General features: G+C 71.9%; 169 protein-coding genes and 2 pseudogenes (2 of these 171 only partly in view). 85 read left to right on the plus strand and 86 right to left on the minus strand.

Features of this window, described 5'->3' with window-relative positions; translation table 11 throughout:
- Positions 1-668 carry the final stretch of a GGDEF domain-containing protein gene (locus O0S08_RS07150; protein WP_269038268.1) on the plus strand. Its footprint begins 823 nt before the window's first position, so 668 of the gene's 1,491 nt are visible here — the last part of the coding sequence; its start codon lies beyond the left edge, outside the window; the stop codon is at positions 666-668.
- Between the two features lie 525 nt (positions 669-1,193).
- Here the strand turns inward: O0S08_RS07150 and O0S08_RS07155 are convergent.
- From O0S08_RS07155 to O0S08_RS07170, 4 genes are all read right to left on the minus strand, one after another.
- Entirely contained in the window at positions 1,194-1,388 is a 195-nt protein-coding gene (locus O0S08_RS07155) for an SEC-C metal-binding domain-containing protein (protein WP_269038270.1), read from the minus strand.
- Positions 1,389-1,526: 138 nt separating this feature from the next.
- Positions 1,527-2,726 carry a ComEC/Rec2 family competence protein gene (locus O0S08_RS07160; protein WP_269038271.1) on the minus strand — a complete coding sequence of 400 codons (1,200 nt, stop codon included), beginning with the start codon at positions 2,724-2,726 and terminating at the stop codon, positions 1,527-1,529.
- Between the two features lie 271 nt (positions 2,727-2,997).
- Entirely contained in the window at positions 2,998-3,396 is a 399-nt protein-coding gene (locus tag O0S08_RS07165) for a hypothetical protein (protein WP_269038272.1), read from the minus strand.
- 256 nt (positions 3,397-3,652) lie between these two features.
- Positions 3,653-4,126: a peroxiredoxin gene (locus O0S08_RS07170; protein WP_269038273.1), complete on the minus strand. Its 474-nt coding sequence runs from the start codon at positions 4,124-4,126 to the stop codon at positions 3,653-3,655.
- An 80-nt stretch (positions 4,127-4,206) separates the two neighbouring features.
- Between O0S08_RS07170 and O0S08_RS07175 the strand changes: the two genes are divergently transcribed.
- From O0S08_RS07175 to O0S08_RS07190, 4 genes are all read left to right on the plus strand, one after another.
- Positions 4,207-4,434 (plus strand): hypothetical protein, encoded by a 228-nt coding sequence (locus O0S08_RS07175; RefSeq protein ID WP_269038274.1) that lies wholly within the window; start codon positions 4,207-4,209, stop codon positions 4,432-4,434.
- Positions 4,427-5,914 (plus strand): sodium:solute symporter family protein, encoded by a 1,488-nt coding sequence (locus O0S08_RS07180; RefSeq protein ID WP_269038275.1) that lies wholly within the window; start codon positions 4,427-4,429, stop codon positions 5,912-5,914. The genes O0S08_RS07175 and O0S08_RS07180 overlap by 8 nt, the downstream gene beginning before the upstream one ends.
- Entirely contained in the window at positions 5,911-7,353 is a 1,443-nt protein-coding gene (locus O0S08_RS07185) for a formylglycine-generating enzyme family protein (protein WP_269038276.1), read from the plus strand. The genes O0S08_RS07180 and O0S08_RS07185 overlap by 4 nt, the downstream gene beginning before the upstream one ends.
- An 89-nt stretch (positions 7,354-7,442) precedes the next feature.
- The gene (locus tag O0S08_RS07190) at positions 7,443-8,216 is read left to right on the plus strand and encodes a hypothetical protein (RefSeq protein ID WP_269038277.1); all 774 of its coding nucleotides are present in this window, start codon (positions 7,443-7,445) and stop codon (positions 8,214-8,216) included.
- An 80-nt stretch (positions 8,217-8,296) separates the two neighbouring features.
- Here O0S08_RS07190 and O0S08_RS07195 read toward each other — a convergent pair whose 3' ends face one another.
- Complete coding sequence (locus tag O0S08_RS07195; RefSeq protein WP_269038278.1) at positions 8,297-9,061, minus strand: PP2C family protein-serine/threonine phosphatase; 765 nt, start codon at positions 9,059-9,061, stop codon at positions 8,297-8,299.
- 79 nt (positions 9,062-9,140) lie between these two features.
- Between O0S08_RS07195 and O0S08_RS07200 the strand changes: the two genes are divergently transcribed.
- Positions 9,141-11,036 (plus strand): hypothetical protein, encoded by a 1,896-nt coding sequence (locus O0S08_RS07200; protein WP_269038279.1) that lies wholly within the window; start codon positions 9,141-9,143, stop codon positions 11,034-11,036.
- 18 nt (positions 11,037-11,054) lie between these two features.
- On the opposite strand, the gene O0S08_RS07205 is transcribed toward O0S08_RS07200, so the two are convergent.
- Positions 11,055-12,266 carry an FG-GAP repeat domain-containing protein gene (locus tag O0S08_RS07205; protein WP_269038280.1) on the minus strand — a complete coding sequence of 404 codons (1,212 nt, stop codon included), beginning with the start codon at positions 12,264-12,266 and terminating at the stop codon, positions 11,055-11,057.
- Positions 12,267-12,619: 353 nt separating this feature from the next.
- Between O0S08_RS07205 and O0S08_RS07210 the strand changes: the two genes are divergently transcribed.
- From O0S08_RS07210 to O0S08_RS07225, 4 genes are all read left to right on the plus strand, one after another.
- Entirely contained in the window at positions 12,620-13,111 is a 492-nt protein-coding gene (locus O0S08_RS07210) for a hypothetical protein (protein ID WP_269038281.1), read from the plus strand.
- Between the two features lie 76 nt (positions 13,112-13,187).
- On the plus strand, positions 13,188-14,306 hold the full coding sequence (locus tag O0S08_RS07215; protein WP_269038282.1) for a hypothetical protein: 1,119 nt from the start codon (positions 13,188-13,190) through the stop codon (positions 14,304-14,306).
- Positions 14,307-14,309: 3 nt separating this feature from the next.
- Positions 14,310-14,690 (plus strand): fluoride efflux transporter FluC, encoded by a 381-nt coding sequence (locus O0S08_RS07220; RefSeq protein WP_269038283.1) that lies wholly within the window; start codon positions 14,310-14,312, stop codon positions 14,688-14,690.
- Positions 14,691-14,981: 291 nt separating this feature from the next.
- Positions 14,982-15,371, plus strand: coding sequence for a VOC family protein (locus tag O0S08_RS07225; RefSeq protein WP_269038284.1), 390 nt, complete (start codon positions 14,982-14,984; stop codon positions 15,369-15,371).
- A gap of 3 nt (positions 15,372-15,374) precedes the next feature.
- On the opposite strand, the gene O0S08_RS07230 is transcribed toward O0S08_RS07225, so the two are convergent.
- On the minus strand, positions 15,375-17,264 hold the full coding sequence (locus O0S08_RS07230) for an amidohydrolase (protein WP_269038285.1): 1,890 nt from the start codon (positions 17,262-17,264) through the stop codon (positions 15,375-15,377).
- A gap of 512 nt (positions 17,265-17,776) precedes the next feature.
- Between O0S08_RS07230 and O0S08_RS07235 the strand changes: the two genes are divergently transcribed.
- A complete protein-coding gene (locus O0S08_RS07235; RefSeq protein ID WP_269038286.1) occupies positions 17,777-18,199 on the plus strand; it encodes a hypothetical protein in 423 nt (140 codons plus the stop codon).
- Positions 18,200-18,214: 15 nt separating this feature from the next.
- The gene (locus O0S08_RS07240) at positions 18,215-19,144 is read left to right on the plus strand and encodes an ADYC domain-containing protein (RefSeq protein ID WP_269038287.1); all 930 of its coding nucleotides are present in this window, start codon (positions 18,215-18,217) and stop codon (positions 19,142-19,144) included.
- Positions 19,145-19,159: 15 nt separating this feature from the next.
- Here O0S08_RS07240 and O0S08_RS07245 read toward each other — a convergent pair whose 3' ends face one another.
- Complete coding sequence (locus O0S08_RS07245) at positions 19,160-19,978, minus strand: DUF2259 domain-containing protein (RefSeq protein WP_269038288.1); 819 nt, start codon at positions 19,976-19,978, stop codon at positions 19,160-19,162.
- A gap of 235 nt (positions 19,979-20,213) precedes the next feature.
- Here O0S08_RS07245 and O0S08_RS07250 point away from each other — a divergent pair, with 235 nt between their 5' ends.
- Complete coding sequence (locus tag O0S08_RS07250) at positions 20,214-20,858, plus strand: hypothetical protein (protein ID WP_269038289.1); 645 nt, start codon at positions 20,214-20,216, stop codon at positions 20,856-20,858.
- Here the strand turns inward: O0S08_RS07250 and rodA are convergent.
- From rodA to O0S08_RS07275, 5 genes are all read right to left on the minus strand, one after another.
- Entirely contained in the window at positions 20,830-21,948 is a 1,119-nt protein-coding gene (gene rodA, locus O0S08_RS07255; RefSeq protein WP_269038290.1) for a rod shape-determining protein RodA, read from the minus strand. The two genes, O0S08_RS07250 and rodA, sit on opposite strands and share 29 nt — an antisense overlap.
- A 313-nt stretch (positions 21,949-22,261) precedes the next feature.
- Complete coding sequence (mrdA, locus tag O0S08_RS07260; protein ID WP_269038291.1) at positions 22,262-24,511, minus strand: penicillin-binding protein 2; 2,250 nt, start codon at positions 24,509-24,511, stop codon at positions 22,262-22,264.
- 18 nt (positions 24,512-24,529) lie between these two features.
- Positions 24,530-25,129, minus strand: a complete 600-nt coding sequence (locus tag O0S08_RS07265) for a hypothetical protein (RefSeq protein WP_269038292.1) — start codon at positions 25,127-25,129, stop codon at positions 24,530-24,532.
- Between the two features lie 345 nt (positions 25,130-25,474).
- Entirely contained in the window at positions 25,475-26,353 is an 879-nt protein-coding gene (mreC, locus tag O0S08_RS07270; RefSeq protein ID WP_269038293.1) for a rod shape-determining protein MreC, read from the minus strand.
- 13 nt (positions 26,354-26,366) lie between these two features.
- Positions 26,367-27,398, minus strand: coding sequence for a rod shape-determining protein (locus O0S08_RS07275; RefSeq protein WP_267710220.1), 1,032 nt, complete (start codon positions 27,396-27,398; stop codon positions 26,367-26,369).
- Positions 27,399-27,631: 233 nt separating this feature from the next.
- Here O0S08_RS07275 and O0S08_RS07280 point away from each other — a divergent pair, with 233 nt between their 5' ends.
- From O0S08_RS07280 to O0S08_RS07290, 3 genes are read left to right on the plus strand one after another with little or no spacing between them, the layout of a single operon-like run.
- Positions 27,632-29,440 carry a peptidylprolyl isomerase gene (locus O0S08_RS07280; protein ID WP_269038294.1) on the plus strand — a complete coding sequence of 603 codons (1,809 nt, stop codon included), beginning with the start codon at positions 27,632-27,634 and terminating at the stop codon, positions 29,438-29,440.
- 28 nt (positions 29,441-29,468) lie between these two features.
- Positions 29,469-32,180, plus strand: a complete 2,712-nt coding sequence (locus O0S08_RS07285) for a hypothetical protein (RefSeq protein ID WP_269038295.1) — start codon at positions 29,469-29,471, stop codon at positions 32,178-32,180.
- Positions 32,177-32,713 carry a GNAT family N-acetyltransferase gene (locus tag O0S08_RS07290; protein WP_269038296.1) on the plus strand — a complete coding sequence of 179 codons (537 nt, stop codon included), beginning with the start codon at positions 32,177-32,179 and terminating at the stop codon, positions 32,711-32,713. The genes O0S08_RS07285 and O0S08_RS07290 overlap by 4 nt, the downstream gene beginning before the upstream one ends.
- 37 nt (positions 32,714-32,750) lie before the next feature.
- Here O0S08_RS07290 and O0S08_RS07295 read toward each other — a convergent pair whose 3' ends face one another.
- Positions 32,751-33,104 carry a hypothetical protein gene (locus O0S08_RS07295; RefSeq protein WP_269038297.1) on the minus strand — a complete coding sequence of 118 codons (354 nt, stop codon included), beginning with the start codon at positions 33,102-33,104 and terminating at the stop codon, positions 32,751-32,753.
- Between the two features lie 305 nt (positions 33,105-33,409).
- On the opposite strand from O0S08_RS07295, the gene O0S08_RS07300 reads away from it, so the two are divergent.
- On the plus strand, positions 33,410-34,873 hold the full coding sequence (locus O0S08_RS07300) for an alpha/beta fold hydrolase (RefSeq protein WP_269038298.1): 1,464 nt from the start codon (positions 33,410-33,412) through the stop codon (positions 34,871-34,873).
- Positions 34,874-34,924: 51 nt separating this feature from the next.
- On the opposite strand, the gene O0S08_RS07305 is transcribed toward O0S08_RS07300, so the two are convergent.
- Positions 34,925-35,992: a hypothetical protein gene (locus O0S08_RS07305; RefSeq protein ID WP_269038299.1), complete on the minus strand. Its 1,068-nt coding sequence runs from the start codon at positions 35,990-35,992 to the stop codon at positions 34,925-34,927.
- 101 nt (positions 35,993-36,093) lie between these two features.
- On the opposite strand from O0S08_RS07305, the gene O0S08_RS07310 reads away from it, so the two are divergent.
- A complete protein-coding gene (locus tag O0S08_RS07310) occupies positions 36,094-36,768 on the plus strand; it encodes a hypothetical protein (protein ID WP_269038300.1) in 675 nt (224 codons plus the stop codon).
- Between the two features lie 116 nt (positions 36,769-36,884).
- Positions 36,885-37,646, plus strand: a complete 762-nt coding sequence (locus O0S08_RS07315; protein ID WP_269038301.1) for a PP2C family protein-serine/threonine phosphatase — start codon at positions 36,885-36,887, stop codon at positions 37,644-37,646.
- 78 nt (positions 37,647-37,724) lie between these two features.
- Here O0S08_RS07315 and O0S08_RS07320 read toward each other — a convergent pair whose 3' ends face one another.
- Positions 37,725-39,083, minus strand: coding sequence for an FHA and sigma-54 interaction domain-containing protein (locus O0S08_RS07320; protein ID WP_269038302.1), 1,359 nt, complete (start codon positions 39,081-39,083; stop codon positions 37,725-37,727).
- 89 nt (positions 39,084-39,172) lie between these two features.
- Here O0S08_RS07320 and O0S08_RS07325 point away from each other — a divergent pair, with 89 nt between their 5' ends.
- Positions 39,173-40,141, plus strand: a complete 969-nt coding sequence (locus O0S08_RS07325) for a serine/threonine-protein kinase (RefSeq protein WP_269038303.1) — start codon at positions 39,173-39,175, stop codon at positions 40,139-40,141.
- A gap of 157 nt (positions 40,142-40,298) precedes the next feature.
- The gene (locus O0S08_RS07330) at positions 40,299-41,447 is read left to right on the plus strand and encodes an NAD(P)/FAD-dependent oxidoreductase (RefSeq protein WP_269038304.1); all 1,149 of its coding nucleotides are present in this window, start codon (positions 40,299-40,301) and stop codon (positions 41,445-41,447) included.
- A 507-nt stretch (positions 41,448-41,954) separates the two neighbouring features.
- Here O0S08_RS07330 and O0S08_RS07335 read toward each other — a convergent pair.
- The gene (locus tag O0S08_RS07335; protein ID WP_267710210.1) at positions 41,955-42,098 is read right to left on the minus strand and encodes a hypothetical protein; all 144 of its coding nucleotides are present in this window, start codon (positions 42,096-42,098) and stop codon (positions 41,955-41,957) included.
- 783 nt (positions 42,099-42,881) lie between these two features.
- Between O0S08_RS07335 and O0S08_RS07340 the strand changes: the two genes are divergently transcribed.
- Genes O0S08_RS07340 through O0S08_RS07360 form a run of 5 tightly spaced genes read left to right on the plus strand, consistent with a single transcriptional unit; the run spans position 42,882 to position 47,972 of the window.
- Entirely contained in the window at positions 42,882-43,859 is a 978-nt protein-coding gene (locus tag O0S08_RS07340) for a hypothetical protein (protein WP_269038305.1), read from the plus strand.
- Positions 43,860-43,919: 60 nt separating this feature from the next.
- Positions 43,920-45,788, plus strand: coding sequence for an ABC transporter ATP-binding protein (locus O0S08_RS07345; protein WP_269038306.1), 1,869 nt, complete (start codon positions 43,920-43,922; stop codon positions 45,786-45,788).
- A 38-nt stretch (positions 45,789-45,826) separates the two neighbouring features.
- On the plus strand, positions 45,827-47,413 hold the full coding sequence (locus tag O0S08_RS07350) for a glycine--tRNA ligase (RefSeq protein WP_269038307.1): 1,587 nt from the start codon (positions 45,827-45,829) through the stop codon (positions 47,411-47,413).
- Positions 47,410-47,691 (plus strand): oxidative damage protection protein, encoded by a 282-nt coding sequence (locus O0S08_RS07355; protein ID WP_269038308.1) that lies wholly within the window; start codon positions 47,410-47,412, stop codon positions 47,689-47,691. Before O0S08_RS07350 ends, O0S08_RS07355 begins: the two co-directional genes overlap by 4 nt.
- 8 nt (positions 47,692-47,699) lie before the next feature.
- Positions 47,700-47,972, plus strand: a complete 273-nt coding sequence (locus O0S08_RS07360) for a hypothetical protein (protein WP_269038309.1) — start codon at positions 47,700-47,702, stop codon at positions 47,970-47,972.
- A 291-nt stretch (positions 47,973-48,263) separates the two neighbouring features.
- Here O0S08_RS07360 and O0S08_RS07365 read toward each other — a convergent pair whose 3' ends face one another.
- Positions 48,264-49,034 (minus strand): hypothetical protein, encoded by a 771-nt coding sequence (locus O0S08_RS07365; protein ID WP_269038310.1) that lies wholly within the window; start codon positions 49,032-49,034, stop codon positions 48,264-48,266.
- Between the two features lie 467 nt (positions 49,035-49,501).
- On the opposite strand from O0S08_RS07365, the gene O0S08_RS07370 reads away from it, so the two are divergent.
- From O0S08_RS07370 to O0S08_RS07385, 4 genes are all read left to right on the plus strand, one after another.
- Entirely contained in the window at positions 49,502-50,101 is a 600-nt protein-coding gene (locus O0S08_RS07370; protein ID WP_269038311.1) for a DUF4331 family protein, read from the plus strand.
- Between the two features lie 9 nt (positions 50,102-50,110).
- Positions 50,111-50,890 (plus strand): hypothetical protein, encoded by a 780-nt coding sequence (locus O0S08_RS07375; protein ID WP_269038312.1) that lies wholly within the window; start codon positions 50,111-50,113, stop codon positions 50,888-50,890.
- Between the two features lie 87 nt (positions 50,891-50,977).
- Positions 50,978-52,288, plus strand: a complete 1,311-nt coding sequence (locus O0S08_RS07380; protein ID WP_269038313.1) for a tetratricopeptide repeat protein — start codon at positions 50,978-50,980, stop codon at positions 52,286-52,288.
- Positions 52,289-52,768: 480 nt separating this feature from the next.
- Complete coding sequence (locus tag O0S08_RS07385) at positions 52,769-53,734, plus strand: hypothetical protein (protein WP_269038314.1); 966 nt, start codon at positions 52,769-52,771, stop codon at positions 53,732-53,734.
- Between the two features lie 38 nt (positions 53,735-53,772).
- Here O0S08_RS07385 and O0S08_RS07390 read toward each other — a convergent pair whose 3' ends face one another.
- From O0S08_RS07390 to O0S08_RS07400, 3 genes are all read right to left on the minus strand, one after another.
- The gene (locus tag O0S08_RS07390; protein ID WP_269038315.1) at positions 53,773-54,390 is read right to left on the minus strand and encodes an FMN-binding negative transcriptional regulator; all 618 of its coding nucleotides are present in this window, start codon (positions 54,388-54,390) and stop codon (positions 53,773-53,775) included.
- Positions 54,391-54,397: 7 nt separating this feature from the next.
- Positions 54,398-55,444, minus strand: a complete 1,047-nt coding sequence (locus O0S08_RS07395) for a peptidoglycan DD-metalloendopeptidase family protein (RefSeq protein WP_269038316.1) — start codon at positions 55,442-55,444, stop codon at positions 54,398-54,400.
- Between the two features lie 154 nt (positions 55,445-55,598).
- On the minus strand, positions 55,599-57,044 hold the full coding sequence (locus tag O0S08_RS07400; RefSeq protein ID WP_269038317.1) for a hypothetical protein: 1,446 nt from the start codon (positions 57,042-57,044) through the stop codon (positions 55,599-55,601).
- Positions 57,045-57,491: 447 nt separating this feature from the next.
- Between O0S08_RS07400 and O0S08_RS07405 the strand changes: the two genes are divergently transcribed.
- Both O0S08_RS07405 and O0S08_RS07410 read left to right on the plus strand, forming a co-directional pair.
- On the plus strand, positions 57,492-57,893 hold the full coding sequence (locus O0S08_RS07405) for a BlaI/MecI/CopY family transcriptional regulator (RefSeq protein WP_269038318.1): 402 nt from the start codon (positions 57,492-57,494) through the stop codon (positions 57,891-57,893).
- The gene (locus tag O0S08_RS07410) at positions 57,886-60,459 is read left to right on the plus strand and encodes a M56 family metallopeptidase (RefSeq protein WP_269038319.1); all 2,574 of its coding nucleotides are present in this window, start codon (positions 57,886-57,888) and stop codon (positions 60,457-60,459) included. The genes O0S08_RS07405 and O0S08_RS07410 overlap by 8 nt, the downstream gene beginning before the upstream one ends.
- Positions 60,460-61,128: 669 nt before the next feature.
- Here O0S08_RS07410 and O0S08_RS07415 read toward each other — a convergent pair.
- The 5 genes from O0S08_RS07415 to O0S08_RS07435 form a co-directional block, all read right to left on the minus strand.
- On the minus strand, positions 61,129-62,925 hold the full coding sequence (locus O0S08_RS07415) for a Hint domain-containing protein (RefSeq protein WP_269038320.1): 1,797 nt from the start codon (positions 62,923-62,925) through the stop codon (positions 61,129-61,131).
- 717 nt (positions 62,926-63,642) lie between these two features.
- Positions 63,643-64,107: a hypothetical protein gene (locus tag O0S08_RS07420; protein ID WP_269038321.1), complete on the minus strand. Its 465-nt coding sequence runs from the start codon at positions 64,105-64,107 to the stop codon at positions 63,643-63,645.
- A 480-nt stretch (positions 64,108-64,587) separates the two neighbouring features.
- Positions 64,588-65,151 carry an SRPBCC family protein gene (locus O0S08_RS07425; protein ID WP_269038322.1) on the minus strand — a complete coding sequence of 188 codons (564 nt, stop codon included), beginning with the start codon at positions 65,149-65,151 and terminating at the stop codon, positions 64,588-64,590.
- Between the two features lie 223 nt (positions 65,152-65,374).
- Positions 65,375-68,344: a serine/threonine-protein kinase gene (locus tag O0S08_RS07430; protein WP_269038323.1), complete on the minus strand. Its 2,970-nt coding sequence runs from the start codon at positions 68,342-68,344 to the stop codon at positions 65,375-65,377.
- 166 nt (positions 68,345-68,510) lie between these two features.
- Complete coding sequence (locus O0S08_RS07435) at positions 68,511-69,755, minus strand: porin (RefSeq protein ID WP_269038324.1); 1,245 nt, start codon at positions 69,753-69,755, stop codon at positions 68,511-68,513.
- A gap of 103 nt (positions 69,756-69,858) precedes the next feature.
- Between O0S08_RS07435 and O0S08_RS07440 the strand changes: the two genes are divergently transcribed.
- Together O0S08_RS07440 and O0S08_RS07445 are read left to right on the plus strand one after the other, a co-directional pair.
- Positions 69,859-70,863, plus strand: a complete 1,005-nt coding sequence (locus O0S08_RS07440; RefSeq protein WP_269038325.1) for an ABC transporter substrate-binding protein — start codon at positions 69,859-69,861, stop codon at positions 70,861-70,863.
- A gap of 58 nt (positions 70,864-70,921) precedes the next feature.
- Entirely contained in the window at positions 70,922-71,434 is a 513-nt protein-coding gene (locus tag O0S08_RS07445; protein ID WP_269038326.1) for a hypothetical protein, read from the plus strand.
- A gap of 41 nt (positions 71,435-71,475) precedes the next feature.
- Here the strand turns inward: O0S08_RS07445 and O0S08_RS07450 are convergent, their stop codons facing one another.
- Complete coding sequence (locus tag O0S08_RS07450) at positions 71,476-72,861, minus strand: sensor histidine kinase (protein WP_269038327.1); 1,386 nt, start codon at positions 72,859-72,861, stop codon at positions 71,476-71,478.
- A 328-nt stretch (positions 72,862-73,189) separates the two neighbouring features.
- Between O0S08_RS07450 and O0S08_RS07455 the strand changes: the two genes are divergently transcribed.
- The 7 genes from O0S08_RS07455 (at position 73,190) to O0S08_RS07485 (ending at position 80,283) form a co-directional block, all read left to right on the plus strand.
- Complete coding sequence (locus O0S08_RS07455) at positions 73,190-73,912, plus strand: hypothetical protein (RefSeq protein ID WP_269038328.1); 723 nt, start codon at positions 73,190-73,192, stop codon at positions 73,910-73,912.
- A gap of 85 nt (positions 73,913-73,997) precedes the next feature.
- Complete coding sequence (locus O0S08_RS07460; RefSeq protein WP_269038329.1) at positions 73,998-74,225, plus strand: hypothetical protein; 228 nt, start codon at positions 73,998-74,000, stop codon at positions 74,223-74,225.
- A gap of 330 nt (positions 74,226-74,555) precedes the next feature.
- Complete coding sequence (locus O0S08_RS07465; RefSeq protein WP_269038330.1) at positions 74,556-75,059, plus strand: cupin domain-containing protein; 504 nt, start codon at positions 74,556-74,558, stop codon at positions 75,057-75,059.
- 386 nt (positions 75,060-75,445) lie between these two features.
- The gene (locus O0S08_RS07470; RefSeq protein WP_269038331.1) at positions 75,446-76,009 is read left to right on the plus strand and encodes a superoxide dismutase family protein; all 564 of its coding nucleotides are present in this window, start codon (positions 75,446-75,448) and stop codon (positions 76,007-76,009) included.
- Positions 76,010-76,124: 115 nt separating this feature from the next.
- A complete protein-coding gene (locus O0S08_RS07475) occupies positions 76,125-77,813 on the plus strand; it encodes a metallophosphoesterase (protein ID WP_269038332.1) in 1,689 nt (562 codons plus the stop codon).
- 106 nt (positions 77,814-77,919) lie between these two features.
- Positions 77,920-79,971: an MYXO-CTERM sorting domain-containing protein gene (locus O0S08_RS07480; protein WP_269038333.1), complete on the plus strand. Its 2,052-nt coding sequence runs from the start codon at positions 77,920-77,922 to the stop codon at positions 79,969-79,971.
- 6 nt (positions 79,972-79,977) lie between these two features.
- Positions 79,978-80,283 (plus strand): hypothetical protein, encoded by a 306-nt coding sequence (locus O0S08_RS07485; protein ID WP_269038334.1) that lies wholly within the window; start codon positions 79,978-79,980, stop codon positions 80,281-80,283.
- 60 nt (positions 80,284-80,343) lie between these two features.
- On the opposite strand, the gene O0S08_RS07490 is transcribed toward O0S08_RS07485, so the two are convergent.
- Positions 80,344-80,793 carry a hypothetical protein gene (locus tag O0S08_RS07490; RefSeq protein ID WP_269038335.1) on the minus strand — a complete coding sequence of 150 codons (450 nt, stop codon included), beginning with the start codon at positions 80,791-80,793 and terminating at the stop codon, positions 80,344-80,346.
- 1 nt (position 80,794) lies between these two features.
- Entirely contained in the window at positions 80,795-81,793 is a 999-nt protein-coding gene (locus tag O0S08_RS07495; protein ID WP_269038336.1) for a hypothetical protein, read from the minus strand.
- Between the two features lie 135 nt (positions 81,794-81,928).
- Here O0S08_RS07495 and O0S08_RS07500 point away from each other — a divergent pair, with 135 nt between their 5' ends.
- Genes O0S08_RS07500 through O0S08_RS07510 form a run of 3 tightly spaced genes read left to right on the plus strand, consistent with a single transcriptional unit; the run spans position 81,929 to position 84,218 of the window.
- Positions 81,929-82,483, plus strand: a complete 555-nt coding sequence (locus O0S08_RS07500) for an RNA polymerase sigma factor (RefSeq protein WP_269038337.1) — start codon at positions 81,929-81,931, stop codon at positions 82,481-82,483.
- Positions 82,473-82,895 carry an anti-sigma factor family protein gene (locus tag O0S08_RS07505; protein ID WP_269038338.1) on the plus strand — a complete coding sequence of 141 codons (423 nt, stop codon included), beginning with the start codon at positions 82,473-82,475 and terminating at the stop codon, positions 82,893-82,895. Before O0S08_RS07500 ends, O0S08_RS07505 begins: the two co-directional genes overlap by 11 nt.
- A 60-nt stretch (positions 82,896-82,955) precedes the next feature.
- Positions 82,956-84,218 (plus strand): S41 family peptidase, encoded by a 1,263-nt coding sequence (locus O0S08_RS07510; RefSeq protein WP_269038339.1) that lies wholly within the window; start codon positions 82,956-82,958, stop codon positions 84,216-84,218.
- Between the two features lie 132 nt (positions 84,219-84,350).
- Here O0S08_RS07510 and O0S08_RS07515 read toward each other — a convergent pair whose 3' ends face one another.
- From O0S08_RS07515 to O0S08_RS07535, 5 genes are all read right to left on the minus strand, one after another.
- Positions 84,351-88,838 carry a protein kinase domain-containing protein gene (locus O0S08_RS07515; RefSeq protein ID WP_269038340.1) on the minus strand — a complete coding sequence of 1,496 codons (4,488 nt, stop codon included), beginning with the start codon at positions 88,836-88,838 and terminating at the stop codon, positions 84,351-84,353.
- A 256-nt stretch (positions 88,839-89,094) separates the two neighbouring features.
- Positions 89,095-89,937: a mechanosensitive ion channel family protein gene (locus tag O0S08_RS07520; RefSeq protein WP_269038341.1), complete on the minus strand. Its 843-nt coding sequence runs from the start codon at positions 89,935-89,937 to the stop codon at positions 89,095-89,097.
- Complete coding sequence (locus tag O0S08_RS07525) at positions 89,937-90,200, minus strand: hypothetical protein (RefSeq protein ID WP_269038342.1); 264 nt, start codon at positions 90,198-90,200, stop codon at positions 89,937-89,939. The genes O0S08_RS07520 and O0S08_RS07525 overlap by 1 nt, the downstream gene beginning before the upstream one ends.
- Positions 90,178-90,783 (minus strand): RNA polymerase sigma factor, encoded by a 606-nt coding sequence (locus tag O0S08_RS07530; RefSeq protein ID WP_269038343.1) that lies wholly within the window; start codon positions 90,781-90,783, stop codon positions 90,178-90,180. Before O0S08_RS07530 ends, O0S08_RS07525 begins: the two co-directional genes overlap by 23 nt.
- Positions 90,784-91,410: 627 nt before the next feature.
- The gene (locus O0S08_RS07535; protein ID WP_269038344.1) at positions 91,411-91,821 is read right to left on the minus strand and encodes a hypothetical protein; all 411 of its coding nucleotides are present in this window, start codon (positions 91,819-91,821) and stop codon (positions 91,411-91,413) included.
- Between the two features lie 830 nt (positions 91,822-92,651).
- Between O0S08_RS07535 and O0S08_RS07540 the strand changes: the two genes are divergently transcribed.
- The gene (locus O0S08_RS07540; RefSeq protein WP_269038345.1) at positions 92,652-93,290 is read left to right on the plus strand and encodes a hypothetical protein; all 639 of its coding nucleotides are present in this window, start codon (positions 92,652-92,654) and stop codon (positions 93,288-93,290) included.
- Positions 93,291-94,138: 848 nt separating this feature from the next.
- Positions 94,139-94,810, plus strand: coding sequence for a hypothetical protein (locus O0S08_RS07545; RefSeq protein WP_269038346.1), 672 nt, complete (start codon positions 94,139-94,141; stop codon positions 94,808-94,810).
- 233 nt (positions 94,811-95,043) lie between these two features.
- On the opposite strand, the gene O0S08_RS07550 is transcribed toward O0S08_RS07545, so the two are convergent.
- Together O0S08_RS07550 and O0S08_RS07555 are read right to left on the minus strand one after the other, a co-directional pair.
- The gene (locus O0S08_RS07550) at positions 95,044-96,420 is read right to left on the minus strand and encodes an OmpA family protein (RefSeq protein ID WP_269038347.1); all 1,377 of its coding nucleotides are present in this window, start codon (positions 96,418-96,420) and stop codon (positions 95,044-95,046) included.
- Between the two features lie 118 nt (positions 96,421-96,538).
- Complete coding sequence (locus O0S08_RS07555; protein WP_269038348.1) at positions 96,539-97,276, minus strand: hypothetical protein; 738 nt, start codon at positions 97,274-97,276, stop codon at positions 96,539-96,541.
- 19 nt (positions 97,277-97,295) lie between these two features.
- On the opposite strand from O0S08_RS07555, the gene O0S08_RS07560 reads away from it, so the two are divergent.
- From O0S08_RS07560 to O0S08_RS07575, 4 genes are all read left to right on the plus strand, one after another.
- Positions 97,296-97,469 carry a hypothetical protein gene (locus O0S08_RS07560; protein WP_269038349.1) on the plus strand — a complete coding sequence of 58 codons (174 nt, stop codon included), beginning with the start codon at positions 97,296-97,298 and terminating at the stop codon, positions 97,467-97,469.
- A gap of 933 nt (positions 97,470-98,402) precedes the next feature.
- Positions 98,403-101,756 carry a serine/threonine-protein kinase gene (locus O0S08_RS07565; protein ID WP_269038350.1) on the plus strand — a complete coding sequence of 1,118 codons (3,354 nt, stop codon included), beginning with the start codon at positions 98,403-98,405 and terminating at the stop codon, positions 101,754-101,756.
- A gap of 135 nt (positions 101,757-101,891) precedes the next feature.
- Complete coding sequence (locus O0S08_RS07570) at positions 101,892-102,887, plus strand: ADYC domain-containing protein (RefSeq protein ID WP_269038351.1); 996 nt, start codon at positions 101,892-101,894, stop codon at positions 102,885-102,887.
- 971 nt (positions 102,888-103,858) lie between these two features.
- On the plus strand, positions 103,859-104,380 hold the full coding sequence (locus O0S08_RS07575) for a hypothetical protein (protein ID WP_269038352.1): 522 nt from the start codon (positions 103,859-103,861) through the stop codon (positions 104,378-104,380).
- Between the two features lie 94 nt (positions 104,381-104,474).
- Here O0S08_RS07575 and O0S08_RS07580 read toward each other — a convergent pair whose 3' ends face one another.
- Positions 104,475-105,224, minus strand: a complete 750-nt coding sequence (locus tag O0S08_RS07580; RefSeq protein WP_269038353.1) for a glutathione S-transferase family protein — start codon at positions 105,222-105,224, stop codon at positions 104,475-104,477.
- 170 nt (positions 105,225-105,394) lie between these two features.
- Between O0S08_RS07580 and O0S08_RS07585 the strand changes: the two genes are divergently transcribed.
- Positions 105,395-105,811, plus strand: coding sequence for a hypothetical protein (locus tag O0S08_RS07585; RefSeq protein WP_269038354.1), 417 nt, complete (start codon positions 105,395-105,397; stop codon positions 105,809-105,811).
- A 145-nt stretch (positions 105,812-105,956) separates the two neighbouring features.
- Here the strand turns inward: O0S08_RS07585 and O0S08_RS07590 are convergent, their stop codons facing one another.
- The gene (locus tag O0S08_RS07590; protein WP_269038355.1) at positions 105,957-108,272 is read right to left on the minus strand and encodes an nSTAND1 domain-containing NTPase; all 2,316 of its coding nucleotides are present in this window, start codon (positions 108,270-108,272) and stop codon (positions 105,957-105,959) included.
- Positions 108,273-108,286: 14 nt separating this feature from the next.
- Complete coding sequence (locus O0S08_RS07595) at positions 108,287-109,180, minus strand: SIR2 family protein (protein ID WP_269038356.1); 894 nt, start codon at positions 109,178-109,180, stop codon at positions 108,287-108,289.
- Positions 109,181-109,401: 221 nt separating this feature from the next.
- Here O0S08_RS07595 and O0S08_RS07600 point away from each other — a divergent pair, with 221 nt between their 5' ends.
- Positions 109,402-112,608 (plus strand): hybrid sensor histidine kinase/response regulator, encoded by a 3,207-nt coding sequence (locus O0S08_RS07600; RefSeq protein WP_269038357.1) that lies wholly within the window; start codon positions 109,402-109,404, stop codon positions 112,606-112,608.
- Between the two features lie 8 nt (positions 112,609-112,616).
- On the opposite strand, the gene O0S08_RS07605 is transcribed toward O0S08_RS07600, so the two are convergent.
- Together O0S08_RS07605 and O0S08_RS07610 are read right to left on the minus strand one after the other, a co-directional pair.
- A complete protein-coding gene (locus tag O0S08_RS07605; RefSeq protein WP_269038358.1) occupies positions 112,617-113,441 on the minus strand; it encodes a hypothetical protein in 825 nt (274 codons plus the stop codon).
- Between the two features lie 54 nt (positions 113,442-113,495).
- The gene (locus O0S08_RS07610) at positions 113,496-114,320 is read right to left on the minus strand and encodes a hypothetical protein (RefSeq protein ID WP_269038359.1); all 825 of its coding nucleotides are present in this window, start codon (positions 114,318-114,320) and stop codon (positions 113,496-113,498) included.
- Positions 114,321-114,414: 94 nt separating this feature from the next.
- Between O0S08_RS07610 and O0S08_RS07615 the strand changes: the two genes are divergently transcribed.
- The 3 genes from O0S08_RS07615 to O0S08_RS07625 are packed head-to-tail and all read left to right on the plus strand — an operon-like array spanning position 114,415 to position 116,796.
- Positions 114,415-115,503 carry a hypothetical protein gene (locus O0S08_RS07615; protein ID WP_269038360.1) on the plus strand — a complete coding sequence of 363 codons (1,089 nt, stop codon included), beginning with the start codon at positions 114,415-114,417 and terminating at the stop codon, positions 115,501-115,503.
- A gap of 44 nt (positions 115,504-115,547) precedes the next feature.
- A complete protein-coding gene (locus O0S08_RS07620; protein ID WP_269038361.1) occupies positions 115,548-116,102 on the plus strand; it encodes an RNA polymerase sigma factor in 555 nt (184 codons plus the stop codon).
- A complete protein-coding gene (locus O0S08_RS07625) occupies positions 116,080-116,796 on the plus strand; it encodes a tetratricopeptide repeat protein (RefSeq protein WP_269038362.1) in 717 nt (238 codons plus the stop codon). The genes O0S08_RS07620 and O0S08_RS07625 overlap by 23 nt, the downstream gene beginning before the upstream one ends.
- Positions 116,797-116,828: 32 nt before the next feature.
- On the opposite strand, the gene O0S08_RS07630 is transcribed toward O0S08_RS07625, so the two are convergent.
- Together O0S08_RS07630 and O0S08_RS07635 are read right to left on the minus strand one after the other, a co-directional pair.
- Complete coding sequence (locus tag O0S08_RS07630) at positions 116,829-117,170, minus strand: hypothetical protein (protein WP_269038363.1); 342 nt, start codon at positions 117,168-117,170, stop codon at positions 116,829-116,831.
- A gap of 104 nt (positions 117,171-117,274) precedes the next feature.
- Positions 117,275-118,591 (minus strand): VWA domain-containing protein, encoded by a 1,317-nt coding sequence (locus O0S08_RS07635; protein WP_269038364.1) that lies wholly within the window; start codon positions 118,589-118,591, stop codon positions 117,275-117,277.
- Between the two features lie 799 nt (positions 118,592-119,390).
- Between O0S08_RS07635 and ligA the strand changes: the two genes are divergently transcribed.
- The gene (gene ligA, locus O0S08_RS07640; RefSeq protein WP_269038365.1) at positions 119,391-121,442 is read left to right on the plus strand and encodes an NAD-dependent DNA ligase LigA; all 2,052 of its coding nucleotides are present in this window, start codon (positions 119,391-119,393) and stop codon (positions 121,440-121,442) included.
- A 310-nt stretch (positions 121,443-121,752) separates the two neighbouring features.
- The gene (locus O0S08_RS07645; RefSeq protein ID WP_269038366.1) at positions 121,753-122,466 is read left to right on the plus strand and encodes a molybdopterin-dependent oxidoreductase; all 714 of its coding nucleotides are present in this window, start codon (positions 121,753-121,755) and stop codon (positions 122,464-122,466) included.
- Here O0S08_RS07645 and O0S08_RS07650 read toward each other — a convergent pair.
- The 4 genes and pseudogenes from O0S08_RS07650 to O0S08_RS07665 form a co-directional block, all read right to left on the minus strand.
- Entirely contained in the window at positions 122,453-123,403 is a 951-nt protein-coding gene (locus O0S08_RS07650; protein WP_269038367.1) for a tyrosine-type recombinase/integrase, read from the minus strand. The genes O0S08_RS07645 and O0S08_RS07650 overlap by 14 nt on opposite strands.
- Positions 123,404-123,588: 185 nt before the next feature.
- Entirely contained in the window at positions 123,589-124,212 is a 624-nt protein-coding gene (locus O0S08_RS07655; RefSeq protein ID WP_269038368.1) for a hypothetical protein, read from the minus strand.
- Positions 124,213-124,276: 64 nt separating this feature from the next.
- Positions 124,277-124,915 (minus strand): hypothetical protein, encoded by a 639-nt coding sequence (locus O0S08_RS07660; protein ID WP_269038369.1) that lies wholly within the window; start codon positions 124,913-124,915, stop codon positions 124,277-124,279.
- 469 nt (positions 124,916-125,384) lie between these two features.
- A pseudogene (locus tag O0S08_RS07665) lies at positions 125,385-126,059 on the minus strand (IS3 family transposase); the annotation flags it as partial.
- Positions 126,060-126,088: 29 nt separating this feature from the next.
- Here O0S08_RS07665 and O0S08_RS07670 point away from each other — a divergent pair.
- The 4 genes and pseudogenes from O0S08_RS07670 to O0S08_RS07685 all read left to right on the plus strand — a co-directional run.
- Positions 126,089-126,277: pseudogene (locus tag O0S08_RS07670) on the plus strand (transposase); the annotation flags it as partial.
- A gap of 513 nt (positions 126,278-126,790) precedes the next feature.
- Entirely contained in the window at positions 126,791-127,723 is a 933-nt protein-coding gene (locus tag O0S08_RS07675; RefSeq protein WP_269038370.1) for a DMT family transporter, read from the plus strand.
- A 619-nt stretch (positions 127,724-128,342) separates the two neighbouring features.
- Positions 128,343-129,179, plus strand: a complete 837-nt coding sequence (locus O0S08_RS07680; protein ID WP_269038371.1) for a hypothetical protein — start codon at positions 128,343-128,345, stop codon at positions 129,177-129,179.
- A 93-nt stretch (positions 129,180-129,272) separates the two neighbouring features.
- On the plus strand, positions 129,273-129,464 hold the full coding sequence (locus O0S08_RS07685) for a hypothetical protein (RefSeq protein WP_269038372.1): 192 nt from the start codon (positions 129,273-129,275) through the stop codon (positions 129,462-129,464).
- A 219-nt stretch (positions 129,465-129,683) separates the two neighbouring features.
- On the opposite strand, the gene O0S08_RS07690 is transcribed toward O0S08_RS07685, so the two are convergent.
- Positions 129,684-130,277, minus strand: a complete 594-nt coding sequence (locus O0S08_RS07690; protein WP_269038373.1) for a hypothetical protein — start codon at positions 130,275-130,277, stop codon at positions 129,684-129,686.
- A gap of 696 nt (positions 130,278-130,973) precedes the next feature.
- Here O0S08_RS07690 and O0S08_RS07695 point away from each other — a divergent pair.
- Positions 130,974-131,579 carry a hypothetical protein gene (locus O0S08_RS07695; RefSeq protein ID WP_269038374.1) on the plus strand — a complete coding sequence of 202 codons (606 nt, stop codon included), beginning with the start codon at positions 130,974-130,976 and terminating at the stop codon, positions 131,577-131,579.
- A gap of 319 nt (positions 131,580-131,898) precedes the next feature.
- The gene (locus O0S08_RS07700) at positions 131,899-132,420 is read left to right on the plus strand and encodes a pentapeptide repeat-containing protein (RefSeq protein WP_269038375.1); all 522 of its coding nucleotides are present in this window, start codon (positions 131,899-131,901) and stop codon (positions 132,418-132,420) included.
- Between the two features lie 731 nt (positions 132,421-133,151).
- Here O0S08_RS07700 and O0S08_RS07705 read toward each other — a convergent pair.
- From O0S08_RS07705 to O0S08_RS07740, 8 genes are all read right to left on the minus strand, one after another.
- On the minus strand, positions 133,152-134,069 hold the full coding sequence (locus O0S08_RS07705; RefSeq protein WP_269038376.1) for an MBL fold metallo-hydrolase: 918 nt from the start codon (positions 134,067-134,069) through the stop codon (positions 133,152-133,154).
- Between the two features lie 1,999 nt (positions 134,070-136,068).
- Positions 136,069-136,617 carry a hypothetical protein gene (locus O0S08_RS07710; protein ID WP_269038377.1) on the minus strand — a complete coding sequence of 183 codons (549 nt, stop codon included), beginning with the start codon at positions 136,615-136,617 and terminating at the stop codon, positions 136,069-136,071.
- A 1,522-nt stretch (positions 136,618-138,139) separates the two neighbouring features.
- Complete coding sequence (locus O0S08_RS07715) at positions 138,140-138,919, minus strand: hypothetical protein (RefSeq protein ID WP_269038378.1); 780 nt, start codon at positions 138,917-138,919, stop codon at positions 138,140-138,142.
- Positions 138,920-138,927: 8 nt separating this feature from the next.
- Positions 138,928-140,946, minus strand: a complete 2,019-nt coding sequence (locus tag O0S08_RS07720; protein WP_269038379.1) for a coiled-coil domain-containing protein — start codon at positions 140,944-140,946, stop codon at positions 138,928-138,930.
- Positions 140,939-141,364 (minus strand): hypothetical protein, encoded by a 426-nt coding sequence (locus O0S08_RS07725; protein ID WP_269038380.1) that lies wholly within the window; start codon positions 141,362-141,364, stop codon positions 140,939-140,941. Before O0S08_RS07725 ends, O0S08_RS07720 begins: the two co-directional genes overlap by 8 nt.
- Before the next feature lie 68 nt (positions 141,365-141,432).
- Positions 141,433-142,092: a hypothetical protein gene (locus tag O0S08_RS07730; RefSeq protein WP_269038381.1), complete on the minus strand. Its 660-nt coding sequence runs from the start codon at positions 142,090-142,092 to the stop codon at positions 141,433-141,435.
- 11 nt (positions 142,093-142,103) lie between these two features.
- Entirely contained in the window at positions 142,104-143,423 is a 1,320-nt protein-coding gene (locus O0S08_RS07735) for a hypothetical protein (protein WP_269038382.1), read from the minus strand.
- A gap of 15 nt (positions 143,424-143,438) precedes the next feature.
- The gene (locus tag O0S08_RS07740) at positions 143,439-143,894 is read right to left on the minus strand and encodes a hypothetical protein (protein ID WP_269038383.1); all 456 of its coding nucleotides are present in this window, start codon (positions 143,892-143,894) and stop codon (positions 143,439-143,441) included.
- A 344-nt stretch (positions 143,895-144,238) separates the two neighbouring features.
- Here O0S08_RS07740 and O0S08_RS07745 point away from each other — a divergent pair, with 344 nt between their 5' ends.
- Both O0S08_RS07745 and O0S08_RS07750 read left to right on the plus strand, forming a co-directional pair.
- A complete protein-coding gene (locus tag O0S08_RS07745) occupies positions 144,239-144,520 on the plus strand; it encodes a hypothetical protein (RefSeq protein ID WP_269038384.1) in 282 nt (93 codons plus the stop codon).
- Between the two features lie 523 nt (positions 144,521-145,043).
- The gene (locus O0S08_RS07750; RefSeq protein ID WP_269038385.1) at positions 145,044-145,715 is read left to right on the plus strand and encodes a hypothetical protein; all 672 of its coding nucleotides are present in this window, start codon (positions 145,044-145,046) and stop codon (positions 145,713-145,715) included.
- Between the two features lie 346 nt (positions 145,716-146,061).
- Here O0S08_RS07750 and O0S08_RS07755 read toward each other — a convergent pair whose 3' ends face one another.
- Positions 146,062-147,558 (minus strand): NHL repeat-containing protein, encoded by a 1,497-nt coding sequence (locus tag O0S08_RS07755; RefSeq protein ID WP_269038386.1) that lies wholly within the window; start codon positions 147,556-147,558, stop codon positions 146,062-146,064.
- 354 nt (positions 147,559-147,912) lie between these two features.
- Between O0S08_RS07755 and O0S08_RS07760 the strand changes: the two genes are divergently transcribed.
- Both O0S08_RS07760 and O0S08_RS07765 read left to right on the plus strand, forming a co-directional pair.
- Positions 147,913-149,748: a TolB family protein gene (locus O0S08_RS07760; protein WP_269038387.1), complete on the plus strand. Its 1,836-nt coding sequence runs from the start codon at positions 147,913-147,915 to the stop codon at positions 149,746-149,748.
- 55 nt (positions 149,749-149,803) lie between these two features.
- Positions 149,804-150,544, plus strand: coding sequence for a 2OG-Fe dioxygenase family protein (locus O0S08_RS07765; protein WP_269038388.1), 741 nt, complete (start codon positions 149,804-149,806; stop codon positions 150,542-150,544).
- 273 nt (positions 150,545-150,817) lie between these two features.
- Here O0S08_RS07765 and O0S08_RS07770 read toward each other — a convergent pair whose 3' ends face one another.
- Positions 150,818-151,771: an MYXO-CTERM sorting domain-containing protein gene (locus tag O0S08_RS07770; protein ID WP_269038389.1), complete on the minus strand. Its 954-nt coding sequence runs from the start codon at positions 151,769-151,771 to the stop codon at positions 150,818-150,820.
- A 789-nt stretch (positions 151,772-152,560) separates the two neighbouring features.
- On the opposite strand from O0S08_RS07770, the gene O0S08_RS07775 reads away from it, so the two are divergent.
- Positions 152,561-154,516 (plus strand): SMI1/KNR4 family protein, encoded by a 1,956-nt coding sequence (locus O0S08_RS07775; protein WP_269038390.1) that lies wholly within the window; start codon positions 152,561-152,563, stop codon positions 154,514-154,516.
- A 227-nt stretch (positions 154,517-154,743) separates the two neighbouring features.
- Here O0S08_RS07775 and O0S08_RS07780 read toward each other — a convergent pair whose 3' ends face one another.
- Both O0S08_RS07780 and O0S08_RS07785 read right to left on the minus strand, forming a co-directional pair.
- Positions 154,744-157,563, minus strand: coding sequence for a M16 family metallopeptidase (locus O0S08_RS07780; protein WP_269038391.1), 2,820 nt, complete (start codon positions 157,561-157,563; stop codon positions 154,744-154,746).
- Positions 157,560-157,781 carry a hypothetical protein gene (locus O0S08_RS07785; protein WP_269038392.1) on the minus strand — a complete coding sequence of 74 codons (222 nt, stop codon included), beginning with the start codon at positions 157,779-157,781 and terminating at the stop codon, positions 157,560-157,562. The genes O0S08_RS07780 and O0S08_RS07785 overlap by 4 nt, the downstream gene beginning before the upstream one ends.
- A 140-nt stretch (positions 157,782-157,921) precedes the next feature.
- Here O0S08_RS07785 and O0S08_RS07790 point away from each other — a divergent pair, with 140 nt between their 5' ends.
- The gene (locus tag O0S08_RS07790; protein ID WP_269038393.1) at positions 157,922-158,719 is read left to right on the plus strand and encodes an SMI1/KNR4 family protein; all 798 of its coding nucleotides are present in this window, start codon (positions 157,922-157,924) and stop codon (positions 158,717-158,719) included.
- 246 nt (positions 158,720-158,965) lie between these two features.
- On the plus strand, positions 158,966-159,418 hold the full coding sequence (locus O0S08_RS07795) for a hypothetical protein (RefSeq protein ID WP_269038394.1): 453 nt from the start codon (positions 158,966-158,968) through the stop codon (positions 159,416-159,418).
- 575 nt (positions 159,419-159,993) lie between these two features.
- Here the strand turns inward: O0S08_RS07795 and O0S08_RS07800 are convergent.
- Positions 159,994-162,333, minus strand: a complete 2,340-nt coding sequence (locus O0S08_RS07800; RefSeq protein ID WP_269038395.1) for a serine/threonine-protein kinase — start codon at positions 162,331-162,333, stop codon at positions 159,994-159,996.
- Between the two features lie 193 nt (positions 162,334-162,526).
- Here O0S08_RS07800 and O0S08_RS07805 point away from each other — a divergent pair, with 193 nt between their 5' ends.
- Positions 162,527-163,222, plus strand: coding sequence for a DUF1264 domain-containing protein (locus O0S08_RS07805; protein ID WP_269038396.1), 696 nt, complete (start codon positions 162,527-162,529; stop codon positions 163,220-163,222).
- A gap of 470 nt (positions 163,223-163,692) precedes the next feature.
- Here the strand turns inward: O0S08_RS07805 and O0S08_RS07810 are convergent, their stop codons facing one another.
- Together O0S08_RS07810 and O0S08_RS07815 are read right to left on the minus strand one after the other, a co-directional pair.
- Positions 163,693-163,989 (minus strand): hypothetical protein, encoded by a 297-nt coding sequence (locus tag O0S08_RS07810; protein WP_269038397.1) that lies wholly within the window; start codon positions 163,987-163,989, stop codon positions 163,693-163,695.
- Between the two features lie 3 nt (positions 163,990-163,992).
- The gene (locus O0S08_RS07815) at positions 163,993-165,018 is read right to left on the minus strand and encodes a Rieske 2Fe-2S domain-containing protein (protein WP_269038398.1); all 1,026 of its coding nucleotides are present in this window, start codon (positions 165,016-165,018) and stop codon (positions 163,993-163,995) included.
- A 133-nt stretch (positions 165,019-165,151) separates the two neighbouring features.
- On the opposite strand from O0S08_RS07815, the gene O0S08_RS07820 reads away from it, so the two are divergent.
- The gene (locus tag O0S08_RS07820) at positions 165,152-166,138 is read left to right on the plus strand and encodes an AraC family transcriptional regulator (protein ID WP_269038399.1); all 987 of its coding nucleotides are present in this window, start codon (positions 165,152-165,154) and stop codon (positions 166,136-166,138) included.
- A gap of 408 nt (positions 166,139-166,546) precedes the next feature.
- Positions 166,547-167,716, plus strand: a complete 1,170-nt coding sequence (locus O0S08_RS07825; protein ID WP_269038400.1) for a hypothetical protein — start codon at positions 166,547-166,549, stop codon at positions 167,714-167,716.
- A gap of 24 nt (positions 167,717-167,740) precedes the next feature.
- On the opposite strand, the gene O0S08_RS07830 is transcribed toward O0S08_RS07825, so the two are convergent.
- From O0S08_RS07830 to O0S08_RS07885, 12 genes are all read right to left on the minus strand, one after another.
- The gene (locus O0S08_RS07830) at positions 167,741-168,943 is read right to left on the minus strand and encodes a pectin acetylesterase-family hydrolase (RefSeq protein WP_269038401.1); all 1,203 of its coding nucleotides are present in this window, start codon (positions 168,941-168,943) and stop codon (positions 167,741-167,743) included.
- A 710-nt stretch (positions 168,944-169,653) separates the two neighbouring features.
- A complete protein-coding gene (locus O0S08_RS07835) occupies positions 169,654-170,889 on the minus strand; it encodes a sigma-70 family RNA polymerase sigma factor (RefSeq protein ID WP_269038402.1) in 1,236 nt (411 codons plus the stop codon).
- Positions 170,890-171,113: 224 nt separating this feature from the next.
- Complete coding sequence (locus tag O0S08_RS07840; protein WP_269038403.1) at positions 171,114-171,713, minus strand: DUF4142 domain-containing protein; 600 nt, start codon at positions 171,711-171,713, stop codon at positions 171,114-171,116.
- 469 nt (positions 171,714-172,182) lie between these two features.
- Entirely contained in the window at positions 172,183-173,439 is a 1,257-nt protein-coding gene (locus O0S08_RS07845; RefSeq protein ID WP_269038404.1) for a hypothetical protein, read from the minus strand.
- A gap of 105 nt (positions 173,440-173,544) precedes the next feature.
- Positions 173,545-174,822 (minus strand): hypothetical protein, encoded by a 1,278-nt coding sequence (locus O0S08_RS07850; protein ID WP_269038405.1) that lies wholly within the window; start codon positions 174,820-174,822, stop codon positions 173,545-173,547.
- Positions 174,823-175,428: 606 nt separating this feature from the next.
- A complete protein-coding gene (locus tag O0S08_RS07855; RefSeq protein WP_269038406.1) occupies positions 175,429-179,994 on the minus strand; it encodes a hypothetical protein in 4,566 nt (1,521 codons plus the stop codon).
- Positions 179,991-185,828: a hypothetical protein gene (locus O0S08_RS07860; protein ID WP_269038407.1), complete on the minus strand. Its 5,838-nt coding sequence runs from the start codon at positions 185,826-185,828 to the stop codon at positions 179,991-179,993. The genes O0S08_RS07855 and O0S08_RS07860 overlap by 4 nt, the downstream gene beginning before the upstream one ends.
- Positions 185,829-185,911: 83 nt before the next feature.
- Positions 185,912-186,925: a hypothetical protein gene (locus tag O0S08_RS07865; RefSeq protein WP_269038408.1), complete on the minus strand. Its 1,014-nt coding sequence runs from the start codon at positions 186,923-186,925 to the stop codon at positions 185,912-185,914.
- Positions 186,926-188,897: 1,972 nt separating this feature from the next.
- Positions 188,898-191,738 carry a hypothetical protein gene (locus tag O0S08_RS07870; RefSeq protein ID WP_269038409.1) on the minus strand — a complete coding sequence of 947 codons (2,841 nt, stop codon included), beginning with the start codon at positions 191,736-191,738 and terminating at the stop codon, positions 188,898-188,900.
- On the minus strand, positions 191,738-194,932 hold the full coding sequence (locus O0S08_RS07875) for a poly-gamma-glutamate biosynthesis protein PgsC/CapC (protein ID WP_269038410.1): 3,195 nt from the start codon (positions 194,930-194,932) through the stop codon (positions 191,738-191,740). Before O0S08_RS07875 ends, O0S08_RS07870 begins: the two co-directional genes overlap by 1 nt.
- A 90-nt stretch (positions 194,933-195,022) precedes the next feature.
- Positions 195,023-196,834, minus strand: a complete 1,812-nt coding sequence (locus O0S08_RS07880; RefSeq protein ID WP_269038411.1) for a S53 family peptidase — start codon at positions 196,832-196,834, stop codon at positions 195,023-195,025.
- Positions 196,835-197,042: 208 nt separating this feature from the next.
- Positions 197,043-198,029, minus strand: coding sequence for a dienelactone hydrolase family protein (locus tag O0S08_RS07885; RefSeq protein ID WP_269038412.1), 987 nt, complete (start codon positions 198,027-198,029; stop codon positions 197,043-197,045).
- Between the two features lie 621 nt (positions 198,030-198,650).
- Here O0S08_RS07885 and O0S08_RS07890 point away from each other — a divergent pair.
- Positions 198,651-200,786 (plus strand): beta-propeller domain-containing protein, encoded by a 2,136-nt coding sequence (locus O0S08_RS07890; RefSeq protein ID WP_269038413.1) that lies wholly within the window; start codon positions 198,651-198,653, stop codon positions 200,784-200,786.
- Positions 200,787-200,949: 163 nt separating this feature from the next.
- Positions 200,950-202,308: an ArnT family glycosyltransferase gene (locus O0S08_RS07895; protein WP_269038414.1), complete on the plus strand. Its 1,359-nt coding sequence runs from the start codon at positions 200,950-200,952 to the stop codon at positions 202,306-202,308.
- 57 nt (positions 202,309-202,365) lie between these two features.
- Here the strand turns inward: O0S08_RS07895 and O0S08_RS07900 are convergent, their stop codons facing one another.
- The 3 genes from O0S08_RS07900 to O0S08_RS07910 form a co-directional block, all read right to left on the minus strand.
- Entirely contained in the window at positions 202,366-203,493 is a 1,128-nt protein-coding gene (locus O0S08_RS07900) for a PLL family lectin (RefSeq protein WP_269038415.1), read from the minus strand.
- Between the two features lie 259 nt (positions 203,494-203,752).
- The gene (locus O0S08_RS07905; RefSeq protein ID WP_269038416.1) at positions 203,753-204,478 is read right to left on the minus strand and encodes a DUF8817 family protein; all 726 of its coding nucleotides are present in this window, start codon (positions 204,476-204,478) and stop codon (positions 203,753-203,755) included.
- 8 nt (positions 204,479-204,486) lie between these two features.
- Positions 204,487-204,969, minus strand: a complete 483-nt coding sequence (locus O0S08_RS07910; RefSeq protein ID WP_269038417.1) for a MarR family winged helix-turn-helix transcriptional regulator — start codon at positions 204,967-204,969, stop codon at positions 204,487-204,489.
- A gap of 696 nt (positions 204,970-205,665) precedes the next feature.
- Between O0S08_RS07910 and O0S08_RS07915 the strand changes: the two genes are divergently transcribed.
- On the plus strand, positions 205,666-206,283 hold the full coding sequence (locus tag O0S08_RS07915) for a hypothetical protein (RefSeq protein ID WP_269038418.1): 618 nt from the start codon (positions 205,666-205,668) through the stop codon (positions 206,281-206,283).
- Between the two features lie 850 nt (positions 206,284-207,133).
- Here the strand turns inward: O0S08_RS07915 and O0S08_RS07920 are convergent.
- From O0S08_RS07920 to O0S08_RS07930, 3 genes are all read right to left on the minus strand, one after another.
- Positions 207,134-208,651 (minus strand): S9 family peptidase, encoded by a 1,518-nt coding sequence (locus O0S08_RS07920; protein ID WP_269038419.1) that lies wholly within the window; start codon positions 208,649-208,651, stop codon positions 207,134-207,136.
- Between the two features lie 192 nt (positions 208,652-208,843).
- Positions 208,844-210,112, minus strand: coding sequence for an NHL repeat-containing protein (locus tag O0S08_RS07925; RefSeq protein WP_269038420.1), 1,269 nt, complete (start codon positions 210,110-210,112; stop codon positions 208,844-208,846).
- 353 nt (positions 210,113-210,465) lie between these two features.
- Positions 210,466-212,766, minus strand: coding sequence for a hypothetical protein (locus O0S08_RS07930; RefSeq protein ID WP_269038421.1), 2,301 nt, complete (start codon positions 212,764-212,766; stop codon positions 210,466-210,468).
- Here O0S08_RS07930 and O0S08_RS07935 point away from each other — a divergent pair.
- The gene (locus tag O0S08_RS07935) at positions 212,765-212,965 is read left to right on the plus strand and encodes a hypothetical protein (protein ID WP_269038422.1); all 201 of its coding nucleotides are present in this window, start codon (positions 212,765-212,767) and stop codon (positions 212,963-212,965) included. The two genes, O0S08_RS07930 and O0S08_RS07935, sit on opposite strands and share 2 nt — an antisense overlap.
- A gap of 406 nt (positions 212,966-213,371) precedes the next feature.
- Here the strand turns inward: O0S08_RS07935 and O0S08_RS07940 are convergent, their stop codons facing one another.
- Together O0S08_RS07940 and O0S08_RS07945 are read right to left on the minus strand one after the other, a co-directional pair.
- Positions 213,372-214,052: a hypothetical protein gene (locus tag O0S08_RS07940; RefSeq protein ID WP_269038423.1), complete on the minus strand. Its 681-nt coding sequence runs from the start codon at positions 214,050-214,052 to the stop codon at positions 213,372-213,374.
- A 284-nt stretch (positions 214,053-214,336) separates the two neighbouring features.
- The gene (locus O0S08_RS07945) at positions 214,337-216,139 is read right to left on the minus strand and encodes a hypothetical protein (RefSeq protein WP_269038424.1); all 1,803 of its coding nucleotides are present in this window, start codon (positions 216,137-216,139) and stop codon (positions 214,337-214,339) included.
- A gap of 102 nt (positions 216,140-216,241) precedes the next feature.
- On the opposite strand from O0S08_RS07945, the gene O0S08_RS07950 reads away from it, so the two are divergent.
- Both O0S08_RS07950 and O0S08_RS07955 read left to right on the plus strand, forming a co-directional pair.
- A complete protein-coding gene (locus O0S08_RS07950; RefSeq protein WP_269038425.1) occupies positions 216,242-216,475 on the plus strand; it encodes a hypothetical protein in 234 nt (77 codons plus the stop codon).
- Between the two features lie 415 nt (positions 216,476-216,890).
- Positions 216,891-218,582 carry a DUF2330 domain-containing protein gene (locus O0S08_RS07955; RefSeq protein ID WP_269041944.1) on the plus strand — a complete coding sequence of 564 codons (1,692 nt, stop codon included), beginning with the start codon at positions 216,891-216,893 and terminating at the stop codon, positions 218,580-218,582.
- Positions 218,583-218,708: 126 nt separating this feature from the next.
- Here O0S08_RS07955 and O0S08_RS07960 read toward each other — a convergent pair whose 3' ends face one another.
- Together O0S08_RS07960 and O0S08_RS07965 are read right to left on the minus strand one after the other, a co-directional pair.
- On the minus strand, positions 218,709-219,383 hold the full coding sequence (locus O0S08_RS07960; RefSeq protein ID WP_269038426.1) for a LolA-like protein: 675 nt from the start codon (positions 219,381-219,383) through the stop codon (positions 218,709-218,711).
- A 129-nt stretch (positions 219,384-219,512) separates the two neighbouring features.
- Entirely contained in the window at positions 219,513-221,702 is a 2,190-nt protein-coding gene (locus O0S08_RS07965; protein ID WP_269038427.1) for an MMPL family transporter, read from the minus strand.
- 131 nt (positions 221,703-221,833) lie between these two features.
- On the opposite strand from O0S08_RS07965, the gene O0S08_RS07970 reads away from it, so the two are divergent.
- From O0S08_RS07970 to O0S08_RS07995, 6 genes are all read left to right on the plus strand, one after another.
- Complete coding sequence (locus O0S08_RS07970; RefSeq protein ID WP_269038428.1) at positions 221,834-222,820, plus strand: terpene synthase family protein; 987 nt, start codon at positions 221,834-221,836, stop codon at positions 222,818-222,820.
- A 559-nt stretch (positions 222,821-223,379) separates the two neighbouring features.
- Entirely contained in the window at positions 223,380-224,837 is a 1,458-nt protein-coding gene (locus O0S08_RS07975) for a sensor histidine kinase (RefSeq protein ID WP_269038429.1), read from the plus strand.
- A gap of 122 nt (positions 224,838-224,959) precedes the next feature.
- The gene (locus O0S08_RS07980; protein ID WP_269038430.1) at positions 224,960-225,835 is read left to right on the plus strand and encodes a hypothetical protein; all 876 of its coding nucleotides are present in this window, start codon (positions 224,960-224,962) and stop codon (positions 225,833-225,835) included.
- Positions 225,836-225,845: 10 nt separating this feature from the next.
- A complete protein-coding gene (locus O0S08_RS07985; protein WP_269038431.1) occupies positions 225,846-228,176 on the plus strand; it encodes an ATP-dependent helicase in 2,331 nt (776 codons plus the stop codon).
- A 33-nt stretch (positions 228,177-228,209) separates the two neighbouring features.
- Entirely contained in the window at positions 228,210-228,779 is a 570-nt protein-coding gene (locus O0S08_RS07990; protein ID WP_269038432.1) for a hypothetical protein, read from the plus strand.
- Positions 228,780-229,052: 273 nt separating this feature from the next.
- The gene (locus tag O0S08_RS07995; protein ID WP_269038433.1) at positions 229,053-230,027 is read left to right on the plus strand and encodes a WD40/YVTN/BNR-like repeat-containing protein; all 975 of its coding nucleotides are present in this window, start codon (positions 229,053-229,055) and stop codon (positions 230,025-230,027) included.
- A gap of 603 nt (positions 230,028-230,630) precedes the next feature.
- Here O0S08_RS07995 and O0S08_RS08000 read toward each other — a convergent pair.
- Positions 230,631-230,686, minus strand: partial view of a hypothetical protein gene (locus O0S08_RS08000; protein ID WP_269038434.1) — the 3' portion only. Its footprint extends 307 nt past the window's final position; the window shows 56 of its 363 coding nt (coding positions 308-363); its start codon lies off the right edge, out of view — the gene reads right to left on this strand; the stop codon is at positions 230,631-230,633.

A 230,686-nucleotide genomic window follows, 5' to 3' on the forward strand; every position in this document is an offset into this window, starting at 1 on the left:
GCGACAAGGTGCTCGGGATCGTGGTCGCCGACGACCCGTACGGGTCCGCGCCGATCGACCCGCAGGCGCGCGAGTTCATCGGCTTCCTGCTCGACACGGCCGCGCTGGCGTCGGAGAACCTGCGGCTGCACGAGAGCGTGGAGACGCTGGCGCGCCACGACGAGCTGACGGGGCTGTTCAACCGCCGCGAGTTCGAGTCGCGGATGGCCGACGAGCAGTCGCGGGCCCAGCGGCTCGGCTCGCAGTGCGCGCTGCTGCTGTTCGACGTCGACTACCTGCAGCGGGTCAACCTCGCCCGCGGGCACAAGGCCGGCGACCAGCTGTTGCAGGCGGTCGGGGTGCTGCTGCGCTCGACGCTGCGCTCGCACGACATCGTGGCTCGCCTCACCGGCGACGCGTTCGCGGTGCTGGTGACCGACACCAACCACGAGCAGGTGCTGGCGATCGCCCGCCGGGTCGGCTCGCTGGCCCTGGGGATGGGCGTGTCCCTCAGCGCGGGCGGCTCGCTGTGGCCGCGCGACAACCACGAGATGTCGGTGCTGTTCTCGGAGGCCGAGGCGGCGCTGATCGACGCCAAGCGCAGCGGCCGCGGCCGCGCGATCATCGACGGGGACGAGGCGCCGATGCTGTTCGAGCCGCCCGGCGACGAGGACGAGCCGGTGGGCTGAGTTTGTCGAGGCATGTCTGTTCGGACATGTCTTGAAGAGCATGATGGGGCGAAGCGAGCGGCGCGGCCGGGCGAGGGGCCGGGCGACGCGAGCGCGGCGCGGCGGCCAGGCGGGGACGCATGTCTCGAGGGACACGTCGAGGCGAGCGCGGCGCGAGGGCGTGACTCTGAAGGGCAGCTCATCGAGGCGAGCGGCGCGGCGGCCAGGCGGGGGCGAGGGCATGTCTCGAGGGACACGTCGAGGCGAGCGCGGCGCGAGGGCGTGACCTGAAGGGCAGCTCATCGAGGCGAGCGCGGCGCGGCGGCGGGCGACCGCTCGTGTTCGCATGAGACGAGCGCGCCGCGCTGGCGGGCAGGACATGTCTCAACGAGCATGTCGAGGCGAGCGCGCAGCGGGGAAGAACCCTGGCGCGAGGCGAGCGGCGAGGCGCCATCGGAGCTCGGGCGCCGCGGCGCGCGAGGCGAGCGCGCCGCTCGGGTGTTCTTCAGGACATGCGCGAGGGGGCATGTCCTGAAGCGCAGCCGCTCAGGCGTCGCAGCACTTCTTGTACTTCTTGCCGCTGCCGCACGGGCAGGGGTCGTTGCGGCCGATCTTCGGGGCGGTGCGGACGAAGGGCGCGGGGCCGTGGTCGTGGTCGCAATCGGGCCCGTGGACGTGGCCGTGGTCGTGGTCGTGGTCGTGGTCGCAGTCGGGGCCGTGGACGTGCTCGTGGCCGGGCATGCGGGGGACTATGCGCGAGCGGGCCGGCGGGCGGCAAGGCGCGCGTGCGGGGCTGGCGGCCGCCCGGCGGCGTGTGGTCTGGGGCATAGGCCGCGGGGGTATCGGCGATCCGGACGCCGGGCCGTGACCCCGGCGGGGTCAGCGACCGAGCGTTTTGACGTCGAGCCAGCCGTTGGCGTTGGCGGCGACCACGACCGTCCCGTCCCAGCCGGTCCCGTAGATCGCCCGGTCGATCGTGCGGCGCTGGAAGATCTCGGTGACCTTGTCTTGATAGGCGCCGCGGAAGCCGACCATCGCCTGCACGGGGGTGCGGCGGCCGCGGACGCCGTACTCGGGGTGCACGAGGTGCTCCAGCGCGACGATGTGCGGGTGGCCGTACTTGCGGGCGGTCCACGGAATATTCCGCTCGTACGGGCCCATCGAGATCACGGCCACGCGCGGGCTCATCAGTGCCATCTGGTAGTGAATGGTGGCGTTCTTACTGCCGTGGTGGCCGACCTGGTAGATGTCGACGTCGAGCAGCTCCGGGTGCTTCTCGTAGCGGTCGGCCAGGCGCGACAGGCCGACGAGCTCGAGGTCGCCGGTGAACAGCGCCGAGGCCTCGCCGTAGTCGACGCGGACGACGACGCTGTGGTTGTTGGGGTTGTCGCCGTAGGTGTCGACGTCGTGGGTGACGGTGCCCCACAAGGCGGTCAGCTTGGGGTCGGTGGCCGCGCGGGCGCAGCCGCCGATCGGGTCGATCACGGCGTTGGTGAGGCCCCCGGCGGGCACGTCGCCGGCGCCGACGGCGAGGTACTGCACGTCCTTGTCGGGGTGGCTGCGCAGCCAGGCGTGCACGGCCATCTGCTGGGTCGCGCCCGGGTCCTCGGTGCCGTCGTTGTGGCTGTGCGGGGCGTCGGCGCCGTTGTCGACCACGTTCTTGACGGTGTAGCGCTCGAGCACGCCGAGGGCGCCGCGGTTGTGGTCGATGTGCGGGTGGGTGACGAGCAGCAGGTCGAGGGTGCGATTCAGATCGGCGCGGCGGGCGAAGAAGGCGTCGAGGTAGGTGTAGAGCGCGGCCTCGCCGTCGAACAGCTCGTTCTTCTCGCCGCCGGTGTCGATCAGCGCCGCGCCGCACGGGAACTCGAGCAGGGTCGCGTCGCCCTGGCCGATGTCGATAAAGTGCAGCGTCATCGCGTCGGCCGGGTCGGTGCTCGGCGGGCGCGTGGTCGGGTCGCGGTCGCGGGCCTGCGGCGGCAGGGTCAGGCTCGGGTCCGGCTTGACCTCGATCGGCGGGGCGTCGTCGTGCGCACCGCAGGCGCACACGAGCACGGCGAGGGCGAGCACGCGGGGTCGCACCCGCGCATCATAGCAGCGCGGCGCAGGCCACGAGGTCGTGGGCTGCGCCGCGTCGGAGGGTGAAGTGGCCCGGTGGGCTCGGGATCCAGACGGCCAGGGGTGCGTCCGGTGGTGCTTGGGGACAGATCAGGCGACCTGTCGAAAGAGACACGTCAGACGTGATCGCCGCTCGAAGGGCGAATCGTTCCAGGTGCGCCCATCACGCACTCCGAGCGGAGGCGCGCGCCAAAAGGCCCGCGCGGTGGGGTCCAGAAGGCCCAGAGGGCCCCTGTCAGGCTGCCTCCGGTCGATCGAGCGGAGAGGGCTCGGTAGTGCCCCCCGGCTGGGTCTCGGCCGGCGCCTGCGGCGCTCGCGCGGTCGTGACCGGGCCGCGCTCCTTCTTGGCGAGGCGCCGGATCATCCGCCGGAGCGACTTGGCGATCGCGTGCCCGGTGGGCAACACGACGGCGACCGTGTCGCCGTGCTCCTTCTGGATGATGACCGTGTGCTGGCCGATGACGAGGCGGATGGTGTCCTCCCCGGTCTGGCCGAACAGCTGCAGCGAGGCGTCCAGGACGGGCGACCAGCTGTCGACGCCCCGGAATCCCCGTGGGTGGTTGGGTGAGTCGATCGTGACGGCGACGACGCCCGGGGCGGCCGCCAGGTGTTCGATGTTGGCAAAGAGGCTCATGGCTGTGTCTCCTGCGTCGAGCCGCGCTGGGCTGCGGGCGCCGCGCTCGACGTTCGGTCAACCATGGTCCGTCTTGGGGGACGGTGCCACCGGCGCCCTGCGGGCATGCATCACACTGAAGGTTTGTTGAGGGATGGCCGGACATCGTTCCAGGCCCCCCCTACACCCCGTACAGCCTACCTTCCCCGTTTCGCCGGGGGGTCCCCAGGGGGTGGGGTCTCCAGGCGTCAACTCGAGTGGAGCATGCTCACCGAGCTCAAGCGGATGCGAGACTTCGCACGATCTCGAGGGCCTCGGCCACATGCTTCTTGGGCCGGACCTGCGACGAGAACACGTGCCGCACCACGCCGCCGCGGTCGATGATGAAGGTGACCCGGCCGTCGATGAGGCCCAGCGTCTTCTTCACCCCGTAGCTGCCGCGCACCGCCCCGCCGGCGTCGCTGAGGAGGCGGAACGGCAGGTTGTACTTGCTCGCGAACGCCTTGTGCGCGGCGACGCCGTCGCTGCTGATGCCGACCACCTCGGCGCCGGCGTCGGCGAACACGGTGTAGCTGTCGCGGAAGCTGCAGGCCTCGACGGTGCAGCCGGGCGTGTCGTCCTTGGGATAGAAGTAGAGGACGACGCAGCGCTCCTTGAGGAGATCGGCGAGGGCGACGGTGCGGCCCTCCTGATCCTGCAGGCTGAAGTCGGGGGCGACGTCGCCGACGGCGATCTGGGTGCTGCGACTCATGCGCCCGCGAGTGTACCGCCGGCCGCGCAGCGCCGGAAGGGCCTGTAAACGGCGCGAATTTTCTCGTATCAGTGAAGGCCATGCGCTGGGTTCGCCTGTCGCCGCTGTACTTCGTCGCCTCGACGGCGATGCTGGTGTGGCCGCTCTATCCGCTGCTGGGCGACCACATCGAACCGCGCGTGTTCGGGGTGCCCTGGTCGCTGGCGTACGTGATTCTCGTGATCCTCGCCAACACCGCGGTGCTGGTGGGGCTGTACCTGAGCCGGGCCGTCGACGCCGTCGAGGCCGAGGACGAGCACCATGGCTGACATGGGCGCGGTCGCGCCGTACGCGGTGTTCGCCTACCTGGCGGCCTCGCTGGCGATCGGCCTGATCGCGGGCCGCCGCGGCTCGGGCGGCGCCGACGACTTCGTCACCGGCGAGCGCTCGTTCGGGCCGGTGCTGATGTACTTCGTCATGGGGGCGATGATCTTCAGCGCCTACGCGCTGCTCGGCACGCCGCAGCGGGTCATCAGCAAGGGCTCCGACGCGTTCTACATGCTGGCCTACGGGGCCGCGGCGTTCGTGCCGGTGTTCTACTTCGGGGCCCGCGTGCGCCGCATGGGCGCGCGCCTCGGCCTCGTGACCCAGGCGGAGCTGATCGGGGCCCGCTACGACAGCCGCCGCGTCACCACGGTGATGGGCGCGGCGTCGCTGCTGGCGTTCATCCCGTACCTGGCGATCCAGTTCAAGGGCGCCGGCATCGTCATGCACCACGCGCTCGGCTGGTCGCCGCTGCTCGGCGCGGCGGTGGTCTACGCGACGGTCGCGATCTACGTGATGTTCGGCGGCATGCGCGGGGTCGGCTGGACCAACGTGCTGCAGGGCGTGGCCATGCTGGCGGTGGTGTGGTGGCTCGGCCTGGCGATCCCCGGGCAGCTGTTCGGCGGGGTCGCGCCGATGTTCGACCGCGTGATCGCCGAGCACCCGGAGTACCTGACGCTGCCCGGGCCGGCGCCCGGGACGTCGTCGTTCCAGTACACGGCGGAGATCGTGATGTCGACGCTCGGCTTCGCGATGTGGCCGCAGGTGTTCATGAAGTGCTTCACCGGCCGCAGCGCGCGGGCGGTGCAGTACTCGGCGGTGACGTACCCGAGCTTCCTGGTGTTCCTGATCCCGCTGCTGTTCCTCGGCTACGCGGCGCTGCTGCTGCCGGGAGCGCCGCGCGACGAGGGCGTGCTGCTGTGGCTCGTCAGCCGGCCCGAGGTCGGCGGGCCGTGGGTGTTCGCGGCGTTCTGCACCGCGGTGCTGGCGGCGTCGATGTCGACCGGCGACTCGCTGCTCCACGGCGGCGCGTCGATCTTGGTCCGCGACGTGCTGGTCTCGGGGCTCGGCCTGCCGCTGTCGGAGCAGGCCCAGACCCGGCTGATGCGCATGGGCGTGGTCGTGCTGTTCGCGCTCGGCCTGGGCATGTTGATCGTCGCCAGCAAGCTGTCGATCGTCGACTTGCTGCTGCTCGCCTACGCGGTGCCGGTGCAGTTCCTGCCGCCGGTGATCCTCGGCCTGTACTGGCGGCGGGCCAACCGCGTGGCCGCCGAGGCCGGCCTGTTCGTCGGCCTCGGGGTCGCGTTCGCGCTGTTCCTGGCCAAGATCCTGGCGCCGGGGCTGTACGCGTGGTGTAACCCGCTCGACCTGCAGATCGGCGCGGTCGGGCTGGTGCTCAACGCGATCACCATGTTCGTGCTGTCGCTGACGACCCCGCCCATGGCACAGTCCCACCTGCAACGCTTCGAGTTCCGCAGCCCATGACGTCCCGCGCGCTCCTCGTCGTCCCCCTGTGTCTGGTCGCCTGCGAGGCCACGAGCCGCCGCTTCGCCGCGCTCGACGCCCCGCCGCCCGCGCCGGTGGCCGTCGGCGAGGCGCGGCCGCTGTCGGAGTTCAAGAAGGTGACCGAGCTGTCCGAGGCCGAGAAGGCGAAGCAGGCCAAGGACCTGCCCGAGTGCGGCCGCGGCAGCGGGCGCGACCTGAACGGCGAGTGCGCGCCGATCGGCCTGTGGGACACCGGCACGGTGCAGCGGGTGCAGATCCCCGGCGGCGTGTTCGTGATGGGCAACGTGCCCGACCACTTCAACTCGTCGCCGTCGCGCGAGCTGCCGGCGGTCCGCTGGTCGGGCAACCCGCCGCGCCACGCGGCCCTGCGCAGCTTCTGGATCGACCTCCACGAGGTCACCCGCAAGGCCTACACCGTGTGCGTGGCGGCCGACGAGTGCACGCCCGCCGTCTGTCCCGAGGGCCAGGCCGACACGGCGAAGGACCTCCAGCCGCAGGTCGCCGACGCGCTGCCGCAGACCTGCGTCACCCACCAGCAGGCCGAGGCCTACTGCCGCTTCGCCCGCGGCCGCCTGCCCAGCGAGGCCGAGTGGGAGTACGCGGCCCGCGGGCCCGACGCGCGCGTGTACCCGTGGGGCAACGCGATCAAGGACGACATCCCGCAGGGCCTCTATCCCGCAGGACATGTCCGTCTGGACAGCTCGTACTTCGGCGTGCGCGGGCTCGGCAGCGACGCGCTCGAGTGGGTCGCGGACGCCTACGACCCCGACGCCGCGCTGCGGCCGTTCGTCAGCGAGTCGTTCCGCGCCGCCGACGGGCCGCTGGCGGTCGCGCGCGGGGTGTTCGAGCAGGCGGCGTTCTGCGGCGAGGACGCGGCCTGCAGGCCGCCCGCGGGCGAGCCGGTCCGCCACGTGTACAAGTACGGCAGCGTCGGCCAGCGCCGGGGCGCCCGCGAGGTCCGCCCGCCGAAGTTCCCGGGGGTCGAGCTCGAGGGCTGGGACATCGTCGCCGCCGACGCCCGCCTCGGCTTCCGCTGCGCCGCCGACCTGCGCCCGGAGGACAAGCCGCTGCAGGTGCCGGCCGCCGTCGCGCCGATCCCCATCGTCCGCTCCGAGGGGTCGCTCGAGCTGTTCGGCGGGGTGGTCGAGGCGGTCAATCAGGAGGAGGCGCGCCGCTTCTGCGCCGCGCTGAGCGTGCCCTACGGCGCGGAGGCGCTGACGGGCTTCCGCCTGCCGCAGCTGCTGGAGATCCAGCAGCTGTCGGCGGTGTTCCGCGGTCCGGGGCCGTTCTGGGCCGAAGACGGGGCGGCGGTCCAGATCGACGACACGACGCCGCCCGCTCCGGACGCGCCGTGGCGCGAGCTGATGGTCGGCGGCGAGACGGCCCTGGCGGCCCGCTGCGTGCGCACGGTGCAGTGAGCGGCAGGTCGCGCTCGACGAGGGCGTGACGGACGAACCGTTCGAGCGTCGCGCGGTGCCAGGGTCCTCTCGATGCTAGGGTGCGCGGGATGGCCTTCGACGCCGCGCAGCTCCGTACGTCGCTCGTCCGCTACTACAATGCGGTGCAGGTGGCCGAGATGGTGGAGGGGCCGCTCAACCTCCATTTCTGGGTCATGAAGTTCGACGAGCTCGCCGCGGCGTACATCGTCGGCATCGCGGACGAGGAGCCATGGACGTCGCTCCTCCCGCTGTTCCGCCGCGTCCTGGGCGAGGCGCTGGCGACCGACGACGCCGTCGAGCGGCTGCTGCCCCCGGACGCCGACTTCACGGCGAAGGACATCCACACTTCGATCAACGCCCTGCAAGGCCTCTACGAGGTTACGTGCGGGCTGAAGACCAAGGCGCTCGCGGAGTGGATCGCCACCGGCGAGCGTCAGCCGCAGTGGTTCGAGCGGGCCTTCCGGATCGATTCGCGCTACTTCGCCCGCAAGTACGCGAAGAAGAAGCCGAGCCTGCAATACGGCGTCTATCCGCTGGTACAGCTCGCCTGCGCGGCCGAGCGGGCGGCGGAGGCGAGCGAGATCCTCACGCGCGTCCTCCCCGACAAGAAGTTCGTGCCGGCCAAGGCGCGCACGATCGCCGAGCTGGCGCTGTCGATCGCCGCCGACCCGCGACCGCAGCGAGACCGCGCGGAGCGGTTCCTCCGCGCGAACGTGCGGGAGCGGATCGATCACGGCGGCTACGGCACCGTCGCGGAGTACCTCTACGTCGCGAGCCTGGCCGGCCTCCCGGGCTCGCCGGCGGAGCTGCTCGCGCGCGCGCCGAGTTACGCCCGGCCTTGAATCGGCTGACTTCAAGGGCATGTCCTTCAGAACATGTTCGAATGCACATGGCGCATCGGGCATGCCGCTCAGGACATGCATCAACCCGTGTATTCGACGAACAGCGCGGTGATGTTGTCGCGGCCGCCGTTGATGTTGGCGTGGCGTACGGCCTCGCGGGCGGCGGTGGCGAGGTCGGCCGAGAACAGGCGGGCCAGCAGGCCGGTCTCGTCGAGGTACTCGTGGAGGCCGTCGCTGCACAGCAGCAGCTTGTCGCCGGGGGCCAGCTCGAGCTGGCGGACGTCGACCTCGACGAACTCGCGGTGGCCGACCGCGCGGGTGATCACGTGCTTGAGGTGCGACAGCTTGGCCGCCTCCGGCGTCATCGTGCCTTGCCGGATCTGCACGTTCACCAGCGTGTGGTCGTCCGTCAGCTGCACGTGCTCGCCGGCGTGCCACAGGTAGACCCGCGAGTCGCCGACCCACGCGACCGTGGCGACCTGGCCGGCCACCAGCACCACCGAGGCGGTGGTCGACATGCCCCTTCGGTCAGGGTCCATCTCGCCCATCGTGTGGACCATGTAGCAGGCGCTCTGGATCGCCCCGCGGAGCAGGGCCGCGAGGCGCTGGCGGGCCGCCTGATCGAGCTCGCCGCCGTGGCGGGCGATCTCGATGTCGGTCGCGTCGCCCTTGACGAAGTCGACGATGAACTCGACCGTCTCCTGGCTGGCGATCTCGCCGCGGGCCCGGCCGCCGACCCCGTCGCAGACGATGAAGAGGCCGAGTTGTGCGTCGGCGAGGAAGGCGTCCTCGTTGCGGCTGCGCACCCGGCCGACGTCGGTGTAGCCGTAGTGCCGCGTCCCCATGGCGCCGAGACCTTACCACGGGCCGGTGGGAACGCGCCGGGGCATGTTGTATCCTGGCGACGATCGACCTGGAGCGCCCATGAAGTTGCGTGGAAGCAGCCGAATTCTCGCCCTGTCCAGCCTCACTCTCGGCGGCTGCCTCGACCCCACCGCCGGCGGCGACGACGCCTCGGCGACCGCGGCCACCACCACTCTCGGGACGACCGACTCGCCGGGCACCGCGGCGCCGACGAGCGACCCGCCGACGCCGACGACCACCACCACCGGGACCACGACCTCGCCGACGTCGACCGGCGAGCCGACCACCACCGACGGCACCACCGGCGACCTGCCGCCGGAGCCGCCCGACCTGTGGTGCCCCGACGGCCCGCAGGGCGGCTGCGCCGCGCAGCCCGACGCGCCGCTCGAGGCCGGCGCGGCGGTGCTGTCGATCGTGCCCAACTGCTGGGAGAAGTGGGTCGACGTCGACATGGACAACGAGTGGAAGCCGCAGGACGACATGCTGCTCGACTGCGGCTGCGACCAGAAGTGCCCCGGCGACCCCGGCTACACCAAGCCCGACGCGGGCGAGGGCGACGGCGAGCTGCAGCCGCTGTTCATGGCCGGGTTCGGCCACGACCGCCCGGCCTACGGGGTGCGCGACGCGGCGCACGGGCTGGTCGGCGCCGGCGACGGGCTGTGGGCGCGGGCGGTGGCGTTCCGCCAGGGCGAGTCGACCCTGGCGATCGTGGCGATCGACACCGTCGGCTACTTCAACAACGACGTCGAGGCGATCCGCGAGATGCTGCCGGAGCAGGACATCGACCTCGACTACCTGATCGTGCACGCGACGCACAACCATGAGGGCCCCGACACGATGGGCCTGTGGGGCGAGGACCTGTTCACCTCGGGCTACACGCCGGAGTACCGCCAGCAGGTCCGCGAGACCATCGTCGAGGCGATCGTCGGCAGCTTCAAGGACATGCGCGAGGTCGGGTCGATGCGGGTCGGCGAGGTCGACGTGTCGACGTATCACCCGAAGGGCATGGCCAACCTGCTCCGCGACTCGCGCGACCCGTGGATCGCCGACGAGACCATCTCGGCCGCGCACCTGCTCGACACCGAGGGCATGCCGATCGCCACCCTCGTCAACTACGGCTGCCACCCGGAGACGCTGGCCGACGACAACTACCTGGTGACGTCCGACTTCGTGCACGCGCTGCGCCGCACGGTCGAGACCGGCTCGGAGTGGCAGACGGCGGAGGGCAAGCCGGGCCTCGGCGGGCCGGCGATCTACATCAACGGGGCCGTCGGCGGGATGATGACGACGCTCGGGGTCAACGTCGAGAACCCGGACGGCGAGACCTACCAGGCGTCGAGCTTCGAGAAGGCCGACTCGGTCGGGCAGATGCTCGGCGAGATGGCGCTCGACGCGGTGGCGATGGGCGAGGAGATCACGGGCCCGGCGCTGCGCTTCGCGGCCAAGCGGTTCCGCGCCGGGGTCCGCAACACCAACTTCAAGCTGTTCTTCGACCAGAAGGTGCTCGAGCGCGAGGTGTTCAACGCCGACATGCCGGGCAAGGAGGAGATCGAGACCGAGATGGCGCTGGTCGAGCTCGGGCCGATCCAGCTGTTGACGGTCCCCGGCGAGCTGCTGCCCGAGCTGGCGATCGGCGGCTACGACGGCTCGCACGTCAACGCCGACGGGGTGCCGCTCATCAAGCCCGACAACGTCAACCCGCCCGACCTCGAGGCCGCCCCGAAGGGGCCGTACCTCGAGGACCGCATGGGCCTGACGTACCGCTGGATCATCGGCCTCGGCAACGACGAGCTCGGCTACATCATCCCCGAGTACGACTTCCAGCTGGCCGAGACGATGCCGTGGATCAACGAGGCCGAGGGCAACCACTACGAGGAGACCAACTCGCTCGGGCCCGACATGGCCGGCCTCGTCGACCAGTTCGCCGACCTGCTGATCCACTGGTCGAAGCAGTGAGCGCGTCGGCGCGGCGCGTCAGTCCTCGGCCAGCGCGACGACGGTCCCGTGGTCGCCGAAGCCGATGATGTCGAGGTGCCCGTCGCCGTCGACGTCGGCGAGGGCGCGGACGTGGACGCCGACGCGCCAGCCCTGGTCGTGGCCGAAGTCCGCGAGCGCCCGCTCCGGCGCGCGGAAGCCGGTCTTGTTCGAGGTGGCGACGAACACCCCGGCCTGACCGAAGCCGACGATGTCGGCCAGCTCGTCGCCGTCGATGTCGACGAGGTGGCGCGGGTGACGGTCGACTCGCCAGCCCTGCTCGTAACCGAAGGTGGTCAAGACCTGCTCGGGCTGGTCGAAGTCGCCGGGGCGGCTCAGCGCCAGCAGGGTGCCGTCCTCGCCGAAGCCGACGATGTCGGGCCGGCCGTTGCCGTTGATGTCGCCGAGCAGGCGGACGTGCCGGTCGCTCCGCCAGCCCTGGTCGTGGCCGAAGTCGGTCAGCCACATCTCGGCGGCGGTGAAGTGGGCCTCGCCGGCGCGGGCGACGAACACGCCGTCGTCGCCGAAGGCGATGATGTCGGCGCGGCCGTCGTCGTTCACGTCGCCGACGACCCGCGGGGTGCGTTCGACCCGCCAGCCCTGCTCGTAGCCGAGGTCGTCGAGCCAGCGATCGGGCTGGCGGAACTTCGCGCCGGTCGAGGTGGCGACGTAGACGCCGTCGTGGCCGAAGCCGACGATGTCGGGGAGGTCGTCGCCGTCGACGTCGGCGAGGAAGCGCGGGTGGCGATCGACGCGCCAGCCGCGGGAGATCGTGAAACCGTCGAGCCACAGCTTGGGCGGCTCGAACGCGCTGCCGGTCGACCGCGACACGAAGACCCCGTTGGCGCCGAAGCCGACGACGTCGGCCCTGCCGTCGTCGTCGACGTCGACGAGGAAGCGCGGGTGCTTGTCGATCCGCCAGCCGTTGCTGAACGAGTAGTTGTCGACCCACGTCTCCGGCTCGCCGAAGCGCTCGCCGGTCGACAGAGCGACGACGACGCTCTGCTCGCCGAAGCCGACGACGTCGGCCTGATCGTCGCCGTCGACGTCGCCCAGCAGCCGAGGGTGCCTGTCCACGCGCCAGCCGCCGCTGACGCCGAACTCCTCGACCCACGTCTCGGCCGGGCGGAAGCCGGCGGCGCGCACCTCGGGCGCGGCGGTGAGGGGCAACATCAGGCAGGCGAGCGCGCCGGCCTCGGTCAACTTCTTCATGTTCGAACCTCCTGGGGGCGGCGACCGAGGCTGTCCGAAGGGACATGTCGGCGAGCGCGATGGGGAAGGCCGCTTTGTGCCGCCGGGCCGCGGTCGTGCAAGCGGCTGGAGGCCGCGAGGCGCGGCCGGACGTCGGGGGTCGCGGCCGCGGCCGAGCCGCGCGCCTGCGAGGCGGCCCGGTGCGCGGGTGAGGGGCGTTGCTCAGGGCGCTCCGCAGGCGGCCGGCGAGCGGGTCGGGGGCGACAGGGGGCAGTGGCTCCGCGGCTCGCTCGAGACGCCGGCGCTCGCCCGGGTCGCGGGGCCGGCGCGAGGCGAGCGGGCGCGGGCGTACGGGGTCGTGGTAGGGTCCGCTCATGCTGCGCGGCGCTTGGCTCCTCGGGTCGTTGGTGTTCGTCTCGTCGGTCGTCCTCGGGTCGTGCGGACCGCCGCCGCCTCCGGGCTACTGCGCCGGCCCGACGTGCGGCTGCAGCGGCGGCGACAACTGCGTGCTCGACTGCCCCGCCGTCGGCTGCGACGCCGAGTGCCACGACGTCAGCAACTGCGATGCCGGCTGCGGCGACATGTGCAACCTGTCGTGCCACAACAACTCCAACTGCGACCTCGAGTGCGGCGACGGCTGCGCGGTCGACTGCCACTCGGTGAGCAACTGCGACGTCACCTGCGGGGCCGACTGCGCGGTCGACTGCAACAACCTGTCGAACTGCGACGTGGTGATGGTGAGCGGCGAGGTGACGTGCGAGGGCGTCGGCAACTGCGACATCCGCTGTGCCTTGCCCGACGGCAGCACCGAGCCGGCGTCGGACTGCGGCGGCGGCCGCCACAGCTGCCCGGTCGGGTCGTGCTGAGTCCACGCGCGGAACGACGTTGACGCCCCGGTAGCGCGATTGCGCGGCCCAGGCCGACCTGGGACACTCGCGGCCGATGTCGCAGACCTCGCGGGCCCTCACCGTGACCTTCGCCGCGGCCGCAGTCGCCGGCGCGTGTAACTTCCTGTCCTCGGGGGCAGGTCAGACGACGACCAACGTCGCCGACGTCGCCGGCGCGATCGCCTGCCCGGCGCTGGCGAGCGGCGGCGACGCGCTCGGGGTCAAGTACACCGCCAAGGCCGAGCTCAACGCCAAGGTCGGGGCGTTCGTGCAGGCGGCCAAGGACCTGCAGCGCCTGGCTGTCAAGTGGGACGCCGAGGTCACCTCGGCCTGCCGCAAGATCGGCGCCGACATCGGCGTCAACCCGGCGGCCATGCAGCCGAACCAGAACGCCACTGCCTCGCAGGCCGCCTGCGGCGCGGTCTCGGCGAAAGTGCAGGGGCTGCTCAAGGGCGGGGTGAAGATCGAGGCGAACTACACCGCGCCGAAGTGCGACGTCGACGCGTCGGCGCGGGCCCGCTGCGACGGCCGCTGCAAGGTCGAGGTCGACCCCGGCGAGATCGTCGCCCAGTGCACGCCGGCCAAGCTGTCGGGTCGCTGCCAGGGCACCTGCAAGGGCCAGTGCGACGGCCGCTGCTCCGGCCAGTGCCAGGGCAACTGCGCGGTCAAGGACGCTCAGGGTCGCTGCGCCGGCAAGTGCGACGGCACCTGCACCGGCCAGTGCGACGCGACGTGCCACGCGTCGTGCCAGGGCTCCTGGCAGGCGCCGAAGTGCGAGGGCCACGTGACGCCGCCGAAGGTCGACGCCGACTGCAAGGCCAGCTGCCAGGCGAGCGTGAAGTTCTCGGCCCAGTGCTCGAAGCCGCAGCTCGAGGTCAAGACGTCGAGCAACGCGCAGGCGCTGGGCAAGCTGGTGGCGTCGCTGTCGGCCAACCTGCCGGTGCTGATCGCCGCGCAGGTCAAGCTGGGGCGGGAGATCGGCGGCGAGGTGCAGACGCTGGTCCGCCTCGGCGGCGAGCTGCGCGGCAAGCTGCAGGGCGCCGGCGAGCAGGCGATCGCGTGCATCACCGCGTCGGCGTCGGCGGTGGCGACCGCGTCGATCAGCATCAACGTGTCGTTCAAGGCCAGCGCGTCGGTGTCCGGGGCCGTCGGCGCGAGCGGCAAGGCCGGCTGAGCCGTGACGAGCGGGTGGCACTGGCTCGGGCTGTTCGCGGCCGGCGGCTGCGGGGTGTGCCTGCGCTTCGTCCTGGCGCTGCGGATCGACCGCTGGGCCGCGGAGGCGCTGCCCTACGCGGGCACCCTGGCGGTCAACCTGATCGGCTGCCTGGCGATCGGGGTGCTGGCGCCGCTGGTGCCGCAGGGCCCGGCGCGGGCGATCGCGGTGGCCGGGCTGCTCGGCGGGTTCACGACCTACAGCACGTTCGCCCTGCTGACGGTCGAGCTGGCCGGCGAGGCCCGCTGGGCGCCGCTGGCCTGGCAGCTCGGGCTGCACGTCGGCGGCGGGGCGCTGATGGTGGCGCTCGGCTCGCGCGTCGGGCGGTTGCTGGCCGGGGCGTGAGCGGTGAGCTCGGGTGGCAGATCGGACATGTCTTGAGGGACATGTCCTGAAGACGTCGCGCGGAGATCGGGCAGCGGGCGCCGGTGATCGAGCGTACATGTCTTGAGGGACATGTCGCGCGAGCCAGGGCGCGATGAGCCCGGTTGGATACGGCTGCTTCGCGCGTCCGGCGCTGGAACGTTAAACCGGCAGTGAGGGGCAATTTTGCCTTGGAATAATTTTATACGTAGTATATAGTACACAGTACGAGAAAAGCGGCGAGGCCCGCCTCCACCGTTTCAAGGAGTCCTCATGCAGATCACCGGCTGTGCAGTGTCGCTGACCGTCGACGATGTCGGCGCGTCGAGCGCCTTCTTTATTAAACATCTCGGGTTTCAGGAGGCGATGGCCGCCGACGGGTTCGTGTCGCTGCGCCGCGACGACGCCGGCATGAACGTGGTGTTGTTGCGCCGCGGCATCGAGGTGCTGCCGCCGGGCTTCCGCGATCAGCGGGCGGCGGGGGTGATCGTCGCCTTCGTCGTCGAAGATCTGGAGGGTGAGGAGCGGCGGCTGCGGGCCGAGGGCGTGCCGATCACGATGGCGCTGCGCGAGGAGCCGTGGGGCGAGCGGCTGTTCCAGATCACCGACCCCAACGGGGTGGTGGTCGAGCTGGTCGAGTGGGTGCGCTCGCCGACGGCGTGAGCCTCACTTCGGCGGTCGGGCCTGGAAGATCGCCGCGCCCTTGCGGTAGGTGGCGAGCGGGTGCACGGTCGCGAGGTCGCCTGTCCGAACGGACAGGGGGTTGTGGTCGAGGATCACGAGGTCCGCGACCCGGCCGACGGCGAGCTCGCCCTTGCGCTCGCCGTCGAAGAACTGGTGGGCGCCGCTGCTGGTGAGGCCGCGCAGGCCGTCGAACACGGGGACCCGCTGGGCCGGGCCGAGGACCTTGCCGGCGTGGGTGGTGCGGTTCACGGCGCTGGCGAGGAGCCGCAGCGGATCGGCGGGGAGCGTCGGCGCGTCGGTCTGCAGCGTGAACAGGAGGCCGCGCGCCAGGGCCGACTGGGCCGGGTCGAGCCGCGCGGCGCGGGCCGGTCCGAGGGCGGTGTCGTGATACCAGTCGCCCCAGTAGTAGATCTGGGCGCTGGCGAACGACGGCACCATGTGGAGCTCGCGCATGCGATCGAGCTGGTCCTCGCGCACTGTCTGGGCCCCCAGCAGGACCGGGCGCCTGGCCTCGCCCCGGCGTCGCTCGAGCACCCGCTCCCACGCGTCGAGGTACTGGTCGGCCGCGGCGTCGCCGTCGGCGTGGGCGAGCACCTGCCAGCCGTGGTTCAGGGCGAGCTCGAGGATCTGTTCGACCTCGGTCGCCGCCATCTCGGCCTCGCCGCGCCAGCCGCGGGGCTTGCCCGGCGGCGGCGTGGTGTACGGGGCGCCGAGCCAGGCCTCGCGCGCTTGCAGGTTGCCGTCGAGCACGAGCTCGATGCCGCCGAGCTTGAGGCCGCGCTCCCACACGCCGAAGCGCTCGCCGACCAGGCGCTCGGCGTCGGCGACGCTGGTGACCACCGGATAGGCGACGATGTCGACCTCGTGCTTGTTGGCGCGGGCGAGCCGGCGCAGGATCTCGAGCTCGTCGGGGCCGACGGCGCCGTCCTGCACCGTGGTGAAGCCGCGGCGCGTGTACTGCCGTTCGGTGTGGACGATCCGCGCCGCGCGGTCGTCGGCGCTCGGCCGCGGCTGCGCGCGCTCGACGAGGAAGACTGCGCTGTCCGAGAGCACGCCGCTCGGCTCGCGCGACCGCGGCTTGCGAGCGATCAGGCCGCCGGGAGGGTCGGGGGTGTCGGCGTCGATGCCGAGCAATCGCAGGGCCGGCGTGTTGACGACCGCGACGTCGCGCGAGGCGTGGTAGAGGACGATCGGGTGCAGGGTCGAGACTGCGTCGAGGTCGTCGCGCGTGGGCTGTCGCCCCTCGCGCAGCCGCAGATCGTCGTAGTTCCAGCCGACCACCCATTCGCCGCCGGCCAGCTTGCGCCGCTTGATGTCGGCGCGCAGGGCCCGTTGCAGGTCGGCGAGCGAGCGCACGGTGCCGATCGGCGGGGCCGCCAGTTGGACCTGCTCGCTGCGCTCGGCGACGGCGCTGAGGTGGCCGTGGCTGTCGATGAAGCCGGGCAACAGGGCCTTGCCGTCGAGGTCGATGCGGTCGGTGTCGGCGTCGGCGAGCTTGATGATGTCGGCCTGGTCGCCGACCGCGACGATCTCGCCGCGACGGATCGCCAGCGCCTCGGCGACCATCGGATTGCCGTCACCGTCGACGCGCATGGTGATCACGGGGCCGCCGTAGAACACGCGATCGGCGGCCGTCACCGACTCTGCCGGTCGAGTCGGCGGCCTCGGCGAGGTCGTCGGCGGCCGCGCTGCGGACGGCTCCTTCGGCTTCGCGCTGCTCGCCGGTCGGGCCGGCTTGCCCTTGCCCGACCGGGCCGGCTTGCCCGCCGCCTGGCCCCCGGCGCTCGACCGCGGCGCGCTGCCCGAATGATAGCTGTAGCTGCACGAGAGCAGCGCGACGGTGATTGCGGTGATCGGAACGAGGCGATGCATCGACCGGACCTCCGTTGCATCGATAGCACCCGCGCGGCCGTCGTCGAGACGGGCGAGCGGCCGCGTCGACTCCGACTGGCATGATTGTTCTTTTTTAAAAAAGAAAAAGAACCGTGCTCGACCGTCGACCGAGCGCTGGCGCGGCGTCGAGTCGATCGGGCCGAGCGATCGAGAGATCGCCGAGCGCTCGGCCTCGGGCTCGTGCGCGCGAGCGCAGGTCGGCTCTCTGCGCGTGCGGCCGAGGACGGCGCGCCGCGAAGGCGCGCGAGGTGGACCGCTTGTGAACCATCCTTGCGGGAGACTGCTCGATCGCTGCGAACAAAGTTCGCCGTGATCCCGAGCGCGAGCGCGAGGTCGCCCGGGCATTGTTCGGAGCGAACTCGTGCGGTCGCGTGCGCGACGACCTCGCAGGGGGACAACTTGCGGCCGACCGACCGCCGCGATACGCAAGATCGACAGCGCAGGCGGAGGGACGAGGGATGCCGGTGGAATCGGGTGACGACGGTGCGGCGGTGAGGACGAGCGGGCTGCAGACTAACGGGCGCGAGATCAACGGGATCGAGCCCAATGGGATCGAGCCCAACGGGATCGAGCCCAACGGCTCACGGGTGCAGGGCACGCGCGAGGACGCGGTGAACCACGGGCCGGGGACGCACGCGATCGAGCCCAACGGCGCGTATGCGGCCCGCGGAGGCCGGTTGCGGGCGCTGCGGATCAACGGCGTTCGCTTCGAGGCCGGCGCGAACGGGCTGCGGATCGACGCGATCGTGGTCAACGGCATGAAGCTCGAGGCGAGCGGCGGGCTGGTGATCGAGGAGGTCGAGGTCGAGGCGCCGAAGCCCGCGATCGTAACTGCGTCGGCGCCGGCGCCCGACTTCGGGGCGGTGACCGTGTCGTCGATCGAGCTGCCCGACGGGCGCCGCTTCGAGACCTGAGGCGGAGGAGAGCCGATGGCGCGGCATGGTTCGAGACGCGCCCTGATCTTCTCGCTGATCGCCGGCTGCGGCGCGCCGACCGAACCGGCGCCGGCGAAGCTCGCGGCGGTGCCGGCGAAGGGGCCTGCCACGCAGCTCGAGGACGGGTCGCGGCCGGTCCCGGCCCCGACCCCTGCCGACAGCCGTGAGCCCGAGCCGGCGGGAGCGCCGAAGGTCGAGATCGATCGCACTGCGTTCCGCATCACCTTGCCCGACGGACATGTCCTTTCGGACAACGAGATGATCGGGGTGGTCTTGACGGTGCGCGACGAGGAGGGCGCGTGGCGGAAGGTCCGCATCGAGAAGATCGAGGCCGATCCGCGCGACCCGGAGATCACGCTCCACGAGCTCTCGGTGCAGGACCCGGAGACGAGCACGTGGGCGCCGCTGTGCGCGCCGGGGCCCGACGGCCTGGCGCGGGCGATGCCCTTGGCGGGCACGTGGATGGCCGACGGGCGCTACGAAGCCGCGGACGGGGCGTTCAACGTGACCTGCACGTCGGGGGCGATCGGCAAGTGCGTGCGCTTCGGCTACAAGCCGTGGGTGACCGCGAGCGACGGCAGCAGCCTGTGGGACTATCATCAGGCCTGCGTGCGAATGGTGCGCGCCGACTATTGCGGCGACGGCACCTCGTTCACCAAGAACGGGACGCAGATCAACATCTTCGATCGACTGAAGATTCAGATGCTCGACAAGGCCCCGGGGTACGTGCTCGAGGCCGCCTGGGGCCCCGCGGGGGCGCTCTGCGTGCATCACCCCCGCGTGGCCGAGACCGCGACGCTGGCGCAGCTCGAGGCCAAGTGCCCCGAGCGCCTGCGCGGGCGCACCGGCGCGGCGTGCAACCGGGAGGCGTTCGCGGCCGATCCGCAGTATCGACTGTTCAACCTGTCGGTGCCGCCGAAGTGAGCGCGGCGGGCGGGCTCACCAGTTGGCGGGGATCCGGAACGTGGTGGCAATCCACGAGGTGCGGTCGCCCTCGAAGCTCAGCTCGGTGGTGGCGGTCATGATCGCCATGTGCGTGCCGTCGGGGCTGGTGAACACGAGGCCGCGGTCGAGGTCGTAATTCCAGATGTACGGCCGTTTGCGCACGCCGGGCTCGAGCCGCAGGGTGGCGTAACCCTTGAGGTTGAGGTCGAGCTGGAACGCGGAGCCCTTGCCCTCGTGGGCCTTCTCGCGGTCGCCGCCCAGGACCTCGAGCCAGGCGAAGGCGGTCTTGCCGGAGGGCAGGAGGATCGCGTAGGCCCTGGTGCCGGGGCGCGGCGCGGCGGCCTCCTGCGGCTCAGTCGGCGCCAGCAGGTAGCCGAGCTCGATGCCGTGCGACTGCAGCAGGGCCGTCCGCCGGGGCGCCAGCGCGGCCCGCAGGTCGGGCGGGTCGCACGGCTCGGCGTCGGGGCTCTTCGGGCGCACCTCGACGTAGCCGCCGGGCACGAGCGTGTCGCTGTCGGAGTCGACGACGAACAGGCGCGCTGCCCCCTCGCAAGTGGCAGCGCCCGGCCCGGCGTCGAAGGTCTCGAACGCGAAGTAGCGGCCGTCGCGTGACCAGCCCCAGACAGTGAGGTGATCGATCTGCTGGCGCGGCTCGCCAGGCTGCTCGAACGGGGCGCCGAGCGTCGGCGGCGTCGGGCACTCGGCCGCGGGCGTCGCCTCCTCGCGCGGGACCTCCGGCTGCGCCGCCGGCGGGCCGTTCGGGGCGGTGCAGGCGCTGGCGAGCAGGACGGCGACGAGGAGGCGGGAGGGCATGCGCTGGGTTTACCTGCTGCGGGGAGCGGGCGCCAATTCGGAGGTCGAGTGTCCCGAGAGACAGGTACGTTTCGTGGCCGTGCGACCGGCCGGCGGGGCCTCGCGGCGCGGATGGAGATGTCCCATTGGACATGTGAAGCGCGGGGCGATGCGACCGCGCGCGGCCGGGACTCTCGGTCCACTCTTCGCGCGGCTTCGGTTCGGGATCGGATCGCGCCGTGTTAACCTCGAGCCGATGCAGTTCGAGGCGGGGGATGAAGTCGTCTGCTTTCCGACCAGCACTCTGGCGATCGGGCGGGTGCTCGCGGCGGAGGAGGCGGGGCTGTTCCTCGTGCAGCTGCCCTGCGACGATCCCGAGGACGAGGAGTTCTTCCGGTGCGAGCTGCTGGCGGAGCAGCTGTATCTCGTCCGCTCGACGCGGCGCAGGTTCCTCGACGATGTCCTCGCCAGCGTCGCGCGCCGGGTGCGTCCTGCCCACGTCGCCGTCGCGCTCGATCGTTACTGGGTCGAGGCGAGCGACAGGGGCTCGGACGAGCTCGTCGCCGTCGCTCGCGGGGCCGAGCAGGTGCGACGCGAGGCCGGTGCCGCCGCCGACGCGCTCGTGAAAGAGGTCCAGGCGAGGCTCCGTGCGTGCTTCGAGGACATGCGCGAATCGCAGCAGATCACCTGCTGGGAGGCCGGCGTCGACTACTGGCTCGGGGACTCGCCGCGGGCGCCGCACGGCACGATCCTCGCCCGTCGCGCGCTGCTGCGCGACCTCCGGCCGGGATCGGTGGGGGATGACGCGTACGAGCTCATGCTCGCCGGCGTTCGCCCGTTCCGCATCCGTTGCGAGGAGGCGCTGGCGGCCGTCACCCGCGCTGGTGGCGCGAGCGGCTGACGCTGAGCAGGATGCCGATGCCGAGCATCATCGCCAGGGCGTTGGAGCCGCCGACGCTGAAGAAGGGGATGGTGATGCCGGTGACGGGCAGGAGCTGGAGGACCATGCCGACGTTGATGACGACGTGGAAGAAGAACAGGGCCGAGACGCCGACGCAGAGCAGGGCGCCGAAGCGGTCGCGGGCCTGAGAGGCGAGGCCGAGGCCCCACAGCACGAGGGCGGCGAACATCACCAGGACCATGGCGGCGCCGAGGAAGCCCCACTCCTCGGCGTAGACGGCGAACGGGAAGTCGGTGTCGCCGTAGGGCAGGAAGTCGAGGGTGTTTTGGGTGCCCTGGCGGACGCCGCGGCCGAAGAAGCCGCCGTTGCCGACGCCGATCATGGCCTGGATGGTCTGGTAGCCCTCGTTGTCGGCGTAGGCCTCGGGGTTGAGCCACACGTCGATGCGCGAGCGCTGGTACTTGTGCATGAAGAAGGCCCAGCCGAGCATGAAGAGGGTCACGCCCGTGGTCATCAGGGCGAGGATGCTCTTGAGGCTGAGCTCGGTGAGGGCGAGGATCGTCAGGGCGACGAGGCTGCAGATGATGCCGGTGCTGAGGTCGGGCTGATTGACGATCAGCGCCACCGGCACGAGGAACATGATGAACGGGACGATCAGGTGCCGGACCTTGCGCGGCGCCTTGCTCGGCCGGTCGCTGAGGTAGCGCGCGAGCGCGGAGATCAGGAGGATCTTCATCAGCTCCGACGGCTGGAACTGATAGTCGCCGAGCTCGAGCCAGCGGCGGGCGTCGTTGCGCATGACGCCGATAAGCGGGACGAGCGCGAGGAGGCCGAGGCCGAACAGATAGGCGGCGTAGGCGAGCCGGTGCAGGACGCGGTAGTCGAGGGCGGCGACGATCACGGCGGCGATCGTGCCGAGGCCGAGCCAGCGGATCTGGACCTGGATCTTGCCGCTCCAGTCGCCCGTGCCGGCGCTGTTGAGGTTGATCAGCGCGAGCGCGACGATGCCGGCGACGAGGGTGACGATCACCCAGTCGATGTTCTGCACGATCCGCCGGAACAGCGAGCGCGGACGACCGATCGCCGTCATGACAATCCCTCCTGCGCGAGGAGCTCGCGGGTGCTGCGGCGGAGGCGAGCGCGCGACGGCACGGCAGGACCTCCTGCGCGAGGCCGGAACGAGCGGCGCTGAACCGGCGGGGGACGACTCGTCACGGCAGGACCTCCGGCGCGAGCGGCGAAGAATCGGCGGAGGCGAGCGCTCGACGGCCGGGCAGGGCCTCCTGCGCGAGCAGGACGCGCGATGGGGTGAGCGGCGCAGAATCGGCGGGGGCGAGCGCTCGACGTCAGGACCTCCTGCGCGAGGAGGGCACGAGCGGCGCTGGACCGGCGGCGAGGAACGGTCACGGCAGGAGCTCCTTGGCGGCGGGCTTCTTCTTGGCGGCCGATTTCTTGGTCGCGGGCTGCTTCGGGTCCGGCTTCTTCTTCTTGCTCGGGCCCGGCCGGCTCGGGCCCGGCGATGAGCTGGCCTTGGCGACATGTCCGGAGGGACCTGTCTCTTCGGACTTTGGCGGCGGCGGGCCGAGCGGGCGGTCGCCGGGCAGGCGGGCGCCGGTGAGGGCGACCGTGCGGTCGGGGGCGGCGGCGCTGTCGGCGGCGTCGGGCTTGTTGCGCTGGCCGGGCAGGGGCGGGGGGACGCCGCCGGGGCGGCGCGGCTGGGGGGTCTCGGAGCGGCTGCCGAGGTAGCTCTCGATGACCTTCATGACGATCGGCGCGGCCGCGTCGGCACCGACGCCGCCGTGCTCGACGAAGGCGACGACGACGATCTTGGGGGCGTCGGCGGGGGCGTAGCCGGCGAACCAGGCGTGGTCCTGGGTGAAGTCGAAGCCGGGGATCGGGCCGGGCTTGGGGGTCTTGGTCTTCTTGTCGAGAGCGCCGACCTGGGCGGTGCCGGTCTTGCCGGCGACGACGACGCTGCCGAGCCGCTCGCTGTAGGCGGTGCCGAGCTCGTTGTTGACGACGCCGGTGAGGCCGGCGTGGATCCGGTCGCGGTCGGCGGGCAGGACCGGCTCGAGGTCGCGCCGCACCTGCGCCTTGTTCTGCAGCACGAGCCGGCGGTCGGGCGTCTCGATGCGGTCGACGATGTACGGGGTCATGACGCGGCCGCCGTTGGCGATCGCGGCATAAAGCACGGCGACCTGCAGGACGGTGGCGGTCACGTTGCCCTGGCCGATCGCGCTGTTGAGGCGGACGCCGCGCTGGTAGGTGCCCTCGCGCGCCTCGAAGGCCTCGGTCGGGATGCGCCCCTTGGCCTCGGAGTTGATGCCGATGCCGGTGCGCTCACCGAGGCCGAGCCGGCGCGCGAACAGCTCCATGCGCTCGAGGCTCAGGACGGTGTCGATCGCCAGCGTGTAGAAGTAGACGTTGCACGACTGCACGATCGCCTGCTCGAGGTTGACCGGGCCGTGCTTGTGCGTGCACTTGAAGCGGCGACCGCCGTAGTTGACGTAGCCGTCGCAGGTGATCGTCTTCTCGGGGTCGAAGGTCGGGTCGTCGAGCGCGGCCAGGGCCGAGACGACCTTATAGGTCGAGCCGGGGAAGTAGTGCTCCTGGACGGTGCGGTCGATGAAGGGCTTGAGCGGGCTGTCGCTCCACGCCTTGTACTGGTCGCGGCCGATCGGCTGCTGCCAGCGGTTGGGGTCGATCGCCGGGACGCTGAGCATGGCGACGATCCGGCCGGTGTCGGGCTCGATGGCGACGAGCGCCCCGGCGGGCTTGTCGGCGAACGCCTCGGCGGCGACGCGCTGCAGGTCGAGGTCGAGGGTGAGGTAGACGTCCTGGCCGGGGATCGGGTCCTCGTCGGGCGGCAGGGCGGCGAGGGCGTCGCGCGGCGGATCCTTGACCGGGTGGTGATGGACGTCGACGACGCGCGAGCGCTTGCCGGGGCGGCCGCGCAGGTAGTTCTCCCACTGCCGCTCCATGCCGGTCTTGCCGACGCGGTCGCCCGGGCGGTACGAGCCGGCGGAGTTGGCGAGGCCCTCGGGGGTGATCTCGCCGACGTAGCCGGTGACGAAGGCGGTGAGCTCGCCGGCGGGGTAGAAGCGGCGGGCGGACTCGCGGATCTCGAGCCAGTCGCCGAGGGCGTCCTTGCGGGTCTGGATCCGCGCGAACTCCTGCCAGGTGAGGTTGCCGCGCACGGCGAACGGATAGATGCCCTCGTCGCGGTCGCGCCGGCGGACGATCGCGGCCACGAACTGCTCGCGGTCGGCGGCGTCGACGAAGTCGACCAGGTCGGCGAGCGCGTCGATCTGGGCGTCCGACAGCGGCACGCGCGAGCCGGTCTGCGAGCGCGCGCCCGGGTCGTCGGTCTCGACGACGACGCGCGGCCGCGGGGTGACGTAGAGGGTGTAGGCCGGGCGATTGCTGGCCAGCGGCCGGCCCTGGGCGTCGAAGATCCGCCCGCGCAGCGCCGGGGCCTCGATGGTGTCGATGAAGTTGCGCTCGGCCCGGCGCACGTAGTGCTCGCCCTCGAGCACCTGCAGCTGACACAGGCGCCCGAGCAGGACCAGCAGCGCGAGCAGGACCACGAGCACCATCGCCTGCAGCCGGGGCCGCAGGGCGCGCAGGTCGTCGGGCTCGCGTAGGCTGGTCATCAGGTCATGTCCAATCGTTCATGTCCAATCGGACTGGTCGGAGCCCTCGAGGGCGGGGCCGGCGCTGCGGGCCTGCAGCGGCGAGCGGCGGGCCGGGCGGGGCCGGCGGCCGAAGGCGCGGTCCCAGGCGCCGAGGGCCAGCTCGGCGAGGACGAACACGCCGGGGGCGGCGAGCACGGTGGCGAGGGCGTGCCAGCGGGCCTGCAGCAGGCCGGCGACCAAAGCCTCGGTCTCGACGCCGAGGCGGCGGCGGACGCTGAACAGCAGGGCGAAGGTGACGAGGTCGACGAGGGCGGCGGCGACCCCGGCCGCGAGGGCGCGGGCGATCGGGCCCTCGACCGCGAGGCGCCGGCTCGACCACACCAGGGCGCAGCACGACAGGCCGTAGGCGAGGGACAGCAGGCCGATGGGTGTCCCCTGGGCCATGTCCTCGAGGTAACCCAGGCTGACGGCCACGAACAGGCCCGCCGGCAGCGACAGCTCGCGCCCGAACACCACGTGGGCCACCAGCGCCGCCGAGGTGGCCGGCAGCATGACCGTGAGCCCGAGCGTCTGCCCGAGGCCGCCGACGGCGGCCAGGAGCAGCCAGCCGAGGGCGATGTAGATCAGGGGGCGCATGAACCGCGGGGCATGAGGCCTTGTCTGTCCGTGGAGACATGTCTTTTCAGACATGCTCGCAGCGAGGCAGCGGAGACGGACACGCTCGCTCGGACATGTCCTTCGGGGCATGTCGTGATCGTGACGCGGCCGATCACCGCGCGTGGACCGGCATGTCCTCGCGGACGAGTCCGGAGCGGGCGGGCGAAGACGGGGGCGATCACGACCTGTCCTTCGCGGACGCGGCATGTCGCGCGCGCGGCGCCCCCGGGGCCGCTGCGCGCGCCCGCGAAGGCCTGTCCTTGGGGACAGGTCCGGAGCGGGCGGGCGGCGAGCGGGGCTGGCATGGTCTTCGAGACAGGTGAGTTATTGCAGCGGGCCGAGGCCGTTGGCGGGGGCGGGGAGGCGGCCGGGGCTCTCGGGGTCGGGGGCGGGGGCGCTGGCGAGCACGACCCACACCATGTCGAGGCGGTCGAAGCGGACGGCGGGGACGACGTGGACGCGCTGCTGGGCGCCGACGACGTCGTCGACGCGGACGACCTGGCCGACCGGCTGGCCGCGGGGGAACAGCTCGTCGACGCCGGAGGTCTGGACCAGGTCGCCGACGTTGACGCCGAGGTCGGCGGCGACGTGGACGACGCAGCGGTCCTCGCCGACGCCCTCGAGGATGCCGGGCGCGCGGCTGCTGGCGATCTCCACCGCCACCTTGCTGCGCGGGTCGGTGATCAACATTACGTCGCTGTGGTCGTCGGCGGCGCGGTCGACGCGGCCGACGACGCCGGCGTCGGCGATCACGGCCATGCCGGGGCGGACGACCCGGTCGCCGCGGTCGAGCCGCAGCTTGACGACGCGGAAGAACGGCGACTGCTCGACGCCCGCGACCTCGGCGGCGATCATGTCCTCGGCGACCTTGTCGCGCATCTGCAGCGAACGCCGCAGCTCGCGGTTCTCTTCCTCGACCTGCTGCAGGCCGCGCAGGTCGAGCCGGAGCTTGCGGTTCTCGGCCGCGAGCGCCTCGTTGTCGTCCTGCAGGCGGGCCTGCAGCAGCCAGCGCTCGAAGAACCGGCCGGCGTTGCCGGCGGCGTAGCTGACGCCGGCCTCGAGCGGGGCGCCGACCTTGACGACCATGCGGTCGAAGCCGCTCAGGGCGCGCGGGTCCTGCAGGCTGGCGCGCAGCATCAGCGCGGGGATCCCGAGCAGGACCGCGACCAGGACCGCGTTCTTGGCGCTGCGGAGGCCGGCCATCCTCCGGGGCTCCTTATTGGAGCGCGACCTCGCGCAAGAGGTCGAGCTCGTCGAGGACCGCGCCGGTGCCGAGGACGACCGCGAACTCGGGCTCGTCGCACACGAAGCACGGCAGGCCGGTCTCGTCGGACAGGAGGACGTCGAGGTTGCGCAGCTGCGAGCCGCCGCCGGTGAGGACGATGCCCTTGTCGACGATGTCGGCGCACAGCTCGGGCGGCGCGGCCTCGAGCACCAGGCGCACGGCCTCGACGATCGCCGCGACCGGCTCGCTCACAGCCTCGCGGATCTCCTCGCTGTCGACGACGATGGTCTTGGGGATCCCGCCGACCAGGTCGCGGCCCTTGACCTCCATCGTCATGAAGTTGCGGGTCGGCGCGGCGGTGCCGATCTGGATCTTGATCCGCTCGGCCGTGCGCTCGCCGATCAGGAGGTTGTACTTGCGCTTGACGTGCTGGACGATCGCCTCGTCGATCTTGTCGCCGCCGACGCGGATGCTCTTGCAGGCGACGATGCCGGCGAGGGAGATCACCGCGACCTCGGCCGTGCCGCCGCCGATGTCGACGACCATGTTGCCGCCCGGCTCGGTGATCGGCAGGCCGGCGCCGATCGCCGCGGCCATCGGCTCCTCGATGAGGAACACCTCGCGCGCCCCGGCCGCCAGCGCCGAGTCCTTGACCGCCCGCTTCTCGACCTCGGTGATGCCCGACGGCACGCAGATGACGATCCGCGGCTTGACCAGGGTCTGGCGGTTGTGCGCCCGGTTGATGAAGTGCCGCATCATCGCCTCGGTGACCTCGAAGTCGGCGATGACGCCGTCCTTCATCGGCCGGATGGCGGTGATGCTGCCGGGCGTGCGCCCCAGCATCTCCTTGGCCTCCTTGCCGACGGCGACGACCCGCTTGGTGCTGCCCTTCTTCTGCACGGCGACCACGCTGGGCTCGTGGGCGACGATCCCCCTGCCCTTGACGTACGTCAGGGTCGTGGCGGTCCCGAGGTCGATGGCCATGTCGTTGGAGAACAGGCCGTATACCCAGTCAAAGAGCATGCTGCGCGCGGCGTTCGGGTGTACCCGCCGAAGCAGTCGACGGCAAGTCAGCGGCGTTGTGCGGGAGGCTTGCGGCTTTTCTCACAATAGGCGGCCGAGCGCCAACTTCGGGCCCAGGAGCGCGGAGCGCCGGCTCCGCGGCGGCCAACGCGGCTGGCGGCCGGCGTATTCCGCGGGCCCGCAGGCGGCCCGGAGTTTCCCGGGGGCCGTCTTACCGCTAGCTTCGCGGGGACATGACGGACGAGACGACCGCGGCCCCACGCGGCACCGCGATGAAGACCATCGGCGCATGGCTCCTGCTCGGGATGCTGGCGCTCGCCTTCGGGCTCAGCTTCGGCCTGCCGAGCGACGCGATCACTTGCGGCCTCGAGCCGCTGGCCAAGACCTACGGCACGAACGTGGTGGACGAGGACTTCCAGTACGAGTTCCGCGCCATCTCCCTGACCACGCGCATCCCCGAGGACCCGAAGATGCAGGAGATGCTGGGTCTGCGCGAGGAGGTGCTCGACGCGATCGTCGAGCGCCGCGTGCTCGGCGAGGTCGGCCGGCGCATGGGCCTGGTCGCAGACCTCCGCGACGCCGAGGACATCACCGCCGACGGCCACCTCATCGTGCTCGGCAAGACCTGGGACTGGCTGGCCGGGCAGGCGTTCAACTACGCCGCGTTCGAGCGCAACTGGCTGCCGCGCTTCGGCGTCGGCGAGCGCCGCTACCTCGAGTACCAGCGCGAGGAGGCGCTGGCCCGCACCGTGCGCGACGTGCTGGCGAGCGTGATCACGGTGTCCGAGGCCGAGGTCCGCAACGCCTACGACCAGCGGCAGAACCAATTGTCGCTGCGCTACGGCCGCTTCGAGTCCGGCCGGTTCGCCGACCTGGTCGACCTGTCGCGCGCCGACCTCGACGAGTACGTGGCCGCGCACAAGGACGAGCTGGTCAAGCAGTTCGAGTCGCAGGGCACGCGCTTCCTCAAGCTGCCGAAGCAGATCCGCCTGCGCTTCATCGAAGTCGAGAAGCCGCAGCCGCCGGCGGTCGACGCCGACAAGGCGACGCAGCAGAAGTACGCGGCCGACCTGGCGGCGACGCGGGCCAAGATCGACGGCGCGCTGACGAAGCTGCAGGCCGGCGAGGACTTCCGCGCGGTCGCGCGGGCGACGTCCGAGGACGCGGACACGGCCCGGCGCGGCGGCGACTACGGGTGGGTGACGCTCGAGGGCACCGGCACCGGGCTCGACCCGGCGGTCGACGAGGCGGCGCGCAAGCTCGAGGTCGGCGCGCGCTCCGAGGTGATCGAGAGCGACGAGGCGTTCTACATCGTCAAGGTCGAGGGCCAGCGCGAGGGCGACGTGCCGCAGGACGAGGCGATCCTCGACCTGGCCGAGGAGGCGCTGATGCGCGAGCGCGGCAAGGCGCTGGCCAAGCAGGCCGCGGCCGAGGCGCTGCAGGCGCTCAAGGACGGGGCGACGATGACGCAGCTGTTCCGCTCGCCCGACGCGCTCGGCGGGCCGGCCGGCGGCGTCGACCAGCTCGAGCTGCCGAACGAGCCGACGCCGGCGCCGAAGCCGGGCGACGACAAGCCCGAGCTGCGCGTCACCGGCCTCTTCAGCAAGGAGAAGCCGATCCCCGGCCTCGGCGTGAACCCCGAGATCACCAAGGCCGCGTGGGCCGCCGACCCCAAGGCCGAGTTCATCGACCAGGTGTTCGAGACGCCCGACGGCTTCCTCCTCGCCTCGGTCGAGCGCAAGGAGACCGCCACCGACGAGGGCTTCGCGGCCGCCCGCGCCGGGCTCTACCGCGAGCTGTCCGAGGCCAAGGCCGCCAAGGTCACGGCCCGCTTCGCCTACCACACCTGCCTCGGCGACAAGGCCCGCGGCGACATCGTCCCCTACGACCAGCGCGTGTCGCGGATGATGACCTACGACACCAAGGAAGCCTTCGACGAGAAGGGTAACCGGGTCCTGCGGCCGTACGTGATGTGCGACCGCGTCGGCAACCGCGGCGGCATGCTCAACCTGGCGGCCCTGACCGGCGGCGGCGGGCGCTAGCTGCTCGAAGGGACAGGTCGCACGGGCCATGGCGTCGGCGACCGATCGTGACGGACAGGCGGGCGGCCTCGGCCTCCGCCTCGAGCTGGCCCAGGGGCCAGGTGGACCGCGGGTCCGGCTCCACGCCGGCCCGGCCGACCTGGCGCCCGGGCTGCGCCTGGCGGCGCTGGTGGCCGAGCCGGTCGGCGAGGCGCGGCCGCGCTCGACGGCGGCGCTGCGCGAGGGCTGCTGGCGCGCGCTCGAGGCCCGCCTCGAGGTGAGCGCAGAGGCGCTCACGGCGGCGGCGCAGGCGCTGCGCGGGGCGCCGATCGGGAGCTGGCCGATCGGCCAGGTCACTGTCGACCTGGCCGGCGAGTTCGCGGTGCTCACGCTCACGGGGCCCCGCGACGACGGCTGGCCGGCGCTGGCGCAGATCGAGCTGACCGCGACGGCCGAGGCCGGAGAGATCTGCGTGCGCGCCCGTCGCGTGTGGGCGACGGGGCCGCTCGCGCCGTCGGGGGCCGCGCTGTGGCAGACGGTCGCCCGCGGCCTGGCGCGCGGGCGCGAGGGGGTGGTGGCGCTCGACGGGGCGACGCTGCGGGTGCGGCCCGAGTGGCTGCTGCGCCGGGCGTTCCGCGCGTCCGGGGCCGTCCCGCCGCGCACCCGCGGGCTGCAGGTGACGCGCGTGCGCGGGGAAGGCCGCGGGCTGCGGGTGGTGCTCGGCGACATGGCGCATGGGGCAGGTGCGGAAGGGCATGCGCGGAAGGGCATGTCCGAAGAGACCGGGATGTATGGACATGCTCCAAGGGGCATGTCCGAAGCGCCCGACGATCCGCTGGCCGAGCTGCGCGCGGCGCTGCGGGCCGGCGACCGCGCGGCGGCGCTGGCGGCCCTCGGCTACGCGCCGGCGCCGACGCACCCGGGCGCGCGCCGGCTGACGCGGGCGCTGGCGCAGGTGCAGGCCGAGCTGCTGCGCTTCCGCGACCGCGCGGGGGCGGCCGCGGCGGTGCGCGCGTGGCTGGCGGCCGCGCCCGACGACCCGGAGGCGTGGTGGCGGGTGATCGTGGCCCAGGCGCGGGCGGGCGAGCCGGAGGGCGTGGTCCGGGGGCTGGCGGCGCTCGAGCGGATGCCCGCCCCGCCGGCGACCCGGCTGCGGCGGCGGGCGGCGCGGGCGCTGGTCGAGGCGGAGCAGCTCGGCTCGGGCGCTCGAGCGCGGGCTGTCCTCGAGGACATGTCCTGGGGCGCGGGGGCGGCGGAGCAACCGGGCGCGGGCGGGCGGGCGCGAGCTGTCCTCGAGGACATGTCGTGGAGCGGCGGGCCGGCGGCGCAGGCCGCTGCCTGGCGAGCGCTGGCGATCGCGCGGGCCGGCGATCCGCAGGTGGCGGGCGAGCAGGTGGAGGCGGCAATGACGGCCGCGCTGGCCGCAGGGGCGCGGTGCGAGCGGCCGTGGTGCGAGGAGGCCGAGCTGCACGCGCGGGTCGCCGCGGCCGGTCGTCGCTGCGGCCGCGACGTGGCCGAGGCCGAGCGGGCAGCCAGCGAGATCGTCGAGGCGGCGCTGCGGCTGGCGCAGGGCGGCGGGCCGGCGCAGCTCGGCGAGCAGATCGCGGCGCGGACGGGGCGCGTCGATCGCAAGCGCGTGCGCACGGAGCTGCAGGCGCGCGCGGCTCGCTCGCTCGACGCGGGGGCGATGCTGGCGCTGGCGGAGATGGTCGAAGAGACAGGTGAGCGGGCGCGGGCGCGAGCGCTGCGGCAGGTCGCGGGGTTCCTGCTGCCGGGGTGCGCGGTAGCAGAGGCTCTGCGCGACTGCGAGAGCGCGACGGCGGAGTTCGGGCTCGGTTCCGCGACGGAGAGGACCGGCGACGCGGTCGTGCTCGCGGGCGCGAACCAGTCCTCGACGGCGACGGACGGGGCGCCCCTCCCGGAGAGTCTTGCGCCGGGAGCCGCGGGCGATCACGGCGAGGCGACGCCGGCCGACGATGCTGCGTGGTGGGTGAGCGACGAGGCCGGCGAGCCGCGGGAGGCGATTCGTCGCAGCTTGCGGGAACTGGTGAGCGCGACGGCGGGGATCCGCGCAGCGCGCGAGCTGACGTCGGCGGACCCGGGCGAGGCGGCGCAGGTGCTCGCGCTCGTCGAGCCGGAACTGACCCGGCTGCGAGCGGCGACGGGGCTGCGCCTGCCGGTCCGCGTCGGCCGCGGCGGGCCGGAGGGCGGAGTGGCCATTCGCAACGAGCGCGAGCCGGCGATCGTGGTGTACCCGGGGATCGTCCGCGAGGACGCGCGCGAGCGGCGGTTCCGCCTCGCGCTGGCGGCGGAGCTCATCCGCGGCGGTCTGGCGATCGCGCTCGATCCCGCGGGCGCTTCGCTGCACGAATTGCTGGCAGCGCTGGCGTGGCTGGGCGAGCCGGCGCTGGTGCCGACATTGCCGGGGGCGCAGACGATCGTGCGACTCTGGCAAAAGCGCGGGGTGACGCCGGAGCGATTCACGCCGGCGCTGCGGGCGCGCCTCGCCGGCCAATTGGAGAGATGGCGCGCCGACGCGGCGAGCGTGACGCGACTGGCGACGCTCCTGCGCGGCGATCATTGTTTGGCGGCGGCCCGCCTGGCCGGGGCGTTCGACGGGGCGCTGCTGGCGATCGGGCGCGACGCGAAATTGTCGGCGCCGGTCGACGAGGCGGCCGCGCGGCGGGTGGGCGCGACCGACGAGGCGCAGCGGCTGTTCCGCGCCGCCGGTCTGTTCTTCCCCGCGGGGCAAGAGACATGACTGAAGAGACAGGTTTATTCATTGTCACGGAGCGCCTGCAGATCCGCCGGTTCCGCTTGGAGGACGCGCCGATCCTCGCGGCCTACCGCTCGGACCCGGAGGTGGCGCGCTATCAGGGGTGGACAAACTTCGACGAGGCCGGGGCGCGTGAATTCATCGCCGGGCTGCAGGGCGGCCGGCCGGGGGTGCCGGGCGTGTGGTATCAGTTCGCGCTGGCGCTGCTGTCCGAAGGGACATTGATCGGAGACATCGGCCTGCGCGTAATCGCGGGCGAGCCGACCACCGCCGACATCGGCTATACGTTGATGCGGGCCCAGCAGGGTCGCGGCCTGGCCGGCGAGGCGGTCCGCGCGGTCTGCGAATACGCGTTCTCGCGGCTCGGGGTGCGGCGGATCCAGGCGACCGTCGACGACCGCAACGCGCGCTCGCTGGCGCTGGCGCGGCGACTGGGGATGACCGAGGAGGCGGCGGTCGAGACGATCTGGCGCGGCGAGGCCTGCGTCGACCGCATCTTCGTGCTGACGCGCGGGTGAACAGCTTGCCGGGCCCGGGCGTGCCGCGTCCCGTGGACTAACGGTCCAGACCCGCGACCGGCGGCTCAATCCCGATGACCCATTCGGCGAGGGACCGTGCGCGTTCGCTAGCGTCCGGCTCGTCGGAGTGCGCAAGCAATCGGAGCGTGTCACTGGCGATCCCGAAGGCGACCTCGCTCGGCACGATGAACCAAGTCGGATGTCCCGAGGAGGATGGATTGCCGAGCGGGCGCCAGTCGTTTGCGTTCCAACGCAAGGCCAGACACGGTTTCCCGTCCCACTCGCCGGTGGCGACGGAAAAGGACTCGGGGTCGCCTTGGTAGACCACCTGCTTCAGGTGCCAGTGGTCGCGGGGAGAACGAACATCGCCAGGCTCAACGCGATGGGTCATGCCGTCAGGATAGGCCGAGTCGACCTCTGTCGGAGGGTATTGCAAAGTTTTTGGGTGTAGCGTCGGATGCTCTCCCCTGGCGCTTGTCTCACGAGGCGCGCGCCGTCGGACGCCCATCGGCTCGGGTTACGATGCCGGTGCACGACATGTCCGCTCGTCTTCGAGATCTCCTGGCTGCGCTCGCCCTTCCGTCTCTGCTCGTTCACTGCAGCGCCGTGTCTTCTCCAAGGACCGTGCCGCCGGACTCCGAGGCGAGGCAGACTCCGGAGCCGCCTGTCCGCGTAGGTCCGGAAACAGACGTCGAGGTGCGTCCGCACGAGGGCCGCACGCCGGCGAGCGCTGCCGCTCCATCCGCGGTCTGCAAGATCGTCGTCGAGCACGGCACGATCCGCGACGAGAACGAGGCCGCGGTGCCGTACGAGATCGGGACGCTGTACGTCCCCGAGAGCCGCGGCAAGGCCGACAGCCGGCTGATCGCCGTCGGCTTCGCGCGGATCAAGGCGGCGGCGCCGACCGGGGCGCCGCCGGTGTTCTGGTTGCCGGGCGGGCCAGGCCTCAGCGTGCTCGGGGCGTTCGCCGGCAACGACATGGGCAAGCTGCGGACGTGGCTCGGCCTGCGCGCCGTCGGCGACCTGGTCGTGCTCGAGCAGCGCGGCTACACGCAGCGCGGCGAGATGCTGATGGGCCGGCGCGAGGCGTGGCCGCTGGACAAGCCCGCTTCGGTGCAGGCGGAGGCGGAGGGCATGCGGGCGCGGGCCAGAGCTGCCGTGGCGGCCAACCCCGACAAGGATCTGTCCGGCTACGACATCACCGAGTTCGCCGCGGACGTCGACGACCTGCGCCGCGCGCTCGGCTACGACAAGATCAGCCTGTTCGGCGGCAGCTTCGGCTCGCAGTGGAGCCTGGCGGTGATCCGGCTGCGCCCGCAGATCGTCGCGCGCGCGGTGCTGTCGTCGGTGGAGCCGCTCGACAACGGCTACGACATGCCGTCGCACGTGTTCGCGTCGCTGCAGCGGATCGCCCACGACGCCGACCGCGATCCGGGGCTCCAGCCGTACCTGCCACCCGGAGGCGTGATGGCGGCGGTGCGGGCCCTGCAGGCGCGATTCGCCCGCGGGCCGGTGCGCGTGCCGGTGCGCGACGGGGGCGGGCGAGCCCGGCCCGTCGTGCTGGGCGCGGAAGACTTGCAGCTGGCGCTGCTGTCTCACACGCAGGAGGGCGAGCGCTGGCCGGCCTTCATCCTGTCGCTGTATCACGAGCACTATGATGATTGGGCGCGGGAGACGATCGAAGAGCGGCAGGCGGGTGATTCGATCCTGATCGGCCCGCTGGTGGACAGCAGCCTCGGCGTGAGCGCGGAGCGCGAGCACCTGCTGCGCACCGACCCGGCGCTGGCGCTGCTCGGGACCTGGAACTTCGAGGCGAACATCGCCTCGGCCCCCGACTGGCCGACCCGCGACATGGGCGACGAGGTCCGCAGGCCGGTCGTCAGCGACGTCCCGGTGGTGTTCGTGCACGGCGACTGGGACACCTCCACGCCGATCGACAACTCCCTCGGCCTGCTGCCGTACTTCCGCAACGGCCACCTGATCCAGGTCCACCGGGCGGGGCACGACGGGGCGTTTTATCAGCTGAGGACCGAGCCGGCCGCGAAGCAGGCGGTCTACGAATTTTTAAAAGATGGGCGCACCGAGGGGCTGCCGACGGACGTGGTCTTGCCATTGCCCCGCTTCGAGCTGCCCGGCTTCCCGCCGCCGCGGAAGCGGTGAGGCTGTCTCATGGGGCATGTCTCATGAGACATGCCGTTCACTCGCGGGTCGCTATTGGAAGGCGTACCACCACAGCGGGACCGCGTCGCCCTCGCTCATGGTGTAATAGCCGGAGGCGTCGGGGGCGACGGTGAGGGTCTCGCCCTGGGTTTCGAGGGCGAGGGGGATCGTGCAAGGCGTACCGGCGAAGGCGTCGGCGATGGTGGCTCCGGGCGGGCGCAGCCACAGGAACGCCTGGGCGTAGGTGCGGACGGCGATGAAGTCGCCGGCGGGCGAGATGTCGCCGCCGGTGGCGACGACGGCCGGGAAGTCGATCGGCGCGACCTCCTCGAGGGTGTACGGGCCGCCGGCGGCGACCGGGCCGGGCAGGCGGAAGATCCGCGTCGGGTCGCCCTTGGCCACGATCACGAGGTCGCCGGTCTGCGGGTCGATCATCAGGGTCTCGGCGTTGTGCGGCTCGTCGGGGTAGACGAGCTCGATCGCCTCGACGCCGGTGACCGTGACGGTCGCGCCGGCCGCGGCCGCGGCGTCGGGCTCGGGCACGCGGTAGAGGGTGACATTGGGTCGCACCTCGGGGTTGTCGCCGATGTCGCCGAAGTACAACCATTCGCCCTCGTCCGGACCTGGCCCAGAGGACATGTCCTCCCAGTCGATGGCGATCGCGCCCTCGACCTCGAAGGTGCCGAGGCGTGTGCCGGCGGCGTCGATGGCGAAGAAGCGCGGCTCGTCGCCGGAGTCGTTGTGCAGCCAGAACACGTCGGGCTGGGTGCGGCTGGCGACCAGGCCGGAGGTCTCGTAGATCTGGTCGTCGGCGACGATGCTGACCTGCGCCGGCGGAGCGACCGCGGGGCAGCGCGTGAGGCCGCCGGTGGTGGTGTCGTCGCCGGTGGTGGTCGAGGGCGCGGTGGTGGTGACTTCGCCGGTGGTGGTGGTGCCGCCGTCGCTGTCGCCGGTGGTGACGGGCGCGCCGGTGGTGACGGGCTCGGTGGTGGTGGTGTCGGTCGAGGTCGTGGTGGTGGATTCGGCGGTGGTGCTGCTCGCGGACGCACCGGCGGGTCCGGCGTCGTTGCAGGCGATCACGAGGGACGCGGCGGCGAGGACGATGCGAGGGGAAGCCACGGGGAGCGAGGATAACATCGACGGCCGGCGTGGTCGCGACGCGGGCGTCACATGCAAGGCGGCGGCTTCACCGGTCGTCCGCGAACGCCTATCCTCGGCCGATGGAATTCGCGTGTCACGCGGTGGTCGTGCGCTCGGACGCGGTGAGCCAGGCGTGGCCGTGGCCGCACTGGATCGGGGCGTCGCCGACGGAAGAGCGACGCGCCGACTTCGTGGCGCAGTCGACGTCGATCCACCCGTATCGACGCGGGGAATTCCTCCGCACGATCGCTCTGACGGGTGCGCTGGATCGACTCGAGGTCGGGACTGTGATGGCGGCGATCGCGGCGTACGGGCGCGCCGACGACGACGAGGTCGAGGCGTCGGCGGCGGCGGCGGTGCGGCGGATCCTCGACTGCGAGCAGGTGATCGTCGGCGGGGGGATCGAGGTGAGCGTCGACGGGGAGGTGGTGGTGACGCCCCAGTGCTGCGGCGGGCTCGAGCAGTGGCGCGAGTGGCTCGAATTCCTCGACGGCGGGCCGGAGCCGTGGGGCGGGCATGGCCCGATGCTGCGGGTGACGCGAATGGGGTCGGGGGCGATCGCGCTGGGCTATGAGGATTCGACCGAGCGCCTGGTCGCGCCGGAGCGGCTGCGCGCGGCGCTGGAGGCGGTCGAGGCGGAGCTGGCGGCATTCACTGCGCTGCTGGCGGGGTGGGCCGAGGTGCACGTGCCGGGGCTCGCGGATGCGCTGGTCGACAAGCTGGGGCATGACCTGGCGCTGCGGTCTCCGCGCTGAGGTGGCGAGTCTCCACCCGACCTGGGGAGGGGCGCGCGGGGTGGGGTGCGGAGTCGCCAGGGGGGGATGACTTGTCGCGGGGTTGGCCGCGGCGCGCGACTTGGAAGGGGGAGGGCATGCATGCCTTCATCGCCAGTGCGCACACGTTCGTCGGTCGTCGCAAGCACAACGAGGACGCTTATTTGCTGGATCCGGTCGAGGGCGTGTTCGCGGTCGCCGACGGCATGGGCGGCTACGCGGGCGGCGAGGTGGCGAGCCGGCTGGCGGTCGAGTCGCTGGCGGAGTTCTTCCAGCACGTGGCGGCCGACGCCGAGGCGACCTGGCCTTACGGGCTCGATCCGTCGCTGAGCCTGGCGGAGAACCGGGTCGACGCGGCGATCCGCCTGGCGAACCGGCGGATCTGCGCGAGCCGTCAGGGGACGCTGCGCGACATGGGCTCGACGATCGCGCTGGTGTCGCTGCTGGGGGGCTCGGCGATCGTGGCCCACCTCGGCGACAGCCGGGTGTACCGCCTGCGCGAAGAGACAGGTGGGCCGGCGCTCGAGCAGCTGACGCGCGACCACTCGCTGTACGAGCAGCTGCGCGAGGGCGGGGTGGCGGTGCCGCCGCTGGCGGAGTTCGGCTACGCGAACGTGATCACGCGGGCGCTGGGGCCCCACGAGGAGGAGCGGCCGGAGCTGCACCGCGTCGAGGTGCGGCCCGGCGACCGCCTGCTGCTGTGCACCGACGGGCTGACGGGGCCGCTGACGCCCGAGGCGATCGCAGGGCTGCTCGCGGCGGGGCCGGTCGAGGAGGTGTGCGAGCGGCTGGTCCACGAGGCGTTCCTCGCCGGGTCGCGCGACAACATCACTGCGGTCGTGATCGCGGTGATGGATTGACGGCGGGGGAGCGAAAGTGCATGTTCGATTGCACATGTCGATGAGAGCATGTGCGATCGAGCATGTCTTAAAGGTCACTCAATCGTCGGCACCGCCGTCGGGCACGAGGCCGTGCTTGCGCAGGAGGGTGCGCAGGTGCTTGCGGTCGACCTCGGCGGTGCGGGCGGCGGCGGAGATGTTGCCGTCGCTGCGCGCGAGCAGGTCGCGCAGGTAGCTGCGCTCGAACGCGTGCAGCAGGCGCTGCTTGGCCTCGGCGTAGGGGAGGTCGGCGCGGACGGTGAGCTCGTCCTGGGCCGAGCTGTCCCCGGGGACATCCAGGCGGAGGTCGGCGAAGCGACGGGCGGCGGGGGAGAGGGCGAGGGCGCGGTCGAGGGTGTTGCGCAGCTCACGGACGTTGCCGGGCCAGTCGTGGGCGGCCAGGCGCGCGAGGCCGGGGCCGTCGATGTCGTCGGCCTCGAAGCCGCGGGCGGCCAGCAGGGCGCGGGCGGTGACGGCGAGGTCCTCGCGACGGGCGCGCAGCGGCGGGAGGGCGACGCGGAGGACGCTGAGGCGGTAGTAGAGGTCGGGCCGGAACGCGCCCGCGGCCACTGCGGCGGCCAGATCGCGCTGGCTGGCGGCGACGACCCGGACGTCGACCGCGACCTCGTCGTCGCCGCCGACGGGGCGGACTGTGCGGGCCTCGAGCGCCCGCAGGAGGCGCGGCTGCAGTGCCAGCGGGAGGCTGTCGAGCTCGTCGAGGAAGAGGGTGCCGCCGTGGGCGCGGGCGAAGGCGCCGCGGCGGGCCTGCATCGCCCCGGTGAAGGCGCCCTTGACGTGGCCGAACAGCTCGCTCTCGACCAGCGACTCGGGCAGCGCGCCGCAGTCGAGGGCGACGAAGGGGGCGCGGGCGCGGCCGCTGGCGCCGTGGAGCGCCCGCGCTGCGACCTCCTTGCCGGTGCCGGTCTCGCCCTCGAGGAGGATGGCGACGTCGCTGGCGGCCGCCAGCTCGAGCACCGCGAACACCTCGCGCATGACGAGGCTCTCGCCGACCAACTCGCCGAAGCGGCGGCTGCGGCTGGGCTCGATCGCCAGCGCCGCCGGCTCCGGCTGGATCCGCAAGGTCGTGTGGCCGACCCGCAGCACCCCGCCCGCGGGCACGGTCAGCTTGCCGACGGCCGCGCCCTGATAGAGGGTGCCGTTCTTGCTGCCGAGGTCGGCGATCACGAACTGTCCTTCGGGACCTGTCTCGATGCGCAGGTGCTTCCGCGACACCCGCGGGTCGCGCAGGACCAGGTCGCACGCGGGATCGGTGCCGACGACGATCGGCGCGCGGGCGATCGCGGCCGCGCGGCCCATGTCCGGGCCCTCGACGACGACGACCTGACAGCGCGCGGGGCGAGCCCCGGCGCCCGGGAAGTCGGGGTGGCCGAGGGCGACTGTGGCGACGGTCGAGCTCACGGGGGCAGCATAGCGGCCTCCGGCGCGGAAGAGCGGGCCGGCAGACGAGGAGACGACAGGGGGCGCGACATCGCGTAGTCTGGCTCCTCGTGAACGAGCCGCTCCCCGCGACCCTCGGGCCGTACCGCGTGGTGCGCCGGATCGGCCAGGGCGGGATGGCCGAGGTGCTGCTGGGGCTGCGCTACGGGGCCAGCGGGTTCGAGAAGCAGGTGGCGCTCAAGCTGCTGCGCCCGGAGCACCGCGGCCGCGGGGAGATCGAGCGCCTCCTGATCGCGGAGGCGAAGATCGGCGCGCGCTTCAGCCACCCGGGCCTGGTGCATGTGCACGATCTCGGGCTCCATTACGGGGCCTATTTCGTGGTCATGGACTACGTCGACGGCGCCGACCTGGCGGCCCTGCTGGCCCGACGGCCGCTGCCGCTGCCGCTCGCGCTGTGGCTCGCCGAGCAGGTGGCGCACGCGCTGGCCTACGTGCACGCGCTGACCGACGAGCTCGGTCGGCCGCTGGGGCTCGTGCACCGCGACGTGAGCCCGGGCAACATCCTGGTCTCACGGACAGGTGACATCAAGCTCGCCGACTTCGGGATCGCCAAGGCGACGGCGCTGCGTGACATCACCTGGGGCCGGATGGTCAAGGGCAAGTTCGCGTACATGTCGCCCGAGCAGGTCGCCGGCGAGGCCGTCACTGCGGCGTCGGACCAGTTCGCCCTCGGGGTGACGCTGCACGAGCTGCTGCTCGGCCGACGACCGTTCGACGGCCCCGGACCGCTGGCGACGATGGAGAACATCCGCCGCATGCCGCTGCCCGACGACCCCGAGCTGGTGGCGCTGCCGGACCCGTTGCCGGCGCTGCTCCGCCGCAGCATGGCGAAGCCACCCGCCGAACGGTTCGTCGACCTCACGGCACTCTCCTTGCAACTGCACGCAGCTCGCCAGGGACTTCCCCCCGTAGGTCCAGGTGACGTCGGACGTTGGGTGCGTGAGGCCCTGGTAGCGACCAATACTCCCGAAGCGCCGACAGGCGGGCCCCCGACGGTGGGCCTCGACACTCAAGGCTGAGCTCCCCGCGAGGATCGCGGATTGCGGGGCGGGGATCGAGGCACAGGGTCCCTGGCGATCTGACAATCATTCGTCGCTGCATTGCCGTGACGTCGGTCGCATTCAAAGCAGCGACCGGTCTCGCACCTCGCGTTGCATTGGATTAGCGTCCAACCACATGCGAAAGCCAAGAGTCATCGTCGTAGGTGCCGGTCCCGCGGGAGGCGCCTGTTCTCTGTCGCTCGCTCGCACCGGCGCATTCGAGGTGCTCGTGCTCGACAAGTCGCAGTACCCGCGCGTCAAGGTGTGCGGCAGCGGGCTGTCGCCGCACGCGCTCGACGTGCTGGTGAAGCTCGGGCTGCGGCAGCGGTTCGCGCCGCAACACGGGGTGATCGACACGATGCTGGTGCGCGGCCCCGAGGGCGGGGAGCAGAGCCTGCACGCGGGGATCGAGGCGTGGGTGGTGCCCCGCGTCGAGCTCGACCACGGGATCGTGCGCGCGGCGACGGAGCACGGCGCCGAGCTGCGCGAGGGTACGAAGGTGCTCGAGCTGCTGCGCGACCCGGGCGGCGAGGTCCGCGGGGTCAAGACCGAGGCCGGCGACATCGAGGCCGACCTGGTGATCTGCGCCGACGGCTCGCCGTCGCGGTTCTCACGCGACGAACAGCCGAAGACGACGATCCGCACGATCATGGGCTGGTGGCGCGGGACGCCGTGGAACGGCCGCACTGCGCACATGGTGTGGGACCGCCGGCTCTCCGGGTATTACGCGTGGATGTTCCCCGAACCCGGCGACGTGGTGAACATCGGCCTGACGATCCCCGAGACCGCGCCCGAGGCCGGCCGCCTCAAGGCGCTGTTCCAGGAGCTGCTCGACGAGCACTGGGGCGACGGCCTCCGCGACGCGGAGCAAGTCGGCAAGTGGATGGGACACCCGGCCGTGATCACCAACCGCGTCGGCCCGATCGCCGAGGCGCACGCGATGTGGGTCGGCGAGGCGGCCCGCCTGGTCTCTCCAGGCACGGTCGAGGGCATCGGCTTCGCGCTCGAGAGCGGCTGCATCGCGGCCGAGGTGATCACGCGCCACTTCCAGCACGAGCGCGGGCTGTCGATGCTGGCGAGCGCGAGCTACCGGACCCGCCTGGCGGCGTCGATGCTGCCCAAGTTCTGGGCCGGCGAGGCGCTCGCCCGCGGGGTGCAGATCCCGCAAGTGCGGCGGATGGCCGATCGCCTGGTCCACAGCCCGGTGGGCGCGTGGATCGATCGCACGATCTCGACGGTGCTGGGCGACAACCGCCGCGAGGTGGCGGCGCGCCAGGCCAGCTGACGCGAGCAGGAAAGGGATGCCCGCGAGCCCGACGGCGCGCGGGCGTCGCAGTGTCACGAGGCGCGGTGGAGGATGAAGAGAGGCCGCGCGTCGGGAGTGTCACGATGCGCGGCGAGTGAGGAACGACTCGAGCCATGCGGGCGTCGGAAGTGTCACTCGGCGGTACGCGTGCAGGACAAGGCGACATCCGCGAGGCATGCGGGGCGGACGTCGGAAGTGTCACTCGGAGGCGCGCGTGCGGGACAAGGCGACATCCGCGAGACGTGCGGGCGCCGCGTCGGGAGTGTCACTCGGCTGCGCGCCTGCGAGACAAAGCGACATCCGCGAGGCATGCGGGGCGCGAGCGCCGGAGTGTCACGATGCGCGCCGCTCGAGGGACAAGGCGCGGCGCGTGGTGGAGAAAGGGCGACGCCCGCGAGCCGGGTGGCGCGCGGGCGTCGGTTTATGCACGGGGGCGAACAAGGGGGGGACGAACGCCGCCCGTGCGGGTGGGAAGATTCTTCGGCCTCACTCGGACTTCGCGACCGCGAAGGTGCGCAGCACCTCGCGGTGGAGCCGGTTGCTCTCGATCCGGTCGCGGACCTCGGTGGTCGCGGCCGCGACCGCGGGGAGGATGAGGCCGAAGAGGGCGATAAAAGCGAGTGCGTCCATGACAGGGCTCCTTACTTGACTCTTCGACTAGCGAAGCATGTGCCAGGTTTCGCGACCGGCAACGTTTCGAAATTACATGTGTTGTGACGAGCGGCAGGAGAGGTGGCTACTCGAGTTGCTGGCGACCGCATCGGTCGTGGCCAGGGCGCCAAGAACCACAAATTCGGGAACGCCCGCAGCGCCGGCGGAAGCGCCGCTGGAGGCGCTTCAGTTCGCTCCCCGCGCGAGGAAGCGAGGCCGCTGGCGACCCGTCGCGAATGTAAGTCGCCGTACGAACCGCGCGACACCTCGGCACGCCATCGTCGCCATCCGACACGCGGGCGACGCGGTGACGCTCGACCGGCGCGACGGGCGTCGTCGGCGAGGTCGCGCGCTCAGCCGTGCACGCTCGCGGCCTCGATCGAGGCGACCCGGCGTCGACCGGCTCAGGGAGATCGGCGACCGCTCACCGTGGGTCGTCGAGGCACTCGCGGCGAACGCTCGACCCGAGCCCGCGAAGGTCGACGGTCGGACGCACCCGAGGTACCCCCCTCGCCGCGTCCCTGTTGCACCGGAATTGCCGGACGTCTGCTCGCAGAACCGCGCCGATCGCCGTCTCCAGGCAAAGTGGCCGAAGGCACGGGTCTAGGGGCCGCGATCGGCTGCCGGGTGCGGTCCAGCGGCAGCATCGGCCAGGGCCGGCCTGCGCAGCGTTTTGCCGCGGACCGGGCGGACCCTGGAGAAATTTCGCGCGCGACGGGCTTGTGATAAAAGGCAGGAATGCTCTCCCGCCTGCATACCTCCTTGCTTTCCTCGTTGATCCTCGTCGGGGCCGCGTGCGGCGACGACGGCAACACCTCGGCGACTGAGTCGTCGACGAGCACGACGGACACGCCGACGTCGACCGAGCCGACGAGCTCGACGACGACGACGGACAACCCGACGACGACGACGACGACGACGGACGAAACGACGACGACGACGACCACGGGGGAGCCGGAGACCACCAACCCGACGACGAGCACGACCACGGGGGTGATGCCGGGCGACTGCGCGGCGCCGGCGGACGACGCCGACGAGGACGGCGACACGATCGCCAACAAGGACGACAACTGTCGCTGCGACGCCAACCCGAACCAGCTCGACTTCGACGGCAACAGCGTCGGCAACGTGTGCGACGCGCCGCTGACGTTCACCATCGCCGACGGCACGCCGCCCGAGTTCAACACGCTGGCCACCAACGCGACCGCCAAGCAGCTCATCGCCATGTGCCAGTTCCCGGTCAACATGGTCGTGACCGGCGGCCAGGTCGAGGTGACGCTCGACGACGAGGGCACGGGCAAGGTCTACGCGGCCACCGTCAACATCGCCGACACGCCGCAGCTCGAGTGCGACATCCCGCTCATCGTCAATGTCAAGCTGGTGATCAAGAGCCTCGTGATCACCGGGCCCGACCCGTTCGCGGTCGGCTTCCCGTTCACCGTCGACGACCACAACAGCGGGACGATCACCGGCATGATGGACATGGTCCACAACATCATCGTCAACGGCATCATCGACGTGCAGGAGTCGTCGAACGAGGGGCTGGCGATGCCGGGCGAGTCGCCGCTGGTGGACGTGCCGGGCTCGTTCCCGGCCGGGAACGTCACCGTCGCCGAGGGCGGCGAGCAGATCACCATGGACTTCGCCAACGGCAACCACGTCGTCTTCATGCAGACCACCATGGGTGGCCTCGAGATCACGCTGACCGGCCTCACCGGCAAGCTGCGCCTGCGCAAGTGACCGGCGGCCCGCGCGCGGGCGTCAGGAGCCCGCGCGCGACGTGTTAGGCTCGGGCCGTCCATGGCCCAGCCGCCGCGCCCCCCGCTCGTGCTCCAGCCGCCCGCGGGCGACGGGCGCGAGCCCGCCCCCGAACACCGCATCAAGCCCGTCGAGCGCCTTCGACGGGTCTTCTCGTACACGCGCCCGTACACGGGGCGGCTCGTCGCCGCGCTGGTGTGCCTCGTGATCGCCTCGGGGCTCGGGCTCGTGTACCCGTACTACTTCGGGGCGCTGGCCGAGGCGGCGTTCACCAACGCGGCCGCGGCCGACACCGAGGCGGCCTACCGCGAGCTCGGCGACAACACCGTGCTGCTGCTGGTGGTGTTCCTGGCGCAGGCGGTGTTCGTGTTCTTCCGCCACTACCTGATGACCTGGCTCGGCGAGCGGGTCGTCGCGGACCTGCGGGTCGGGCTGTACCGCCACCTGGCGGTCATGCCGCAGAACTTCTTCCACCGCACGCGCACCGGCGAATTGCTGTCGCGCCTGTCTGACGACGTCACGCGTCTGCAGAGCACCGTCGGCCAGGACCTCAGCATCTTCCTGCGCAACGTGCTGACGCTGGCCGGCGGGATCGCGGTGCTCTTCTACATGAACTGGAAGCTGACGGCGGCGATGCTGGCGGTGGTGCCGGCGTTGATGATCGCCGCCAACTATTGGAGCCGGATCATCCGCGAGATCAGCCGCAAGGCCCAGGACGAGCTGGCGACCGCGAGCGGGGCGCTGCAGGAGGGGCTGGCGGCGATCGAGACGGTGCAGGCGTTCACGCGCGAGGACTTCGAGGTCCGGCGCTACGGCGGGGCGATCGAGACGACCTTCGGCCTGTTCATCCAGCGGGCGATCGCCCGCAGCTGGTTCGCGGCGGTGATCAGCTTCTTCGCCTTCGCCGCGATCGCCGGCCTGTTCTGGCTCGGCGGCAGCATGGTCATCGAGGGCGAGATCACGGCCGCGGAGCTGACCAGCTTCATCTTCTACACGCTGATGGTGGCCGGCTCGGTCGGCGCGCTGGCGGAGCTGCTCGGCGGGCTGCAGTCGACGTTCGGCGCGACCGCGCGGATCTTCGAGATCCTCGACACCCCGCCCGAGATCGCCGATCCGCCTGCGCCGGTGCAGAGCCCCGCGGTGGCCGGCGAGATCCGCTTCGTCGGCGTGTCCTTCACCTACGGCGACCGCGACGTCGCCGTCGTCCGCGACATCGACCTGCACATTCGGCCAGGTGAGGTGTGCGCTCTGGTCGGCTCGTCGGGCTCGGGCAAGACGACCCTGGGCCGGCTGGTGCTGCGCTTCTGGGACCCGACCGCGGGGGCGATCCTGCTCGACGGCCACGACCTGCGGGCGCTGCGGCTCGAGGATCTGCGCGGGGCGATGGCGATGGTCTCGCAGGACCCGGTGCTGTTCAGCGGCACCATCCGCGACAACATCCGCTACGGCCGGCTCGACGCCACCGACGCGGAGATCGAGGCGGCGGCGCGGGCGGCCAACGCCGACGGGTTCATCCGCGAGTTCCCTCTCGGCTACGACACCGTGGTCGGCGAGCGCGGGGTCAAGTTGTCCGGCGGTCAGCGGCAGCGGGTGTCGATCGCGCGCGCGCTGCTGCGCGACCCCAAGGTGCTGATCCTCGACGAGGCGACCTCGGCGCTCGACGCCGAGAGCGAGCACCTGGTCCAGGGCGCGCTCGAGGTGCTGCAGCGCGGGCGCACCACCCTGGTCATCGCCCACCGCCTCAGCACGATCCGCGACGCCGACCGGATCGTCGTCCTCGACCACGGCCGGATCGCCGAGACCGGGCGCCACGCCGAGCTCCTGGCGCGGGGCGGCGTCTACGCAAGGCTGGTCGCCCGCCAGGCCGCCGCCGCCGCGGACAGCCCCGGCGAGGTCCCGGGCGGGCCGTAGCGCCTGGCCGGAGCCCTGTGCTACACCTCGCGGCCGCCATGGACGACAGCCAGAAACCGGACCTGATGGACAAGATCGTGTCGCTCTGCAAGCGACGGGGCTTCGTGTTCCAGAGCTCCGAGATCTACGGCGGCCTGCGCTCCGCCTACGACTACGGCCCGATGGGCGCGGAGCTGAAGCGCAACCTGATGAGCGAGTGGTGGCGCTTCATGGTCCACAGCCGCGAGGACGTGGTCGGCATCGACGCGTCGATCATCATGCGGCCGGAGGTGTGGCAGTCGAGCGGCCACCTCGCCAACTTCTCCGACCCGCTGGTCGACTGCAAGGTCTGCGGCGAGCGCTTCCGGGCCGACAAGGCCCCGCGCAAGGCCGAGGGCGAGGACGCGCCGATGAGCCTCGGCGACAAGGGCCGGGCCAAGGCGGCGCAAGAGAAGCTGACCGAGGCGGGCATCAAGCTGCACCGCGACGGCAGCACGCTCACCGGGGCCAAGGCCGGCGCGGCCGGCTACGTGTGCCCGAACTGCGGCTCGCCGTTCCTGAGCGACGAGCGCCGCTTCAACCTGATGTTCCGCACCAGCCTCGGCCCGGTCGACCCGATCGGCGACGTGGTCGACATCGTCCGCAAGGCCATGGCCGAGGGCGCCGACGACAAGGCGCTGCGGGCCAAGGTCGAGGGCGCGCTGGCGTCGTCGTCGGTGTACCTGCGGCCCGAGACGGCGCAGGCGATGTTCGTGCAGTTCCTGAACGTGCAGCAGAGCCTGTCGCTCAAGGTCCCGTTCGGCATCGCCCAGATGGGCAAGAGCTTCCGCAACGAGGTCACGGCCGAGCACTTCATCTTCCGCTCCTGCGAGTTCGAGCAGATGGAGTGCGAGTACTTCGTGCCGCCCTTCGAGGGCCCGAAGTACCTCGATTACTGGATGAACGAGCGCATGAAGTGGTGGAAGTCGATCGGCATCAAGGTCGACAACCTCCGCTTCCGCAAGCACGACGACGACGAGCTCGCCCACTACTCGGATGGTTGCTACGACGTCGAGTACAAGTTCCCGTGGGGCTGGGACGAGCTCGAGGGCATCGCCAGCCGCACCGACTTCGACCTCAAGGCCCACGCCGCCGGCTCGGGCAAGAAGCTGACCTACTTCGACCCCGAGGCCGTCGACCCCGAGACCGGCAAGCCCGGCCGTCACTACGTGCCGCACGTGGTCGAGCCGGCCGCAGGGGCCACCCGCGGGGTCCTGGCCGCCCTGTGCGACGCCTACGACGAGGAGCCCGGCGACGCCGACGGCAAGGGGGCGCGCACGGTGCTGCGCCTGCATCCGCGCCTGTCGCCGATCAAGGTCGGGGTGCTGCCGCTGGTCAAGAAGGACGGCATGCCGGAGGTCGCGCGCAAGGTCGTAGAGGCGTTCTTCGGCGCCGGCGTCAACGCCAAGTACGACGAGCAGCACGCGATCGGCCGCCGCTACGCCCGCCACGACGAGGTCGGCACGCCCTACTGCCTCACCGTCGACACCCAGACCCTGCAAGACGAGACGGTCACGATCCGCTACCGCGACGACCGCCGCCAGGAGCGCATCAAGATCGCCGACGCGGTCGACACCGTCCGCAAGGCCCTGACGGAGACGCCATGAACACGCCCCGCATCGTCCACTGCAAGAAGCTCGACCAGGACCTGCCGGCCCTGCCGTTCAAGCCGTTCCCCAACGAGTTCGGCCAGCTGCTCTACGACAACATCAGCCTGCAGGCCTGGCAGATGTGGATCCGCGAGTCGCCCAAGTTCATCAACACGTACCGCCTCGACCTGCAGTCGAAGGAGGGCCGCGACTTCCTCGAGAAGCAGATGCGGATCTTCTTCGGCTTCGAAGCGGGCGACCTGGCCGACACCGCCTTCGTGCCGCGCGAAGGCTGAGCCCGCGCGTGCGACTGCTCCGCCAGGTGGTGATGCTCGTCGAGAAGGACGGCGAGACGTTCGCCGCCCACTGGATCGAGTACCCGCACGGCGCCGGCAGCCGCACCCACCTCGCGGTGCTGGACTACCAGCCCACGCTCCTGCCCCGCGGCAAGGTGGCGCTCGCCTGGCGCGAGGCCCACGACGGCTGCGATCTGCAGGCGGCGAGGGCCCTGCTGGGGGCCGCGGGCTACCGGATCGTCGGCGAGCTCGCGGCGGGGTCGGACAGCCCGTCCGGCTGAGCCCGGCGTGCGCGCTGGACATCGTCGCGCGCGCTGTCGTGATTCGCGTCCTCGCCGCGGCGGGTGCTGCGGATCGCGCGGTCGCATGATTGACTGCATCGAATCGCGCGAATACCCGGGGTCTGAAGGCACCGATCAAAGCACGAGCGCGACGACATCGTCGTCGCGCTCGCTCGAATCGCGCGAATGCCCGGGGTCTGAAGGCACCGATCAAAGCACGAGCGCGACGACATCGTCGTCGCGCTCGCGTCATTCGTCAGGTTCGCGCGGAGCGGCCCGCGCGGCGTGCGATCACTGGACCACGCACACGCCCGCGCCGCCGGGGCCGGCGTGCGGGCAGTGGGTCACGTCGTCCGTCTGCGCGACCCCGGCGTGGTACAGGCGGCAGCCGACGGTGTCGCCGGCGGTGTCGGCCGTGGTGCCCGGGTACCAGTGGCTGCACTGATCGAGGCAGTCGGCCTCGTCGTTGTACAGGTTGAGGTCGTTCTCGCAATTGGCGAAGTACGTGGTGCAGTAATCGGCGCAGGCCGGGGCCGCGGCGTCGACGCACACGCCGGCGCCGTTCGGGCTGGCGTGCGGGCAGTGCTCGTTGGCGTCGACGGTGCTGGCGACCGTCACGTGGTACATGCGGCAGCCGAGCGTGTCGCCGGCGGTGTCGGCGGGCGTGCCGACGGGCCACTGGCCGCACTGGTCGAGGCAGGCCTGCATGTTGTCGTACTCGGCGAAGTCGACGCACGCCTCCTGGTAGATGCCGCAGTACGCATCGCAGGTGAGCTCCCCGCCGGTCGTCGTCGTGTCGGTGGTCGTATCGTCGGTCGTCGTGGTCGTCGGCGAGGTGGTCGTCGGCGAGGTGGTCGTCGGCGCCGTCGTCTCGGTCTCGGTCCCGGTCGTCGTGCTCTCGGTCGCCGTCCCGGTCGTCGTCTCGTCGGTGGTGTCGGTGCCGGTGGTGGTCGCTTGAGTCGCGTTGTCGGTGGTCGTCTCGGTGGTCGAGCCCCCGTTGTCGCCGCAGGCGACGAGGCCGAGAATCATCGGGGCGGTGAAAATCCAAGCTGCCTTACGCATCAGGAAGCATCCTTCGCAGGGTGTGGTCGGTGAGGATATCGTAACTGCGCGGCCGATGTTACACGCTCCGAGCCGGCCCCAGGGCCGCGCGCTCCGCGTATCGCGGATTGCCGCGAGTGCGATCGAATGCTCGTATTCGGCCGGTGAGAGCCCGCGAAAAAATTGATGCGCCGCCGTCGATCCGTGCGTCCGCCTCGTTCGTACTGCCCGGTTGCGCTTCATCGGCCGATGTGGACGTTCTCTGCGCGCGATCGCGGACGATTCCTCGGATGATTCGTGTGAATGAGCGCGATCGCGTCGCTGCCCCACAGAATTCCGCCTGTGCTCGCTCGGCCGCAGATCCAAAGGACTCGCGTAGGAGTAGGATGCTTCGACACGACGACGGTCGCGGCGCTGGTCGCCCGACCGGACGAGGAGGCTCGATGTACAAGAACTTGAGAGCGAAAACTGGGCTTGCGGTCGTCGCCATGGCTGCGATCTGCGGTGGAGGTTGGTGGACCTCCAACGTCCTCGCATCCGACCATGACGAGTCACCGCTCGTGAAAATGGACGCCGCGCAGGACATCACCGACCTGTACGTGTTCGAGAGCGGTGCGAACAAGACCACCATCATCGTCTGTTGGGCCGGCTTCAACGACAGCCGGCCCCAGCCCGACGATTCGGGGGTGTACGACGGCAACGCCCTCTACACCATCCACGTCGACAACGACGGCGACAACGTGGCCGACCTCAAATTCTACTGGCGTTACGGGACCAACGCGCAGGACGAGATCGGCATCCAGTGGGAGGGCATCCCCGGCGCCGATCCGGCAGTGTCCGGCCCGGTGGAGTCGGTCTTCCAGGCCGGCCGCTTCGCCCGCGTGTGGACGGGCCACGCCGACGACCCGTTCTTCTTCGACGCCCAGGGGTACCTCGAGGCGCTCGATACCGGGACGGTGTCGTTCATGAGCAACCGCGACTTCCTGGCCGGCTACAACGTCACCGCCGCGGCGATCGAGATCGACACGGACGTGCTGACCGGCGGCAACAAGATCCAGGTGTGGGCCACCTCGGCGAGGAAGATGTAGGAGGTCGCCATGACGAAGTACGCATCCATTCACGCAGCTCTCGGCGCGGCGCTGCTCTTCTCCTTCGCCGCGTGCGGCGACGACAAGGGCACCAGCACCGACACCGACTCGACCGCGACGATGGCGACGACCGAACCGGGGACGACCGAACCGGGGACGACCGAGCCGGGGACGACCGAACCGGGGACGACCACGACGGCCGAGCCTCCGACGACGGGCGAGCCCCCGACCACCAGCACCACCGACACGACCACCGGCGACAACGGGTTCGTGTTCCCGACCGATCCGTTCGACGCGTACACGCAGATCGATCGCCACGGCGCGGTCGAGGCGGGCACGGCCGGCATCGCCGCGGCGCAGGGCCTGGGCTTCAACATGGGCTCGGACATCTCGATCCGCGACGAGTACAACGCCAGCAACCCGGGCGAGGACGCCGACGGCAAGTGGCTGCCCGAGATCACCAACAGCGTCACGTTCTTCCTCGACGCGTTCACGGACGATCTCGAGGCCCTGCAGCTGAAGCCCGCGACCGTCGACATCGCCCTCGCGCAGGCGGGGCCGGTCATCGTGCCGGACACGATCAAGTACGATCCCAGCATGCCGACCGCGTACCCGAACGGCCGCAAGCTGACGGACCCGGTGGTCGACATCACCCTCGCGGCCGTGCTGCTCGAGCTCGGACCTGCGCAGCCGCTGTCGCTGTTCGCCGATCTGCCGCTGAACCCGCCCGCGAACGACGTGCCGTTCGGCGCGGAGTTCCCGTTCCTGGCGCCGCCGCACCTGCCCTGACCTCGCGGAAGTCACGGACGGCTCCCCGGGCGTGTTAGCCTCCCGGGGAGCCCTTCAGAGGTCCTCGCAGACCTCGAGCCGACCGTCATGGACCGCAAAACGACCCTCGTCTCGGCCGGCATCGCGTTCGGACTCTCGGCGCTCCTCTCGCAGATCGACCTCCGCGGCGCACCGGCGGCGGCGCCAATCGTCGCGCGGCAACCGGCGGCGGCAGCGACGGGAGCGAGCTATGCGTCGTTGCTCGCCGAGCTCGACCAGCGCATCGACGGCCTGCGCGTGCGCGCGAACAAGCGCTCCGACGATTGGCTGACGCGGATGCACCTCGGCGCGGCGCTGCTCGAGCGCGCCGGTCTGACGAATCAGATCGACGACTTCGCCCGCGTCCAGGACGTCCTCGACGAGGCGTTCGCGATCGCCCCCCCGAGCAGCGGACCGCTCGTGGTGGCCGCCCGCTTCAACTTCGCGATTCATCGCCTGGGCGAGGCCGAGAAATACCTCGACAAGATCGACCGCCGCGCCGTGCCCCGGCGCGACGATCAGCTGATCGCGCGCGTGCTGCGGGCGGAGATCGCGGTGCAGCGCGGCCAGTACGAGGACGCGTCCGCCGCGCTCACCGCGGCGGCCGCGTCGGAGCCGGCCGTGGCCACCGCCGAGCTCGCGCTCGTGCACGCCAGGACCGGCAAACCGCTCGAGGCCGAGGCGCTCCTCGAAGACGCCTTCCGGGCGACCAACCCGAACGATGCGCGGCGCCGGGCGTGGATGAAGCTGCAGCTCGGGATCGTGGCCATGGAGCGCGGGGAGCTGCAGCTCGCGTTAAAAAAGCTGCAGGAGGCCGAGGCCGAGCTCGCCGGCTGGTGGCTCGTGCAGGAGCACATCGCCGAGATCTACCATCGCCGCGACCAGCACGCCCAGGCGATCGCGATCTACGAGGAGCTGGTGCGCACCGCCGATCTGCCCCAGCACATGGACGCGCTCGCGGGCCTGTACCGCCACACCGGCGAGAAGCAGCGGGCCGACGAATTGATCGCGCGCTCGGCTGCGCGGTGGGAGGAGCAGCTCGCGCGCTTCCCCGAGGCGGCGATGGGCCACGCGCTGCAGCACTACCTGCAATTCGGGCCGCAGGAGCGGGCGCTGGAGCTCGCGCTGGCCAACCACGCGGCGCGCCCGGGTGGCGACGCGAAGGTGTCGCTGGCGACTGCGTACCTGCAATCGGGCCAGGCCGCCGAGGCGCTCGCGGTCGCGGAGCAGGCGCTCGCGTCGCCGTACCGCACTGCGCGGCTGCACGACGTCGCCGCGAAGGCCCATACCGCGCTGGGGCACAGCGCCGCCGCGGAGGAGCAGATGTCGCTGCTGCTCGCCATCAATCCGCGGTACTCGAGCGACGATCACTCGCACTGAGGGGCGCCGCGGAATTTCAGACCGCGCCGAGCACACGGCCGGCACGGAGAGCCGATGTCGCTGCTGCGGTGCTCGAGCGGCGAGCACTCTCCGTGAGAGTCGACGCGAAGGTTGACGGCCGGCGCGGAGAGCAGCGGTGGCTGCCGCGGCGCTCGAGCGGGGAGCATGATCCAGGAGAGTCGACGCGCAGACTCATGCAATGTCGCGGCTGCAGGTTTCGAGCGGCGAGTACTATTAATGAACGCCGCGGCGCTGGGGCACGCGGCCGTCGCTGCTGCGGTACGCGAGCGACGAACACTCGCGCTGTTCAGACCCGTGAACGGTCGCTCGCCCGTCGCTGCAGCGAGGGCGGCCGTCGGCTGCGCCGGGCGGGGGCTCGGCTCAGTCCGCTGATTCGGTCGAGCCGGCGCGAGGCTCGATCCGGGGAATCATGGCAGTCGGCTTTGCGGGTCCGCGGGCGGGCCGTAGCGTTGCCGTGTCATGACGCGGAGATCGATCGTCGGTGCACTCCTCCTCCTGTCGCCCGCCTGCGCCGAACGGAACCATGACACCGATTCACCGGCCGGCGTGGATACGACGGGGGGCGCCGAGACCACCGGCGGCGAGACCGAGGGCGCGGCGGTGCTGTCGCCGGCGGGCTTCGGTCGGCGGTTCGCGCAGGCGGCCTGCGCCAAGGTGTTCGACTGCTGCTCGCCCGTCGACGTCCGGCGGTTGTTCCTGACGTTCCCCGAGGAGGCAGTCTCCGACCGGAGCGCCTGCGAGGAGTTCCACGCGCGCAAGTTCGACCGCTTCGTGCGCGGGGTCGCCGGTTCGGCGCTGGAGGGCCGCTCCGAGTGGGACGGCGAGGCGGCGGCGGCCTGCGTCGAACGATTGAATGCGATGAGTTGCGACGAATACTCGGCGCTCGTTCGACCCCACGACGCAGGGATGATCGCGTGCCGGGTCCTGACGGGCAAGGTGTCGCCGGCCGGCGCGTGTCGCAGCGACGGCGAGTGCATCCGCGGGTTCTGCCGCGGCGCGGCGCAGTGGCAGGAGGGGGCCTGCGCGGAGCTGCCGGCCGTCGGCGAGGTGTGCCCGGACGACCGCTGCGAGGCCGGAGCGCGCTGCGACTGGGCGACCGCGCCGGGCGTGTGCGCGGCCCTCAAGGCCGACGGCGAGGCGTGCCGGAGCGACGACGAGTGCCGGTCGAACGGCTGCAGCGCGCCGGTGTTCGGCGCGGGAGAGTGCGGCGAGCCCCGCGTGTGCGACGGCGACCCGGCCGACGACGAGGACGTGATCGCGACCTGCGTCCTCGACCAGGGCGACGCGCGGATCCAGTGCAAGCTCGGCGGCGCCGACGCCTGGTCCTGTGATTGCCTCGAGCGCGGCGAGGTCGAGGCCCATTGCTCGCCGGGTTTGAACGATCCGCACGCCGACGTGTGTCGGCAGTTCAATTGTTGTCCCTGACGCAGGTCGAGCGCGAGGCCGACGACGTGTCTCTCGGGTCAGGTCGAATCCGGGCCGAGCAGGGCGGTCAGCAGCGGCAGCGGGTCGGCCTGCGTCACCCTCGCCAGGTGGGCCGCGGCGAGCTCGGCCTGCGCGGTGCCCTTGTCCTGCGCCAGCTTGAAAATTGCGCGCATCTCGACGATCTCGAGCTCGAAGCCGAAGACCATGCCGAGGAAGCGCTCGAAGTTGCGTTGCTCGCTCGTGAGGCGGTAGCCGGAGTCCTTCGGCTCGTGCAGCTCGGCCAGGCGGAACAGGATGTCGCGGACACGGTCGCGGTCGGTGAGCGGGTGCGCCAGCGCCTGGACGTGCACCGTGACGTAATTCCAGCCCGGGTACTGCTCGGTCGGGTAGATCGACGGGGTGATGTAATGATTCGGCCCGTGGAACAGGGCGTAGACGCGGGGGTCGGCGCGCAGGGCCTCGCCGTGGGGGTTGTTGCCGTCGAAGTGGCCGAGCAGGACGCCGTGGGGCCCGCGGGCGTCGTCGAGGACCAGGGGCACCTGCGTCACCACCGGCCACTGCGCGCCGGCGGAGATCAGGGTGGCCAGCGGGAAGGCCCGCATCACCGCGTGCAGCTTGGCGCGGTCGGTCGACTGGAACGGGGCCAGCGGGTACATGGCCGCTTCACGGGCAGTTCTGCGAGGTGACGGTCTCGCCGGTGACGGGCACGCCGTCGTCGGGCACGTCCTCGAAGGACACTGCGATCGACTGGCAGAAGCCGCCGCCGCAATTTTCCTGGCGGGCGACGTGGGCGTGCGGGCCGGTCGACCAGCCGGTCGAGCCGGTCAGGCCGACGACGCCGCCGCGCATCACCTGCTGGCCGAGGCTGACCTGGACCGCGCTCAAATGCGCGTACATCGAGCCGGTGCCGTCCTCGTGCAGGAGGGTCACGTAATTCGCATCGTTGATGCACTCCTCGCCGCCGCCGTTGTAGCAGGGGTCGCCGGGCTTGGTGTCGCCGTAGAGGCTACTGACAGTGCCGTCGGCGATCGCCACCAGCGGGGTGCCCGTGGCCAGCGAGAAGTCGAACGCGTAGGCCGAGTTGCCCTGGTGGCTGAAGTCGCCGAAGTTGCCCTGAGTGACCGTGGTGGTGGTGCCGCACTGCAGCGGCAGGAAGAAGCCGTCCTCGTTCGGCGGCGGCTCCTCCGGGATGCACTGGACGAGGCCGCCGAACACGTAGCCCTCGGGCCAGTCGCCGGGGACCTGGTACCACGTGTCGGTGCCGTCGATGTTCTCGCCCTGCACCGTCGCCAGGACGTCGACGACGGCGCCGTCGGGCAGGGTGCCGAGCGCCGGCATCGCCGTCGACGGGGTCGGCCGGACGTTCAGCACGTCGCCGGGGGTGACGACGCGGATCTTCGGGCAGGGGTCGAGCGGCTCGCCGGTGGTGCCGGTGGTGTCGGGGCCGGTGGTCGGATCGACGCCGGTGGTCGGATCGAGGCCCGTCGTGCTCGAGGCCTCGCCCGGGTCGGTGGTGCCCGTCGTGGTCGACGTCGGCTCGGGGCCGCCGGTGGTGGTGGTCGTGCCGCCCGGGTCGGTGCCGTCGCTGTCGTCGCCTTCCGTGGTGAGGAACGGCGAGCTCGCCGAGTCGCTCGCCTGCGGCTCGCCTCCGGAGGCGCAGGCGGTGCTGAGGACGACGAGCGCGAGCCACGGACACAAGCGAGCGTGCATGCTTCGGGGGTACTCGAAAGCGCGCACGAATTCAAGCGGCGCGCCTGCAGTTGTAGATGTTCGCGAGGGCGAGCAGGCGTGAACGGGCATGTCCTTGACGACATGTCCGAGTCGATATGCCCTTGAAGACATGTCCTGAAAGATATGTCGTCGTTCAGTCGGTGGGCGGCTCGAACGACAGCTGAGCCCGTCGCAGCTCGTCGCGCACGCCGGGGTAGGCGGGCGCGGGGGCCATGGCGATGACGTGGAAGGCGCGCAGGCCGACGACGTAGACGGCGTAGTCCATCTCGAAGGCGCCCTCGGCCCCGGCGAGGCTGGCGTGGAGGATCTCGCCGCTCGCGTGGGTGCCCGAGAGCGGCTCGGCGGGCTGGAAGCTGGCGGTGGGCCAGCTGCTGCGGATGCGCTCGGGCACCTGCTGCATCAGGGCGGCGACGGTGGTCTCCTCGTCGAGCGGCTCGAGCACGACGGTGACGTGGGCGTCGACGTCGGGGCGGAGGATCCAGCGGTCGCTGGCGGCGTTCTGCTGCGCCAAGAGCTCGGCCGAGGCGGTGATCCACCGCTCGTTCGGGGCGGTGATGGCGTAGGGCGCGGCGTTGCCGACGACGCGCCCGGCCCCCTTCGGCAGGGCGGCGCTGGCGGGCAGGACGAACGACTCGATCGCCGCGCGCAGCTCGGGCTCGACAGCGGCGAAGTTGCGCTCGCCGGTGAAGCCGATCAGCTGATAGGCCGAGCCGTAGGCGGTGACGAGGCCGGCGAGGTACTCGACGTTCTGGCCGTCGACGGTCGCGCGCATGCGCAGCAGCTTGCCGGTGTCGGGGTGGCCCGGCAGCGCGACGGCGTCGATCAGCTCGAAGCTGCTGGCGGCGGCGCGCATGTTGCCGACGACGGTGTCGACGAACGGCGCGAGCGGGACCATGGTGTCGGGCACGCGCTCGGCGATGACGAGGATGTGGGCGTCGAGGTCGGGGCGGATGAGCCAGCGATCGGCGAGCGGGTTGTCGCGCTTGGCCGCCTCGTCGGTGCGCAGGTACCAGCGCTCGGAGGGCGAGCGCAGGCGATAGTCGACGATCTGGCCGACGACGTCGCCGACAGGCTCGCTCGACAGCTCGCCGCGGGCGCTGAGGACGGTGCGGGCGATCGGGTTCTGGCCGGAGAAGAGGATGTAGAGGCCGAGCCCCTCGAGGAGGAGGTAGAGGCCGAAGAGGAGGGAGGCGAGGCCGATCTGCAGCCGCCGCGGGTGACCCACGAGCAGCAGCAGGAAGGCGGCGCTGACCCCCACCTGCATGCCGGCGGCCAGCCACTCGCCCGCGAGCGCGCGGGCCAGAGTGAAGAGGACGAGGCCGAGGCCGATGCGGATGACGCTGAGCTTGACCGCGCCGGCGCTGCCGCTCAAAAGGCTGACCCCGAGCGCGATGTCGATGATGGCGGTGACGGGGAAGCTCGGGGTCAGCAGGTCGGGCTTGCTCGACTCGGGCATCAAGAAGGTCTCGAGCAGGACCAGGACCGCGTTGACGATCATCAGACCGCCGGCGATCCGATGCCCGGTGGACGCCTTGAGCCCGAGGGCGACCTCGTCGTATTCAGCGCCGGAACGGTTCACGATCGCCAGCGTATCCGCCCGCTGTCAGCCCGACAAGCGCGAGCTGGCGGACGTGAGGGCGCTCGATGTCGGCGGCGAAAGTTGGAAGCAGCGAGGCTTCGGTCGCGATAGGCGAAGACGATGTGCACCGATTCGCCGGCTTCGCGCGCGAACAGGTCGGGCACAATCATCGGCTCGACGCCCGCGCGGCCGTCGGACCTCGATGGCAGATGGCGAGTGAATCTGCGCGGCCGAGGTCAGGCGAATCCCCGGCGTTCGCGCAGTCTGCCAGGAGGGCAGAGATCGAGCCGGGTCGTGGCGTCGGTCTCGCGCGCGAATTCGCGCCTCCGGTCGGCGGCTGGGCAGGAAACCCCGTGGGGCTGGCCCGAACCGCTCGAGGGGGCGGCGGCGCGAGCGCGAAAACGTGCTTGACGCCCTACTACATGGGTAGTACTACAACTGTCGTTCATGAGCGAGTCACACCAACTCAGCGATCTGCAGCTCGGCCTGCTGCGGATCTTGTGGGACCGCGGCGAGGCGACCGCGACCGATGTCCACACGGCCTTGCTCGAGCAGGATCGCGAGCTGGCGCCGACCACGGTGTCGACGATGCTGTCGCGGCTCGAGAAGAAGGGCACGGTGACGCACCGCGTCGAGGGGCGGCAGTTCATCTACCGCGCGCTCGTCAGCGAGGACGAGGTCCGGCGCTCGATGCTGTCGCGGGTCACCGACTACTTCTTCGGCGGCGACGTGTCGGCGCTCGTCAGCCACCTGGTCGAGGACAGGGACGTCGATCCGGACGACGTCGCGCGCCTCAAGCAGCTCCTGGGCCAGAGATCCGGCGAAGCGGAGGACGACGACGATGCTTGATCCTGCAGCCTCTCTCGCCGACCCGGCGGTGCATACGGTGGTGAGCTGGCTGGGCACGTACTTCGTGCACAGCACGGTGCTCATCGGCGGCGTGTGGGCCTTCAACCGCTTCCTCCCGCTCGACTCGCTGACCCGCAGCCTGCTGTGGAAGATGTCGCTGGTCGGCGGGCTGTTCACGGCGACGCTGCAGACAGGGCTCGGGGTCGAGCCGCTGTTCGGCAGCGTGAACGTCGAGGCCGGCTCGCTGGCGCCGGGCGAGCCGCCGCTGGCGCCGGCCACCGCGATCGCGCCGCCGCCCCCGCCGGTCCACGCGATGGCGATGCCGGTGGCGGTGCCGCAGGTGCACGCGTGCGTCGGCTGCGAGCCGCAGGTGCTGGTGGTCTCCGACGAGGGCGTGACGGCGGTGTTCGCCGCACCCGCGCACGTGCGGGTCGAGCACGCGGCGTTCCTCGAGCCGGTGATCCTCGGCGACTCGACGGCGTACCCCGAGCCCGCGCTCATGCCGGCGGCGGCTCTGCCGGCGCCGCCGACCCCCCCGCTCGTCACGGCGGCGCCGGGGGCCCGCGAGTCGGAGGCCGGCGCGGCGGCGTGGATCTTCGCCGGGCTGATCGCGCTCGGGGCGACTGCCTCGCTCGGCCGGCTCGGAGTGACGGCGATCCGTCTGCGCCGCGGCCTCCGCGGGCGCACGCCGCTGCGCCAGGGTCCGCTGCGCGAGCGGCTGGCGCGGTTGATGGCGCACGTACGTGTCCCTCAGGACAGTGTCCGATTGACCATGTCCGAAAGGGTAGGTTCGCCGATGGCCCTGGCCAGCCGCGAGATCGTGGTGCCGGCGCGGGCGCACGGGCTGGCGCCGCGCCAGCAAGAGGCGATGCTGGCCCACGAGCTGGCCCACGTGCTGCGCCGTGACCCGGCCTGGCAGGTGCTGGCGTCGGTGCTCGAGGCGGCGCTGTTCTTCCAGCCGCTCAACCGGGTGGCCCGCCGCGGGATGCAAGAGGCGGCCGAGGAGCTGTGTGACGACTGGGCGGTCCGCCACACCGGGTCCGGGCTGCACCTGGCCCGCTGTCTGACGGAGGTGGCGCAGTGGCCCGGCCGGACCGACCTGGCCGGGAAGTTCGCCAGCCCGATGGCCGGCAAGAGCTCGCTGCTGGTGCGCCGGGTCGAGCGCCTGCTCGACGCGCGGACGCGCGAGCGCGGCCGCTGGGCCAGGCGCTGGCGCGGGCTGCTCGGCGCGGCGCTGCTGGCGATGGTCGGGCTCGGCGCGCCGGGGCTGTCGCTGTCGGTGGCGCGCGCCGAGGTGCCCGAGCCGCCGGTGCCGCCAGATCCGCCGGAGTTGATGCCGGAGCCGACGTTCGTGAGCGCGGCTCCCGGGGCGCCGCCGACGACGGTGCTCGGCGCGGCTCCGGTCCCGCCCATGCCGCCGACGACGGTGCTCGGCGTGCCGCCGACGCCGCCGATGGCGACCGCGTTCGGCGCGGCTCCGTCGACGCCGGCGGCCGCTCCCGGGACGGTCGGGTCGCTGACCGCGAAGCAGCGACGGGCGCTGCGGCGGGCCGAGCGGCACGAGCAGAAGGCCGTCGAGCTGCGCGTGCATGAGGTGCCGCCGGCCTCGTCGGTCCACGTGTTCGTGCCGGAGAACCACGTGGTGCCGGCGCCGAAGCTGCACGTGATGCCGGTGCCGCCGACGCCGCCTCCGCCGCACGCGAGGTTCTCGGTGCCGCCGACGCCGCCGACGCCGCCGTCGCCGCCTGCATATCGCTTCGCGGTAGCGAGTGACGACGACGACGACGACGACGCTGACGACGACAGCTGTTCGGGCGACTACGGCGTCTACCACGGTCAGGTGGTCGTGGGGCCGCGCGCGGAGAAGCTGGTGCGCGAGGGCGCGAAGATGGCGGTCAAGGCGAAGGTGATCGACGCCAAGCAGCTCCGCGATCTCGAGCGCGCGGCGGCGGCGATCGCCAAGCAGGCGAGCAAGCTCGACGCGGCGAAGATCGAGGCGCTCAAGGCCCGCGCGGAGGCGCTGGCCCGCCGCGCGCCGGAGCTCAGCCCGCAGCAGTTGGCCGAGCTGGCCGGTCGCGCGGGGAAGATCGCGGCCGAGGTCGAGCGCAAGGTCGAACACCTCGACCTCGCCGGCCTCGCCGACGCGCTCGAAGACCTCGACGTCGACGGCATCGCCGAGGAGGTCGAACGCGAGGTCGAGCGCTCGCTGCGAGCCTCCGGCCACGGGCGCGACTGGACGGCGGCCGAGGCTCAGCGCGCGGCGATGCGCGAGCAACGTCGCGCCGAGCGCGAGCACGACATGGGCCAGCGCGAGGTCCAGCGCGAGGCGCGGGCGGAGCAGCGGCGCGTCGACCGTGAGCGCCTGCAGGTCGAGGCAGAGGCGCGGCGCGCCCAGGCCGAGGGCCGCCGCGTGGCCGAGGAAGCCAGGCGGGTCCAGCGGGCCCGCGCCCGCGCCGGCGAGGCGGTCCGCCGCGAGGTGGAGCGAGCGCTGCGCGACAACGTGATCGACGCCGAGGAGCAGCGCCGGATCGAAGACGCGGCGCGCAAGGCCGGCGAGGCCGGCTAGGACTCGCGCGGCGCCGTTCGTCCGGAGCTCCGGGCGGGCGGCGCATGTCCGTGAGAGCAGGTTCGAAAGGATATGTTCAAGAGGGCATGCTCCAAGGGGCATGTCCTTTCGAGCATCACGCAGCTCCGGCGGTTCTCTCGGCTTTCACCGGCTGGGGCGCCCGGTAAGGCGCCGGGCGGCTTGATTCGCAGGCTTGCGCGGCGAGGGGAGGACCTCGCTCCAAGGGGCATGTCCTTTCGAGCATCACGCAGCTCCGGCGGTTCTCTCGGCTTTCACCGGCTGGGGCGCCCGGTAAGGCGCTGGGCGGCTTGATTCGCAGGCTTGCGCGGCGAGGGGAGGACCTCGCTCCAAGGGGCATGTCCTTTCGAGCATCACGCAGCTCCGGCGGTTCTCTCGGCTTTCACCGGCTGGGGCGCCCGGTAAGGCGCTGGGCGGCTTGATTCGCAGGCTTGCGCGGCGAGGGGAGGACCTCGGCGATGGGTCGCGTGGAGCGAGGCGATCGCGCGATCGCGACAAGAGGTGAGCTCGGGGGAATTGAGATGTCCGCTCGGACAGGTCGAGCGGAGGTGCCGGGTGGCGAGTCGGGGCCGAGCGGGCCGACTGCTCGCGGCTGCTCCTGCCTCGCGCGCCCGCCAGAACGCGAGTAAGCCCGGGAGATCGGGCTCCGGATCAATAGTTGTGAGCGAGGACGCCGTCGGCGAAGTAGGTGTCCGGCGCGTCGACCGAGAGCTCCCAGACCTCGCTGGTGCCGTCGGGGACGATGCTCTCGATCGGGAGCGCGGCGCCGTCGCGCCCGAGCAGACGATCGCCGACGTGCAGGTCCTGCGCGGGCCGGAAGGCGCCCACGCGCGGGAGCCACAGCGGGTGCTCGCCGGTGACTCGCAGCGCCCGGCCGTCGGCGAGCCGGATCTGCAGGACCGGGCGCTCGCCGCGGGAGGCGCGGCGCAGGACGTGGGCGACCTGCGCCTCGCCGCGGAGGACGTCGAAGGACAGGACGGTCGCTCCGGGCGCGAGGGCCTCGATCGCGACAGGGCCGGCCGGCGTGTCGATCGGCGTGCCGGTGGCGAAGCACACCGCGCCCGAGTGGCCCCAGCGCGCGGCGCCCGTGACCGGCGAGAGCGTGCCGTCGGCGGCGCGTCCGCACGCCAGCAGGGCGACGTCGCTGGAGCAGCCGACGACGCCGGTGAAGCCCGGCTCTTCGGCCGCCCAGCCTTCCTCGCCGGCCTCGAGCGCGAGGGTCAGCGGCCGGCCCGCGGTCGCAGGTTGGGCCTGCCACGCGTCCCACAGCGTCCGCGGGACGCTGGAGAACGCGTGCTGCGGGTCGCACTGGAGCGTGATTCGAGCGCCGGGCGGGCCCGGGTGGCGCTCGGCGAGCAGGACGATCGACTCGGCGCCGGCGGGCCATTCGCGCACCGTGAGGGTCGTGCCCAGTGAGCAGTCGTAGCTCTCGCTCGCGGCCACGAGCTCGACGGCGGGGTGCTGCGTCGGGTCCTCGCCCGGAGCCAGCGGCGTGGGCTCGCCGCGGGTGGGCCGGCCGTCGCGCACCAGCACGCGGTCGATGAAGTAGGTGTCGGGCGCGCTGACGTCGGCGACATCGACGCCGTAGGAGCGCTTGTTCGTCTGCACCTCGCGGACCTCGACCGGTCCGTCGAGGCCGAACAGGCGATCGCCGGCGGCGACCTCCGACGCGCGGACCCACGTCGCCTGATCGATGCGCCAGAGCTCCTGTTTGGGCGGGATGTCGATCCGCTCGCCCGTCGTCAGCCGGAGCTCCACCATCGTGGCCGACCGTCGCTCTTGCCGGGACCGCAGGTCGACGCGCACGCGGTCGCCCGTCGTCGGGTCGGCGCCGATGAGCTGGAGGCCGGGTCTCATGGCGAGGTAGTCGCCGCTCTCGCCCGAAGGGGTGAGGAGGCGCGGGCCGCTGTGCCATGTCTCCTCGACTGATACTTCGGGATGTGCCGAGGCCGGGGCGTTCGGATTGCGGGAGGGATGCAGCGCGCCGCTCTGGTCGCGCAGGCAGACGCCGAGCGCGTACTTCTTCTCGCAGGCGACGAGCGGCGGCTCGATGCGCACGCGGAGCCGCGCCGGTTCGCGGTTCGTGGCGGGTGCTGCGACGGCCAGCAGCTCGCGCGGCAGCTCGAACATCACGGGCGACGTGCAGTCGGCCGGCTCGAGGTTGCGGACCTCCGCCTCTCCGGCCACGACGGCGAGCGACACGAGCGGCGCTGCGAGCGGGACCAGGGGCACGTCGATGTCGAGCGCACAGCGGTCGACGGAGCCGCGGATCCACGGGTAAGTGAGCATCGCGTCGTCGAGCGCGGGAGGTTCGGGGGGGGCCGGCGGTGGTGGCGACGGCGGAGGGGGCTGCGGCGTCGGCACGGGCGCCGGCGGGGTCTCGAGCTGGACTTCGGGCGTGCACCCCACGAGCGAGAAGAGGAGGACGGAGGCGGTCGCGCGACGCATCTGGCGCCCAGGGACGGGGTCGAGGCCGTGATATTCGCGCGGCCGCGTAGATCGTGCCACGATCGAGGCTCACGTCCATGGCCCGAGGAGAGCGCGCCGCCGCGATGCGGCCGCGAACCGCCGGAGCCCGCGCCGGCGGTCCAACCGCGCGTGATGGGAGGCGCGTGCTGGAGAGGCACCTGCTGCCGCGGCTGCCGGAGGCGTGAGACTGCGCGGGCCGGAAGGCGGGGCAGGCGAGGTCGGCGTGCCGGCCTTCCGTGTCTCAATACTGTTGAGATGTCCAAAAGGACATGTGTCATGAGGCCGATCCGATAACCATGTCCTTTCAGGTATTCATGGACATTGCGGCAGGCGCCGCCAGGGGCACTCGAGCCAGCAGGTCGCGGAAAAACGCGCCGGGGGCCCTGTGAAGCCCCTCGGTCCGTCCGCGAGAAGTGTCGTATGGGCCGAATTCGGCCACATCATGTCCGAAGGGACATGTCGATTTCGGCCGGCCGGGACTTTCCAGCGACCTGCCAGTGGCAATCACTCGGCCGCGTACGTCGCCCGCGGGCCGCGGTGCCGAGCGTCGGGGTGAGCGCGCCGGCGACGATGCCGCTTGTCTGGCCGAGGCTGTTGCTGCTGTGCCGGCCTTGGATGGTAAATGTCCTGTTGGACATGTCCTATAGACAATGTCCTTTTAAAAATGTCGTGATGGACATGTCCTCTGGGGCTAATTTAGATACCTTGCTCGATTTGGGCGAACAGGGCGCGCCAGAGATCGTGCTCGCCGGTCAGCGTCCACGTCGACTCGTGGGAGATGTCGCGCTCGCCCTCGTACAGGCGAGGGGTGGCGATCACGCGGGTGTGACCGGGATCGACGCGGACGACCCGCAGGTCGTACTGGCGGTACAGCGGGGCCGTCATCGCGCCGCCGAGGCCGAGGCCCGCGCGCACGCCGGTCGGCCGGCGGGTGGTGGTGATCCGGCCCTGGGCGGCGTTGACGTGGTTGAGCTGGTAGCCGAGCGCCGGCAGGGCGTCACGCGCGGCGGCGAAGGTCGCGTCGTAGCTCGCGGCGAAGGTGCGGGTGCCGAACGACTGCTGCTGGCTCTCGGTGAGGTGGGCGCCGCGGCTGATGCAGCCGACGAGCACGACGGCGAGGAGCCACGGAGCGAGGCGCGAGAAGATCGACCGCTGCGGCACGCGGCGAGGATCTCACGGACGGCCGCTCGCTTGCGTGGCGCGGGTCACCTGGCTCGCGGGATGCGGGGTCGCGGGTCGTGATGGCGCGGATGCAGCGCCTCGCCTCGACCTCCCGTCGCTCGCCGCACCCGAGTTCCTGCTTCGAACCGTGGAGCAGCCTGCGTGACCGGGTAGCGAGCGGCTTCGCCATCGGGGCCGCGGGGTCGCTGCAAGAGCCGCGCGCCGAGGTCTTCTCGTGGCACGCGACGCGGCTGACCGACGACCTGGGCCCAACTGCTGGGCGGCGATGAAGCGCTCCGCCTCGACCACGCGCACGAAGGCGACACCGCCGGCTGCCTGTTCGACTCGTGCTCCTCGGACGGCTGGCGCTGGCTGACCGGCGTGCTCTTGAGGAGGTTGCGGTCGTCGGCGAGCATGCGTCGCGCCCGTGCCGCCGCGATCTCGTCGGTGGTCGTGCCGGGCTTCGGCCTCGTGCCTGGCTCAGCCGCCGGCGACGGCCGCGGTGAGGTTGTGCATCAGCTTGGCGAGGACGCGCTTTGTCTCGGTCTGGATGATCGCCTCGGGGACGGCGACGTTGGGCATCGTGCGGGTGCGGAACGTGACCGTCGTGCTGCCGGCGCCGGCGTCCTCGACCACCCATTCGTTCCAGTACTCGACGAAGTGGGCCGAGGCGACCAGGGTCTCTTTCCAGCCGCTCGCGGTCGGGCAGCGGCGGGTCTCGAGCTCGAAGGGCGAGAGCAGGCCGCGGGTCTTGAGCTTGACCCGCTCGCAGCTGCCGTCGGGCGTGGCCTTGGCCGACACCGTGAAGGGCGAGAGGCCGTGCGAGCGCTCGGCGCTGCCGAGGACCTCGCGCACGGCGGCGGGCGCGGCGGCGACGGTCACGCTGGCGACGACCTCGCCCTTGGGAGTGATCTTGGTGGAGACTTTCGGCGCGTCGGCGGCGGCGTCGGCGGTGGTCGCGGCCACGAGCGCGGCCGCGGCGACGGCGGACAGAGCCCAGCGAATGCTACCGGCGGGGAGGGTCGTCACGCGAGCGGCGGTCATCGAGCCCAAACTATAGCGCCGAATGATTATTCCGGGCGCGGGCCCTGTGGCCGAGATCGGCGGAGAGCGCGGATCTGCGCGGCCGGCGACCGCTGCGTGGATGGTGAGAGGCCCGTCGGCCGTGAGCGGGCTCGGGCGTCGGGGGCGGCAGCAGACTGCTCGCGGGGCCGCGATTGCGGCGAGCTGGAGGGTTCGCGGGTTCGATCGACGTCCGCGGGCGATCTCAGCCGGCGCCGGTCAAGCGCTGTCGGAGCGCGCGCAGCTGGTGCCGGCGCCACGCGTAGGCCTCGCCGGCCGCCGCGTACCAGCGGTCGGCCTCGTCCAGGTCGTGCAGCGCTTGAGCCTGCCACGGAGGGTCGAGCGGTTCGGCGATCGCCAGCTCGGCGTGGGCCACGCGGGCGCGCGCCAGCTGCTGGTCGCTGACGACGCTGCTGGTGGTGGCGGCGACCGCGACGAAGTCGTCGATCGCGCTCTGCAGGGCGGTGCGGGCGGCGGGGATGTCCCCGCGGGCGCGCAAGTGGAGGCCGAGGAGCAACTGCACGTCGGCCCGGCGCTCGCGCACCCACCAGGCGTCGCCGGCGAGCTCGGTCAGCAGGACGCCGCGCAGGCGGACGACCGCGTCGTCGTGGGCGCCGCGGACGAGGTCGAGGTGGGCCCGCAGGACGATGTCCTCGACCAGAGGGGAGCGCGGGTCGAGGAGGCCGAGGGTGCGGACGCGCAGGGCGGTGGCGGCCTCGTGGTCGCCGGCCTCGTCGGCGTGATGGGCCAGGTGAGCCAGGCAGCGGGCCCGCGCCGGCGAGGCGCCGGGCGAGAACCGCTCGAGCGCGTCGCACCCGGGCCGCAGCAGGGCGTGCGCGACCCGGGGGTCGAGGGTGTAGACGCTGACCAGCACCCGCAGCTCGATCGTCCGCGCGTGGGCCGGCCCGAGCTCGCGCTCGAGGATCGCCAGCGCCTCGCGCAGCGCCGCCTCGCGCGGACCGGGCTCCTCGATCAGCATGGCGAGGTTGGTCAGCGTGTACGCCACCTCGATCCGCGCCGGCCCGGGCGCGGCCTGCTGCAGCTGCAGCGCCTCGTCGAGCAGCCGGCGGGCCCGCTCGAGGTCGCCGGCCGAGCGGGCGAGCACCGCGGCGTTGTTGAGGAGGAGGCCGCGCAGGCGGTCGTGCGGCCCCAGGCGGTCGACCAGGGCCTCGGCGATCGGCAGCTCGACCAGCCCGCGCTCGGTGCCGCCGGCCTGGCGCCCGCGCACGAACACGAGCAGCGCGGCGGCCTCGGCGGCGATCTCGTCGGCGCCGGCGCGCACTGCGGTGACCTCGGCGAGCCGCAGGCGGATGGCGGCGTCGTCGGCGTCGTCGTGCAGGCGCAGCTCGCCGCGCCGCAGCAGGGCCTCGGCCAGGGTCGGCGGGTCGCCGATCGCCTCGGCCTCGCGCACCAGCTGATCGGCCAGCTCGAGCGCGGCCGTCGGGCGGGCCACGCGGTCGAGGGCGGCGACCTTGACCAGGCCGTCGCGCACGGCGGCGACGCGGGCGGCGGCCGCGGGGTCGGCGGGCGGCGGGACGGCGGCGTCGAGGGCGGCGACGTCGCTGCAGCGGCCCAGGGCCGGCAGGCCGCCGACCAGCTCGAGCGCGTGGAGGGAGACCTCGGGGTCGCGCTCGCCGAGCAGGGTGGCCGCCTCGGCGAGGGCGGCCTTGCGCCCGGACAGGCAGGCCATGCGGCGGTCGAACAAATGATCGGACTGTTCGCCGCGGCGGTGGGTCAGGCAGGCCTCGTGGTGCTGCGCGGCCCAGTCGGTCGCGTAGGTGTCGAGGGAGGCGGCCACGCGCGGCCACACCTCGGCGGCGAACGCCGGGCCGGCGGCGACGAAGTTGGCCTCCGCGGCCCGCCGCCGCGGCCCGTCCCACGCGGCGGCGATCTCGGCCGCGCCGCCGCTGCAGGGGTCGAGGCGGGCCTCGTGGGCCTTGAAGGCGAAGAAGCTGGCCGCCCCGGCGAGGCCGGCGAACGCCAGCAGGATCCGCTGGCGCTTCATCCACCGCTGGAACCGCTCGGCCAGGGTGTAGCTGTGGGCCGAGACCATGCGGCCGGCCTGGAAGCGGCGCAGGTCCTCGGCGAAGCCGGCGGCGGTGGGGTAGCGCAGCTCGGGGCGGGCCGCGGTGGCTCGCTGGGCGATCGCCGCCAGCTCGCGCGGGACCCCGGGCACCAGCTCGCGCAGGTCTTCGAGGTCGGCCGCCATCACCCGGGCCGCCAGCACCGGGCCGGTGGCCTCGGCGAACGGCGGGCGCCCGGCGAGCACGTGGTACAGCAGCGCGCCGAGGGAGTAGATGTCGCCGCGGGCGTCGACCGGCTCGCCGCGGGCCTGCTCGGGCGGCATGTAGCGCAGCGTGCCGACGATCGTCCCGACCTCGGTGAGGTCCTCGTCGAGGCGGCTGCGCTCGCCCGAGCGGGTGGTCTGATCGACCTCGGTGCTGTGGCGGCGCCGGGTGAGGTCCTTCGCCAGGCCCCAGTCGATGACCACGGTCTCGCCGAAGCGGCCGATGAGGACGTTGGCCGGCTTGAGGTCGCGGTGGATGACGTGCTGGTCGTGGGCGTAGGCGATCGCGTCGGCCACCGCGATCACGTGCTCGACCAGGCGCAGGCGCTCGCCGAGGTCGGGGGCCTGCTGGATCTTCGCGTCGAGGCTGGCGCCGTCGACCAGCTTCATGCAGTAGAACGGCTCGCCGGTGAGCCGCCGGCCGAGGTCGTACAGGGGGACGATGCTCGGGTGCTGCAGCCGGGCCGTGATCGCGGCCTCGCGGGCGAAGCGGCGCTGGGCGTCGGGGCTGTCGCGCATCAGCTCCTTGATCGCGACCACGCGGCCGAGGCGGCGATCGTGGGCGCGCCGGACCACGCCGAGGCCGCCGGCCGCGAACACCTCGCCGAACACGTAGCGGCTCTCGCCGGCGGGCGTCGCCTCGCTCGGCGGCCAGGGCTCGCGGCGGCGGCGGGGCACATCCAGAGTGGCGACGAGGGTCGGGTCGTGCGGCCAGGACGGGCGGCCGCGCCGGCGCGGCGTCTCCAGGGTGGCGACGAGGGTCGGGTCGTGCGGCCGGGGCGAGTGACCCGGGCAGGGCGTCTCCAGAGTCGCGACCAGGGTGGGGTCGCGCGGGCCGACGGCCGCGGGGCTCGGACGTTCGTCCGAGCGGGCAGTCTTTTGCGACATGTCCTCAGGGACAGGAGCTACGAATGACCGGTCACCCGGCACCGACTGCACGACGTGGGTAATGAGCAAGAACCCTGGCCTTGCAAGGTGCGTCGACGCCCGACGGATAATCTGACAGCGTTCCGGCGGGCGGACGTCGGCAGCGGCTCCGCGGGCTCGCGGCGGTTCACAGCGCGACCTGGAATTGCAGGCGGACCAGGTCGCCGGCCAGATCGACGGCGCCGCGGTCCCAGGTGCGGAACCAGTCGAGCTGCAGCTTCAGGTTGTGGCCGGCGAAGTAATAATTGAGGCCGCCGCCGAGCTCGTTGCGGTCCGGCATCGAGGTGACGCCGAGTCCGCGGATCCCGCTGGTCCGCAGGGCCGGCTCGAGGCCGGTCCGCGGGATGAGGAACGCGGCCTGGGCCATCCAGCCGTGGCCGTTGCGCGCGGCCTCGACGGGGATCGCGACACCCATGTCGTCGAGCGCGTGGCCGGGGTTGCGCCGGCCGTCGCGCCACAGGTAGGCGGCCTCGAGGCTGAAGCCGGCCCACTTGAACATCATGTCGGTGGTGAGGTTCTGATAGTTGGTGGTGCCGCCGTCGAGCGGCGGGCTGCCGAGGACGCCGCGGTTGTTGCGGGCGCGGTCGTTATAGGCGTAGGCGAAGCCGAGGCTGAGCCTCGGCTTGCGCAGGCGGGCCTGGTCGCTGGCCTCGTAGTCGTCGAACAGGCCGAACGGCAGGAAGTCGACGCGCGCGGTGTACATCAGGCCGGGGTCGCTGAAGCGGTTCTGGTCGCGACCGTCGCCCATGAAGACGCCGGCGTAGTAGCGCAGCTTGCCGAGGCCGCCGACGTCCTCGGAGCGGACGTCGAGGCCGATGTCGCGGTCGACGTTGAACTCGGCGTTGGCCAGCGAGCGGTCGATGAGCAGCGGGTTGATGTCGGCGATGTTGCGCTCGCGGGTGTACATGACCCGGTAGAGGCCGACGCGCAGGTTGGCGTCGCGCAGGCGGTCGAACACCACGTAGTTGTCGAGCAGCGGCCCCGAGCGCGCGACCCCGTCGACGAAGTTGAGCTCGCGCGGGGCCAGGGCCAGCTGCACGAAGTACTTGAGGTGCTTCGAGAACACGTTGCCGGACAGCACCAGGCGCAGGCGACGGATCTCGAACGCGTGGTCGTACGGCGCCCCGGCCTGGCGCCGGCCGCTGTACAGGAAGCCGGTCCGCAGGCTGAGCGACAGGGCGTAGCGGCCGTCCTTGCTCTTGACCTCGAGGCCCTTGCCCGGGGTGAACTTGAGCGGTCCGTCGCCCACCGGGGCCGGCGCCAGCAGCAGGTGCTCCCGCCTGGGCGGGTAGAAGCGGGCGGGGTCGGTCTGCGGAGGTTCGGGCGGGGTCGGCGCCGGCGCGAGCGCGGCGAACAGGAGCAGATGGAGCATGGGGGGCGCGCAGGGCGAGAGGTAGCGCAGGAGCGGCCAGGAGGGCCAGAGCGGAAAGTTCAGTATGCTGGAGAAGATCTACTATGGTAAACATCTCTCCGCCATGACGCTGTCTCGTCGCCGCTTCGTCGCCAGCCTCCCCGCCCTCGCCCTCGTGGGCGCGTGTCGCCCGCCCGACGAGAATACCGGGGCGCTGCGGCTCGGCTACTTCCCCAACATCACCCACGGGACGGCGCTGGTCGGGGTCGAGCGCGGGCTGTTCCGCGAGGCGCTGGCGGGCCAGGGCACCGCGCTCGAGACGTTCACCTTCAACGCCGGCCCGGCGGCCATCGAGGCGCTGCTGTCGGGGGCGCTCGACGCGACGTACGTCGGCCCCAACCCGGCCGTCAACGCCTACGTCAAGTCGAAGGGCGAGGTGAAGGTGATCGCCGGCGCGGCCACGGGCGGGGCGTTCTTCGTCGTCCGCCCCGAGGTCGCCGGCCCGGACGACCTGCGCGGCAAGAAGGTCAGCACGCCGCAGCTCGGCGGGACCCAGGACGTGGCCCTTCGGACATGGCTCTTCGGCCAGGGCTTCAAGATCGACGAGTTCGGCGGCGGCGACGTCAGCGTCACCCCGCAGGAGAACGCACAGACGCTCGAGAGCTTCCAGTCGGGCGAGATCGCCGGAGCTTGGGTCCCCGAGCCGTGGGCGACCCGCCTCATCCTCGAGGGCGGCGGCAAGGTCCTGGTCGACGAGCGCGACCTGTGGCCCGACCGCCGCTACACCACCACGGTCCTGCTGGCCCGCAAGGGCCAGCTAGAGGCCCGCCGAGCGACGATCCTGGCGCTGCTGCGCGGCCACGAGGCCGCCAACAAGTGGATCGCGGAGCACGCGAGCGAGGCCAAGGAGGTCGCCAACGCGGCGATCAAGAAGGTCACCGGGAAGGCCCTGGCCGCGGCCACCATCGACCGCGCGTGGCAGAACCTCGAGTTCACGTCGGACCCGGTGCAGTCGGCCCTGATCCGCAGCGCCGAGGACGCGCAGAAGCTCGGCTTCGTCAAGCTCGAGGGCGCCGACCTGCAGCAGCTGTTCGCCCCCGACCTGCTCACCGAGTCGGCCAAGACCTGACGGCGCGGTTTCGCGGAGCATTGCGGCGGCCCGCGCGCCGGTGCTAGACGTCCTCCCCATGCGTCAAGGCGTCCTCCTGCTCGTGTCGTCGCTCGTCGTCGCCTGCGGCCCGTCGCAATCGTACAAGGTGATCGACGTGCCCTACTGCAAGGTCCCCGAGGGGCAGCTGCGGGGCAGCTTCGCCGAGCAGCTCCGCTGGGTCTACAAGGCCGGCGACAGCTGGGGCGAGGGGCCGCTGTCCGGCGAGCGGGGGGGCCTCGGCCTCGGCGTCCTGGACTCGGCGCCCACCAGCGAGATGGTGCTGGCGATCCTTTCCTGCCCGGTGGGCGAGGCCGGCGACCCGACGCCGTCGCAGAACGGGGGCAAGGAGCTGACCGCGAGCAAGGTGCCCGAGGTGTGCCGCGGCCAGCAGACGGTCTACCACGGCACGCTCAAGGCGGTCGACGACGCGACGGCCAAGGAGCGCGGTTACGCGGGGGTGTTCCACTTCCCGGAGGTCCCGCTGACCTGCACCACGGGCACTCTGGCGCGCACGACCAGCGCCGAGATCGAGCCGGCCCCGAAGAAGTGACAGCGAGGGATCGCATCGAGTGATGCGATCGCCGGGGGCGCTCACCCGGGCCCGCGGCGCGGCAGGTGGACGCGGAAGGTCGAGCCGCGGCCGGGGGCGCTGTCGACGTCGACGGTGCCGCCGTGGGCCTGGACCAGCTGCAGCAGCACGTGGAGGCCGAGGCCGACCCCGGGGATGGCGTCGCGCGACAGGCCCACGCGCGAGAAGGGCTCGAAGATCCGCCGCACCTCGGCCTCGCTCATGCCGACGCCGTGATCGCGGACGGCGACGGTGGCGACGTCCTCCGTGGCGCTGACTGCGATCTCGACCGGGCCGCCCTCGGGCGAGTACTTGACCGCGTTGCTGATCAGGTTGACGACGATCTGGGTCACCCGCAGCGGATCGCAGCGGAGCTCGACCGGCCCGGCCGGCGCGTCGACGGCCAGCTGGTGGCGCGGATAGCCGTCGAACAGCGCCGCCGACTCGCGCACCAGCTCGCGCAGGTCGCAGTCGACCGGCCGCAGCTCGAGCCTGCCGGCCTCGATGCGGGCGATGTCGAGGAAGTCGCCGACCATGCGCTCGAGGTGGGTGGTCTGCCGCGCGACGATGTCGAGGGTGCGGCGCGCGCGGCTGGCAGACTCGGGGTCGCGGGCCTGCGAGGCGAGGGCCAGGCGCAGCGCGGCGAGCGGGTTCTTGAGGTCGTGGGCGACGCCGCCGAGGAAGGTCATCTGCGCGGCGCGCTGGGCCGCGAGCGTGTCGGCCATGGCGTTGAAGCGGCCGGCGATCTCGCGCAGCTCGTACGGGCCGACCTCGGCGGCGCGGGCGTCCCGGCGGCCGCGGGCGAACGCCTCCATGGTGGCGGCCAGGCCGATCAGCGGCTGGAACGCGCGCGCGCGCAGCCACCAGGCCAGAAGGCCCGCCGCGAGCAGCAGGAAGGCGCCGGCGGCCAGGCCGATGATGTTGGCGAGCCTGTCCCAATGGTCAGCCTGCTCGCGGGCGGCCAGCGACTGGGCGACGTTGACGGCGACGAACCGATCGGTGGCGTCGAGCGCGGCGGCCCGCAGGCGCGTCAGCTCGCCGGGGGCGACGAGCTGGTCGCGGCCGGCGTTGAGGTACAGATCGATGCGCGCGGCCGCCTCGACCAAAGTCGCGGCCTCGTGCGAGGTGGTGACGTGGTGCCCGGCCTCCTGCAACAGCTCGCGCAGGTCGCCGCGCAGGTGGCGAGCGGTCAGGTCGTCCGGACCGACGTGCGCCAGCAGGTCGAGGGTGAGCTCGATCTCCCGCGTCAGCCGCACGCTCTCCACCGAGGCCGCCAGGCTGTCATTGGTCTGATGAATGTAATTCGTCAGCAGCACCAGCGCCGCCGAGACCGCCAGCGCGACGAGGATGAGCACGACCGTGACGGCCCACGAGAGCGTGCGCAGGCGGATGCCCCGGCCCGTCGACATGGCGAGCTGAGGATGAAGGCGCAGCGCGGTCGGGCGCCGCGCACGGCGGCTTGTGGGGTACGAGGGCCGTGCAGCGGCCGCTGGCGGGCCCGCAGCGGGCGGTGGCGCGGGCGGCGACGAACTCGTGGCGGGAAGGCTCCGAGGAGCGGATGACATGGCTGAAAGGACATCCTCGCCGACGGGGCGCGCAGGCCCGTCATCCCTCCGCCGTCAGCTTCACGTCGTCCTCCCGCAGGAGCGTTCGCGTGCGAGCCGATCGAGCGGCGTCTCGACCAAGCGCTGCGGAGTGAAGCCGCGGCGATCGATGCGTGATACGCTGCGGTAGCGCATGTCGAAGCGTCCCTCGAAGAAAGTGCCGGGTGAGTTCGGCGAAACTTTTTTAAAGTGGCTGGGCGCCGCGACCGAGGAAGCGTGGAGGCACATCGAGGAGCCGACGCTCGCGGACTTTGAGCGGAACGGCGCGGGCGGCTGCGACTTTCGCCGCGGGACGCGGTGGTCGGGCGGGCTGTCCGACGCCGAGCTGCGGGAGATCGAGGCGCGGTTCGACGTCCGCTTTCCCGCCGCGCATCGCCTGTTCCTGCAGGTGCTCCACGCGACCGAGCCGTGGATGTACTGCGCGGGGTTCGCCGACGACGACCGCATGGTCGCGGACCCATCGCCCGGCTTCTATCACTGGCAGCGCGACGAGGCGGTGATCCGCGCGGTGTTCGCCCAGGTGATCGATGGGCTGGTCTTCGATGTCGAGGAGAACACGCTGTGGCGCGACAGCTGGGGCCCGCGGCCCGGCGACGAGGAGCAGCGCCGCGCCCGCGTGGAGGCGCTGGTGGCCGGCGCGCCGCGGCTGCTGCCGCTCTTCGGCCATCGCTACGTGCTCGCCGAAGGCCCGACGGTGGTGCTGTCGGTGCATCAGAGCGACATCATCGTCTACGGCGTGGACCTCCGCGATTACCTCCTTCACGAGCTGCACGACCTGATCGACGTCAAGTACGTGCCGCCCCGGACGCGCGTCGGCACCTCCGCGATTCCGTTCTGGGGCGAGCTGATCGGGTGACGCAGCTCGGGCCGCGACGGGCGAGCATTCTGTCGTTCACGTCCTGGCCGTCCGCCCGGGTCGAGATTTGGTGGTTCATGAAAACATGTCCTTCGAGACATTCGACTGCAAGCTGCTAATCTTCGATCAACTCGGCCACGTATCGGTGCGCCTCGATCCGTCGTCGCGCTTCGTCCGCCCGGTGGCGCAGGGCCGGGGGAGCTCCGCGAGGACCTCGTACGGCGCGGCTTTCAAGTACAGGGAGTGCCAGGAGCTCCTGCTGCCTCGCTCGTCCGTCTCGGGCCAGAGCGGCGCGAGGACCTCGGCGGTGTGAGAGACAGAGATCGGCAGCAAGGAGATCGGGCCCGGCTCCTCGTCGTCTCGACATTCATCGAGCTCGAGCTCGGGGCGAAGCACGATTCGGTGGGTGTGCAGAATCACCGCGAACCACAGCGCGCCGCGGAGGCGAGCTCGGTGACGCCGACATCCCGGAGAACTTTTGTATAGAGCTCGTTCTGATTCACGCGACTGCCGCGGGTCGATTCAGACCTCGATTTGCGCCGAGACTCAAAGAAGGGTGCCGCAGGACCAGGGTCGGCGCAAGGGCGGCGACCGGCTGCGGCGGGCTTGCGCGCGCGATCGCGTCCGCGTACCTTCATCCGCGATGTCCGAGCGTCCTGCCAATATCGTCAATGTCGCCGATGTCGCCGAGCAGGGGTCGGCGGGCATCGCCCCGTGGAAGCCGCTCACGCCCGCGCTGTCGCGGCCCGGGGCGCTCGGCCTCAATCTGACGCGGCTGCCCAAGGGGCACACCGCCTGCCCGTTCCATTACCACCTGCGCGAGGACGAGGTGTTCTACATCCTCTCGGGCCGCGGGGTGCTGCGCTACGGCGACGCGCTGCACGACGTCGGCGCGGGCGACTGCATCTCGTGCCCGGCGGGCACGGGCGTGGCCCACCAGCTCGCCAATCCGTACGACGAAGATCTGGTGTACCTGGCGATCGGGCCCAACGATCCGCACGAGGTCTGCGTCTACCCCGACAGCGGCAAGGTCATGGTCCGCGGGCTCAAGCAGGTCGGCTACCTCCGCCAGGCGGCTTACATGGACGGCGAGCCCGAGCCGCCGAAGATCTTCGAGCTGATCGCGGCGCACGAACAAGAGCCGTAGGTGCGGCGGGCTCGAGCGCGCATGGCCGATCGGGTATGTGCATTTCAGGTGAGATGACTCCGGCGTGGCGGGCGCCGGAGTTGCGCATGTTCGATCGGACATGTCCCTCGCAGCGGCGCGGTCGTCGGCGGCCGGGGCATCGCGAGCGCGGCGGCCGGGCGAGCGGCCTCGCCGGCGCCGGGCGCCGCGCCGGCAGGCTCGGCGCGGCGGAGATCGATCCCGCCGCGTTCGGACCCGCGGATCTGCCGCTGCCCTCGATCTGACGGGCTCTACAGGAATCGACGGTGTCGAGGCGAGCGGGCGGCCCATCTTGCCGAACTGTCGTCGGGCGCGCTGGTTGCCGGTGTCGGGGGTTGGCCCACGCTTGCCGATCGAGGAGTCCACACATGCGCCACCTGACCTCGTCCGCGCTCGCGCTGTCGCTATTGTCGTGCCTGGGGCCGCTCGCCTGTTTTTCCTCGTCCAGCGGCGACGTGGGGGCGGCGATCGCGAGCCTGGAGCCGCTCGCGCATAGCGGGGTGCGGGGGACCGTGCAGTTCACCCGGGTCATGGGCAATCGTCTGCGGGTGCGCGCGATGATCCAGGGCCTCACGCCCGGACTGCATGGGTTCCACATTCACGAATTCGGCGACTGTTCGGCGGCCGACGGCAGCAGCGCCGGGCCGCATTTCAACCCCGAGAACAAGCGCCACGGCGGGCCGGAGGGGCCCGAGCACCACCTCGGCGACCTGGGGAACGTCATGGCCGACGCCGGGGGGCGGGCCGCGATTGCGATGGGGACCGACGCGGTCACGCTCGACACCGGGCCGCGCGGGATCCTCGGCCGCTCGGTGGTGGTGCACGCCGATCAGGACGACCTGATGACCGATCCGTCCGGCAACTCCGGGGGGCGGCTGGCGTGTGGGGTCATTCGCGCGCTGTCGGGGACGACGCTGCCGATCCTTCCGTAGTCGCAAGGTCGGACCGCGAGCCGGCGCGTAACCTTGCGACGTGGTCGTGACAATCGCGGCCGAAAAATTGCCGCGGCTCCGCCGGGCTGATGCACGCCCTTGATACGCTGCGTGCATGGCATTCCGGCGGAGCGCGCGCGCGTGCATCTTCCTCGGCGGATACGTCCTCTCTGCGGCCTGTCACGCGGAGATGCCGCCGGAGCTCGCCAACGCCGGGGACGTGCCCTGCGGCAACGGTGAGCCCCGGGCGTGGGTGATGGCCCCCGACCACGAGGCGCTGAGCGCCCGTCTCGAGGCGGCCGGCTTCACCGTCGACCCGCTGCCGCTCGACCGGTCGCCCTGGGGCCTCGACGGTCTGATCGTGCTCGGCTCGGGCGCCAGCGAGCTGCCCGAATACGCCGAGTACATGCAGAGCTACGCCGACGACCTGTACTTCTTCGTCGACGAGGCCAACGTCGTGCTCGAGCTGGCGCAGTCGACCGACGCCGAGGCGGTGCCGCCGTTCTTGCCGACGACCCACACTGCGCGGCGCGGGGCGGCCAGGCTGGTCGAGCTCGAGGTGCTGGACCCCGACCATCCGCTGCTCGCGGACATCGAGATCGACGGCGGCCGGCTGGCCTGGCGCGGCGAGCTCGGGCGCGACGCGTTCGTCGAGCAGGGCGGCTTCGAGGTGGTGCTGGCGGGCGCGGGCGACGGCTCGAACGCGGCGCTGCTCGAGGGCGCGTACGGGCAGGGGCGGATCGTCCTGGCGAGCCTGCCGCTCGACGCGCCGCCCGGCTCGGACCTGCAGCAGGAGGCGTTCATCACCCACTTCTTCGCCAACCTGTCCGCCCACGTCGAGGGCGTGTGCGTGCGCCAGACGACGCCGATCAAGCCGACCCCGCCGCCGCAGTCGCTGCCGTTCACCGCCGGCTCGACGGTGTTCGCGGTGCTGCCCGACACCCAGGTCTACTCGCTGCGCTACCCCGGGGTGTTCGACGCCCAGACGTCGTGGATCGCCCGCAACGCCGAGGCGCTGAACATCGCCTACGCGTTCCACCTCGGCGACATCGTCAACAACAACACCGAGCTCGAGTGGCGGCGCGCCAGCGGCTCGATGAGCCTCCTCGACGGGATCGTGCCGTACGGGATCGTGCCCGGCAACCACGACTACGGCCCGTCGGGCGACGCGTCGACCCGCGACACCAAGATGAACGAATGGTTCGACTTCGACGACGCCGCGCTGAACCCCAGCTTCGGCGGCGCCTACGAGCAGGGCAAGCTCGACAACACCTATCATTTGTTCTCGGCCGGCGGCCACGACTGGATCGCAGTCATGCTCGAGTGGGGTCCGCGCGACGCGGTGATCGACTGGGCCAACTCGGTGATGGAGCAGCACCCCGACCGCCTCGGGATCTTCATCACCCACGCGTACCTCAACAACAACGACCGCCGCTACGACCACAAGGACACCTCTTTCCCGCAGGACTTCAACCCGCACGAGTACGACACGCCCGGCGGGGTCAACGACGGCGAGGAGCTGTGGCAGAAGCTGATCCGCCGCCACCGCTTCGTGTTCACCCTCAACGGCCACGTGCTCGGCGACGGCACCGGCTACCTCGAGAGCATCACCGACCGCGGCAACGTGGTGCACCAGATGCTGGCCAACTATCAGATGCGCGAGCTCGGCGGCGAGGGCTACCTGCGCCTGCTCGAGCTGCTGCCCGACGGCAAGACGATGCACGTGCGCAGCTACTCGCCGCTGTTCGACCGCTACCTGCTCGGCAGCGATCAGCAGTACACGATCGAGCTCGACGTCGAGTGATGACTCGCGCCCCGGCGCGAGCGCTCGCAGGCCCCGGCCTTACCCACGCGGCCGGCGCCTGGCCCCGAGCGCAACCGCCCGCGGTTTTTGTCTACGCTGCCGGGGCATGCGTACGATTCCGCTCTTGACTGCCTCTGCGCTGGCGATGACGGCCGCGCCCGCGCTCGCGGCCGACGACCTGGTGATCGTCGAGACGGTGCTCGACCGGCCGACGGTGGTGACTCTCGGCGTGCAGGTGCTCATCAGCGACGACGACGACCGCGACGCGGCGATCGACCTGCGCTACCGGGTGATGGGCGCGGCCGACTGGCAGGTGGGGGCGCCGCTTTATCGCGTGCGGCCCGAGGTCGTGAACATGCAGGTGCCGCAGCAGTTCGCGGGCAGCGTGTTCGACCTGCGGCCGGACACCACCTACGAGCTCGAGCTGCACGCGCACGACCCCGACGGCCTCGACGAGACGTGGACGGTGACCGCGACCACGCGGCCGGTGCCCGGCGACCCGGCCGCGCCCAACGTCATTCCGGTCGGCGACGCCGGCGAGCTCGGCGACGCCCTCGGCGCGGCCGAGCCCGGCGACGTCATCGAGCTGGCCGAAGGGACATATCATGGCACCTGGTCGATCGACAGCAGCGGCACCGCCGAGGACCCGATCGTCGTCCGCGGCGCCAGCACCGCCGGCACGATCCTCGACGGCGAGGGCGCCGGCGGCAACATCCTCGAGGTCTACGGCAGCCACGTCCACGTCGAGCGCATGACGATCCGCAACGCCAACCGGGCGATCCGCTTCCAGACCGCCGGCGCCGAGGGCAACGTGGTCCGCCGCGTCCACGTCGAGGAGGTGAACCTCGGCATCGGCGCGCGCGAGGACCAGCTCGACTTCTACCTCTGCGACAACACCCTGGTCGGCCCGCTGTCGTGGCCCAACGTCTACTCCGACGACGGCGGCGTCAACGCCAACGTCGACGGCATCGTCGTCCAGGGCTTCGGCCACGTCGTCTGTCACAACGAGCTTACCGGCTGGGGCGACGTGATCAAGACGGCGCAGGACGGCGCGCGGGCGATCGACATCTACGGCAACATCACCCGCTCGGCCTACGACAACGCGATCGAGCTCGACGGCTCGACGGGCAACACCCGGGCGATGCGCAACCTGCTGCTCAACTCGTACGCGCCGCTCAGCTTCCAGCCGATCTTCGGCGGCCCGGCGTACGCGATCCGCAACGTCGTCGTCAACGTCAAGGACGAGCAGACCAAGCTGCACGCCAACAGCGACACCGGCGAGACCGTCGGCGCGGTCATCCTCCACAACACCTTCGTCAGCCCGAACCGCGCCAACCAGGTCCAGACCACCGACACCGCCCGCGACTTCCGGCTGCTCAACAACCTCTACGTCACCCGCGCCGAGCCGGAGAGCGGCGAGACGGTGCTGCTCGGCATGCCGATCGACAACGCGGTGATCGACTACAACGGCTACTGGCCCGACGGCGAGTTCCGCTTCGAGGGCGCCGGCGACTGGCCCGACTTCGCGGCGATGCAGGCCGCGGGGGTGTTCGAGGCCCACGGCACGCTGCTCACCGAGGACATCTTCGCCAGCGGCTACGTCGCGCCCGCCAGCTACATGCCGGTCGTCGACGAGGTCGACGTGAGCCTGTCCCAAAGTTCACTCGCGGTCGACGCCGGCGCGCCGCTGACCGGCTTCGGCGGCTTCCTCGGCGCCGCGCCCGACCTCGGCGCGCTCGAGGCCGGCTGCGAGGCGCCGCACTACGGCCCGCGCCCCGAGGGCGTCGACGAGGCCACGCCGCCGCCGGCCTGCGGTGATTCGGGCGGCGACACGAGCGGCGAGACGACCGACGGGGACACGACCGACGGCCCCGACACGACGGCGGGCCCGACGAGCGACGGCCCGACGACCGGTAGCGATCCCACCGGCGGACCCGACCCGACCGGCGGGGACTCGGGACCGACCACGAGCCCGACCTCGGGCGACGACGCGACCGGCGGCGACGCGACCGGCGGGGCTGTGACAGAGAGCGGCTCGGACAGCGATTCGGCGGGCTCGGACGGCGCGAACGAGGGTTGCGGCTGCCGTGGGACCGAGTCCCCGCCGGCCTTCATGCTGCTGGCGCTGCTCGCATTCGCGCGTCGTCGCCGGCGATGAGCGGCGATGCAACGACCGCCCATGTTCGGTATCGTCCCGGCGACCATGTCCGACAGCTACTACAAGATCATCGACGGTAAGAAGTTCGACAAGCAGATGCTCGAGATCGCCGAGGAGACCACCGCCGGCAAGGGCGACGGCCGGATCTCGCTCGCCGACGCGCAGCGCCTGATCGGCGCCGTCACCGACGGCGGCAAGTACACCGACATCGAGAAGGAGACGATGGCGTACATCCGCGAGAACTACAAGTGGACCGACGAGGCCGACTCGTGGTTCCGCGAGGAGATCCGCCGCTTCGCGGCCCGAGCCTGATCCGCTTCACGCGATCGACGATGACGCGGGCGCCGGACCCCGGCCCGCGTCATCGTTTTTTTAAGGCCTGCGCACGGCCTGAAACGCCCAGTCGACGGCGGATGGGTCGGGGGCAGGAGTGTGGAGAGGATCGCTGCGCAGCCGGCCGTCGCGGTCGCGCTCGCCGAGTTTGACGACGAACCCCGCGAGCGCGTCGACCTGCGCGGCGAGCCGCAGCTGGACCTGCACCGGAGCGACTCGCTGGTCGTGCGGACCGCCGAGGAGAATGGCCCGACCTCGCAGACGAATCCTCCAGGGATCGAGCACCCGGTACTGCGGGCACAGGACCCCGTCGAGCGCGAGGTACGGGGGCCAATCATGACAGTCGGCGAGGAGCTCGGGGAGCAGGTATTCCAGGCCGTCCAGGAGCTCCTGCAGCGCGGGCGAATGGGGGTACTCGCCGGGACCAGGGTTCGCGGCGAGCAGGCGCCGCAGGGCGCGGGCGGTGTGCTGCTCGGCGCGCGAGGTCATGTCAGTTGTAGATGAAGGCGTCGTCGCCGTCGGTGACTGTGATGACGAGGAGGGTGTCGGCCTTGACGGCCGGGTCGAGCCCCGCGTACGCGGTCAGCAGGCTCTCCTTGTGCATGGGTCCATAGGCGACGACGCTCAGGATCTGCTTGACCCACTTGTCCTCGGGGGCGACGTTGGCGCTGCTGACGAGGATGTCGGACAGCTTGCCCTCGAGGATCGTCTCGGCCTGGGCGACCGTCCACGGCGCGTCCTTGGGGAAGCCGACCGCCCGCACGACGCTGACCCCGATCTTGAGCCCGTCGATCTCGGCCAGGAAGTCGGTCTTCTTGCCCATCGGGTTGGTGTAGACGATCGTCCCCTCGGTCTTGAGCAGCGCGGCCGCCTCGCAGCGCGCGAGCACCTCGTAGGCGACGATCTCCGAGTACAGCGAGCCGGGGTTGAGGTTGCCCTCGTCGTAGAGCTGCTGGCCGCCGGGGGTCAGCAGGTCGTAGTCGTAGCCGAGCACGCCGAAGTCGATCGCGCCGGTGAACACGAACGGGTCCGGTGATTCGAGCTCCATCAGGTCGATGAGCCCACAATCGCCGGAGAGCACGCCGAGCCCGTCCGCATCGCCGGTGGTGGTGTCGCCGGTCGACGTGGTGGTGGTCGAGGTGTCGTCGGTGGTCGAACCGCTCGAGGTGTCGCCGGTCGAGGTCGACGTCGACGTGGTGGTGGTCGAGAGGTCGTCGGTGGTGAGGTCGCCGGTGGTGGTGGTGGTGCTCGTCGGGCCGACGCCGGTGTCGGTGGGCTCGCCGGTCGAGGTCGTCGTGTCGGTCGAGGTCGAGGTCGTCGGATCGGTCGAGGTCGAGGGCGACGTCGAGGTCGTGTCCTGCGTCGTGTTCGAGCTGGGGTCTGCGGTCGTCGTCGACTCGGTGGTCGTGGCTCCGCTGCCGCCGCCGCAGGCCAGGACGAGCGCCACGAACGACAGGGGGAGCAGGCGGGCGAGCGCGGGGGCGGGCATCGCGGGCGACAGTATCAGGAGCGCCGGCGGCCGCGCGGAGGTGAACGGGGTCGTGCGATCTCGCACCCGAAATCGACGGCGACCGTGGCGAACCGGCGAACGAATCGACCGGCTCGGGCATACCTGGCGACGAGGATGGCCGAGGTCCCGGACGAAGAGCTCGTGGTCGCGCTGCGCGGCGGGGAGCTGGCGGCCTTCGACCACCTCTATGTTCGCTACGAGCGGCGCCTCTACGGCTACATCCGCCGGATCGTCGGCGAGTCCGCAGTCGCCGACGACCTGTTCCAGGACATCTTTTTGAAGGTGCTGCGCGATCGCAGCTACGACCCCACGCGCGGGCGGTTCGCGCCGTGGCTGTTCGCGGTGGCCCGCAACGCCTGCCTCATGGCCCAGCGCAGCGAACGCAGCCACGCCGAGTTGCGCGAGCGGGCCGAGGCCCAGCTGCGGCCGGCCGCGGCGGCCCAGCCCGACGCGCGCCTCGGCGACGCCGCCCGCGTGCAGGCGGCCATGGCCGCGCTGCCCGAGGCGCAGCGCCAGCTCATCCTGCTCAAGCAGCTCGGCGAGCTCAGCTACCGCGAGATCGCCGGCCTCATGGGGGTCGCCGAGGGGACCATCAAATCGCGGCTGCACGCCGCCACCCAGGCGTTCCGCCGCCTGCTGACCGACGGAGGCTCCGCCGATGAATTGTGAAGAGTGCGACGCGTCGCTGATCGACTACGCCTACGACGAGCTGGCGCCCGAGCCGCGCCGCGCGGTGACGCGGCACCTGGCCGATTGTGCAGGTTGCGCCGTGGCCTACTGCCGCCTGCGCGCCGACCTCGACGGGGCGCTGCAGGCCGCCCACGAGGCGCCGCCGGTCGCGGTGCGCCAGCGCCTGCGCGCCGAGGTCGAACGCGAATTCCGCCCGAGCTGGTGGCGGCGCGGCCTGGCGCTGGTGCGCCGCCCGGTGCCGGCCTACGCGCTGGTGGCGGCGCTGGCGATCCCGGCGGCGCTGTGGCTGGTGCGCGAGTCGGGGCGCGACGACCCGGCGGCGGCGACTTCGCCGCGGGTCCGCGGATACGACGCCGCCGCGCCGCCGCTGATCCACCGGCCGATCCTCTGATGATCGCTGATTTCTCGAGCCCGATCTCGTTGTGAACACCTGACCCTGGAGACATGTAAAATGCGCAAGACGCTCTCGCTGCTCACCCTGGCCCTGTTCGCCTGCGACCCCGCGACTGACGACGCCGCCGCGGCGAACGAGGAGGCCAACGTCGACGTGCCGGTGCTGGCGGAGGCCCCGACTTCGGCGCCGGCGGAGGCGAAGACGCCGGCGAAGCACCGGACCGAGGCGATGCCCGACGCGGAGAAGGCGTTCGCCAGGGCGCGTCAGCTGATCGCCGAGCACTACGTCGATACGTCGATCGAGCCGGCCGTCCTCTACACCGGCGCCGTCGAGGGCATGCTGGCGCGGCTCGGGCAGCCCGCGGCCTACCCGATCAACGAGCTGATGTCGCCGCGCGAGTTGTCCGAGCTGCTGCACGACACCGGCGGGACGATCGTCGGCGTCGGCGTGATGATCGAGCAGGTCGCCGGGATCCTGGTCATCCGCGACGTCATCTCCGGCGGGCCGGCGGCGACGGCGGGGCTGCAGCGCGGCGACCGGATCCTCGAGATCGACGGCGTGCGCGTGAAGGGCAAGCCGATGGTCGAGATCGTCGACAAGATCCGCGGCGTCGCCGGGACCGGCGTCGATATGTTCGTCCAGCGCGACACCGAGGAGTGGCACGAGAAGCTGGTGCGCCAGACCGTGGCGATCTCGAACGTCGAGTCGAAGCTCCTCGGCGACAAGCTCGGCTACCTGCGCCTGCGCGGGTTCGCCGAGACGACGCCGGCCGAGTTCGACGCCGCCGTCGCGGCGCTGCAGACCCAGGGCGCCGAGGCGCTGGTGCTCGACCTGCGCGCGTGCCCGGGCGGCCTGCTCGACGCGGCGATCGCGGTCACCGGCTCGCTGCTGCGCGACGGCCAGGCGATCGTGACCACGACCGGGCGCGACGAGCCGGGCAAGGCCGCGGTGGCGAAGGGCGACGGGCGCTGGAAGGACCTGCCGCTGGTGGCGCTGATCGGCCCCGATACGGCCTCGGGCGCGGAGATCCTGGCCGACGCGCTGGCGACCCACAAGCGCGCGACGCTGATCGGCGCGCCGACGTTCGGCAAGGGCACGATCGAGAGCATCCACGAGCTCGGCAACGGCTGGGCGATCAAGCTCAGCACCGGCCGCTTCGTCGGCGCCGGCGGCGAGCCGCTGCCCGGCCGCGGGGTCAAGCCCCACCTGCCGGTGCCCGTCGCCGCCGACGCCCAGCCCGATCCGCTCGAGGCGGTGCCCGCCGAGGCCGACGCGGCCCTGGCGGTGGCGAAGACCTGGCTCGAAGACCAGGCGAACTGAGGCTGTCCTACTGAACATGTCGTGAAGATCATGCTCGAGAGGGCATGCTCTTTTCGCCATGTTCCATGATTCAGGTACGACTCGCCGGCGGTCGCTCGCGGCCGAGCGGCGCTGGCGGGTCGGATCGAGGAGCTACTCGCTGGCGCTCTCGCGGGCGAGCGCGTGGAGCTCGGGGCGGGCGCGGACGACGTCGCCGACGAGCAGCGGCATCTCGCTCTCGGCGAGCGCCCGGTCGATCGCGTCGCGGGCCTGCGCGGGGTCGCCGGCCGCGGCGGCGAGCGACGCGAGGTCGAGCCACAGCAGCCAGCGCTCCGCGGCTTGCGGCGTGTCCGGGGCGAGGTCGGCGGCGAGGCTCAGCGCGCGCTCGAGATCGGCGCGGGCGTGCGTCGGTTCGCCGGCCCGCAGGTACGCGCGGGCGCGCCAGGTCAGCAGGTCGCAGGCGCGGGCGCGGCTGTCGGGCGGCTGGGCCGGGCGCAGCCACGGCTCGGCGTCGAAGCTGCCGAGCACGGCGAGGAGCGCGTCTCGGGCCCGCGGGTCGGCGAGGTGGTTGAGGGCGGTGTTGCGCCACAGCGCGTGGTTGGCCGCGAGGTAGCGCTCCGGGTCGAGCTCGCGCAGCAACGGGCCGAGCAGCTCGGGCTGCGCGCGCAGGGAGGTCCGCAGCGCCGGCTCGACGGGTCCGGGGGCGGCGAGCAGCGCCGCGAGCAGCGTGCGCGCCTCGGCGACGCGACCGACCTGCAGCAGCGCGTGGGCCCGCCAGACCTGCTCGGGCGGCGCGAGCGGGCCGAGCTGCTCGAAGCTCGCCAGCGCCTCGACCGGGTCGCCGCGGACGAGCGCGCTCGTCAGGCTCGCGCGCGCCGGGTCGGCCGGCGCTTCGTCCACGGCCTCGAAGCCGCGCAGGGTCACGCGGTGCACCTCGCCGGTCAGCCACGACGACTCCTCGTTGTGCGTGCGCAGGACCAGGCGATGGCGGCCCGCGGGCAGGAGCTCGCCCGCCAGTGGTTCGCGCAGGGTGCGGGAGGTGCCGTCGGGGAGCGTCAGCTCGCACGCGACCTCGCCGAGGGCCGGGATCACCGACACACGCATGGTCAGGCGGGTGCTGACTGCCGTGCTGCGCGGCGCGAGCGGAGGCTGCTGGAAGTCGCTCAGGCGCCGATCGCCGAGGCCGCACATGAACACCCGCGCGACCTCGACGCCGCCGCGGCTGGTGCCCATCGTGTGCGCGCCGAGCCACACCGTCGGCGTGCCGGTCGCCGCGTCGTCCTCCGGGACCAGCGCGATCTCGAGGCCGCTGCCCCACTCGGTCTCGTGGACGGTGAGGTCGGCGGCGAGCTCGATCATCTCGCCCTTCCATGCGACCGGCAGCCGCGCGAGCGAGCCTTCGGTGTCGGTGGCGATCGCCAGGCTGCGCGCGCCGGGGCGGTGGCGCAGGCCGAGCGGTTGGTCGAGGGTCCACGCGGGGGCGAGCGGGCGGTCGAAGTCGAGGTCGACGCGCTCGCGGCCGACGGCGACGAGCGGGGCCCAGCGCTGCGCCAGCGCCCGGCGGACGTCGCCGCCCTGCGCGGGCAGGCGCTGCAGCTCAGCCAGGGTCTGCTGCGCGCCCTCATAGTCGCCGAGGCGCAGCTGGGTCCGCATCGCCCCCTGCAGCGCGTCGGCGGCGAGCTCGGGCGACTGGGCGGCGTTGCTGTACAGCGCCAGGGCCTCGCGTTCGCGGCCGGAGCGCTCGCGCAGCACCGCGGCGGTGTAGTACGCGGCGGCGCGCGAGCCGGGCCGCGAGGCGCGGGGGCCGAGGTCGGCGAATTCGCTGGCCGCGTCGTCGCGCAGGCCGAGGCCCTGCAGGGTCTTGGCGTGGCGCCACGTGCGGTTCCAGGCCGGGTCGTCGAGCCCCGGCTCGTCCGGCGGGGCGGGCGGGTCGGGGAGCGGCGCGAGCGTCTCGTCGCCGGCGCCGACGACCCACAACCGCGTGCCGCCCCCCGACTCGGCGACGTTGGCGATCAGCTCGTCGGCGGGGTCGTCGTCGAGCTGGGCGAACGCGAGGACCTGCAGCGCGCCGAGCAGCACCGGCGTGAACTCGCCGTCCTCCTCTTGCAGGTACAACAGGGTGTGCGTGCGGCCGTCTCGCGCGAACTCGAGGGCGATGTCGTCGCGGCCGTCGCCGTTGGCGTCGCCGACCTTCGGCGGCCACGAGTCGAAGCGGAAGGCCCCGGCCGGCAGCGGGTGCGCGAGCTGGTCGCGCCGGACCAGGCGGTCACCCTCCTGGGCGTAGATGTACACGCCGGCGGGGTCGCCGTACGGGCGGTCGGGCGGGAACACCAGAGCGCTGGCGTCGGCGTGCGCGTTGTGGGCGACCATCCGCGGCGCGCCGCCTGGGCCGCGCAGCGGCGTGATGCCGAGGACCATGCCGAGCTTGTCGCGGGCGACGGTCCGCAGCGTCTGCGTCGCGCCATCGAGCCGGAGCAGGCGGACGTCGTAGGCGCGCCAGCTGCTGAAGCTCGCCGCGAGCTCGAGCCGACCGTCGCCGTCGAGGTCGACCGGGGCGAGCCCGCTCGGGATCGATTCGAGGGTGTCGGTGGCAGAGTAGACGACGCGGCGCTCCCACCGGCCGTCGGCCCCCGGGGTCAGCGTGATCAGCTCGCGCCCGGCACCTGTCCCGAGGTACAGCTCGCGGACGCCGTCGCCGTCGAGGTCGGCGGCGGTCATGGCGGTGGGGATGTTGTCTTCCCAGGTCAGCAAGGGCACAAGGCCGTCCGGGTCGGCGCGGTAGAGCGTGGTGGGATCATCGCTGGCGCGGCTGCGGCCGACGGCGAACAGCGGCTCGCCCGGGGCGACCTGGAGCGTCTTGGTGCCCGCCGGGGCCGGCAGGGCGCGCAGCGGCGGCAGACCGGGGGCGCGCGCGGCGATGTGGATAACCTGGGGGTCGTCGTGCAGCGACGTCAGCACCACGCGCTCGGCCTCGACGTACACGCGCTCGACGTCGCGGTAGGTCGTCGCGCTGGCGCCGACGAGCGCGCCGGCCAAAGCACGCACGCTGGCCGGCCCGCCGTGGGTCAGCTCGGCGCGCGCGGCCGCGAAGTCGCGCCGGCCCAACGCGACGTCGCGGCGCAGCGGCGCGAGCTCCGGCGCGGCGCCCGGGTGCTCGCGGTCGAGCTGGCGGAACAGGCTGGCGAGCGCGTCCCACTCGAGCCGCGCGCGGAACAGCTGCGCCAGGCCGACGAGCGCCGCGAGCTGCTCGTCGGGCGCGACTGCCCGCACGTAGGCGGACGCGAAGGCGGTGCGCGCGGCGTCGCCGTCGCCGTCGTCGCGCCGGCGCACCGCCTCGTGCAGCCACGCCCGCGCGAGCGCCGGGGTGCCGTCGTGGCGCGGGTCGGCGACGAACGCCTCGAACGCGCGCGCGGTCGCGGCCGAATCACCGGCGGCCCGCGCCTCGGCGATCCGCGCCTCGGTCGCCGCCAGCGAGCGATCGGCGGCCTGCTCGACCTCGCGGCGCAGCCACTGCTCGCGCAGCTCGACCGCCAGCAGCACGAACAGCACCGACGCGAGCGCGCTGGCGAGGGCGAGGCCGGCGACGCGGAGCCGCTGGCGTCGCGCCGCCAGCGGGTCGCTGGCGAGGCGGTCGAGCAGCTCGCCCATCGTCGGGAAGCGGTCCTCGGGGCGCCGCGACAGGCCGCGGCGGAGCACCGCCCACAGCCACGGCGGCACGCGTTCGCCCGGCTCGCGCAGGGCGCCGGCGAGGACCGCCTGGTGCAGCTCGGCGAAGCTGTCGCCGGCGAACGGCCGCGCGTCGCACAGCGCCTCGTAGAGCGCGGCGCAGAAGCTGAACTGGTCGGAGCGCGGGTCGGCGAGGCGGTCGGCGAATTGCTCGGGGGACATGTACGCCGGCGTCCCGAGGATCACGCCGGCCGCGGTCAGCCGCACCTGGGTGCCGCGCAGGTCGGTGGTGTCGTCGGGCGTGGGCTCGTCGTCGAGGTCGCCCCAGGTGACCAGGCCGAAGTCGACCACCCGCGCGCGGCCGTCGTCGCCGACCAGCACGTTCTCGGGCTTGAAGTCGCGGTGGACCAGGCCCTGCGCGTGCGCGGCGGCGAGGCCACGACCTGACTGGACATACATGTCCAAAAGTTCACGCTGCGATCCGCCGCCGGCCCGCCAGCGGGCCGTCCACGCGCGCAGGGTGCTGCCCGCCACGTACTCCATGGCGATGAAGATCCGCCCGGCCGACGCGCTGACCTCGAACAGCTGGACGACGTTGGGGTGGGACAGCTGGGCCAGCGCCTTGGCCTCGTGGAGGATCCGCCCGTGGGCGTTGCTGCCGCGCGAGTCGGTGCGGACGCGCTTGATCGCCACGCGGCGGTCGAGCAGCTCGTCGTAGGCGACGTAGACGACGCCCATCCCGCCCTCGCCGAGCACGCGCAGCAGCCGGTAGCGCCCCAGCCGATCCTCGGGCGCGTCGGCCTCGGCGGTGCGGACCCGATCCAGCCGGGTGTGCCGCGCCAGGTCGTCGTGCGTCGCCTCGAGGGTCTCCGCCGGCGTCGACGAGGGCGGCGGCGACGACACGCCGGCCCCGCTCTGTTCGACGGTGATCGCGGTCGCCCTGGCGCTCCGCGCCTGCGTCTCGGAGACCGACACGCCGCCAGTATGCCAGCCTCGGTTGTGGTTCTCGGACGACATCGTACCTCTTCATCCCGGGTAAAATCCGATGGCACTTCGGCGCGATCCCTCGGCCAGCGACCTCTGCCGCAGGCGCGTGCCGTCGCCAGGCCGCCGCGACGTCGCGGCACCCATCGTGTCCATCTCGACTGCGCCGCCGGGCGGCGCTGGTTGCGAATGTTTTTCGCGGGGACGCGCGCTCGGCGTCGCGTGAATTCTCGACCTGTCCGAGAGGTCAGGTCTCGTCGGCCGGCCGGTTGTCCAGGTCGGCGCGGGCCTTGGCGCCGAGGCGCGACAGGCCGATGTTGTGATCGAGGAGCACCTTGCAGGGCACCGCGACCTCGCCGTCGGCGGTCTTGAGGACCACGCACACGCCGAAGTAGCGGATGACCACGCCCTCGACGTCGCCGACGCGGATGGTGTCGCCCGGGCGGGCCAGGCGGCTGAGGAAGTGGCCGGCGACGAGGTTGTGGAACGAATGGCGCGAGCCGAGGGCGAACGCCAGGGCGATCGCGGCCGCGGTGATCGACGCGAGGACGATCAGCAGGGTCTCGACCAGCGCGGTCTCGAGGCCGGCCTGATCGCTGGCGACGATCACCGCCACGGTCATCACGCCGTAGTAGGCGAGGTTGCCGAGCAGCTCGGGGCGGTCGACGTCGCCGCGCCGCTGACCGAAGCCGACGGCGGCGCGCCGGACCACCCCGGCGATGCCGGCGCCGACGCACAGCACGAGGCCGGCGGCGGCCAGGCGCGGCAAGAAGGCGATCAGCGCCGCGGCGCCCTGCGACAGCGCCTCGAGGCCGAGGATGTCGGCCGCGGCGGCGCCGGTGGCGAGCAGACCGGCGGCCCACACGAGCCCGCCGACGAGGTGCGACACGCCCTTGCGGACCCCGATCGCGTACAGGAGTCGCGCCGCACCGGCGCGCTCGGCGAGCGCGTCGAGGCCGGTCTTCTCGATGGCCCAGCGCGCCGTCCTGCTGGCGATCGACGACGCGATCAAGCCGCCGATCACGACGGCGACGAACAGCGCTGCGGTCGGGAGCAGCCGGCTGACCTCTTGTGCAAGATCGTTGAACATCACTCGTCCTCCTCGTCGTGTGGGTCGTCGTCAGTGGCGGGCGCAGCGGTCAGCAGCGAGCCGGCGATGTTGCCCGTCTCGACCGCCACCGATGCGAGCAGGGCGACCGCGCTGGGCGGCCTCACGGCCTCGACCGCTGCGACCTGGTCGATCTCGTGTTTGACGCGGTCGCCGAAGTCGGCCGCGAGCGACACGAGCTCCTCGCGCAGCACCTCGAAGACGCCGTGGATCCAGTCCGACTCAAGCAGGTCCGGTGTCGCCACGACGACCTCCCCTCTTCTCGTACTCGCGCTGAAACTCGGCCCTCGCCCGCGTGAGCCGCATCTTCGCCGCCGATTCGCCGATCTCGAGCACCTCGGCGATCTCCTTGAGCGGCAGCTCCTCGACGAATCGCAGCACCATGATCTCGCGGTAGGGGTAGGCCAGCTCGTCGAGGACGCGCTTGAGCAGGTCGCGCTCGCCGAGCTGGCCCGTCATCGTCTCGCGGGCGAGCGACACGGGCAGGCCGCTCTCCTCCTCGTAGCGGGCGCGGGCCCGGCTGTCGCGGCGGTGATTGAAGGCCAGGCGCCGGGCGATGACGCGCAGCCAGCCGCGGAAGCGAGCCCCGTCGCCACAGCTCTCGATGGCCAGGAAGGCGCGGACGAACGCGTCCTGGGCCACGTCCTCGGCGTCGCTCTGGTTGCCGAGCAAGTGGGCCAGGAGGCGGACCAGCCAGTGCTGGTGGCGATCGACGAGGGTCTCGAACGCCAGCTGCCCGGGGAGGCCGCGCTGGGCAGCCTCTCGCACCAGCGCGGCGTCATCGGGCTCGGTCGTCATGAACTCGCGCTGGCGTCCGTCGGCGGTCACGATTTCGCCCTCCGCGCGCGGCATGTCAAGCGCTCCGCCTGCCTCCGCGGCGGCCGCGCGATGCTGCGAACCAGCGACGCAGCGCCCCGCCGGGCCTCGCCGCGACGGTACGCGCCGAACCGCCGTCGCCCGGCCCGCCGCCCGTCGCGTCGACGGCGAGCGGGGCGCCCGTATCGCCACAGGCGGCGAGCGCGGTTTCGCGCCCCAGGTCGCGTGCGGCGTCGGGGTCAAGGGCGAGCGTGGAGCTGGGCCCGTCGCCCGGACGCAGAGGGGTGCTCCGCGGCGACGTGAGGTGAATGGACATGCTCGGGTCTCCACATTTCGAGATGAGCGGCGGTTCGTCGGCGCGAGGGATGGTGCTCGCGCGAGTGATGGCGGTGCGACGGGCGGGCGGACGCGATGCGCGGCCCGCAGGGAATTCATGCCGAACGCCGTCGCAGGCCAACGGCCCGCGGGACGTCCTGTCGTGGCTCGACGCGATGCGTCGAGTCCGGGCCTCGCCATTGGCAGGACCGGCGATCGATTCGTCGGCGCCGCGGCCGTCTCGGCCGCGGCGGGCGATGATCAGAGTGATCTAAAGAGATTCCACCGGCCGAAGGGACAACAAATGTCCCGAGGGACATGTCATTACTTGCGGGCGACCACGTCGGCGGTGAGGATCCCCTTGCCGCTGGGGCTCGCGGGGGTCGCATCTTTCTCGAGGGTGATCAGCACCCTGAACGCCTTGCTGGGCGAGCTGGCCTCGAGCTGGCCGCGGCGGTCGCCCTCGTCGTAGGCCAGCGCGCCGGCGCGGACGGCCGGCAGATCGCCGGTCACGAGCCATACGACGAAGGTTGTGGCCTCGGTGTCGAGGCGGGAGGGCGGCGCCAGGTTGGTGACGTCGAGCGTCACCGCGTAGGTGCCGGTCTTGTTCTTCTTGGCCACGATCGTGGCGTCGGAGCCGAGCGCGGGCGCGCTGGTGGGCGCCTGGACGGTCGTCGAGCAGGCGGTGGCCGAGAGGAGGATAGCGGTGAAGAGGGGAGCGAGGGCGCGTTTCATGAGCAAAAATCAGTCTTCGAAGGGTCTGCCGTATTCACACGGCTCGAGGCGAGCGGGTCACACGAAAAATCGAGGGTGCTGCGCGCCGAGGATGTGTGTCAACGCTCGTCCCGGCGGTGTGACGACCGGCCCGTCGCCGGGGCGAGGGGTCGCGGTGAAGAGAGGAACGAGGGCGCTGCATGAGCCGGGGACGAGCGTCGAGCCGTCTACCGTATGCACACGGCCCGAGTCGTCCGGGTCACACGAAAAATTCACGCGTCGCGTGGGCGGGCGCGGGCGGGCGCCCGCCCACGCGCACCGCTTGCAGGCGGGCGCGCCCGAGGTCTGCTGACGAGGGGGCCCAGCGCCCGGTTCTGCCGCTCCCGGTGAAATCCGCGGCATCGCCGGGTGGCCGCGCAGAAGGAGGAGCGCCGAGCTCGCGGGGCGCGGTCGTTCCGGAGCGGAGCGGCAGCGCGCAGCCAGGCAAGGGCGTCGCTCCGAGCACTGCGCTCGCATCCAGTGTGTTCGCCGCGGCGGCTTCGAAGCCCATGCGAGTGTTCGCAACGCCGCGGCGAGGAGCAGTTCGTGGTGCGGACCGGCTCCGCCGCAACCGATCCCGAGCGAGCGAACCAGGCCTGCCGCGCCGTCTCGCGGAGATGGTCCGGCTCTTCCGCGCGCGAGCGAACCGACGAATGGCTCCGCCGCAGCGCGAGCCGGCCGGAGGATTTGCAAGGCCCCCGGCGCTCTCGTCGAGGGAGCGTGAGCGGGGTCAATGCTCGTCGTTGCCGCGTCTGCGACATGTCGCGTATTCGGGGCGACCCGGTGGAACACCCCCAGAGGAGGAATCTCCAGTGAACTACACGACGATCGTGATGAGCGGCCTGCTATGCACAATCCCGTATAAGCAAGATTTCGATTGTAACGTCGACCCGAAGGACGACGACGACAAGGACGACGACGACAAGGACGACGACGACAAGGACGACGACGACAAGGACGAGCTGTACTGGGCCGAGGGACCGCAGGTGAACGTGCCCGTGGAGGATCTCGTCGGCTGGTCCGAGTGCTTCGCGAATCTCTACAGCGAGAGCGAGCCCGGCCTCACCCAGGACATTCTCGGCCAGGATTGCACCGGGTCCAAGCTCCTGATGGCCTGCCGCCCGGTCGGCGCGGACACCTTCCAGCTGCTGGCGATGGGCGAGCGCGCCGACGTGCTGTTCGACACCGGCGCTCAACCCAACGGCACGCACGAGGCCAACGGCGTCGCCTGGTACTTCAGCGCCGACTTTTCGTGGGGCTTCGCGGCCGCTGGTGACGCCGTGAATCGTTCGACGTGCGACTCTGTCGGCAATGGCCCGGAGACCAACTCGGATCTGCGCCTGTGTTGGCACACCGGCTCGGACCAGATCCGCGGCGGCTGGCGCTGCGGCGACGATGATCTGCTCAATGATTCAAATGCCTTCGAGAGGTTCATTTTCGAGGCCGATTGAGGACGTACCTGGACGCTCCATGCTGTCGAATATCGTCGGAGCATCCACGGTGGCTCCCGAGATGCTCCGAGCGGACGCCGCGTCCGCCTCGGCGCGATCGTCGAGGGCGTGATACGGGTCTCGTCCATGTGGCGCGACGACGCGGCCCGAGGGCGAGCGCTTGCTGCAGGCCGGTCCGCCAGTCGTGCCGCACGTGGGTGATGGCTCGCGGTGGCTCGCGTGTCTCGGCCGCGCGTGGCCGAACACGCTCGCAGCGGAGCGGCGCGACGGCGACCTCGCGCGAATCGGCGTCGTCGGTGCTGGGCGACGAACTCGAATCAGGTCTGTCGGGCTGCGGTCCTGCGAGTCGCGGAGGCTGTCGCCGTCGACGTCGCGGTCGGGACAGCCATCGGGCCGGCCGCCGGCCTCGTCCGGGCAGGGGCCTCGTCATGGATCCTGCTGTCGCGGTCGCGCGGTCCGGTCGACCTTCTCGACCGCCGGGCGGGCTGCTCGTGCGCGAGCGCGAGCGAGGCGCCGGCGAGCACTCGAGGTGGCTGGGGCCGTCGCCCCGCTGCGCGGTCTGGGCGGCGCTCGAGCGGCGGACGTCGAGGCGAGCAGCGATTGGCGCGGAACTTCACGCCGCCGTCACGGCGGATGTCGATGTCCTTGCCGGCGAGCTCGGGTCGCGAGCGTAGCTCGCCGCTGACTTTCTTCGCCGCGGCGCAGCGCCGACGGACGACCGCGGAACGCCGTGCGCCTCGGATCGTCGCTGCGGAACGTGAGCAGCGTCAATGCTCGTCGTTGCCGTGTCTGCGACATGTCGCAGATTGGAGCGGGCCAGGTGGATATCACCGGCGGAGAGAACTTCCGTGAACTACACCACGATCGTGATGAGCGGCCTATTGTGCACAATCCCCTATATTCAAGATCTCGATTGTAACCACGACCCGAAGGACGACTACGACCCGAAGGACGACGACGACAAGGACGACGACGACAAGGACGACGACGACGACGACGACGACGACGACGACGACGACAAGTACGAGGAGCTGTACTGGGCCGAGGGTCCGCAGATGGAAGTGCCCGCGGAGAACCTCGTCGGCTGGGAGGAGTGCTACGCGAACGTCTACGGCGCGCACGATCTCGATCTCACCGGGACGATCCTCGGCACGGAGTGCACCGGGTCCAGGCTCCTCATGGCCTGCCGCCAGGTCGGCGCGCCCAACTTTCAGGTGCTGGCGATGGGCGAGCGCGCCGACGTGCTGTTCGACGTCGGCGACCAGGCCAACGGTAAGCACGAGGCCAACGGGGTCGCCTGGTACTTCAACGACGATTTTTCGTGGGGCTTCGCGCTCGCGGGTGACAGCGTGAACCGGATCGAGTGCGACGAGGACTTCTTCAATCCGCAGGCCAACCCGAACATGCGCTTGTGCTGGCACACCCTCGGGAACACCATGGACGCCGGCTATCGCTGCGGCGACACCAAGGGCCTCAATGGGTCGCAGGACTTCGAGCGGGTGATCTTCCAGGCCGATTGACGAGACAACACGGGAGTTCGCCACGGCGCGCGTCTGCGGAGCGTCCGAGCCGGCGGCCGAGATGCACGGGTGAAGGCCGCGGTCGTCGTCGGCGCGCCAGGGCCGGCGTTCGTGCGGTGCGGAGCTTCGAAGGACGACGACGCGCCGGTACGTCCTGCAGGCCGACCTGCAGGTCGCGGCGCGCGTCGGCGAGTTCGCCGGCGCGCGCGTGGCCTGCGTGCGCGCGCGACGAATCAGTCGGTGAGGAGCTTGTACTCGATGCGGCGGTTGGTCGCGCGGCCCTTCGCGGTCTTGTTGTCGGCGATCGGCTCGTCGGGCCCGGCGCCGCGGATCCGCAGGCGCTCGGCGGCGATGCCCGCGGCGACGAGGTAGTCGCGGACCGCCTCGGCGCGCCGGCGCGACAGCTCGACGTTGACCTCGCGCGAGCCGGTGTTGTCGGTGTGGCCGACGATCTCGACGCGGAGATCGGGGAAGTCCTTGAGCACCTGCACCGTGCCTTCCATCGTCTGCTTCGATTTCGGCTTGATGGTGGCCTTGCCGAGGTCGAAGTAGATGCCCTTGATCACGCCGGTGAAGCGGGTGACGGCGGCGGGCAGCTCGTCGGGGCAACCGTCGGTGTCCTCGAAGCCGTTGCGGGTCTCGGGCTGATCGACGCACCTGTCGTCGGGGTCGAGGATCTTGTCGCCATCGCTGTCGCGGATCGGGCAACCATCGGGGGCGACGCCGGGCTCCTCGGGGCACTTGTCGTCGGGGTCGAGGAAGCCGTCGCGGTCGCGGTCGGGCGGCGGACAGCCGTCGGGTTCGACGCCGGGGACGGTCGGACAGCGGTCCTTCGAGTCGAAGATGCCGTCGCCGTCGGAGTCGCGGTCGGGGCAGCCGTCGGGCAGGTCGCCGGGCTCGTCCGGGCAGCGGTCGGCGTCATTGAGCACACCGTCGCGGTCGCGGTCCGGGTCGACCTTCTCGACCGGACGCGCGGGTTTCTTGCGCCCGAGGGTGAGCGAGGCGCCGGCGAGGACCTCGAGGTGGCTGGTGCCGTCGCCCTGCTGCGCGGCCTGGGCGGCGATGAGGTGGCGGACGTCGAGGCGCAGCGCGAGCAGGCGATTGACGTGGAACTTCACGCCGGCGCCGTAATGGCCGATCGGGTCGATGTCCCTGCCGGCGACCTCGGGCTTCGAGCGCAGGCCCATGAGGCCGTAGCCGCCGAGCAGGAACGGCACCACGCGGAAGAACGGCAATTGCAGGATCGCGTGGCCGCGGAAGGCGTAGAGGAAGGCGCTGCCGCCGGGGTCGTAGGTGACCGGCAAGGCGCCGAACTCGAGCTCCGCGCCGAGGAAGCTCAGCGGGAAGTAGGCCGCCCGCACGCCGCCCTCGAACGAGGGTCGGCGCAGCGGCTCCTGCGGGGCGGTCGCGGGGTCGTAGAAATCGTGGTAGCGCGCGAATACTGCCAGGCCGAGGAAGATGCCGAGCTCGGCGGTGTTGCGCTCGGGCCGGAACCGACGGATCGCCGAATCCCCGGCCTCCTTGGCCTTCTCGGCCGCGCCGGCCTCGGTCATCGGGGCGCCGGCCACCACGAGCGCGGCGAGGAGCGTGACCCTGCGTGTCGTCTTCAATGCCGTTCTCCTTCGAATCGACGTGGTTTCACAGCGATGTCCGAGCTTCCGACGGGCTCGACCGCACAGGCGGCGGTCGAGCTCCGCTCGGTCCAGGCCGCAGGGCGCGGCGACGAGGTCAGAGCACGAACCCGAAGATCGGGCACACGGCCAGGCCGCATTCGCCGAGCAGGCCGCATTCGCCGAGGACGTTGTTGACCGTGTTGAGGAGGGTGACCAGGGTGATGTTGCACTGCAGGCTGCAGGTGACCGCGTTCCCGCCCATCTCCGCGCAGCCCAGCAGGCACAGACAGTCGGCGTCCTCGTTGCACTCGATCCAGGCGTCGCAGCAGTTGGCCTTGAGGCAGGCGTCGCAGTTGCTGTCGCCCGGCGCGGGCTCGCACAGGCCGGCGGTGTCACTGTCGCTGACAGTACCCATGGAGTCGGTGCCGTTGCTGTCGCTGACGGTGCCGACGGAATCGGTGCCGTTGCTGTCGCTGACGGTGCCGACGGAATCGGTGCCGTTGCTGTCGCTGGCGGTGCCGACGGAATCGGTGCCGTTGCTGTCGCTGACGGTGCCCATGGTGCCGACGGAGTCGGTGCCGACGGAGTCGCTGATGGTGCCCATGGTGCCGACAGTGTCGCTGACGGTGCCCATGGTGCCGACAGTGTCGCTGACGGTGCCGACGGAGTCTGTGCCGTTGGAGTCGCTGACAGTGCCGACGGAGTCTGTGCCGTTGGAGTCGCTGACGGTGCCGACGGAGTCGCTGACGGTGCCGACGGAGTCCGTGTTGGAATTGCTGGCCGGACCGTTGGAGTCCGTGACCGAATCGGTGCCGACGGAGTCGGTCGCGGAGATCTGCCCTTCGGTGGGCACGGTGCCTTGAGAGTCCGAATTGGACTCGGAGCCGCTCTGGCTGCTGTCCGTGGCGGAGGCGGACACGGTCGCGCTGGCGCTCGCGCTCGCGCTCGCGGTCTCGGTGGCGGACGCGGGGCCGGCGGAGCCGGCCGAGTCCGACGCAGTATCGCTGGCGCCGGAGTCGATCAATTGGTCACTGTTGCAGGCGTAACCCCCGAACATCAGCGAGGCGGCCAAAGCACATCTGCGTAGTTCATTTCGCCGTTTGTACATACTCCGATCCTCCCCCGGCGTCGCACACAGGGGCGGCGCCTCTCACCATTTCGCGTGCGACCCTCTCATGGCTCAGATCCTCGGTCAAGCGCCAATCCAAAGCCGACATCGCAGCCGGTCCGCAGTTGTGCGGCGCGCCACAAGCGGCGGAGATTCCCGCGATTCGCGGCGATCGAAGCGGGCCCGATCGTTACGGCCAGCGCCGCTCCGGCGGCCGCTTCCTACCCGGCGGCGCAAGATGCGGCGATCTCCGAGAGAGGCGCCGGGTGAGCTCGTCCGGTAGGGGACTCTGCCAGTATCCGCGCCACGGCACACATCGCAGCATGAATTGTTTCTCGCTAACGATGTTATCATTTCACTGATGAGAGACGATCGCCGTCGGGCGAATCGACGAAGCGGACTCTGCAGCAGAGATCAAGCGAATCCGAGGAGTCGAAGCATTCACGGCCCGGACAAACTCTCGACAATCGTTATATGCGAGGAGCGCGGGAGCGAGCGCGCGGCGGGTCCGACGGGGTCGTGTCCGCGTCCGCGGCGGCGCGGACCGATGTGCGGACGGGCGACCGTTGCCCGCAATGAGCCGGCGCGGCCAGAGACCGGCGGCGGTGTTGAATTGTCCGACACGAGGGCGCGACGACGCGTCGGGGCCGTCGGGACAGATGAATCGGAGTTCACCGTCGGCCGCTTCGCATTGCCGAATAACGACGTTCAATTGGACTTGAGAACGTGTTCCATCGAGACGAGGCGATCGCGGCCGCTGAAATTCGTCTGCACGCGAGTTAATGTGGAGATTCTCGGCGCTGACCGGCGGTCGCTTGATCGGTTGGAGCGCGTCTTGTAAGACTCCGGAAGGCCGCCGGACCAAGTCGCCGTGGATTCACCTCACCGCCCGATTCCCGGCGCCTGGGATCATTTCCCGGAGCTCGATCTGCACCGCCTCGATTTGGCGGCGCGGATCCTCGCGCGCAAGTCCGCGCCCTGCGAGTCGCGCGACCTGCTGGTCCAGGCCGGTTCGGAGCTGACGCGCGCGGCCGACGAGGTCACCGTGCTCGCGGCGATCGCCGCGCTCATCCGCATCAGCGCGGCCGGGGTGACCTCCCTGGACGCGTCGAACGAGGCGACGATCCGCGAGCACGCGGCGCGGCTGCTCGAGGCGCTCGACGATCCCGACGACGTCGCGCTGGTGCGCGGGTGGCTGCGGCACGTGCCGTGGCAGCGGGTCGGGATCACCACGCTGCGACGGATCCGCCGCGCCCTCCGTCGCGGGCTGGCTGCCGGGCCGCCCCGTGTGGCGGTGTCCGACACCGACGGATGGGGCGACCTGCTCGACGCGCTGGCGCGTACGCTGGCAGTGGAGCGAGATAAAGAGGTATGGCTCGACGCGGCCGAGAGCGAGCCGGACCCCGCGGGGCTGACGCGACGGGCCGAGTCGACGCGGGCGCTGCTGCGCGAGGGCGCGGCGCTGGTCCGCGCGGCCGCCCCGACCCACAGCACGGTGAGCACGCAGTCGGGCCAGACGGTGCGGGTGACGCCGCGAATCGTCGCCGTCCAGCCGGGTGAGACGATCGGCCGCTTCACGGTGCTCGAGCGGCTCGGCAGCGGGGCGATGGGGGTGGTCTATTCGGCCTACGACCCCGAGCTCGACCGCAAGATCGCGCTGAAGATCCTGCACACCCGCAGCCAGGACAGCTCGGCCCGCGGCAACGCCCGCCTGCTGCGCGAGGCCCAGGCGATGGCCCGACTGTCGCATCCCAACGTGGTGGTGGTCCACGACGTCGGGATGCACCGGCAGGACGTGTTCCTCGCCATGGAATTCATCCGCGGCAAGACGCTGCAGGCCTTTTCCGAGGAGCGCGCCCGCAGCTGGCAAGAAGTGGTGAGCGTGTACCGCCAGGCCGGCGCGGGCCTGGCCGCCGCGCACGCGGCCGGGCTGGTCCACCGCGACTTCAAGCCGGCCAACGCGATCCTCGGCGAGGACGGCCGCGTGCGCGTGCTCGACTTCGGCCTGTGTGCCAGCACGACCACCCGCATCGAGCCCAACCTGCGCGCGGGGTCAGGCGCCGAATTGCCGCTGTGGGTCGGCCGCGAATTCGTCGGTACGCCCGCGTACATGTCGCCGGAACAGTTCCGCGCCGAGGCCGTCGGCGCGGCCTCCGATCAATTCAGCTTTTGCGTGGCCCTCTACGAGGCGCTCTACGGCCAGCGCCCGTTCGCCGGCGAGACGACGCAGAGCATCGCGCTGTCGGTCGGCTACGGCGAGGTACGGGCGCCGCCGGCAGGCGCCCACGTGCCGGCGTGGTTGCTGGCGGTGGTCGCCCGCGGCCTGCGGGTCGAGCCGGAGGCGCGCTGGCCTGCGATGGAGGAGCTGCTGCGGGCCCTCGACCGCAGCCGCACGCGCGTGCGGCCGACGCTGGTCGCGGCGAGCCTGGCGGCGCTCCTGGCCGGCGCGGGCGGCTATTTGGCGGCCAAGCCGGCGCCGCCGGTCGACGAGACGTGCAATGGTTCGGGCCAGGAGATCGCGGCGATCTGGGGCGCGCGCGAGCGCGAGGAGATCGATCGCCGATTCGCAGGCCTCGGCCCGTATCACTCGATGGAGCTGTGGCCGCCGGTCGCGGCGGCGCTCGACAGCTACGCGGGCGGGTGGATGAGCGCGCACAAAGAGGCGTGCCTGGCCCACCGCCGCGGCGAGAATTCGGAGGTGCTGCTCGACCAGCGAATGGTGTGCCTGGCCCAGCGCAAGGCCGGTCTGCGCGAGGCGATCGCGGTGCTGCGCGCGGCCGACGGCGAGGTTGCGGCGCGCGGGCTCGAGATCATCCGCGGCGTGCCGCCGGTCGACGATTGCGCCGACCTGCGCGCGCTGGCCAGCGAGGCGCCGCTGCCCGAAGATCCGGAGCAGCGGGCGGCGCTGGCCGAGCAGCGGGCGCGGCTCGAGCGGGTCGGCGCGCTCGACCGCGCCGGTCGCGAGGTGGCGGCGATCGAGCTGGCGGAGGAGGTGGTGGCCAGCGCAGAGGCCCGCAGCTCGCGGCCGGCGCTGGCGGAGGCGCTGCTCGCCCGCGCCCGCCTGACGATTCACATGAACAGCCGCTGGGCCGAGGACGAGGCGCTGCTGACCCGCGCCTATTTGACGGCCTTCGGGGCGAAGGTCGACGAGACTGCGCTCGAGGCGTTGGCGCTGCGGATCCACCGGCGCAGCCGCGAGATCGGTCAGGCCGAGCAGACGCGCGAGGACATCGCCCTGGCCCGCGAATTCGCGGCCCGCCTGCAGGGCCCGCCGCGCCTGTCGGGCCTGGTGCTGAACAGCATGGGCTCGGCGCTGCTGGCCATCGGCGACCTGCACCAGGCGGAGGTGACCCTGCGCGAGGCGCTGGCGGTGCGGATGGCCGCCCTGGGCCCGCGCCACGTCGACGTCGGCTTCACGCTGAGCAACCTGGCGCTGGTGGTCTCCGGCGCGGCCGAGCGCGAGACACTGGTGCTGCGAGCGCTCGAGATCTTCGAGACCGAGCTCGGGCCGGCCCACCCGCACAGCGCGGTGATCCGGATCGTCGCCAGCGTCTCGCTCACCGACCCGCGGATGGCCGCGGAGGTGCTGGAGCGCGGCTGTTCGGTGCTCGAGCGATTCGCCGCCGACCGTCCGGCCCAGCGGGCGATGTGCCTGGCCCACCTCGGCCAGCGCCACGAGGAGGCGGGCGAGCTGGCGCCGGCCCGCTCGGCCTGGCGCGAGGCGGTGGCGCTGGTCCGTCGGTTGGCGCCCGAGGACGCCGCGATGACGCGCGCGGAGCTGGCGTTGATCCGCGGCTACGCGGCGCTCCGCCTCGGGCCCGCGGGCGACGAGATCGCGGCGCTGCGGGCCGCCTTCGCCCCGTCGGGCGCGAGCGGCGAATGGTGGCTGGCGGTCCAGCAGGCGGAGCTGCACCTGTGCCTCGGCCTCAACCTCGCCGCCCAGGACGAGGTGGCCGAGGCGCGCGAGCACCTGGCCGACGCGGTCGCAGGCCTCGCGTCGGTCACCGGCGCCTCGCTGGCGCGCGACATGTCGCTGCCGCGGCTGCTCGCGCGGGCCCGCGTGGAGCTGGCGAGTTTGCTGCTGGCGAGCCAGGACGAGGCCGACGGGCAGCGCGCGCTCGTCGAGCTCGACGCGGCCGAGCAGTGGTTCCGCGGGGCGGGCGACGCGTTCGCCTGGCGCGTGGCGGCGATCGAGGGCCTCCGCGCGAAAGCCCGCGGCCGCTGATCGGCGAATCATCGCTCAAGGTGCGAGCGGTGGTTGCAGGTGGATTCATTACAGCAAATCGGATCATCACATTGTTCTTGACGGCGTTCGGCGCCGCGGATAGTGTCACGGCTTCGGGCGCGGCGGGGAGTGGTCATGCGAAATCGGGGATTTTCGGTCGTAATCACGGGTGTATGTCTCTTCTTCGGCGGATGCGTCGAGGGGCCGTCCGACGCGGATTGGGGGGACGAGGCGATCGCGGCGCGCGACGGCTCGACCACCTGCCCGGTGTGGCGCTGCGGGTTCAACTCCGCGGAGGTCAACGGCCGGCCGATCCGCGAGCTCAACCTCGACGGCCTCGCAAACGCCGACGGCGTGCGGATCGTCGGTTTCGTGCCGCCGGCGCTGGGGCTGCTAAGCCTGCAGAAATTCGCGCTCGACGTCGAGAAGGGCGCGCTGGTGGCCCGCTCGCAGTCGGGGATCACGCTGCGCGGGAATCAATTGATCGGCGCGACGATCCTGGTCGCGCAGTCCGGCTCGCTGCTGCCGCTGCCGATCACGGTGCTAGGGCACCAGAAGATCGATTCGTGGGCCGAGGGCGCGCCGCAGGTGTCCACCTATACTCTGGTGTACCCCGACCTGAACGTGCTCTCCGGTGTACGCAATGTGTGCACCGGCGATCTGCTCGACGTCCTCACCAGCGCGGTCACCGTGATCGGCGGGGAGACCTACGACCTCGAGACGAAGACGATCCAGCCCGACAAGCCGCGCTGGCTGACGTTCGCGTGCGCCGGCTCGGCGGCGGCGAAGCTGCAATTGATGAACTACGGCCCGCAGTCCGACTTCGACGGGGCCGGCCACCCGGCCACCCTCGCCCAGCGCCAGGCGACGCTCCGCATGATCACCGCCGATTACTGCGGTACGGGCCATAGCTACACCGAGAACGGCACCCCCCTCCACTGGGAGAACGCGGCCGGCACGGTGGTGAGCGCCGGCGAGCTCGGCGCGATCGAGGCGGTCTGGTCCGCCGGCGGGGCGCTCTGCCTCGAGGCCCAGCGCCTCGCCGAGGCCGCGGTGGCCTGCGACCTGCCCGCGTGCGACGAGTTCTCGCTGGCAGAGGGCGAGTGGGTCACGTACGTCCCGGAGGCGTGAAGGCCGGGCAGTGGAACGTGTTCTTCGGGCGGCGCGTTGCGCAGCGAGTGCTGCCATTCGCGCATGGCGAGCGCGTCGACGCAATTCCTGCGAGCATTCGTCCGCCGCCCGACTGCGCGGGAAAGGGGACGGCGTACTGCCGAGGTCGCGACGGTCCTCCCAGTGAGAGGATCATCGATGCGCCCGGGGCGTGAAACCACGGGCGTTAGAACGTGTTCTTCGGGCGGCGCGTGACGACGCGAGTGCTGCCATTCGAGCCCCGCGAGCGCCGACCGGTCGACGCAATTCCTGCGAGCATTCGCCCGTCGCCCGGGGACGCGTGACGGGTGCGGCGTGCGGCCGAGGTCGCGAGGGTCCTCGCCGGGCGGACAGATGCCCGCGCAGCCATCCCGCTCGGGGAATGGCGCGGGTTCGGCCCCGACTCGTAGGGAGCGAACGAGTAGCCGACTTTCAATCGCAGGGTCTCTCGAACCAGGGATGCATACGCGGCTCGCAGATCGCCGGACTGCCGGCGCGCGGCGAGGGCCTCGGCGCGGACCAGGTAGGCCTCGGTCTGCTGCTCGCCGGACCAGTGCTGGAGCGCGGCCCGATACAGCAGTTCGACGGCGCGAGGGTGGCCGTCCGTGAGCGCGTCCATGGCAGCGGTGGCGCGCGCCCACAGCTCCGGTGTACGCGACCAATCCGGCTCGGCCGGTGGCGCAACTACGCGGACAGGCCGGTCGCGCGAGTCCTCGTGGGCCGCCGGCGCGAGCCCTGCGAGGATTCGCCCGTCGACCGGGGATGCGTGACGGGTGCGGCGTACGGCCGAGGTCGCAAGGGCCTGGTCGGGGCGGACAGATGCCCGCGCAGCCACCCCTCGGGGAATGGCGCGGGTTCGGCCCCGGAGGTCGCGCTTTGCTGCAGCGAGCGGCCCCGCGGAGGCGGAGGCGGCCTTGTGGCGGGTCGCAGGATTGGCCTAAGCTCGGCGCTCCATGTCGATCCCGCGCGCGCTCACTCTCGGGTTTTTGGCCGCGATCGTGCTCATCCTCGCCGTCATCGCCGGCGAGGGCCTCGAGGGTGACTTGCTGGTGGCGCTGCTCTCGTTGCCGGTGTTGGCGCTCGCGGCGGGCGGCCTGTTCGAGCGGGGCGCCGCGGGCTGGCCGTGGCGCACCGCGCGGGGGCTGGTCGGCGGGGTGCTCGCATTCGTGGCCGGGCTGGGGACCTTTCGTATGCTCTCCGACCGCACCGATTGGTTCCGCGACGTCCACGAGGGCATCATCGTGCTGGTGTTCGCGGCCCTCGCCGCCGGCTGCGGGGTGGTCGCGGCGGCGGCGGCCCGACCGAGCCGCGGCTTCGCCCTGGCGAGCGGGTTCATCCTGGGCATCGAGTTCGTGCTGATGGTCGGGCCCCTGTTCGGCGGCGGTCGCCCGAACTTCTGGGGCGACGTCGGCTTCGGCTTGGTGCTCGGCTCGGGGGCGCTGGTCGGCGCATTGCTCGGCAGGTTCGTGCGCTAAAGTTCGCGCGACAAGGGTGCCGGGCGTGAACTCGCGGTCGTCGAGCATTCGCGTTGACGGTGATCGCAGCGATCGAGTCGCTCGCGAGGCCCGCTCAGGTCGAGCGTCGGCGATGCTTTCGGTAGAGCTCGTCGCGCCACTTCAGCAGGTCGGCGTACTCGCGCGCGAGCGCGGGCTGCGTCCATCCGGCGCGCGTCGCCGGGCCGAGCGGGAGGTACTCGTCGGCGACCGGCTGGACGCCCTGCAGGAGCGTCGCTGCGGCGATGTCGGCGTAGCTGAAGCTCCCGAGCAGGTAGGGCGCGCTGGCGGTGAGTCCGGCCCGCAAGGCGTCGAAGCCCTCGCGCTGCCGGGCCTCGTGGGGGGCGAGGTCTGCGAGCGAGAGCCCGTACTTGCGCGCGAACCAACGCATGGCCTGGCGATTGATCGGCCGGAGCAGACGCCGGACCCAGCCCGGCATCTGCGGCGGCATCGATTCGTCGAGCGCCGCGGGGTCGCGCAGCGTGGCGGCGACGGCGAGCGCTCGCCCGCTCCGCATCGCCGCGTCGGCGACGTCGTTCCAGCGGCGGACCTCGTCGAGCCGGCCCTCGGGGAACAGCGGCGCGCCCGACCCGATCCGCTCGGCGTGGCGCGCGATGTCCCACGAGTCGGCGATCACGGCGTCGCCGTCGATCAGCACCGGCACGGTCGCCGGCCCGTCGCGTCGCCCGACCAGCCGCCGGAGCTTGCGCTCGCCGATCACGGGGACGTGCTCGACCGTGGTGTAGGCGAGGCCGTGGTGATCGAAGGCCCATCGGGCCCGCTCGGACCACGGCGAGATGTCGAGTTGCACGAGGGTGGCGACCACGCGCGTGTGGTATCACCCTCGCGGCCGGCTTCCCACCGCCGGTGCGTCCGAACGACGCAGGCGGCGCGCGAGGCGACGCCTTCGAGCCCGGCGGGACGACCTGTCTTCATGGACCTGTCCCATCGAGCATCTCATCGATCCGAGTCGACCGCGAGGAGGCGCGAGAATCCATGACTTCGGCGAATATGGCCATTGCGAAGTTCGAGCGGCTCGTCCAGGATCTTTTTGATCAGTTCCCGGACTCGCCGCTCGTGGCCGGGACCATGGAGAGCGGCCTGTCGGCGATTCTCGAGCTCATTCAAGACAACCCGGGCGAGCGGCCGGAGTTCGCCCGGTGCTTTATTGACATGCTTGTGGGCGAACGGCCATCGCCGGAATGGTTGATCGCCTATTGCATGCGCACCCTTCGCTGGCCGGAGGTCCTGCGCGCTGCGGAGGACGCACTGGCTTCGGGCGACCCTTACGCCCTGTCCCTGGCAGCGGAGGTGTTCGACGCGTACGAAGAGGACGACGAATGGGTCGGTGCGCATCTCTTCGCGCGCTACGCCGAGAGTGACGGCGGAGGGCGCGGCGAGCCCGGCCCGTAGCCGAGCCGCTGCACCAGGGGTGATTCGATCGACGGTGGCGAGGGCTGAATCGTGACACCAGCCGAGTCGGCGGCGAGCGAGGCGATCCGAGGCGGCGCCGGACTGGGGGTCCGATCGCCGCCGCGGAGGCGAGCAGCCGCCGAGCTCACTCGGCGGGCTTGGCGGGCTCGGGGTTCGCGGGCGTGGGGCTCGCGGGCGGATTGCTGGCAGTCGCGGGCGCTGCGGCGGCGCGGACGCACGGGTTCTTGGGGCTCAGGCCCTCCTCGTCGCTCTCGGTCTCGACCTGGCGGCGCTGCTGGACGGCGCGGAGGACGATGCGGGCGCTGAGCAGGTCGGGCTGGGCGGCCAGGGCTTCGCGGGCGCAGCGCTCGGCGTCGAGGAACCATTCCTTGGTGAGGTAGAGCGAGGCCATGCTGCCGAGGCTGGGGCCGTAGTCGGACGCCTGGCTCAGGGCCTTGCGGTACGACTGCTCGGCCAGCTTGAGGTCGCCGGTGGTCTGGGCGATCCGCCCGATCATGTCCCACGCCGGGGCGTTCGTCGCGTCGCGCAGGTGGGCCCGCTCGAACCGGCCGCGCGCGTCCTCGGTGCTGCCGCGCTGCAGCAGCACGAAGGCGTCGCGCCACAGCTGGCGGGCCATCTCGCGCGCCCGCGCGTCGCCGTTGCCGCCGCGCTGCGGGGCCTCGAAGCCGGCGACCTCGGCCAGCACGCGCACCCGCTGGCGCGTCTGCTCGGCGCCGACGGCGTCGAGGTCGGCCCGCAAGCGCTCGAGCTCGGGGCCGCGAGAGGCTGTCTCTTTGGACAGGGCCTTGAGGTCAGCCTCGACCACGGGCTTGGCGGCGGCGGCGGCGGCCAGCTCGGCGGTGAGCTCGGCGTGGCGCTGGACCAGGCCGGTGAGGCGGGCGCCGAGGCCGGGCAGCTCGGCGGCGACGGCGACGAAGTTGGTCAGGTCGGCGGGCTCGCTGTCGCGGCCGCGCGGGCTGAAGCGGGCCATGTCGGCGACCACGCCGCGCATCGCCTGGACGTCGTCGGCGAGGCCGACGAGGTCGACGTCGAGGGCGCGGGCCTGGGCCCGCAGGCGCTCGACGGTGAGGGCGCCCTCGGCCCTGGCCAGGGACTGCTCGAGGTCCTCGCGGGTGTGGCTGGCGGCCGCGAGCTCGGCCTCGACCCCGGTCTTCTCGCCCTCGAGGCCGTGGTAGGTGGCGAGGGCCCACTGGGCGGCGAAATAACCGGCGACGCCGAGGCCGGCGAGCAGCAGCAGGATCAGGGCGACGCGGCGGGCGCGGCGGCGGCGGCGCTGGCTCTCGAACCATGCCGCGTTGGACAGGCGCATCGGCTCGAGCAGGCGGTCGTGGGCGAGCTCGTACCAGCGGGCGCCGAGGCGCTCCTCGGCGCGGAGGAGCCGCTCCTGCTCGAGGCGGTCGACCAGCTTGTTGCTCAGGCCGCCGGTGCTGCGCTTGCCGCGGACCACGGCGCTGCGGGCCCCCTCGGGGGTGAGCAGCTTGTCGCCGATGAAGCGGCGGATCCGCGCCTCCGCGCCCCAGCCGGTGCGGGCGCGGGCGATCGCAGTGTCGACGTAGCGGACCAGCGCCTCGTCGGGGTCGCGCGGCTTGGCCATCGGGCCGCTGCGGCCGCCGCGGCGCCACTTCTCGTCGCACGCGAGCTGCAGCTGCATCGGCTCGACGAACTCGCTCGGGACCAGCGCGAGCTTGCCGAAGGTGCGGACGCGCCGGTGGGCCAGGTCGGTGGCGATCTTCTCGGCGTCCTGCTGCGAGAACACGCCGCCGGCGGCGCGGGTCAGGACCTCGAGCGCGGCCGGGCGGCGCAGCGGGTCGAGGCGGAAGCGGACGCGCAGCAGGTCGGGGAGCAGCGCCGCGTAGCGCTCGAGCTCGGCCAGCTCCTCCTCGCGGATCGCCAGGCAGATCCGCACCGGCCGCTCCTCGACCCCGCGCTCGGGCTTGGCGAGGCACTCGACCAGCTCGCGCAGGAACGCCTCGCGCTGCTCCCACTGCGTGGTGTGAGTCGTGAAGAGATCCTCGAATTGATCGATGACGATCGCCAGCGGCCGCTCGGGCCGCGGGTCTTGCATCGCCTCGAGGTACGAGGTGATCGTGTGCTTGACGACGCCGTCGAGGTCGCCGTGGTGCCAGTGCATCAGCACGTTGGCGCTGTAGATGTTGCGCAGGTGGATCGGGTTGGTGCCCGGGGGCAGGAGGCCGCCGGGGCGCGCGATCGGCATGACCATGAAGCCGGCGCGCTCGAGCTCGGGCACCAGGCCCGCGGCCAGCAGCGAGGTCTTGCCGGCGCCGGTCGGGCCGTAGAGCACGGTGAGGCGGTTGGCGACCACCAGGGCCGCGAGGTCGCGGCGCTCGCCGGCGCGGCCGTGGAAGCGGTCGCGCTCGCCGGCCTCGTAGGGGCGGGGTCCGGGGAAGGGGCTCTGCGGGCCTGATTTGGGTGCGGACATGGACCTCCGGGGCGCTATTCGTGGTCGCGGAGCCAGCGCTCGCGCAGCTCCTGCAAGAACTCGCGAGGTGTCCCCCAGTACAGCTTGATGCGCTGCTCGCCGAAGTGACGCTCGAGGTAGCGGATCGCAGCGTCGTTGCCCTCGGGGCGGACGTGGACCGAGAGCGTGCCCTCTTGCAGGCCGCGGTAGTCGGCGCCGCCGAGGCTGCGGGCGAGGGCGCGGAAGTTGGCGTCGGTCAGCGGCTGGCCGATGAACAGCAGCGGCCCGCCGCGCAGGGCCCGGTGCACCGACGGCGGCACGATGTTCGGGTGGCGCGCGGTGGCGACGAACAGGTCGTAGTGGTCGGTCTCCGTCAGCACCAGCGACTGCGGGAAGGCGGCCTGGCCGAGCAGGTGGAACACGAACGGCTCGTCCGTCGAGGGCTGGTAGTGCGGGTCGGCCTCGAACGGGGTCGGCAACGCGCCGGAGCGCAGGGTCTCGTGCCAGCGGCAGAAGTCGAGGCGCGGCTTCCGCGGCGTGCGTCGCTCGTCGCGGCGGACCACCGCGGCCCGCAGCGCCTGCGCGAGCAGGTCGTCGTAGCCGGTGGTGATGTACGTGGTGAACGGCAGCTCGGCGAGCAGCTCGAGCGCGTCGCCGGGCTCGGGCGCGGCCGCGTCGGCCAGCGCCTTGGCCAGCTCCTCGCGCAGCCACCGGGGGCCCTTCTCGAGCTCGAGGTACTGGGCGACGCGCGGCAGGTTCCAGCGGTCCTCGAGCGGGTACTGCTGCTCGTCGGCCCACCGCATCGCCAGGTCGCCCGGCAGCGGCAGTCGACCGAGGGCGACGCCGGGCCCGAGGAAGGGCGTGCACTCGCCCCGCTCGATCCGCGACAGAAGCTGGCTCCATTCGGCGTCGGTCAACTGCGAGGGCATGCTTCGGCTCCCGCGCCAACGGTACACGGACGCTCGCGGCGCCGCGAGTCCCCTGCCGGCCCCACGGGCCTCGGGCCGCCGAGGGCGCCGCGACCTCCGCCTGCGGCCGGGCGGCGGGGCGTTCGTGCTACGGTTGGCCGGTGCAGCGCGATTCGGGAGATCCGCCGCGAGCGGGGGCCGCTGGACCCCCACCGGCGTCGGACCTGCCTCAAAATACAGGTGTGCTGCGCCGCTTCGGCGACGCCGTGCCGCACCTGCTCTGGGTCCGCAGCGGCGCCGGGGACCTCGAATTCGTCAACACCGCCTGGTTCCGCTACGCCGGCGTGCCCGAGCGGCTCCCCCCGGTCGAGGTGATGGCCAGGGTGATCCACCCTGACGACCTGCAAGCGCTGGCCGCTCGCCACGCCGAGGCCCTCGGCAAGGGAGAACCCTATGAGTGCGAGATCCGGGCCCGGCGCCGCGACGGCGACCTCCGGTGGCACCGCGCCCGCGTCGAGCCGGTCCACCTGCCGGCAGGGCGGGTCGAGCGGTGGGTAGGCACGGCGACCGACATCCACGCGACCCGCCAGCGCGTCGGCCCGAGCCCGGAGCTGGCCTCGGCGCTGATGGCGTTCCACGGCGACGACGAGGTGCGGGCGCAGCTCGACGCGCTGTTCGAGGGGGCGTCGGTCGGGCTGGCGCTGCTCGACCGCGAGCTGCGCTACGTGCGGGTCAACCGGGCGCTGGCGGTCCTCAACGGGGCGCCGCCGGAGTCGCATCTGGGCCGGACGCCGGCCGAGATCTCGCCGCACCTGGCGGCGACGATGCCGCTGCTGGCCCAGGTGCTGCGCACCGGGGTGCCGTACGCCAGCGACCACTTCACGCTGTACGGCGAACGCATGTGGTACGTGTGCTTCTACCCGGTGCGCACGCGCGGGGTGGTCACCGGCGTGGCGGCGACGGTGCTCGAGCTGACCCAGCGCGTGCGGGCCGAGCAGGGCTACGAGCTGGTCAACCACGCCACCAACGAGGCGCTGCGCGACTGGGACGTGAAGACCGGCGAGACCCGGTGGAACGACGCGATCACGACCCGCTTCGGCTACCGCGCCGAGGAGGTCGAGGACGACATGAATTGGTGGCTGGCTCGGATCCACGTCGACGACCGCGCGCGGGTCGCCGCCGGGGTCGAGCGGGCGATCAAGGACGGCGCCGAGCGCTGGACCGAGGAGTACCGGTTCGCCCGCAGCGACGGCAGCTTCGTCCGCGTGCTCGACCGCGGCTGGATCGCCCGCGACCCCGGCGGCCGGCCGACGCGGATGGTCGCGTCGATGTTCGACGTCACCGAGCACCGGCGCGCCGAGACCGAGCTGACGGCGATCCTCGACGGCGCGCAGATCGGCTTCGCGGTGTTCGACCGCGACCTCCGCTACCGCCGGATCAACCGCTCCCTGGCGGCGATCAACGACCTGCCGGTCGAGGTCCACGTCGGCCAGCGGCTGGCCGACGTGGTGCCGTGGGTGGCGCCGCTGATCGAGCCGATGCTCGAGCGGGTGCGCGACCGCGGCGAGTCGATCAGCGACGTCGAGGTGTCGGTGATGCTGCCGCAGCGCCACGGGCTGCCGGGGCACTTCCTCGTCAGCTACTACCCGTGGGTGCTCGAGGGCAACATCGAGGGCATCGTCGAGACGGTGCTCGACATCACCGACCGCAAGCGGGCCGAGGAGGCGATGGCGCTGCTGGCCGAGGCCGGGCGCGTGCTGGCCGAGTCGCTCGACGGTGACGCCACGCTGGCGCGGGTGGTCGACCTGGTGGTGCCGAGCTTCGGCGACTGGTGCGTGATCCATCTGCGCCGCGACGACGGCTCGTTCGCGGTCCCGGCGGTGGCCCACATCGACCCGGCGATGCAGACGCGCCTGCGCGCCTACGTGGCCGCGCAGGGCCGGCTGCCGCACGACCGCGACGGCGAGCACACCTACGCGCGGGTGATGGCGAGCGGGCGCTCGCTGTTCGTGCCCGAGAGCGACGCGATCCTGCCTTCGATCGCCCGCGACCTGGAGCACCACGAGGCGCTGGCGGCGCTGGCGGTGCGGTCATCGGCGGTGGTGCCGTTGCCGGTCCAGGGGGCGATCCTCGGCACCCTGTCGGTCGGCACGTGGAAGGGCTCGGGGCGCCTCTACGACAACCACGACCTGGCGCTGGCCGAGGAGCTCGGGCGCCGGATCGCCCTGGCCCTCGACAACGCGCGGCTGCTCGAGCTGTCCCGCCGCGAGCGCGCCCGCGTCGACGCGGCCAACCGCGCCAAGGACGAGTTCCTCGCGGTCGTGTCGCACGAGCTGCGCACGCCCCTGCAGGCGATCCTCGGCTGGTCGCGGGTGCTCCGGCGGACGGGGCTGAGCGAGGAGCAGCGGCAGAAGGCGATCGACGCCATCGACCGCAACGCGTCGGCGCAGGCGGGGCTGATCAAGGACCTGCTCGACACCACACGCATCATCACCGGCAAGCTGCAGCTGCGGGTCGGCCCGGCCGAGCTGGTCCAGATCGCCGAGGCCGCGCTCGACATCGTCCGCCCGGCCGCCGAGGCGAAGGGCGTGCGCCTGTCGTTCTGGCCCGAGCCGCCGGTGATCCCGCTGGTCTGCGACGCCGAGCGGGTGCAGCAGATCCTGTGGAACCTGCTGAGCAACGCGGTCAAGTTCACCGAGCGCGGCGGCAAGGTCGACCTGACCCTCGAGCTGACCGGGCGCAGCCAGGTGGTGGTCACCGTCAAGGACACGGGCCGCGGGATCGGGAACGAGTTCCTGCCGCACATCTTCGACAAGTTCCGCCAGGAGGACTCGGGCACCACGCGCCAGCACGGCGGCCTCGGCCTCGGCCTGGCGATCGTGCGTCACCTGGTCGAGGGCCACGGCGGGACGATCACGGCCCACAGCGACGGGGTCGGCGCGGGCGCCGAATTCGTGGTCCGCCTGCCGACCCGCGCCACCCAGGCCAGCCGCGTCAGCGCGTTCGCCCACGGCGCCGCCACCGGCGCGGCCGTCGGCGACGCGATGCCGCGCGAGGCCGACCTGCGCGGGCTGAAGATCCTCATCGTCGACGACGAACGCGACGCGCGCGAGCTGGTCGCCGCGTTCCTGCAGCCGACCGGCGCGGTCGTGCTGACCGCCGAGAACGGCGAGCAGGCGCTGTCGCTCGTCACCCAGCAGCGGCCCGACGTGATCGTGTCCGACATCGCCATGCCCGGCGAGGACGGCTACGACTGGATGCGCCGGCTCCGTCAGCGGCCCACCAGCGACGGCGGGCGCACGCCGGCGCTGGCGCTGACCGCCTACGCGCGGCTCGAGGACCGCACGCGGGCGCTGCTGGCCGGCTATCAGAAGCACCTCGGCAAGCCGTGCGAGCCGTTCGACCTGGTCACTGCGATCTGCGAGCTCGCCGGTCGCGACGGGCGCTGACCCGGCGATCAATCGCCGAGGTGGTGGAACATCAGGCGGTAGAAGTATTCGGGGATGTCGAACGACTGGCAGACGCCGCCCTGGCCGTCGGACACCTCGTCGTGGTGCTTGCGGGCGACTGTGACGCCGACGCGGTAGGTCGCGTCGCCGATCGCCGCCGAGCGCGTGGGGAACACCAGGGCCACGTCGTCGCCGTGGGTGACCTCGACGGCGATCGGCTCGTCCATGTCGTCGCAGGTGATCGCCGTCGGGCACAGGCCCTCCTGCGGGACGAGGCTCAGCGGGGCGAAGAAGTCGTCGCTGCCCGGGGGCGCCAGCGCCTCGGCCTTGAGAGCGCCGAGCAACAGGGTGCCGTCGGGGGCGGGCCGGCGCAGGGTGAACCAGTCGCTGGTGCCGAACGACATCTGCACGCGGTAGTCGAGCACCAGCGGATCGCCGACCGCGAATTGAGTCAGCGGCTCGTCGAGCAGCAGGTCGATCTCCACTACCTGCTCGCCGCAGCCGAGCTCGACCTTCGCGCCCTCGGGCAGCACCTCGATCGCGGTCACCTGGCAATCGCCGGCGAAGCCCTCGCTGTCGCCGGCCAGCGCGGGCGTGAAGGTGAACCCCGCCAATTCCTCGGTCGGGTCCGCCGGCTCGACGCACTCCGGCGGGCCGTCGTCCGGGCCGCTGTCGCTGTCGCCGGCCGAGGCGGCGGTGGTGCCGGAGTCGGGCCCGGTGCCGTCGGTGGTGCCGTCAGAGTCGGTGTATTGCCCGAGATCTCCCTTCGGCGCGAGGCAGCCGAATGCGAGCAGGGCGGGGAGGATGACGAGGATGCGGGGGAGGGTCTGCATGGTAGTGTTATTTTTCGAGGGGGTCGTAAGTTCTATGGATGATGGGGGGCTGCGTTACGAGCCGGGCGCGAGGACGATCCGCGCCGCGAAGTTGTGCTGCGAGAGATCGGCGAGGTCGCACCCGGGCAATTCGCGGTAGTTGAGGAGGGCAGTGCCGACGTTCAGCTCGTAGCGCGCAGGGGCGCCGAAGAGCGTCCGGGACGGCGGGAGCACCGTGGTCGCGCCGCCCTCGTGGCTGAACTCGACGGCGATCTTCTCGCGCGGGGACTCGCAGGTGGGCGTGATGGGGCACGCGCCCGCGCCGGCGGTCATGGTCCAGGGGGCGAAGAAGTCGGGGGCGCCCGCCGGCGCGAGGGTGACCGCCCGGACGCCGGCGAGCAGGAGCGTGGCCTCGCTGTCGGGCCGCCGCAGGGTGAACCACGTCTCGTAGCGGTCGCCGAGCGAGCGGTAGTCGAACGCGACCTCGTCGCCGACGGCGAACAGCGGCGAGAGCTGGGCGTCGCCGAGAGCGATCCGCACGCCCTGCCCGGCACAGTCGAGGATGAGGTGCGCCGGATCGAGCTGCATGTCGGCGACCGCGCACGCGGCGGCGAAGTCGTCCGCGCCGATGTCCGGGTCGAACACGACGAGGTGCCAGGCGGCGCTCAGATCGGTCTGCTCGTCGCACGCCGCTTCGCTCGCCGGCTCCGGCTCGTCTTGCCCGCCGCTCGAGGTGGGCGCGCCGCTGGTGGTGGTCCCCGCGCTCTCGGTGCTGTCCGCGAGGTCGGTGTCGGTATAGAGGCCGAGGTCGCCGCGAGGCGGGGCGCAGGCCAGGACAGCGGTCGATAGGAGGATGGGGACGGCGAAACGATCGCGCGCGTGGACGGGGTCGATAGTCATGCGCCGGGTGGTTTCCCGGCCGGGTCGACTTCCGTGAGGCGGGTCGCGAAAATTCTCGCTGGGCCGGGCCCGGCGGCGCGCTAGTCTCCCGCCCGTGGGACCCCTCGTCCTCGCGCTCGTCGCCGCGCTGCCTGCGCAGGAGGTCGACGTGCAATGGCGCGGCGATCCGCGCTGCGCTCAAGATGGCTTTCAGGACAGCCTCGCGCGCTACCTCGCCGGCGCCGGCGAGTCGCGGCCGGTCCGGGTGACCGTCGACGTGCGCCGCGACGCCGACGGCCGCTGGTCGGCGACGCTCGAGCTCGAGGCCGCGGAGGGCCGCAGCAAGCGGACCCTGCGCGGCCGCTCGTGCGCGGAGATCGGCGACGCGGCGGCGTTCGTGACCGCGGTGGTCGTCGATCCCGGCGTGCTCACGCGCCCGGCCGAGGGGGCGATCGTGCCGGCGCCGGACGCCGGTCCCAAAGAACCTGTCGAAACGGACATGTCCCCGGAGGCAGGCGCGGAGGACGTCGCCGCGCCCGCTCCGGACATGTCCTCGGGGACAGCCGAGCCCGGCGCGGCCGAGGTCGCGCCGGCCCCGGGCGACCCGCTGGCCGACGCGTCGCCGGATGTCCCTCAGGACATGACGAAAAAGACAGACGCACAGCCCGCGCGCAGGACCCCGCGGCCGCGCGGGTTCGTGCGGGTCACGGGCGGGCTCGAGGCGCTGGGGCTGCCGCGGGTGGGGCCGGCGGTCGGGCTCGCGGGCGGGGTGTTCGGCCGGCGCTGGCGGGTCGAGCTGACGGGGCTCTACCGCGGGCCCACCACCGAGTACACGCAGATCGACCCGCAGGCGGGCGCCCGGGTGCGGCTGTGGAACGTCGGCGCGCGCGGCTGCGGGGTGCCGCGCGCGGGGCAGGTCGAGTTCCCGCTGTGCGGCGGGCTGGAGGCCGGGCAGGCGATCGGCGAGGGGGTCGGGTTCGACGGCGGGCGGGTCGACCGGATCGCCTGGCTCGCGGTGGTGTTCGGCCCGGCGGTCGCGTGGGCGCCGCGGCCGTGGCTGGCGCTGTGGCTCGGCGCGGACGTCGGCGTGCCGCTCCTCGGCGGGACGTTCAGCGCGGTCGGGCTCGGGCGCATGTTCAGGATCGCGCCGGTGTCGTTGCGGGCCGCCATCGGCCTCGAATTTCGCTTCGGGCGCGGCGGTTGAGCTCACGGATCGCCGGCGAGCCGGGAAACCACAGCAGGCCCGACGTGAAGCCGACCGCCGCCCACGAACCCAGCCCTCGACCGGGAGCGACGCCGACGCTCGAGCAGGTCTATCGCGACCACGCGGACTTCGTGTGGCGACTGCTCCGCAACTTCGGGGTCGAGGGGGCCGGCCGCGACGACGCGTTCCACGAGGTGTTCCTGGTGGTGCACCGGCGCCTGGCCGACTACGACGGGCGGGCGAGCCTGCCGTCGTGGCTGTTCGGGATCACCCGCAACGTGGTGCTGCACCACCGCCGCAGCCACGCTCGCCACCTCCGCCGGCTGACGATCGCGCCCGAGCCGAGCTCCGGGCCCGCGCCGGACGAGGTGATCGCCGCGATGGAGGCGCGGGCCCTGATCGATCGCTTCCTCGCCACCCTGTCCGAGGAGCACCGCCTGGTGTTCATGCTCGCCGAACTCGAGGGCCTGCGGGTGCCCGAGATCGCCGAGCAGCTCGGCGTCAACCTCAACACCCTCTATTCCCGTCTCAACAGCGCGCGCAGGCGATTCGCCAGCTTCGTCGCCGGAGGTCGCGATGGATCCGCAGAGTCTGAATGAGCAGAAGTGTCGCGACATCGTCGCCGCCTACCGGCGCGAGCGCATGCCCGCCGACGAGCGCGCGGCCGCGTGGGCCCGCTTGCAGGGGGCGATCGACGCGGAGGACGGGGCCCCGCAGGTCCGGCCTTCCGGTCGAAGGCGCGACCTGGTGTGGGGCGTCGTGCTGGTGGCGGCGGCCGTGCTGCTGCTGATGGTCGGCGCGCGCGAGCGGCTGCTCCAGCGCGACGGCGACGACGCAGGCAGCCAGGCGGCCCACGAGGCGGCGACCACCGACGCGATCGCGCCGACCGCGAACGTGCGCGGGGGAGCTGCGACGACGCGCGAGGCCGTACCGCCGGTCGCGCCGGAGCCGACGCCGGTCGAGGCGGCGCCGGAGCAGCGGCCGCGGACGTCGGGGCCGCGCGCGGTAGATGTCCCGAAGGACATGCCGGCGCTGGACGCCGAGCTGGCGCTGCTGCGGGCCGCGCGCGCGGCCCTCGGTCGCAAGGACCCGGGCGCGGCGCTGACGTCGCTCGAACAGCACGCACGCGAGTTCCCGGGCGGCCACCTGGTCGAGGAGCGCATGCTGCTGACGGCGCAGGCGCAGTGCGAGCTCGGCCGGCGCGAGGCGGCCCGCGCGGCCGCGGCCGAACTCATGCGAGCATTTCCAGACTCGCCGCACGCGCGCACGGTCGCGGAGCTGTGCGCGGAGTGACGCGAGGAGTTTAATGCGGCTCGATTCGCTGCTCATGGGTCGGTCCGCGACACCGCGAGCGCGTGGCAGGCGTCGCATATCGTCTCCTCACGGTCGTCGACGAGCTGGTTGCGCCCCGGGCCGCCGCAGACGCTGCAGATCGTCGCGCTCCACTCCGCGATCTCGGTGAGGAACGCTTCGAACGCCTCGTCCTCCGGGTCGAGATCGAAGCGCAGCTCGGCCCACTTTTGATAGACCTGCTTGATCCGCAGACCCGGCGGAAGGCGGTCGTACACCAGGTCCACCAGGCCCAACCACCCGAGGTAGCCGCACTGCGACATCCAGCTGCGGGCTGCTTCTCTGTCCATGGTCACTGCCCGCCCGGTCGTCGACATCTCGGCCAGAGTATCCGCGCGGCGGCTTCGTGTCCGCTCGAATCGCGCGACGAAACAGCACGCGCCGCGGAGCGCGGCGCGTGCTGTTTCGATGGCAGGGCGATTCAGACGCCCTGGACCGACTGGGTGATGAGGCGCACCAGCAGCTTGTTGAGCAGCTCGACCTGATAATCGCCGATGGTGGGCTCGATGTGCTCGCCGCCGATGCCGCTGTGGCTGGTGAGGAACACGTAGGTGCCGCCGGTGGCGATGTCGACGAAGCGGAGGAAGAACTCGGTGTTCTTGTCGATGCCCGAGGAGGCGACGGGGATGATGCGCACGCCGGCGGCCGCGGCGTCGCTGACGCTCTCGTGGATCAGCGAGAGGTCCTGCGCGGCCTCGTGGGGCGGCGCGTCGAGGACCAGGAACGCCAGGCGCGACACCGCCGAGGGGCTCCAGTCGTGGTTGTGGATGGTCGAGTCGAGTGCCTCGCTGACGGCCTCGGGGAAGTCGCCGCCGCCGTCGTAGTTCTGCGCGGCGAGGTCGGCGAGCGCGGCGTCGATGTCCTCGGTGAACGGGAACTCGCGGACCAGGTACTCGTCGCCGTGGTCGCGGTAGAAGTTGACGCTGAGGCGGATCTTGAACGACTGGCCGATGTTGTCGCGGATCTCCGCGACCACGTCGGCGAGCTCGACCTGCAGGTACTCGAGCTCGTCGCCCATCGAGCCGGTGGTGTCGATCATGAACAGCAGGTCGAGGATCTTCTCCGGCGCCGCGGCGGCGTCGAGGTCGGCGATCGCCGGGTCGGCGGCGAACGGCTGGGCGTCGGAGATCGTGACCGAGGCGTCGCCCGAGCTGACCTGAATCGTGAACGGGCCCTGCCCCGGCTCGCCGAGGAGGCCGTTGAAGAGCTCGGCGCGGCCGCGGACGTCGGTGCGCGCGGTCCACAGCGTCTTCTGGTCGCCGGACAGCAGCACGACGTCGGCGTCGACCACCGGGGCCTGGTCGGCGAGCGCGACCACGGCGAAGCGCTGGCTGGTGTACATATTCCACAGGTCCTGCATCGACGACCACGTCTCGCCGCCGATCAGGCCGAGCCAGAAGTCCCAGTGGTCGAGGTCACGCCATTCGCCGGCCGTCAGCTGGCCGGGGTCGATCGGCTCCTCGCCGTCGGTGTCACTGTCACTCTCGCCCTCGCCGCCCGACTCGCCCGCGCCCGAATCGGCGCCGGTCGGATCGGCGCCGCTCGTGGGGCCGCCCGCAGTGTCGCCCCCGCTCGCCGATTCGCCGGCGCCCGGATCGCCCGGATCGCCGCTGCCGCCGCCCGGCTCGTCGCCGCTGTCGCCGTCGGTGCCGCCCGGATTGGGCGAGGACGCATTCGTGGCGCTGCCGCTATCATAATCGCTGCCCGAATCGTCGCCGCAGCCGACGGCCAGGGTCATGAGCGGAAGGGCGAGAAGAGCCAGGCGAAGGGGACTACAGGCGCGGGAAGTCATAGGTTCCCCGACCTCTTCAAGAGGCGTGCCATGGGCCGGATGGGCGGGGAAGGAGGCGAGTTCGCGAGCGGGCCCGCGCGGCCGCACGACACGCGTGTCATGGTCGCCTCGCCGATCATGCCCGGCGTGTGCGTCCGCAGACGCGTGGGGCCGGGTGAGGGACTCGTGCGAGGCGTTCGCGGGCACGGGTGCGGATAATCATCGTAGTCGGCATGCCTCATCGTCGGACCACTGCTGGCACGAGGCGCGCTCGATGCTCGGAGAGGTCGACGGTGAGGCAGCATCGATCCGTGGGGCCGCGCCCACGTGACCGCGCGGCGAGGCGCGAGGAGCACCGGGATAAGGGATGACAATGCGACGGCGATGCGCACGAACGTGGAGCCGACACCGGGCACATGAACCAGCTCGAGCGATCGCGAGGACGAGCGAGCTCTGTGATGGCAATGCGACGGCGATGCGGACGAAGGTGGAGCTCGACACCGGGCGCATGAACCAGCAGTCGCCGGCCCGGCGCTCGAGCGATCGCGGGGACGAGCGAGATCTGCGGGTGGGTCATGAACATCGGCCCTTCGCTCGCACGAAGTGCAGCGCGGGCGAGGTGTCGTCGACACGGTGGGACGGTCGTTCGCTCGCGGCGCTGCGGATCTGGCCGGCTCGCTGCAATGGGTCCGGGGCGCGGCGGTCAGTGTGCGCGAAAGCGAGCGGGCGACGCGCGGGCGCGGTTTTGTTAGCATCTCGGCCGCTCATGAGCGCCTCGAAGACCCCCGCCTCCGACCTGCAGACCCTCGATGCCGCCGCGGTGAAGGACCGGCTGCCCTCGTTCACGGCCGACGAGCTCGAGGCGCTGATCCGGCGGGCCAACAAGGAGTACTGGGATGACCAGGCGCCGACGCTGCCGGACCCGCTGTACGACCAGCTGGTCGAGCGGCTGAGGCGCGTGCGGCCCGACGCGGCGGTGCTCGAGGAGATGGGGCCGCAGGCGTCCGAGGCGCCGGTGATGGACGCGGAGGAGGCGCTGCAGCTGCCGCCGGAGCAGCGGTTCGGCGCTGCGGTCCGCCATCAGCGGCCGATGCTGTCGCTGGAGAAGTGCTACAGCGAGACCGACCTGCAGAGCTGGGCCGGCAAGTTCAGCGGCGAGCTCCTGGTGATGCCGAAGATGGACGGCGTGGCCTGCAGCCTGCGTTACGACAAGAAGGGCAAGCTGGTGATGGCGGCCACCCGCGGCTCAGGCACCGAGGGCGAGGACGTGACGATGAACGCGCTCGAGGTGAAGGACATCCCGCGCACTGTCGCCTCCGGCGGGGTCGAGCTCGAGATCCGCGGCGAGCTCTACATGAAGCTCAGCGACTTCGCCAAGTACAAGGGCGACTTCGCCAACCCGCGCAACCTGACGGCCGGTTCGATCAAGCAGAAGGAGCGCAAGAACACCCGCAACGCGCACCTGAGCTTCTTCGCGTACGACATCATCGGCCCCGAGTTCGACAGCGAGCGCGACAAGTTCGAGCTGCTGAAGAAGCTCGGGCTCGGCGGCATCGACCACGAGTTCGTCGACCGCGCCGGGCTGCAGGCCAGCTACGACCGCTGGGCCCGCAACCGGCCGGAGCTCGACTACGAGATCGACGGGGTGGTCTACCGCGCGGCGTCGGTCAAGGAGCAGCGGCGCCTCGGCCTCACCGGTCACCACCCGCGCTACGCGATCGCCTACAAGTTCCAGGGCGACTCGGGCGTGACCGACCTGCTCGACATCCTCTGGTCGGTCAGCCGCACCGGCGTGATCACGCCGGTGGCCCTGCTCGAGCCGGTCGAGCTCAGCGGCGCGCGGATCGGCCGCGCCAGCCTGCACAACCTCAACATCTTCGAGTCGCTCGGCCTGACCCACAACTGCCGCGTCGAGGTGACCCGCCGCGGCGGCGTGATCCCCAACGTCGAGCGCGTGGTCGAGTCGGGCCCGGCCTCGCGCCCGTTCGAGCTGCCGACGCAGTGCCCGGCCTGCGGCGGCCCGATCGAGCGCCGCAAGAAGCGCGACGGCGAGAACCTGTGGTGCGCCGAGCCGAAGAAGTGCGTGCAGGCCCGCCTCGGCGAGCTCGAGCACTTCGCGAAGGTGGTCGACCTGCAGGGCTTCGGCCCGAAGGTGATCGGCGCGGCGGTCGACGCCGAGCTGCTCAGCACGCCGGCCGACTACTACCGCCTGCGCGTGGTCGACCTGCAGGAGCTCGAGCGCCTGGGCGAGAAGAGCGCGCAGAACCTCGTCGACCAGATCGAGTCGCACCGCGAGCTGCCGCTGGCGGTGTTCCTGCAAGCGCTGGGCATCGAGCACCTCGGCAGGCAGAACGCGTTGCTGCTGGCCGGCGAGTTCCGCACGCTCGAGCGGATCCGCGAGCTCGGGCGCGACGATCTCACGGCGGTCCGCGGGATCAAGGACGCGATCGCCGACGCCATCGTGAACGGCCTCAAGGCCCGCGCCGAGCTGATCGACGCGCTGCTCGAGTTCGTGACGGTGCTGCCCGGCGAGGCGGCGCCAGCCCCGGTCGAGGGCGCGGCCCTGTCCGGCAAGAGCTTCGTGTTCACTGGCACGCTCGAGGCGTTCACCCGCGAGGTCGCTCAGGCCCGCGTGCAAGCCCTCGGCGGCGAGAACCCCTCCGGCGTGACGAAGACGCTGACCTACCTGGTGGTCGGCGCCGGCCGCGGCGCCAAGTCGAGCAAGCAGAAGAAGGCCGAGGAGCTGATCGCCGCCGGCGCTCCGCTCAAGATCCTCAGCGAGGAGGAGTTCCTCGCGCTGGTCGGCTCGCTCGAGTAGGCCTGGTGGACATGTTCGAAGAGGCATGTCTTCGGGGGCATGCCCCAGAGGACATGTCCTGAGGAGCAGGACGGATGCCGGCCTGCCGGGTCCCTGTCGCTATCCGGCGTCACCGGCAGACGTCCGCGGTGGCGGGGTGAGCGGCGGCGGAGCCGTCGCGCGGCTGGGAGGCACGTTGCAGTCCGGGCGGGTGCGCGAGTCCGGCGAGCTCACCTGCAAGGCTGCTCGCGGCCGGGCAGGCCGTTGCACCGGGCGGGGGCCGCGCGCGGGTCGCTCGGCCGCGCAGGCGGGCTCGAGTAGAATCTCGCGGATGAGCGAGGACGCGGGCGACAAGGAGCGGCGGATCGTCGAGGCGCGGCGCAAGCTGATGGAGCGGTGGGAGCAGCGGATGCGCGACACGCCGGCGCTGTCGGACGCGCGCCCGCAGGGCTCGGGCCCGCCGAACCGGCACGGGATGCCGAAGCTGCCGGTCGGCCAGACGGTGACGAAGAAGTGGCCGGTGCTCGACCTCGGTCGTAAGCCGATCGTGCCGAAGGAGAAGTGGCAGCTCATCATCGACGGGGCGGTCGAGCAGCCGGTCACGCTCGACTGGGCAGCCTTCATGGCCCTGCCGCAGACCGAGGACACCAGCGACTTCCACTGCGTGACGTCGTGGTCGAAGATGGACATGAAGTGGGTCGGCGTGCGCTTCGCCGACCTGATGGCGCTGGTGCGCCCGACCGCGGCCGCGGTCCATGTGATGTGCCACGGCTACGACGGCTACACGACCAACGTGGCGCTCGAGGAGGCGCTCAAGCCCGACGTGCTGCTGGCCCACACGGTCGACGGCCACGACCTGCCCATCGAACACGGCGGGCCGGTCCGCATGATCACGCCGCAGCTTTACGCGTGGAAGGGCTCGAAGTGGATCAGCCGCATCGAGCTGCTGACGCGGGAGAAGCTCGGGTTCTGGGAGATGAACGGGTATTCGAGTACTGCCCACCCCTGGCGGGATGACCGCTACGGGCGGGTCAGAGGGCTTTGACGGGGTTTTGGCGTGATAGCCGCATCACCCCGCTGCGGCGGGTTTTGGGCGCCTGTGTCAGATTTGTGCCAACCGCGGTAATCCCGCGCCGCGCCTTGACCAGCGCCTGCGTCGCTCGTTCCATGCTGTCCCCGGTGTCGTGGAGGTAGGCCTCGACGGTCGTCGCAAGCTGGCGGTGACCGAGCATCTTCTGCACGGCCACCGCATCCGCGCCGCCCTTCAGGGCCGAGGTCGCGCAGGTGTGGCGCAGCACGTGGGGACCCTTCTGCGGCAGGCCGACAGCGGCCTGCGCACGCGCCAGTCGGTCGCGCACGCCTCCGCGCGTCAGGCGGCCGCCAAAGCGGCCTTCGAGGAGTGGAGCGGTGGGTGGCCGACCCTCCACGAACGGGCGCAGGGCGTCGACCAGGCGCTCTGTGAGGCCGACGGTCCGGGCCTCGCCGTTCTTCGGCGGGGTGATTTCCCCGTCGTCGTTGAGGGCCCGCTCGACCCTGAGCGTGCGCGCCTCGAGGTTGACGTCGCGGACCTCCAAGCCGATGAGCTCGCCGACCCGCAGGGCCGCCTCGCCGCACACGAGCACGGTGGCTCGGTGCGCCGGGCTCAGCTTGGTCGCGGCGACGAGGAGCGCCTCGAACGTGGGATCGTCGTAGGCCTTCGGCATGGCGATCTTGCGCTCCTTGACCTTCTCCAGCTTCTCGGGCTGGGTGGGCCGGAGGCGGAGCACCCGGCAGCGCGCCAGCATGGTGGCGAACATGCTGATCGTCGTGTTGATCGTGGTCGTCCCGTAGCCCTTGGCCTTCATGTCCGAACGGACACGGCTCGCCTCGAGCTCGCCGGCCTCGGCGACCTCGAAATCGCTCTTGACGTGCGCGCTCAGAAGCGTACGTAGGAGGCCGGTCTGCTGGCGAAACTGGCGTTGTTGGAGAAACTCGAACTGCAACGGGCCAGTTTTGGTGAACTCCTCCGCGGTTTTCGAAGCGTAGCGGAGTGGGCGCGTGAAGTGCAGGCCGAACTGGGTTGCGCCCGGACAACGACTAGACGGTGATCACCCTGGGAAGCTTTCGAGGCCGAATGGGATGCCCAGACGCGGCGGTGCCTCCAGGACCTCGGGCTCGGACCCGGACCCTAGCCGGCGGTGCTGGAAGGTTTTTGCGGAAGCGGGGCGCGAGGGTTATCCCTCGCGGAGCCGGCTCGGCACTCGCCTCCCGTCACCCAATGGTCAGCATGATCGAGAGCGTCCGTAGGCGCCTCAGGAAGGACCCGGTCAACACGCGATTTCAGTCGCTGGCGCCGAGCGGATGCGCGGACGAGCTTGGTAAGGCCGATGATCCACAGGACGCCCAGAGCCTTCGTCCACCAGTTTGGGTAGAAGATGAACACGAGGAACGCGAGGTTGACGACGTGATGAACCAGGCGGTTGTATCTTCCGAACCACCGGGTCATGAAGTCCTCATAGTCATCGAGCCCGCTCAAACGAGAGACAGGCGCACGCACTTCCTCCGTCGAGGAGGTCTCTTTACTCGCTTCAGTAGCCAGCATGCGCCGATGTCGCTGGGCGAGCCGCTTGCGGGCAAGCCGCTCCACGAGCCCCCCCCACAGTTGATGGTATAGGTGGAAGCCCAGCGCGGTCTGCCACCAGGCCACGTTAAAATACAGCGTGAGCGGAAAGATGAAGGCGAAGAAAGGGAGCCAGAAGATGAGCGCGATGGGTGTCAGCAGTGCCCGCGCCCAGAATTGGTCAGTCGGCAACCACCCCCAAGGCTGGGGGGGGAGCGGCGTATAAACCCTGAGTGCAGACATGGGCGCGTCTCGGCTAATTCTGCGCCTTCTTGCATTTGTCATGTACGATGGCCCCGGTCTGCGTCCCCAGCCCACCGCCCAGACCGATACAGGCGCCGGTGCCGAGACCTGCCGTTGCCAATTCGCAGCCAGCGAACGCGCCGGCGGCGATTGCCAGGCCGCTGATTCCGGCCGCGAGAGCGCAAAGGAGCCCTCGTGTCTCCGCCAGGGCCTTGATGACGACGTCGTGGTCCCAGACCTGATAGATGCTTGCGACCAGGAGATGCGCATCCTCATCGGTGAGAGCGCCGAACGCGGTGCTCTCCGTGATGACTTTGCCGTCTACAAATTTCTGCTCGGCGAGCACGCGCTGGTTGAGAGTCAGTCGCGCCACGCCGGTACCCTCCTCGCCCATGCGCATGGTAATTGTCACGTGACCGAGCGCGATGTGATAGTCGACCTGCATGTGGATTCCGTGCGCGGTCTCGACGAGAGCATCGACATGATGAAGGTCGATCGACAATTCGAGGTTATTCAACACGGTCTCTAAGTCAGTCTCGGCGACATCGTTCGCCATGGCCGCTCTGTCCGAGAACTCTTCCGGCGTAGCGGGCGCGGGACGGGCAGCGGGCGCCGCAAGGAGCGAAACGGCCATGAAGAGTTCGGTGAGCATATCCCGCCCATGGCAAATGCTAAGCCGATCACAAGCGGACGGCCACAGATTCCCGGCGGCGATGTCGGCGCGGAACAGTTCTGCCAACCGGGCGGGGGAGAATCACAGCCTCCGCCTGCTTGTGGGATGAGCGGGGACGGCCGGGCGCCGACGCGGCGCCTCGACCTCCACGCCTCGCTACCGCGCGCGCTCGGCGATCGCCACGCGCCAACCCCGATCTCGTCGCCGTCAACTTGCCCCCTGAGCAGCGTGTGGGGCCGCCGCCCCTGATCGAGGCGGTCGCGCGCGGCGCGCGGCGTTTGACCGCGACGCGTCCACGAAGGACCGTAACTGTACGACGAACCACGCCATGACGGACGGGCGCGTCCGGACTATACGCCTTCGTCGCGCAGATGCAGTCCTGCGACCCCGACCGCCTGATCTTCCTCGACGAGTCAGTGGGATTGCCCCGAAAAAGTGGACACCTTGCTTATGCCGCTTGAGTCTGCGCCTGCTCGGCGTAGAAGCTCTCCTCGTAGGTGATCGGGGTCGAGTAGCCGATCAACGAGTGGCGACGCTGGCGATTATAGAACACTTCGATCCACTCCGAGATGGTGGTCTTCGCGCTCTCTCGGGTGAGGAAGATCGTGCGGTGGACGAGCTCGGTCTTCAGCGTGCTGTTGAAGCTCTCGGCGACCGCGTTGTCCCAGCAGTTGCCCCTGCGGCTCATGCTGCAGGTGATGCCTGTCTGGCGCAGGGCCTCGCGGTAGTCCGCTGCGGCGTACTGGGAGCCGCGATCGGAGTGGAAGACGAGCCCTTCGTCGGACGGCTCAGGGTGCCCCAGAGCGGCCCTCAGCGCGCCGAGGACCAGCTCCGTGCGCATGTGGTCGGCCATCGACCAGCCGACCACGCGGCGCGAGAACAGGTCGATGATCACCGCGAGGTAGAGCCAGCCCTCGAGGGTCCACACGTACGTGATGTCGGCGACCCACGCCTTGTCGGGCTTGCTGGCGGTGAAGTTGCGCCCCAGGATATTATCGGCCACGGGGAGTCTGTGGTTCGAGTCGGTCGTCCTCGCGAATTTCGGCCTCCGACGGCCCTGGATTCCCTTCTCGCGCATGATCCGGGCTACTCGCTTGCGGCTGATCTTGCGGCCACGTCCGCGAGTTCATCGACAACCATCTGGCATCGAAGCTGCGCCCCGGCGATGTCGTGGTGATGGACAACCTCGGAGTCCATCATGCGACAGGCGTCCGCGAGCGTATCGAGGCGCGCGGCGCTACAGTCGTCTACCAGCCGCCGTACTCGCCCGACCTCAACCCCATCGAGCTCGCCTGGTCGAAGATCAAGGCCGCACTCCGCGGCCTCGGTGCCCGAACCGTCCCGCTCCTCAAGGCCGCGATTTCGCCGTCGCGGGACTCGTCACCCCAGCCGATGCAGCCGGATGGTTCAAGCACTGCGGCGTCAGCACGCCTCAAGTCGCATGAAACGTGCTGTGAGGCTGTCGACCGTGAGGTCGATGTGTCTGTCCCAAAAGACATTCACGTGACGATCCGTGCTCGCGTGACGCGGGGCGGGTGAGCTATCGGCAAGCGACGAACTGGGCTCCCGCATTGGGCGCCGCTCGAGCAGCGCGGCCAGGCACTCGCAGCACATCACCGCACCTGCGGCATACGGTCCGCACGAAGCCGAGCTCGAAGTCCCCGCACCCCGCGAAGCTCTCGAGCTCGGCCTTCACGAAGTTCGGCAGCGACCGCACCGGCACCCCTCCGCTGGCGCACTGCGGCACTGGCGACCGCCTTCGCCGAGTGACGGCCCATCGGGAGGCAGAAGCGCCCCGTACCCGCGGAGTGTCCTCGTCCGTGCGCAAGGCGGCTGCTAAGCTGCGCGGCCGCCATGCAGGAGCACCTCCCGTGCAGTCCGCCGCCGCCCGTCTCGACGCGCCCCGCCGCGCTGTGGATGCTGCTTGCGGTGTTCCTGTTCGCGCTGATGGACGGCGGCATGAAGTGGCTGGCCGCCGACTACCCGCCGCTGCAGATCGCGGCGCTGCGCGGCGCCAGCGCGCTGCCCCTGGTGTTCGTGTGGATCGTCGTGGGCGGCCGCGGGCGCAGTCTGCTCCGCGTGCACTGGCGACTGCACCTGGTCCGCGGGGCGCTCGGCATCGGGATGATGTGCGGCTTCGTCTACGGCCTGGCACGGATGCCGATGTCGACCGCCTACGCCATCGCGTTCGTCGCGCCGCTGATGGTCACCGCGCTCGCGGTGCCGCTGCTCGGCGAGCGCGTCGGCCCGCGCCGATGGACGGCCATCGCGCTCGGTCTGGCCGGGGTACTGGTGGTGCTGCGACCGACCGGTGAGGGCGTCGCCACGCTCGCCGGGCTGGCGCTGGTCGGAGCGGCCCTGTGCTACGCGCTCGCCGCGATCACCGTGCGCGTGCTGGCGCAACGCGACAGCACCGAAGCGCTGGTGTTCTGGTTCCTGGTGCTGCTCACGCTCGGCGCCGGACTCCTCGCCCTGCCCGGCTGGCGGCCGCTGCAGGCCGGCGACCTCGTCGCGCTGGTGGTGATCGGAATCGCCGGCGCCGGTGGCCAGGTCGCGCTGACGCATGCCTTCCGGCTCGGCGAGGCCTCGCAGATCGCGCCGCTCGAATACAGCGGCCTGGTCTGGGTGGTGCTGCTCGACCTCAGCGTGTGGCAGGTGCTGCCCGACGCCATGACCTGGCTCGGCGCGGCGATCATCGTCGCCAGCGGCCTCTACCTGCTTCGCCGCGAGCGCGCGGTCTCGGCCGCGACGCCGGCGGCCGAAGCCGCCGGCGACCGCACCTCATGACGCCGGCAGCAGGGCGGCATCGAGCTCCGCTGCGCGGGCGAAGGCCGGATGCGCGGTCAGCAGCTCGCCCTGGTCGCGCGCTTCCTCGACGACGGCCGCCTGCCGCTCGACAACAACGTGAGCTCGGCGGGGGACGGCGAGCTGCTGGCTGGGGACCCGGGCGTCGCGCGTGTACGCTGGCCGACTTGGCCTGCCGCGCAGCCAAATCCTGCGCGGTGATCACGACGGGGTCTACTGGACATATGCGTTCGAACTGCTGCCCCCACCGGTCCGTTTAAGTGGTCGCTCCCCGCACCAGGCGGCGGAGATCAAACGCGGGCGCAACTGGCCGTCGATCGAGCGCGCCGACGGCCGCCGCATCATCCACGTCACCGCCGACATCCGCGAGGGCGCGACGACCCGGGTCTGGAGTGCGGGCCGCGCGGACCCGTGCCGCGCCGGCGTCAGGGACGCAGGCTCGCCGAGGCGCGCGGCGCTGTCCAATGAAAGCTACGGACGCCCGGGCCGACAGGACCGCAGGTCGGCCGGCCTCGATCGAACGCCAACGGTCGAGCGGAAGCGGGACGATCGAGAATTTCGAGGCCGGCGCAATTGAATCTCCGTCTGCAGCGATTTAGCCGTGGAGCGCCCCGCCGCGCTCGACCCAACAACCATCACGAAACGAATTTACCAAATCTGCATCACCCCCGGCAGCGCCTGTCACCACAACGCCGTCGTGGGCTTTCGGACCAGCACCGGGGATCTCAAGTTGACGCGGTACGACACCACCAGCATCGCCACGACCGGGATCGAGCGACCCGTGAGCAATACGGCGGGTGCCATCTCGAGCACCAGCCCGATCGCGATGACCAGCCTCCCCCCGCCCACGGCGATGGATCCCGCGTACTACGTCGTATCGGCCTTCCAAGACGGGGGAGGCGATCTGATGCTCATCGTCTGGTCGACCCTGACCCTGGCTCGGCTGGGTGACAACGTGCTCAGCGGGTTCCCTGGCGCCGCGATCAGCGAAGTCGCAGTCACCCAGGTGTCGTTTGATACCGGCGACCCCGACTCCTTCGACCGGGTCGTCACCGCTGTTCGCACCGCGGAGGGGAGCCTGCAGCTCACATCGTGGGACATCGTCGACCTCCCCGGAACCAGCGACGTGGAGGTCGTCGAGCTGGACACGATCGCGTTCGGCAACGCCTCCCAGATCGACATCGACTCGATCGGCAGCACCATCGATCAGTCGGTCGTGGTCGCGTTTCGCAACAACAGCGGGAACCTGCAGCTCAAGACGCTCGCCATCGACGCCGCCGGAGACTTCACGGAACTGGACGACTACACCAGCGGCCCGGCCGGCCGCGTGAAGATCCGCGAGTGGGGCGACGGAGCGGTGACCGCCATCCGCGATGAGGACGACGACCTGCTCGTCACCCGCTGGGACATCGACGGCGCCGGCAATATCTCGTGGTAGGGCAACAGCGGCAGTCAGGCTGGTTTCGCTCAGGAGATCTCCCTGTCCAAGTTCGGCGAAATCTACACCGCCGTCCGCACGTCCTCCGGAGACATGATGGTCATCGAGTGGAGCGTCACCACCGGCAGCCCCACGCGCATCAACGACAGCGGCGGCGACGGCGACGGCCTCACATCCGGCGCCGACATCTTCGTCACCGGCAACTTCGGCGGGGTCGGGGGCCACTCCTTGACGGTGGGCCGCCTGGCCGACGGCGGCCTCCAGGGCCGCCTTTGGACGCACTAACCTGCTGCGCGGGCGCGAAGGGCCTCCACGAGCCCTGACGCCCGCGGCCAGCCCATGCATGGCGGCGACGACATGGGGCCGCCGACAACCGTGCCCGGACTATCCCGGCGGGGCATGATCGGCGGTAAGCGTCCGATATACCCCGTCGTGACACGGTCGTAGGCTGCGGGCTACAAGCCGTACATGCTCAGTGAGCGTGAGCCGCGAACGCACGAAGGTTCAGGCGCAGCAATTTTCGATGCGTTCCGCCGCGAGCTCGGCGTCTCGACAAACGCTCGACTGCCAGCACGTCCCCATCGCCACGGGCATGCCGTCGATCTCGCAGAGACACATCGCCTGGTCGCACACCAGGCGCCGGTTTAGCGCCTCGAGGCACTCCTGGGAGAACGCGCAGCCGTCGACCGGCACGTCTCCGCCGAAATCCTGGGAGATTTCGCAACTGTCGTCCCCGCAGATCGCCGCCTTCGTAAAGTCTTTCCAACACGGCGACACGCCGGACTCAAGCGACTCGCAAGTATCGAACTCGAAGCACTCCACGGTCAGTTTCCACTCCTGGAAGCACGTCGCGTTGGCCTCGGCCGGCGTGCATGGACAGCCATCGAAGGCGCCGCCAAGCCCGCAGGCGATCAACCGGTCGCAGAACGCCTGGCACAGCGACTCACCGTCATCCGTCGTCGCCGACGCGCTACTGTCGACCGTCGTGGGCTCGAACCCGAACGAGTAGGAGATTGTTGGCGAGGTGGTGCCAAATGGTGGCTGTTCGTCCCTGCGCCGATGTAGCGACGCTGGCCCCAGGCGGAGCGCCCGGAGCAAGCTCCTGAGGTGAATGCGATGAGCGCTACCCGGTGCTGGCACAGGTTTGAGTCTGTGTCAGCGACCGGGAGTCGGAGAGAGTCGAAGGGACAAAATCTGAGCAGACCGTGAAATGTGCAAGTCCGCGCGCGGTTTCGAGAATCGAGGGCTGCGCTGGTGTTGGCGCGGGATTTGCCCCATCTCTGGGGTAAGAAGCTCGGGTTCTGGGAGATGAACGGGTATTCGAGTACTGCGCACCCCTGGCGGGATGACCGCTACGGGCGGGTCAGAGGGCTTTGACGGCGGGGGCGTGATTGTCGCACACCCCGCTGCGACGGGTTTTCGCTATTTAGAAGAGCAAGTGATTGATCCTCGGCCTGCCCGAAGCTCTGGAGCCTCGGGCAGGCCACGCCTCTTCGTCGTCCGCGCAACCTACGAAAAGATCCGTTCAAACACGCCGGCTTCCACGCAGCGGTGAGCGAACACCTGCCCGGTCTGGGCCGGACCTCGTCGACACCCCGCTCTCATGTCGGCACGAGTGTATTCGCCCTGCTGGATGCCGTTCGTTCATTCGTAGTCGACGGGAGGCGCGCCAAGCGCCCCTTTCGACCGTCGCGCTGTGGGCGCCTCGCCGATATCAGTCTCCCGTCGGGTCCGGCGTCGAGAGATGACGAGATGTGGATATCGCCAATTTCCGGCCGCTCGCTAGACAGCGCGATGAAACGCCTCACCATCATGAGGCAGCCCAATGAAAGGATGAGCATGAAGAAAGCAGAACTGTTCTTTGTCGCGATCTCGGCCGTGGCTCCTCTGTCGCTCTCCTCCCACGCTTCGGGCGCATCGTTCCGGAATGAATCAAGTGTAGCGAGCGGCGATGGCGAGGTGCTTCAGCCGCGCGACTGGACCCCTTACATTTCGGAGGATACAGACCCGGCGGAGGTGGAGTGTCCCGAAGGCAGCGCGGTGAACGGTGTGCGGTGCCACGAACGATTCTGTGACGATATCAGCCTCTGGTGCGCTCCCACCGGCGGGTCGTTCTCAGATACACGCTGGACGCCACATTTTTCCGAGGAAGAGCGGCAAGGTTTCTGTCCAGCGGGCCATTGGATGACGGGGATCTCGTGCGAGGGGGGGTATTGCGATGCCATCGCCCTCCGCTGTGGGTACAACCCCGCCGCGCAACCCCAAGATTGTCACTGGACGGGTTGGGTCTCGGAGGAAAATGGCGGAGAGCTGCGTTTCGCCGCGGGTTATTTCGCGCAGGCCGCAGAATGCGAAGGGTCGAATTGCGACAATAAGCGCTTTTATGTTTGCAGGATGTGACGAGATCTGTCCGCTGGCCGAGAGCCATGATACAAGACTCGCAGCCGTAAGGGCGCCGGTCGTCGCCTGGCGGGCAGGCGCAGCCGTGAGCGCCGACAGGGCAGAAATCACCGCTCGGGAGGTCCGGGCATTCAAGCCTGCGAGTTGGTCCGAGATTCTTGAGCCAGGCATTGGCAGGGGCATCTGTACGGTACCTCTTCGGCTTCTAAAGTCCGTATCATCGGTCCTCCGCATCGCCTTCGTCCAAGAAGAGCGATCGGCGGGGCTTCAGGGGGATGAACGCATGTGTAAATGGTTTTCGTTGGTGGCTCTGGTCGCCGTGTCGCTGTTCTCGGCCGTGGCTTTCGGTGGGGACTACGTCGGTCAGTATCACGGCGAGGAGAACTGGACGGGCTGCAATCAACCCTACTCGAACTTTCGCGGAGCAGACTTCGGAGAGGCGGTCCTCGACGGGTGCATCCTCCACGACAGCAACTTCTACGGGGCAGACTTCCACCATGCGTCCCTCAGAGGCGTGGACGCGAGCCGGTCATCCTTCTATGGGGCGGACTTCCAGCACACCAAGTTCAGCCCTCTACCAGAGACGGGACAGCGCGCCAACCTCTCGAACAGTGAATTCTACGGGACCGACCTGCGCCACGTGGACTTCGCCGGAGCGAACCTCAGCGGCGCGGTGTTCACCGGCGCCGACCTGAGCAACGCGAACCTAGGTGGCGCGAATCTGGACGGCGCCGCGTTCAACCGTGCGGATCTGCGGCACGCGAACCTGTGTGGCACGAGTCGGAACGGGACCACCTTCAACTCCCCGATTCTGGGAGACACTCAGTGCGCCCCGCAGTGATCCCTGTCATTCCGCGCTCGGTGAACGGGAGCAGCGGCGGGCGGCTGGCTCGGCGGTCCCATCGTTCGGCGGGTCGGTCTGCGGGCCAGTTCGCGCTCGCAGACCTCCGCCTCCCGGAAGACCGTCCGTGTGGCGACGAAACCGAAGGTAACGGTGACGCCTGGCGCGAGCTGGGAGCCCTCCTCCGCAGCCACGACGAGGCCTTCGCGTACCTGTTCGGACGTCCGGGGGACACCCCGTCGCCCACGAGTGCCGCCGGGGACCGATACGTCGCACCCCGAAGTCGCCCTGGTGCCGCGGTGAGCGAGCGTCTGCAACCGAGCCGGACGGCCGACTCCCCGAAGCGCTCCATCTGTTGACTCGGAGTGGTCGATCCCGATGATGGGACGGTGCCTCGGAGCGGTCGTGCGAGGGCACACCGCCTACTTCGGCGTGCCCACGAACAGCCATGCGATCGGGGCGTTTCGCCTCGTTGTCGGACGGATCTGGAAGCGGGCGTTGGAGCGACGGAGCGAACGGACACGCGTCCTCTGGGATCGCACGTCCCGCCTCATCGAATGATGCTACCTCTCGCGCGAATCACTCATCCCTATCCCGCAGTGCGCTTCAGCGCCAGAACCCAGGGCAGGAGCCGGATGCGGTAGTTCCGCACGTCCGGATCTGTACGGGGGGCCCGGGGCGACCCGGGCTCCTACCGTGCTAGTCCTCACTCCGCCTGCCTGTGGATGAGATCAGAAATCCCAGATGACCGGTACCCAGCGGAAGGCTTCACCTTCAATAGCCACGCGGCCGACGGAGGGGAACGGCAAGTGCGACGCCACCAGCAGGCCGCCCGTCCTGGCAAGTTCGCGGAACAAGCCGATGCGCACGCGCGCCGACTCCTCCGGGTCGTGCTCGAATCCGTTGTGCCAGTCCGGGTGGTCGAACGCGACCAGGAACATGGCGTCGCCGGCGAAGGTCAGGCGCTCGCCGTCCGACGCCAGGTCTACCACGCTGTGGCCAGGGGTGTGGCCGCCGGTGAGGCGAACCACCACGCCTGGCGCCACCTCGTAGCTGTCCTGGAAAATGCGCAGGCGGTCGCGGTACTCTTCCAGAAAGCGCGTGGCGGTAGTGCGTAGCACGTTCGGCACCGGCGTAGGCATGGACGTTTGGGAGAAGTCCGGCGTGCCCCAGAACTCCACCTCGGCGGCAGCCACGTGGATGCGCACATCGGGATTGAGGCGCTGCTTCACATCGTCCACCAGCAGACCGCCCACGTGGTCCATGTGCATGTGGGTGATGATGATGTCGGTGACGGCCGCCAGGTCGATGCCGGCCGCCTTCAGGCGCTGGGGGAATTGGCCGGCGCGGGGAAAGCCAGCGTACTGGCCGCCCAGGCCCGCGTCGACCAGGATGATCTGCTCGCCGCTGCGCGCCACCATCACGTTCAGCGGCCAGTCGAACGCGTCCTGCGGCATGTACATGCGGTCCAGCCAGGCCGACAGGTCGGCCGGATCAACGTTGGTGGCCATGGTCGCGGTGGGCAGCGGCAGCACGCCGTCGCTGACGACCAGCACGTCGATCTCGCCGACCTGCAGCGCGTAGCGGGACGGAACCAGTTCGTTGAACTGCTGGCTACCCTGGTGCGCGGTGTTATCTACTGCAAACATGATGAAACCTCCATGAAACGGCCCGCCTGGGCGGGCCATGCCAGTCGGGCGACTGGCAGCAATTGGCTGGTCTTCATCGTAGACAGGGAGCGTACTGTGCGGTAGGCACGCCGAGGGGATCACTGTGGTGCCTGATTTGCACCAAAGGATAAGTGCGGGCCTTCAGTCTCGCTCGTCGATCCTCCGGCGTCGGTCTCCGAGGCCGTGGCGGGACCCCGACCGTAGGCCTGTTGCCCGCGGCGTTGGGCCTCGACTTCGATCGAGCTGGCCGTTGTCGGATCGCGGCGGCGCACGAGGCCGAGCTCGACCAGCGCCGTTCGAGTAGCTGATGCCAGTCGACGACCAGGTGCTGCGGTTGCTCGGGGTGCACCCGCGGATCCACGCCGGCGCCTTGATGTAGCCGCCAATGCCGCCCCCAAATGCTTCCCTCGAAGGCCGCGTACGGCCGGCGAGCCCATCCGGGCCGCGAGACTGCAGGCGAGCCGGTGGCAGGGCGCGTCGCTCGAGCCTTGTCCGCGCCTGCGACTGTACGAATGCTCGCATCGCCGCGCCAGGGACTCGGGCAGTGGGGAACGTAGGGCGGCGAATAGGTCGTAGCGAGTGCCCTGACCCACCGCGAGGACCTTGTGTTTGCCGGTCTGCGATGTAAGCGAGCTTCGGGGGCGCGTTCTCGATAGGGTACCGGCTGCTCCGGCGTGCAGTGGAGCGTCGCCGCGCCGGGCGGCGGAAGATTGGACGTGGCAGCCGGGATACCAGCGCCGGTATCGCCATGGCGACGTGTTCACCTGCGCTGCACTGCGAGCACGCCGAACCAAGGCTGCAGGACGCGAATGACGTCGTGCATCTGGTGGTCGAGCAGGTATCTCAACAGTTCTGTCGGTGGCGGCCAGTTGCTACGGTAAGGATTTCCGCAAGGGCCCGCGTAGAGGCCACCACCGGGGCCGGCGTGGAGACCGCCGCCTGGGCCCGTGTAGAGGCCACCGCCCGGACCTGCGTAGAGGCCACCACCGGGACCGGCATAGAGACCACCGCCCGGACCGGTGGAGAGGCCGCCACCCGGCCCTGTATAGATGCCGCCACCCGAGCCTGCATAGAGGCCGCCACCCGGACCGGCGTATGCCCCGCCGCCAGGACCCGTGTGGAGGCCACCGCCCGGGCCGATGTAGAGGCCTCCGCCGGCGCCGGTATATTGATCTCGCGGCCAAGAATTCATTGAGTTTTGAGGCACAGCGAAATGTTTACACCGAAAGCCGTGGAAGGTCCAGAGGAGAAAGGCGGTCCGGGATCAGAGCGCCTGGGAACGCGCTGGGCGACGCGGAGTGAGGCCCTGGCGATCCTCCCCCCGATTCATAGCGAAGGCGACTGTAGCGAGCGTGAGTCCCTGTCCGCGGAGCCACCCGTTCGCGCGGCCCCAGGTGCGGCCGCCGAGCTCGGCCATCGATCCATCCTTGCTGGTCGGCCACCGCCCGTGCTTGGCAATGAACACGCAGGCCGCAGCGTAGATCACGTCGACACTCCATTCGAATTCCGCGCTGGTGTGTTCGCGCCACGCCGCCATCCCGAGCAGGCCGCGAAACGTGAGCCCGCGTCCGCGGAGCCACTTCTGGGCGGCTCCCCAGGTGCTATTCTGTAGACCTTCGGTGCTTTTTCGGTCGGGGAAGGCGCGGTGGGTGTCGTAGTATGCGCGTAGAGCGACGCGAATCAGTTCCACCGACCGGGCCGGACGGGGCGGCGGCGGCGGCGATGGGTCTGCTGAAGGGTTCGCCGTCGAATGTCTCGCATACGCTCGCCCGTACCTCCGCCGAGCTGTTGCGCATCGATCACACGTGCAGCCGTGGTGGCGGGACCCGGACAGCGTGCCGTGGGGAACGCTGCGCATGAAGGCGGCGGTGCAAGGCTCGCAATGGCACCCGCCGCGGCGGTACATATCGACGGTTCCATGAATGCCGAGCTCATGTGGACTCTTCGACATCGGTGCACCTCTCGCGCGTTTTCGAGGTCAGCGGGAAGGCTTCGGGCTCTTGAGCGAAAGTCGACCGTCGCGATGGTCCTGCTTGACCTGATCCTCGAAGGGGGTCGCTGCGAGGCAGAGTTTCCGGGCCTTCGCCGCCGCTTCCATGCGGATGTACTGAGCGGCGAGGATTCGGCCGGTGGCGGTGAGGCGCATATAACGGTAGATCGACTTCGAAGACCTGTTGCGTTTGAACGGGCCGCCTACCGGCCGCACGAGGCCGGCGGCGACGCTGGCGAGCACGCCATCGTTGAGATACATGTCTTGGGGGGCCTCGCCGAGGTCCTCTTCGTGCCGCTCCGTTGGCGGCGCAGGGGCCTGAAGGTCCGGCTCACCCCGCTCTCCGGTCGGCGTGTGGTGTGCAGAGCCGAAGACCTCGACACACAGTGGTTCACCGGCGCAACCCTCGACCAGGAAGAGGCGGCGGATGACGCTCGCAGCGTGAATCGGGACGTCGAGGTCCCGAGCGATGCAGTGAATGACTGTTGCTTCGATCTCCTGGCAGACGATACGTGCTTTCAAAGAACGTGATGACATCGTTGATCTCGTCCATGCCCAACAAACGGGCGAACATCCTACCGCCCTGCGGACGTCTTGTTCCGAACGGGCGCGGTCACTCCCGAACGACGCGATCCCGCGCGCCGCGTAGCTATGCTCCGTCGAGTTCTGGCGGTCTATGGGCGCGAGACTTCAGCGGCCTGCGCGTGGTCTCGTGGCGGCGGCCGGAGCCCGGTGCCTCCGGCCCGCCTTGGAGCGGCCGGCGCCGTGGCAGGCGGGCCTCTTCCCAGCATGGGCCGTCGGCGGATGGTCGTCCCGGCGCGGTCGAAGGCGCCGCTCCTGGCGAGATCGAGGACACCAGCGAGCGCGACGGGCTCGTTCGCGACCGAATATCGAGATCCCTCGTCTCGTCGATCAAGGTAGTGATGTAGAGGTCGATTGCGTCCAAGAAGTTCATGTCGCTTCTGCCTCCGACGCTGGCGGGCTATAGCCGGAACGTGCCCCCATGCCTGGTCGGTCTGTCAAGCGGCTCTTGCGCTCCTGATAGTGGCGGCAGTGTACCGCTGGAGCGTCTCGGATAGTCGGACCATCTTTTGTTTAGCAGCGGCCACGCGGCCGCCCAAACAAAATCTTCGCAGGTGCCCGTCGCGTCGGCTCACGGCGCGTTATCGCCGCGCGAGATGCACTCCCGCGAATGCCGCATTGCTGGGCGCTCGTCAATCGACGAACTGACAATGACTGCCGCGAGCGCGGCTGCCACTTCACGAAATCGGTCGCACTGGCGGCGCGTCGCCCGCTGCGGGCTATTGCGCACTCCCTCAGGCGTCGGACGCGCCAACCTGTATCGTCGAGTCACACTATCGCACAAGACTCGCTCGCGCGACAAAGCCCCGCTCGACCTGACGCGTCCGCACAATGCGCGAGAGGAACTCGTCACACCACAGGTCAGGATCGCTGGTACATTCGGTTCGAGGTCGCCGCTTGGCTGACAATGGCCGAGCCGCCGGTCGGGGGCGCTCGCCTTCACGCGGTGTTTTCATCACGGGGTCCGCCCTTCACGACATTCCGGCCTTCCGTACGGCGACCGGACTGAACAGTCGGCCCCGGTGGCCAGGAGATGGGTGACACTCGCGTCCTTCGCGCGGCAATGCGGTTTGAATCCGAGCGTGCCCTGGCCGGAGACCTGCGTCATGAAACCGTGCCCATGAGTGGTCCTGCGGGCCACTCGCGCCACGAGCCAACACGCGGCTGCTCGTCCGCACGCAGCAGGCTCGAATCGACCGGGTCGCCGTCCGCCTCCACGGCCAGAGCACGCTGAGTCGGATCTGCCGGCGGCAGAATCGCGGTAGGCACGGCCCTTCGTCCTCGAGCTCGAGCTGTCCCCCGCACAGCTCCGGGCGAACGGAGCTACCGCCCTCGGCTCCTGCCTCGAGTTCGATCGTCGAAGCGATCCCAGGGATGAGGGAGACCGATTCGCGCTGGAGGAGCCATCACGTCACCACGCTCTCTCCGCCTCGCCGGTGGGCGGGAGGCTGTTGTGCGCACCCGCTGTGAATGCCTCTCAACTGTACTCAGGGGCGTCACGGCACGGCAGCGACACGTCGGCGAGGAAGTCGGTCCAGTCGAACCCGCGAGCGCGGCGGTAGTCCCAGGACGGCGCTCTCGCGCTCGGGACCCAAACATACGGGCCGAGGCCATCGGAGAGCGAGGCGATCGCGGATGAGCCGGCCTCCTCGTTCACATCGAGGTAGACGTAGAACTGGTACCCCTTGGCCGCGACCTCATCGAACCATCGCACCCACTCTCCCCCGGCCTCGTCGGACGTGAACACGCGCTCGATGTCGACGTGCGAGGCCGAGAACCGCTGATCGGTCCGGTCGCCATGGCTGACGACGAAGGTCGATCCGTCGCTTGGGCTCATGGTGTAATAGGCCAGCGGTCGCCGGATGCCGAGCGTGCCTCGCGGCGAGAGCTCGGACAGGAGCGGCTTGCCCGGGGAGAAGAGGAGCGGCGAGACGTTCGTCGCGGTATGCGTCAGCGAGAGCGGCAGGTCCCCGGTGAATCCGAGCAGGTTCATGAGAGTCGGGTCGCCTCCCCAGTCGACGGCGAAGGCCTCGGTCGCCGAGAGCCTGACCTTACGGTCGCGTGTGAGTACGGCGATCGGATTGTCCACCCCGGACAAGCTCATCGCCGAGACCATGCCGCCGAGGAGCGAGCGGCTGCTGGTCGGGTGGTAGAGATAGCGCGAACCGGTGACGGTCGTGGAGGGGGAACCCACGATCGTGACGTTGTAGTTCATGCCCTTGACAGAGCCGATCACCCATGCAGTTTTGATGGCCATCGAACCTCCTACAACCTCGGCTTGCGGCCGCCGCGGTCCTGCCGCTCGATCTCGGTACGCAGCGTGGCGGCGAACTCTTTCAGGCCGCCGGCGCCATAGATATGAGGATTGTTGATCACGATCTTCGCGCCTCCGGTTCCACCTGACGAGGCGTCGCCGCGGCGGAGCTGCTCGTGCGAGATGGGGACGTCTTGCGCCTCGAGCCCTTCATCGCCGCCACCGCCGCCGCCGGACCCCCCCGAGGACTGAGCCGTGTTGAGCGCGCTCTGACCCGACGAGCCGCCGCCACCGCCACCACCTGCGCCGCGCGACTCGGCGATGGCGCCCGCCGCGATGGCGCCGCCTGCGGCGGCCGCTGCGACGCCGATATGAAGGGCTGCAGCCGTGCCGTGCTGGGCCGCGGCCGCGTACCGGTACGAGGCCGCGGCCCCGATCGCCAGCGCTGCCTCACCGAGCGCCAGGATGGCGTGCTTCTTGGCGACGCCCTTGAGGAGCTCGCTGAGCATCGAGGCGATGGCGCCTTTCTCTCCCTGTGCCATCCGCTCGAGCGCGTCGGCCATGCCCTCGCCGAGCGCCGTCACGGCGCCCGAGACCACCTGCATGGTCTTCTTCCGCTTCTCCTGCTCCTTCTCCTCCACGTCCGCGGTCTTCTTCAGCCCGACGAGGCGCTTCTGGTGCTCGATCTGCTCGAGCCGGGTCTGGGCCTTCTCTCGCTGCTCGAACGTCTGCGCGTTCTGGATCTGCCAGCGCGCGAGGCGCTCCTCGGCGGCGATGCGCTGATCGATCAACGCTTCCCGCGCGAGAGCTGTCTCGGATTCGATCTCGACGTTGTAGAGGATGAAGTCGATCTGCTCGGACTCGGCGATGCCCCTCGCCTCGAGCGCTTCGAGCTCGCGGCCCATCACTTCGATCCGCTTTTCGCGCAGCGCGACCTCGCGTTCATAGACGTCTGCCTCGACCGAGACCTCCTCGGGGCCGACGTAGTCGCGAGAAACCGGCGATGCCGTGAGGTCCTCTGCTGGAGCCCTGCTGCGGCCGCGGCCGCGGCGCGAGGCAGCGGCCTCCTCCGCGGCCGCTGCCGCGGCGTCGCTGCTCTTCTGCCTGCCGTCATAGTCCCGCTTCCGGGCTTCGCGCTCGCGCCTGTCACGTTCGGCCAGACCGGCCAAGACGCCTTCTTTTTGGGCCTGCTCCTCGCGTATAATCCGGCTCACGCGCAGCTGCTCGTTCAAGATCGCTTGCGCCTCGGCGGTGAGCATCGTCTGCCGCGCCACGTCGGTGAGCCACGGCAGAGCGTCGGCATGCGCCTTCGTGTAGGCTCCGAGCTCGGCAGCGTAATCACGCATCCCCCCGAACCACTCGGTGAGCCGCTCTGCGCCTTCGGCGAGGCTATGGGCGATGTTCGCCATACCTCTCGCGATTGCCCCCTCGAGCAGGGTCTCGCCCAGTTCTACGGCAGACTGCTGCAGACGTTCGAAGCCCGCGCCGACTTCCGAATTGTGCTCGGCGGCCCACTTGAAGACGTCCACGGCCATGCCGGCCAGGTCTTTCGCCCCGCCCAAGACAGATTTGGCCTTTTCGCGGACCGCGTCTTCCCCGCGCTCTACATCGAGTAGGCTCTTGGCGGCGCGTTCGGCCGCTTTGCTGGACTCCTCGAAGCCGTCGCGCAACTTCCCGAGTTCGGGGCTCAGGTTGTTGGTGGCCTTGGCAGCGGCATCGACCGCCTTGCGGGCGTCGTTGGTCGCCTTTGCATTGGCGTCCGCCGCCTGGGCAGCGGCCTCCTGTGCGGCTTTCAGGCGTTTGGTGGCGTCGGCTGCTTCCTCGCTGCGAGCGCCGAATGCCTTGGTGACGGCGTTCGCTTCGACCTGCGCTCTCTCGAGCTTTCGGACCGCATCGTCCGTCGCCTCCGTGGCCTTGTTGAGGTGCTCGATCGCCGCGCGCGCGAGCTCGATCTCCCGGACGTATGCGAGGGGAAAATCGCCAGGGCCCGATTGATTCGGGAGATCCGCGTGAGGGTCATTGTTAAGCATAGCCGCCTTTCCGATCAAACGTCAGCCTGATCTGATGGAGATGTTCTGCGTGCCAGGAATCCTCGTAGGCTTCCATCAGTTGGATCGCTTCCAGGACCAGCTCGTCCAGGCAACGCTCGAGGAACGGGCTCGACACCCGACCGCCGCCCTCGGTCGGGCGGCGACGATATCGGAGCACTGAATCGATGAACGGCGTGCGATACCATGACCCGGGGCACCCTTCGTTCTCGACGTCTTCGGCCGGCTTGGCTTCCGCGCCGCGTTCGTCGATGTCCAGGCGGGGCGGAAGGCCCATCCATCGTGGGCGGACCTTCGCGCTGGTCCACTTCCGCTGATCGAACCAGGGTAACGCGCAATTGCGGGCCGCCTGCGCCGCGGGAATCAGCTTGTTCGAGCACGCCTTGCGGCACAGGTGCACGCATGGATGGAGCTCGTGCGACCCACCTTCGGCTGTGGGCACCGGGTCGTGGCGCCAACCCCACAGCCTCAGCGCTTTCCCTCGGCCTCGTCGAGCGGCCGGCTGTACTTCGAGCACGCGCCGGCGATGAAGACGATGTTGAGGAGCGCGCCGCCTTCGGCCGAGGAGATGCTCTCGAGCCATTCGTCGGAGAGCTCGCGCTCGTGCTCGGTCGCCTGCCACAGCGTCTGGGTCCCGCAGGTGATCGCCTCCACGCCGGCCTTCACCCACAAGATGAAGCGATGGCTCGCGTCCCGGGCGGCTTCGATGCGCATTCGCGTGTGGAAGCCGACCCGGCGCAGGTGGAAGATCGTCGGCTCGGCTCCCTCGCGGAAGTAGTCGAACGCGCGGACCGGCCCCCGGGGGGACTGGTCGAGCGCCTGCGGGTCGAAGCGCGTGTCGCCGTCGAGGTAGCGCGGCACCGGGTGCCGCGCCTCGACGCGCTCGCGCTCATCCTCGGCGAGCACGCACGAGCCCTCGGCGGTGGCACGCTCGTCGTCCGTGAGCGCCCGACCGAGCTCGGCGGACGCCCGGGCGACCGCCTCCGTCTTCAGCTTGGCGAGCGCCATCTCGGCGAGCTCTGCCCGCTCGGCGGTGATGCGCTCCTTGTCCCAGGCTCCGTCGTGCGGGAGCACATACTGGCCGGGAGCGTCGACGCGGTGGGTTGGTACTCGGAGGCCCTTCAGCATGGGTCAGTCCTTCAGGCGAGCGCGATGAGGAACGGGCTCTGCTCGATGTGCTCGTTGGAGCCGCCGGTGCAGTCGCTCGGGATCATCGCCGAGAATTCGACCGCGACCCCGTTGACGTCGCCGACATCCGCGCGCGTCGGCGTCGCCGCGATCTGGGCGCGAGCGATGTGGAGGCACCACGCCTTCCCACCAGCTTGGGGGCCGGGCCCCGGCTGATAGTAGTTGATGCGGAATTCGGCGTCGTCATTCAGCCCCGCGTACCACGCGGGGTCGAACGGGACGAGCGTGGTGTTGAACTTGGTCTCGGTCGCGTTGTACGAGTAGGTCGCAAGCCCCTCGAAGCGATCGGTCTTCTCGGTCGCGGTCTCGACCTTCGAGCGGGTGATGCCGGTCTCGAAGGCGACAGCGTTCGCCTCGACCTCGGCGATGTCGGTGACGCCATAGGCGCCGATCGAGCACTGCACGTCGATGCCCATGGCGAGCTGCGCGCTGGTCCCCTCGGCCGGCGGCATGGTGACCGCCGACAGGCCATCGTCGGCGGTGTGCGAGAAGTTCCCCGACATGCACGAGAGGGCGAGCTGCGGCAGCTGACCGCGGGCGAGGTTCTGAAGCGCCAGCGTGGCGACGGTGCCCTCCAGCTGCCACAGGAGATCGGTGCCGCTCTCGTCGTTGCGGAACAGCCAGTTGAACGTGCGGCCCGGGGCCCCGACGGCGTCCTTCAGGACCGAACGATCGACGTACGCGGTGATCGTCGCGTGGATGACGTCCGTCGGCGCCGGGGCGAACGGCAGGTCCTCCGACAGCGTGATCGTGTGGGTGACCCCGTTGACCGAGAGCACGCGGCGGAAGTGGAGCTTGTGCAGGTCCTCGTCGGACGGAGAGGTGGTGTCCTCGACGGCGATCATGCAGCCGGGGATGAACCCGACGGTGTCTCCCGCGGCGAGCGTCAGCGTGGCTGGATCGGCGGACGAGGCGACCGCGCGGGAGTAGGTCCGATGGGTGTTGCCGAGGCACCAGCCGAGGATGGTGCTCAAGTATGTCGCTGTGGCCTGTGTGCCGACCGTCGTCGTCTTACCGATGCCGTGCATCTTCAGCACCATCGACCACTCGACGTTGCGGATGCCCTTCCGCTTGGTCCGCTTGCCGATGGCGAGCGGGTTGGCCTCCGCGGTCGGGTCGACGATGAGCTCCTGCTTCGGCTGGCAATCGACCGAGATGAACTCGACCCGCGTACCCGAGGTCCCCCAATTGTCGGGAGCCTGGGGGGGCTGGCAAACGGTCGTCTCCGGGAAGAACATGAGGAACTTGGACTTGTTGTGACTGTGGGCCATATGCTGCGCTTTCTGTCAGGCGATGTTCTGTGACCAGTGGAGATCGAACAGATGCTCGACCATCGCGTTCGACCCTTCGTCAAGGTAGATCTGTCCGGCCCGCTGGTAGACCGCATAGGCGAAGCCAGCGACGGTCGGCTCGGCGAGCTGCATGAACATGCGGGTGAGGTCCACGCCGTCGTCCATGATCATGTGGTCGCGTACGTCCGGGGCCAGGTCCGCGTAGCTGGTGGCGATTCGCAGACGGCAGGTGTACGCGACACCATTTCCATACCAGAGCCGTGACTCGGAGCCCGATTCGAAGATGAGATCGAAGCTGCGTAGGGCAGTACCGAGCAGGTGGAGTGCGGTGCCCTGTTCTCGCGGGCCCGAGGTGAAGGTCCACGGTGAAAGTGGCTCGGCGCTGGGCGTGATCGCCTCGAGCGCGGTCTTGAATGCGAGCGAGAGTGCCGATGAGGTCGTCGGAGTCACGAGGTCACACACCCGGAAAGATGGAGGGCGTTCTCGTCCGCGCCGTGCTGGAGAACGCGCAGTTCGGAGGTTCCGCGGAGCGAGCCGGCCGCGCAGCGCTCCCCCCTGGGAATGACGCGGACGGCCAGGGCGCATTCGACAGAGTACATTCGGTGGTCGGACATCATCACATCCTCAACGCGCCCGGCATTGCGAGCGGCCGTATTCCCCGCGGAGATCCAGTCGGCGCCGCTTCACGCTCGGGAGATACTCTCGGGGGAATGAAGACAAATACGGAGAGAGTGTGCGCCGTCTCACGTGCTCGAGCGATGTTCCTGTGCCCAGTCGCAGGCGCAGGAGCACGCATGAGCGTAATCGGGCTCGTCGGGGTCGTAGCCCGAGAGGGTTGGGTCGACCACGATTTCGACCCCATTGCATTCGCCGCCGAGACCGAGAAGATCAATGACGTGGGGGCGCGAGTCGGTAGCGTATTTGGGCGCCGCCTCCCGCCCTCGATGGAGAGGGCGCAGCCGATCTCCTGGTACTCGGCGGCGGCGAGGTCTGCGACGGTCACCATAAACTCCTCAAGACCGGACGGCGACACCTCTACCGTCGGCTGCATTGCCCCGAACGAGCAGCCGTGGTGAAACAGGTCACGCGCCCGATCCAGGTCCCGAGGCTCGCCGGCGGGCGCTGGGCGAGAGTGACCTTCGGCGTCGTCTCGGATGCTCGCGCCGCGCGCGGAGCCTCCCGGAACACGAGTCCGTCGCGCTCACCGACGTGTAGTGCGCCGCAGGCCGGAGGTCGGGGACACCGCGGAGCGCAGCGCGGCGGGCTCGCCCGCCGGTGCCTTGTCTGTCCTCGCGGACAGGCAAGCAAGGCCGCGCACATGGTCTCGAGAATCGAGGGCTGTGCTGGTGTCGGCGCGAGGCTTGTGGCGAGGAAGCCAGGGTCCGGGAGATGAACGGTCATTCGAGCACGGCGCACCCGTGCGGGACGACCGCTGCAGCCGCCTCGGAGGGCTTTGAGCGCGCTGCGGCGGGTCCTTTGTAAGGTTCATGCCAGTGGGGCGGCGTCGATGCCGAAATATCGATCCTCGCGCTCAGGTGGTTGGCCCGGGTCGTGAAGGCATGGTTTGAGCGGCAGGGGTTGTACCTGTAGACTCTCCGTGTGCCCGCTTTCGACTTGAGATCTGCACGCACCCGTCGCCGCGCGGCGGTGCTCGCCCTGGGCGCGTGGCTGGGAGTCGCCCCGAGCATGGCCGGGTGCTACACGATGAGCGTCAACCCGCCGCGAGACGCCGAGTCCAAGCGCGCCCTGAGAGTGCTGAAGCGGCACCTGCGAGCGAGCTGGCCCGGCACCAAGTTCTATCTCAAGCAGCTCCGAGTATCTGCGCCCGGCTGGACCGTGTTCGCGGGCGAGCAACAGGACGTCCGCCATGGCAGCCTGCGGTACTGGGTCGTGCGGGCGGACGCGAGCGTGGTGACCGGGGAGCCGCTCGTGGAGCTGTCCCGGGCTTATCGCAGCCTCGAGGCCGTGCGACCCGATCCTTCGGCGAGCCCGGAGGACCTGTCGTGGATCGCGGTCGCGCTGCTGTCGCGTGACCAGCAGCTGCTCGATCAGCGCAGCTATCACGGGCTCAGCCAGCATCTCAACGAGCTGTACGACGGCGACGATGTCGCGCCCCCCAAGCTCGTGCGCCGGGGCGACGCGGCGACCTTGGTGTTCTGGGTCACCGTAGGCCACGGGCTGGGGGTGAGCCGCTACGAGCTGCAGATCTCCGCCGACTACGAGGTGACCGTGTCCGTGACCTCGCCGCAGCCGCACCCCGGCACGAGGTGAGCGGAGCGCAATGCCCGACATGGCGTCCCCAGCGGACAAGGCAGAGGGGGCTGGTCGTCGGGATCAGCCCTCTCTGTCCTTCCGGTCAGCTTCAGGCGCCTTCACGGTGGATGTCGGTTTGGTGCCAGGACGCGGGACCCGACATCGCCGGAGGTCGGGGGGCGGTCATTCTGGAGGCTGTGTGCGGCGTGCCGGCGAATTTCCGCATTCGGCAGCTTCCCATCGATGCGGCGCTCATGAATGCCGTCGGGGTTTTTCACCGTAGTCCGGCCGACTGCGCGATGTGTGATGAATCGCTCGATTGCGCCCGAAGGAGCTCGACGCTCATTCGCCGGGCGCGCGGCGGTCACGAGAACAGGCGCACGAACGTCATGAAGATGTCGTAGTCGCCGTTGTCGGTCGGGTCGTGGACCACGCCCGGAAAGGTACTTGCGTTGATGCCGGTGTTGGTGGTCGACAGGGTGGCGCCGACGCCGACGAGCGAGTCGAAGCGGCGGTCGACCGCGAGCACCGACTCGTCGAGCCCGTCGCCGCCGTTGTACGAGCCCCACACGAAGCTGCCGTCGTTCTCGAAGGTGGCGAACATCCCGTCCCAGGCCGAGCCGTCGTGGGCGTTGTCGAAGCCGTTCGAGAACAGCCCGGTCGACGAGGTGGCGCCCGACGCGTGGACGGTGCCGTCGGCGACGACGCCCTCGAATTGCTCGAGGCCGGCGCCGCCGAAGTAGCGCCCCCACAGGATGTCGCCGTCGACATCGAATTGAGTCAGGAAGGCGTCGGTGGAGCCGCTCTTGCTCGTCGTCGAGTTGACCGCGATGTCGCTGGACGAGCCGGTGAGGCCGACGAGGTACACGAGGTCGTCGGGGCCCGCCACGTCGACCGCGACCCCGCGCGCCTCTTCGACGCCGGTGCCGCCGTAATAGGTGGCCCACTCGAGCATGCCCAGCGAGCTGTAGCGGACGAGGAAGGCGTCTCGCCCGCCGTCGTAGGTGTCGAAGTGGAGCCCGCCCGTCTCGTTGTTGGCCGATTCGGAGTGCCCGGCGACGTAGACGGCGTCGTCCGAGCCGACGGCGCAGTCGAGCGCCTTCGTCTCGCCGCCCACGCCGCCGTAATAGGTGCCCCACAGCAGCGTCCCGTCGCTGCCGTCGAACTTGGCGACGAAGGCGTCGACGTCGCCGTCGAGATCACCGTCCCACGGCATGATGCCGGGCATGCCGGCGAACATGTCCTCGGAGGTCGTGGTGCCGACGATGTAGACGTTGCCCTCCGAGTCGAGGCAGGCGCCGAAGGCCTCCTCGATGCCGTCACCGCCGAAGTAGGTGCCCCACAGGCGCCCGCCGTTGGCGCGGAACTTGACCAGCATCGCGTCGCTGTCGCCGTCGAGGGCGACCTGATGGGTCCCGGCGGTGGCGATGAGGTCGTTCACCGTGTTCGCCGAGCGCGTCGCGCCGCCGGCGTAGAACGTGCCCTCGACCTCGTCGAACAGGACGTCGTGGAACACGTCGTCGCCGCTGCCGCCGTAGTAGTTGCCCCAGATCTGCTGGCCGATCGCGTCAAACTTGGTGATGAACGCGTCGTGGCCGCCGTTGTAGTCGCCGTCGTGCTCGGCGTCGGCCGCGATCCCGGCCTCGGAGGTGGTCTGGCCGACGCACATGACGTTGAAGTCGTCGTCGATGACGACCCCGCGGGCGGCGTCGATCCCCGAACCACCGTCGAAGGTGCCCCACATCCGCGTCGGGTCGGCGTGCGCGTCGGGCACGAATGCGGCGAGCGCGGCCACGATCGTGCTCGTCGCGGCGAGGTGGCGGAAAAAGCCAGGACCATGATTGTCGATTCTCGAGCGCATTTGTCGTTGTCCCTTGTGTCCGTAATCGATGGGCGACTCGCAGCATTCGGGCCGGGCCCGAGCGAGACCGCCGGCGCCGCCTCAGCAAGGGCCACGCCCGGCAAAAGTCGTGGGATGTCGCCGCGAGGGGCCCCTGCGGAGGGTCGGACCCCATGGGACGACCCCATGGGGTCGGCCATGGGTCAGGGCGGCCTTCGAGCCTCGCGGCGCGCCGCGGCGTCGTCTGTTCGAACCCGCGAGGCGCGGGTCGGCGAGGCGCGCTGTTGCGCGCGCAGGCGCGACCGCGAGTGTGCGAAGCTGAGGGCGGTGGCTGCCCACGAACCTTCGGCGGCTCGCTCCGCGAGCGAACTCGACGTGCTCCGTCGTGGTCACCTCGGCAAGGTGGCGGCGCTGGCGGGGGTGCTGGTCGTGGTCCTCGGCGCGACGTGGTGGTCGGCCTGGAGGCGGGGCATCGGCCGCGCCGAGGCGGATGACCGCGTGCTGGTGGTGAACGCGTCCGGGACCCGCTACCGGCCCTCGCTCGCGGGCTGGGGCTTCGAGGCGCAGGAGGGCCGGATGCCGGAGCTGCTCGAGGAGCTCCAGCGGACGCTGCCCGGCGCCGCGGAGACCGGAGCCGCGGCCGCGTTGAAGCTGGCCGACTGGGCCGGGTTCGCGTACGTGGCCTTCGAGGAGCCGGCCGTGGTCGACTTCTCCGGCGTCGACATCGCGGGCGGGCTGCCGACCTTCGCGCCTCATCACCGCTTCGCCGTCGTGAGCGCCGGCGACCGCGCGTCTCCCCACGTGCTCACGGTCAACCCGCCACCGTCGCCCGCGCGGCAGGGACCCGAGCTCGACCTGCTCGCCGCGCTGTTCGCCCAGGAGGCCCTGGCCGAGCTGACGCGCGCGGACGTGGCGGCCTCGAAGGAAGTGGTGGAGCTGCGCGACCGCGTGCAGGCCGGGATCCTCGCGCTCGAGGCGATCCCCGCCGCCGAGGTCGCGATCGAGGGGATCGAGACCCGGGCCCGCGCCACGCTGAACGACCGCGAGCAGCTTGAGCCGCGGCCGGACCTGCTCGGGACGGTGCACGAGAGCGCGATCCCGACGCCGCTCGCCGATGGCGGCTTGCTCCTCCTCGTCCGCGCCGTGCGCTTCAGCGACAGCTTCAGCGGGCGCCTCGACATCGACCCGATCGCCCGCTGGCTGTACGTCCCGCCGGGCGCCGATCCGCGGACCGGGCGCGTGCAGTGCACGTCGCTCGCCGGCGGCACGTTCGACGACTCGATCGGCAGGGCCGAGGTGGTGGCGTCGCCGGAGGGGGACGCGCTCCTGATCGCCGCAGGCGGCCGCGCGCAGCTGTTTCGCCTCGCGGGCGAGGGCTGTCGGTTCGACCTCCTCGGCGAGATCTCCGTCCCGCTGGCGCCGGCCGAAATGGGGCGACCCCACCGCTCCGGGGCGGTGGCCCGCGCGGACCGGACCTCCGGCGAGGGGACCGTGTACCTGGTGAAGCCGAACGACGAGGCGCCGCACGAGCTGGTGCGCGCGCGGTCGATCTTCACCGTGCCGACGTGGCTCGCGGACGACGCGCTGGCGGCGATCGAGTCGCCGGGAAAGGCTGGCCTTCGGGACAGCTTGATCCTGCTCGCCACGGCGCACCCGGACCGGGCGCTGCGCGTCGACGCGGCCAGGTTCGACGGGTCGTCGGGGATCACCCAGATCGCGGCGGCGCCGCCGGGCCCGTCGGGGCCGCGCCTGCTGGTCACGACCACGGGCGACCAGGGGCAGCGGCTGTTCCGCGTCGACCTGCCGGCGCCGGTGCCCGCGCTGGTGGCCGCCGCGGCCGCGCGCGTGAACATGAAGGGCCAGCCGGCTGCCGTGCGCGACGGGACGCAGTCGCTGGTGGTGACGCTCACCGACACCGCGGGCTGGACGTTCGCGCCGCTGACTCCCAACGTCGACGTGACGAGCCCGGCGGTCGCGCCCGACGGCCGCTTCGTCGCGTTCGCCAGCGATTCACGCTTCACGGGGCGCCACGAGATCGTGGTGGTGCCGCTCGCGGGCGGGCCGATGCGGACGCTGACGCACAACGACCTGGACGATCACGGCCCGCGGTTCTCCGCCGACGGCCGCTCGCTCGTGTTCACGACGACCTTCCCGATCGATCGGACCCGCTGGACGCTCACGGCGGCCCGCTCGCTGCCCACGCCGCAGTGACTCGCGCCGAGCCACGCGCGGGCCGCGATGCTGGTACCTTCGCCGCCGTCCCGCGATGCTCCCGCCGCCCCCTCCCTACACCGACCCTGCGGACGTCGAGGCAGCCCTCCGCCGCGATGGTTACGCGATCGTGTCCGCCCCAGCCCTGGGATCCTGGCTGCCCCAGGGGCTCGGCGGCCTCCAGGCGCTGCAGCCGACCTGGGACGATCTGCCGCCGGACACGTACCTGCGCGACGGTGGTCGCTACCGCCGAAGGCGCCACTCCTGCTTCGTGGTCGAGGGCGGGCGGGTCGAGATCACGCCGCACCGCGCTCACTGGCAGCCGCTGGAGTACAACGCGCTGCACGGCGGCCTGGAGCGGTGGTTCTCGCCGATGCAGCCGCAGGTGACGGAGCGGTCGGTGTGGTCGGCGCTGCTGCGGCGCCTGGGAGCGGTGTGCAGCGCGCTCGCGCCGGCGGTGCCGCGCTGGTACGTCGAGGCGCACCAGTTCCGCATCGACACCTCGGACGGGATCGGCCGCCCGACCCCCGAGGGAGCGCACCGCGACGGGGTGGACTTCGTCGCGGTGCTGCTGGTCGCGCGCCGGGCGATCAAGGGCGGCGAGACGCGCGTGTTCGAGGCCGACGGTCCGCACGGCCTGCGCTTCATGATGACCGAGCCGTGGACGCTGCTGCTCCTCGACGACGTGCGGGTGATCCACGAGACCACGCCGATCCAGCCGCTGGACGAGGCCGGCGGGCACCGCGACACGCTGGTGCTGACGTTCCGCGCCGGCGGCTTTCAAGGCCCGGCCTGAAGCAGCGCTCCGGGGCGGCGGCTCGGCAGCGCCGAGGCCTTCGCGCCGGCCGGCGACGACGAGCATGTCCATGTCGTGGAGGTCGTCGACGGCGCCACGACCTCCACATCGCACGCGATCCATCGGTCGACGGCGAGGTCCCGAGGATGTCCTATCAATGACTTGAAGGACATGTTCGAAGGGACTGCTTCGGCGACGGCCGGGGCTGCTCCCGTAGTGCCCGGCGCGGGCTGCCGCCTTCCGGCGATGCGAGCCCGAGCGGCGAGCGTCGCCTCAGCGGCGACGACGGCGGCCCCAGGGGCCCAGCAGCACGACGGCGGCCAGGCCGAGGACGTCGAGGCCGCTCGGGCCTGCGTTGCAGCCGCAGCCCTTGTCGTCGTCCTGGTCGCCGCCGGAGGCGGAGTCGCTGCCCGAGCCGTCGCTGCCCGAGCCGTCGGTGCCGTCGGTCGCGGGCCCTTCGCTCGCGGAGCCTTCGGTGGGGCTGTCGGAGGTCGCCCCGTCGGTGGCGGCGCCGTCGGTGGCGGCGCCGTCGGTGGCCTCCTCGTCGACCGTGACCTCGACGTTGACGGCCGGGGACTCGACGATGACGAAGCCCTCGGCGTTCTCCGCGATGCCCTGGGCCACCAGCTGGTGCTGGCCGGGGGCGAGCGTGACATCGGGGTGGCACGGCAAGGCGTCGCAGTTCACGTCGACCGCCGCGCCGTCGACGAGGAGCTCGACCTCCTCGACGTCGCCGGCGATCGTCACGGGCACCACGGCGTCGGGCGAGCCGACGAAGACGGCCCCGTCGGCCGGCTTGAGGATCTCGAGGTCCAGGTCGGGCCCTTCGCCGGTCTCGACGACCTGGACGGTGACCTCGTTGGAGGTGGCCGGATCGGAGATGCCGGTGGCGACGAGCTTGTGCTCGCCGGCGTCCAGGAGCACGTCGACCACGCACGGCGGCAGGTCGGGGCACATCGGTTGGAACGGCTCGCCGTCGACGTGGAGGCTGATCTCGTGCGCGGGCAGGGCGGTCCACTCGATCGTGACTTCGATGAGCTTGTTCTCCTCGCCGGGGGAGAGCGTGAACACCTCGCCGTCGAGCGGCTCGACGATGGTGATGGTGCCGACCGGCGGCGGATCGTCGGTGTCCGTCTCGCCGGTCGTGACCGCGCCGGCCGGGCGCGCCGCGCTCATGAGCGCGAAGGCGAAGGAACAGCCGAGGGTGAAATGCCCAAGCGAAGCCATGAGCGGGGAGTAGCAACCGCGAGAAATGCGGTCAACATGACAAATTTGTCGCAGGGAAGGCCGCGGCCAATCGGGGACAGGCGTCAATTGCCGGTCGGGCCGCGGCGAGGACGACGGCGGCGTCGTGAGCGAGGACGAATGGATGGACCCGGAGTGTATTCGTGCCGGGACGCGCGGCTGCGGCCGGGGCCGGTGTCGCGGCTGATCGGGGACCGGCCCGAGCGCCGGCGGGGATGCGATGAAGGCGACGGCGGTGGCGTGAGCGAAAGGGGAATGGATGCACCCGGCGCGCACTCGTGCCGGGACGGCGCGGCTGTGGTCGCGGGAGGACAGTCGACTGTCGCCGGCCGAGCAGGGACAGGCGCCAATGGCTAGCCGGTCGGGTCGTGAGCGCGGGCGAATGAATGCACCCGGAGCGCATTGGCACAACGTCGACCTCGAGTGGCTGGAGGCGGATGTCGTCATGAAGGACTTGGCGACGACTCGAGGTGCCGGACGGATTTATCCAGGGCCTGCGGTCCCGCGAGTGCGCCGGCATCGGGGTCAGGAGCGGCGGTGACCGGCATCTGCCGACCAGCGGAGCCGGCGACCTCCGCGGATGCTCGCGTCTGTTGCCGGCATGATCGGAGAGCCCGCCCGGGAGGTCGGATTCACAGGACCGAAGGGCACGTCCGCGAGTTTGCTCGCCCTTGGGGTCGGCTGTGCGGTGATCGGCGCCGTGACGGGAGGGCGGCTCCACGGAAATTGGACTTGCACGGGAGGCGCGCGGCGAGGTAGCTCGCGCGCGTCATGTCGATCCACGCCATCCTCGCTGCCCCCGACGAGGTGCCCGTCCTGCGCGCCGTCGTCGATCCGCTGGTCCCCCTGTCCGACGAGGCGCGCCGCTTCGTCTTCGTGATCTGCGCCGACGACCTCGGCGACCGCGTCTCCGCGGCCCTGGCGGGTCTGCCGGTCATCGAGCACGACGACGAGAAGATGATCGCGCGCTGCGACGCGCGCACGCTCGCCGAGCTGCGCGCGCTGTGCTGGGCGCTCGGCACCATCTTTCAGGCGCCGGAGGGCGAGCCGTTCGTGACCGAGCTCAGCTATTGCAACCTGACTCCGCGGGTCGTGGCGAGCCCCGATCGCGCGGCGGTGCGGGGGGCGCTGGAGAAGGCCGGGCTCACTGTGGCCGACGCGGCCGAGCTCTCGGCCGGGCGCGCGCCGATCGACGACGCGGCCGCGATCGCCCGGGCGATGGCGCCGTTCGAGGAGCACTTCTCGCCCGAGGTCGCCGCCGCGGCGCGGGCGTGGCTGGAGGGCGAGGACGGGCCGATCCCGGCGGCGATCCGCGAGGCCGAGAGCGAATACTACTCCTCGCCGGCGGGCGTGGTGAGCGACGCGCTGACCGGCGCCGTCGAGCGCTGGAACCCCCGCATCAGCCGCAAGCTGCTGGATCTGTGGATCGCCTGCCGCGAGCCGCGGGAGCTCGCTCTGCACCTCGGCCTCGGCGAGGAGGACCTGCAGCCCGAGTTCGGCGTCGATCGGGCGCGCAGCGTCGCCGCCGCGCTCGAAGCCGGCGGGCTGCACCCGGCCCTCGCGGTGCTGGCGGCCAAGTACTGTCAGGGAGGGTCGACCTGGTACCTCGCGCCGACGCTGCTGGCGCGGCCGGCCATCTTCACCGAGGCGCTGGCGCTGGATCGGGAGGTCGCGCGGGCGCTCGCGGCCGAGGCGGTGCCGACGATGGGGCTCCAGTATTCACCCGGGGCGCTGGAGCAGCTGCGGGCCTTCGTCGCCAGCCGCTCGCCGGCGCTCGGCATCGAGGCGCTGAAGAAGATCGTGGAGCTGCTGCCGGACGCGATCGACGAGGCCCACCTCGAGGTCGCGGCGGAGGGCGCCGAGGCGCTCGCGCTGTGCCAGCTGGCGGCGGCGCTCGAGCAGGCCGACGGCAAGCGCTTCGCCGGGGCGCTGCGACGGGCCAACGAGCGCTGGATGAGCGCCCTCGCGCCGGCCGAGATGGTGGCGCAGCTGCGCGAGGTGCAGTCCCGGGACGATGCGCTGGTCGACGTCGAGGTGGCGTGGTCGCGCCTGATCGATCGGCTGGCCGCGAACCCCGGCGATCCGTTCGGCGACGGGCCCCAGGGGCGCTCGATCGGGACCTGCAACGTGATCGTCAGCTCGCTCCCCGCGCCCGCCGGTGCGTTGAAGGAGCGGCTGAATGCGCTGTGCCGCGAGCACGGGGCCGCGCTCGGTTCGCTGCGCCGGCCGCTCGAGAAGAAGGCCGGGATCAAGCCGCCGCCCGCGCCGTACAAGGACGGTGACCTCGAGGAGCTGCCCGAGGCGCTGGCCAAGGCGTGGAAGACGGCGCGCAAGCGGAGCTGGGCGGCCGGGATCCGCCTGCCGAAGGGGGCGACGGAGAAGGCGCTGGTGGCCGCCGAGAAGGCGCTTGGGGTCAAGCTGCCGGCGGAGCTGCGCGCGTCGTTCTCGGTCCACGACGGCGCCGGCGAGGACGAGTGCTTCCGCGGCTGTCGGCTCTACGGGATCGCCGAGGCGGTGGAGCAGCGCGCGTGGCTGCTGGAGAACGAGGGCGCGCCGTTCGAGGCCGACTGGCTGCCCATCACCGACGACGGCGCGGGCAACCACGCGTGCGTGGTGCTCCGCGGCAAGGACGCCGGGGCGGTGATGGACTTCGATCACGAGACGGGCCCGGGCCGCCGGCTGGCCAAGAGCTTCGCTGCGTATCTGCAGGGCGCGAACTGGGAGTAACCGGGCGTCGTAGCGAATCGTCACGCCCGTCGACCGGCGCCACGTCGTACCTCGTGCCCGTGGTGCGGCGCCGTCCGGTCATGTCCTGTCAATGTCCGAAAGGACATTTGTCGCAGGAAGGCCTGCGGCCGCTCATCGCGGGGCTGCGGGCAACCGGGGACAGACGCCGATCGCCGGCCGGGGGCGCGGGGAGGGCGACGGTGTGCCTGCCGAGCGCGCGAAGGCAGTCACGGCGAATTCAGCGCCTCGCAGGCCTCGGTGCGCTCTTCCGGGCCGGTGCAGACCTTGAACAGGCGATCGGGCGCGAGGAGGCGGGCCATCAAGTCTGCCACCGCGTCGGCCCTGGCTTCGGCCACCTCGCGCGCCTCGCTGCGGTAGTAGTCGAGCGGCAGGTCGTGACGGACGAGGTAGGTGAGGCGGTCGGCGATCTTGCTGCTGTCGGACGCCTCGGCCAGAAGGCGCGCCGCGACCGGCCGCCGCGCCGCCGCCAGCCCGGCCACGATCCCCTCGCGCGTGCGCAGGCGCGCCAGCGCCTGGCGCAGCTCGGCGACTCCTTGCTCGACGTGCGCCGCGTCGATGTCTCCGACGATCACGAGCAGCTCGGCGCCGCACAGCTCCTCGCGCGTGACCGAAAAGCCGTACGAGATCCCGAGCCGCTCGCGCACGGCCTGGATGGCGTCTTCGATCAGCTGCCGCGCCAGCGACAAGGTCCCCTCGTCGCGGCGCAGCTCGCTCGGCACCACCAGCCCGAGGAACACCGTGACTTGCGCCTGGTTCTTCCAGACTCGTACGACCTCGGGCCTCACCGCCGGGTCCGGCCGACCGGGGCGAGCCGGCGCCGTCGCGGGGGCGCCCCAAGGGGCTCGGCCGCCGAACGCCGCCTGCACGTGGGCCCGCGCGACGGCCTCGTCGAACCCGCCGGCGACGATCAGCGTGGTCCGCCCGGCGCGGTAGTGCTGCTCGCGGAAGGCAGTGATCGCCGCGTCGCTGATGTCGTCGAGGTCGCCCTCGTAGCGCAATGGATCGGCTTCGCAACGATCGAGGCTAAGCCGCGCGACCCCCCGCCGCACCGGCTCGGCGCGCAGCCGCCCGACCATGTCGTCGTAAAGCAGTTCGACCTTTGCCGCGCGCGCGGCGAAATCGTACTCTCCTGCGAGCACCTCCGCCGCCAGCCCGCGCAGCAGGTGATGGGTCTCGTTCGCGAGCCCGCGCGCCTTGAAGACGGTCGTCTCGTGGGTGAGGCGCACCTCCGTTTTGGCCCCGCGGGCCGTCATTTTCGCGTACGCCCTGGCGTGCGCGCTCTTCTTCGGCGGCTCCAGCATCTGCGCCGCCATCACGGCCAGCAGCGGGTGCTCGGGAGGAGCGTCGGCGCCCCCGGCCGCGATCACCAGGCGCACGTCGACCAGCGGGCTCGACGACGGCGCGAGCACCACGGTCAGCCCATTCGCCAGCGTGTAGCGGCTGCTGCGGCTGGTCGCGGGGATCTCTCGCAAGAGCCTCGCCGCGACGTCCGGCTCGGCCGTGGCGGGGCGGGCGTCGTCCGCCAGCCGGGTCACCGCGGCGAGCCCCGTCCCGGCCCTCGTCGGCCCCGGCTCGAGCTCGAGCACCTCCACCTGGTCGAGCGCCAGCACCTGCTCCGCCAGGCGCGTCAGCGCGGCCGGCGTGAGCCCGTCGATCGCCCGCAGGTCGGTCGCCAGGGCTCCGTGCCGTGACCCGTCGGCGACCTCGACGAGTCGCTCTGCTCGCGCGTCGAGGTGCTCGTACCGCGTGGCCGCCTCGATCCGCAGCTGAGGTCGCAGTGACTCGACCGTCTTCTTCTCGCCGACAGCCTCGCGCACGCCGGCGACCGCTGCCTGCAGCACTTCCTCTTCGACCAACCCCCTGGCGACGAGGACCGCCGCGGGCGCAGCGCTTCCGCCGATGTAATGCAGCTCGAGGCTCGAGAGCTGCTCGGCCGCCCCGCCGGTCTCCGCGACCGCCTGGACGAGGATCGCGGCGAGGTGTCCGTCCTCGCTGCTGGCCGGCGGAAGGTGGAACACCAGCGCCGTGCCCCTCCCGCCGGGCAGCCCCGCCAGCTTCTTGCGCCCGCCCGTGCCGGCCACCGGCGGTACCACGACCTCCGGCAGCGCCGCGCGCGACGCCAGCGGCTTCAGCGTCGCCTCGGCGGCCGCGAGCGCGTCCGCCTCGCTCACTCGGCCGGTGATCACGACCGAGGCGTTGCCCGGCGTGAACCGACCGCGCAAAAAATCACACGCGTCCTCGGCCGTCAGCGCCGACACCGTCTCCGGCGTCCCGCTGGGCAAGTGCCCGTAGGGGTGGTCCGGCGAATAGACGAGGGCCTGCAATTCGTCGTACGCCGTCACCGTACCGGGCATGAGGTACTCGATCTCGCTCAGCACGACGTTGCGCTCGCGCGTGAACACCTCGGGGCGCACCTCGCACGACCCGTCCAGCGCCGACGCGAACAGCCCCAGCACGGTCGGCAGGTGGGCCGCCACCGTCGTCGCCTTGAAGTCCACCGAGTCGTAGTCGGTCGTCCCCTGGTAATCCAGCGCCTCCTGCCCCAGCGCCGCCAACATCGTCCGCCCGTCGGGCATCGTCCGCGCGAACGCCAGGTGCTCGCTGAAGTGCGCCAGCCCGCCCTGCGCCCGCGTCTCGTTGCGGCTCCCCGCGCGCACGCGCATGTGCACCTGCACCACGTCGCCGGATGAGTCGGGCGCGACGAAGAAGCGCAGGCCGTTGGCGAAGGTCCGCCACGAGCCCTCGGGTCCCTGAGCCGTCCGCGGCAGCCGGGCGCTCCCGCAACCTGCGAGGATCACCGGCAGCGAGACGACCCACGGGCCGAGCCTTCGCCGCTGCGTCCTCGCCCTCCGCGGCCAATGCCCGTACTTCGACGGCCGTCGTACACCTCGCGCGGCGTACAGCGCGGTGGCCAGCGCGGACAGCCAGCGGCCGGTGCGGCGCCAGCAGACCGCGACCCACGCGACGGCGCACAGCACAGCGCCGGCGCAGGCGGCGAGCGCCGACGGGTCGACAGGCTCGGTCAACGCAGCACCTCGATCTCCGCCGGCCATGGCTCGATGGCGTGCACGGTCCGCGAGAGCGCGAGGACGCCGAGCACCATCGGGATGTCAGCGAGCAGAGACTCGAGGGACGAGGTTTTCATCGGCGTGGACTTCGAGTCGAGTATGCCGCGCCGATCGATGGAGCGCACACCCCGGGCCGCGCGGGCGGCCCGTCCGCAGGCACGCCGGTCCTCGGCCATCTCGCGTACTCGTCGGCTCCAGCCGGTGACGCCGGCCTCGCGTGCGCCCCCGCGGATCCGTGGCGTTCGCGTATTTCGAGGGATCGCGGCGCGGTACCGCGTCCGCAAGGGATCGGCGCCGCCTCTGCTAGGATGAGGCGATGACGGACCTCTGGCCTTCGCTGGTCGCGCTCATCGGCGCTCGCCGTCCCGGCTTCCTCGCGTCGGCGGAGGGGGTCGAGAGGGCCGAGCTCGCGCGCTGGGAGGCGCGGTTCGGCCTCACGCTCCCTCGTGTCTACGTCGACCTGATGCGGACGATGGGCCGGAGCAGCGGGGACTTCAACCCGCTCGGGCCGTACGAGCACAGGCTCGACCCTCTCGCGGAGCAGTGGGCGTGGATGGCGGAGGAGGAGCCCGCCCCCTATCCACGAGACCAGTACTTCCTCGTCGGCTTTGACCCCGACCCGAGCGCCATCTCACCCTTCGAGCTCTTCCTCGACCTGAGCCGCGGCGACGGAGTGGATGCAGCCCTCGTCGAGATGGGCAGCAACGGCGTCTACTCGGCCGATGCTCGACACGACATCCGCCAGACCCTCGGAGAGCTGCTGGCCGAGCGGACCTTGACGTTCTTCGAGTTGAGCGCCCGGCCGGAGCGCGGCGGCCTGTTGATCTTCGGAGACGCGCCGAGCCTGCCGTCGATCAAGGCTGAAGTCGTCGAGCAGCTCCGTGGCATCGGCGGGAGCCCCCTTCCACCCGACCTCGCCGGCGTCACGTGCCTCCGGTTCGCGGGCACGAGCGTCCTGGTGAGCCTCGGGGCCAGGCAGGACTGGGTGGCGGTCGCTATCGCCGGGGACGCGCGCGAGGATGTGGCCGCGCTGCTGAACCAGCTGCGCGCAAGTTGGCCACGATCGACCCCGCGGTCGATGCCGGGGGATAGAGCGCGCCGGACGGGTCGGTGAGCTGGAGCGGGCCAAAGACAACATGCTCGCGCAGGCTGGGCCGCCGATCGTCGGCTGACGCCCGGCATTCACTCGCCCTCGACCATGGGACAGCCGTGGCAGACGCTCCCGCCGTGCTCAAGAAGCGCATACTGGCGACGTCGATGGCGAAGGCCGCAAGGAGCTCGTAGCGAGCGCGCGGATCGACGACGTGGTCACGTGTCGAGCCGATGGTGGCGAAGAGGGACTGACGATACCATGAGGTCGATGGACTTCGAAGCCCTGCGCGACCGCGTTTTCGCCCACCCCGACAACGCCGCCGTCCTCGCCTGGCTGGAGGCGAAGCCCTCTGTCCAGCTCCAGCGCGGGACGAACGGATACGGCTACGACGAGGGCGCCAACGTGTTCTTCTGGGAGTGGGGCCGCCGGATCCCCGAGGACGCGAAGTTCGACCTCCTGTACCACCACCTGATGATCCACCCCGTCACCGCGCGGATCTTCGCATTCCAGCACGGCCGGTTCACGTTCGTGCTACGCCGGGACTGGGCGCGCGCCGGCGAGGTGCCCGAGGAGGACGCCCGCGTCGGGTACACCCTCGACGCCGGCGTCGACTTCTCCGACCTCGGCGATCCCTGGTGCCTGCTGAACGGGTGGGTCGATGAGGGCGACGAGGAGGACGAGCTCCTGTGGGCCTGGGAGCTCGCCGGCCGCGATCCGTAGACGGCGACGCAGCGCGGCGATCCACGCGGTCGCTCCCCGAGGACGGCTGGTTCGAGCTCACCTGTCCCCGGAGCGTCGTCGACGATCGGATCGTCGGCGCGCCCCGCATTCTCCGTTGGTGACTCGACCCTCATTCGAAGGTGAGTACGACGATTCCTGGAACCTGAAGTCCAGTAGCCCGTTCTCGTGGTCGCTGCCTCGTTCAAGCCGATGGATGAAGAGAGACCCGAGCGTGGGGCGGCGGGCGTCTTTCAGCCGACAAAATCTGCACGTCGACGATCTCGACCTCGTGCATGGCGCCCAGGCAGGCGTCGAAGCAAGGCTTGTCACCTCGCGGCGGCTGGGCCGCTTGTTCGTGAATGCGAAGAGCGCGCTGCTCCGATTACCACGCTCGGGCTCTTCATCCATCGGCTTGAACCTCCGAGGTCCAGGTATCGCCTCGGTGGGTTCATGTCACGACGGATACGGTCACGGAGGCCGGCGCGCGCCTGCCGATGGCCCGGGAGACAGTTCGGGTGATCGTCGAATGATAGTTCTGGACATGTCCTTACGGACATTGGCTGATCGTCGCCGCCTCATTGCATTCGCGGCGGCGGGGGCTTGGCGACGTCGAGGCGGCCGGCGGCGGCGTCGCGGCCGAGCTGGGCGCGGGCGAGGTCGTGGTCGGGGAGGATGTCGGGGATCCGGTTGGCGAGCGCGACGGCCTCGGCGTAGTGACGGTGGGTCCGGCTGCGCTCGGCGGCGGCGGCGGCGAGGTCGGCGAGGGCGATGTGGAGGCGGGCGAGGGCGGCCTCCTGGCCGGGGAGGACGGTGCGGATCGCCAGGGCCTCGCCGAAGCGGAGGCGGGCGTCGGCTTTTTCGCCGAGGCGGAGGTGGAGGCGGGCCCGCTCCTCGAGCACGTCGGCGACGGCAGGGTGGCGCGGCAGGCCGGCGAGCAGGCCGAGGGCCTGGTCGAGGTGGGCGCGGGCCTCGTGGTTGCCGCCCTGGAGGGCGAGCATGCGGCCGCGCAGCATCTCGATGCGGGCGGCGGTGGCCGGGCGGTCGGCGGCGCGGGCGAGGGTGTCGCGCAGCAACATCTGCGCGCTGGTCGGGTCGCCGTGGTCGGCCAGCAGCTCGGCGCGCAGCAGGGCGACCTCGGTGAGCCGCCTGGGGTCGCGCAGGCGCTCGGCGGCGGCGCCGGCGAGGCGGGCGAGGGCCTCGTCGCCGGTGCACTCGGCCAGGTAGCGCTGGACGTCGGCGACGAGGTCGTCGTCGCGGTGGCTGATGGCGAGCTGGAGCGCGGTCGCCAGCTGATCGCGGCCCTGGTGGGCGATCCCCCGCGCGCAGTTGACGTGGCCGAGGAGGGCGGCCGCCTCGGCGCGCAGCGGGTCGCCGCCGACCTCCTTGAGGACGCGGTCGACCTGGCGGGTGGCGTCGTTGTAGCGGCCGGCGAGGGCGGACACGCGCGCCTCGTCGAGGGCGGCGGCGAGGTCGGGCGGGGCGGGGCCGGGGCCGACGAGGTTGCCGGGGTCGAAGCAGGGGGCGATGTCGGGCAGCGACTCGGCCAGGCGCTCGGCGTCGCCGATCTGCTCGGGGCGCAGGCGCGCGAGGGCGCGCGTGACGACGGCGAGGTCGCGGGTGCGGCGGTCGAGGCAGGCGCGGTGGCGCTCGCGCAGCGGCTCGGAGGCGAGCGGGCCCGAGCAGGCGGAGGCGCGGGCGCGGCCGAGGTCGGCGGCGTAGCGGTCGAGCTGGGCGCCGGCGCGCGCGGCGGTGGCGGCGGCGAACGGGACGTCGGCGCCGTCGAAGGCGTCGGCCAGGCTGGTCCCGGGCGCCGGCAGCTCGGCGGCGAGGGCCCACTCGCAGCTGTGGTCGAGGCGCGGGCTGGCGGCGGCGACGGCGACGGCGGCGAGGCCGGCGAGGCCGGCGGCCATGACGACGCCGACCCGGCGCCGCCGCGGCGGGGCGACCAGGGCGGCCAGCAGCGTCTCCATCGACGAGTAGCGCTGCTCGGGGTCGGCGTGCAGGCCGCGGACGAGCACGGTGTAGATGCCCCCGGGGACCTTGGCGTCGCGCGGCGGCGGGGCGATGAGGCCGCCCATGACGCGCCGCTTGAGCTCGGCCCGGGTCTCGGAGGCGAACGGGTGCCAGCCGTAGAGGCCGCGGTAGAGGGCGACGCAGAAGGCGAACTGGTCGCTCTTGTCGGTCGCCTTGAGGCCCTGGAACTGCTCCGGGGACATGTACGAGGGCGTGCCCATGAGCGCGCCGCTCTGGGTCAGCCGCGAGCTGCGCTCGAGGTCCTCGGCGGACACGTTCTCGCCGACGTCGGCCGGGGCGTCGGGGTCGGGGGCGTTGCGGACGAGGCCGAAGTCGACCACGCGGACCCGCCCGTCGTCGCCGACCAGCACGTTCTCCGGCTTGAAGTCGCGGTGGACCAGGCCGACCGCGTGGGCGGCGGCCAGGCCCTGGCCGGCCTGCAGGTAGGCGTCGAGCACCTGCCGCCAGGTCCGCGCGGCGGTCTCGAGCCAGCGCCGCATGTGCACGCCGCGGACGAACTCCATGGCGATGAACACCCGGCCCTCGAAGTTGCCGGTCTCGTAGACCTGGACGACGTTCGGGTGCGACAGCTGCGCGAGCGCCTGGGCCTCGCGGATGAGCCGCGAGGAGGCCCGCTCGAGGCCGCTGTCGCGGTCGAGCCGGACCAGCTTGATGGCGACCTTGCGGTCGAGCTTGTCGTCGTAGGCGAGGTAGACCTCGCCCATGCCGCCGACTCCCAGCGACTGCAGGACGGCGTAGCGCGCGATCTTCTGCGGCGGGCCGCCGGTGTCCTTGCCGAACAGCTTCGCGTGCGCCGCGGCCTTGATCCGCCGGACCTCGAGCACGGCGGGGCTCTGCGGCGCGCGCGGGGCGTCGTCCAGGGCGTCGCCGGGTTCGGGCATGGGCGGAGAATAGCCGAAGCCGACCGCGCAGGCGCGCTCGCGGCCGCACCCGCCGCGGAGGCGCGGACGCCGACGGCGCGGCCTGGCGCAATCGCGGCAAGTGTCCCGAAGGACATGTCCGAAAGCGCCGGCGCCCGGCTCGCCGTGGCCCGGCTCGCTGGCGCGCCGCAGGTCCCGAGGTCATGCCCACGACATGCGAGGGGCAGTCCGCGCCAGAGCCTGGCTGCCGCCGTGCGCGCTGCTCGGGCTGCTGGACTGCAGCAGCCGCACCGCGCCGCCGGGCACCGCGGTGGCCAGCGAGGGCGCCGCCAGCGAGGGACCGGCGCGCCGCGACGAGGCGTCCCGCTCGGCGACGGTGCGCGCGCTCGAGGCCGGCACCCTCGGGCCGCAAGAGCGCGAGCCGGTCGATCAGCTGCTGCTGGTCCTCGACGGTTACACCCGCGCCAAACGCGAGGCCGCCGGGGCGCCGGGCGACGGCCGGCCCGGCCGGGCGCTGTTCTTCTGCGCCCAGCAGAACGCCGACTTCAGCCAGTGCGTGCTGTTCGACGGCTCCGACGCGGGCGCGCACCTGACGGGGGTGGAGTACGTGATCTCGGCGTCGCTGTACGCGACGCTGCCGGCCGTCGAGCGCCAGTACTGGCACGCGCACGTGGGGGAGATCGACAGCGGGGTGGTGGTGGCGCCCGGGCTGACCGACGCGGCCCACACGGCCCTGATGGGCGAGCTGCGCTCGACCTACGGCAAGGGCTGGCGCACCTGGAACTCGGAGCGCGACCCGCTGCCGTACGGCGAGCCGACGCTGATGTGGTCGATCTCGCCGGGCAAGCTCGAGCCGGCGACCCGCACCGAGATGCGCTCGCGGTGGGGCCGGACCAGCCGCGAGGAGTGAACGGGCGCGGAGGGGGCGGGGGCAATGCGACGCAGAGGTGCCGGTGCGACGTCACGTCCGCGCCAGGCTGCACCTCGAGCGCCGCGTGGCGAGAACTCGTGGATGTTCTTCGGAGCATGCTCTTCGGAGCATGCTCTTTGAGGCATGCTCTTCGGAGCATGTGCTCAAGGACAAGTGAGCGATCGATCCCGGCAACTCGACGTGTCGCCCGCGCTCCTGGGACCGTCACCGCCCGCAGTCTCCGTCGCAGGAGGGACGCAGCCCCGTAGGTCGCGGTGGCGGGCCACCGCACGAGCGCCCCGGCCATGCGCCGCAGGTATTCGACGGGACGCGTCGCCGAGAGAGTGGCGTTGCGCTGCGCCTCGCGGGTGAACCTCGATGCTTCGAGGTCACTGCGCTTCTTCGCAGCGCGCGGCAGCGGCGGAGCGTCGAGTCGAGGCCGTCGCTGGGGAACCTTCGATGCCACGAGGTCACTGCGCTTCTTCGCAGCGCGCGCGGTAGCGGCGGAGCATCAAGTCGAGGCCGTCGGTCGCGGGCCCGTCGCGCAGGCGCGCGTGCACGAGGCCGACCCGTAGGTCCGGGGCGACGGCCAGCACCTCGGCCGCGAAGGCGTACGGCGGGTCGGCGCACCCGAGCTCGTCGCAGGCGGTGATCTCGGCGGCGATCGCCCGCGCCTCGGCGGCCGCACTCGTCTGGCCCCGGCGGGACGATGTCGGCGCGCGCGAGCGTGGCGAACAAAGAGCATGTCCAAAGAGTCCTATGATCAATCGTCACTCGGCCGCGGCCGCCGGCCCGGTCCGGGCCGCGCGCTGGGCGGCGAGCCTGCGGCGGTAGAGGCTGTACCACAGCACGATCGCGCGGTCCGAGGGGACGAAGCGGCAGGCGTGCAGCGGCAGGCCGGAGCGGGCGGCGGCGCGCTGCTGGGCCAGGTCGTCGGGCTGGACCAGGCGCTGCTCGGTCCACACGGCCAGGCGCGCGAGCAGACCGCCGATCACCGGGATGTCGAGCGCGTAGCGGAACACCAGGGCGGTGCGGGTCTCGTCGATCGGGGCCATCGCCACCAGCAGTCGGCCGCCGCGGAACTCGCCGAAGATCAGCGCGGGGAAGCTGCAGTTCAAGGTGATGCTGAAGCCGCCGCGGCCGTCCCACGGGCGATCGTCGTCGCGCCGGAGGGTGCCGCTGCTGACCACGACGTCGCCGTCGAGGCGCGCCTCGTACGGGTCGAGGCGGTGGCCGAGGCCGGGCGTGACGCGGCGGTGGGCGAAGGGGGTGTGGTGAATGTCGAGGTTGCTCTCGACCGCGAGCGGGAGGGCGACGTCCCACTCGAGCTCGCCGCCGGCGACGCGCCAGGCCTCGTCGGAGGGCATGCCGGGCGGCCAGAACGGCTCGGGGTAGGCGTCGCGCGGGGCGCCCCACCACAGCCACACCAGGCCGTGGGCCTCGCGGACGGGGTAGGTGCGGGCGGCGAGCTCGTCGGCGATCCGGAAGCGCGGGCCCTCGCACGGGACGGCGAGGCAGCGGCCGTCGGGGGCGAAGCGGAAGCCGTGGTAGGGGCACTGCAGGGCGCCGTCGACGACGCGGCCGGCGGTCAGGTCGGCGCCGCGGTGCGGGCAGGTGGCGTCGACCGCGGCGATCTTGCCGTCGGCGCCGCGGAACAGCGCGAGCGCGCGGCCGAACCGGCGCAGCGCGAGCGGTCGGCGCCGCGGGACCGCGCGGGCGCGGGCGATCGCGTACCACGCGTCCTCGACGTACTCGGCGGCGTCGCGGCGGATCTGGTGGAGGGGTTCGTGTCGCATCGTCGGCTCCTCGCGGGCCGGTTATCCTGTGCGTGGCCCGGCCCGCTCAGGGTGGCGCGACGGGCCGCAGGTCGCATTCATGCCTCGCGCCAGATCGACTGACCCAGCGCGCCATCCGGCGACCGAGCCGAGCATGAACTCGCACCTGCCGGCGCGGCTGTTCGAGTTCGCGGCGGGGCTCGGGCTGTCGCGCGAGCAGCTGCTGGCGCGCTCCGGCCTGAGCGCGGCGGCGCTCGCCGATCCCGAGGCACGCGTGCCGCTGCTCGGGGTGTACGCGCTGATCGAGGCGGTGTGCGAGCGGCTCGGCGACGCGGCCAGCCTGCGCTTCGTCCTCGCCTTCGACGCCGGCGACCTCGACGCGCTCGGCTTCCTGCTCCAGACCTGCCCCGACCTCGGCGCGGCGCTGGACCGCTTCGTCGCGTTCCAGGCGCTGTACACCGAGGGCGAGCGCTTCGAGGCGGTGCGCGTCGGCGACGACTGCGTGGCGCTGCGCTACACGCCGTTCGGGCCGCCCCGGCGCGCGCACGCGTGGATGGCCGAGATCACCTTCCTCGACTTCGTGGTCAACGGGCCGCGCTGGCTCGGCCGCGACCTCGAGGTGCGGGCGGTGAGGCTGCGGCGCGGGCCGACCGACGACCCCGAGCTGCGGCGGGCGCTCGGGCCGGTCGAGTTCGGGGCGCTGTGCGACGAGCTGGTGCTGCCGGCGGCCGAGCTGACGCTGCGCATGCCGGGCGCGGACCCGGCGATGCACGCGTTCTTCGACCGGTTCGTGCGCGGGCAGATGGCGCGCCTGCCCGCCGACGGGTCGCTGCGGGCGCGCGTGCGGCTGCAGGTGGCGCAGCGGCTGCACCGCGGGGCGCCGACGCTGGTCGAGCTGGCCGACACGCTCGGGCTGGCGCCGCGCACCCTGCAGCGGAAGCTGCAGGCCGAGGGCGAGACGCTGGCCGGGCTGGTCGACGCGGTCCGGCGCGAGCGAGCCGCGGAGCTGCTGGCGGGCCCGCAGGCGCTCTCCGAGGTGTCGTATCTGCTCGGCTTCTCGGCCCCGAGCGCGTTCTTCCGGGCGTTCCGCCGCTGGACCGGCGAGACGCCCGAGGCCTACCGCGCCCGCGTGCGGGGGTGAGGCTGTCCCTCGGGGCAGGTTGGCCCGCAGTCCGCGAACGGATGCAGCCTCGATCGGCGAGGTCGACCAGCCCGTCGCGGACGGGCCACGGACGGCGAGCTCGGCGAGCCTCCACGTCCCAGGTCGCGAGCGGGCGATGCAGACGTGAGGCTGACCTTTACGACGGGCGAGGCAGGCCGGGACAGTGTTATGTCCTTCAGGGCATGTTCCTTGAAACATCCGCCTGGTGGCCCGCCCGGGGTGGCGCGGCGGCGTGAATTTTGTTAGTCGGTGCGCATGGTCGTCCGCGCGCTCGTCGGTTCGGCAACTCTCTCCGTCCTGTTGATGATCGGCGCCGGCCCCGGGTGCGGAAAGGGGGCGCCGACCGGCGATGCGGGGCCGGCCGCTGCGCGCCCGAGCTCTGCGCCGGTGCAGCTGCCTGCGGCCCCGGCGGCGGTGACGTGGCCCGCGGGGCCGCAGCCGCAGTGGACGCTGACGTTGCCCGACGAGCCGTCGCGCTTGACGGTGGCGCAAGACGGCACGGTGCTGGCGCTCATCGACGGTGAATTGGTGGCCGCGCGGGCCGGGGCGATCGCCTGGCGCTTCGGCCAGGAATTGCGGAACGTGCTGGCGGTGAGCGGCGAGACCGTGGTGGTGGCGCGGCGCGATCCGCCGGCGCGTCACGATCGCCTGGTGATGCTCGCCGTGGCCGACGGGAGCGAGCTGGGCGCGGCCGTCCTGCCGCCTGACGGCGAGGAGGACGAGTTCTCCGACTGGATCCACGCGGCGATCCTCGCGCCCACGCCGGAGGGCGTGCTGGTCGGCGACACCGTGGCGCGGTGGTTCGACCTGAAGCCCGGGCGCTGCGACAAGAACCGCTGCCTGCGCGCGGCCGGGCGGCTGCCCGAGGAGACGCTCGACAGCGACGCTCGCCTGTCCTTCGGGCCAGGTGGTCGGCGGATCTTGCGCGAGTGGCCGGCGGTGCGGGTGTTCGACGCCGAGTGGCGCACTCTGGTGGCGGTGCGGGGGCACCAATCGATCGGGGAGGCGGTGCTCGGGCCGGAGGGGCTCGCGTTGGTGATCGACGACGACGTGGTGCTGCTGGCGGTCGAGGCCTGCGGCAGCGAGGTCCTCGCGCCCTCGGGCTGGCCGTACCCGAATCGACTGTACGCGCGCGAGACCGACGAATGCAGCGAGTGCGCCGCGCCGCCGCCCGGCTGCCAGCGCTGGCGGTCGTATCAGGAGGACGCGCACAGCGACGCGCTGGCGCTGCTGGACGGCGGCGGGGTGGTGGTGCACATCGACGGCGAGACGCGGGCCGTCCGCGACGGCAAGCCGGCGTGGTCGACCGTCACCGGCGGCGGCGGCAACGTGCTGCGGATCGGCGAGCGGCTCTACGGCTTCAGCACGGGCATCGAGGAGGACGACCCGCCTGCAGTGTACGCGCTCGACCTCGAGGGCCGGCCGCAGTGGCGCACGCCGCTGACGATGAAAGGACCGAGCCTCATCTACAGCACCGACGACGTGGTGCTCGCCGCCGCCGGTAGCTCGCTGGTCGCAGGCTTCAAGGCGAACATCGCCGCGTTCGCCCTGCAGTGAGTCGCTCGCGCGTGGTGCGATGATTCACGGCTGGACGCTGGCCCACGCCGGGTCGTCGGCGACCATCTGGGCCAGCCACGCCTGCAGATCGACGCCGGCGCTGACGACCGGCAGCGGGGCGGTCAGCAGCACGTGGCCGACGGCGTCGAGCAGGAAGTAGCGGGCGTTCGCGTAGGGGGCGACGTGGTCTTGCACGATCTCCGCGATCGCCTGCGGGAACTGCTCGAGCGTGAAGCCGAAGTAGATCGGCACGATCCAGTCGCGGGTGTAGGAGAGCAGGGCCCAGCGCTGGGTCGTGTGGTGCTCGCCGTAATAGTCGTAGATCGCGCCGAAGGTCTCGAGGCATTCGGGGCAGTCGGGCGGCAGCGAGGACGCGAGGTTCCACTGGGCGCGCCAGATGTCCGACAGCTCCTCGGCGAGGTACGGCGGATCGAGCGGGGGCCCGGAGTCGTCGACGAGGTCGACGCGCACGTCGCCGAAGGCCTGCTGCACGCGCCACCAGTTGAAGGTCGAGCCGTAGCCGCCGGCGCTGGCGCCGACGAGGTAGGCGCGGCCCGCGTCGGCGAAGGTCGGGACGATCCGCGCGAGGTAGGCGACCAGGTTGGCGCCGCCGACGTGCATCGTGGTGTGCTCGCCGTAGGTGACGACGTTGTCGCCGCCGTGCATGTCGCCGGTGCAGTACGGGACGTAGACGAAGCTCATGTCGCGGAACGGGTTGTTCGGGTCGTCGCGGTCGAAGATCTGCGCGGTCGCGACCTTGGGCAGGTGCGGGTCGAAGTCGGCGGCGAACTCGGCCTCGCCGTAGCCGTCGGCGACGTGGACGCTGGCGTTCATGGTGTAGCAGGTGGCCTCGTCCCAGCAGGCGCCGCCGCCCTCGAGGTAGACGACCACGCGATCGCTGCGGGTGGTGAGGTTGACGGCGATGCCGGTGGTCTCGCCGTTGGCACAATGAGCGTCGGCGAACGGGACCCACGTCCAGGTCTCGGCCGGCGCCTCGATCGCGTCACCGGTCGGGTCGCCGTCGGTGGGCTCGGGGGTGCTCGTCGTGGTCGGCGCCGTGTCGCCCGCGTCGGTGGTCGCGGCGCCGCTGCTGCTCGCGTCGGTGGTCGCGTCGCCGCTGCTGCTCGCGTCGGTCTCGGAGGACTGCGGGTCTCCGCCGTCGTCGCCGCAGCCGGGCGCGGTCAAGGCGACGAGGGCGGCGAACGACGCGATATGGGCTCGAATCATGGGCATGCCTCGACCGTACTCGACGCGGCGCCGGTGCGCCTGCGAGGGGCTCCCAGCGCCGATTCCGGGGAGAACCGAAGGTGTGGAGATTCGCGACAGTGGCAGATCGCCACAGGCGAATCATGGGATGTTTTTTGGGACATGTCCGAAGGCGCGCTCGCCCGCTCGCCGCGGCGCCGGGGGTGCGGGCGCGGCGAGCGTCGCGGGTGTGCGGGTGCGGGCGCGACGGGCGCGCGGATGTCTCGAAGGACAGGGAGCGAGCGCCGTGAGGTTTAATAGGGCCCGAAGGACATGTCGGGGCGGCGCGCCGTGGCGCGCGCGGAGTCGACGGCGGGCGCATGTCTCCAGAGACAGGGAGGCCGCGTCACGGACTCGCCGGCGCGGGCGCGAGGGTCGTTCGCATGTCTACGAGGACAGGCACGAGCGCACGCCGTTCGTCGCACATCGGGCGGCTGCGCCGCGGGACGAGTTCGACCGAGGTCGTTCACATGTCCTTGGAGACATGTACGAACACGCGCTCCGACCGGGCGCGGGCTGCTGGCCCCCGGTCGGAGCGCGTGGTTGGGGTGGGGAAGATCGGTCGGCGACGCGAGCGGGAGATCGTTCCGCGGGCGAGCACCTGGAGCTCGGCCCGTGTGGTGCGAGGATCGACCTTGCGTCGCGGGCGAGCGGGAGACCTCGGGGTCCGCGCCGCGCCGCCGACCGCCGTGTCACATCAAGTGACGGCGCGAGAACTCGGCGCGCAGCTTGGCGAGCGCGCCCTCCTGGAGCTGACGGATTCGCTCACGCGACAGCGAGTAGCCGGCGCCGATCTCCTTGAGCGTCATCTCTTCCTCGCCGTCGAGGCCGACGCGCTTGCGCAGGATGTCGGCCTCGAGCGGGGAGAGCTGGGCGAAGACTTCTTGCAGCTGCGAGTGGAGCAGCTCGCGGTCGAGCACGTCCGACGGGGCGACGTAGTCGGGGTCGGAGACGGTGTCGACGAGGCTGGCCTCGCCGTCGCGCGAGGCGGGCAGGGCGAGGCTCAGCGGGGCCTCGATCAGCGACCAACCCATGCGGGCGATCCGCTCGACGCTGACGCCGCTGACGGCCGAGAGCTCCTGGTCGGTGGGCTCGCGGCCCTCGCGGGCCTCGAACTCGCGGCGGGCCTTGGTGACCTTGTTGCACGCGTCGATCATGTGGACCGGCAGGCGGACGCTGCGGGCCTTGTCGGCGATCGAGCGGCTGATGGCGTGGCGGATCCACCACGAGCCGTAGGTCGAGAAGCGGCAGCCGCGGGCGGGGTCGAAGCGGTCGACGGCCTTCATCAGGCCGAGGTTGCCCTCCTGGATGAGGTCCTGCAGCGGCACGCTGCCGCGGTGGAAGCGGCGCGCGAGGGCGACGACGAGGCGCAGGTTGGCGCGCACGAACGCGTTCTTGGCGGCCATCAGCGCGGCGTGTTGCTTGCGCACGTCGGCGGCGTAGCGGGCGAACGGGACGCTGCCGCGGCGCGGCGGGTTGACCGCGAGCGAGATGTCGGCCTTGCGATCGCCCTCGAGGCTGTTGAGGTCGGCGAGGATCGCGTCGGCCAGCTCGCTGTCGACGTCGGCGGACAGCATCGCCGTGGCGACGTCGTTGCGCGCGGCGTGGAAGGCGTCATGATGGCAGCGCAGGTCGCGGTCGCGGAGGATCCGCGAGGTCCGCTCGAGCCCGTCGATGGCGGCGTCCGGGCACACCTCGGCGGTGAGGCGCTGGCGCACGAGGGCGCAGATCGGGGCGACGAACGGGGGATAGTTCAAGATCGCGACCCACAGGCCCTTGCGCAGCTCGGCGATCTTGAGGGCCGCGGCGGTCTCCTCGTCCTTGCTCATGACGTGGACGTCGGAGAGGTCGCGGAAATAGGCGGTCAGGGGTCGGTGTGCGGACTCGTGGGCCGGGGCGCTGGAGGGGTCGGTGGTGTCGCGCAGCATGGTGGTCTCCTTTTCAGTGCCGGAGCAGGATCCGCGTGAGGGGGCCGGGGACCGTAAGGAGTGTCCGTCCGCGGCTCGTAGGGTCAGGCGAGAGGTCGGTGGTAGCGGGTCTGCGGATCCTGCCCGGCTCCGGGCGCCGAACGGCGGGCCCAGGCGATCGGGCAAGTGCAATGAATCCAGGCGAAGGTCGAGGTCGATAAGCTCAAGTCAAGGATCGCCCGGCCTCACTTGTCGGCCGTCTTGAGGTTGGTGCGCATGTCGAGGGCGAGGTTGTAGTGGCTCTCGACGATCTTGCGCACCTCTTCGAGCTCGTCGCGCAGCTCGTCGGTCTGCGCGAAGGGGATGAGCTTGTTGTCGAGCGCGGACAGCCAGGTGGCGTGCACGTCGATCTGAATGTCGATGTAGGCCTTGTCGAGCTGATCGCCCTTGTCGATCTTGCCCATGGTGTCGAGCTTCTGCCGCGAATCCTGCTCGATGTCGCTGGCGAGCCGGCTGCTGGTGGCGCGGAGGTCGAGGGCGTCGCGGACCATCTTTTCGCGCTCGCGCACGAACTCGTGGTCGTTGATCATCATGGCCGCGAACTCCTTGACCTTCTGCGTCTTGGCCCACTTCTTCATGTACTCGCCGTGGGCGACGGCTTCGTCGTTGATCACGTCGAGGACGCCGAAGATCTCGTCGTCGGCGGTGTTTCGCTCGGACGGCGCCGTCGCGGCCGGCGAAGGTTCCACGACCGGCTCCGGCGCACTGGTGTCCGGAGACGTGCGAGAGCAGGCCGCGGCGAACACGAAGGTGAGCATGTAGAGAGTCTTGTTGCGGGGCTGCATGCACCTTGGCTGATCCAGGCCCGCAAGGCCGGCAACGAAAAAATCGTCAGACGGTCGAAGTCGCACACCCCCCGGAATGTCGAGGAGTTTTGGAGAGCAGAGGGAAAACAGCGTTTGAATGGCTTCTGGGGCAACTTGGGGGCGTCAGGCCTGAGCGAATCCGCACGCATTTTTCTGCTGGACAGCTGTCCGAGTTGGCGCGTGTTCTGCGCAAAATGATGAGACTGCGCACAGACCGCGAAACACGGCGTAAAGGTGCCTTGCTGCAGAACGACGTTTTTTTCTCGCACCGAGCGCCCCGTGGCGCTCGTGATGAGTGGAGAACATTGCTCGGTGCCCACGGCTCAGCCCGTCAGCAGGACCGTGTACGCCCCGCCAGGGCCCGGGCGCGGCCCCAGAACGGCTGAGGCCGCGACTTCGGCCTGGCGCAAGTATTAATAACAGTCGGCGATCGCGGGATCCGGTGCCTTCAGTCGAGGAGGAAGCGGCGGACCCACATGCGACCGTGGGTCTCCTCCACGAAGCCATCGACGACGTGGCCGGCGACGACCAGGAAATCGGGGCCGAAGGCGGCGGCGTAGGCGAGGTCGTGGAGGTCGGGGTTCGGGCTGGCGAACACGGAGGTCCATTGCAGGACGCCGCTGCCGTCGTAGAGCCGGACGACGCTGCTGTGATTGTCGGTCTCGTCGAAGCCGGTGAGGACGATCCGCTCGTCGGTGCCGACGGCGACGTTGGTGATGGTGACGGGGCCGGTGTCGACGACGCTCCAGAGCTGGCCGAGGTCGGGCCCGCGCCGTTGCAAGCCTCCGGCGTCGGCGCCGAACCTGGCGAGCAGGAGGTCGTCGGCGCCGATCGAGGCGGCCCGGGCTTCCGAGGCAGGGACGCCGCCCTGCTCGGTCGAGAGCCACGCGCCCGTCCTGTCGACGACGGCCAGCAGCGAGCGATCCTCGGACTCGGCCTCGGCGCGGCCGACGACCACCAGTCGATCGCCGAAGAGGACGAGCTCCTCGCCCAGGTTCAGCCCATCGTGGGGGACCTGCGCCTCCCACAGCGGTGCGCCGGTGTCGAGGCGGTGCTTGCGGGCGACGGCCCGCATGTTGGGTAGCGCGTCGAAATGCCCGTTGGCGCCGGAATAGAGGGCGTCGTCCGCGGTCACGATTCCGAAGAACTTATCGGTCGGCGCCAGCTCGAAGGTCCACAGCTCGGTGACGTCCTGCGAATAACAGTGGAGCACGCCCGCGCGAGAGCCGAAGAAGATCCGCCCGTCCGGGTGGAGATGGACCTCTCCCATGTCCTCGACCGGCTCGCGCCACTGCTCCACGCCGTCCGGCGAGAGCCCGAGCAAGAAGTCCTGGTCGCCGGCCCGGACGTTGAGGACGATCTGGCCCAGGCTGCCCACCGCGAGGTCGTAGACCGTCTCGACGTCCTCCGGCTCGACGGTCCACTCGACCTGGCCGCTGCGTCCGCACGCGTCGTCGCAGCCGTCGTTGGGCTCGTCGTTGCCGTCGTCGCACGCCTCGCCGGGGTCCTGCTGGCCGTCACCACATGCCCCGGGGCCGGCGGTGGTGGTCGGCAGATCGCCGGTGGACTCCGGTGAATCGCTGGTGGCCGGCGACGAGGTGGTGGCGTCGTCGGTGTCCTGGGGCGTGTCGCCGACGATGATCGAGGGAGTGCAGGCGGTGAGGACGAGGACGGGGAGCGCGGATCGGCGTGGGGAGCGAAGCAATGGACTACCTCCAAAGCGAGTGGTCCCCGGCCGGGACCGTTTCCGTCACGCGCGGCAGCGAGAGGCCTGTCTTGAACATCACCCGCTCTTGAAGGTCGAGGCGCGTCAATCGAGGGTGAAGCGGCGGATCCACAGGCGCCCGTGGGTGGCGTCGTCGACCTCGTCGAGGACGTGGCCGGCGACGACCAGGAAATCGGGGCCGAAGGCGGCGGTGACGGCCTGATCGCCGAGCTCGGGGCTCGGGCTGGCGAACACGGAGGCCCACTGCAGGCCGCCGTCGCCGTCGTAGAGGCGGACCACGCTGCTGATATTGTCGGCCGCGTCGTAGCCGGTGACGACGATCCGCTGGCCGGCGTCGGCGGCGACGTAGAGGGTGGTGAAGGTGCCGATGCCGCCGACGCTCCAGAGCTGGCCGAGGTCGGGCCCGCGGCGTTGAAGCAGGAGATCGGGGTCGGAGCCGAAGCCGGAGAGCACGAGGTCGCCGGCGCCGATCGAGGCGGCCTGGGCCGTCAGCTGGGCGTTGTGGCCGGCGAGCTCGGTCGAGACCCAGTGGCCTTCGCCGTCGACGACGCCCAGCATGGCCTGAGGATCGGCGGTGTCGAGGACGAGCGCGCGGCCGATGACGACCGCACGATCGCCGACGACGGCGAGATCCTCGCCGACGCTGTGCACCCCGGCGTCGACCTCCCACAGCGCGGCGCCGGTGTCGAGACGGTGCTTGCGGACGACGATCCGCTGGCTGGGCTCGTCGTCGAAGGTCCCGTCGTCGGCGGCGAAGAGGACGTCGCCGGCGGCCGCGAGCCCGAACACGCGGGCGTGAGCGGGCTGCTCGAAGGTCCACAGCTTCAGCCCGTCGGGCGAGAAGCAGTGGATCGTGCCGAAGCCGGTGCCGAGGACGATCCGCCCGTCGGCGTGGACGTAGAGCCTGCCGGGGTTGTCGACCGGCTGCCGCCACTGCTCGACGCCTTCGGGCGAGAGGGCGAGCAGGAAGGCCTGGTCGAAGGACGAGCCGCTGAGGACGATCTGGCCCTGCTCGCTGACTGCGATGTCGCTGACGGCCTCGGCGTCGTCGGGCTCGAGGGTCCACTCGACCCGGCCGCTGCGCCCGCAGGCGTTGTCACAGCCGTCGTTGGGCTCGTCGTTGCCGTCGTCGCAGGCCTCGCCGGGGCCCTGCTGACCGTCTCCGCATGATTCCGTCGAGACGGTGGTGGTCGGGACATCGCCCGTGGTGGGAGGATTGCCGGCGCTCGTATCGGGCGCCGATGTGGTGAGCCCGGTGGTGGCGTCGTCGGTGTCCTGGGGCGCGTCGCCGATGACGATGGAAGGGATACAACCGGCGAGGACGAGGGCGGTCAGGGCGGAGACGCGGATGGGACGAGACATGGGGACTACCTCCGGGGGGAGTGGTCCCCTGCCGGGGCGAGTTCCGTCATGGCGGGCGAAAGAAGGTGGTGGGCGGGCGGCGGGAGCGGAGGGGCGGAAGTGGGCGCGGCCGCGGAGCCGAGTCGAGCGATGGCGACGGTCGGAGTGAGGGTCGCTTTTCTCGACCGCTGAACGGGCGAGGTGGAGGAGGTCGAGAGCACTTCACAATGGTAGCAGCGCTCGCGGGGCGATCCAGGGATATGTTCATTGGGTCAGAGGACCGGCGAATGCCCAATCATGCTTGGTGGTAGTGAACGCGGGTTGGGCCCAAAGCGCACGTCGACGATCGAGGCAATTGTTCGCCGAGTGCTTGCCGGCGCGCGTTTCGACGGTCACAACGTCGCCATGCGGAATGCGACGAGCAGGTCTCTGCCGATTCGATCGATCCTGTCGGAGGTTCCGAGCGAGGGGGCGGTGCAGGCGTGGGTCCGCAGGTCGTCGAGCCGAGCGGGCTCCGCTTCGCTCAAATTAATGACCCGATGGACATGTTCAAAAGAACATGTACGCCAGCCCGCCCGCGCGGTGCAGGCCCGCGCAGGCGGGCGGCCGGAGAGGCGAATGCGGGGCTCACGGCGAGCCGCTGCGCTGGCGGAGGCCGCGGATGAGCCAGCCGCCCTTGGCGCGGCTGTCGAGGTCGCGCATGACGGCGGCGGCGCGGGCGTGGCTGATGCGGAGGCTGACCAAGTCGCGCATGACCTGGCGGGCGATGTAGTAGCGGCGGGCGCCGTCGAGGAATTCGACGCAGCTCTCGAGCCAGCCGAGCCACTTGTCGTGACGGCCGCCGCGGGCGGGGCCGGCGGACAGGTCGGCGACGCGGGTCTGGTGGAGGGCGCGGGCGCGGGCGGCGGCGAAGCTCTGCAGCTCGGCCTCGCCGTCGTAGGCGATCCGCAGCTCGAGCTGGGCGGCGACCAGGCCGGCGTCGATGAGGCCGGGGTCGGCGGGCTGGGCGAGCCGCTGCAGGGCCTGGCGGCGGACCTCGGGCTCGGGGCTGGCGAGGGCGGCGAGGTTCTGCTGGGCGGTGTCGAGGGCGGTCCAGCGGTAGACGAAGTCGAGGCCGGTGCCCTTGATGTTCTGGGTGCCCATGAGGATCGCGCGCACGCCGGGGGGGACGGCCAGGGCGCAGCGGAGGATGACCTGGTCGCCGGTGGTCAGCGGGTCGACGACGACGTCGATGAGGTCCATGAACAGGAGGCGATAGGCGTCGCGCACGGCGGTGTGGACCAGGCCGAGCGGCATGGCGGCGGCCCCGGCGTCGAAGGCCGCCTCGATGCGGGCCTTGAGGCGGGCGCACACGGCCGTGCGGGCGAGCTGGCGCAGGAAGTGGTCGGCGACCTCCTGCGGACTGGCCAGGCGCACGCACTCGGGCGGGTCGCTGTCCTCGAGGACATCCGCCGACTCGATCAGGCCGACCAGCCACGGGCTGAGCTCGTTGCGGACGATCGCCAGGACCTCCTCGAGGTTGATGCTGGCGCGCGCGTCCTCGGCCAGGTACGGCGCGCAGCGGCGGGCGATCTCGTCGCGCACGCCGGCCAGCGAGCGGCCGGCGCCGTGGCCGTAGATCACCAGCTGGCCGGGCAGGGCGTCGGGCGCGACCGGGCGCACGCGGGCGAGCAGGCGGCCGAGGCGCTGGTGGGCGCGCGCGCGGCCGGCTGGCCCATCGGACAGGTCGTCGCGCGACACGAGCTCCTGGGCGGCGAGGAAGCCGTCGAGGGCCTCGCGGATGTAGCCGACCAGGCCCTGGGTGTTGGTGCCGATCAGGAGGTGGCGGTCGGCGGCGACGTCCTCGACCAGCAGGCGGGCGAACACCTGCGAGCGGGCGACCCGGTCCTCGCGGTTGTTGACGACCGTGATGACGTAGCGGTCGGGCTCCTTCTCGAGGTCGAGGCGGTCGCAGCCGGTGCGGCGCCAGTTGGACAGGAAGCCGGCGCGCTCGTTGGCGGAGCAGCCGTTGATGAACTCGAGCGTGCGACCGGCGACGCGGGCGGGGCCGTAGCGCTTGAGCACGCCGAGGTCGGGGACGACGTGCTCGGCCATGGTGGCGATCGCCAGGGTGCGGTCGAGGCCGAGGTGTTCGGCGAGGCGGGCGACCAGGGCGACGTTGCGCGGGTGTTCATCGTACGGGATGAGCGCGAGCAGGTCGCCCGGCAGGAGGTCGCCGGCGAACTCGTCGACGGCGTCGAGGTCGCTGCCGCGGCGGCCGGCGGCCTGGCGCAGGACCGGCAGGAAGTTGATCTCGCTGGTGACGGTGCGCGCGCCGGTCGGCACGAAGCGGGAGATGACCTCGGCCACGTCCATGCCGGCCGGGCCCTGGATGTCCTCGTGGTCGGGGTAGCAGTTGGTGATCGTCGCCGCGTCGTCGCGCATCCAGTGGTGCTGCAAGATCTCCACGTAGGCCGGGTTGAGCGCCATGCACTCCCACAGGAACACGTCGCTGCCTGTCCTCGCGGCCAGGTTGAGGAGCGTGCGCTGCTCCCAGATCGTCGCCTTGCCGTAGGGGCGGAAGGTGTAGATCTCCATCGCCTGGCCGCGCGGCTGGGCGTGGATGAACATGGCCTCGCAGCCGGTGGTCTTGGCGAACACGCGGTAACCGAGGCCGTGGAACAGGCCGGCCTTGAGCCGCTCGGTGCCCGACTTGCCGCGGGTGCCCCAGCCGCCGATGACGAGCGGGATGGCGGCGCGGTCGCGGGCGATCGCGCGGGTGCGCAGGTAGGTGCCGACGAACAGCAGGGCGGCGAGGGCGGCGAGGAAGTAGGCGAGCGCGGTCTGGCTGCTGCCGCTCAGGGTGAAGATGTCCGCGAGGACAGGTTCGTGGAGGTCGGGGACCTCGAGCGGGACGCCGACGAGGAGCGCGCCGAGGCCGGTCATCGCCGAGGCCGCGGCCGGCTGCGGGGCCGAGACGGCGCGCGCGACCTCGGCGGTGATCCGCACCGACTGGGTCACGGGGATGTCGACGCTGGTGTAGACGGGCTCGCCGCGGGCCTCGCTGGCGCCGAACAGCTGCAGCAGCTGGGACGGGGCGGTGCGGGCGAGCGAGGCGCAGGGGGCCGGGTGGGGCACGAAGTAGAGCTCGACGCCGTACTGCTCGCGGAGGACGCGGGCGTAGGCGGCGCGGGCGGCCGGCTCCTGGGCGTCGAGGGCCTGCCGGCGCAGCTCGGCGAGCTGGCCGTAGCGGACGCTGAGGCGCAGGTGGGCGGCGATCCGCCGCAGCAGCGGGATGTGCCAGCGCAGCTCGGTGGTGCCCTGGCTGCTGACGACGCGGACGACCCGCGGGCGCAGCACCGGCAGGCCGAGGATGTCGTCGACGAGCGGGAGGTGGCGGCCCCAGCCGCCCTCGCGCTCGCTGTGGACGCGCTCGCCGGGGACCTCGGTGGCGACGACCTCGTGGAGACGGCCGGAGTGGGCCCGGAGGTCGCCGCGGAGGACGCGGCCGCGGATGTGCGAGAAACCCTGGCGTTTGTTGGGGCCGGGGTGGCGCAGCTCGTGCCAGGCGCGCCACAGGCGGACGCCCCAGCGGTCGCCGCGGCGCAGGAGGATGCTGTCCTTGCGGACATGTGCGTCGATGCCCCAGTCCTCGCGGGTGAGGGCGGCGAGGATCCGCCCGAGCCAGGCGGCGTCGCCGGGGGGCGGCAGGTCGGGCCGCCGCAGCGACACGCGGGCCGACTTGCCGGGCGGGGTGCGGGCCAGGGCCTCGGCGAACACGCCGGTCCAGACGCGCCGGGCCGGGTCGAGGGCGCTGTCGATCGCCTGCAGGGCGGCGGCGGCGGCCTCGTGCACGACCGGCGGGTGGTCGTCGCGGGTGGCGATCCGCGCCAGCACTGCGCTCAGCTGGACGAAGTTGCCGGAGTCGGCGTGCCATGTCCCTTCGGACATCTTGACGATCTCGGCGCAGGCGACCCGCAGGACCAGCGGAGAGCTCTCGTCGCCGAGGAGGGAGGCGAGCGCGGGGGCGTCGGTCGGGCCGCGCAGCAGGCCCCGGACGGCGGCGGCGCGGACCCGGGCGCTGCCGTCGCTGGCGAGGATGGTCAGCAAGGCGGCCCCGCGCGGGTCGACCGGGCGCACCTCGACCGCGGCGGCGCACAGCGAGATCCGGACGTGCTCGCTGGCGTCCTCGACGGCGTTGAACAGGATGTCGACGCAGCGGATCGGGTCGCGGCCGCGGGCGGCGCGGCGGGCCAGGAACTCGACCACGAGGGCGCGCACGAGGAAGTCGCGCGGGCCGCCGCGGGGGGAGATCAGGCGCGCCTCGGCCAGCTCGAGCGCCTCGGCGGTGGGGGCGTAGCCGCGGTGCTCGCGGCGGGCCCCGGCGCGCAGGCGCAGCTGCGGGATGGCGAAGCGCGAGCCCTCGGGGGCGTCGAGCGAGATGCGGTCGAGCAGGGCGAGCGCGGCGGCCTGGACCCACGGGTGCTCGGCGGAGTCGCCGGCGCGGCCGCGGGCGGCGGTGGCGAGGCGGAGGTCGAGGTCGAGGTCGAGCTCGTGGGCCTGACCGGCGTCGGCGAGGCGGTCGAGGACCGCCGACAGGGCCTCGAGGCAGGCGAGGCGGAGGGTGAAGCGCGGCAGCCAGGTGAGCTGGCTGATCAGACAGGGGAACACCTCGGCGCGCTCCTCGTAGGCGACCTCGGCCGGGGCGGCGCCGACCATGCGCACGGCGAGCTCGACCTGCTCCTCGAGCAAGGCCTGCTCGGCGGCCAGGCGCTCGCGCAGGGCGTCGTGGTCGAGCCAGCGGCCGAGGGCGCGCAGGTCGGCCTGGCGCTCGCGCCAGCCGCGGGCGTGGCGGCGGATCGCCGCGGCCAGCACCGCCTGCTGGGTGCTCGGGTCCTTGGCCGCGAGCGCGGCGGCCACCAGCTCGGCCTCGCGCGACTGCAGCAGCGCGTGCTCGCGGCGCAGCACGGTGATGCAGAGACATGTCCGCGGGACAATGTCCTTGAGGGCATGTTCGGCGACGAGGGCGCGGCGCGCGGGGGCGCGGCGCAGGCCGGCGAGCTCGAACAGGTCGGGCCGCAGCTCGGGCGGGACGTCGGCGCTGGCGGCCAGGCGCGCGGCCAGGGCGGAGGCCGCTCGGGCCCGCAGACGCGCGGTCAGAGGGTCGAGGGGGCGGAGGATGGCCTCGGTGATCGCGTCGATGATGGCGGTCATGGTGTCGGCTCCTGGCGCCACATGCGGTGCTCGCGGGCGGCGCGGAAGGGCATCTCGAGCGGTCCGAAGTCGCGCAGGCCACGACCGAGAGGCAGGTCGAGGCGTAGCCACACGTCGAGGCCGTTGCGCGCCGGGTAGAGGGAAGAGAGGTAGAGGTTGTTGCGCACGCCGAAGGCGATGCGGACGCCGTCGGTGACCCAGATGCCGACGCCGAGGCCGGCGAGGATCCGGCTGCGCAAGTAGGTCTTCTCGCGGTCCGGGTCCTTGAGCCGCAGAGAGGCCTCGTAGTCGAGGGCGAACTCGGGGACGACGCGGCCGTAGAGGGCGAGGGCCCCGGCGATGCCGGCGTGCATGCTGACCTGGTCGACGCTGCGGAAGTCGCTGTTCGGCATCATGTCGGCGCCGACGACCACGCGCGTGTCCTGCCAGGCGACCACCCGCAGGTCGAGGGTCGGCCGGAACACGAACGGATGATCCTCGACGTACCACTGGTACACGCGCGGGTGCAGCTCGCCGCGCGGGAAGGCGTTCCCGCTGTCGAGCGACTGGTAGCGGTAGGCGAGGTCGAGGCCGGGCAACAGCTGCAGGCGCGGGGTCAGCCAGGTCGGGCGGTCGATGCGGCCCTCGCCGCGCAGGCTCCACGGCTGGACCTGGTGCTCGGTCTGGACCAGGCCGGCGGCGCTGACCCACGCGCGCAGGCCGGCGCGCGGGAAGAAGGCCTGGAAGCTGAGGCGGCCGCCGGCGACCAGGGCGGTGTCCTCGCGCGGGCGCAGCTCGGGGTTGACCTCGATCCACAGGCGCCGCGCCAGCAGCTCGCGGGCCCAGCCGAGGCGGACGATGCCGGAGACCCGCGGCCGCAGGTCGTCGCTGTCCTCGAGGTCGTCGGTGCCGAGGTGGAGGTCGACGTAGGGGGTGCCGAACTTCTGGACGCGGCGGTCGGGGGGCGGCGCGGCAGGGGTCGGGTGCGGGACCGGGGCGGGCGGAGCTGCCTCTTGGGACAGGCGAGCCGGGCGCCGGCGAGGCGGCCGCGGCGGCGACGGCTGGGGCTCGGCGTCGAGGCGCTGGTGGACCCGCACCAGCGCCGGGCCGACGCCGGGGGCCAGGCGCATGCGCAGCGGGCCGGAGTCGGCGAGGGTCAGGACCTGCACCGGCGGGTGCACGGTGAGGTCGTCCTTGGTCTTCGGGGACAGGCCCGATGGGACATGTCCCGAGAGACTGCCGAGCGAGCGGGCCGGGCCGAACGGCTCGTCGCCACGGGCGATCGCCACGTCGATGTCGGAGGCGGGGCGGCCGTGGACCTCGACCTGGACGGTGGTGGGGCCGAGGACGATGAACTCGACCGGTCGCCGCGGGCGCGCGACGTGCCAGCGATCGGTGCGCGCGGTCTGGCGGGCCTCGGGGCGGCGCAGGCGGGCGAGGCAGAGGTGGGCGTGGCTGGCGTCGTCGAGCTCGAGGGTGACCGCGTCGCGGGCAGGCACCGCGAACTCGGCGAGGGTCACGGTCTCGGCGGGGACGGTCTGGGTGTGCAGCAGCTCCTCGCCCATCCAGAAGCGCACCGTGGGCGGGACGCCGCCGAGCTCGGGGCGGACCTCGCGGCACCACAGGTCGAAGCCGAGGGCGTCGTGGCCGCGGGCGAGGTCGATCAGCACGGGCACGCCGGGGCGCAGCATGAGCGCGCCCTTGGTCGGGAACGGGGCGGCGAGCAAGGCGGTGCGCGCGTCGGTGGTGGCGGTGGCGGTGGCGGGCTGCTTCGGCAGGTCGCGGTGCTCGCGGCTGCCTCGCTCCTCGCTGAGGATCAGGTGCGACCAGCGACTGCGCTCGCCGGCGATGTTGGTCAGGCGATCGAGGTAGGGGGTGCGGATCGCGGGGCGGACGCGGAGGGCCAGGCCGTAGGCGAGGCCGGCGCCCTCGGGGCTGGTGATCGGCTCGTCGAGCGCCGCGAGCGCGCTCTTGATGCCGGCCAGGCCGATCTGCCAGCGCTCGGTGGTGGCGTAGACGCGATGCCAGGCGCGGAAGGCCTCGGCCGGGCGGGCGGCGGCGTCGAGCAGGGCGGCCCGCAGCGCCAGCTCGGCGGGGTCGACGGGCGGGCGCGCGGGTGTCTTGAGGGACAGGGCCTTGGGGCCATGTCCGGCTGCCGCTGACTTTCTTGACGTGTCCTTCGAGTCAGGCGAGGCGGTGCGGGACTCGGGGGCTTTCGCCGCGGCCTCGGGGTCGGGTGAGCCGCGGTGGTGATCGGCGGGGGCGCGGGACTCGGGGGCTTTCGCCGCGGCCTTGGGGTCGGGCGAGCCGGGGGGCTGAGCGGGGGCGGAGGGGGTCTTTTGATGGAGGTCCGTCGGTCCGGGGTCGTCCTGGCCGAGGCGGAATGCTGTCCCCGAGGACATGGCGCTCTGAGCAGGTGCGCCGAGCACGGCGGCGGGGGCGGCGGGACCGCCCGCGGTCAGCTCGTCGAGGGCGGCCAGGCCAGCCGCCGGGCCCGCGGCGCGGGCGCGAGCGGCGGCGGGGGCGAGGCGCGCGAGGGCGAGGTCGTCGAGGCCGGCGGCCGCCAGCGCGGGGGCGACGAGGACGGGCACGTCGGTGGTGACGTCGATGTGGCTGGGGGCGCCGAGGGCCTCGATGCGCTGGCCGAGAGCGACCGCCCGCTCGCGCAGGGCCGGGGGCAGCGGGTGCGCGGCCACGCGGGTCCAGTCGGACAGGGCGTAGGGCCGCTGGTCGAGGTCGAGGAGCGCGCCGGCGCGGACGAGGAGCAGCTCGGGATCGCCGGGGCGCTCGAGCAGGCCGCGGCTGGCCCGGGCGAGCGCGTCGGCCGGGCTCTCGGGGGCGGGGCTGTCCTTGGGAGCAGGTCGAGCGGGCGGCCGGGTGAGGGCGGCCAGGGGGCCGGCGCCGGACGGCTGATCGCTGTCCTTTCGGGCAGGTCCATGCGAGCCGGCGAGAGGGGCGGCGGTCGCAGTCTGATGATCCTTCGCGCCTCCGACACCAGCGATGTGGGCGCCGGTCGGCGGGTGGCTGTCCTTTCGGGCATGTTCCCGGGGACCGTCGAGGGCGCTGCTCGTCGCGGTCTGGTGGTCCTTCTCGGCAGGGCCGCCGAGGTCGGCGACGGGAGCATCGGTGAGGCTGTCCTTTTGGGCAGCTGACTGGGGACCGACGAGGGCGCTGCGGGTCGCGGCCTGGTGCTCCTTCGCGGCGGAGCCTCCGATACCGGTGGCGGTAGTGCCGGCCGGCGTGCCAGCGAGAGAGCCGCGGGTCGCCAGCCGGTGCTCCTGCGCGGCGAGGCCTTCGGTGCCGGCGACGGCTGCGCCGGTCGGGGTGATGCTGTCTTTTGGGGCATGTCCAGGGAGATCGGCGCCGGCGTCCGACGGTGAAGTGTCCTTTGGGGCATGTCCTTCGGGGCTCGTTTGTGACATGTCCTTCTGGGCATGTCCTTTGGGGCCGGCGGCGAGCGCGGGGTCGCCGGGCAGGCTCTCGCGCATGCCCGGGGCGCGGACGGCGGCGGACACTGCGACGGTGGGGCCGCCGGCGGCGACGCGGACCTCGAGGGCGCGGGCGCGGAGGTCGAGGGGGAGGAGGACGCTGGTCGGGGGGCCGACGCGCGGGCTGTCGTCGAGGGGGACCGCGGTGGAGTCGACGGGGCGCAGCTCGACGCTGATGCTCCGGCGCAGGCCGGTGTCGGTCTTGACGATCAGGTCGACGCGGGTCGGGGCCTCGGCGTCGAGGGCGCGGATGTCGACGCGGGCGTGGGCCGGCTCGCCGGGGAGGAGGAAGCGGGCCGCGTGGTCGTCGTCGGCGGGCCACAGGCGGAGCAGGCGGGCGTCGGGGGCGCGCGGGGGCGTGGGCGTCAGCGACGACCACACCTCGCTGCCGCTCGGCCCGGCGACGGTCAGGGCGTGTGAGCCGGGCGGCAGCGCCAGCTCGAGCAGCTCGAGCGGGGCGAGCGGCAGGGTCCGCCAGCGCTCCTCGTCGACGGTCACGGTCAGGCCGGCGTCGGCCCGGGCGTACAGGCGCAGCAGGGCCGGGCGGGCCGGGGCCTCGGGCAGCGCGCGGGCCAGGACCGTTTGGACATGTCCGTTCGGACATGTCCAAAGCGACGCGCTGGTCGGCGCCCGCGCCGGGTCGTCGGGCAGGCGCTCGATCCACGTCAGCGGCGCCGGCCCGTCGTCGCCCGGCAGCAGCGCCGACCATCGCGTCGCCTGCCAGTGGTCGCGGTAGGCCGCGCGCAGCTCGGCGTCGTAGGGGTCGAGCCGGCGGGCCCGCTCGAACAGCGCCAGCATCGGGCTCGGCAGCGGCAGCGGCGGGCCGTCGAGCAGGCGGGCGGCGGCGGCCAGGGCCCTGGCGGGCGCCTCGCTCGGACGGGGGCCGAGCAGGCGGCGGGCGAGGCCGGCGTCGTCTGTCCCTTCGAGCAGGTCGATGCCGGCGGCCCGACCGCGCGCGGCGAGGTCGCGGTCCTTGACCGCGTCGGCGGTGCGGGCCAGCGACCAGGCGAGCTTGTGCCGGCGGGCCGGCGAGAGGTCGTCCTGCCGGGCCAGCAGCCAGTCGTGCGCGAGGGCCAGCGGGGGCGGGTTCGGCCGCTTGAGGGCGGGCAGCGGGCGGCCCTCGACCTGCGCGAACAGGGCGTCGACCAGGGGGGCCCGGGGCGAGCGCGAGCGGGCCAGGGCGCGCCGACCGATCCGCAGCAGATCGTCGGCGCCCTCGCGGCGCACCGCGGTGGCGAACCGCTCGAGGGTCTGGCCGACGCGGACCTGCAGGAGCGCGGCGTCGCCGTCGAGGTGCAGGTGGTAGGTGTGCTCGCCGGGGGCCAGCGGCACGGCGAGGTCGCGCTCGGGGCCGCCGACGCGGCACTCGACGGCGTCGGGCGGGCACGGCGTCTCGGGGGCCAGGCGCTCGCGGACCAGCCGGCGGCCGTCGGCGTGGACGGAGATGCTGGCCTTCGGGTCCTGTCCCAAGAGTCTGGCGGAGATCCACGCCACCCCGGGGCCGGTCATGCGCAGGTCCCAGGTGCGGTCGCCGGCGGTGCGCTGGAACGGGCGGCCGTCGAGGTCGACGGTGGCGGCGCCGGCCAGCGGGCGCGGGGCCGTCTCCAGCGCGAAGGCCGGGCGACCGGGCGGGCGCAGGGCGGTGATCCGCTGGACCGCGGCGGCGCCGCGCCAGGCCTTGACGGCTGCCTGAAGGGACATGTCCTTCGGGTCACTCGAGATCAGAGCCGCGGCGATGGCCGCGTCGGCCAGGAGCTCGCGGCGCAGGTCGGCGAAGGCCGGCAGGTCGGGCAGCGGCGGCGGCGGGCCGCCGCGCTCGATCCACTCGAGGGCCGCGCCGATCACGTGCTCCCAGATCAGCTCGCCGGTGCGGGCGGCGGGGGCCAGGGCGGTGATCCGCGTCGGCTCGGCGGCGCTGACCAGCCAGTCGCCGGCGCCGCCCGGGGGATGTTCCAAGAGCCATGTCCCCGGGGCCACCTCGAGCGCGGGCTCGAGGACCGCGGCGCGGCCGGCCTCGGCGGCGCCGGAGCGGCGCCAGAACTTCAGCGGCGCCGGCCGGCCCGCGCCGCGCACCGGCTCGGCGCGGACCTGCAGGACCGCGAGGGAGCCGAGTTTGATAATTGCGCCGGCTTCGGGGCCGACGACGACGCTGGTGGCGGTGGCCGCCTCGGGCGTCGGGGTCGCGGTCCACGGCGCGGCGCCGGTCAGCGCCACCGGCACGATCTCGACCGGGCGCCACTCGACGGCGGCGCGCACCGCCGGGTCGGCGAGGGGCGCGGCGGCGCGGCCCGGGCGGGCGCTGGCGCCGTGGGGGATCAGCGCGACGGCGGCGAGGAGCCACGAGGCGATGCGGAGAGGGGTGGACACGGTGGTGCTCCTGGAGGGAGGGGCCCAGAGCGACGCAGATGTGTTCGACAAAAGTAAATAAGGGACATGTTTTAAAGAACATGTCAGAGCGGGCGCTCGGGCGGGACGAGGCCGAGGATCTCGTCGGGGTCGCGGAGGTCGGGGCGGAGCGCCTCGGCCAGGCTGGCCAGGGCCCGCGCGTCGCGCTGGATCCGCCGGCGCAGCTCGTGCGACAGCTCGAGGTGGACGAAGCGGGCCGCGCCGCCGCGGGCGCGGACCAGCCGGCCCTGGGCGTTGCTGGTGGCGCCGAGGCGGGTGCGGTCGTCGGGGAACAGGGCGACCTCGATGCCGAGGGCGCCGCGCAGGCGCTGGGCGACCTCGCGGGTGCGGGTGGTGGCGGCGACGCGGTCGCCGGCGCTGACGACGGCGGCGGGACCGAGTGGGTCGTCGTCCTCGCTGAAGCCGTGGATCTGCACGACCTCGGCGCGCGGCATGACGTCGAGCGCGGCGGCGGTGGCGATCGAGAACAGGTGCTCCGGGTTGTGGCAGGGGTCGGCGGGAGCGGCGTCGCGTTCGCGGCGCTCGCCGTCGGTGTCGAGGTAGCGGTGGACCGTGTTGACGAACAGGGCCCGCGGCCAGCCGTCGCCGCGCAGGGCCAGGGCGAGGGCGATCCGCTCGGTGCCGAGGTCGTGGAAGGCGTGCGGGGCCTGCAGGATCACCGGGCGCTCGTCGTCGGCCGCGCCGTCATCGTCGACGCGCACGAGGTAGGCGCCGCCGCCGGTCTGCTGGGTCTTCGGCTCGACGGCCGCGAGCAGGCGCTGGCCCGAGACGTACCAGGCGTGGACCTCGTAGCCGGCCGCCCAGGCGAGCTCGCCGAGGGCCTCGGGCTCGGGCGTCGGCGCGGCCAGGAGGCCGCGCATCAGCGCCTCGAAGGCGGCCGTCCGCTCGGGCGTGGGCGGGACGTAGAAGGGCGGCGGCGGCTCGGTCCACAGCCGGTGTCGGAGCTCGGTCGGGTCGATCATGGTGAAGGCGTCGAGCGGGCGCGCGGGCGGCCGCGGGCGCCCGCCGGTGAGCGCGGCCGAGGCCGGCTGGTCTTCGGGACCTGCCCAGGGGGGCATGTCCGATCGGGCAGTCGTGGCGGCGCGGGCGCCAGAGCGGTGAGGGTCGTCGGCCTGGGGGTCGGCGCAGTCGCAGGCGCGGCCCTGGCAGCCCGCCGCCAGCGCCAGCAGTGCGGCCCAGCGGACACGCGCGGGCGTGCGGCGGGGGGGCTGGCGCTCAGGGGAGCGGGTGGAGAGATGGGGGTCGGGGCATGGGGCCGCGGGCGAGCCGGCGACCTGTCCCGAGGGATAGGCTGGGAGCGAGGGCTGGCGGGTCGGGTGTCCCGAGGGACAGGCGAGGACGGATCGCGGGCGAGCGGCCTGTACCGAGGGGAAGCGGGCGGCGGGTCGGCGGGCGACGGCGGGCGACGGGCAGGCTGTCGGTGAGCGAGCGGGACAGGGGAGGCGCGACGGCCGGCGAGCGACATGTCCGAGGGGACATGCGGCGAGCGCGGACGGGCGAGCGGCCTGTCCCGAGGGATAGGTGTCGGCGGTGGCCATGCGAGCGAGCTGCCCCGCGGAACCAACGGCGCCCGGCGGGCGGGCGGTGTGTCCCGAGGGACAGGTGTCGATCGCGGGCGGACGGGCGACGGGTGCGGCGGACGGGCGAGCGGTGTGTCTTGAGGGACAGGTGCCGAGCGCGGGCGGAGGAGCGACGGGTGCGGCGGGCGGGCGAGCGGTGTGTCCCGAGGGACAGGTGCCGAATGTGGGCGGAGGGGCGACGGGTGGCGAGGGAGCGGCGGGCGGGCGAGTGGTGTGTCCCGAGGGACAGGTGCCGAGCGCGGGCGGACGGGCGACGGGTGGCGAGGGAGCGGCGAGCGGGCGAGCGGTGTGTCCCGCGGGACAGGTGTCGGGCGCGGGCTTACGGGCGACGGGTGGCGAGGGAGCGGCGGGCGGGCGAGTGGTGTGTCCCGAGGGACAGGTGCCGAGCGCGGGCGGACGGGTGACGGGTGCCGGGGGAGCGGCGAGCGGGCGGGCGGTGTGTCCCGAGGGACAGGTGCCGAGCGCGGGCGGGCGAGCGGTGTGTCCCGAGGGACAGGTGCCGAGCGCGGGCGGACGGGCGACGGGTGGCGAGGGAGCGGCGGGCGGGCGAGCGGTGTGTCCCGAGGGACAGGTGCTTATCGCGGGCGGAGGGGCGACGAGTGCCGAGGGTGCGGGCGGGCGGGCGAGCTGTTCCGAGGGATAGGCCGGGACCGAGGGCGGGCGGGTGGCTTGCGAGGGGATCGCTGGCCGAGGCACGATCTGTCCCCATGGACAGGCAGGGACCGAGGGCGGGCGGGCGTTCGGGGAGGGGGCCGAGGTCCGAGGCGCGAGCTGTCCCGAGGGATAGGCGGGGACCCCGGGCAGGCGAGCGGACGGTCCAGAGGGGGCGGGGTCGGCCGGCGGGCGAGCGACCAGGCCCCAGGGATAGGCGGGGACGGCGGGTGGTCGAGCGGGCTGTCCCGCTGGACGGGTGAGGTCGGCGGATGCGCGCGCGCTGGGCCCCGGGGGACAGGCAGGAGCCGTCGACCGGAGATCGATCTGCCCCGCGGGACTGCCATGAACAGTCGGCGGGCGAGCGACCGGATTCCGGGGATGAACCGGGACCGAGGGCGGGCGAGCGGCCGGTCCGGAGGGGGCGGGGTCGGCCGGCGTACGAGCGATCTGTCCCCAGGGATAGGCGGGGACCGCCGGCGGGCGAGCGAGCTGCTTCGACGGGCGAGCGGGGACCGCAGGCGGGCGAGCGAGCTGTCCCGAGGGATAGGGAGGGACCGGGGGCGCGAGCTGTCCCGAAGGACATGGGGATGTCGACGGGCGAGCGAGCTGTCCGGCGCCGCGAGGGCTCGATGGCCCGGTGGGGGCCGGGGTCGCGGGCTGCGCCGGCGGGCCGCCGGGGCTCGCGGGCTCGCGGGGAGCATGTCCGGAGGGACAGGTCGCGGCCGTCTCGGATATCATGGTGTCCTGAAGGACATGCCCGGAGAGACATGTGTCGGCGCCGTGCATCGGGGTGAAGTCAGTCGTCATGGCCGAGCTCGAGATCGGGGGTGGCGCCGCGGCTGTTGGGGGCCTCGCGGAACAGGCGCAGCCACACGGGGGCGCCGCTCTCGCGGTGGAAGGTGACGGAGTGGCGGCCGGGGGCGAGGTCGTCGCCGAGGCGGATGGTGAAGGTGGTGCGCTGGGCGCGGACGGGGGTGTCGCGGTCGCTCCGCAGCAGCTCGGCGCCGGAGTCGGGGATCAGGACCACCGAGTGCTCGGCCTGCGAGACGTTGACGCCGCGGCCGCCGTGGCGCTTGGGGGCGCCGCTGTCGATCGCGACCCGCAGCGAAGTCGCGGTGGTCGGAGCGGCCTCGAGCCAGTAGACGACGACGTGCAGGGCCTCGACGGCGCCGGCGCGCTTGGGCACGTCGACCGTCAGCGGGTTGTCGGCGAGGCGGTAGATCTGGCGCGCGGTGTAGATCGGCGCGCCGGAGAGGGTGGGTCGGTTGACGAGGATGCGCACGGATTCCGGACCTGAGGACCACATGAGGGACACGAGCCCGCCCTTGGGCCGCGCGATCCGGCGGCTCTCGGCGCGGGCGGTGATCAGCCAGTCGTCGTCGACTTCGTTGAGCTGCAGGAAGATGTTCTGGCCGAGCGCGCGCACGCCGGCGCCGATGGCGTGGTAGCGCATGCGCGTCGGGCGGGCGAAGCCGCGGCGGAGGTCGATCTTCTCGACGACGTCGGGGCGCAGCACCGAGACCTCGCCGGGGCCCCAGTTGGCGATGGCCTCGTCGCGGCGCGACGGCGGGACCAGCTCGAGGATGTCGAGCCGCTGGGCCCCGCCGCGCGGGCGCGTGGTGATCCACGGGCCCTCGGTGGACGGGCGCGGCGGCTCGTACTCGCGGCGGATCTGCGCCTGCAGCGGCATCACCTGGCCGGCCGCTCGCCGCAGCGCGTGGTCCTCCGAGCGCAGCGGGAACCACCGGTCGCGCCGGCGCGGGGCGTAGCGCCAGCGCTCGTCGTCGACCACCACCTGGTCGTAAGGCCAGACCCATGGCGAGCCGCCGACCTCGTCGGCCGGCGGCGGCAGGACGGTGCGGACGTCGAGCAGCGCCGGCGCGCCGCCGGCCAGCTGCAGGCGCACGGCCTCGGGCGGGGCCAGGAGGCGCAGCGAGACCGGCTCGCTGATCGGGCGCTCGGCGAGGGCGAGGCCGAGGGCGGGCATCAGCGACGGGACCTGGCCGTCGTCCTCGTCGGCGCTGGCGCCGGCCGACTCGGCGAAGAACGACGACGGCTGGCGGGCCCGGTCGAACTGCGAGAAGCCGGTCGGCTCGGCCAGCAGCTCCTCGGCGGCGATCACCCGGCCGCGGGCGTCGAGGAACTCGAGGCCGAGGCGGACCGGGGCGACGACGCCGAACGAGCGCACGTCGAAGCGCAGGGTCCGGGTGTAGATGTCCTTCGGGCCGACCAGGTTGAACGACAGCGGGGCGATGTCGGGGCCGATCCGGTAGAGCGGCAGGGTCCGCAGGTCGACGGGGATCAGCGCCGAGGGCGGCGGCGGCGGGGTCGTGAGGGTGCAGGCGGCGCGGTGGGTCAGGCGAGCGTTGGCGCAGCCGCTGCGCTCGGTCTCGGCGGGCAGGCGCAGGGCGGCGAAGGTCGACTCGCGCGCGGTCTCGTAGGCGGCCTCGTCGGCGTTCGGGTGGCGCGCGCCGTCGCTGGCGACGACCTGGACGTCGGCCGCGCCGACGGCGGTCGACACCTCGATCGCGGTCCAGCCGGACGTCAGCGGGACCGCCTGCTCCTGCCAGGCGTCGGTGATCGGGATCGACAGCAGCGACACCGCCGAGGCCTGCGGCACCGGGTCCGGGCCGGCCGGGAACGGGCCCAGCCAGCGGGTGCGCACGGCTATCTCCTGGGGCATGTCCGTAGAGACAGTCGCGGTCCCGCGGGTGCGCACGGTCGCGGTGCCCGGGCCGAGCAGGTGCACCACCGCGGCCTGGCCGGGGGCGATCGCCAGCGCGGGCGGCTCGGGGGGCGGCGGCGCAGGCGGCGGGCCGGCGGCCACGTAGACGCTCTCGCCGCGGTAGTCGATGCCGGCGCGGCCCTCGGCGGGCATGCGCTCCCACGCCTCGGCCTCGGCGTGGGCCCGGTGGGCCTCGCGCAGCGCGTGCCACGGGAGGAAGGTGGAGGCGGCCAGGCGGGCCTTGCCGAGCGCGGCCTGGGTGGCGCTGCGGCGCAGGCTCTCGCCGGCCAGGCCGAGGTCGACGCGGCGGTGGGCGCGGACGAGGGCGCTCGGGTTGTTGAAGGGGACGGCGATCTTGTTGCCGTCGCTGCCGAGGATACCTGTCTCTTCGGACAGCCTCAGCTCGAGCGTCGAGCCGGGCGGGCAGCTCGGCAGCGACAGCTCGAGGCCGGCGCTGTCGGACAGCTCGTAGCGGTGGTCGGCGGCGAACGCGGCCTCGTAGATCCACCCGCCCTCGCTGTAGCCGGCCTTGGTCTGGTCTGTCCGATCGGACAGATGGCGGCGCCACAGGACCTCGCCGTCGGGCGCGCGCAGGGTCGCCTCGATGCCGAACGCGTAGCGGCGGGTCGGCACGTAGGTCTGGTCGCTGGGCAGGACCAGGTGGGCGCTGACGCGGACCAGCTCGGGCCCGCCGGGCAGGCGGAAGCGCGGCCCGTGCTCGGGGGTCAGGACGTAGGCGATCATGCGCTCGCTGGTGGCGGTCAGCATGTCGTCGGCGGCCTCGTCCTCGACCGCGGCCGGCCCGCGGGTGGCGAGGATCACGGCGGTGAGCAGCGCGACCAGGGTCGGCAAGGCGAAGCGGCGGCTGCCGAGAGTGGCCCCGCGGAGCCACAGCGACGGGTCGGGTTGCATCACCGCTCCTCCCCGTCGACGAGCAGGGTCCGGTTGCGCCGCCACAGCGCGGGGCCGACGGCGCGGATCTTGCTCGGCACGACGGTGCGGCCGGGCAGCGCCGGGCCGAGCCAAACCAATGCGCAGCGGCGGTCGGCCCCGATCTCGCACAGCGACAGGAAGCCGCGCCCGGTGGTCCGCCCGAGCCCGGCCTGCAGCCGCAGCCCGGGCTCGGCCAGCACGAGGCGCAGCCAGTGGAGGTTGTTCGACTCGGCATAGGCCTCGACCTGCGCCAGCGCAGTCATGAAGTCGGCGCCCGCGGTGGTGACCGTGGCGGTGCCTTGCTTGGCGCGGGCCTCGGCCTCGCGCGCCTCGGCGGCCCGGGCCGACTTGCGCGCCGGCGGCTCCTCCTTGGCTGTCCCTTTGGACATGGCCGTACGGACATCGGCGACGCCGGGCGCGGCCCCGCCGAGGGCCAGGGCCGCCTCGTCGCGGACCCACGCCGAGCACGCGCGGCCGGTCGGCACCAGGTCGAGCGCCGACAGCCGGCGGAGGTCGAGGCAGGGGTCGCCGAGCGCGTAGACGCGGCGCAGCGCCGGCGGGAACCACAGGATCGCGGCGGCGTCGGCGGTGAAGGCGGCCGAGAAGGCCATCAGCGCGTCGCGCACGCCGACCAGCGCGGCCAGCTCGGGGGCGTCCTCGAGCAGGCGCCAGCGCGGCACGAACGACAGCGGGCCGGACATGGTCAGCATGTCCGAAAGGACAGGCGGAAGCTCGCCGACGCCGGCGCGCGGGCGGCCGATCGCCAGGGCGTCGGCGGGCGCGCCGGGGCGGGCCCCGAGGCCGCGGATCTGCACGATCGTGCGCGGGGCCCCGGCCTCGTCGGCCGACAGCGCCTGGTGCAGCGCCTGCGCCGGGGTGAACGCCGAGGCGCCGGCGCCCGAGCGGCTGATGGCGATCAGCAGCGCGCGGCCGTTGGCGGCGCTGAACAGCTCGGCGGCCAGGCGCCAGGTGCCGGCCTCCTCGGGCACGCGGATCGCCTCGATCACGAGCTTGGAGGGACCTGTCCCGAGGACCAGGATCTCGCCGCCGGCGACGAGGGCCCGGCAGGGCCGGCGCGAGCCGCAGTCGCGCAGCTGCCACACCTCGGCGTCGACCAGGCGGGCGAAGCGGGCCGCGAGCGCGCGGTCCTCGGTGAAGCCGTGGATCAGCGGCTCGGCGACGTGGCGCTCGAGGAAGGTCAGCTCGGCGACCGAGGGCGCGGCCAGGCCGCTGTCCGGCTTCTCGCTCCACGAGCGGACCTGCTCGGCGAGCCACGGCATCAGCGCGGGGGCGCTGCGGATCTCGGGGGCGTCGCGCAGCAGGCCGGCGCGCATCGTCTCGGGGTGCATGCGCACGACCGCGCGGTGACCCTCGCCCCACGGGGCGCCGAGCAGCAGCGGCGGGGCGCCCTCGGCCGCGGCCATCGGCGGCAGGCCGGCGCCGCCGCGCGGGGCCGTCGGCTGCAGCGCGGGCAGGCCGATCGGCGCGGCCGCCTCGAGGTGGACGAGCGGGCGCCCGGGCGGGGCGTCGAAGTCGGCCCGCAGCTCGACCGCGCCTTCGGGGGCGAGGCGCGCCAGTGCGGCGGAGAAGGGCGTGTCGATCACGCCGGGCACCTGATCGCGCCCGGCGACCAGCACGAGGCGGCACGACAGCGCGGCGCACAGCGGACCGGCGGCCTCGGCGGCGGGGGCCTCGGCGACCGGCCGCGGGACGACGATCGCCGGCCCGCTCGCGCCGGGCACCACCAGGGCCGACGGCCAGCTGGTGTGCACGACGCCGCGCTCGATCGGTGAGATGGCGTAAGAGACATGGTGGAAGAGACCGGTCGGGGCGCTCATCGCGTGGATGCCGAGGTCGGCGCGGGCGGCCGCGTCGCGGGCGGTCGCGGCCGCGTCGTCGGTCGGCGCGGCGATCCAGGCGGCCAGCGCGGACCAGGCCTCAGCGTGGGCGATCAGGGCCGACGCCGGCGGCGCGTCGAGGCGCGGCGGGGCGAGTTCGGCGCGCACGTGGGCCAGCGCGAGCGCGCCCGCTTCGCTGCGCAGCAGGCGATCGCTGGTGTTGCGCGGGTTGAAGGCCGGCACGGGGGTGGGCACCGGCGCGGCGACGTCGAGGCCGAGGCCGAGGGCGCTGCCGATCAGCCACCCGGCGAACGCGGTGCAGATCGTGGGCAGCAGCACCCGCCGCGTCGCCTTCTTCGGCAGCATGCGGAGCGCCAGCAGGGTCGACAGCAGGTAGCCGAAGCCGAACAGCTCGCGCGCGCGCACGCCGGGCATGGCCACGCTGACGATCAGCGACAACAGCCACTTGAGCGCCACGCTGAGGGTGAACACCAGCGCCAGCTTGCGCGGGCCCTCGAGGTTGTAGCGGCGCAGCGGGGTGTAGCGCAGCAGCAGCTTGGTGATGCTCCAGAGGATGAGGGCCTCGGCCAGCGTCACCATCATCTCGATCGGCGTGAACCACAGCAGGCCGAGCAGCGCGGGCACGAGGATGCCGCCGAAGTCCCAGCCGAACCGCAGGTTGAAGCGGGCGGCCAGCGTGGCGGTGGTCAGCAGCAGGACGTAGGCGCGCGCGTGGCCGAGGAAGTCGATCGCGCTGTCCTCGTAGAGCAGCTCGAACGACGACAGCGACAGGTTGGTCAGCGGCAGCAGGACCAGCTCGAGGATCGCGTAGGTCAGGCCGACGACGACCGCGAGCGGGCCGAGGCCGCGCACCAGGCCCGGCTTCCACAGCATGTTGGCGGTGAGCGGCACCAGCACCAGGCCGATGCTGTAGAACTCGCGCACCGGCGGCAGCTCGGTGCCGACCTGCAGCTCGAGCCACGACGACAGCGCCGGCAAGATCCACAGCTGGTCGTGCTGACGGACCAGCACGCTGGCGAGGACGATGACGAAGAAGCGGTCGCGGCCGAAGAACGGCGCCCACACGCCGGTCGGCGCCAGCGCGTAGGCGAGGCCGCGGGCCAGCAGGTAGGTGACGATCGCCTCGAGCACGATCACCGCGGCGGTGGTCGGCTGCAGCGCCAGGACCGAGGCCAGGTAGCCCGGCACGACCAGGCCGACGAACACCCAGCCGAACGTCTCGGTGAACAACAGGGCGACGTAGACCCCGACCAGGACCGGGATGAGGATCGATTGGTCGAGCCCGCCGTGCGGGAGCACTTCGAACGGTGTCATCACGCATCTCCCCGGAGTCCACGTTCCACAAGACAGGCCGATGTCGACCTGCCTCAGCGCTGCGCGCGGGCTGTGGGCCCGCGCGCGGCCTCAGGGGATGACCTCGGCGAGGGCGGTGATGTCGGGTGCGCCGAGGCCGGTCGGGTAGTCCCAGCCGACGCCCGCCGGCCAGTACTTGGTCGCGCCCTTGGTGATGTCGCGGAAGGCCGCGCGGGTCGGGCCGTGCAGGTAGATGATCGGGTTGAGGTAGCCGACGCGCGGCTTGCCGTGGGCGATGCGGTAGCTGTTGATGACCGCGACCATCCCGGCGAACGCGGGCGAGGAGAACGAGGTCCCGCCGTAGTGCTCCCAGTTGGTCCACCGGCGCATCCACATCGGGTTCTCCGGCGAGGCCGACAGCGCCAGGTCGCACATCGAGCGGGTGTCGCTGGCGACGTCGGCCTCCTGCCAGTAGGGCAGCGCGAACGACTTCGACTGGCCCGAGCCCGACTGCGACCAGGCCGTCTCGGAGTGGATCTTGCCGTCGACCGTGGCGACGAGGTTGGTGCCGCCGACGCAGGTAACGTACGGGCTGCTGCACGGGGTGTCGGGGTTGGCCGAGTCGCCGCTGGCCGACAGCAGGGTCATGCCGATCGCCGCGCCCATCAGCGCCGATTCGTCGTACTGGTGGCGCAGCGTCTTGGCCTCGGCGTCCTCGCGGTGGGCGAACGAGGTCGAGAGGACGTCGATCTTGTTGTCGCCGATGGCCTCGTTCCAGGCGAACAGCAGCGCGGTGTTGCGCGCGTCGGGGCCCTCGTAGACGTACGCGTCGGCCCCGGGCGCCAGCGACGTCGACCACTGGGTGTCGAGCACGGTCTCGGTGATCCGCTCGAACACCGGCTCCATCAGATTGACGCGGGTCGGGAGCGCGCGGTCGATGCCGAACGACTTCCAGAAGATCTGCAGATCGATCGAATGATAGGTGCCCGCCCCGACCACGCCGACCGCCGAGCCCTTGCCGTCGTAGCCGGCCTCGAGCAGCGGGATCATGTTGTAGGCGCCGAAGAACGCCGGCGGGCCGTAGGCCTGGTCGCCGGGGTAATCCTCGTGCACCTCGCCGATCTCCTTGACCAGCGTGCCCGTCTCGGCCGGCAGGTCCGCCGTCGCCAGGCCGTTGGTGCGCTCGGCGATGAACTTCGGCAGGGTGAAGCTGTCGAGCGTGCAATAGACCGGGAATGGGTCGCCGCTGTGCAGCGGGTTCTTGCGCATGCAGATGTGCAGCTCGGTGGCGAAGGTCTCGTTGAAGTCCTTGACCGAGCCGCTGAAGTGGATCAGGAGCCGGTTCTTGGCGTCGAAGTTGATCGTGAAATTGCGCGACTTGAGCCACGCCTTGACCAACTGCACGTCGGCGTCGCGGGGGGCGTGGTCGGCCATCCACTCGTCGACGCTGAGATATTCGCGGAACTCGGGGTCGTCGGGGTCGTAGATCCGGGCGACGCGCTCCTCCAGCAGCTCGCGCTGGCGGTTCGGGAAGCCCATCAGCGAGCGGAAGCCGTTGTCGAGCGGCGCCGGGCCCTGGTCGTCGTAGACGCCCGGCAATGGGCTCGGGAGGCCGTCCGGCTTGGGCGTGGGCTCGTGCTCCTCGGGCGGGATCCCGCACAGCGGATCGCCGGCGCACGGGCCGATGGGGTCGTCCGTGCCGGTGGTCGCCCAGCCGGTCGGGTCGTCGCCCATGGAGCCCGACAGGCCCGAATTGGTGGTCGGCACGTCGGTCTCGGTCGCCGGCGCCGCGGTCTCGCCGGTCCCGATGCCGGCTTCGGTCGCGCTGGTGATTCCGGTGTCGTCGGTCGGACAGCCGCCGACCACCGTCAGCAGCGTCGCCCAGGACGCAATCCTACGAGTATACGCGACCGTGTTTCCCACTGTTGCCGGCATACAATGCCCCCCCTGTAACGACTCCGAGGGTAGGAAAGGCCGCCGACGCGACAAGCAACCTGCGTCACGTCGGCGGCCTCGTGTGCGGTGGCGCGGCCCATGTGCCGCGTCCCGGGGCATTGATACGCTATTGATGCATCTGTCACAAAGGACAGGTGTACGGTGCGCGTGATGCGCTCGCGCGGTTCGAATGCGCTCAGTTCAAGTGCGAATAGAGCTGGTTGAGCGCGACCGTGCGCGCGTGCGCGGCGGCGTCGAAGTTGCCCGGCTCGTTGGCCTCCTTTTCATCGGAGTCGAAGCCGTGGCCGGCGCGGTTGTACACCTCGATGTTGTAGTGGTCGTCGACGCCCAGCTCGGCGGCGACCTGCGCCGACTGGATCTCGCGCTCGCCGGTGGCGCCCTTCACCTCGGGGTCGACGGTGCAGATCTTCGCCAGCTCGTCGCGCGAGGCGTGGAGGACGTAGAGGTCGGCGCTCGGGAAGTACTTGTTGCGGATGTCGGCGCGCTCGTCGGTCTCGCGCAGGAGGAAGCCGTCGGTCCCGCAGCCGGGGTAGTAGGCGACGCCGACCTTGAACTTCGGCCGATCCTCCGAGAGGTCCGGCATGTCGAAGTCGATGTCGCCGCGGTCCGGCGAATTCTCGCGGTAGTACTCGATCGCGTGGTCCATCTGCCAGTGGAGCGCGAGCATGGCCATCGTCGCGCCGTGCGAGAAGCCGAGCACGCCCATGCGCTCGCAATCGACCCCGTCCATGTCGCAGAGGTATTTCGCGGCCACGTCCATGTCGTAGAGCCGGCTGAGGATCGCCTCCGGGCGCTCGTCGAAGCCCTCCGGGATGCGCTTGGTGTCGCTGTGCATGTCGCAGAAGCCGCGCGCGGTGTAGCTCGACGGCATCAGCACCGTGTAGCCGCGCTCGGCCAGCTCCTGGCCCCACCGCTCGTACTGGTCCTCGAGCTCGCGGCTGCACGGGCCGGCGTCGTTGCCGTTCGGCATCTTGTGCAGGCCGCCCGAGCCGTGCATCACCAGCACCGCCGGGCCAGGGCCGATGTCCCCGGCGAACTTCGGCCGGAACACCTTGGCCGGGATGGCCAGCCCCTGCGCGTGGTCGTCGGCAGGCAGGACGATGTCTTGCGATTCGACCGCCACGAAGCTCGGGGCGGCCGCCTCGCCGTCGATCTCGACCATGCGGTCGGTATCGTCGGTTTCGGGGGTTTGCGACGGTTCCGCTCCGTATGCGGTCTTTACACCGGTCATACCGAGCCCAAGCATGCACGCGACGGCGATCGTGGGGATCTTGGCGGAATTCATTCGAGCACCTCTGCCGTCAAGATTTCGTCAACATCAAGAACATGTCAACGCGGCGAGGCGCCCGCTGCGTATTCGCGGGTCGTGGCGCTCAATGCACATATGTCCATTTCGACATGTCTTTAAGAACCTGTCTTTATGTTTCTCTGATGTGTTAACAGAACATCAGGGCGTCTCTGAGGCGGCGGACCATGCGCTGATTCGGACCCCCCGTGCGCAGGGGGTGAGCAGCCGGCTGCGCACTGTGAGTTCACTCGTGAAAAAATCGTCGCAGCGGCGCCGCCGCAGGGTGGCGCCGACGTCCGGGCGCCCGGGTCGCACTGCCCCGGGCCCGATCGCGCCGCCGGGGCCGAAAGCGTCGGCGAGGCCGCCGGAGGCCGCAGAAAGCCGGTTGGCACGCACCGTGCTCAAGGGGCCGCGACGCCACGAGAGACCCCCCGGCGTCCTTCACTTGTCCAGCTCGCGGCCACCCCGGCCGCCCTGCATCCGGAGAACTTCCTTATGTCCCGCCCCATCGCCCTTGCGCTCCCCGCCTTCCTCCTCCTCGGCGCCCTCGCCTCCGGCTGTTCGGACCGGGAGGAGCCCGGCGGCGACCTCGACCCCCGCGTGCTCTACGGCTTCGGCGGCTGCGACGACCTGCTCAGCTACACGAAGGGCGAGGCCAAGAGCCTCATCGACCAGTACGGCAACCTCTACGGCTACGACTACAGCAACGGCGGCTGGTTCGGCGAGGGTGACGGCGCCGGCCTCAGCGGCAGCGGCAGCGGCACCGACGGCGGCGACTCCGCCGGCGAGGGCGGCGAGCCCCCGCAGGACGACAACGGCGACGGCGGCGTCGAGGGCGAGGACTACTCCGGCACCAACGTGCAGGAGGCGGGCGTCGACGAGCCCGACGTCGTCAAGACCGACGGCGAGCGGATCCTGGCGTTCGCGCGCGGCCAGCTCCACTTCGTCGACGTGTCCGGCGCGTCACCCACCCTGCGCGGCTCGCTCGCGCTCGGCGCCGACCTGTGGGACGCCCAGATCTTCATGCACGAGGACCGCGCGCTGCTGCTGGTCCGCACGTGGCCGTACTACTACGGCGACTACGAGGGCGCGCCGCAGCAGCAGGGCGTCGACCTGCAGCAGTACTTCGGCCCCGACTACTACAGCGGCGTCACCCGCCTGATCGAGGTCGACATCTCGAACCCCGAGGCGATGAAGATCGTGTCGAACCTGCACATCGCCGGCGACCTGGTCAGCGCCCGCATGGTCGACGGCGTCGCCCGCGTGGTCGTGCGCTCGCAGCCGAACGGCCTGAAGCTCAAGGAGCCGTACGAGTTCTTCGACTACCAGGCGTTCGAGCTCGGCGGCGGCACCGACGCGCTGTACCAGCACATGTGGCAGGTCGCCCTGGCGCAGTCGAAGGTGTTCAACAAGGCGGTCATCGACGCCTCGACGATCGACAACTGGCTGCCGCGTTATGTCCGTGAGGACCTGTCCAATGGGCAAGCCGCGATCAGCACCGGCGTGCTGCTGGACTGCGACGACGTCATGCACCCCGGCGTCTACTCCGGCCTGTCGACCCTCGGCGTGCTGACGGTCGACCTCGAGGGCCACCTGACCCCGACGGGCGGCGTCGGCGTGTTCTCCGAGGGCGAGACGGTCTACGCCTCGAAGCAGAACCTGTACGTGGCGACGACCCCGTGGAACCCGGCCGACTGGGACCCGGAGGCCTCGGCCGAGGACCAGGGCCGCACGACCTACATCCACAAGTTCGACATCCAGGACCGCTCGCGCGCCAACTACGTCGCGTCGGGCTCGGTGCGCGGCTGGCTGCTCAGCCAGTGGGCGATGTCGGAGTTCCAGGGCGACCTGCGCGTCGCCAGCACCGACAGCCTCGGCTGGGACCAGGCGACCTCGGAGAGCTTCGTCAGCGTGCTGCGCCAGGAGGGCGACGAGCTGCAGCAGATCGGCCAGGTCGGCGGGCTCGGCAAGACCGAGCAGATCCAGGGCGTGCGCTTCATCGGCGACAAGGGCTACGTGGTCACGTTCCGCCAGACCGACCCGCTCTACACCGTCGACGTCAGCGACCCGGCCAAGCCCGTCGTCGCCGGCGAGCTGAAGATCCCCGGCTTCTCCGCCTACCTCCACCCCGTGGGCGAGGACCTGCTGCTCGGCGTCGGCCGCGACGGCACCGAGGAGGGCCAGCTGCTCGGCATCCAGCTCAGCCTGTTCGACGTGTCCGACGACGCCGTGCCGAAGCAGCTGCACAAGACGTCGATCGGCTCCGACTGGGGCTGGTCCGAGGCGCTGTTCGACCACAAGGCGTTCCTGTGGTGGGGCAAGACCGGCCTGGCGATGCTGCCGCTCGAGTGGGGCAGCTACGACGACAACCTCGGCTACACGTGGGAGCAGGGCGCGTTCGGCTTCCGCGTCGACAAGGAGGACGGCATCGCCCTGGTCGGCGAGGTCCAGCACCCCGAGCCGGTGGTCGACGAGTGCTGGGACGAGTACTACGGCTGCAACTACTCGCCGATGCTGCGCCGCTCGATCGTCATCGGCGAGCAGGTGTTCACGCTGTCCGACGTGGGCCTCAAGGCCAGCGCGCTGGCCGACCTGAGCGACGCGCACTGGGTCGAGTTCCCGCAGAACTGAGCGCGCTCGCCGGCTCGCGGGCGTCCCGTCGCGGGGCGCCCGTGAGGCTGCGCATTTGCATCGGGGCGCGCCCGCGCCCGCCTCGCCGACGGGGCGCGAAGGCTTCGCCCGCGGCTCCCCTCAGCGCGCAGAACGCTGCTACTCTCCGCCCCCTCCGGTTCCCGTGCAACGCGCTCTCGACTGGCTCTACCGCAACCGCTGGCCGCTCGTCATCGTGCTCGGCGCTTTCCTCGTCCGCCTGCACTGGAACCTGCTGGTCCACCCGCTCGGCGACTATGTCTCTTCGGACATGAAGGGCTACGTCTCGCGGGCCGACCAGATGATCGACAAGTTCGGCGTGCCCAACGAGTACCACGCGTTCTTCCCCTACGGGACGCACTTCCTGCTGGCGCTGATCAAGGCGCTGTTCGGCAAGGACAACTTCGCCGCCATCGGCGTGGCCTACGCGCTGATGGGCACCGGCATCGTCGCCTACGCCTACCGGATCGCCGAGCGCATCAGCCCGCACAAGTGGGTCCCGCCGCTGCTCGGCACGCTCCTGGTGTTCTACTACCCGCTGATCTCGCTCGGCGGCTACACGCTGAGCGAGATCCCGTTCGGCGTGTTCATGATGGCGTCGATGTTCTACCTGGTCCGCCTGGTCCAGGAGGGCAAGACGCGCGACGCCTGGCTGACCGGCGTCATGGCGGCGCTGGCGACGGCCTGCCGGCCGCAGATCCTGCTGTCGATCGCGCTGTTCGGCCTGGCCTGGCTGGTCTACCGCAAGGCGATGCCGAAGGTGCGCTGGCGCCACCTGGTCTACGCCGGCATCCCGCTGATCGCGGTGCTCGGGTTCTCGGCCGCGCGCATGCACCACCACACCGGCCGGCTCGGCCTCGTCAGCGAGAACGGCAAGTTCAACCAGCTGTTCGGCCGCTGCCACAACAAGAAGGCCAGCGCGACGCCGACCGAGCCCGGGCGCGGCAAGATCCGCTTCGGCCCGCCGCCGCTCATCCAGCTGGAGAAGCGGGCCAAGACTGCGCCGCGCTCGTGGGTCCAGCTCGAGCCCGCGCTCGGCCCGGAGCTCGAGTACCGCGGCTACATCGCCGACGCCAAGGCCCTCGACGCGCTGATGGCCAAGTGCGTGCGCAAGACCGGCTTCCTCGGCCAGGTCAAGTACGCGATCGTCAACGTGCTGCTGCTGGCCGGCTACAACACCCCGTGGCCCGACTCCGGCCGCGACCTGTGGCGCCCGCGGGCGATCTGGTGGCAGGGCATGTACACCACCTTCGTCACCCTGCCGGTCGTCCTCGGCCTCGTCACCCTGTTCATGCGCCGCACGATCGCCAGCCACGGCCTCATCGCCATGCACGTGCTGGCGCTGATGATCACCGCCGCGATCTACTTCGGCGACACCCGCCTGCGCGCGCCCTACGACCCGCTGCTGCTCCTGCTCGCGCTCGAGGTCTACGTGTTCGTCGGGCTGTGGGCCTGGCGCCACGGCAAGGCGCTGTGGGCCCGCAGGCGCGCGCGCCGGGCTTGATGCTCCGGCGGACAGGTCTTTCGGGCCATGTCCCATGGGACATGGCCCTTCGTATATTCACCAGCAGCAGCCGGGGCGGGCCTGCCAGCGGTGCCACAGGGCGCCGTCGGCCCCGCGGACGAACGCCTCGAGGCGGCCGTCCTGGTTGGCGGCGATCGCCGGCCGATCGTTGAAGGTGCCGCCGAGCGAGCTCCACGGCGTCCAGCTGCCCCCGGGCGTGACCTGGCCGATCTGCCACAGCGCGAAGTCGAGGCCGCGGGCGAACACCTCGAGGCGGCCGTCGGGCGTGGCGATCGCCACCGGGTCGCCGGGCGCGCCGCCGAGCGAGGCCCACGGCGACCAGCCCCCGCCCGGGGCGGTCTGCCACAGGTGGCGCAGGTCGCCGGCGTCGCCGCGGACGAACACCTCGAGGCGGCCGTCGCGGTTGCGTGCCACCGCGGGCGCGCCGTCGAAGCGGCCGCCGAGCGCGGTCCACTCGCCGTAGGCGCCGTCGACGGCGAGCTGGTGGCGGTGCAGCAGCTCGCCGTCGTCGCCGCGGGCGAACAGCTCGAGGCGGCCGTCGCCGTCGCGGGCGACCGCGATCGGGCCGACCGCGCCGGCGAGCGACTGCCAGGTGCTCCACGCCGGGCCCGGCAGCTCGCGCAGGTGGTGGACGGTGCGGTCGGGGGCGCGGACGAAGATCTCGAGGTGACCGTCGAGGCCGCGCGCGACCGCGGGCCGATCGCCAGGGCGAATTTGTCCGCCCAGGCGCACCCACGCGGGCCAGCCGTGCTTCGGCCCGGACTGTCGCAGGTGCCACAGGGCGCCGTCGCTGCCGCGGGCGAACAGGTCGATGTGAGCGTCGCCGTCCTCGCCGACGACGACGCCGCCGCCGAGCCGACCGCCCAGCGAGGTCCACTCCGACCAGCCGTCGTTCGGCTCGACCTGATGGATGTGCCACAGGGCCCCGTCCCGCCCGCGCACGAACACCTCGAGGCGGCCGTCCGAGCTGAGGGTGGCCGCCGGCTCGGCGACAGATCCGCCGAGCGAGTGCCACGCGGGCAGGTCGGCCTCCGGCGCGGCGTCGTCGTCGTACGGCTCGAGCGTCGGCGGGTACTCGTCGTCGCGCGGAGCGATGGTGTCGGCCGAGGGGGCGCAGGCGACCACGAGACCGGCGAGCGCGAGCGACGAGGTGCAGCGCGGCATCGTTTGCCTCCTTCTCCTCCTCTGTTTGTGGCGAAGAATCGCGGCCGAGCGCCGGGCGCGGGCCGGGCGGGCGGCGAGGCGCTGCCGGACCGGAGGAGGCCGCTGGACGGCGAGGCCGGCGCCGGAGCGGCCGAGCCGGCGCCGGAGATTTTGCGGCGGGTGTCCTCGGGGACAGGTGCGGCGCCTGACGCGACGGCCGGCGCGGCGGTCTACATGGTCAAAGGGACATGTACATCAGTGCATGTCCTTTGGAACATGTTCACTCCTGCGAGCGCTCGAGCGCGCGGGCCCGCTCGAGCTCCGCCGCGAGCTCGGCGCGCTGGTCGGCGACCAGCGGCAGGGCGGCGAGCTCGGCGCGGAGGGCCTCGGCGCGGGCGGGGTCGGCGAGGGCCACGGCCAGCTCGATGCGAGCGGCCAGGGCCCGGGCGCGCTCGAGCGGGTCGCCGGGCTCGGGGCGAGCGAGGGCCAGGTCGAGGACCCGGGCGGCGGCCTCGTCGTCGTTCTTGAAGTCGCGCAGGCGCGCGGCGAAGCGGACCCCGTGGGCGAGCCGCGACTCGTCGGGCCGGCGCTTGACGGCCTCGAGCACGTCCTCGTCCTCGCTGCCGCCGGCGTCCTTCTTGATGAAGACGAGCGAGTTGCCGGCGACGTCGACGACGGTGAAGCGGGTCTGGCCGGGCTTCATGCGGGTGATCCGCGGGATGCCGGAGATCGGCAGCTTGCCGTAGCCGCTGCGCAGCGCGTCGGCGAAGGTCGCGTGCAGCTGCTCGACCTCGGGCACCATGACGAGGCAGGTGCTGTAGGCGTCCTTGGGGTCGAGCTCCTTGATGCCCATGAAGTGGACCTCCATGCCGCCGCGGCGGGTGGCCGCGTAGACGTAGGGCTTGTGCTGCTCGTAGGTGACCTCGAAGCCGAGCAGGCGGTAGAAGGCGAGCGTGTCGGCGATCGACACGCTCGGGAGGACGGGGATCATCGTCTCGGGGTGCATGCGGAGCGTCAGTCCTTTCGACCCGTCCGGCGGCGACGGGCGCGGGGTGGCGGTGATTGCAGCAAGAGGACGGCGTCGCGCAGGGCCGCGACCGTGGCCTGCAGCGCGCGGAGGTCGACCCGCGCGGCGAGGCCCTCGACCCACTCGGCGTGCCGCGCCTCGACCGCGCGCAGGGCCCGACGCCCGGCCGAGGTCAGGGCGATCCGCCGGGCCCTGCGGTCGTCAGGGTCGTCGACCAACACGACGAAGCCGTCGCGCGCCAGGGCGTCCGCGGTCTGCTGCACGCTCTGGCGCCGCAGTCCCATGGTCCGCGCGACCTGGGCGACCGTCACCGGGCCGTGATCGGCGACGCCCAGCACCTGCCAGCGCGCGCTGGTGAGGTTCGAGGGGGCCGCCAACCGATCGCCCGCTTCGAGCAGCAGTCCGTTGAGCCGGAACACCTCGAGGATGAGGTCGGTGAAGGCCCGCCCCGCGTCCGTCCATCGCGCCACGCCGGGGACTGTGCAAAATTGACAGGTACCTGTCAATTTAAAGATGAGGCTGTGAGGAGAAGAGCACGAGCGGGCCGATCGCGGGAAGCTGCGAGGCGTGCCCAGGCGTGCCCACGCATGGGGCGTGATGTCGCCATGGGTCGCACGCACTGCGTGAAGGCGGCCGCGCGTGCCGTGAAACCGGCTTCCGGGCGAGGCGTCGGAGTTCGCCGAGGCGGGCGCGGCGTTCATCGTTCCGGGGCGAGCGCGTGGGGCCACTCATCGTTCCGGGCGCTCCGGGGCGCTCTGCGAGGAGCGACTCGCGAAGGCGCGTCGGGCCGGCCGATGGCGAAGGTCGTCGGCGGGGCGCTCCGCCGGCGAACCGCACTGCTCTACGCAGTCGGCGGCGGGCCACCGAGGCCGCCGGCGCCGCGATGCGATTCGCCGGTGAGCGGGCCGGATTCACGCGATCGTCGCGGCCGTCGACGCGGCCGACGTCGCGTCGCTCCGCGTGCTCGCCAGGCTCGGCTTCAGCCGCTGCGGCGAGCGGCCGGGGACGTTCGCCGCGTTGCTGCAGTTCCCGGCGCAGTGATGTGGATCTCCGGACGGACTTGTCGCGGTTCCTCCTGGAGGAAGACGTGGAGGTGGCGAGCGAGGCGGGGCGGCGCGGCAAGGTCGCACTCGCGCGAATGCTCGGTGCAGTGCATCATGACGGGCATGAACTGCTTGTGCTTATGGTTCGCGCTGGGTGTTCAGGGCGCGCCGGTGCCGGAAGGGCCGCAACCGCCGATCGTGGCGGTCGCGCCCGCTTCGGAGGGCGGCGACGAGGGGGTACGACTGGCGCGCTATTTCGAGGGCGAGCGGCAATATGCGGAGCGCCTGGGCCGCGCGCTGGGGCAGGATCTGAGCGCGTACTGGCAGGATTATCAGGACGACGAGAAGGACCGGGCCGACGAGCGGGCCGAGGGCGACGACGACGAGGACAGCGAGGTACAGAGCTTCGCGCAGTTCATGGACGACAAGTACCGCCGGCGGCTGAAGCCCGGCGGCATCCTGCTCGGCTGCGGCTTCGCTCCGCTCGGGTTCGGGCTCTACATCGGCCTCACTCTCGGCGAGGGCTCCGAAGCGGCTTTGACTCTGGCGGGTATCGGTGGCGCGGTCATCGTCACCGGCGCGGTCCTGCTGGGCGTCCGCGGGGCGCAGCTGCGACGCCTCCGCGAGGCGCAGGCCGGCCTCGCCCTGGGCCAGAGCGCGCGCCTGCGCTGGCGCGGCCTGGCGCCGCTGCACGACCCGCAGCTCCGGACCTACGGGGCGAGCGTCGGCTTCGCGTTCTGACCGCCCCTGGGGGCGCGGTGCCGTTCCTCGCGTCGATGCCGTGGATGTATATGAGGACATGTCCTGACGGGCATGTCCGATCGGAAATGTAGCGAGTCGCCCGTGATAGCGCTCGATAGCGCTCCGAGCGGGGCGGGGAACCAGCGACGTGGCGGTCACTGGGCGACGCGAGTCGCGAAGAATCGCCCGGCAGATCTTCGGGCACGCCCGGGCCTCGGGGGCCATCGTCTCTTCGATGTTGCACACATCGGCGAGGAGCCGGATGTCGTCGACGAGGCCGTCCGGCATGCGGGCGGTGTCGGCGAACGGGATGGCCTTGACGCCGAGCGACGACAGGCCGCTGTGTGGTTGGCGCGCTCACGGCCACACGCGGGCCGTGTCGGCCGGAGGTACGTTGCGGAACACGTGTTCGCGGAGGTCGGCGATCCGCAGCGGGGCGACGCGGGGGCGCGCGAGCGAGCCGGGGAAAGGGCGGCGGAACAGGCAGCCCTGGTCGGCGAACAGCAGCGAGCCGTCGTGATCCCAGTCGGCCCAGTCGAGCCGGCCGAGCTCCTCGGCGCCGATCGCCGCGCGGCGACAGGCCGCAGCGCTCCTCGTAGATCCGTCCCGACAGCCACTGCCCCGGTGTGACCTCGTCGCGCTCGAGGTCCCAGCGCACCATCTCGACCTGCTTCGAGGGCCCGCGCCGGAGCACGACGGCGACCCGGGCGGCGCGCGCGACCAGCCCGAACAGTCGCGTCGTGGGTTCGGTGCGGACGTCGCGGTCGCTCATGCGGCCCGGCAGCGTAACGCCGGGCGCCCGCGAAATTCCATGGGGGGGGGCCGGTGTTCTTCTCTCGCTTTTTCTACGCTACGGCGCGGGCCAGCGCGCGCGCAGCCAGCCCGACACCTCGCCGAGAGCCTCGGGGGCCATCGTCTCTTCGATGTCGCCGTACTCGGCGGGCGAGCCGGTCTTGGCGTGCTGGAACAGGTGGTTGAGCCCGGGCAGCGACTTGACCGTGGCGTCCTTGTTGCCGGCCTTGGCGAGGGCTTGCTCGAGCTCGGGGATGTTGCCCTCGGCGGGCACCTGGAGGTCGAGCGCGCCGATCAGCGCGAGCACCGGGGTCTTCTTCAGCTTGCGCAGGTCGGCGCGCGGGTCGGCCTTGAGGAAGTCGTGGAACCACGGCGTGTCGAGCGACGCCAGCGAGGCCCCGACCAGCGCTTCGACCTGCTCGGGCGTCGCGCCGCCGGTCTGCAGGGCCACCAGCTTGCGCAGGATCGGCTCGAGGTCGGCGCGCTTCTTCTTGGCGGCGAGGCCGTCGAGCAGCTGCTTCTGCAGCACCACCTGGGCGTCGATGTCGGCCTGCGGGACGCCGCGGGCGCGGGCCAGGGCGATGAGCTGCTGGACCAGGATCTCCTTGCCCGTCACGCCCGGGCCGGCCAGCATCACGACCGCGCCGACGCGCTTGTCGGCGGCCCCGGTGCGGGCGGCGATCATCGCCCCCTCGCTGTGGCCGATGAGCCCGAGCTTGGTCTTGTCGACCTCGGGCTGCTGCGCCAGCCAGTCGAGCGCGCCGCGGGCGTCGCCGACGAGGTCGAGCTGGGTCGCCTTGTCGAGCTCGCCCTTCGAGCCGCCGACGCCGCGGTCGTCGAAGCGCAGCACCGCGAAGCCGGCGCGGGTGAGGTGGTCGGCGAGGACGAGGAACGGGCGGTGGCCCATCAGCGACTCGTCGCGGTCCTGCGCGCCCGAGCCGGTCAACAGGACCACGGCCGGGAACGGACCTGGCCCTTCGGGCAGGGTGAAGCTGCCGGCCAGGGCGACCTTGTCCTTGGCCGCGCTGGTGAACGCGGCGTCGCGGCTGGCGTAGGGGAACGGCGGCTTGGGCTCCTGCGGCCGCTTGGGCGCGACGTCGGCCGGCTCCCCGGGCTTCAGCTTGCGGGCGGTGGCGGGCAGGCTCTGCCCGGCCTGGCTCAGCGTGCCCTTGACCTCGTCGGCCCCGGCCTCGCGCTCGAAGCTGAAGATCGCCCACTGATTCTCGGGCGCGCCGGGCGGGGCGAGCACGAAGTCGACGGCGTCGGCGGCCACGCGCACGTCCTGCAGCGGGAAGTCCTTGACGCTCTGCGCCGGGATGTCGAGCCGCCCGCTCCACGCCGACTTCGGATCGTCGGGCCGCGGCGGGTCGAGGCGGGCGATGAACCGCAGCTTGCCGTCGCCGGGCAGCTCGACCGCGCCGACCCACGTCTCCGGGCCGCTGGCGGCGGGCGCCGGGGCCGGCGCGGGCGCGGCGGCGGGCGCCGGCTCGGGCTGGGCCGGCGGTGGGCTGGTCTTACAGCCAGGTACAAAGAGACAGAGCGCAACGGACAGGGCGATTCGGACAGGTTGCTTCATCGGTTCCTCGGCGAGCGCGTCGTGCGTCGTCGGCGCCCTGCTGCCTTCATACCCCGGGCCTCGCGCGGTTGTCGAGGCCGGCCGCGCGCACCCGCGCGGGCCCGGCTGCGCGAGAGGACATGTGAGAGCCGACAGGTTCGATCAAACAGGCAGGGACGCGTGAGGCGGCCGCCTCGCGCGCGCGGCAGGGCGTCACTCGCTGCCGAACCGCGCCAGCCAGGGCCCGGTCTTCGGCGGGTCCCCCGGCTCGAGCAGGAGGCCGGAGACCACGGGGTCGCCCTCGGGCGTGGCCGCGATCCGCACGCCCTCGCGGAAGCCGAACGCCTGCTCGACCTGCCATTGCCGGGTGCCGTCGCCGGCGTAGCGGGCGATCCACACGTCCCAGTCCTCCGTCTGCGGCAGGTCGAGCGAGCCCGTCAACAGCAGCGACCCGTCACAGGCGATCGCTCCGTTGCCGACGCCGAGGTTGCCGTCGGAGGTCGGCAACATCACGGTCCACAGCTCGGCGCCGTCGGCTCCGTAGCGGCGCAAGCGGTGCTCGAAGGTCCCGGCGACCACGGTCCGCTGCAACGCGAGGTAGACCCCGCCTGCGCCGTCCGGCAGGACCATGTCGATGCCGTCGTCGCCGTCGCCGAACTGGTCGTCCCACGCCAGCGCGCCCGCGGGCGTGAACCGGCCGAACCACACGCCGGCGGTCCCGGCCGGGCCCGGGTCGCCGGCGAGCACCGGCGACCCGTCGGGGTCGAGCGCCAGCCGCTCGACCTGCACTCCGGCCGGGACCTCGACCTCGATCTGCTCGAGCAGCTGGCCCGACGCGTCGAGCTCGAGCCGCAACAACGGCGCCCCGTCGGCGTGCTCGAGCACGACGACCGTGTCGCCGACGACCGCGAGCTCGCCGATCGGCTCGTAATTCGCGGCGGGCACGAACGGCAGCGCCGTGTGCTCCCACCGCCACGCGAGCGCGCCGTCGGGGGCGTAGCGCAGGACGACCAGCCGCGCGTCGAAGGACGCGCCGTCCGGCGAGAGCGCGTGCATCTCCTGCACGAGGACGTGCACGAACCCCGCGGCGTCGACCGCGACGGCGAGCGGCGTGTCGAGCAGTCCGTCGGCGCCGGCGTAGGTCCGAGACCAGAGCAGGGCGCCGGCCGGATCGTACTTGTGGACGAAAGCGTCGCGGGTCGCGGGCTCGCCCTGGCTGCCGACCGCGACCACCTCGCCGCCGGGTGCGGTCACCAGCCCCTGGACGAATCCGGGCAGTTCGTCGCGCTCGTGCGACCACGCGAGCTCGCCGGCGGGCCCGCTCTCTCCGCACGCGACGGCGTCGCTCTCGGGGCTGTCGCCGGCGGTCGCGGAGGCGCTCGGAAGCTCGCCGAGCTTGGTCGGCAGTTCGCACGCGGGGGCCACCAGCGCGGCAGGGACAAGCAAGATCGTGGCTCGGAGACGTCGGGGTGCTCGCTTCATGGTGATGATTTCCTCACCCTCTCGTCTCCTGCTGTCGGGCCTTCCGTCACCGGGCGGAGAAAACCTCCGCGAGCCGCTGCGAGCCGCTTCAGACCGCTCTATCGGGCCGTACGCAGGGTCGCGTGGGCCGCGACGACGCGGCGCGCCGGTGCGAGGTCGGATCGCGGTCCGATCGGCGCTCCACTGCGCGGGCTCGACGGAAATGAGGCCGAGCGGCGCGCGCTCGCGCCGCCGCCGAATCTGGCTTCAAGGCAGATAGACCGACCGGCTCGGGACCGCGACGCAGGCCGCGTCGATCGACGCGGTGAGCAGGAAGCACCCGCGTCGCGAGCAGGTTCGAGAACGAGGGCGCCTCAGTCCGCGCAGCTGGCCTGGGTGAGGAGCGCGTCGTTGTTGCTGTCGAGGCACTCCGGGACGAGGCCGCCGTCGGGGCCGATCACCGCGAAGAAGTTCGTCGGCATGTCCACCGGCGGCTCCGGTACGGTCCAGGTGACCTGCGTCGAGCCGCCCGGGACGATGCCCTCGGTGGTCGCCGCGGTGCCGAGCAGCGCGCCGCTGTCGTTCAGCCCGGCGTAGAAGCTCACGTCGATCCCCGCCGGCGCGCCGACCGAGCCCTCGTTGTGGATCGTCGCCACGAGGGCGAACTCGGCCGGGCACTCGGCGACGTCCGCCGCGAGCGAGAGCGTCAGGTCGGCCGGGTGGAACGGCCCCACCGTGGCGCTCTGGCGGAAGTTGTTGAGACCCGGGACGGTCCAGTTGGCCTGCTCGACGAGCGGCGGGTTGCCGGCCGCGTCGGCGTTGGTGCCGTGATACGTGTGCTGCGTCCACACGTCGCGCGCCTGCGGCCAGGCGCCCGCCTGCGCGCGGTAGACGAACACGCCCTTGCGGGGCATGAAGTCGGGCGTGTCGGCGGTGCAGTCGGTCACGTTCTTGGGGTCGCCGAGGTTGGCGACCATGACGAGCTCGGAGGTGCCGTCGCCGTCGACGTCGGCGACGAGCGGGTACTCGTGGATCGTGCTGCTCGAGTTCATGATCTCGAGCACCACGTCGCCGGTCGCGCCATCGAGCACGCGGGCGAAGCACTCGTCCTGCTGCAGGACCTCGACCACGCCGTCGCCCTGGAAGTCGAACGCCGACGCGCCGGTCGCCGCCGACGAGGTGTCCTGGACGGGCGAGGTCCAGCGGGCGTACATCGCCCCGGACGCCGGCATCGGGTCCACCTGCGGCTTGACGATCTGCTCGCCCGGGCGATTGAAGTCGTACACCGCGAAGGCGACCCCGCCGGTGAGGGCCGCCTCGGGTCGGCCGTCGCCGTCGAAGTCGGCGATGGTCGCAGGCCCGCCGAGGCTGCCGCCCTTGATCGGGATCGGCGCCGTGCGCAGGGCCGGGTTCATCATGCACGCCGCGTCGGTCGGATCGACGCCGCACCAGAGCTGGCCGGTCTGGCCGTTGATCGCGCGGATCGTCGGCCACGCGGTCAGCACCACCTCCGGCTTGCCGTCGCCGTCGAGGTCCGCGACCGCCGGCCAGCCGTCGTTGTTGTGCGCCGGGACGGGGTTGTTGTCGTTGGCCCAGAACAGCGAGAGCGTGACAGTCGGCGGATCGGCGACGACCCAGTCGATCTTCCACGCCTCGCGGCCGGTGACGAGCTCGGGCTTGTCGTCGCCGTCGAGATCCGCGACCGTCGCCAGGCCGCCGAAGTAGAGCGGGGTGTTGCCGTTGAACGGCGTGCCGAACTGGACGCCGTTGTTGTTCTGGTTCCACACCACGAGGCCGTCGTGATCGAGGATCATCGCCCCGAGCGCGACCTCGGCCTCGGGATCGTCGTCGAGGTTGGCCACGGTCACCGAGGCGTTGTCGACCCGGACCTTGGCGATCTGGTCGTTCGCCAGCCGCGCCGTCCACAGCAGCTGGCCCTGGCCGTCGACCGCGTGGATCGGCGCGAGCTGCATGACTCCCTCGGGCCGCCCGGCGTAGATGATGTCGGGGACGCCGTCGCCGCTCACGTCGCCGACGGCGAGGGTCGAGCGCCCGTGCGAGCCGAACTGCATGTTGCCCGGGTCGTGGGCGATCCGCCACTTCTCCTCCCCCGTCGCGCCGTCGAGGAGGACGATCTCGCCTACCGGCCAGGTCCCCGTCCCCGCCGTGGCCGAGACGACGACATCGGGCACGCCGTCGTCGTCGACATCGGCGATGATCGGCGTCGTCGCCACCTGATCGGTCGTCCACTCCCACGCGAGGGCGACGTCGAGCGGACCGGGTTCGCAGCCGAGCGAGTCCGGCAGCGGCAGGCACTGACCGAGCAGCGGGTCGCAGGATTGCCCGGCCTCGCACTCGCTGGAGTCCTGGCAGGGGCCGAGCGGGAGCTGGCACGCGTCGCCGAGGCAGACCTCGCCGGCGGCGCAGCAGATCGAGTCGTCGGGGCCGCAGTGGACGCCGCCTTCGCACGCGGGGACGCAGGCGCCGCTCAGGCACTCCTCGCCCGCAGCGCAGCAGCCGGCCGGTAGACCGCAGAGCAGCGCGCACGACTCGGCGCCGCCGCTGGTCGTCGAGTCGGTGGTCGTCGAGGTCTCGGTCGTCGACTCGGTGGTCGTCGAGGTCTCGGTCGTCGAGTCGGTGGTCGTCGAGGTCTCGGTCGTCGAGCCGGTGGTCATGTCGCCGGTCGTGGTGTCGGTGGTCGTCGGCGTGGCCGTGGTCGATCCGGTCGGCTCCACGGTTTCGCCGCTCGAGGTCGACGAGGACGACGAGGTCGACGAGGTCGAAGTGTCGGTGACTGTCTCATTGGCAGGGTTATCGCCGCATCCCGCCGTCATGAGGCCGGTGCAGGCGATCGCGCTCGATATCAGGGAATAGCGAGAAAGGAAGCTCATGCCAGTAGTAAGCCACAGGCGCCTGCGACTGTCGCGTTCGATCGCCTGACCGTGCGCGGGAGGGCAGTTTGGAACCGTCGGCGCTGCCTGTGTTCGAGCCCTGGTGCTTCGCCCGATCGGCTCGTGCCCCGTGATCCACGCGCGTCGAGAGGGCGGGCTCGTGGGCGCTCGTGTCGAGTTGGACGGCGAGGGCGCGTGGAGGCGGCCGCGGGAAGTGCTCGCATCGGCGCGCACCGACGCATCGAGCACGTGCCGTCTCATCCCTGGCGCCGCGAGTCGTACGGGGTCGACGGGGCCGAACCCTGGTGTCGTCTCGACGACTCGCGCAGCGGCTCACACGTCGTCGAAGGAGCCGAACCTCGCGTCGTCTCGTCGACGCGCGCCGCGGCTCACACGTGTTCGACGAAGCCGAGCCCCGGCGCTGCGATCACCGGCACCAGATGATCCTCGACGCGGCGCGCGGGCAGCCGACGCGGGTCCACGCTGACGACGCCCAGCCAGGCCTCGCCCGCGCCCGCGAGCGCGGGGGGCACGGGCAGGGGCGCCACGCGGTTGGGGTCGCGCAGCATCGCGGCCACCTCGGCCTGATCGGCGGGCGCGGTCGCGGCGTCGCGCAGGGCCAGCAGCGCCGCGGCGACCCCCTGCAGGTACGGTGCGTCGAAGCGGTGCGGCGCGTCGACGGCGAACACCACCAGGGCGGGGTAGGGCACGTCGCCGGGCTCGAACAGGGCCGGGTCGGCTCGCAGCACGCGGCCGAGCGCCAGCGGCCCCTCGGTCAGCGCCTTGAGGCGGGCCGGGCCGCTGCGGGTCTGGGCGGCCGCGCTGAGCACGAAGCCGGCGATCAGCAGGCCCGCGAACACGGCCATGAAGCCCATGCCGAGGAAGCCCAGGTAGCCGAGCACGCCCGACACCAGGATCCCCAGCGCGCCGACGCCGGCGACCGCGTCGCCGAGGCAGCCGCGGTCGCCGCGGGCCATCCGCTGCAGGTCGTCGTCGAGGCCCCGCGGGGTGGCCTCGTAGCGGCGCCGGGTCTCGGCCAGGGCGAAGGAACGCGGGAGCGGGTTGGCCATGGCCGAAAGGACCTGTCTCGAAGTGCCTGTGCGGAGGGACCTGGTCGAGAGGACCTGTGCGTTCGGCCCTGGTCCGAACGACAGGTGCCCCGCGACGATCGCGGGGCGGGCGAGGGACCGGACCTGGGCGCGAGGCTCGAGGTCAGGTCGGAGAGGGCGCGCACGCGGGAGCGGTCGGAGTCGCTGGGACGAGCGTCGGGCGCGGGGCCCGGGAGCGTGAGGACGCGGTCGAGAGAGCAGCGTCGCGTGCGCCCGCGGAGGCTCGCACGCGACGCTGCGGCCCGTCAATCCGAAGTCGCGACCTGGGCCTCGTCGCCCTCGGTCGGCTCGTCGCCCGCGAGCGCCTCGTCGTCGTCGGCGTGCGCGCCGTCGTCGTCGGCGTGCGCGCCGTCGTCGGGCGCGCCGTCGACGTCGGCCGGCGGCTCGGGGTCGTCGGCCAGGAGCTCTTCGCCGTCGTCGTCGGGCGCCTCGGTGTCCTCCGGCGAGATCTCGAGCTCGGCGGCGGGCTCGGCGGCGACCTCCTCGGGGGCGGCGAGGCCGCGCTCACGCTTGCATTTGAGGCACATGCGGTCGGGCGCGAGCTCGCCGTCGGGCACGTGCATCAGCTTCTGGCCGGGCATGTAGACCCAGGTGCCGTCGCAGGCCGGGACCACGCAGGGCATGATCTCCGCGCCCTCGGGCAGGCCGGCCTCCTCGATCGTCTTGGCGAACTCGCCCTTGGCGCACTCGTCGCACAGCTTGAGCGGGTCCTGCAGCCGACCGGCCAGGAAGGCCTGCAGCTGGGCGCCGGTCTTGTACATCCACACCGACTCGCAGCCGGGCCGGCCGCAGTGGATCTCGCGGTCGGGGTGCTTGCGGCAGAACTCGCGGCAGGTCTCGCACATGCGCTTGGGCGCCGGCGGGTCGAAGTCGACGTCGTCGCTGCCCGACTGCACCCACGCCCGCAGCTGACCGGCGCGGTCCCACGTCCACGTGCGCACGCAGCCGTGCACCTTGCACGGGATCTCGCGCGCGGCCAGGCGCCCGAGCTTCTGCGCGCACAGGCCACACATGCGCTGCGGCGGGCCCTCCGGGTCCGGCACGGCCCGCGCGTGCTGCTTGCGCCGACGCCGGCGCTTCTTGCCCGGCCCGGCCTTGCCGGCCTCGCCGTGCTCGTGCGCCTCGCCGGGCGCCGCGGCCTCGTCTGTCGCCGGGGACATGGCCTCGAGGACAGGCGCGCCGGCCTCGACGGCTGTCTCGGCGGACAGGTCCGAAGGGGCAGCTTCGACCGCCGGCGGCCCAGCCTCGGCCGCGACCGCCTCGTGCGCGCGGGCCTCGACGGCGCGGGCGCGGGCCCGCTGACGCAGGACCCACAGGCGGTGGCGCAGCTGGGCGTCGCGCGACCAGACCCACCCGCGCCGGCAGCCCTCGACCTTGCACGGCATCTCGGCGTCGTGGGTGTCGCGCTCGGCGGCCACGCACTCGTTGCACAGGCGGGCCGGCTTCTTCAGCCGGCCGTGGCGCTGCAGCTCGGCGAGCTGGGCCCCGCGCTTCCACAGCCAGGTGTTGGGGCAGCCGGGGGTGCGGCAGTGGACCTCGCGGTCACTGAGCTCGCTGAACTGCGCCAGGTGCTGGTCGCACATGCGCTCGGGCGGCTTCTGGCCGAAGCCGCGGATCTGCTGGGCGGCGAACCAGGTCCAGGTGTTCTCGCAGCCGGCGATCCGGCACGGCATCTCCTTGTCCTGGACGGCGCTGAACAGCGAGGCGGTCAGCGGCGACGAGGTGTCGCGCCGCGGCGGCGGGGCGCCGCGTCGGTCGTCGCGACGATCGCCGCGCGGGCCGTCGCCCTGGCGCGGACGATCGCCGCGCGGGCCGTCGCGCCGCTCGCCACGCTCGCCGTCGCGCGGCGGGCGAGCCTCGGCTCCACCCTCGCGCGGCGGGCGAGCCTCGGCTCCAGCCGCGCCGCCACCCGCCGACTCGCCGCCCTCGCGCGGACCTCTGCCGCGCTCTCGCCTGGGGCGGTCCTGCTGCGGTCCGCCCGCGGGGCCCGGGCCCGCGGCCCTCGGCCGCGAATCGCGGGCGCTGTTGCTCTTCCGGTCGTCTGCCACGGCCGGAAGTATCAGCCGCCGTCCGCCCGGCGTCCAGTCCGCTCGCCCCGCCCCTCGAAAGCACTATACTGCGACACACCGCTTTTTCCGGAGGTCCCGCTCATGCTCCTCGCGCTACTCATCGGCTGCGGCACCGCCGGCGCCACCTACGCCTACAGCAAGCAGCGACAGGCGACCAACGGCGCCGCGGCAGGCGCCGCCGCGCTGACCGGCGTGAGCTCGGCCGCCGTGGCCTACGCAGCGCTCGTATTCTGGCCGCTCGTGCTGCTCGGTGGGGTCGGCTACCTGTGGATGCGCGGCTCCGGCCCGAAGGCGCTCGGCCCCGGTCGCAGCTGAGGCGCTGCAGAGCGCGAGAAGACGCTGTCCCGCTCCGCGGCGCGCACCTCGGCGAGCATGGCCGGCCCGGTCGAAGGCCGCGAGCTCGGTGCGCGCGAGCAGGGCGCGCCGTGAGCTCGGTCCGCGAGGCGGGAGGCCGTGAGCTCCGCGGCAGCGCGCGGGCGTCGGCGACGTGAGCTCCATCCTGCGAGAGCGGTGTTCAGCGCCGCTCCGGGCGCTTCGAGATCTCCGCGCGCGGCGAGAACGGCGTCCCGCCGCCGCAATCGGCGGTGCGCCGGAGCGGAGCCCGAAGCGGGGGTCGCCGATGGATCGCAGGACGGGCGGCGCCTCGCCTGGGGATCTGCGTCCCCCTGGACGCCGCGCCGGGGATCGCGTGTCATCAGGTCCGATGTGGCGTGGCTTTCGTCCCTTGTTCGTGTGCGCCGGGCTGGTCGCAGGTCTCGCAGCATGGTTGCCGGCGACCCAGGCACACGCGTGCGGCGGCTTCTTCTGCGACCTGGTCAACAACCAGCCGACCCCCGTCGACCAGACCGGCGAGAACATCCTGTTCGCCATCGACGAAGCCGCGGGCACGGTCGAGGCGCACATCCAGATCCAGTACACCGGAGATCCACTGAAGTTCGGGTGGGTCATCCCCGTGAGCGCGGAGCCGGACTTCGCCGTCGGCTCCGAGCTGCTGTTCACCAACCTGCTGGCGGCGACCGTGCCGACCTACAGCTTCACCACCGCGCGCGACTGCTCGGACGACGACGACCGGTCGCTCGGCTGCGTCGCGATCGCCCTCGACGGCGGCTTCGCCGGCAGCGGCGGCGTCGAGACCGACGGCAGCACCGAGGACTCCGGCGGCTTCGAGGTCGTCAAGCGCGAGATCGTCGGGCCGTTCGAGATCGTGGTGCTCAAGGGCGGCTCGGCCGACGAGGTGTGGCAGTGGCTCGACGCGGCCGGCTACTACCAGGATCCCGCCGCCGGGCCGATCATGCAGGAGTACCTCGACGAGGGGTTCTACTTCGCGGCGGCGAAGTTGCTCCACGGGGCCGGGGTCGAGGAGCTGCAGCCGATCGTGATGACCTACGAGGGCACGACCCCGTGCGTGCCGCTGCGGTTGACGGCGATCGCGGCGATGCCCGACATGCCCGTGCGCGTGTTCGGCCTCGGCCACAGCCGCTACGCGCCGTCGACGTACCGCCACGTCGAGCTCAACGACGTGGCGATCGACTGGACCACGAACGCCAGCAACTACACCGAGGTGGTGGCGCGGGCGCTCGACGCCCCGATGGCCGACGGCCACGGCTTCGTCACCGAGTACGCCGGCGGGTCGAACGTGGTCAGCAGAGAGGGCATCTTCAGCGACCGCTGGGACGCGGAGACCTTCGTCGAGGCGGCGCCGATCAACGCCGGCGTGTCGGTGATCGACGCGTTGGCGCTCCAGGGCCTGGTCGACTGCTCGTTCAACCCTTGCTCGTACAACCACCCGCAGCTGCTGCCGCTGCTGCGCACGTACCTGCCGGCGCCGCCGGGGATCCCCGAAGACCTGTTTTATTCCGACATGGCGGCCTACGAGGACATGATCGACCTCGACGCGTGGAGCGGGCCGGCGTTCGCCAACGCCCTGCGCGAGCGGATCATCGACCCCGGCCGCCGCGCGGTCGACCTGCTGGCCCGCTGGCCGTACCTGTCGCGCCTGCTGACGATCCTCTCGCCCGAGGAGATGACCGTCGACCCGGAGTTCATCCAGAACCCCGACCTCGGCGACGTCTCGAACCTCCGCCAGGGGGTCATGCAGCTCCCCTGCGCCGGCTCGAACCGCATGCGCATGCCCAACGGCCGCGGCGTGCTGCTCGACGAGTTCGGCAACTGGCCGACTTTTAAAGACATGCCCGCCGCCCAGCGCGTCGAGCAGATCGCCCCGGCCGGCGCGCCGCAGGTGCTGCAGGACTTCGACGCGGCGATCGTCGCCAGCCTCAAGGCCTCGAACGCCCGCTTCGACTACGACGACGGCGACGGCGTCAGCTGTGCGCTGCGCCGCGGCTCGTGGAGCGCCGCCCTCGGCCTCGGGGTGGTGTTCGTGTTCGCCTGGAGGGGCCGCCGGCGCCGGCCAGCGGCGTGAGCCGGGTGTCCGAAGGGACAGGCGCGCGCTCGCGGCGGCGTCGTCGCGGGCTCGGCTGGCACGGACGATGTCCTCGCGGACAGGTTTGAAGAGACAGGCCGCCGGTCCGTGCCAGGCGCGGCCGTCTCAGGTCGGCTGCAGGAGCGCGGTGATCTCGTCTTCGGGCGCGTCGCGGCGGCGCTGGCTGAAGGTGATGACCACCTTGTCGCCGCCGGCTTCGACCAGGTCGAGCTGGTCGACGTCGCCGGTGTGCGGGTCGAGGTGGACCACGAGGTCGCGGATCTCCCGGCGGGCGGGGTGGTCGCGGCGCGGGGTGATCGCCAGCAGGTGGCCGGGGCCGCGGGGGACCGTCAGGCGGGCGTCGAGCTGCAGCGCGGCGGCCGGCTCGCCGGCGCCCTCGGGGACGCTGAAGAGCGCGAGGACATGTTCGAACAGCCAGGTGACCGTCGGGCTCGGGGCCTCGGCGAGGGCAGGCAGGGCGGGGTCGTTGGGCCGGATCTCCAGCCGCCCGCGCGACAGGCGGGTGGTCACCCCCGCGCGGGTGTCGTCGCGCAGGACCAGAGTGTCGGGGGCGCGCGCGAGCAGCGTGCCCGCCGTCTTGAGCGGCTCCTGCAGCAGCGTCGACTGGCGCGTGAGCGCGTAGCGGGCCACCAGCACCCGCGTGCCCGCGGCCGCCTTGGCCCACAGCTCCAGCCGTCGCGCCAGCTGGCGATCGACGACCGGGGCCTGGGCGCGGGCGCGGCCGGCCGTCAGCGCGAGGGCGCCGGCGGCGAGGCGGAGGAACGAGCGGCGCGGGCGCATGGGGTCAGGCGGGCGGAGCGGGGCGGGTCGAGAGGACATGTGTCATGGGACAGGTTCTTTTCGACATGGCGCAATGGGCCTGTCCCTGGGGGCCTGTGCGGACGAACATGTCTTGAGGGACCTGGCGCATCAGGCATCTCGGGTGGGGCGGCGGACGAAGCGGTCGGCGGCGCGGCTGGTGAGGGAGTAGAGCAGGGGGCCGACGAGGCCGCCGACGCCGTGGGCGGCGAGGACGGCCAGGCCGGCGGCGATGCCGAGCGAGCGCCAGACCGGCTCGGGGGCGGCCAGGAGGGCCAGGGCGGCGGCGAGCGGGCCGAGGGCGTTGGCCAGGCGGCCGGGGTCGATCCACGGGCGGCCGGCGGCCAGGGCCTGGACGGCGCGCAGGCCGGCGACCACCGCGGCCGAGCCGGCCAGCAGGAACACGGGGAGCGTCAGCGGGCCGAACGAGCGGTGGAGCAGGTGGAGCAGGACGAGCAGGCCGCACTGGGCGACGATGGCCGCCAGGGCCAGGGCCAGGGCCAGGGCCAGGCGCCGCGTCGCCAGCCACACCACCAGCGCCGACAGCCACGCGCCGGCGGCCGCGACGGCGCCGGCGCGGGCGGAGAAGCGGTCGTGTTCGGCGCGGGCGAACACGCCGGGGCCGCGGAGGTCGAGCGCGGCCGGCAGGGCGGCCTGTTCGCCGGCCAGGTAGACGCGGGTGAGCACGCCGTCGGGGCCGAACTTGGCGGTCAGCCACGGGCCGAGCGGGCCGGCCAGCGCCGACTCGGGGCTCGGCGGGTCGCGCAGGTCGTCGCCGGCGCCGCGGATGAACTCGCCGAACGCGTCGGGGCGCATGCCGAACTCGGCGATCGTCGCGCGCAGCAGCTCGAGCCGGCCGCGGATGTCGAGCGCCAGCAGGCCGTCGACGCGGGCCTTGAGCTCGGGCTCCGCGACCACGAACGCCCCCGGCGCGTCGAGCCGATCGATCTGCGTCGGCACCAGCGCCAGCAGCGACGGCAACAGCTCCGCCGCCCGCGACAGCGCCTCCTCCGGGGTCGCGCCGGGGCTGTGGATCGTCGCCACCTCCTCGGGGCGGAAGAACTCGGCGCGCACCGCCGCCTCGGCCGCCGCCAGCTCGGGGTCGGCCAGCGGCAGCGGGCTCGGGCTGTCGAAACGGACATGTCTGGAAGACCATGCCCCGAGGGACAGGACCACCGCGCACGCGGCCGCGGCCGGGAGGGCCGCGCGCAGGCGCAGCGGCGGCGGGTCGGGGCGGCCGAAGGGGGCCCGCTCCGCGGCCGGTTTGCCGAGCCAGGCGGCGAGCGCGGGCTGGACCAGGCGGCGGGCCAGCCCGGCGGCCGCGAGGCCCGCGGCCCAGGCGAGACCCCAGGTCTGCCAGGCCGGGTACGGCGTGAGAAGGAGTGGGGTCAGCGCGAGGGCGGAGAGAGCCGTAATCGTCCAGTCGGGGCGCGCCGGAGCGGCGGAGATGCCGACGGCGAGCGCGAGCAGCGGCAGGTCGAGCAGGCCGAGCGGCGCGACCAGGGCCGCCAGCAGGGCCGCAGGGCCGAGGATCGCCAGCAGCAGGGCGACCACGGGGCGCACGCTGCGGAACGCGAGGGCGAGGACCAGGGTGAGCGCGGCGGCGAGGGTGGTGAGCACCCGCGGAGCGGCGGCCAGGGCCGCGGCGGCCGCTTCGTCGCGGGCCGGGGCGCCGACCACGGCGAGCGAGACGGGGTGGCCGGCGACGAGCGCGGCTGCGCTGGCGCGGAGTTCATGAACCGGAGCGCCGGTGTGGAAGCACAGGAGGGCGCTGCGCCCGTCGGGGCTCACCAGGTCGCCGCGAACCGTCGGCTCGGGGCCGGCGGCGGCCAGGAAGCCGAGGCTCGCGGAGCGCTGGGGGGCGAGCTCTGCGAGGCGCAGCGGGTCGCGGCGCAGGTCGTCGCCGACGAGCCCGGCGAACGGGCTGGCGAGCCTGGCCCGGGCCCCGGCGATCGCCGTACGCAGGGCCTCGGGCGCGAGCCGGTCGGCGAGGGCGGAGTGGTGCTCGCGCGGCAGCAGCGAGAGCGCGTGCGCGTCGAGCCAGCGGCGCGCCTCGGCCGGCGGCGGGGCCAGCGGGCACCGTCCGGCGAGCGGCTCCAGTGCCGCGATCGCGGCCTCGAGGGCCTCGTCGGGCGCGCCGTCGTCGAGGTGGACCCGCAAGTCGATCTCGATCACAGGTCGATGCGCTGCGGGGATCAGACCCCACACCTGCGCTTCGGTGCCTCGAGCCCCCGCGACGAGCCCCAGCGCGGCGCAAACGGCGAGCCACGCGAGGGCCGTGAGGGTCGGGCGAGGGGGCACCTGTGCAGAAGTATATCACCACCGAATGGTGAGGTTGAAGCGGCTGCGATACGTGCCATGAAGTGGCATCATCACGGGATAAGCTTGGAATGGGTTGGGATGGATCACCGGGACCGCTCTTCGGAACCAAGATGTCCTCGCTGCTACAGCCCTCGATCTTCGAGCCGCAAGCCGCCCCTATCAATCGCTACGCCGAGCTCGTGGAGCGCGAGGGCATCGCGTGGGTGCTGCGGTTCTTCCCCTCGGTGGCGCTGAGCCCGGGCCGCCTGCGCAAGCTGCAGGCCGCGAAGTTCGCCCGCCTGGCGGCGCGCGGGCTGCCGCGGGCGCCGCTCGCCGAGCTGCGCCTGGTGTGCGACTGGATCACCTGGCTCTTCTTCTACGACGACGCGCTGTGCGACGACGTCGTCGCCGCCCCCGAGCCGCTCAAGCGTCTGCACGAGGCGCAGGTGCGGATGTCCGCGGTGCTCCGCGGCAGCCCTGCGCTCGAGGACGACGAGCCGCTCGTGCACATGCTCGCGGAGCTCGGCGCACGCACCGCTGCGTGGGCTGCGCCAGGCTTCATGCCGCGGTTCGTCGCCGAGGTGGAGCGCTATTTTCAGAGCAACGTGTGGGAGCTGCGGAACCTGCTGCACCAGCTCCGACCCGCGCTGCCGATCTACCTGAAGATGCGACCCTTCACCGGCGCGGCGGGCGTGGTGTTCGCGCTCATCGAGCTCATCCGTCACGAGTCGCTCGGAGAGGTCCGCCAGCACGTGGTCGTACAACAGCTCGAGCTGCTGGCCAACAACGCCATCTGCTGGGCCAACGACATCGGCTCGCTCGAGAAGGAGATGGTCGAGCAGAACCCGCACAACCTCGTGCTCGTGCTGCAGGCCGACCAGGGCATCACGCTCGACGAGGCCCTGGCCCGCGCGGTGGCGATGCAAGGCGCCGAGGAGGACGCGTTCGACGCCCTCGCCGCCAGCCTGCGCGACTACGACGGGCTCTCCTCACCCGCAGTCCTCGGCTACGTCGCCGACCTGGGGTCTTTCGTCCGCGGCAACTTCGTGTGGATGCAGGAGACGATGCGCTACCGCGCCCGCCTCAGCATGCGCAGCTACGGCAGCGCTGCGGCCTGAAACCAGCGCTGCGGCTCGCGGCCCGCGCTACGGCTGGAGCTGCCGCTCGAGAGGGCGCTGCTGCAGCTTCGCGACTCGAGGCAGGCCTGCAGCGCCAGCGTCGCGGCGCTCGGGGCAGCGTGCTGGACGCTGCGGTGGATGCGTCCTCGAGGCTCGCGCGGCACTGGAGTGTGTGACGGGCGAGTCCTCGGCAGGCGAAGGTCGCGAGTCCGCGGCGAGGCGCGAGGTGACGGCTCGCAACGCGACTCGAGTCGCGACCGCGAGCCCCTGGCGGGCGACGCGGGGGCCAGGGGGCAGGCGCTGCGCGAGGACGGCAGCGGCAGCGGGGAGCGGCGCAGGCCTCGCGAGCTGCGGCGCGGCGCACACAGCAGCGCCGATGCTGGAGGACCAGCGTTGCCGCCGGTGACGTCGCGGCCGCTCGGGGCGCGGGGGCCGTGAGGGCCGCGGGGGACCTGCGGCGCTCGCGGCGGCAGGTTCGCTAGTCCGGCGGGGTCGTGCTAAAGAGGACGGGTCGTCCAGGCCTGTGCCGAGCTCCCTCTGGAACAGACTCCGCGCCGCGATGCTCTGGGGGGTCCCCTATACGGGCTCGCCGGCCCTCGCGGCGCGCGTGATGTTGACCAACCAAGTCTTCGTCGTCTGCCTCGCGGTCATCCTCGCGTACATCTGCCTGTTCGTCGCGCTCGGCCTGTACACGGAGGCGCTGACGGTCATCCCGTTCTGGCTGTCGTACCTCGCGTGCATGTTCGCCAACAAGTTCGGGTGGTTCAACGTGTCGCGCATCGGCCTGTGCATCTGCTGCTGCACCGCGATCGTGTTCTTCGCCTCGATGCTGGGCGAGCCGTCGGGCCTGCAGTTCATCATGTTCCCGATCATCGGCTTCCCGCTGGTCTGCTTCGAGGCGCGTGAGCGGACGCAGATCGTGTTCTGCATGGCGGTGGTGGTCATCAGCTTCTTCGTCGGCGAGCTGTCCGACTACTCGCTGGCGCCGCGCTCGGCGGTCACCTCGGCGGCCCAGCACTGGATCTACCTGCTGATGATCCTGACGACCTTCACGCTGACGCTCGGGCCGACGCTGCTGTTCTTCCTCGCCAGCCACCGCGCCGAGGGCCGGCTCATCCACTCGAACACCGAGCTGCAGCGCGTCAACGACCAGCTGAACCGCGCCCGCGACGAGGCCATCCGCGCCAACCAGGCCAAGAGCTTCTTCCTCGCCAACATGAGCCACGAGCTGCGCACGCCGCTCAACGCGATCATCGGCTACGCCGAGCTGCTGCGCGACGAGCTCGAGGACGAGGGCGTGCGCGCGGCCAGCGTCGACCTCGAGAAGATCCGCGGCGCCGGCAAGTACCTCCTCAACATCATCAACGACGTCCTCGACCTGTCGAAGATCGAGGCCGGGCGCATCGACATGTTCTGGGAGACGTTCGCGCTCGACGACCTCGTCGACGACGTCGCCGGCATGATCCGCCCGCAGGCCGAGGCCCGGCGCAACCGCCTCGAGCTGGTCCGCCCGCCCGCGGGGCTCGGGGCGGTCACGGTCGACAAGACCCGCCTGCGCCAGGCGCTGGTCAACCTGCTGCACAACGCCTGCAAGTTCACCGAGGCCGGCGTGGTCAAGCTCGCGGTCGCGCGCGAGCCCGGCCGCCAGGGCGACGCGATCGACGAGTGGGTGGTCTTCAAGATCAGCGACTCGGGCATCGGCATGTCGCCGGAGATCGTGCGCGAGCTGTTCCAACCGTTCTCGCGCGGCGATCTCGAGTCGTCGCGCAAGTACGAGGGCACCGGGCTCGGCCTGGCGATCAGCCGCCGCCTGGTGCGGATGATGGGCGGCGACATCACCGTCGAGAGCACCCCGGGCATGGGCTCGACCTTCACCGTGCGGATCCCCGCTCACGCGACCCTGGCAAATTCGAGCGGCAGCGGCTCGCAGACCGCGACCGGCTCGCAGGTCGCCGTCGTGAGCAGCTCCTACTCGGCCAGCGCCAGCAGCTCCTTCTCGTGGATCGGGGGCTCGTGAGGCGGTCCCCGGCCCGAAGCCGCGCCCGGCCCGCGATCCGGCGAGCCGATGCTCCGGTGATTTCGGGGCTCGACGGCCCGCGGCATCCCCGTGCTAAGGTCGGCCCCGGGGGGCGGTGAACGGTGAAGACGGCGCCGAGCAAGCGGGGGCCGACGTCGAACAAGTACGCGCTCGAGCTCCACGGCAAGCCGTGCGGGTGGCTCACCGACGTCTCGGGCGCCCTCGCCGTCGGTGAGCTCGGCGGCGAAGGCCGGCCCGACCGCTACGAGGAGCTGACGCTGCGCTGCTGGCCGGGCATGCCGCACGAGTTCTACGCATGGGTCGCGGCGTCGATGACGAGCCGGCCGACGCCGGCCCGCGGCGAGGTGATCCTCGCCGACGACGGCAACGCCGAGATGAGCCGCCTCAGCTTCGTCGGCGGCGTGATCACCGAGCTGGCGCTGGCCTCGTACGAATATGGCTTTCGGGACAGCTTGAAGCTCAACCTCAAGTTCAGCCCGCACAGCTCGAAGCGCAGCTACGCGGGCGGCCACCTCGGCGGCGAGGTGATCGAGGCCCGAAGGCCGCTGCCCGCCACCGACCCCGAGCTGCACATCGACGGCCTCGAGGAGGCGTGCAGCCAGGTGCGGCGGATCGAGGGCCTGACGATCCGCCAGCGCATCGAGCGGCCGCCCGGCGACGACGGGATATACACGGTCCGCCGGGTCGCGCCGGCGGTGGTCGGCCGGCTCGCGCTGGTGCTGGCGGAGAACAAGGCGCTCGGGTTCACGCGCTGGCTCGAGGCGGTCGAGGCCGGGCGCAGCAACGGGCGCGCCGCGACCTTGACGCTTGGCGCGCCCGCGGTCGGCTTCACCGTGGTGCTGCAGCAGGTGCGCCCGGCGCGGATCGTCGAGGAGCCGGGCGAGGTCGGCGACAGCCGCCGGCGCGAGCTGCGGGTCGAGCTCGACGCCCGCGGCGTGGAGTTCGCGTTCGCGCCGGTCCGCGAAGCCGTGGTATAGGCCCGGCATCGTGCAGCTGAACCCGGCCCAGCAGGCGGCGGTCGAGCACCGCGGCTCGCCGCTCCTCGTGCTCGCCGGCGCGGGCACCGGCAAGACCCGCGTGATCACCCACCGCGTCGCCGCGCTCATGGACGAGGGCGTGCCGCCGTGGCGGATCCTCGCCGTCACCTTCACCAACAAGGCCGCCGCCGAGATGCGCGCGCGCATCGAGAAGATGTGCGAGGGCAAGGTCGACGTGTCGCAGCTGTGGGTCGGCACGTTCCACTCGATCTCGGCGCGGATCCTCCGTCGCCACGGCGAGTCGGTCGGCCTGTCGCGCAACTTCGCCATCTACGACACCGACGACCAGACCCGCCTGATGAAGCGCGTGTTCAAGGAGCTGAACCGCGACGAGGACCAGGTCAAGCCGCGGGCGATCCTCGGCCACCTCGACCAGCTGAAGAACCGCGGCCTCACCATCGACCAGGTCGACCAGCTCGGGCTCGAGGGCTTCATGACCCGCCTGACGGCGCTGCTCGGCCGCCGCTACCAGGAGCTGCTCCGCGCCGCCGACGCGGCCGACTTCGGCGACCTGCTGGTGCTCGCGGTCAAGCTGCTCGAGAAGGCAGGTACGGAGCAGCCGCGGCCCGGGGCGCAGCTGGTCGACGTCGACCCGGTGATCGGGCTCAAGCGGCGGTTCCTCCACGTCGTGGTCGACGAGTACCAGGACACCAACCCGGTGCAGGCGCGGCTGGTCGAGCTGCTGTCGGGCCGGGCGCAGCTGTGCGTGGTCGGCGACGACGACCAGGCGATCTACGGCTGGCGCGGCGCCGACGTGTCGCAGATCCTCGGCTTCCCCGACCGCCAGCCCGGCTGCGAGCTGATCCGCCTCGAGCAGAACTACCGCAGCACCGGCCACATCCTCCGCTGCGCCGACGCGATCATCCGCCGCAACGAGGGCCGGCTCGGCAAGACGCTGTGGAGCGAGCTCGGCGACGGCGCGCTGGTGACCCTGCGCGCCTGCGAGGACGAGCGCGAGGAGGCCCGCTTCGTCGTCAACGAGATCCTCGACGCGCTCAACGAGGACATCCCGCCGGACGAGATCGCGGTCTTCTACCGCACGCACGCGCAGTCCCGCGTCATCGAGCAGCAGCTCACCGACAACGGCATGCGCTACGCGATCTTCGGCGGCCTCGGGTTCTTCGAGCGCAAGGAGATCAAGGACGCGCTGGCCTACCTGCGCCTGCTGCAGAACCCGAACAGCGACCTCGACTTCACCCGCATCGTCAACGAGCCGGCCCGCGGGATCGGCGACACCACCGTCGGCCGCCTCACCACGCTGGCGGCCAACCGCAACGTCTCGCTGCTCACCGTGGCCAGGAGCCCCGAGGAGGCCGGGGTCAGCGGCGCCGCGGCCAAGCGACTGCACGTGTTCGTCGCCATGATCGACGAGCTCACCGCCCGCCTGCACGCGAAGGTGCCGCTCGGTCAGCTCGCCGCCGAGGTGCTCGAAAGGACAGGTTATCGCGACGCCCTGGTCCACGAGGGCAGCGAGGAGTCGGAGGCGCGGGTCGAGAACCTCGACGAGTTCGTCGGCGCGCTCAACGACTTCGCGCAGGACAACCCGGACCAGACGCTGGCCGACTACCTCGAGCAGGTCAGCCTGGTCAGCGACGCCGACGGCGGCGGCCACGGCGAGGTCCGAGCCGTGCGGTTGATGACGATCCACAGCGCCAAGGGGCTCGAGTTCGAGAAGGTCATCCTCACCGGCATGGAAGAGAAGGTCTTCCCGCACTCGCGGGTGATCGCCGGCGAGGAGGCGGCGCGCGAGGAGGGCCGGCGGCTGCGGCCCGAGGAGCGGGCGCAGATCGAGGAGGAGCGGCGGCTCGCCTACGTCGCGGTCACGCGGGCCAAGCGGCAGCTGGTGGTGACGTGGGCCAAGCGGCGGCGGCTCTACAACCAGGAGTTCATCGGCACGCCGTCGCGATTCGTGCGCGACCTGCCGCCGGACTCGGTGCGGGGGCGGGTGCCCGGGGTGGTCCGCCGCGAGGCGGTCGGGGTGCCGGCGGGGCTGTCGTTGCCGAGCGCGCCGCCGCGAGCGCCGGCGCCCGCGCGCGAGTCGTCGTGGAACAGCGACATCGTCTACGACGAGGGGGTCGCGGCCGCGCCGACGCGCCGCGGGCCCGCCGCAGTCCAGGGCGACGCGCCGACGCTGTACAAGGGCATGGCGGTGCGTCACCGCCAGTACGGCGAGGGAACGCTGGTCGGGTGGGACGGCACCGGCAGCAACCTCAAGCTCGCCATCAACTTCCCCGTCGTCGGCGTGAAGACGATCCTGGCCCGCTTCTGCGAGCCGCTGTGATCCTCTCCCGGCCACAGTGCTAAGCTCCCGGCGATGCTGCGCGCCATCGTCGTCGTCGTCCTCGCCGCCGTCGCGGCCACCCCCGCCTGCAAGGGCTCGGAATCCGCGTTGCCGGCCGGCGAGGTCGGCGGGGGCGAGCCGTCGCGGGTCCCCCTGGTGCCCAAGGACCATGCCCTTTACGCCAGGTTCGAAGGGACAGCTTTTGAGAACGCCTGCAGCGACGACGCCGCCTGCAGCAAGGGCGGCTGCTCGAGCGAGGTGTGCGCCAGCGGCGATCAGCCGCCCGGCACCTGTGACGTGCCGGAGGTCCAGATCCCCGCGGCGGCGAACTGCGGCTGCGTCGCCGGCGAGTGCGTGTGGTGGTCCGACGGCAGCCTCACTCTGGCGGCCGCCGCCGAGAAGCCGACCCCCGCCGAGCAGGCCGGCCCGCGCTGCGGCGACGTCACCTGCGCCGCCGGTGAGACCTGCATCGAGTACTACGGCATCGCCGGCCCGCGCGGCCCCAAGTTCCAGACCTGTGGGATCCCCTGTCCCCACGGCAAGTGCGCCGATGGCAAGAAGTGCATCACCATCGCCGACGGGCCCGGGCCCGTGTGTCAGTGACGACGCACGGCCGAGCCCGCTGTCACGCGGACGCGTCCGCCGATGCGTGTGCCATGAATGTCGCGAATGCCGGGATCTCGAGCGTGCTTTCGAGGTCCGCGAGGCTGTCTGAAGGGACAGGCCCGAAGCGCCAGGCGATCCACCGGGAGTGACGGCCAGACGCGAACGAGAGCAGTTCGCCCGGACGTGGGGTCCGTGAGGGACACCCGCGGGGCCGGCGAAACCGCGCAACTCTGCTTGTGGGGCCGCGCGCGGGCAGTTAGCGTCGCGAGCATGAAGCTCCGATCGCTCACCCCGCTCCTCGTCGTCCTGATGGCGCCGATCGTCGGTTGCACCAAGGACGACAACAAGAACACCTCGACCTCCGACGGCTCCGGCGGCGGCGCGTGGGCGGTCGGCGAGGACGCGACGATGGTCCGCCTCAACCCCGCGGGCGATGTCTGGTACTACCCGCTCGAGATCGAGGGCGACCTGCTGGCGATCGCGTGCAAGGGCCAGGAGACCGGCATGGCGGTCGGCGAGGACGGGGTGGTGCTGCGCACCGACGACAGCGGCGAGAGCTGGACGCAGATCGACGTCGGCACGCGCGCCCGCCTGCGCTCGGTGATCTTCTCCGGCACGACCCCGGCGTACATCGCCGGCGACGGCATCGTGCTCCGCTCGGATGACGACGGCCGCAGCTTCACGCCGGTGCCCGACGCCGAGGGCGACTTCACGGCGGTGACGACGACGGCGAAGGGGACGCTCGCGTGGCTGACGACGGCGAGCGGGCAGATCTGGCAGCTCGACGGGGAGACGCTGACGCCCGTGTTCACGACGTCGGAGGGCCCGCTGTCGGGCATCGCGGCGACGCCCGACGGCGGGAGCGTGGTGGCCGTGGGCGCCGGCGGCCTGGTGCTCCGCTCCGACGACGGCGGCGCGAAGTGGGCGAGCGTGACGACCCCCACCAGCCGCGACCTGCACGCGGTACGAATCTCCCGCACCGCCGACCTCGTGGTCGCAGTGGGCGCGGCCGGCGTGGTGCTGCGCCTCGACGACGAGCTCGGCGCCAGCGCCGAGGAGCTGCTCGAGCCTGGCCTCGCGCTGCGAGCCCTGCACCTGTCGATCGACGGCCACGGCCACGCGGTCGGCGACCACGGGGTGGTCGTGCACTCGAACGACGCGGGGCTGGCATGGGAGGCGCTCGACCTCGGCCTCGAGGAGGCGCTGTTCGGCCTCGACGACCTGCACGGCGAGGCGCACCTGTGAGAATTTTTAAAGATTAACAAGTAGGCGCGAGGGACAGGCACCTCATGCCTCGCCCGCTCTCGTGCGGAGAGCGGTGGCGTGGATGGCGGGCGGGACATGTCCCTCGCGTCATGAGAGAAAGGGCATGTCCGTGAGGACATGCCCTTTCGTCATGGTAGACCAGCGGCGCCTCGGTCACGCCTGCAGCCGCAAGCCGCGGCGCGAGGATGGCGCGAAGGAGTGGCCGTCAGGTTGTCCGGCGAGGTTGTCGTCGTGGCGCGGCGAGCCGGCGATCCCCGCGTGGAATTCGAGTCGCCGCGAGAATGGCGCGCTGCGCCATCGCATGTCCGGGAGGCCATGGGCTGGTGCGGCGCTCCGTCGATCCCGCGTGCGATGCGAGTCGCGGCGAGCTGTCGACCCGCGTGCAGGGTCGCAGCGAGAAGGGTGCGACGTGGCCACCGCGCCATGGTTTGTGCGGGGACATGCGCAGCAAGTCGCGGCGCGGCGAGCCATCGTGCAGCTGCAAGCCGCGGCGAGAAGGGCGCGAAGGACGTGGTCCTCGCGCCCCTCTCTCGGGACATGTTTTGAGAGACATGTCTTCGGCGCGGCGAGCGGCGCGCTGGGTCAGCGCTTCTCGGGCTCGACGCGGGTGAAGTCGGGCTCGTCGCCGCTCTCGGCGC

The organism is Nannocystis punicea (assembly GCF_026965555.1).
Lineage (GTDB): Bacteria > Myxococcota_A > Polyangia > Nannocystales > Nannocystaceae > Nannocystis > Nannocystis punicea.

Coding starts and splice junctions, on each gene's coding strand:
- O0S08_RS07155 (WP_269038270.1), bottom strand. CDS start 1,388: ATGCCCGGCCACGAGCACGTCCACGGCCCCGACTGCGACCACGACCAC.
- O0S08_RS07165 (WP_269038272.1), bottom strand. CDS start 3,396: ATGAGCCTCTTTGCCAACATCGAACACCTGGCGGCCGCCCCGGGCGTC.
- O0S08_RS07170 (WP_269038273.1), bottom strand. CDS start 4,126: ATGAGTCGCAGCACCCAGATCGCCGTCGGCGACGTCGCCCCCGACTTC.
- O0S08_RS07175 (WP_269038274.1), top strand. CDS start 4,207: ATGCGCTGGGTTCGCCTGTCGCCGCTGTACTTCGTCGCCTCGACGGCG.
- O0S08_RS07180 (WP_269038275.1), top strand. CDS start 4,427: ATGGCTGACATGGGCGCGGTCGCGCCGTACGCGGTGTTCGCCTACCTG.
- O0S08_RS07185 (WP_269038276.1), top strand. CDS start 5,911: ATGACGTCCCGCGCGCTCCTCGTCGTCCCCCTGTGTCTGGTCGCCTGC.
- O0S08_RS07190 (WP_269038277.1), top strand. CDS start 7,443: ATGGCCTTCGACGCCGCGCAGCTCCGTACGTCGCTCGTCCGCTACTAC.
- O0S08_RS07195 (WP_269038278.1), bottom strand. CDS start 9,061: ATGGGGACGCGGCACTACGGCTACACCGACGTCGGCCGGGTGCGCAGC.
- O0S08_RS07200 (WP_269038279.1), top strand. CDS start 9,141: ATGAAGTTGCGTGGAAGCAGCCGAATTCTCGCCCTGTCCAGCCTCACT.
- O0S08_RS07205 (WP_269038280.1), bottom strand. CDS start 12,266: ATGAAGAAGTTGACCGAGGCCGGCGCGCTCGCCTGCCTGATGTTGCCC.
- O0S08_RS07210 (WP_269038281.1), top strand. CDS start 12,620: ATGCTGCGCGGCGCTTGGCTCCTCGGGTCGTTGGTGTTCGTCTCGTCG.
- O0S08_RS07215 (WP_269038282.1), top strand. CDS start 13,188: ATGTCGCAGACCTCGCGGGCCCTCACCGTGACCTTCGCCGCGGCCGCA.
- O0S08_RS07225 (WP_269038284.1), top strand. CDS start 14,982: ATGCAGATCACCGGCTGTGCAGTGTCGCTGACCGTCGACGATGTCGGC.
- O0S08_RS07230 (WP_269038285.1), bottom strand. CDS start 17,264: ATGCATCGCCTCGTTCCGATCACCGCAATCACCGTCGCGCTGCTCTCG.
- O0S08_RS07240 (WP_269038287.1), top strand. CDS start 18,215: ATGGCGCGGCATGGTTCGAGACGCGCCCTGATCTTCTCGCTGATCGCC.
- O0S08_RS07245 (WP_269038288.1), bottom strand. CDS start 19,978: ATGCCCTCCCGCCTCCTCGTCGCCGTCCTGCTCGCCAGCGCCTGCACC.
- O0S08_RS07250 (WP_269038289.1), top strand. CDS start 20,214: ATGCAGTTCGAGGCGGGGGATGAAGTCGTCTGCTTTCCGACCAGCACT.
- rodA (WP_269038290.1), bottom strand. CDS start 21,948: ATGACGGCGATCGGTCGTCCGCGCTCGCTGTTCCGGCGGATCGTGCAG.
- mrdA (WP_269038291.1), bottom strand. CDS start 24,511: ATGACCAGCCTACGCGAGCCCGACGACCTGCGCGCCCTGCGGCCCCGG.
- O0S08_RS07265 (WP_269038292.1), bottom strand. CDS start 25,129: ATGCGCCCCCTGATCTACATCGCCCTCGGCTGGCTGCTCCTGGCCGCC.
- mreC (WP_269038293.1), bottom strand. CDS start 26,353: ATGGCCGGCCTCCGCAGCGCCAAGAACGCGGTCCTGGTCGCGGTCCTG.
- O0S08_RS07275 (WP_267710220.1), bottom strand. CDS start 27,398: ATGCTCTTTGACTGGGTATACGGCCTGTTCTCCAACGACATGGCCATC.
- O0S08_RS07280 (WP_269038294.1), top strand. CDS start 27,632: ATGACGGACGAGACGACCGCGGCCCCACGCGGCACCGCGATGAAGACC.
- O0S08_RS07285 (WP_269038295.1), top strand. CDS start 29,469: ATGGCGTCGGCGACCGATCGTGACGGACAGGCGGGCGGCCTCGGCCTC.
- O0S08_RS07290 (WP_269038296.1), top strand. CDS start 32,177: ATGACTGAAGAGACAGGTTTATTCATTGTCACGGAGCGCCTGCAGATC.
- O0S08_RS07295 (WP_269038297.1), bottom strand. CDS start 33,104: ATGACCCATCGCGTTGAGCCTGGCGATGTTCGTTCTCCCCGCGACCAC.
- O0S08_RS07310 (WP_269038300.1), top strand. CDS start 36,094: ATGGAATTCGCGTGTCACGCGGTGGTCGTGCGCTCGGACGCGGTGAGC.
- O0S08_RS07315 (WP_269038301.1), top strand. CDS start 36,885: ATGCATGCCTTCATCGCCAGTGCGCACACGTTCGTCGGTCGTCGCAAG.
- O0S08_RS07330 (WP_269038304.1), top strand. CDS start 40,299: ATGCGAAAGCCAAGAGTCATCGTCGTAGGTGCCGGTCCCGCGGGAGGC.
- O0S08_RS07335 (WP_267710210.1), bottom strand. CDS start 42,098: ATGGACGCACTCGCTTTTATCGCCCTCTTCGGCCTCATCCTCCCCGCG.
- O0S08_RS07345 (WP_269038306.1), top strand. CDS start 43,920: ATGGCCCAGCCGCCGCGCCCCCCGCTCGTGCTCCAGCCGCCCGCGGGC.
- O0S08_RS07350 (WP_269038307.1), top strand. CDS start 45,827: ATGGACGACAGCCAGAAACCGGACCTGATGGACAAGATCGTGTCGCTC.
- O0S08_RS07355 (WP_269038308.1), top strand. CDS start 47,410: ATGAACACGCCCCGCATCGTCCACTGCAAGAAGCTCGACCAGGACCTG.
- O0S08_RS07365 (WP_269038310.1), bottom strand. CDS start 49,034: ATGCGTAAGGCAGCTTGGATTTTCACCGCCCCGATGATTCTCGGCCTC.
- O0S08_RS07370 (WP_269038311.1), top strand. CDS start 49,502: ATGGCTGCGATCTGCGGTGGAGGTTGGTGGACCTCCAACGTCCTCGCA.
- O0S08_RS07375 (WP_269038312.1), top strand. CDS start 50,111: ATGACGAAGTACGCATCCATTCACGCAGCTCTCGGCGCGGCGCTGCTC.
- O0S08_RS07380 (WP_269038313.1), top strand. CDS start 50,978: ATGGACCGCAAAACGACCCTCGTCTCGGCCGGCATCGCGTTCGGACTC.
- O0S08_RS07385 (WP_269038314.1), top strand. CDS start 52,769: ATGACGCGGAGATCGATCGTCGGTGCACTCCTCCTCCTGTCGCCCGCC.
- O0S08_RS07390 (WP_269038315.1), bottom strand. CDS start 54,390: ATGTACCCGCTGGCCCCGTTCCAGTCGACCGACCGCGCCAAGCTGCAC.
- O0S08_RS07395 (WP_269038316.1), bottom strand. CDS start 55,444: ATGCACGCTCGCTTGTGTCCGTGGCTCGCGCTCGTCGTCCTCAGCACC.
- O0S08_RS07405 (WP_269038318.1), top strand. CDS start 57,492: ATGAGCGAGTCACACCAACTCAGCGATCTGCAGCTCGGCCTGCTGCGG.
- O0S08_RS07410 (WP_269038319.1), top strand. CDS start 57,886: ATGCTTGATCCTGCAGCCTCTCTCGCCGACCCGGCGGTGCATACGGTG.
- O0S08_RS07415 (WP_269038320.1), bottom strand. CDS start 62,925: ATGCGTCGCGCGACCGCCTCCGTCCTCCTCTTCTCGCTCGTGGGGTGC.
- O0S08_RS07425 (WP_269038322.1), bottom strand. CDS start 65,151: ATGACCGCCGCTCGCGTGACGACCCTCCCCGCCGGTAGCATTCGCTGG.
- O0S08_RS07430 (WP_269038323.1), bottom strand. CDS start 68,344: ATGTCGCAAAAGACTGCCCGCTCGGACGAACGTCCGAGCCCCGCGGCC.
- O0S08_RS07435 (WP_269038324.1), bottom strand. CDS start 69,755: ATGCTCCATCTGCTCCTGTTCGCCGCGCTCGCGCCGGCGCCGACCCCG.
- O0S08_RS07440 (WP_269038325.1), top strand. CDS start 69,859: ATGACGCTGTCTCGTCGCCGCTTCGTCGCCAGCCTCCCCGCCCTCGCC.
- O0S08_RS07445 (WP_269038326.1), top strand. CDS start 70,922: ATGCGTCAAGGCGTCCTCCTGCTCGTGTCGTCGCTCGTCGTCGCCTGC.
- O0S08_RS07450 (WP_269038327.1), bottom strand. CDS start 72,861: ATGTCGACGGGCCGGGGCATCCGCCTGCGCACGCTCTCGTGGGCCGTC.
- O0S08_RS07455 (WP_269038328.1), top strand. CDS start 73,190: ATGTCGAAGCGTCCCTCGAAGAAAGTGCCGGGTGAGTTCGGCGAAACT.
- O0S08_RS07460 (WP_269038329.1), top strand. CDS start 73,998: ATGTCCTTCGAGACATTCGACTGCAAGCTGCTAATCTTCGATCAACTC.
- O0S08_RS07465 (WP_269038330.1), top strand. CDS start 74,556: ATGTCCGAGCGTCCTGCCAATATCGTCAATGTCGCCGATGTCGCCGAG.
- O0S08_RS07470 (WP_269038331.1), top strand. CDS start 75,446: ATGCGCCACCTGACCTCGTCCGCGCTCGCGCTGTCGCTATTGTCGTGC.
- O0S08_RS07475 (WP_269038332.1), top strand. CDS start 76,125: ATGGCATTCCGGCGGAGCGCGCGCGCGTGCATCTTCCTCGGCGGATAC.
- O0S08_RS07480 (WP_269038333.1), top strand. CDS start 77,920: ATGCGTACGATTCCGCTCTTGACTGCCTCTGCGCTGGCGATGACGGCC.
- O0S08_RS07485 (WP_269038334.1), top strand. CDS start 79,978: ATGCAACGACCGCCCATGTTCGGTATCGTCCCGGCGACCATGTCCGAC.
- O0S08_RS07490 (WP_269038335.1), bottom strand. CDS start 80,793: ATGACCTCGCGCGCCGAGCAGCACACCGCCCGCGCCCTGCGGCGCCTG.
- O0S08_RS07495 (WP_269038336.1), bottom strand. CDS start 81,793: ATGCCCGCCCCCGCGCTCGCCCGCCTGCTCCCCCTGTCGTTCGTGGCG.
- O0S08_RS07500 (WP_269038337.1), top strand. CDS start 81,929: ATGGCCGAGGTCCCGGACGAAGAGCTCGTGGTCGCGCTGCGCGGCGGG.
- O0S08_RS07505 (WP_269038338.1), top strand. CDS start 82,473: ATGAATTGTGAAGAGTGCGACGCGTCGCTGATCGACTACGCCTACGAC.
- O0S08_RS07510 (WP_269038339.1), top strand. CDS start 82,956: ATGCGCAAGACGCTCTCGCTGCTCACCCTGGCCCTGTTCGCCTGCGAC.
- O0S08_RS07520 (WP_269038341.1), bottom strand. CDS start 89,937: ATGTTCAACGATCTTGCACAAGAGGTCAGCCGGCTGCTCCCGACCGCA.
- O0S08_RS07535 (WP_269038344.1), bottom strand. CDS start 91,821: ATGAAACGCGCCCTCGCTCCCCTCTTCACCGCTATCCTCCTCTCGGCC.
- O0S08_RS07570 (WP_269038351.1), top strand. CDS start 101,892: ATGCGAAATCGGGGATTTTCGGTCGTAATCACGGGTGTATGTCTCTTC.
- O0S08_RS07575 (WP_269038352.1), top strand. CDS start 103,859: ATGTCGATCCCGCGCGCGCTCACTCTCGGGTTTTTGGCCGCGATCGTG.
- O0S08_RS07585 (WP_269038354.1), top strand. CDS start 105,395: ATGACTTCGGCGAATATGGCCATTGCGAAGTTCGAGCGGCTCGTCCAG.
- O0S08_RS07590 (WP_269038355.1), bottom strand. CDS start 108,272: ATGTCCGCACCCAAATCAGGCCCGCAGAGCCCCTTCCCCGGACCCCGC.
- O0S08_RS07595 (WP_269038356.1), bottom strand. CDS start 109,180: ATGCCCTCGCAGTTGACCGACGCCGAATGGAGCCAGCTTCTGTCGCGG.
- O0S08_RS07605 (WP_269038358.1), bottom strand. CDS start 113,441: ATGCAGACCCTCCCCCGCATCCTCGTCATCCTCCCCGCCCTGCTCGCA.
- O0S08_RS07610 (WP_269038359.1), bottom strand. CDS start 114,320: ATGACTATCGACCCCGTCCACGCGCGCGATCGTTTCGCCGTCCCCATC.
- O0S08_RS07625 (WP_269038362.1), top strand. CDS start 116,080: ATGGATCCGCAGAGTCTGAATGAGCAGAAGTGTCGCGACATCGTCGCC.
- O0S08_RS07630 (WP_269038363.1), bottom strand. CDS start 117,170: ATGTCGACGACCGGGCGGGCAGTGACCATGGACAGAGAAGCAGCCCGC.
- O0S08_RS07635 (WP_269038364.1), bottom strand. CDS start 118,591: ATGACCCTGGCCGTCGGCTGCGGCGACGATTCGGGCAGCGATTATGAT.
- ligA (WP_269038365.1), top strand. CDS start 119,391: ATGAGCGCCTCGAAGACCCCCGCCTCCGACCTGCAGACCCTCGATGCC.
- O0S08_RS07645 (WP_269038366.1), top strand. CDS start 121,753: ATGAGCGAGGACGCGGGCGACAAGGAGCGGCGGATCGTCGAGGCGCGG.
- O0S08_RS07660 (WP_269038369.1), bottom strand. CDS start 124,915: ATGCTCACCGAACTCTTCATGGCCGTTTCGCTCCTTGCGGCGCCCGCT.
- O0S08_RS07675 (WP_269038370.1), top strand. CDS start 126,791: ATGCAGGAGCACCTCCCGTGCAGTCCGCCGCCGCCCGTCTCGACGCGC.
- O0S08_RS07685 (WP_269038372.1), top strand. CDS start 129,273: ATGATGGTCATCGAGTGGAGCGTCACCACCGGCAGCCCCACGCGCATC.
- O0S08_RS07695 (WP_269038374.1), top strand. CDS start 130,974: ATGAAACGCCTCACCATCATGAGGCAGCCCAATGAAAGGATGAGCATG.
- O0S08_RS07705 (WP_269038376.1), bottom strand. CDS start 134,069: ATGTTTGCAGTAGATAACACCGCGCACCAGGGTAGCCAGCAGTTCAAC.
- O0S08_RS07710 (WP_269038377.1), bottom strand. CDS start 136,617: ATGTCATCACGTTCTTTGAAAGCACGTATCGTCTGCCAGGAGATCGAA.
- O0S08_RS07715 (WP_269038378.1), bottom strand. CDS start 138,919: ATGGCCATCAAAACTGCATGGGTGATCGGCTCTGTCAAGGGCATGAAC.
- O0S08_RS07720 (WP_269038379.1), bottom strand. CDS start 140,946: ATGCTTAACAATGACCCTCACGCGGATCTCCCGAATCAATCGGGCCCT.
- O0S08_RS07730 (WP_269038381.1), bottom strand. CDS start 142,092: ATGCTGAAGGGCCTCCGAGTACCAACCCACCGCGTCGACGCTCCCGGC.
- O0S08_RS07735 (WP_269038382.1), bottom strand. CDS start 143,423: ATGGCCCACAGTCACAACAAGTCCAAGTTCCTCATGTTCTTCCCGGAG.
- O0S08_RS07745 (WP_269038384.1), top strand. CDS start 144,239: ATGAGCGTAATCGGGCTCGTCGGGGTCGTAGCCCGAGAGGGTTGGGTC.
- O0S08_RS07755 (WP_269038386.1), bottom strand. CDS start 147,558: ATGCGCTCGAGAATCGACAATCATGGTCCTGGCTTTTTCCGCCACCTC.
- O0S08_RS07765 (WP_269038388.1), top strand. CDS start 149,804: ATGCTCCCGCCGCCCCCTCCCTACACCGACCCTGCGGACGTCGAGGCA.
- O0S08_RS07770 (WP_269038389.1), bottom strand. CDS start 151,771: ATGGCTTCGCTTGGGCATTTCACCCTCGGCTGTTCCTTCGCCTTCGCG.
- O0S08_RS07775 (WP_269038390.1), top strand. CDS start 152,561: ATGTCGATCCACGCCATCCTCGCTGCCCCCGACGAGGTGCCCGTCCTG.
- O0S08_RS07785 (WP_269038392.1), bottom strand. CDS start 157,781: ATGGCCGAGGACCGGCGTGCCTGCGGACGGGCCGCCCGCGCGGCCCGG.
- O0S08_RS07790 (WP_269038393.1), top strand. CDS start 157,922: ATGACGGACCTCTGGCCTTCGCTGGTCGCGCTCATCGGCGCTCGCCGT.
- O0S08_RS07795 (WP_269038394.1), top strand. CDS start 158,966: ATGGACTTCGAAGCCCTGCGCGACCGCGTTTTCGCCCACCCCGACAAC.
- O0S08_RS07800 (WP_269038395.1), bottom strand. CDS start 162,333: ATGCCCGAACCCGGCGACGCCCTGGACGACGCCCCGCGCGCGCCGCAG.
- O0S08_RS07805 (WP_269038396.1), top strand. CDS start 162,527: ATGCGAGGGGCAGTCCGCGCCAGAGCCTGGCTGCCGCCGTGCGCGCTG.
- O0S08_RS07815 (WP_269038398.1), bottom strand. CDS start 165,018: ATGCGACACGAACCCCTCCACCAGATCCGCCGCGACGCCGCCGAGTAC.
- O0S08_RS07820 (WP_269038399.1), top strand. CDS start 165,152: ATGAACTCGCACCTGCCGGCGCGGCTGTTCGAGTTCGCGGCGGGGCTC.
- O0S08_RS07830 (WP_269038401.1), bottom strand. CDS start 168,943: ATGATTCGAGCCCATATCGCGTCGTTCGCCGCCCTCGTCGCCTTGACC.
- O0S08_RS07835 (WP_269038402.1), bottom strand. CDS start 170,889: ATGCTGCGCGACACCACCGACCCCTCCAGCGCCCCGGCCCACGAGTCC.
- O0S08_RS07840 (WP_269038403.1), bottom strand. CDS start 171,713: ATGCAGCCCCGCAACAAGACTCTCTACATGCTCACCTTCGTGTTCGCC.
- O0S08_RS07850 (WP_269038405.1), bottom strand. CDS start 174,822: ATGTCTCGTCCCATCCGCGTCTCCGCCCTGACCGCCCTCGTCCTCGCC.
- O0S08_RS07855 (WP_269038406.1), bottom strand. CDS start 179,994: ATGACCGCCATCATCGACGCGATCACCGAGGCCATCCTCCGCCCCCTC.
- O0S08_RS07865 (WP_269038408.1), bottom strand. CDS start 186,925: ATGCCCCCCTGGGCAGGTCCCGAAGACCAGCCGGCCTCGGCCGCGCTC.
- O0S08_RS07870 (WP_269038409.1), bottom strand. CDS start 191,738: ATGCAACCCGACCCGTCGCTGTGGCTCCGCGGGGCCACTCTCGGCAGC.
- O0S08_RS07875 (WP_269038410.1), bottom strand. CDS start 194,932: ATGACACCGTTCGAAGTGCTCCCGCACGGCGGGCTCGACCAATCGATC.
- O0S08_RS07885 (WP_269038412.1), bottom strand. CDS start 198,029: ATGGTCGAGATCGACGGCGAGGCGGCCGCCCCGAGCTTCGTGGCGGTC.
- O0S08_RS07890 (WP_269038413.1), top strand. CDS start 198,651: ATGTCCCGCCCCATCGCCCTTGCGCTCCCCGCCTTCCTCCTCCTCGGC.
- O0S08_RS07900 (WP_269038415.1), bottom strand. CDS start 203,493: ATGCCGCGCTGCACCTCGTCGCTCGCGCTCGCCGGTCTCGTGGTCGCC.
- O0S08_RS07905 (WP_269038416.1), bottom strand. CDS start 204,478: ATGCACCCCGAGACGATGATCCCCGTCCTCCCGAGCGTGTCGATCGCC.
- O0S08_RS07915 (WP_269038418.1), top strand. CDS start 205,666: ATGAACTGCTTGTGCTTATGGTTCGCGCTGGGTGTTCAGGGCGCGCCG.
- O0S08_RS07920 (WP_269038419.1), bottom strand. CDS start 208,651: ATGAAGCAACCTGTCCGAATCGCCCTGTCCGTTGCGCTCTGTCTCTTT.
- O0S08_RS07925 (WP_269038420.1), bottom strand. CDS start 210,112: ATGAAGCGAGCACCCCGACGTCTCCGAGCCACGATCTTGCTTGTCCCT.
- O0S08_RS07935 (WP_269038422.1), top strand. CDS start 212,765: ATGTCGCCGGTCGTGGTGTCGGTGGTCGTCGGCGTGGCCGTGGTCGAT.
- O0S08_RS07930 (WP_269038421.1), bottom strand. CDS start 212,766: ATGACCACCGGCTCGACGACCGAGACCTCGACGACCACCGACTCGACG.
- O0S08_RS07940 (WP_269038423.1), bottom strand. CDS start 214,052: ATGGCCAACCCGCTCCCGCGTTCCTTCGCCCTGGCCGAGACCCGGCGC.
- O0S08_RS07950 (WP_269038425.1), top strand. CDS start 216,242: ATGCTCCTCGCGCTACTCATCGGCTGCGGCACCGCCGGCGCCACCTAC.
- O0S08_RS07960 (WP_269038426.1), bottom strand. CDS start 219,383: ATGCGCCCGCGCCGCTCGTTCCTCCGCCTCGCCGCCGGCGCCCTCGCG.
- O0S08_RS07970 (WP_269038428.1), top strand. CDS start 221,834: ATGTCCTCGCTGCTACAGCCCTCGATCTTCGAGCCGCAAGCCGCCCCT.
- O0S08_RS07975 (WP_269038429.1), top strand. CDS start 223,380: ATGCTCTGGGGGGTCCCCTATACGGGCTCGCCGGCCCTCGCGGCGCGC.
- O0S08_RS07990 (WP_269038432.1), top strand. CDS start 228,210: ATGCTGCGCGCCATCGTCGTCGTCGTCCTCGCCGCCGTCGCGGCCACC.
- O0S08_RS07995 (WP_269038433.1), top strand. CDS start 229,053: ATGAAGCTCCGATCGCTCACCCCGCTCCTCGTCGTCCTGATGGCGCCG.